This window comes from Bradyrhizobium sp. USDA 4461 (assembly GCF_054055655.1).
Genome location: NZ_JBSRXM010000001.1, coordinates 1,880,465 through 2,108,028, shown reverse-complemented (window position 1 = coordinate 2,108,028; position 227,564 = coordinate 1,880,465). Strand labels below are relative to the sequence as shown.

Annotated in this window: 200 protein-coding genes, 1 tRNA gene, 2 pseudogenes and 1 riboswitch (2 of these 204 running past the window's edge); of the genes and pseudogenes, 115 read left to right on the top strand and 88 right to left on the bottom strand. The window is 65.2% G+C overall.

Annotated features, from left to right (window positions below):
* The 3 genes from ACVINW_RS09890 to ACVINW_RS09880 all read left to right on the top strand — a co-directional run.
* On the top strand, positions 1 to 1,043 hold the 3' end of the coding sequence (locus ACVINW_RS09890; RefSeq protein ID WP_456751119.1) for a molybdopterin cofactor-binding domain-containing protein. The gene continues 1,243 nt to the left of window position 1, outside the view; the window shows 1,043 of its 2,286 coding nt (coding positions 1,244-2,286); the start codon falls outside the window, past its left edge; the stop codon is at positions 1,041 to 1,043.
* A 268-nt stretch (positions 1,044 to 1,311) separates the two neighbouring features.
* A complete protein-coding gene (locus ACVINW_RS09885; RefSeq protein ID WP_456751118.1) occupies positions 1,312 to 2,409 on the top strand; it encodes an HD-GYP domain-containing protein in 1,098 nt (365 codons plus the stop codon).
* Between the two features lie 243 nt (positions 2,410 to 2,652).
* Entirely contained in the window at positions 2,653 to 3,942 is a 1,290-nt protein-coding gene (locus tag ACVINW_RS09880) for a cytochrome P450 (protein WP_456751117.1), read from the top strand.
* Positions 3,943 to 3,949: 7 nt separating this feature from the next.
* Here ACVINW_RS09880 and ACVINW_RS09875 read toward each other — a convergent pair whose 3' ends face one another.
* Positions 3,950 to 5,530, bottom strand: a complete 1,581-nt coding sequence (locus ACVINW_RS09875) for an AMP-binding protein (RefSeq protein ID WP_456751116.1) — start codon at positions 5,528 to 5,530, stop codon at positions 3,950 to 3,952.
* Between the two features lie 190 nt (positions 5,531 to 5,720).
* Positions 5,721 to 6,140 (bottom strand): VOC family protein, encoded by a 420-nt coding sequence (locus ACVINW_RS09870; RefSeq protein WP_456751115.1) that lies wholly within the window; start codon positions 6,138 to 6,140, stop codon positions 5,721 to 5,723.
* A gap of 218 nt (positions 6,141 to 6,358) precedes the next feature.
* On the opposite strand from ACVINW_RS09870, the gene ACVINW_RS09865 reads away from it, so the two are divergent.
* The 11 genes and pseudogenes from ACVINW_RS09865 (at position 6,359) to ACVINW_RS09815 (ending at position 13,759) form a co-directional block, all read left to right on the top strand.
* Positions 6,359 to 7,330, top strand: a complete 972-nt coding sequence (locus ACVINW_RS09865) for a Bug family tripartite tricarboxylate transporter substrate binding protein (protein ID WP_456751114.1) — start codon at positions 6,359 to 6,361, stop codon at positions 7,328 to 7,330.
* A gap of 120 nt (positions 7,331 to 7,450) precedes the next feature.
* Positions 7,451 to 7,735: a DUF3551 domain-containing protein gene (locus tag ACVINW_RS09860; RefSeq protein WP_456751113.1), complete on the top strand. Its 285-nt coding sequence runs from the start codon at positions 7,451 to 7,453 to the stop codon at positions 7,733 to 7,735.
* A gap of 126 nt (positions 7,736 to 7,861) precedes the next feature.
* The gene (locus ACVINW_RS09855; RefSeq protein WP_456751112.1) at positions 7,862 to 8,335 is read left to right on the top strand and encodes an ArsR/SmtB family transcription factor; all 474 of its coding nucleotides are present in this window, start codon (positions 7,862 to 7,864) and stop codon (positions 8,333 to 8,335) included.
* Positions 8,335 to 8,682, top strand: a complete 348-nt coding sequence (locus ACVINW_RS09850; protein WP_456751111.1) for an SRPBCC family protein — start codon at positions 8,335 to 8,337, stop codon at positions 8,680 to 8,682. Before ACVINW_RS09855 ends, ACVINW_RS09850 begins: the two co-directional genes overlap by 1 nt.
* 17 nt (positions 8,683 to 8,699) lie before the next feature.
* On the top strand, positions 8,700 to 9,437 hold the full coding sequence (locus ACVINW_RS09845; protein ID WP_456751110.1) for a DUF899 domain-containing protein: 738 nt from the start codon (positions 8,700 to 8,702) through the stop codon (positions 9,435 to 9,437).
* A gap of 113 nt (positions 9,438 to 9,550) precedes the next feature.
* A pseudogene (locus ACVINW_RS09840) lies at positions 9,551 to 9,886 on the top strand (DUF1428 domain-containing protein); the annotation flags it as partial.
* A gap of 151 nt (positions 9,887 to 10,037) precedes the next feature.
* Positions 10,038 to 10,655 carry a hypothetical protein gene (locus tag ACVINW_RS09835; RefSeq protein ID WP_456751109.1) on the top strand — a complete coding sequence of 206 codons (618 nt, stop codon included), beginning with the start codon at positions 10,038 to 10,040 and terminating at the stop codon, positions 10,653 to 10,655.
* A complete protein-coding gene (locus tag ACVINW_RS09830; protein ID WP_456751108.1) occupies positions 10,642 to 11,064 on the top strand; it encodes a transcriptional regulator in 423 nt (140 codons plus the stop codon). The genes ACVINW_RS09835 and ACVINW_RS09830 overlap by 14 nt, the downstream gene beginning before the upstream one ends.
* Positions 11,065 to 11,093: 29 nt before the next feature.
* A complete protein-coding gene (locus tag ACVINW_RS09825) occupies positions 11,094 to 11,834 on the top strand; it encodes a di-trans,poly-cis-decaprenylcistransferase (protein ID WP_456751107.1) in 741 nt (246 codons plus the stop codon).
* Positions 11,835 to 12,076: 242 nt separating this feature from the next.
* Positions 12,077 to 12,232: a response regulator gene (locus ACVINW_RS09820; protein WP_456751106.1), complete on the top strand. Its 156-nt coding sequence runs from the start codon at positions 12,077 to 12,079 to the stop codon at positions 12,230 to 12,232.
* A gap of 303 nt (positions 12,233 to 12,535) precedes the next feature.
* The gene (locus tag ACVINW_RS09815) at positions 12,536 to 13,759 is read left to right on the top strand and encodes a threonine ammonia-lyase (RefSeq protein ID WP_456751105.1); all 1,224 of its coding nucleotides are present in this window, start codon (positions 12,536 to 12,538) and stop codon (positions 13,757 to 13,759) included.
* A 150-nt stretch (positions 13,760 to 13,909) separates the two neighbouring features.
* On the opposite strand, the gene ACVINW_RS09810 is transcribed toward ACVINW_RS09815, so the two are convergent.
* From ACVINW_RS09810 to ACVINW_RS09800, 3 genes are read right to left on the bottom strand one after another with little or no spacing between them, the layout of a single operon-like run.
* The gene (locus tag ACVINW_RS09810; protein WP_456751104.1) at positions 13,910 to 14,425 is read right to left on the bottom strand and encodes a DUF1697 domain-containing protein; all 516 of its coding nucleotides are present in this window, start codon (positions 14,423 to 14,425) and stop codon (positions 13,910 to 13,912) included.
* A 7-nt stretch (positions 14,426 to 14,432) separates the two neighbouring features.
* Positions 14,433 to 15,074: a glutathione S-transferase family protein gene (locus tag ACVINW_RS09805; RefSeq protein ID WP_456751103.1), complete on the bottom strand. Its 642-nt coding sequence runs from the start codon at positions 15,072 to 15,074 to the stop codon at positions 14,433 to 14,435.
* Positions 15,075 to 15,096: 22 nt separating this feature from the next.
* Positions 15,097 to 15,441, bottom strand: coding sequence for a hypothetical protein (locus ACVINW_RS09800; RefSeq protein WP_456751102.1), 345 nt, complete (start codon positions 15,439 to 15,441; stop codon positions 15,097 to 15,099).
* 242 nt (positions 15,442 to 15,683) lie between these two features.
* On the opposite strand from ACVINW_RS09800, the gene ACVINW_RS09795 reads away from it, so the two are divergent.
* Complete coding sequence (locus ACVINW_RS09795) at positions 15,684 to 16,451, top strand: dienelactone hydrolase family protein (protein WP_456751101.1); 768 nt, start codon at positions 15,684 to 15,686, stop codon at positions 16,449 to 16,451.
* Positions 16,452 to 16,540: 89 nt separating this feature from the next.
* Here the strand turns inward: ACVINW_RS09795 and ACVINW_RS09790 are convergent, their stop codons facing one another.
* Positions 16,541 to 17,653: a helix-turn-helix transcriptional regulator gene (locus tag ACVINW_RS09790; protein WP_456751100.1), complete on the bottom strand. Its 1,113-nt coding sequence runs from the start codon at positions 17,651 to 17,653 to the stop codon at positions 16,541 to 16,543.
* Between the two features lie 428 nt (positions 17,654 to 18,081).
* A complete protein-coding gene (locus ACVINW_RS09785; protein WP_456751099.1) occupies positions 18,082 to 18,381 on the bottom strand; it encodes a hypothetical protein in 300 nt (99 codons plus the stop codon).
* Between the two features lie 290 nt (positions 18,382 to 18,671).
* On the opposite strand from ACVINW_RS09785, the gene ACVINW_RS09780 reads away from it, so the two are divergent.
* The 5 genes from ACVINW_RS09780 to greA all read left to right on the top strand — a co-directional run bounded on the left by ACVINW_RS09780 (position 18,672) and on the right by greA (position 26,483).
* Positions 18,672 to 19,856, top strand: coding sequence for a hypothetical protein (locus tag ACVINW_RS09780; RefSeq protein ID WP_456751098.1), 1,185 nt, complete (start codon positions 18,672 to 18,674; stop codon positions 19,854 to 19,856).
* Positions 19,857 to 20,129: 273 nt separating this feature from the next.
* Positions 20,130 to 21,263, top strand: a complete 1,134-nt coding sequence (locus tag ACVINW_RS09775) for a hypothetical protein (protein WP_456751097.1) — start codon at positions 20,130 to 20,132, stop codon at positions 21,261 to 21,263.
* Positions 21,264 to 21,560: 297 nt separating this feature from the next.
* Positions 21,561 to 22,778 (top strand): efflux RND transporter periplasmic adaptor subunit, encoded by a 1,218-nt coding sequence (locus tag ACVINW_RS09770; RefSeq protein ID WP_456751096.1) that lies wholly within the window; start codon positions 21,561 to 21,563, stop codon positions 22,776 to 22,778.
* Positions 22,775 to 25,921 carry an efflux RND transporter permease subunit gene (locus ACVINW_RS09765; protein ID WP_456751095.1) on the top strand — a complete coding sequence of 1,049 codons (3,147 nt, stop codon included), beginning with the start codon at positions 22,775 to 22,777 and terminating at the stop codon, positions 25,919 to 25,921. The genes ACVINW_RS09770 and ACVINW_RS09765 overlap by 4 nt, the downstream gene beginning before the upstream one ends.
* Positions 25,922 to 26,000: 79 nt before the next feature.
* The gene (gene greA, locus ACVINW_RS09760; RefSeq protein WP_456751094.1) at positions 26,001 to 26,483 is read left to right on the top strand and encodes a transcription elongation factor GreA; all 483 of its coding nucleotides are present in this window, start codon (positions 26,001 to 26,003) and stop codon (positions 26,481 to 26,483) included.
* A gap of 185 nt (positions 26,484 to 26,668) precedes the next feature.
* Here greA and ACVINW_RS09755 read toward each other — a convergent pair whose 3' ends face one another.
* The gene (locus tag ACVINW_RS09755) at positions 26,669 to 27,307 is read right to left on the bottom strand and encodes a GntR family transcriptional regulator (RefSeq protein ID WP_456751093.1); all 639 of its coding nucleotides are present in this window, start codon (positions 27,305 to 27,307) and stop codon (positions 26,669 to 26,671) included.
* Between the two features lie 124 nt (positions 27,308 to 27,431).
* Between ACVINW_RS09755 and bioB the strand changes: the two genes are divergently transcribed.
* The 4 genes from bioB to ACVINW_RS09735 all read left to right on the top strand — a co-directional run bounded on the left by bioB (position 27,432) and on the right by ACVINW_RS09735 (position 31,533).
* Positions 27,432 to 28,427, top strand: coding sequence for a biotin synthase BioB (gene bioB / locus ACVINW_RS09750; RefSeq protein ID WP_456751092.1), 996 nt, complete (start codon positions 27,432 to 27,434; stop codon positions 28,425 to 28,427).
* A gap of 63 nt (positions 28,428 to 28,490) precedes the next feature.
* Positions 28,491 to 29,645: an 8-amino-7-oxononanoate synthase gene (locus tag ACVINW_RS09745; protein ID WP_456751091.1), complete on the top strand. Its 1,155-nt coding sequence runs from the start codon at positions 28,491 to 28,493 to the stop codon at positions 29,643 to 29,645.
* Positions 29,642 to 30,274 carry a dethiobiotin synthase gene (gene bioD / locus ACVINW_RS09740; RefSeq protein ID WP_456751090.1) on the top strand — a complete coding sequence of 211 codons (633 nt, stop codon included), beginning with the start codon at positions 29,642 to 29,644 and terminating at the stop codon, positions 30,272 to 30,274. The genes ACVINW_RS09745 and bioD overlap by 4 nt, the downstream gene beginning before the upstream one ends.
* Positions 30,271 to 31,533, top strand: coding sequence for an adenosylmethionine--8-amino-7-oxononanoate transaminase (locus ACVINW_RS09735; RefSeq protein WP_456751089.1), 1,263 nt, complete (start codon positions 30,271 to 30,273; stop codon positions 31,531 to 31,533). Before bioD ends, ACVINW_RS09735 begins: the two co-directional genes overlap by 4 nt.
* Before the next feature lie 117 nt (positions 31,534 to 31,650).
* Here ACVINW_RS09735 and ACVINW_RS09730 read toward each other — a convergent pair whose 3' ends face one another.
* Entirely contained in the window at positions 31,651 to 32,943 is a 1,293-nt protein-coding gene (locus ACVINW_RS09730; RefSeq protein ID WP_456751088.1) for a hypothetical protein, read from the bottom strand.
* 449 nt (positions 32,944 to 33,392) lie between these two features.
* Between ACVINW_RS09730 and ACVINW_RS09725 the strand changes: the two genes are divergently transcribed.
* From ACVINW_RS09725 to ACVINW_RS09700, 6 genes are all read left to right on the top strand, one after another.
* Positions 33,393 to 34,841: a sensor histidine kinase gene (locus ACVINW_RS09725; protein WP_456751087.1), complete on the top strand. Its 1,449-nt coding sequence runs from the start codon at positions 33,393 to 33,395 to the stop codon at positions 34,839 to 34,841.
* A complete protein-coding gene (locus ACVINW_RS09720) occupies positions 34,826 to 36,154 on the top strand; it encodes a sigma-54-dependent transcriptional regulator (protein ID WP_456751086.1) in 1,329 nt (442 codons plus the stop codon). Before ACVINW_RS09725 ends, ACVINW_RS09720 begins: the two co-directional genes overlap by 16 nt.
* 157 nt (positions 36,155 to 36,311) lie before the next feature.
* The gene (locus tag ACVINW_RS09715; protein ID WP_456756355.1) at positions 36,312 to 37,019 is read left to right on the top strand and encodes a hypothetical protein; all 708 of its coding nucleotides are present in this window, start codon (positions 36,312 to 36,314) and stop codon (positions 37,017 to 37,019) included.
* A 49-nt stretch (positions 37,020 to 37,068) separates the two neighbouring features.
* Entirely contained in the window at positions 37,069 to 37,689 is a 621-nt protein-coding gene (locus ACVINW_RS09710; protein ID WP_456756354.1) for a hypothetical protein, read from the top strand.
* 53 nt (positions 37,690 to 37,742) lie between these two features.
* Positions 37,743 to 39,029, top strand: a complete 1,287-nt coding sequence (locus ACVINW_RS09705) for an MFS transporter (protein ID WP_456751085.1) — start codon at positions 37,743 to 37,745, stop codon at positions 39,027 to 39,029.
* 37 nt (positions 39,030 to 39,066) lie between these two features.
* On the top strand, positions 39,067 to 40,314 hold the full coding sequence (locus ACVINW_RS09700) for an arsenic transporter (protein WP_456751084.1): 1,248 nt from the start codon (positions 39,067 to 39,069) through the stop codon (positions 40,312 to 40,314).
* 90 nt (positions 40,315 to 40,404) lie between these two features.
* Here ACVINW_RS09700 and ACVINW_RS09695 read toward each other — a convergent pair.
* Positions 40,405 to 40,481: transfer RNA gene (locus ACVINW_RS09695), tRNA-Arg, on the bottom strand.
* A gap of 129 nt (positions 40,482 to 40,610) precedes the next feature.
* Here ACVINW_RS09695 and ACVINW_RS09690 point away from each other — a divergent pair.
* The 3 genes from ACVINW_RS09690 to ACVINW_RS09680 all read left to right on the top strand — a co-directional run bounded on the left by ACVINW_RS09690 (position 40,611) and on the right by ACVINW_RS09680 (position 43,292).
* Positions 40,611 to 41,690 (top strand): LLM class flavin-dependent oxidoreductase, encoded by a 1,080-nt coding sequence (locus ACVINW_RS09690; protein ID WP_456751083.1) that lies wholly within the window; start codon positions 40,611 to 40,613, stop codon positions 41,688 to 41,690.
* Between the two features lie 93 nt (positions 41,691 to 41,783).
* Positions 41,784 to 42,824, top strand: coding sequence for an alpha/beta hydrolase (locus ACVINW_RS09685; RefSeq protein WP_456751082.1), 1,041 nt, complete (start codon positions 41,784 to 41,786; stop codon positions 42,822 to 42,824).
* Between the two features lie 210 nt (positions 42,825 to 43,034).
* Complete coding sequence (locus tag ACVINW_RS09680; protein ID WP_456751081.1) at positions 43,035 to 43,292, top strand: GCG_CRPN prefix-to-repeats domain-containing protein; 258 nt, start codon at positions 43,035 to 43,037, stop codon at positions 43,290 to 43,292.
* 15 nt (positions 43,293 to 43,307) lie between these two features.
* On the opposite strand, the gene ACVINW_RS09675 is transcribed toward ACVINW_RS09680, so the two are convergent.
* On the bottom strand, positions 43,308 to 43,712 hold the full coding sequence (locus ACVINW_RS09675) for a YccF domain-containing protein (protein WP_456751080.1): 405 nt from the start codon (positions 43,710 to 43,712) through the stop codon (positions 43,308 to 43,310).
* 176 nt (positions 43,713 to 43,888) lie between these two features.
* On the opposite strand from ACVINW_RS09675, the gene ACVINW_RS09670 reads away from it, so the two are divergent.
* A complete protein-coding gene (locus ACVINW_RS09670; RefSeq protein ID WP_456751079.1) occupies positions 43,889 to 44,497 on the top strand; it encodes a carboxymuconolactone decarboxylase family protein in 609 nt (202 codons plus the stop codon).
* Positions 44,498 to 44,650: 153 nt separating this feature from the next.
* Here the strand turns inward: ACVINW_RS09670 and ACVINW_RS09665 are convergent, their stop codons facing one another.
* Entirely contained in the window at positions 44,651 to 46,423 is a 1,773-nt protein-coding gene (locus tag ACVINW_RS09665) for a putative bifunctional diguanylate cyclase/phosphodiesterase (protein WP_456751078.1), read from the bottom strand.
* A gap of 203 nt (positions 46,424 to 46,626) precedes the next feature.
* Entirely contained in the window at positions 46,627 to 47,589 is a 963-nt protein-coding gene (locus tag ACVINW_RS09660; protein WP_456751077.1) for a sensor histidine kinase, read from the bottom strand.
* 178 nt (positions 47,590 to 47,767) lie between these two features.
* On the opposite strand from ACVINW_RS09660, the gene ACVINW_RS09655 reads away from it, so the two are divergent.
* Together ACVINW_RS09655 and ACVINW_RS09650 are read left to right on the top strand one after the other, a co-directional pair.
* Positions 47,768 to 48,610 carry an SDR family NAD(P)-dependent oxidoreductase gene (locus ACVINW_RS09655; RefSeq protein ID WP_456751076.1) on the top strand — a complete coding sequence of 281 codons (843 nt, stop codon included), beginning with the start codon at positions 47,768 to 47,770 and terminating at the stop codon, positions 48,608 to 48,610.
* Positions 48,611 to 48,633: 23 nt separating this feature from the next.
* Positions 48,634 to 49,653, top strand: coding sequence for an adenylate/guanylate cyclase domain-containing protein (locus ACVINW_RS09650; protein ID WP_456751075.1), 1,020 nt, complete (start codon positions 48,634 to 48,636; stop codon positions 49,651 to 49,653).
* A 903-nt stretch (positions 49,654 to 50,556) separates the two neighbouring features.
* Here ACVINW_RS09650 and ACVINW_RS09645 read toward each other — a convergent pair.
* Positions 50,557 to 51,798 (bottom strand): LLM class flavin-dependent oxidoreductase, encoded by a 1,242-nt coding sequence (locus ACVINW_RS09645; RefSeq protein WP_456751074.1) that lies wholly within the window; start codon positions 51,796 to 51,798, stop codon positions 50,557 to 50,559.
* Between the two features lie 390 nt (positions 51,799 to 52,188).
* Between ACVINW_RS09645 and ACVINW_RS09640 the strand changes: the two genes are divergently transcribed.
* From ACVINW_RS09640 to ACVINW_RS09630, 3 genes are read left to right on the top strand one after another with little or no spacing between them, the layout of a single operon-like run.
* The gene (locus tag ACVINW_RS09640) at positions 52,189 to 53,595 is read left to right on the top strand and encodes an MFS transporter (protein WP_456756353.1); all 1,407 of its coding nucleotides are present in this window, start codon (positions 52,189 to 52,191) and stop codon (positions 53,593 to 53,595) included.
* On the top strand, positions 53,571 to 53,771 hold the full coding sequence (locus ACVINW_RS09635; protein ID WP_456751073.1) for a hypothetical protein: 201 nt from the start codon (positions 53,571 to 53,573) through the stop codon (positions 53,769 to 53,771). Before ACVINW_RS09640 ends, ACVINW_RS09635 begins: the two co-directional genes overlap by 25 nt.
* A 32-nt stretch (positions 53,772 to 53,803) precedes the next feature.
* Positions 53,804 to 54,973: an extracellular catalytic domain type 1 short-chain-length polyhydroxyalkanoate depolymerase gene (locus ACVINW_RS09630; RefSeq protein WP_456751072.1), complete on the top strand. Its 1,170-nt coding sequence runs from the start codon at positions 53,804 to 53,806 to the stop codon at positions 54,971 to 54,973.
* 15 nt (positions 54,974 to 54,988) lie between these two features.
* Here ACVINW_RS09630 and ACVINW_RS09625 read toward each other — a convergent pair whose 3' ends face one another.
* The gene (locus ACVINW_RS09625) at positions 54,989 to 55,657 is read right to left on the bottom strand and encodes an MBL fold metallo-hydrolase (protein ID WP_456751071.1); all 669 of its coding nucleotides are present in this window, start codon (positions 55,655 to 55,657) and stop codon (positions 54,989 to 54,991) included.
* Between the two features lie 168 nt (positions 55,658 to 55,825).
* Between ACVINW_RS09625 and ACVINW_RS09620 the strand changes: the two genes are divergently transcribed.
* Together ACVINW_RS09620 and ACVINW_RS09615 are read left to right on the top strand one after the other, a co-directional pair.
* The gene (locus ACVINW_RS09620) at positions 55,826 to 56,638 is read left to right on the top strand and encodes an RMD1 family protein (RefSeq protein WP_456751070.1); all 813 of its coding nucleotides are present in this window, start codon (positions 55,826 to 55,828) and stop codon (positions 56,636 to 56,638) included.
* 110 nt (positions 56,639 to 56,748) lie between these two features.
* On the top strand, positions 56,749 to 58,356 hold the full coding sequence (locus tag ACVINW_RS09615; RefSeq protein ID WP_456751069.1) for an alpha-amylase family glycosyl hydrolase: 1,608 nt from the start codon (positions 56,749 to 56,751) through the stop codon (positions 58,354 to 58,356).
* Here the strand turns inward: ACVINW_RS09615 and ACVINW_RS09610 are convergent.
* Positions 58,353 to 60,044, bottom strand: a complete 1,692-nt coding sequence (locus tag ACVINW_RS09610) for an alpha-amylase family protein (protein ID WP_456751068.1) — start codon at positions 60,042 to 60,044, stop codon at positions 58,353 to 58,355. The genes ACVINW_RS09615 and ACVINW_RS09610 overlap by 4 nt on opposite strands.
* 114 nt (positions 60,045 to 60,158) lie before the next feature.
* On the opposite strand from ACVINW_RS09610, the gene ACVINW_RS09605 reads away from it, so the two are divergent.
* Complete coding sequence (locus tag ACVINW_RS09605; RefSeq protein WP_456751067.1) at positions 60,159 to 60,323, top strand: hypothetical protein; 165 nt, start codon at positions 60,159 to 60,161, stop codon at positions 60,321 to 60,323.
* Between the two features lie 22 nt (positions 60,324 to 60,345).
* Positions 60,346 to 60,828: an MmcB family DNA repair protein gene (locus ACVINW_RS09600; protein ID WP_456751066.1), complete on the top strand. Its 483-nt coding sequence runs from the start codon at positions 60,346 to 60,348 to the stop codon at positions 60,826 to 60,828.
* 319 nt (positions 60,829 to 61,147) lie between these two features.
* Here ACVINW_RS09600 and ACVINW_RS09595 read toward each other — a convergent pair whose 3' ends face one another.
* Positions 61,148 to 61,702, bottom strand: a complete 555-nt coding sequence (locus tag ACVINW_RS09595) for an ActR/PrrA/RegA family redox response regulator transcription factor (RefSeq protein ID WP_021077587.1) — start codon at positions 61,700 to 61,702, stop codon at positions 61,148 to 61,150.
* A gap of 119 nt (positions 61,703 to 61,821) precedes the next feature.
* The gene (locus ACVINW_RS09590) at positions 61,822 to 63,141 is read right to left on the bottom strand and encodes an ActS/PrrB/RegB family redox-sensitive histidine kinase (protein ID WP_456751065.1); all 1,320 of its coding nucleotides are present in this window, start codon (positions 63,139 to 63,141) and stop codon (positions 61,822 to 61,824) included.
* Between the two features lie 105 nt (positions 63,142 to 63,246).
* Between ACVINW_RS09590 and ACVINW_RS09585 the strand changes: the two genes are divergently transcribed.
* The 4 genes from ACVINW_RS09585 (at position 63,247) to ACVINW_RS09570 (ending at position 67,369) form a co-directional block, all read left to right on the top strand.
* Positions 63,247 to 64,053, top strand: coding sequence for an ABC transporter ATP-binding protein (locus ACVINW_RS09585; protein WP_456751064.1), 807 nt, complete (start codon positions 63,247 to 63,249; stop codon positions 64,051 to 64,053).
* The gene (locus tag ACVINW_RS09580) at positions 64,050 to 64,874 is read left to right on the top strand and encodes an ABC transporter permease (protein ID WP_456751063.1); all 825 of its coding nucleotides are present in this window, start codon (positions 64,050 to 64,052) and stop codon (positions 64,872 to 64,874) included. Before ACVINW_RS09585 ends, ACVINW_RS09580 begins: the two co-directional genes overlap by 4 nt.
* Positions 64,875 to 65,002: 128 nt before the next feature.
* Complete coding sequence (locus tag ACVINW_RS09575) at positions 65,003 to 66,331, top strand: polyhydroxyalkanoate depolymerase (protein WP_456751062.1); 1,329 nt, start codon at positions 65,003 to 65,005, stop codon at positions 66,329 to 66,331.
* 198 nt (positions 66,332 to 66,529) lie between these two features.
* Positions 66,530 to 67,369, top strand: a complete 840-nt coding sequence (locus tag ACVINW_RS09570) for a M48 family metallopeptidase (RefSeq protein WP_456751061.1) — start codon at positions 66,530 to 66,532, stop codon at positions 67,367 to 67,369.
* A 180-nt stretch (positions 67,370 to 67,549) separates the two neighbouring features.
* Here the strand turns inward: ACVINW_RS09570 and ACVINW_RS09565 are convergent, their stop codons facing one another.
* Positions 67,550 to 69,808, bottom strand: coding sequence for a transglycosylase domain-containing protein (locus ACVINW_RS09565; RefSeq protein WP_456751060.1), 2,259 nt, complete (start codon positions 69,806 to 69,808; stop codon positions 67,550 to 67,552).
* A 139-nt stretch (positions 69,809 to 69,947) separates the two neighbouring features.
* Between ACVINW_RS09565 and ACVINW_RS09560 the strand changes: the two genes are divergently transcribed.
* Positions 69,948 to 70,373 carry a DUF1330 domain-containing protein gene (locus tag ACVINW_RS09560; RefSeq protein WP_456751059.1) on the top strand — a complete coding sequence of 142 codons (426 nt, stop codon included), beginning with the start codon at positions 69,948 to 69,950 and terminating at the stop codon, positions 70,371 to 70,373.
* A 203-nt stretch (positions 70,374 to 70,576) separates the two neighbouring features.
* Here the strand turns inward: ACVINW_RS09560 and ACVINW_RS09555 are convergent, their stop codons facing one another.
* From ACVINW_RS09555 to ACVINW_RS09545, 3 genes are all read right to left on the bottom strand, one after another.
* Positions 70,577 to 71,803, bottom strand: a complete 1,227-nt coding sequence (locus ACVINW_RS09555; RefSeq protein ID WP_456751058.1) for an ABC transporter substrate-binding protein — start codon at positions 71,801 to 71,803, stop codon at positions 70,577 to 70,579.
* 360 nt (positions 71,804 to 72,163) lie between these two features.
* Positions 72,164 to 73,495, bottom strand: a complete 1,332-nt coding sequence (locus ACVINW_RS09550; RefSeq protein ID WP_456756305.1) for an IS1182 family transposase — start codon at positions 73,493 to 73,495, stop codon at positions 72,164 to 72,166.
* Positions 73,496 to 73,735: 240 nt separating this feature from the next.
* Entirely contained in the window at positions 73,736 to 74,956 is a 1,221-nt protein-coding gene (locus ACVINW_RS09545) for an ABC transporter substrate-binding protein (RefSeq protein ID WP_456751057.1), read from the bottom strand.
* 200 nt (positions 74,957 to 75,156) lie between these two features.
* Here ACVINW_RS09545 and ACVINW_RS09540 point away from each other — a divergent pair, with 200 nt between their 5' ends.
* Positions 75,157 to 75,681 (top strand): methylated-DNA--[protein]-cysteine S-methyltransferase, encoded by a 525-nt coding sequence (locus tag ACVINW_RS09540; protein WP_456751056.1) that lies wholly within the window; start codon positions 75,157 to 75,159, stop codon positions 75,679 to 75,681.
* A gap of 170 nt (positions 75,682 to 75,851) precedes the next feature.
* On the opposite strand, the gene ACVINW_RS09535 is transcribed toward ACVINW_RS09540, so the two are convergent.
* From ACVINW_RS09535 to ACVINW_RS09515, 5 genes are all read right to left on the bottom strand, one after another.
* Positions 75,852 to 76,046, bottom strand: coding sequence for a hypothetical protein (locus tag ACVINW_RS09535; protein ID WP_456751055.1), 195 nt, complete (start codon positions 76,044 to 76,046; stop codon positions 75,852 to 75,854).
* Positions 76,043 to 76,219 (bottom strand): hypothetical protein, encoded by a 177-nt coding sequence (locus ACVINW_RS09530; protein WP_456751054.1) that lies wholly within the window; start codon positions 76,217 to 76,219, stop codon positions 76,043 to 76,045. The genes ACVINW_RS09535 and ACVINW_RS09530 overlap by 4 nt, the downstream gene beginning before the upstream one ends.
* Before the next feature lie 168 nt (positions 76,220 to 76,387).
* Entirely contained in the window at positions 76,388 to 76,777 is a 390-nt protein-coding gene (locus ACVINW_RS09525; protein ID WP_456751053.1) for a response regulator transcription factor, read from the bottom strand.
* A 90-nt stretch (positions 76,778 to 76,867) separates the two neighbouring features.
* Positions 76,868 to 77,536 (bottom strand): response regulator transcription factor, encoded by a 669-nt coding sequence (locus tag ACVINW_RS09520; protein WP_456751052.1) that lies wholly within the window; start codon positions 77,534 to 77,536, stop codon positions 76,868 to 76,870.
* Entirely contained in the window at positions 77,530 to 79,281 is a 1,752-nt protein-coding gene (locus ACVINW_RS09515) for a PAS domain-containing sensor histidine kinase (RefSeq protein ID WP_456751051.1), read from the bottom strand. The genes ACVINW_RS09520 and ACVINW_RS09515 overlap by 7 nt, the downstream gene beginning before the upstream one ends.
* A gap of 415 nt (positions 79,282 to 79,696) precedes the next feature.
* Between ACVINW_RS09515 and ACVINW_RS09510 the strand changes: the two genes are divergently transcribed.
* The 3 genes from ACVINW_RS09510 (at position 79,697) to ACVINW_RS09500 (ending at position 83,617) form a co-directional block, all read left to right on the top strand.
* Entirely contained in the window at positions 79,697 to 79,954 is a 258-nt protein-coding gene (locus ACVINW_RS09510; protein ID WP_456751050.1) for a hypothetical protein, read from the top strand.
* 361 nt (positions 79,955 to 80,315) lie between these two features.
* Positions 80,316 to 81,674, top strand: coding sequence for an HlyD family secretion protein (locus tag ACVINW_RS09505; protein ID WP_456751049.1), 1,359 nt, complete (start codon positions 80,316 to 80,318; stop codon positions 81,672 to 81,674).
* Positions 81,671 to 83,617, top strand: coding sequence for a glycosyltransferase (locus tag ACVINW_RS09500; RefSeq protein ID WP_456751048.1), 1,947 nt, complete (start codon positions 81,671 to 81,673; stop codon positions 83,615 to 83,617). Before ACVINW_RS09505 ends, ACVINW_RS09500 begins: the two co-directional genes overlap by 4 nt.
* Positions 83,618 to 83,754: 137 nt before the next feature.
* Here ACVINW_RS09500 and ACVINW_RS09495 read toward each other — a convergent pair whose 3' ends face one another.
* Positions 83,755 to 86,547: a [protein-PII] uridylyltransferase gene (locus ACVINW_RS09495; RefSeq protein WP_456751047.1), complete on the bottom strand. Its 2,793-nt coding sequence runs from the start codon at positions 86,545 to 86,547 to the stop codon at positions 83,755 to 83,757.
* A gap of 198 nt (positions 86,548 to 86,745) precedes the next feature.
* Between ACVINW_RS09495 and ACVINW_RS09490 the strand changes: the two genes are divergently transcribed.
* The 5 genes from ACVINW_RS09490 to ACVINW_RS09470 all read left to right on the top strand — a co-directional run bounded on the left by ACVINW_RS09490 (position 86,746) and on the right by ACVINW_RS09470 (position 91,074).
* The gene (locus ACVINW_RS09490; protein WP_456751046.1) at positions 86,746 to 87,720 is read left to right on the top strand and encodes an aliphatic sulfonate ABC transporter substrate-binding protein; all 975 of its coding nucleotides are present in this window, start codon (positions 86,746 to 86,748) and stop codon (positions 87,718 to 87,720) included.
* Between the two features lie 207 nt (positions 87,721 to 87,927).
* A complete protein-coding gene (locus ACVINW_RS09485; protein ID WP_456756352.1) occupies positions 87,928 to 88,764 on the top strand; it encodes an ABC transporter permease in 837 nt (278 codons plus the stop codon).
* The gene (locus ACVINW_RS09480; RefSeq protein WP_456751045.1) at positions 88,764 to 89,549 is read left to right on the top strand and encodes an ABC transporter ATP-binding protein; all 786 of its coding nucleotides are present in this window, start codon (positions 88,764 to 88,766) and stop codon (positions 89,547 to 89,549) included. Before ACVINW_RS09485 ends, ACVINW_RS09480 begins: the two co-directional genes overlap by 1 nt.
* A 58-nt stretch (positions 89,550 to 89,607) precedes the next feature.
* A complete protein-coding gene (locus ACVINW_RS09475) occupies positions 89,608 to 90,117 on the top strand; it encodes an OsmC family protein (protein ID WP_456751044.1) in 510 nt (169 codons plus the stop codon).
* 150 nt (positions 90,118 to 90,267) lie between these two features.
* A complete protein-coding gene (locus ACVINW_RS09470; protein ID WP_456751043.1) occupies positions 90,268 to 91,074 on the top strand; it encodes a hypothetical protein in 807 nt (268 codons plus the stop codon).
* A gap of 194 nt (positions 91,075 to 91,268) precedes the next feature.
* Here the strand turns inward: ACVINW_RS09470 and mutS are convergent, their stop codons facing one another.
* Positions 91,269 to 93,998, bottom strand: coding sequence for a DNA mismatch repair protein MutS (gene mutS / locus ACVINW_RS09465; protein WP_456751042.1), 2,730 nt, complete (start codon positions 93,996 to 93,998; stop codon positions 91,269 to 91,271).
* A 292-nt stretch (positions 93,999 to 94,290) separates the two neighbouring features.
* Here mutS and pcaF point away from each other — a divergent pair, with 292 nt between their 5' ends.
* The 5 genes from pcaF to ACVINW_RS09440 all read left to right on the top strand — a co-directional run bounded on the left by pcaF (position 94,291) and on the right by ACVINW_RS09440 (position 98,995).
* Positions 94,291 to 95,499, top strand: coding sequence for a 3-oxoadipyl-CoA thiolase (gene pcaF, locus ACVINW_RS09460; protein WP_456751041.1), 1,209 nt, complete (start codon positions 94,291 to 94,293; stop codon positions 95,497 to 95,499).
* Between the two features lie 105 nt (positions 95,500 to 95,604).
* A complete protein-coding gene (gene pcaH, locus ACVINW_RS09455; protein ID WP_456751040.1) occupies positions 95,605 to 96,306 on the top strand; it encodes a protocatechuate 3,4-dioxygenase subunit beta in 702 nt (233 codons plus the stop codon).
* Positions 96,307 to 96,906, top strand: coding sequence for a protocatechuate 3,4-dioxygenase subunit alpha (gene pcaG / locus ACVINW_RS09450; RefSeq protein WP_456751039.1), 600 nt, complete (start codon positions 96,307 to 96,309; stop codon positions 96,904 to 96,906).
* Between the two features lie 51 nt (positions 96,907 to 96,957).
* Entirely contained in the window at positions 96,958 to 97,809 is an 852-nt protein-coding gene (locus tag ACVINW_RS09445) for a shikimate dehydrogenase (protein WP_456751038.1), read from the top strand.
* 16 nt (positions 97,810 to 97,825) lie between these two features.
* Complete coding sequence (locus ACVINW_RS09440) at positions 97,826 to 98,995, top strand: Gfo/Idh/MocA family protein (RefSeq protein WP_456751037.1); 1,170 nt, start codon at positions 97,826 to 97,828, stop codon at positions 98,993 to 98,995.
* Between the two features lie 190 nt (positions 98,996 to 99,185).
* Here ACVINW_RS09440 and ACVINW_RS09435 read toward each other — a convergent pair whose 3' ends face one another.
* From ACVINW_RS09435 to ACVINW_RS09420, 4 genes are all read right to left on the bottom strand, one after another.
* Positions 99,186 to 100,496: an ABC transporter substrate-binding protein gene (locus tag ACVINW_RS09435; protein ID WP_456751036.1), complete on the bottom strand. Its 1,311-nt coding sequence runs from the start codon at positions 100,494 to 100,496 to the stop codon at positions 99,186 to 99,188.
* A 291-nt stretch (positions 100,497 to 100,787) separates the two neighbouring features.
* Complete coding sequence (locus tag ACVINW_RS09430) at positions 100,788 to 102,344, bottom strand: MDR family MFS transporter (protein WP_456751035.1); 1,557 nt, start codon at positions 102,342 to 102,344, stop codon at positions 100,788 to 100,790.
* Positions 102,345 to 102,351: 7 nt separating this feature from the next.
* Positions 102,352 to 103,527, bottom strand: coding sequence for an HlyD family secretion protein (locus tag ACVINW_RS09425; RefSeq protein WP_456751034.1), 1,176 nt, complete (start codon positions 103,525 to 103,527; stop codon positions 102,352 to 102,354).
* Positions 103,520 to 103,999 (bottom strand): MarR family winged helix-turn-helix transcriptional regulator, encoded by a 480-nt coding sequence (locus ACVINW_RS09420; protein WP_456751033.1) that lies wholly within the window; start codon positions 103,997 to 103,999, stop codon positions 103,520 to 103,522. The genes ACVINW_RS09425 and ACVINW_RS09420 overlap by 8 nt, the downstream gene beginning before the upstream one ends.
* Positions 104,000 to 104,161: 162 nt before the next feature.
* Between ACVINW_RS09420 and ACVINW_RS09415 the strand changes: the two genes are divergently transcribed.
* Both ACVINW_RS09415 and ACVINW_RS09410 read left to right on the top strand, forming a co-directional pair.
* Positions 104,162 to 104,647 (top strand): Fur family transcriptional regulator, encoded by a 486-nt coding sequence (locus ACVINW_RS09415; protein ID WP_212021650.1) that lies wholly within the window; start codon positions 104,162 to 104,164, stop codon positions 104,645 to 104,647.
* Between the two features lie 235 nt (positions 104,648 to 104,882).
* A complete protein-coding gene (locus ACVINW_RS09410) occupies positions 104,883 to 105,758 on the top strand; it encodes a DMT family transporter (RefSeq protein ID WP_456756351.1) in 876 nt (291 codons plus the stop codon).
* 166 nt (positions 105,759 to 105,924) lie between these two features.
* Here ACVINW_RS09410 and ACVINW_RS09405 read toward each other — a convergent pair whose 3' ends face one another.
* Entirely contained in the window at positions 105,925 to 106,800 is an 876-nt protein-coding gene (locus ACVINW_RS09405; RefSeq protein WP_456751032.1) for a sulfurtransferase, read from the bottom strand.
* Between the two features lie 258 nt (positions 106,801 to 107,058).
* Between ACVINW_RS09405 and ispG the strand changes: the two genes are divergently transcribed.
* The 7 genes from ispG to ACVINW_RS09370 all read left to right on the top strand — a co-directional run bounded on the left by ispG (position 107,059) and on the right by ACVINW_RS09370 (position 116,148).
* On the top strand, positions 107,059 to 108,348 hold the full coding sequence (gene ispG, locus ACVINW_RS09400; protein WP_456751031.1) for a flavodoxin-dependent (E)-4-hydroxy-3-methylbut-2-enyl-diphosphate synthase: 1,290 nt from the start codon (positions 107,059 to 107,061) through the stop codon (positions 108,346 to 108,348).
* A gap of 135 nt (positions 108,349 to 108,483) precedes the next feature.
* Complete coding sequence (locus tag ACVINW_RS09395) at positions 108,484 to 109,377, top strand: TauD/TfdA dioxygenase family protein (protein WP_456751030.1); 894 nt, start codon at positions 108,484 to 108,486, stop codon at positions 109,375 to 109,377.
* A 135-nt stretch (positions 109,378 to 109,512) separates the two neighbouring features.
* Positions 109,513 to 112,260, top strand: coding sequence for a hypothetical protein (locus ACVINW_RS09390; RefSeq protein ID WP_456751029.1), 2,748 nt, complete (start codon positions 109,513 to 109,515; stop codon positions 112,258 to 112,260).
* A gap of 58 nt (positions 112,261 to 112,318) precedes the next feature.
* Complete coding sequence (locus ACVINW_RS09385; protein WP_456751028.1) at positions 112,319 to 113,365, top strand: TAXI family TRAP transporter solute-binding subunit; 1,047 nt, start codon at positions 112,319 to 112,321, stop codon at positions 113,363 to 113,365.
* Between the two features lie 35 nt (positions 113,366 to 113,400).
* Positions 113,401 to 113,994 carry a hypothetical protein gene (locus tag ACVINW_RS09380; protein ID WP_456751027.1) on the top strand — a complete coding sequence of 198 codons (594 nt, stop codon included), beginning with the start codon at positions 113,401 to 113,403 and terminating at the stop codon, positions 113,992 to 113,994.
* A 54-nt stretch (positions 113,995 to 114,048) separates the two neighbouring features.
* Complete coding sequence (locus ACVINW_RS09375) at positions 114,049 to 114,648, top strand: DsrE family protein (RefSeq protein WP_456751026.1); 600 nt, start codon at positions 114,049 to 114,051, stop codon at positions 114,646 to 114,648.
* 159 nt (positions 114,649 to 114,807) lie between these two features.
* Positions 114,808 to 116,148, top strand: a complete 1,341-nt coding sequence (locus tag ACVINW_RS09370; RefSeq protein ID WP_456751025.1) for a Rieske 2Fe-2S domain-containing protein — start codon at positions 114,808 to 114,810, stop codon at positions 116,146 to 116,148.
* 74 nt (positions 116,149 to 116,222) lie between these two features.
* Here ACVINW_RS09370 and ACVINW_RS09365 read toward each other — a convergent pair whose 3' ends face one another.
* Together ACVINW_RS09365 and ACVINW_RS09360 are read right to left on the bottom strand one after the other, a co-directional pair.
* Positions 116,223 to 117,830: a Na+/H+ antiporter gene (locus ACVINW_RS09365; RefSeq protein ID WP_456751024.1), complete on the bottom strand. Its 1,608-nt coding sequence runs from the start codon at positions 117,828 to 117,830 to the stop codon at positions 116,223 to 116,225.
* A 109-nt stretch (positions 117,831 to 117,939) separates the two neighbouring features.
* Positions 117,940 to 118,314, bottom strand: coding sequence for a nuclear transport factor 2 family protein (locus ACVINW_RS09360; protein WP_016847513.1), 375 nt, complete (start codon positions 118,312 to 118,314; stop codon positions 117,940 to 117,942).
* 99 nt (positions 118,315 to 118,413) lie between these two features.
* Between ACVINW_RS09360 and ACVINW_RS09355 the strand changes: the two genes are divergently transcribed.
* Positions 118,414 to 118,860 carry a GFA family protein gene (locus ACVINW_RS09355; protein ID WP_456751023.1) on the top strand — a complete coding sequence of 149 codons (447 nt, stop codon included), beginning with the start codon at positions 118,414 to 118,416 and terminating at the stop codon, positions 118,858 to 118,860.
* A 245-nt stretch (positions 118,861 to 119,105) separates the two neighbouring features.
* Positions 119,106 to 121,001, top strand: coding sequence for a caspase family protein (locus ACVINW_RS09350; protein ID WP_456751022.1), 1,896 nt, complete (start codon positions 119,106 to 119,108; stop codon positions 120,999 to 121,001).
* Between the two features lie 255 nt (positions 121,002 to 121,256).
* Here ACVINW_RS09350 and ACVINW_RS09345 read toward each other — a convergent pair whose 3' ends face one another.
* Together ACVINW_RS09345 and ACVINW_RS09340 are read right to left on the bottom strand one after the other, a co-directional pair.
* On the bottom strand, positions 121,257 to 121,937 hold the full coding sequence (locus ACVINW_RS09345; protein WP_456751021.1) for a DUF1345 domain-containing protein: 681 nt from the start codon (positions 121,935 to 121,937) through the stop codon (positions 121,257 to 121,259).
* 11 nt (positions 121,938 to 121,948) lie between these two features.
* On the bottom strand, positions 121,949 to 122,869 hold the full coding sequence (locus ACVINW_RS09340) for a polyprenyl synthetase family protein (protein ID WP_456751020.1): 921 nt from the start codon (positions 122,867 to 122,869) through the stop codon (positions 121,949 to 121,951).
* A 200-nt stretch (positions 122,870 to 123,069) separates the two neighbouring features.
* Here ACVINW_RS09340 and mtgA point away from each other — a divergent pair, with 200 nt between their 5' ends.
* The 4 genes from mtgA (at position 123,070) to ACVINW_RS09320 (ending at position 125,406) form a co-directional block, all read left to right on the top strand.
* Complete coding sequence (gene mtgA / locus ACVINW_RS09335) at positions 123,070 to 123,741, top strand: monofunctional biosynthetic peptidoglycan transglycosylase (RefSeq protein ID WP_456751019.1); 672 nt, start codon at positions 123,070 to 123,072, stop codon at positions 123,739 to 123,741.
* A 160-nt stretch (positions 123,742 to 123,901) separates the two neighbouring features.
* Positions 123,902 to 124,087 (top strand): 50S ribosomal protein L32, encoded by a 186-nt coding sequence (gene rpmF / locus ACVINW_RS09330; RefSeq protein WP_021077536.1) that lies wholly within the window; start codon positions 123,902 to 123,904, stop codon positions 124,085 to 124,087.
* Between the two features lie 194 nt (positions 124,088 to 124,281).
* Positions 124,282 to 124,914: a hypothetical protein gene (locus tag ACVINW_RS09325; protein WP_456751018.1), complete on the top strand. Its 633-nt coding sequence runs from the start codon at positions 124,282 to 124,284 to the stop codon at positions 124,912 to 124,914.
* 21 nt (positions 124,915 to 124,935) lie between these two features.
* Positions 124,936 to 125,406 carry a YybH family protein gene (locus ACVINW_RS09320; RefSeq protein ID WP_456751017.1) on the top strand — a complete coding sequence of 157 codons (471 nt, stop codon included), beginning with the start codon at positions 124,936 to 124,938 and terminating at the stop codon, positions 125,404 to 125,406.
* A gap of 15 nt (positions 125,407 to 125,421) precedes the next feature.
* Here the strand turns inward: ACVINW_RS09320 and ACVINW_RS09315 are convergent, their stop codons facing one another.
* A complete protein-coding gene (locus ACVINW_RS09315) occupies positions 125,422 to 125,718 on the bottom strand; it encodes a hypothetical protein (protein ID WP_456751016.1) in 297 nt (98 codons plus the stop codon).
* Positions 125,719 to 125,938: 220 nt separating this feature from the next.
* Here ACVINW_RS09315 and ACVINW_RS09310 point away from each other — a divergent pair, with 220 nt between their 5' ends.
* Positions 125,939 to 127,630: a putative bifunctional diguanylate cyclase/phosphodiesterase gene (locus ACVINW_RS09310; protein ID WP_456751015.1), complete on the top strand. Its 1,692-nt coding sequence runs from the start codon at positions 125,939 to 125,941 to the stop codon at positions 127,628 to 127,630.
* Positions 127,631 to 127,792: 162 nt separating this feature from the next.
* Here ACVINW_RS09310 and phaR read toward each other — a convergent pair whose 3' ends face one another.
* Positions 127,793 to 128,383, bottom strand: a complete 591-nt coding sequence (gene phaR, locus ACVINW_RS09305) for a polyhydroxyalkanoate synthesis repressor PhaR (protein WP_456751014.1) — start codon at positions 128,381 to 128,383, stop codon at positions 127,793 to 127,795.
* Between the two features lie 314 nt (positions 128,384 to 128,697).
* Here phaR and ACVINW_RS09300 point away from each other — a divergent pair, with 314 nt between their 5' ends.
* The 3 genes from ACVINW_RS09300 (at position 128,698) to yddG (ending at position 131,973) form a co-directional block, all read left to right on the top strand.
* Positions 128,698 to 129,876 carry an acetyl-CoA C-acetyltransferase gene (locus ACVINW_RS09300; protein WP_456751013.1) on the top strand — a complete coding sequence of 393 codons (1,179 nt, stop codon included), beginning with the start codon at positions 128,698 to 128,700 and terminating at the stop codon, positions 129,874 to 129,876.
* 268 nt (positions 129,877 to 130,144) lie between these two features.
* On the top strand, positions 130,145 to 130,870 hold the full coding sequence (gene phbB / locus ACVINW_RS09295; RefSeq protein ID WP_456751012.1) for an acetoacetyl-CoA reductase: 726 nt from the start codon (positions 130,145 to 130,147) through the stop codon (positions 130,868 to 130,870).
* Between the two features lie 236 nt (positions 130,871 to 131,106).
* Positions 131,107 to 131,973 carry an aromatic amino acid exporter YddG gene (gene yddG / locus ACVINW_RS09290; RefSeq protein ID WP_456751011.1) on the top strand — a complete coding sequence of 289 codons (867 nt, stop codon included), beginning with the start codon at positions 131,107 to 131,109 and terminating at the stop codon, positions 131,971 to 131,973.
* Positions 131,974 to 132,094: 121 nt separating this feature from the next.
* On the opposite strand, the gene ACVINW_RS09285 is transcribed toward yddG, so the two are convergent.
* Together ACVINW_RS09285 and gloB are read right to left on the bottom strand one after the other, a co-directional pair.
* Complete coding sequence (locus tag ACVINW_RS09285) at positions 132,095 to 132,526, bottom strand: cupin domain-containing protein (protein ID WP_456751010.1); 432 nt, start codon at positions 132,524 to 132,526, stop codon at positions 132,095 to 132,097.
* Complete coding sequence (gene gloB / locus ACVINW_RS09280) at positions 132,526 to 133,293, bottom strand: hydroxyacylglutathione hydrolase (RefSeq protein ID WP_456751009.1); 768 nt, start codon at positions 133,291 to 133,293, stop codon at positions 132,526 to 132,528. Before gloB ends, ACVINW_RS09285 begins: the two co-directional genes overlap by 1 nt.
* A 184-nt stretch (positions 133,294 to 133,477) precedes the next feature.
* Here gloB and ACVINW_RS09275 point away from each other — a divergent pair, with 184 nt between their 5' ends.
* Complete coding sequence (locus tag ACVINW_RS09275) at positions 133,478 to 134,227, top strand: class I SAM-dependent methyltransferase (protein WP_456751008.1); 750 nt, start codon at positions 133,478 to 133,480, stop codon at positions 134,225 to 134,227.
* A 49-nt stretch (positions 134,228 to 134,276) separates the two neighbouring features.
* Here the strand turns inward: ACVINW_RS09275 and ACVINW_RS09270 are convergent, their stop codons facing one another.
* Positions 134,277 to 135,062, bottom strand: coding sequence for a DUF4167 domain-containing protein (locus tag ACVINW_RS09270; protein WP_456751007.1), 786 nt, complete (start codon positions 135,060 to 135,062; stop codon positions 134,277 to 134,279).
* Positions 135,063 to 135,527: 465 nt separating this feature from the next.
* Positions 135,528 to 136,418, bottom strand: a complete 891-nt coding sequence (prmC, locus tag ACVINW_RS09265) for a peptide chain release factor N(5)-glutamine methyltransferase (RefSeq protein WP_456751006.1) — start codon at positions 136,416 to 136,418, stop codon at positions 135,528 to 135,530.
* Positions 136,419 to 136,523: 105 nt separating this feature from the next.
* Here prmC and ACVINW_RS09260 point away from each other — a divergent pair, with 105 nt between their 5' ends.
* Entirely contained in the window at positions 136,524 to 136,949 is a 426-nt protein-coding gene (locus ACVINW_RS09260) for an HIT family protein (protein WP_456751005.1), read from the top strand.
* Positions 136,950 to 136,958: 9 nt separating this feature from the next.
* On the opposite strand, the gene ACVINW_RS09255 is transcribed toward ACVINW_RS09260, so the two are convergent.
* From ACVINW_RS09255 to ACVINW_RS09240, 4 genes are all read right to left on the bottom strand, one after another.
* Positions 136,959 to 137,657 (bottom strand): ABC transporter ATP-binding protein, encoded by a 699-nt coding sequence (locus ACVINW_RS09255; RefSeq protein ID WP_456751004.1) that lies wholly within the window; start codon positions 137,655 to 137,657, stop codon positions 136,959 to 136,961.
* Positions 137,654 to 139,516 carry a branched-chain amino acid ABC transporter ATP-binding protein/permease gene (locus tag ACVINW_RS09250; RefSeq protein ID WP_456751003.1) on the bottom strand — a complete coding sequence of 621 codons (1,863 nt, stop codon included), beginning with the start codon at positions 139,514 to 139,516 and terminating at the stop codon, positions 137,654 to 137,656. The genes ACVINW_RS09255 and ACVINW_RS09250 overlap by 4 nt, the downstream gene beginning before the upstream one ends.
* Before the next feature lie 14 nt (positions 139,517 to 139,530).
* Positions 139,531 to 140,406: a branched-chain amino acid ABC transporter permease gene (locus ACVINW_RS09245; protein WP_456751002.1), complete on the bottom strand. Its 876-nt coding sequence runs from the start codon at positions 140,404 to 140,406 to the stop codon at positions 139,531 to 139,533.
* Positions 140,407 to 140,509: 103 nt separating this feature from the next.
* Entirely contained in the window at positions 140,510 to 141,865 is a 1,356-nt protein-coding gene (locus ACVINW_RS09240) for a substrate-binding protein (RefSeq protein WP_456751001.1), read from the bottom strand.
* A 244-nt stretch (positions 141,866 to 142,109) separates the two neighbouring features.
* Here ACVINW_RS09240 and ACVINW_RS09235 point away from each other — a divergent pair, with 244 nt between their 5' ends.
* Entirely contained in the window at positions 142,110 to 142,598 is a 489-nt protein-coding gene (locus ACVINW_RS09235; RefSeq protein WP_456751000.1) for a hypothetical protein, read from the top strand.
* 145 nt (positions 142,599 to 142,743) lie between these two features.
* Complete coding sequence (locus tag ACVINW_RS09230; RefSeq protein WP_456750999.1) at positions 142,744 to 143,184, top strand: MarR family winged helix-turn-helix transcriptional regulator; 441 nt, start codon at positions 142,744 to 142,746, stop codon at positions 143,182 to 143,184.
* Between the two features lie 3 nt (positions 143,185 to 143,187).
* Here ACVINW_RS09230 and prfA read toward each other — a convergent pair whose 3' ends face one another.
* The 3 genes from prfA to ACVINW_RS09215 form a co-directional block, all read right to left on the bottom strand.
* Entirely contained in the window at positions 143,188 to 144,267 is a 1,080-nt protein-coding gene (gene prfA / locus ACVINW_RS09225; protein WP_456750998.1) for a peptide chain release factor 1, read from the bottom strand.
* A gap of 56 nt (positions 144,268 to 144,323) precedes the next feature.
* A complete protein-coding gene (gene ptsP, locus ACVINW_RS09220) occupies positions 144,324 to 146,591 on the bottom strand; it encodes a phosphoenolpyruvate--protein phosphotransferase (RefSeq protein ID WP_456750997.1) in 2,268 nt (755 codons plus the stop codon).
* A gap of 447 nt (positions 146,592 to 147,038) precedes the next feature.
* Positions 147,039 to 148,295, bottom strand: a complete 1,257-nt coding sequence (locus ACVINW_RS09215) for an aspartate kinase (RefSeq protein WP_456750996.1) — start codon at positions 148,293 to 148,295, stop codon at positions 147,039 to 147,041.
* A 234-nt stretch (positions 148,296 to 148,529) separates the two neighbouring features.
* Between ACVINW_RS09215 and ACVINW_RS09210 the strand changes: the two genes are divergently transcribed.
* The 3 genes from ACVINW_RS09210 to ACVINW_RS09200 all read left to right on the top strand — a co-directional run bounded on the left by ACVINW_RS09210 (position 148,530) and on the right by ACVINW_RS09200 (position 150,889).
* On the top strand, positions 148,530 to 148,997 hold the full coding sequence (locus ACVINW_RS09210) for a PH domain-containing protein (RefSeq protein ID WP_456750995.1): 468 nt from the start codon (positions 148,530 to 148,532) through the stop codon (positions 148,995 to 148,997).
* A 14-nt stretch (positions 148,998 to 149,011) separates the two neighbouring features.
* Positions 149,012 to 149,770, top strand: a complete 759-nt coding sequence (ubiG, locus tag ACVINW_RS09205; protein WP_456750994.1) for a bifunctional 2-polyprenyl-6-hydroxyphenol methylase/3-demethylubiquinol 3-O-methyltransferase UbiG — start codon at positions 149,012 to 149,014, stop codon at positions 149,768 to 149,770.
* A 219-nt stretch (positions 149,771 to 149,989) separates the two neighbouring features.
* Entirely contained in the window at positions 149,990 to 150,889 is a 900-nt protein-coding gene (locus ACVINW_RS09200; protein ID WP_456750993.1) for an EamA family transporter, read from the top strand.
* A gap of 59 nt (positions 150,890 to 150,948) precedes the next feature.
* Here the strand turns inward: ACVINW_RS09200 and ACVINW_RS09195 are convergent, their stop codons facing one another.
* The 5 genes from ACVINW_RS09195 to ACVINW_RS09175 form a co-directional block, all read right to left on the bottom strand.
* Positions 150,949 to 151,389: an EamA family transporter gene (locus tag ACVINW_RS09195; RefSeq protein ID WP_456750992.1), complete on the bottom strand. Its 441-nt coding sequence runs from the start codon at positions 151,387 to 151,389 to the stop codon at positions 150,949 to 150,951.
* A gap of 127 nt (positions 151,390 to 151,516) precedes the next feature.
* Entirely contained in the window at positions 151,517 to 151,987 is a 471-nt protein-coding gene (locus tag ACVINW_RS09190) for a DUF1178 family protein (RefSeq protein WP_456750991.1), read from the bottom strand.
* Positions 151,984 to 152,862 carry a carbon-nitrogen hydrolase family protein gene (locus tag ACVINW_RS09185; protein ID WP_456750990.1) on the bottom strand — a complete coding sequence of 293 codons (879 nt, stop codon included), beginning with the start codon at positions 152,860 to 152,862 and terminating at the stop codon, positions 151,984 to 151,986. Before ACVINW_RS09185 ends, ACVINW_RS09190 begins: the two co-directional genes overlap by 4 nt.
* Positions 152,862 to 153,134: a glutaredoxin 3 gene (gene grxC / locus ACVINW_RS09180; RefSeq protein ID WP_456750989.1), complete on the bottom strand. Its 273-nt coding sequence runs from the start codon at positions 153,132 to 153,134 to the stop codon at positions 152,862 to 152,864. Before grxC ends, ACVINW_RS09185 begins: the two co-directional genes overlap by 1 nt.
* 29 nt (positions 153,135 to 153,163) lie before the next feature.
* Positions 153,164 to 153,973, bottom strand: coding sequence for a ComF family protein (locus tag ACVINW_RS09175; protein WP_456750988.1), 810 nt, complete (start codon positions 153,971 to 153,973; stop codon positions 153,164 to 153,166).
* Between the two features lie 75 nt (positions 153,974 to 154,048).
* Between ACVINW_RS09175 and ACVINW_RS09170 the strand changes: the two genes are divergently transcribed.
* The gene (locus ACVINW_RS09170; RefSeq protein WP_456750987.1) at positions 154,049 to 154,891 is read left to right on the top strand and encodes a methyltransferase domain-containing protein; all 843 of its coding nucleotides are present in this window, start codon (positions 154,049 to 154,051) and stop codon (positions 154,889 to 154,891) included.
* Positions 154,892 to 155,165: 274 nt separating this feature from the next.
* On the opposite strand, the gene ACVINW_RS09165 is transcribed toward ACVINW_RS09170, so the two are convergent.
* The gene (locus ACVINW_RS09165; RefSeq protein ID WP_456750986.1) at positions 155,166 to 155,576 is read right to left on the bottom strand and encodes a (deoxy)nucleoside triphosphate pyrophosphohydrolase; all 411 of its coding nucleotides are present in this window, start codon (positions 155,574 to 155,576) and stop codon (positions 155,166 to 155,168) included.
* Positions 155,577 to 155,751: 175 nt separating this feature from the next.
* Between ACVINW_RS09165 and ACVINW_RS09160 the strand changes: the two genes are divergently transcribed.
* Entirely contained in the window at positions 155,752 to 157,101 is a 1,350-nt protein-coding gene (locus ACVINW_RS09160) for a TadE/TadG family type IV pilus assembly protein (protein ID WP_456750985.1), read from the top strand.
* A gap of 263 nt (positions 157,102 to 157,364) precedes the next feature.
* Here ACVINW_RS09160 and argJ read toward each other — a convergent pair whose 3' ends face one another.
* Positions 157,365 to 158,606 (bottom strand): bifunctional glutamate N-acetyltransferase/amino-acid acetyltransferase ArgJ, encoded by a 1,242-nt coding sequence (argJ, locus tag ACVINW_RS09155; protein ID WP_456750984.1) that lies wholly within the window; start codon positions 158,604 to 158,606, stop codon positions 157,365 to 157,367.
* Between the two features lie 267 nt (positions 158,607 to 158,873).
* A complete protein-coding gene (locus ACVINW_RS09150) occupies positions 158,874 to 159,824 on the bottom strand; it encodes a peptidylprolyl isomerase (RefSeq protein WP_456750983.1) in 951 nt (316 codons plus the stop codon).
* A gap of 355 nt (positions 159,825 to 160,179) precedes the next feature.
* Between ACVINW_RS09150 and secA the strand changes: the two genes are divergently transcribed.
* The gene (gene secA / locus ACVINW_RS09145; protein ID WP_456750982.1) at positions 160,180 to 163,044 is read left to right on the top strand and encodes a preprotein translocase subunit SecA; all 2,865 of its coding nucleotides are present in this window, start codon (positions 160,180 to 160,182) and stop codon (positions 163,042 to 163,044) included.
* A gap of 200 nt (positions 163,045 to 163,244) precedes the next feature.
* Here secA and ACVINW_RS09140 read toward each other — a convergent pair whose 3' ends face one another.
* Positions 163,245 to 163,679 (bottom strand): VOC family protein, encoded by a 435-nt coding sequence (locus ACVINW_RS09140; RefSeq protein ID WP_456750981.1) that lies wholly within the window; start codon positions 163,677 to 163,679, stop codon positions 163,245 to 163,247.
* Between the two features lie 119 nt (positions 163,680 to 163,798).
* Between ACVINW_RS09140 and ACVINW_RS09135 the strand changes: the two genes are divergently transcribed.
* Positions 163,799 to 166,216: a hypothetical protein gene (locus ACVINW_RS09135; RefSeq protein WP_456750980.1), complete on the top strand. Its 2,418-nt coding sequence runs from the start codon at positions 163,799 to 163,801 to the stop codon at positions 166,214 to 166,216.
* An 18-nt stretch (positions 166,217 to 166,234) separates the two neighbouring features.
* On the opposite strand, the gene ACVINW_RS09130 is transcribed toward ACVINW_RS09135, so the two are convergent.
* Complete coding sequence (locus ACVINW_RS09130; protein ID WP_016847408.1) at positions 166,235 to 166,678, bottom strand: MarR family winged helix-turn-helix transcriptional regulator; 444 nt, start codon at positions 166,676 to 166,678, stop codon at positions 166,235 to 166,237.
* Between the two features lie 179 nt (positions 166,679 to 166,857).
* Between ACVINW_RS09130 and ACVINW_RS09125 the strand changes: the two genes are divergently transcribed.
* From ACVINW_RS09125 to ACVINW_RS09085, 9 genes are all read left to right on the top strand, one after another.
* Complete coding sequence (locus ACVINW_RS09125) at positions 166,858 to 168,039, top strand: substrate-binding domain-containing protein (RefSeq protein ID WP_456750979.1); 1,182 nt, start codon at positions 166,858 to 166,860, stop codon at positions 168,037 to 168,039.
* 70 nt (positions 168,040 to 168,109) lie between these two features.
* Entirely contained in the window at positions 168,110 to 169,312 is a 1,203-nt protein-coding gene (locus ACVINW_RS09120; protein WP_456750978.1) for a substrate-binding domain-containing protein, read from the top strand.
* A gap of 168 nt (positions 169,313 to 169,480) precedes the next feature.
* Positions 169,481 to 170,995 (top strand): amidase, encoded by a 1,515-nt coding sequence (locus ACVINW_RS09115; RefSeq protein WP_456750977.1) that lies wholly within the window; start codon positions 169,481 to 169,483, stop codon positions 170,993 to 170,995.
* A gap of 42 nt (positions 170,996 to 171,037) precedes the next feature.
* The gene (locus tag ACVINW_RS09110) at positions 171,038 to 171,895 is read left to right on the top strand and encodes a branched-chain amino acid ABC transporter permease (protein ID WP_456750976.1); all 858 of its coding nucleotides are present in this window, start codon (positions 171,038 to 171,040) and stop codon (positions 171,893 to 171,895) included.
* A 5-nt stretch (positions 171,896 to 171,900) separates the two neighbouring features.
* A complete protein-coding gene (locus ACVINW_RS09105; protein ID WP_456750975.1) occupies positions 171,901 to 173,121 on the top strand; it encodes a substrate-binding protein in 1,221 nt (406 codons plus the stop codon).
* A 7-nt stretch (positions 173,122 to 173,128) separates the two neighbouring features.
* Entirely contained in the window at positions 173,129 to 174,220 is a 1,092-nt protein-coding gene (locus ACVINW_RS09100; protein WP_456750974.1) for a branched-chain amino acid ABC transporter permease, read from the top strand.
* Positions 174,207 to 174,941 (top strand): ABC transporter ATP-binding protein, encoded by a 735-nt coding sequence (locus tag ACVINW_RS09095; protein WP_456750973.1) that lies wholly within the window; start codon positions 174,207 to 174,209, stop codon positions 174,939 to 174,941. Before ACVINW_RS09100 ends, ACVINW_RS09095 begins: the two co-directional genes overlap by 14 nt.
* A complete protein-coding gene (locus ACVINW_RS09090; RefSeq protein ID WP_456750972.1) occupies positions 174,934 to 175,635 on the top strand; it encodes a branched-chain amino acid ABC transporter ATP-binding protein in 702 nt (233 codons plus the stop codon). The genes ACVINW_RS09095 and ACVINW_RS09090 overlap by 8 nt, the downstream gene beginning before the upstream one ends.
* A gap of 114 nt (positions 175,636 to 175,749) precedes the next feature.
* Complete coding sequence (locus tag ACVINW_RS09085) at positions 175,750 to 175,938, top strand: cysteine rich repeat-containing protein (RefSeq protein WP_456756350.1); 189 nt, start codon at positions 175,750 to 175,752, stop codon at positions 175,936 to 175,938.
* Between the two features lie 105 nt (positions 175,939 to 176,043).
* On the opposite strand, the gene ACVINW_RS09080 is transcribed toward ACVINW_RS09085, so the two are convergent.
* The 4 genes from ACVINW_RS09080 to ACVINW_RS09065 all read right to left on the bottom strand — a co-directional run bounded on the left by ACVINW_RS09080 (position 176,044) and on the right by ACVINW_RS09065 (position 179,963).
* Positions 176,044 to 176,259: a hypothetical protein gene (locus ACVINW_RS09080; protein WP_456750971.1), complete on the bottom strand. Its 216-nt coding sequence runs from the start codon at positions 176,257 to 176,259 to the stop codon at positions 176,044 to 176,046.
* Between the two features lie 94 nt (positions 176,260 to 176,353).
* On the bottom strand, positions 176,354 to 177,697 hold the full coding sequence (locus tag ACVINW_RS09075) for a S41 family peptidase (RefSeq protein WP_456750970.1): 1,344 nt from the start codon (positions 177,695 to 177,697) through the stop codon (positions 176,354 to 176,356).
* A gap of 121 nt (positions 177,698 to 177,818) precedes the next feature.
* The gene (locus ACVINW_RS09070) at positions 177,819 to 179,339 is read right to left on the bottom strand and encodes a Do family serine endopeptidase (protein WP_456750969.1); all 1,521 of its coding nucleotides are present in this window, start codon (positions 179,337 to 179,339) and stop codon (positions 177,819 to 177,821) included.
* Between the two features lie 237 nt (positions 179,340 to 179,576).
* A complete protein-coding gene (locus tag ACVINW_RS09065; RefSeq protein WP_456750968.1) occupies positions 179,577 to 179,963 on the bottom strand; it encodes a nuclear transport factor 2 family protein in 387 nt (128 codons plus the stop codon).
* Between the two features lie 210 nt (positions 179,964 to 180,173).
* Here ACVINW_RS09065 and ACVINW_RS09060 point away from each other — a divergent pair, with 210 nt between their 5' ends.
* Positions 180,174 to 180,476 carry a DUF6916 family protein gene (locus ACVINW_RS09060; RefSeq protein ID WP_456750967.1) on the top strand — a complete coding sequence of 101 codons (303 nt, stop codon included), beginning with the start codon at positions 180,174 to 180,176 and terminating at the stop codon, positions 180,474 to 180,476.
* On the opposite strand, the gene ACVINW_RS09055 is transcribed toward ACVINW_RS09060, so the two are convergent.
* From ACVINW_RS09055 to ACVINW_RS09035, 5 genes are all read right to left on the bottom strand, one after another.
* On the bottom strand, positions 180,458 to 181,018 hold the full coding sequence (locus tag ACVINW_RS09055) for an N-acetyltransferase family protein (RefSeq protein WP_456750966.1): 561 nt from the start codon (positions 181,016 to 181,018) through the stop codon (positions 180,458 to 180,460). The genes ACVINW_RS09060 and ACVINW_RS09055 overlap by 19 nt on opposite strands.
* Before the next feature lie 7 nt (positions 181,019 to 181,025).
* Positions 181,026 to 181,550, bottom strand: a complete 525-nt coding sequence (locus ACVINW_RS09050; protein ID WP_456750965.1) for a phage tail protein — start codon at positions 181,548 to 181,550, stop codon at positions 181,026 to 181,028.
* Between the two features lie 10 nt (positions 181,551 to 181,560).
* Positions 181,561 to 182,064, bottom strand: coding sequence for a phage tail protein (locus ACVINW_RS09045; protein ID WP_456750964.1), 504 nt, complete (start codon positions 182,062 to 182,064; stop codon positions 181,561 to 181,563).
* 12 nt (positions 182,065 to 182,076) lie between these two features.
* Positions 182,077 to 182,574: a phage tail protein gene (locus tag ACVINW_RS09040; RefSeq protein WP_456750963.1), complete on the bottom strand. Its 498-nt coding sequence runs from the start codon at positions 182,572 to 182,574 to the stop codon at positions 182,077 to 182,079.
* A 277-nt stretch (positions 182,575 to 182,851) separates the two neighbouring features.
* A complete protein-coding gene (locus ACVINW_RS09035; protein ID WP_456750962.1) occupies positions 182,852 to 190,282 on the bottom strand; it encodes a hypothetical protein in 7,431 nt (2,476 codons plus the stop codon).
* An 837-nt stretch (positions 190,283 to 191,119) separates the two neighbouring features.
* On the opposite strand from ACVINW_RS09035, the gene ACVINW_RS09030 reads away from it, so the two are divergent.
* The 3 genes from ACVINW_RS09030 (at position 191,120) to ACVINW_RS09020 (ending at position 196,901) form a co-directional block, all read left to right on the top strand.
* Entirely contained in the window at positions 191,120 to 192,352 is a 1,233-nt protein-coding gene (locus ACVINW_RS09030; protein ID WP_456756349.1) for an efflux RND transporter periplasmic adaptor subunit, read from the top strand.
* Positions 192,349 to 195,522, top strand: a complete 3,174-nt coding sequence (locus ACVINW_RS09025; RefSeq protein WP_456750961.1) for an efflux RND transporter permease subunit — start codon at positions 192,349 to 192,351, stop codon at positions 195,520 to 195,522. Before ACVINW_RS09030 ends, ACVINW_RS09025 begins: the two co-directional genes overlap by 4 nt.
* Positions 195,523 to 195,710: 188 nt before the next feature.
* Entirely contained in the window at positions 195,711 to 196,901 is a 1,191-nt protein-coding gene (locus ACVINW_RS09020) for an ABC transporter substrate-binding protein (RefSeq protein WP_456750960.1), read from the top strand.
* 72 nt (positions 196,902 to 196,973) lie between these two features.
* On the opposite strand, the gene ACVINW_RS09015 is transcribed toward ACVINW_RS09020, so the two are convergent.
* The 5 genes from ACVINW_RS09015 to ACVINW_RS08995 form a co-directional block, all read right to left on the bottom strand.
* Positions 196,974 to 197,363 carry an MAPEG family protein gene (locus ACVINW_RS09015; protein WP_456750959.1) on the bottom strand — a complete coding sequence of 130 codons (390 nt, stop codon included), beginning with the start codon at positions 197,361 to 197,363 and terminating at the stop codon, positions 196,974 to 196,976.
* Between the two features lie 112 nt (positions 197,364 to 197,475).
* Positions 197,476 to 198,561: a lipocalin-like domain-containing protein gene (locus ACVINW_RS09010; RefSeq protein ID WP_456750958.1), complete on the bottom strand. Its 1,086-nt coding sequence runs from the start codon at positions 198,559 to 198,561 to the stop codon at positions 197,476 to 197,478.
* Positions 198,551 to 201,010: an FtsX-like permease family protein gene (locus ACVINW_RS09005; protein WP_456750957.1), complete on the bottom strand. Its 2,460-nt coding sequence runs from the start codon at positions 201,008 to 201,010 to the stop codon at positions 198,551 to 198,553. Before ACVINW_RS09005 ends, ACVINW_RS09010 begins: the two co-directional genes overlap by 11 nt.
* Positions 201,007 to 201,660: an ABC transporter ATP-binding protein gene (locus ACVINW_RS09000; protein WP_456750956.1), complete on the bottom strand. Its 654-nt coding sequence runs from the start codon at positions 201,658 to 201,660 to the stop codon at positions 201,007 to 201,009. Before ACVINW_RS09000 ends, ACVINW_RS09005 begins: the two co-directional genes overlap by 4 nt.
* A gap of 40 nt (positions 201,661 to 201,700) precedes the next feature.
* Positions 201,701 to 202,396: a class I SAM-dependent methyltransferase gene (locus tag ACVINW_RS08995; RefSeq protein WP_456750955.1), complete on the bottom strand. Its 696-nt coding sequence runs from the start codon at positions 202,394 to 202,396 to the stop codon at positions 201,701 to 201,703.
* A 286-nt stretch (positions 202,397 to 202,682) separates the two neighbouring features.
* Between ACVINW_RS08995 and ACVINW_RS08990 the strand changes: the two genes are divergently transcribed.
* Positions 202,683 to 203,999, top strand: coding sequence for an MFS transporter (locus tag ACVINW_RS08990; protein WP_456750954.1), 1,317 nt, complete (start codon positions 202,683 to 202,685; stop codon positions 203,997 to 203,999).
* Between the two features lie 155 nt (positions 204,000 to 204,154).
* Here the strand turns inward: ACVINW_RS08990 and ACVINW_RS08985 are convergent, their stop codons facing one another.
* Both ACVINW_RS08985 and ACVINW_RS08980 read right to left on the bottom strand, forming a co-directional pair.
* Positions 204,155 to 205,873 (bottom strand): N-acyl-D-amino-acid deacylase family protein, encoded by a 1,719-nt coding sequence (locus ACVINW_RS08985; RefSeq protein ID WP_456750953.1) that lies wholly within the window; start codon positions 205,871 to 205,873, stop codon positions 204,155 to 204,157.
* A gap of 168 nt (positions 205,874 to 206,041) precedes the next feature.
* Positions 206,042 to 207,851, bottom strand: a pseudogene (locus ACVINW_RS08980) (chloride channel protein).
* 78 nt (positions 207,852 to 207,929) lie between these two features.
* Between ACVINW_RS08980 and ACVINW_RS08975 the strand changes: the two are divergent.
* Positions 207,930 to 208,406 carry a MarR family winged helix-turn-helix transcriptional regulator gene (locus ACVINW_RS08975; RefSeq protein ID WP_456756348.1) on the top strand — a complete coding sequence of 159 codons (477 nt, stop codon included), beginning with the start codon at positions 207,930 to 207,932 and terminating at the stop codon, positions 208,404 to 208,406.
* Positions 208,407 to 208,583: 177 nt separating this feature from the next.
* Positions 208,584 to 210,173 (top strand): CYTH and CHAD domain-containing protein, encoded by a 1,590-nt coding sequence (locus tag ACVINW_RS08970; RefSeq protein ID WP_456750952.1) that lies wholly within the window; start codon positions 208,584 to 208,586, stop codon positions 210,171 to 210,173.
* Between the two features lie 3 nt (positions 210,174 to 210,176).
* Here ACVINW_RS08970 and ACVINW_RS08965 read toward each other — a convergent pair whose 3' ends face one another.
* Complete coding sequence (locus tag ACVINW_RS08965; protein ID WP_456750951.1) at positions 210,177 to 211,409, bottom strand: MFS transporter; 1,233 nt, start codon at positions 211,407 to 211,409, stop codon at positions 210,177 to 210,179.
* Between the two features lie 172 nt (positions 211,410 to 211,581).
* On the opposite strand from ACVINW_RS08965, the gene ACVINW_RS08960 reads away from it, so the two are divergent.
* Positions 211,582 to 212,829, top strand: a complete 1,248-nt coding sequence (locus ACVINW_RS08960; RefSeq protein ID WP_456750950.1) for a hypothetical protein — start codon at positions 211,582 to 211,584, stop codon at positions 212,827 to 212,829.
* A gap of 162 nt (positions 212,830 to 212,991) precedes the next feature.
* Here the strand turns inward: ACVINW_RS08960 and ACVINW_RS08955 are convergent, their stop codons facing one another.
* Both ACVINW_RS08955 and ACVINW_RS08950 read right to left on the bottom strand, forming a co-directional pair.
* Positions 212,992 to 213,165, bottom strand: a complete 174-nt coding sequence (locus ACVINW_RS08955) for a hypothetical protein (protein ID WP_456750949.1) — start codon at positions 213,163 to 213,165, stop codon at positions 212,992 to 212,994.
* A 165-nt stretch (positions 213,166 to 213,330) separates the two neighbouring features.
* Positions 213,331 to 215,595 (bottom strand): TonB-dependent receptor, encoded by a 2,265-nt coding sequence (locus tag ACVINW_RS08950; RefSeq protein ID WP_456750948.1) that lies wholly within the window; start codon positions 215,593 to 215,595, stop codon positions 213,331 to 213,333.
* Between the two features lie 108 nt (positions 215,596 to 215,703).
* Positions 215,704 to 215,901, bottom strand: a riboswitch (cobalamin riboswitch).
* Between the two features lie 112 nt (positions 215,902 to 216,013).
* Between ACVINW_RS08950 and ACVINW_RS08945 the strand changes: the two genes are divergently transcribed.
* The 4 genes from ACVINW_RS08945 (at position 216,014) to ACVINW_RS08930 (ending at position 220,226) form a co-directional block, all read left to right on the top strand.
* Positions 216,014 to 217,057: a FecCD family ABC transporter permease gene (locus ACVINW_RS08945; RefSeq protein WP_456750947.1), complete on the top strand. Its 1,044-nt coding sequence runs from the start codon at positions 216,014 to 216,016 to the stop codon at positions 217,055 to 217,057.
* A complete protein-coding gene (locus tag ACVINW_RS08940) occupies positions 217,054 to 217,827 on the top strand; it encodes an ABC transporter ATP-binding protein (protein WP_456750946.1) in 774 nt (257 codons plus the stop codon). The genes ACVINW_RS08945 and ACVINW_RS08940 overlap by 4 nt, the downstream gene beginning before the upstream one ends.
* Entirely contained in the window at positions 217,827 to 218,663 is an 837-nt protein-coding gene (locus tag ACVINW_RS08935) for an ABC transporter substrate-binding protein (protein WP_456750945.1), read from the top strand. Before ACVINW_RS08940 ends, ACVINW_RS08935 begins: the two co-directional genes overlap by 1 nt.
* Before the next feature lie 231 nt (positions 218,664 to 218,894).
* Positions 218,895 to 220,226 carry an IS1182 family transposase gene (locus ACVINW_RS08930; RefSeq protein WP_456756347.1) on the top strand — a complete coding sequence of 444 codons (1,332 nt, stop codon included), beginning with the start codon at positions 218,895 to 218,897 and terminating at the stop codon, positions 220,224 to 220,226.
* Positions 220,227 to 220,362: 136 nt separating this feature from the next.
* On the opposite strand, the gene ACVINW_RS08925 is transcribed toward ACVINW_RS08930, so the two are convergent.
* The 8 genes from ACVINW_RS08925 to soxX form a co-directional block, all read right to left on the bottom strand.
* A complete protein-coding gene (locus tag ACVINW_RS08925) occupies positions 220,363 to 221,403 on the bottom strand; it encodes an MBL fold metallo-hydrolase (protein WP_456750944.1) in 1,041 nt (346 codons plus the stop codon).
* Positions 221,404 to 221,646: 243 nt separating this feature from the next.
* Positions 221,647 to 222,102: a DsrE family protein gene (locus ACVINW_RS08920; RefSeq protein WP_456750943.1), complete on the bottom strand. Its 456-nt coding sequence runs from the start codon at positions 222,100 to 222,102 to the stop codon at positions 221,647 to 221,649.
* The gene (gene soxB, locus ACVINW_RS08915) at positions 222,099 to 223,847 is read right to left on the bottom strand and encodes a thiosulfohydrolase SoxB (protein WP_456750942.1); all 1,749 of its coding nucleotides are present in this window, start codon (positions 223,845 to 223,847) and stop codon (positions 222,099 to 222,101) included. The genes ACVINW_RS08920 and soxB overlap by 4 nt, the downstream gene beginning before the upstream one ends.
* A gap of 34 nt (positions 223,848 to 223,881) precedes the next feature.
* Positions 223,882 to 224,184, bottom strand: coding sequence for a hypothetical protein (locus tag ACVINW_RS08910; protein ID WP_456750941.1), 303 nt, complete (start codon positions 224,182 to 224,184; stop codon positions 223,882 to 223,884).
* Entirely contained in the window at positions 224,181 to 225,038 is an 858-nt protein-coding gene (gene soxA, locus ACVINW_RS08905; protein WP_456750940.1) for a sulfur oxidation c-type cytochrome SoxA, read from the bottom strand. Before soxA ends, ACVINW_RS08910 begins: the two co-directional genes overlap by 4 nt.
* The gene (soxZ, locus tag ACVINW_RS08900; RefSeq protein ID WP_050419904.1) at positions 225,035 to 225,346 is read right to left on the bottom strand and encodes a thiosulfate oxidation carrier complex protein SoxZ; all 312 of its coding nucleotides are present in this window, start codon (positions 225,344 to 225,346) and stop codon (positions 225,035 to 225,037) included. Before soxZ ends, soxA begins: the two co-directional genes overlap by 4 nt.
* 21 nt (positions 225,347 to 225,367) lie before the next feature.
* Positions 225,368 to 225,862 carry a thiosulfate oxidation carrier protein SoxY gene (gene soxY, locus ACVINW_RS08895; protein ID WP_456750939.1) on the bottom strand — a complete coding sequence of 165 codons (495 nt, stop codon included), beginning with the start codon at positions 225,860 to 225,862 and terminating at the stop codon, positions 225,368 to 225,370.
* A gap of 28 nt (positions 225,863 to 225,890) precedes the next feature.
* The gene (soxX, locus tag ACVINW_RS08890) at positions 225,891 to 226,181 is read right to left on the bottom strand and encodes a sulfur oxidation c-type cytochrome SoxX (RefSeq protein WP_456756346.1); all 291 of its coding nucleotides are present in this window, start codon (positions 226,179 to 226,181) and stop codon (positions 225,891 to 225,893) included.
* A gap of 378 nt (positions 226,182 to 226,559) precedes the next feature.
* On the opposite strand from soxX, the gene ACVINW_RS08885 reads away from it, so the two are divergent.
* On the top strand, positions 226,560 to 227,234 hold the full coding sequence (locus tag ACVINW_RS08885) for a DUF938 domain-containing protein (protein WP_456750938.1): 675 nt from the start codon (positions 226,560 to 226,562) through the stop codon (positions 227,232 to 227,234).
* A 152-nt stretch (positions 227,235 to 227,386) separates the two neighbouring features.
* A protein-coding gene (locus ACVINW_RS08880; RefSeq protein ID WP_456750937.1) for a type II toxin-antitoxin system HicB family antitoxin crosses the window boundary here: on the top strand, positions 227,387 to 227,564 show its 5' portion. 320 nt of this gene lie beyond the right edge of the window; only the first 178 of its 498 coding nucleotides appear in the window; its start codon is at positions 227,387 to 227,389; the stop codon falls past the right edge of the window.

Below are 227,564 nucleotides of genomic sequence, written 5' to 3'. Positions count from 1 at the left end.
TCGGCCGGCGTCTCGACGCCGACATGATGGTGCCCGCGGTGCAGGCGGCGAAGGCCGTCGGCAAGCCGGTCAAGGTCATCTATACGCGCGAGAACGACATGACGATGGATTTCTCGCGTCCGCTGACCTACCAGAAGGTGAAGGCCGGCATGGACGGCGACGGCAAGATCGTCGCGATGAGCCACGACGTGGTCTCGGCCTGGCCGACCGCGCGCTGGGGGATCCCTGATTTCCTCACGCCCTCGGTCGACAAGAAAGGTCCGCTCGATTCCTTCACGGTGAACGGGTCGGACTTCTTCTACACCGTGCCCAATCACTATGTGCGGGCGATCAAGAACGAGATGGCGCACAACGCCACCCCGTCGGGTCAGCTCCGTTCGGTGGCGCCGGGCTGGACGTTCTGGGCGGTCGAAAGCATGATCGACGAGATCGCGCACGCGACCGGCAAGGACCCCGCCCAGCTGCGCATCTCGCTGCTCGACGGCAAGGGCAAGAATGACGGCGGCGCGCAGCGTCTCCGCAACACCTTGCTCGCTGCGATGGGTCTCGCCGGCTACGGCACCAAGCAGCTGCCCAAGGGCGAAGGCATGGGCGTGGCCTGCGTGTCGTCGCAGGAGCGCGCCACGGCGAGCTGGACCGCCTGCGTCGCCCATGTTGCCGTCGCCCCGTCGGGCGAGGTGACGGTGAAGAAGCTGACGGTTGCGACCGACGTTGGAACGCAGGTGAATCCCGACGGCATCCGGGCCCAGGTCGAGGGCGCGGCGCTGTGGGGCATGTCACTGGCGCTGTTCGAGAAGGCGACGTTGAAGGACGGCGGCATCGAGCAGACCAACTTCGACAGCTACACGCCGCTTCGGATGAGCCAGCTGCCGGAAGTCGCGGTCAACGTGATCGCTAATGGCGAGAAGGCGACCGGCGTCGGCGAGCCCGCCGTGACGGTGGTGGCGCCGGCGATCGGCAACGCCGTGTTCAACGCGGTCGGTGCCCGCGTCCGCGGCCTACCGATCACCGCGGAAGCGGTCAAGGCGGCGATGAAGGCGTAATGGCCTGAACCAATGCAGACGCCGGAGAGCTTGACCGCTCTCCGGCGTTTTCTTTGCGACGCGCATGGGCGAAGCCGCAAGAATTCACGAGTCGCCGCCGACGCGGCCGGCTCGACCATTTCCGGCCGGCCTGATTTTGCAGGCGGATTCCACAATCGTTCAAATTGCGCCTATTGTGCTTAACCATCGTTCAGCATCCCCATTAAGCCGGAGGGAACGCATCGTCAGGTAGCGTCCCGGCGTCGGTCGTTACCGCGACGGGGATGTCATGACTGCCTTGGCCAATAACCAGACTTCGAAGCGCCGCCTCCTGCTGGCGTCAGATCGAAGCGATCAGAGCAACGAGCTCGCCAGCATCCTGCGCTCGGTGGGCGAGGTCGATACCGTTCCGACATCGGATATTCCCGAGCGGCCGGCCCGCGATCTCTCCGGCATCGTCGTCGACATCAATTTGCGCTCGCCCGAAGCCGTGCAATTGGTCCGCAGCAAGCTGCAGGCCGACGCCTATCGCGAGATGCCGCGGCTGTTCGTGCTGGCGGATGCGCTGCATCACGCCTCGATGCAGGCCTGGGCGCTCGGCGCCACCGACACGATCTCGCGGCCGTTCGATGCGCGCGGCATCCTGCAGCGCATCCGCGCCGCATTTCCCGACGACAGCGGCTATGACGAGACCGACCGCGGCAAGGCGCTCAACCGCGGTGTCGAAGCCGCGCATGGCGTGATGGTCAAGATGTTCGAGCGGATGCGCGCCGGCGAACCGCTCAAGTTCGAGGACATCGTTGCCGCCGAAAACAAGATTCTGAAAGCGATCAAGCACAATTCGCTGCGTGAATGGCTGACCACCGTCGGCTGCCATCATCAGGAGACCTATCGCCATTGCCTGTTCGTGACCGGCTTTGCGGTCGCGTTCGCGCAGCATCTCGGCATGCGCGACGACGACCAGCGCCGGCTCGCCCGCGCCGCGCTGCTGCACGATGTCGGCAAGGCCTTCGTTCCGGTCGCGCTGCTCGACAAGCCCGGCGCGTTGACGGTCGAGGAAATGGCCGAGATGCGCGAGCATCCGCGTCGCGGCTACGAGGCACTGTCAGCGCAGGGCGGCTTCCCGCCGGAAATGCTCGACGTGATCCTGCATCACCACGAATTCCTCGACGGCACCGGTTATCCCAACGGCCTCAGCGGCAACCAGATCAGCGACATCGTCCGTGTCACCACGATCGTCGATGTCTATGCCGCGCTGGTCGAGAAGCGCGCCTACCGGCTGCAGTTCACCCACGCCAAGGCGTTCTCCATGATGGAGGAGATGGGCGGCAAGCTTGACCAGCAATTGCTGCAGGCGTTCCGCCCGGTGGCATTCGGGCATTACTGAGCCTTCGCGGCCTTTGCCGCCATTGCGAGCCAACGGGTCGGCGAACGCGCGCCCGATGACAGGCTCCGCGAAGCAATCCATCGCTCCACGCCCGCGGACCGATGGATTGCTTCGTCGCTTCGCTCCTCGCAATGACGGCTCCGGCGACGGCCTTAGCCAATCAACGCAAGTCCGCGACCTTAACCCCGCCTAGATTCCGGCGATCATCGGCATGACCGATGCTTTGCGCGGGTGAGGACGATCATGGACACGGCAACGACCGGGGATGTCGACATCCCCGCTGACATCGCGGCAACCCTCGTCGATCCCGTCGCCTATGCCGACGACCGCATTCACGCCAGCTATCGCTGGCTGCGCGCCAACAATCCGCTCGGGATCGCCCGGCCGGACAAGTTCGATCCGTTCTGGGTGGTGACCAAGCACGCCCATATCCAGGCGATCAGCCGGCAGAACGACCTGTTCCACAATGCCGACCGGCCGACCACGCTGACCAACCGGGCGCTCGAGGAGCGCGTGCGCAAGATCACCGGCGGACCCAATCTGGTGCGCTCGCTGGTGCAGATGGATGCGCCCGACCATCCGAAATACCGCGCGCTGACCCAGGGCTGGTTCATGCCGGCCAATCTCGGCAAGTTCGAGGGCCGCGTGCGCGAGATCGCGCGCGCCACGGTGCAGCGCATGCTGGACCGCGGCGGCACCTGCGATTTCGTCGAGGACGTCGCGCTGGGCTATCCCCTGCACGTCATCATGGAGATCCTCGGCGTGCCCGAGGCGGACGAGCCGCGCATGCTGAAGCTGACGCAGGAGCTGTTCGGCCCGCAGGATCCGGATACGGCGCGCGTCCGCGATGCGCTCAGTGCCGAGCAGGTCTCCGTGATGCTGCAGGCGATCATCGCCGACTTCTCGGCCTACTTCCGCAAGATCACCGAGGAGCGCCGCCGGAACCCGCGCGACGATCTCGCCACCGTCATCGCCAACGCGAAGATCGGCGGCGACTACATGCCGGAGCACGACCAGACCAGCTATTACATGATCGTTGCCACCGCCGGCCACGACACCACCTCGTCCTCGACCGCGGGCGCGATCTGGGCGCTGGCGCGAGACCCCGCGGAATTCGCCAAGGTGAAGGCCAACCCGGAGCTGATCCCGGGCCTGGTGGACGAAGCGATCCGCTGGATGACGCCGGTCAAGCATTTCATGCGCTCGGCCACATCAGATACCGAGCTCGGCGGCCGCAAGATCGCCAAGGGCGACTGGCTGATGCTGTGCTACGCCTCGGGCAATCGCGACGAGGAGGTGTTCGAGGACCCCGACCGCTTCCGCAGCGACCGCAAGCCCAACCGCCATGTTGCGTTCGGCTATGGCGCGCATCTCTGCCTCGGCCAGTATCTCGCCAAGCTCGAGATGCGCATCCTGTTCGAGGAGCTGCTGCCGCACCTGAAATCGCTCACGCTCGACGGCGAGGTGAAGATGACGCAGGCCTACTTCGTCAGTGGTCCGAAGAAGCTTCCGATTAGGTTTGAGGTGAATTGACCACCTGTCATTCCAGCATCTTCCGCAGCTCAGCCTTCGCGACCTTCTCCAGCGTCGAGCGCGGCATCTCGTCGACGAAGCGGATTTCGCGCGGCACCTTGAAGTCGGCGAGGCCCGAGCGGCAGGCGGTCATGACCTTGTCGTGCAGATCGGCCGGCAGAGCCGCAACGCCGGTTTGCGGGATGATGAAGACGACCGGCACTTCATCCAGCATCGGATGCTTCTTGGCGACGACCGCGGCCTCGCGGACACCAGGTACCACCGCGATCACTTGCTCGATCTCGGAAGCCGCGACGTTCTCGCCGCCGACCTTCAGCATGTCCTTGGAGCGATCGCCAAACTTGATGTAGCCATGCTCCAGCATCGTGACGCGGTCACCGGTGATGAAATAGCCGTGCTCGTCGAAGCTCTCGCGCGTCGCTTTCTCGTTGTGCAGATACTCGGCGAACAGCGACAGGCCGGGAATGCCCTTGATCAGCAGATTGCCGGTCTCGCCGACGCCGGTCGGCGTGCCGTCATCATTGACGATGCGGATTTGGTATTCCGGCGCGGCGCGGCCGATCGACATCGGCGTGTTGGGCTGGTCGACCTCGCCGATGATGCCGTGGGTGATGGTCTCGGTCATGCCCCACCAGCCGATGATCTTGATGCCGAACACGGCAAACGCCGGCGGCGCGTTCACCGCGGTGCCCCAGAGCCGGAACTTGTGGTTCTTCGGCACCTCATGATCGAGCAGCGCCCGCATGCAGAACGGGATCGTCGAAGTCCAGGTCGAGCCGTGCTCGAGCGCGACCGGCCAGAAGCGGCTTGCCGAGAAGCGCGGCTGGATCACGCAGCTGCCGCCGACCCACAGGATCGCCAGCATCGAATAGGCCAGCGCGTTGGTGTGGAACAGCGGCAGATAGGTCTGGTGCACGTCCGTCGCGTGAAGGTCCTGATGTGCGGCGTTGATCTTGGCGCCCCACAGCGCGTTGGCATGGGTCCACAGCACCGCCTTCGGCCGCGACGTGGTGCCGGAGGTGTATTGCACGCTGCACGGGGCGAGCGGATCGGTCGGGCGGCGCGGCCGGTCGGCGCTGTCGCCGAACAGCGCTTCAAAACTGTCGCCTTGCGAAGGCGCCTGCGCCGGCGCTTGGCCGGCGTCGTGCGAGGTCACCGCGATCCAGCGCAGGCTCTTGCAGTTGGTCGCGATCAGTTCGGCATAAGCCGGCTGGGTGATCGCGGCGACCGCGCCGCAATGGCCGGCAAAATATTCGATCTCGGCTGCGGCCGAGCGGGTGTTGGTGGTGACGGCGATGGCGCCGAGCTCGACGCAGGCAAACCACGACATGATCGCCTCGACGCAATTGTCGAGATGGATCAGCACATAATCGCCCTGCCTGATGCCGCGTTTGGCAAGGCCTGCGGCGAGCGCGCCGACGCGCTCATGGAATTCACCGTAACTCCAGTGCCGCGCCGGCGCATCGAACGGCGCCCAGATCAGGAACGGATGATCGCGGCGCACCTCGGCGCGCATTCTCAGTAGCCATGGCACGTCGAGCCCGGCAAACGGTCCGACGATTCCCGGCACCGGCTTTGAACTGGTCATATGTCCTCCCGCAGCCTTGGGCGGCCGCCATTGATCTTGGTTGGGAGCAGTTCTGCCATCGGCGTGCGCCGAGCGCAAACCGGGATTTGCAGAGCAATGTTGCGCCGAAGCGATCCGTTCCGCCGCGCGGAAGAGCTGGGTCTATCGTACGCACCTATGAGCGGGCGCGCATCGCTGCCTCGTAATGATGCTACGTCGCGTCTCGCTCATATGACGAGATCTCGATCAGGCTGCCGTCGGGATCGCGGCAATAGACCGAGCGCAGCGTGCCGCGCGCGCCCTGCCTGGCGACCGGGCCCTCCTCGATGTTGACGCCGTTGGCCTTCAGATGCGCGACCACTTCGTCAGGCGTGCTCGAGGTGAGGAAGCAGAGGTCGTCGCTGCCGGCGGCCGCGTGATCGGCGGTGAACCAATCCACCTTGTCGGCATCGCGCGGCCGCACATTGATCTTCTGGTTGCCGAACACCAGCGAAGTGCGCGGCGTCTTGCCCTTGCCGGGGTCGAACACCTTCACCTCCATACCGAGGATCCTGCTGTACCAGGCGACCGAGCGCACGACATCGCTGACATTGATCACGAGATGGTCGAGCCCATTCACCTTGACGGACATGATCGATCCTCTTCGGTCCAGAGCGTTTTCGAGCGAAGTGGATACCGGTTCGCGTGAAGAAAACGCGTCATGACAGGATTGCAGCTTAGTCTTTCGTCGCGGTCGGCGGCGCACGTGTCGCACTGGCCGCATCTGGCATTGTTTGTTAAAACCGCGCCGCACGCAACGCAACAGAAACGGGCAGGGCACCAAACCCTGCTGGATTGGGAGAAACTTTCATGATTTCACGCCGCACCGCGCTGGGCCTGATCGGGTCGGGAATTTCGACATTCGCGATCGGCCGTGCGTCCGCTGCCGACTATCCGGCGCGGCCGGTGCGCTGGATCGTGGGCTATCCGCCGGGCGGCGCCACCGACATCATCGCGCGGCTGATCGGACAGCGGCTGTCGGAGAAGCTCGGCCAGCAATTCGTGATCGAGAACAAGCCGGGCGCCGGCAACAATATCGGCACCGAGGCTGCGATCAACGCCGAGCCGGACGGCTACACCGTGCTGCTGGTCAATCCGGCGAACTACATCAACGCCTCGCTCTACGCCAATCTGAAGTTCAACTTCGTGCGCGACGTCGCGCCGGTTGCGTCCTTCAACCGCGTCCCGAACGTGATGACCGTCAACAAGGACGTGCCGGCCAAGACCGTTGCCGAGTTCATCGAATATGTGAAGGCCAATCCCGGCAAGGTGAACATGGCCTCGTCCGGCAACGGCACCTCGGTGCATCTGTCCGGCGAGATGTTCATGTCGATGACCGGCTGCAAGATGCAGCACGTGCCGTACCGCGGCGCCGCGCCTGCGATCACCGACATGCTCGGCGGCCAGGTGCAGGTGATCTTCGACAACATGCCCTCGATCATCCAGCACATCCGCTCCGGCTCGCTGCGCGCGCTCGGCGTCACTACCGCGGAGCGGTCCTCGCAGCTGCCCGACGTGCCGGCGATCGCCGAGACCGTGAAGGGCTACGAGGCGAGCGCGCTGTTCGGCATGGGGGCGCCGAAGAACACGCCGAAGGAACTGATCACGAAGCTCAACACCGAGATCAACGCCGTTCTCGCCGAGCCCGACATGCGCAAGCGCCTGGTCGAGCTCGGCGGCGATTCGTTGATCCAGACGCCGGACGCCTTCGGCAACGACATCAAGGCCGAGACCGACAAGTGGAAGAAGGTCGTCGAGTTCGCCGGCCTCAAGGTCGAGTAGGCGTCGCGTGTCGGGAGACGCCTGGTTTCTTGTTGGGCCTTGACGCGGAATAAAATGAGCTTCAGGAACCTTGCCCAAGATGCCGCACGTTGCTTGCTGCGGCATCGAAGGAGTCGGATCATGCGCACATCGCGATTTGCACTGCTGGTTTTGGGGACGATGACGCTTGCCGGTGCGAGCATCAAGCCGGCGTCCGCCGATCCGTATGACTATCCCTGGTGCGCGCAGGGCCCGAGCCTCGGCTATCCCGGCGAATGTGCCTACCAGACCTACCAGCAATGCCAGGCGAGCGTGTCCGGGCGCTATCTCAGCTGCGGCGAGAACCCGCGCTTCCTGTTCCGCGAGCCACCGCCGCCGTCGCCGCGCCGCCACCATCGCCGGCACCGGACCGTCTACCCCGATTAGAATCGGGCTTCACCGCACGGCGCCGGTTGCCGCCGTATCGAAACTGATTCTCGCACTGCGTTCCGCCTAACGCGATCGTGAAGCATTAAGCTTGACGACACGCCGTTTGCGCCTATACTAAACCATATGGTTAAGTATCAGGACGAGACGCTGGACCGCACTTTCGCGGCGCTTTCCGATCCCACCCGCCGCGCGCTGCTGGCGCGGCTCGGCGAGCAGGACGGCCTGTCGGTGAGCGAGCTGGCGCAGCCATTCGCGATGTCGTTGCCGGCGATCATGAAGCATCTCGACGTGCTCACCGATGCCGGCCTCGTGACGCGCGAGAAGACCGGCCGCACCGTGGCGTGCCGGCTCACCGCAAGGCCGATGGAGCAGGCGATGAACTGGCTCAATCGCTATGCGCAATTCTGGTCCGACAATCTCGATCGTCTGGCCGCTTTTGTGGAGGAAGACCCATGGCAGACCAATCGGCAAACCAATCGGAAAAGCGATCCGCAGCCGACGGCGGTCCCGTCGCGCGGCCAAGCCTCACCCTCACGCGGCGGCTCCGCGCGCGGCCGGAAAAAGTCTACGCCGCGTGGACCGAGCCGGAAAACCTAGTGCAGTGGTTCGGCCCCGGGCAGGTCAAGCCCGGCACCACGCAGGCCGAGCTCGATGTCCGCGTCGGCGGACGTTACCGGATCAAGTTCACCGGCTCGAACGGCGAATATCACGAGGTCGGCGGCATCTATCGCGAGGTGGTGCCGAACGAGAGGCTGGTGTTCAGCTGGGCCTGGCATTCGACGCCGGAGCGCGAGTCGGAGGTCACGGTATCGATCAAGCCCGACAGGGGCGGCACCTTGCTCACCTTCCATCACGCGCAGTTCGTCGACGAGACCGCCCGCGACAACCACCAGCGCGGCTGGACCGAATTCCTCGGCAATCTGGAACAATATGTCGGCGCCTGACCGCAAAGGAGTATCTCATGCAACAGCACAAGATCGTCTCGCGCGAAGAATGGATCGCAGCCCGCAAGGCATTGATGGCCGGTGAGAAGCAACTGACCCAGGCCCGCGAGGCGCTGAGCCGGCAGCGCCGCGAACTGCCCTGGGTCAAGGTCGACAAGGACTACGTGTTCGACGGGCCCGACGGCAAGGTGACGCTCGGCGGTCTCTTCAAGGGCCGGCCGCAGCTCGTGGTCCAGCATGTGATGTTCGCGCCGGAGTGGGACGCCGCCTGCAAGAGCTGCTCGTTCTGGGTCGACGGCTTCGAGCGCATGGTCCCGCATCTGGCTGCCCGCGACACCACGATGATCGCGGTCTCGCTCGCGCCGCTCGCCAAGCTCGAGGCGTTCAAGCGGCGGATGGGCTGGACCTTCGACTGGGTGTCGTCGGGCGGCAATGACTTCAACTACGACTACGGCGTGTCGTTCACACAAGGCCAGATCGACGCAGGGAACGCGAAATACAATTACGGAACGAGCCCGCTCTACGGGCCGGAGCTGCCCGGCATCAGCGTGTTCTTCCGCGACGAGACGGGCAGCGTGTTCCACACCTACTCGACCTTCGCGCGCGGTCTCGACATGATGAATGCCGCCTATCACTACCTCGATCTGACGCCGCTCGGCCGCCACGAGGAAGGCTTGCCCTATCCGATGGACTGGGTGCGGCTACGTGACCAGTACCAGCCGGCACCGGTTCAGGCATCCTGCTGTCACTCCTGATCGTCATTGCGAGCGAAGCGAAGCAATCCATCGCGCCGCAAGGGTCCAGATGGCCTGCTTCGTCGCTTCGCTCCTCGCAGTGAGGGGAAACTCTACAGCAGAAAGTCATACGCATGCCTTACGTCGATGGTTTCGTCGTCGCCGTGCCGAAGAAGAAACTCAAGGCCTATGCCAAGCTCTCGAAGATGGCCGGCAAGGTCTGGCGCGAACATGGCGCGCTGGATTATCGCGAGTGGGTCGCCGACGACGTCAAGCCGGGCAAGCTGACCTCGTTTCCGCAGAGCGTGAAGCTGAAGGCCGGCGAAACCGTCGTGTTCGCCTGGATCACCTACAAGTCGCGCGCCCAGCGCGACAGGATCAACGCCAAGGTGATGGCCGATCCCCGCCTGGAATCGATGGGCAAGGGCGACGTGCCGTTCGATCCGAAGCGGATGATCTATGGCGGCTTTGCGAGGCCTCGTGAAGGTGTAAGGCCGCACGCTTTTCGCCGCAATTCGCGCGGTAACCGGCCGTTAAACATCGCGACCGGCCGGCGGCGCGATGCTGCTTGCGTTTACTTGGCGATCCCGTATACTTTGCATTACAAAGTGCGGGCGAAACATGCGCGACCTCGACAAGGCGTTGGCCGATATTCTCGCGATCCGCAGCCAGATTGCGGCCGGAACCGCGTTCCGCGGCTATGGTCCGGCGACGGTTGCCGCCACCAGCGGCATCGCGCTGGTCACGGCGTTCGCGCAATATCTCTGGCTCGACGATCCCACGACGCATCCGATCGCATTCCTCGCGGGCTGGGCCGCAGCCGCGCTGCTGTCGGCCGTGCTGATCTGGATCGAGATGCAGGCGCGCTCGCGGCGGCACCATTCCGGCCTTGCCGACGCGATGGTGCAGCAGGCGATCGGGCAGTTCGTTCCCGCTGTCATCGCCGGCGTGCTGCTCGCGATCCTGCAATGGAAATTCGCGCCGGAGACGCTGTGGATGCTGCCCGGCCTGTGGCAGGTGCTGGTCAGTCTCGGCGTGTTCGCCTCGGTCCGCCTGCTGCCGCGCACGATCGCGCTCGGCGGTGCCTGGTATTTCCTGTCCGGCTTCACGGCGTTGTTGATCGCAAGCCAGAGCCACGCGCTGTCGCCCTGGACCATGGGACTGCCGTTCGCGGTCGGCCAGCTGCTGCTTGCCGCGCTGTTGTATTTCGCTTCCGGAGGCCATGATGCCGAAGACTGAGCTGACCACCGCGCCATTCGCCTATGATGGTCTCGACCGCGTCATCCACGAGAAAGCGCGGCTCGGACTGTTGACCTCGCTGATGGCGCATCCGAAGGGGCTCGCCTTTGCCGATCTCAAGCAGCTCTGCGGCCTGACCGACGGCAATCTCAGCCGGCATTTGCAGGTGCTGCAAGAGGCCGGCCTGGTCGACGTCATCAAGGGTTATGAGGGCAATCGCCCGCACACCAGCTGCCGCCTGACCAAGAGCGGCCGTCGCCGTTTCCTGGATTATCTCGCCGTGCTCGAACAGCTGGTGCGCGACGCAGCCAAGGCCGCCGGCACGGCCGAGAAGGCCGCCGGCAGGGCTGAAAAGGCGGCCGGCAAGGACGGCGGCGCGTCCGGACGTCTCGGCGTCCAGCCGGTTTGATTATTCCATTTTTATCCGGAGACTTTGTGATGCAAAGTAACGTTGCGCTCAAGCCGGAAGCCATCGCGAGGCTCCATGTCGGCATCATCATGGACGGCAACGGCCGCTGGGCGACGCGGCGCGGCCTGTCGCGGCTGCGCGGACATGAAGCGGGCGTCGAAGCGATCCGCCGCATCGTCGAGGCTGCACCGGACCACGGCGTCGGCACGCTGACCCTCTACGCATTCTCCAGCGACAATTGGCGCCGCCCGAAGGCCGAGGTCGCGGCGCTGATGGGACTGCTGCGGTTCTATCTTGCCAACGAGATCGCGGCGCTGGTGCGCAACGGCGTTCGGCTTTCCGTGATCGGCCGCCGCGACCGGCTGCCCGACGGCATCGCGGCCGCGATCGGCCGCGCCGAGGCCGAGACCGCCTCCGGCACCACGCTGCATCTGCGCATCGCGATCGACTATTCGGCGCGCGACGCCATCCTGAATGCCGCCGCGCGCGCGGCCGGCGCAGGCCCGCTGAGCCGCGAGACCTTTGCCGATCTGATCACCGGCGAAGCCGGCCTGCGCGACGTCGATCTGATCATCCGCACCTCCGGCGAAAAGCGGTTGTCGGACTTCCTGCTCTGGGAAGGCGCCTATGCCGAGCTGCACTTCACCGAGCGGATGTGGCCTGAATTCGAAGCCGACGACCTCGCCGACGCACTCGCCTCCTTCCACGGCCGCGAGCGCCGCTTCGGCGGCCTGACTGCGATCGCGCCGGCGGAGGTGCCGAACCTGTAGAGCATGATCGGGAAAAGTGCGAAGCGCTTTTCCGAAAAGAGCATGCTCAAATTCGAATAAAGAGGCTGCGCTGCGCCAAGGGCACCCTGATCGTGATCGGTCACCGCTTCAGGAACCGGACGCGCGTGCAACGTGATCGGGAACCGAGCGCATCGGCACGCCGCCTCCCGTTCCGCGAGCCGCGTTGAACCTCGCAGGCCTGCGCGCGACCTACCTTCGGGACGCTGCTCTGGAGGTCGCAAATGACTGCTTTGGCTCAATCGATCGCACGGGTGTTTCCGGCCAATTCGCTTCGGAGCAGCATCGCCCGGCATGTCCTGCTGTTCGCCTTGGCCGCGCTGTTCGTCGCGGTGCTCAGGGCAAGCTATGGTCTCGATCTCAGCGCGGGCTTTTTCTAGTTTTCCGTCTGCAAGTCATATTGGGTTAACCGGATCGGGTTAGCTAAGCGCGCGCTTTCCTTGCATCTCGAACCCGGGCCGACCTTTCATGGATAAGCCGATGCGCTGCCAGTGCGGCAGGACGCGAACCATTGCGCTCGACAAGCATTTCCGTACCGCGCTGCTGTGCGCCAAATGCGATGAGGTCCAGCCGGCGGTGCCCGCCAGGCCGGAGCCGGCTGCGTCGGCCGCACGATAGCGCGGTCGTTTTCGGCGCCGAAACCCGCTAGGTTCCGTTTGACAAAATGGACCTGAGCAAAGCCGATGCCGCATCCTTCCAATCCACCCGCCGTAACCCTTGCCGACGTGCGCCGCGCCGCCGGCGTGATCCGGGATTCGGTGATGGTCACGGCGTGCAACGAGAGCCGCACGCTGGGCGAGATCTGCGGCTGCCGCCTGTTCCTCAAATTCGAGAATTTGCAGTTCACCGCGACCTTCAAGGAGCGCGGCGCGCTCAACCGGCTGCAGGCGCTGTCGTCGGATGAGCGCAAGCGCGGGGTGATCGCAATGTCCGCCGGCAATCACGCCCAAGGCGTCGCCTACCACGCCAAGCGGCTCGGCATCCCCGCCACCATCGTGATGCCGATCGGCACGCCGATGGTGAAGATCGAGAACACCAGGCGGCACGGCGCCGAGGTCGTCATGACAGGGCAGACGCTGGAAGAATGCTTCGCGTTCGTCGGATCCCATGCCGCCGAGCGAGGCCTGATCCTGATCCACCCCTATGACGATCCCATGATCATTGCAGGCCAGGGCACGATCGGGCTCGAAATGCTCGAGGCGGTGCCGGAGCTCGATATCCTGGTGGTGCCGATCGGCGGCGGCGGGCTGATCTCGGGCATCGCCACGGCCGCGAAGGCGATCAAGCCGTCGGTGCAGATCATCGGCGTGCAGGCCCAGCTCTATCCGTCGATGTACAACGCGGTCAAAGGTGAGCAGCTGCCGATGCGCGGCGATACGCTCGCCGAGGGCATCGCGGTCAAGGCGCCCGGGCAGATCACCACGAAAATCGTTCGTGAGCTCGTCGACGATATCGTGCTGGTCAGCGAGGACCAGATCGAGCGCGCGGTTGCGACCCTGATCTCGATCGAGAAGACGGTGGTCGAGGGCGCCGGCGCTGCCGGCCTTGCCGCAGTGCTCGCGGCGCCCGAGCGGTTTGCCGGCCGCAATGTCGGCCTCGTGCTGACCGGCGGCAATATCGACACCAGGCTGATCGCCTCGGTGCTGACCCGCGAGCTCGCGCGCGAGGGACGGCTGACCCAACTGGCGCTCGATATCGTCGACCGGCCCGGACAGCTCGCGGCGGTGTCGATCCTGCTCGCGGATGCCGGCGCCAACATCATCGAGGTGTCGCACCAGCGCACCTTCTCGGACCTGCCGGCGAAGGCGACGCTGCTCGAGCTCGTGATCGAAACCCGCGACCGCGCCCATCTGGAGGACGTGCTGACGAGACTCAACGCCGAAGGATTCGCGGTGCGGGAAACGTAGCAGCGTAATCCGCCCTTGAACCGTCATCCTGAGAAGCCGCGCAGCGGCGTCTCGAAGGATGAATCGGCCACCAGCCGGGCCGTGCATCCTTCGAGACGCGCGCAAGGGCGCGCTCCTCAGGATGACGGGTCTTAGGTTTTCCGACTGGGCTTACTCTTCGTCCGTCGCCAGCTCGGCGAGCTTCGCGATCGTGTTGATATTGCGCGCGGTGCCGCGGGCGGCGGCGGGGATCTTCAGCTTCGAGCGGCCCATGCCGCTGCCATAGGCGACATAGATCTCGCGCTTGCCGAGCCGGATCTGCTCGTCCTGCTGGCCCTTGACGTCCTTCAGCGCATCCTTGGGCGGCGGGTCGTCGAGGAAGATCGCGACCGTGAAGTTCGGCGGCGCCTTCGGAAACGGGTTGGCCTTCAGCACCGCGGCGATCTCGTCGGCGCTCCGCACCGCGATGCCGACCGGCTTGCCGGCATAGGCATGCAACCGCTGCTCCAGCGCGGCCTTGACCTTGGCCGCGCCGAGCTTCGAGGAGAACACCACATTGCCGCTGGCGATATAGGTCTGCACGTCGTCGAACCCCGCGTCGACGCACATCGCCTTCAGCTCGGTCATCGGCAGCTTGCCGGTGCCGCCGACATTGACCGCGCGCAGCAGAGCGACGTAACGCGGCATCACGACCTCACGTCAGCAGCAGTGCCATGCCCGGATCGCCCTTCTGCATCGCGCGCTGATAGGCCGGGCGCGCCGCGATGCGGCCGAGATAGGCCCTGATGCTCGGGCAGCGGCCGAGGTCGTAAGGCAGGAAATAGCGCATCGTCGTCAGCGAGAAGCCAATCATGATGTCGGCGGTCGTGAACGTGTCGCCGGCAAGATATTGCACATCGCGCAGCCGCGCCTCGATCAGGTCGAACGAGCGGTCGACCCGCGCCTTGGTCGCCACCAGCATCGGATTGTCGGCCGCGAGGTTGAGCCGGTGCAGGATCATGCTGCGGCCCATCTGCGCCTGCAGCGTGCCGTTGGCGAAGTGAAACCAGTACAGGAACTGGGCGAAATCAGGATGATCCGGCTGCAGCGTCAGCCGTCCATCGCCGTATCTGGCGACGATGTATTCGACGACCGCGCCGGATTCGGCCAGCACCAGCTCGCCGTCGGTGATGACGGGCGCGGCACCGGCCGGGTGCAGCGCCTTGTAGTCGGCCGGCGCCAGCATCGTGATGGGATCGCGTGTGGTGCACTTCAGCTCGTAGGGGATCGCAAGCTCCTCGCACAGCCAGACGATCCGCTCCGATTGCGATTTGCCGAGATGGTGAACGGTGAGCATGCGGGGCTGCCTCTCAGGCGTCCTATTTCTTCTTCGCCGGCTTGTTCTCGGATTGCTTGTCGGGCTTCGGCTCGGATTTCTTCTGGGGATCCTTTGCCGGCGGCGGCTCTTCCATCGCCTTCTTCATGGCGCGGGCATAGGCGTCGGCGGCATTCTCCGCCGAATTCTGCAACCGCTTGGCGGTCGCGGTGGCGTTCAGGATGGTGCTCTTGGCGAGGTGGCGGAAGCGTGCCTTGGTGTCCTTGTCCGTGGCCTTGGCGGCGCGTGCGACCCAGACGGCCTGGCGCTTCCTGGCGGCCGCCATCACGGCCTTGGTCTGCGCTCTTGCGGTTTGCCGGATGACGGCGTCGAGGTCGGCTTCGGCCATTCAGATACACTCATTATGACGGGACATGCGCCGGCTGGCGCAGGGAGGGGAGCTATCACTAGCGCAACCCGTGCGATTTGAACATGCGATCCTTTTGCGATCGCCCCGAGAGCCGGCATTATCGGTCGGGCCCCCCTCGCTGGGTGGACCGGCGGATGCTTGCGCGATCTATCGGGCATGCGCTTCAGCATGATATAGCAGCGCGGACCGGCCGCCGGCCGCGCGATCCAATCGAGGTTTCGATGCCAGCCATCAGCCGACGGAGCCTGCTTGGCAGCCTTGCGCTGCTGGCGGCATCGCCCGCGCTTGCGGCGGCGGCGGCCGAGACGCTCAGCGTCGATGCCAGCGAAGGCCGCATCACGCTCAACCGCTACGCCGCCGGGCGCTCCGGCAAGCGGCCGGCCGTGTTGGTCCTGCACGGCTTGCGTGGTTTCGATCTCAGGCCGCAGGCCTATCAGCGCTATGCCAGTGCGCTGACCGCAGACGGCATCGACGCCTACTTCGTGCGTTACTACACGCCGGCCGACGAGCAGGCGCTTGCGACGATGCATACGAGCGAGAGCCGCGCGCCCTATGAAGCCGGGCGGTTCGACGCCTGGGCCGGGCGCGTCTCGTCCGTGCTGACCTCGGTGCTGGCAAGTGCGGACAGTTCCGGGCGGATCGGGCTGCTCGGCTTCTCGCTCGGCGGCTACGTTGCCGCGACCGCGGCGGCCCGCGACGCGCGGGTGTCGGCGCTGGCCGTGCTGTATGGCGGCATGCCCGACAAGATCGCGCCGGAGGTCAGGCACCTGCCGCCGCTGCTCGAGCTGCATGGCGAGGCCGACCGCAACGTGCCGCTCTCTAGCGGTGAGAAGCTCGTCAGGCTCGGCAAGTCGGTCGGCGCCGCGGCGGAGATCGTCAAATATCCGGGCAAGGCGCACGGGTTCGATTTCGCGGACGATGATCCAATGACCGCCGACGCGGTCAGCCGAGTTGCCGGATTCCTCAAGGCTCGTCTGAACGCAGCCTGAGCGCCGCGCTATGTTTGAGCATGATCTCGGCGCAAACGTTCCGCGTTTGTCGCGACGGAAAACCGCTTCGCAGTTTTCCGGATCATGCCTTATTCCGCGGACGAACCCGGCGGCACCTTCGTGCCGGCGAGCAGGCCGGCAAGCTCCACCTGGCGGCCGAGCCCGGTCTTCGCCAGCACGGCCTTGAGCTGGTTGCGCACCGTTTCGCGGGAGATGCCGAAGGCGATGGCGATTGCGTCAACGGTTCGGCCCTCGCCGATGCCGCGCGCGACGCGGGCTTCCGCCGGCGTCAGGTCGAACAGGCCTTGCAGCACTTCCGCATTCGGCACTTCGGCCGGCACCACCGGCGTCACGATCACGATCGCCAGCGCGCGGTCGAACAGGTCGCGCGCGGTGCCGTGGATCGGGACCAGATGCACGATCAACGGCGGACGATCGTCCTGCGCTGCGATCGGCACCGAGCGGACCTCCGTGCTGATCAGCCCTTGCTCGAGTGCGGCCAGCGCCTGGGCGAACAGCACGTCGGCGGTGGCCGTCGCCAGCGTCAGCCGCTCGGCGCGATCCTGCATCACGTCGGGCACCAGGCGGTCGAACAGCGTGTTGGCGGCCATTAGGCGGCCGCCACGCCGCAGCACCGCTGCGGGCAGGCCGAGCATCGCCAGCGATTCGGTTGCCGCCCTTGCGCGCTCCATTCCGAGCCGCGCCGACAGCAGAGCCGCACGCGCCAGATGCGGGCGCAGCGCATCGAGCTGCTCGATGGCTTCCCGCTCGATCGGCCCATGCTGATATTCGCGCTCGACGCTGTAGATCAGCACGTCGCCGCTCGGCACTGGGATCGCGGTGCCGGCGCCCCATCCGAGCCCGCGCGGGCGGAAGAACTCGCGGATCTGGTAGTCCTGCTGCACCTCCTCGGGCGTCGCGAACACGTCGATGTCGCGCAGGAAGCCGGCATGGTTGGCCGCGAGCAGGCGCGGCAGCCGCCCGTTGCGCTCGTGCCAGCCGCCCTCGACATAGGCCACGGTGTCGTCGTGCATGTCGGGCGATGCGACCCAGCGGACGTCGTGCGGGGCCGCCGTCAGCAGCACGATACCGCGCGCTTTCGCGATCCCGCCGACCTGGTGCAGCACGTTCGGCCACAGTTCGGGAACGACCGCGGCCTCATAGGCCAGTTCGATCAGATGCTCGTGCAGGTCGTTCGCCATCGGTCATTCCAAAAAACATTGCCCAACAGATAACCCCATCGACCTCGGAAATATTGCGTAGAGCAATTCAACCCGAGCCACGAGTCCGGACTATTCCGGGGCACTCATGATGAATGACGGACGTTCGTTGGTCCTCCCGGGCATCCGGCGTGTCGCGACATGGCGCCGGTCGGGACGAAATGTCGCGGAGAGGAATTTGGCGGAGGGGCGCGCTGACGCCATGGCCTGCCTTGCAGGGCAATCACGACCTGTCGTGGGATGTCTGAAACGTCGGCGTCCGACGATCGTCGTGACGCGATCCGGAGTCGTGGAAGGGCGAGGCTGCCTGGATGATAGGTGAGTGAATGGATCGTGTGGCGGGGCGGATGCAAGCGGCTCTCGCCCGAAGTTGTCGGGAGGGCACCTCGGTGCCCTCCCGACAAGTGCACTTAGTTGCAGCCGCAGCCGTGCGAACGACCGCCGCCGAGGATGCCGGACAGGATGTTGGTGTTCTTGAGGCTGATCGGCAGGATGGCCGAGACGTTGGTCTTGTTGCCGTTCAGGACGTTGACGCCGCCGCCGAGCACGTTGACGTTGTTGAGCGCGTTGACGTTGAGCGCGGAGACCGCGGTCGTGATCGGAGCGATCACGGAACCGATCAGGGCGCCGCCACCACCACGGGGGCCACCGGCGAAGGCCGGCGAGGCGACGAGCGAGGCGAGAGCGACGGCGACGATATACTTCTTCATGACTTCCTCCGTTGTTATCGAGCCCAAGACCATTGGCTTGGTCGCCGCCACTATCCACGTCTCGAATTCGCGTACAACTTGAAGTGGTTTTTTACTCTAATACTTAGCGTTAACCATGTTATCAGAATCCTTGATGCCCTCATTGATGCTGATGATGTCATCAAAATCGCGCGCTATGCGCATCAGGCCGAAAGGCCAAAATCAACCAGAAATTGCGGATTTAACGGCCGATTAACCATGATTTCCGACCCTGTGCGTGGAGGGTCGCGTGCATGATTCGGCGTGCGTTGTTGGCGGCAGTTGTTGTTGCTTCGCAGCTTGGCGTCTCCGCAGGTCTGGCGCAGACCGCTCCGGCGGAGACGGTGTCCGTGAACGCCGGCTCGATCGGCCTGCGCACGGGCTATGATTCCAACCCGACCGATACCCTGGGTGCGCGCGGCAGCATGTTCGCGACGCAGACGATCAACTACGATTACCTGCGCGGCTCGCTTCAGGACGGCATCGTCGGGCTCAACGTCAAGTTTGCCGACACGCAATACGACCCCGGCGTCGCAGCCCCCAGCACCACTGCGATCATCACCGCCGCCGGCGCCATCGAGCTTGCACCGAAGCTGGCGTTGCGCACCACGTTGACGACGACGGTCGACGACAATTGGGCGCGCCGCTCGCATGGCGTACAGCTGCGCAACCGTCTCGAATACGACACCACGGATTTCAGGCTGTTCGCCAATGTCGACACCGGCATCAACGCGCTCAACGAGCGAAACATCTTCACGCTGGGCGATTTCCTGCCGCAGGACGAGAACTTCGTGACGCGCACCTTCATGCCCGGCTTCGCCTACAAGTTCGGGACCGGCGAGATCGGCACTTCGGTGGTGCTGTCGCGGGTTGCCTACCTCGCGACCGATATTTTCGGGCTCGATCGCAGCCACAACATCGTGCAGCCGAACGCCTTCTTCACGGTGAAGAGCAGCGGCGTCGAGGTGGAAGGATCGGTGTCGCCGTATTTCGCCAGATACGACACCACCGATTTCGACGACGTCAAGCAGCTGCTCTACACCGCCAAGGCCAAGTATCAGACCGGTGCGTGGACATTCGGGGTCGGATCGTCGCGAACGATCTCGGATACCACGCTCTCGTTCGCCTCGCTCGACGTCGGGCAAGCGAGCGAAGCCTCGCTCAGCTACAAGTTCGACGACAAGAACGCGGTCAGCCTCTTGGCGCGCTATCGCCGCGACGACTATCTCAACACCGATCTGTGGAGCACGACGTTCCTCACCGGGCTCGATTTCGCGCATGATTTCGGTGACGGATATATCGGCACGGCCGGAGCCTCGGTCCGGCAGGTGCGGCGGCCCGACGAGGTTCAGCCCTGGGCACTGAACGTGCAGATCGGCTTCCAGAAGAAACTCGATTTCGGCGATCCGCCGAAGGCCGCCGATGCCAAGGTCACCGAGATCAAGCCCAAAACTTGATCATTGAGACCCGATGATTGGAACCTGACGCTGACCCGACGATCATCGCCGCGTGCGGCGAAATTGAATCGGCGCGACGATCAGACACATTTCCGAAGCGTCCCGAAACGTATTTGGCATCGGTGGCCGCTGCACTGGTTCAGCCAGAGTCACTCGTTTGCAACGCTGCTTGCGATCGTTCGATCATGGACATCTTTAATTTGTATCCGCGCAATTCGCGGCGACAGTGACCTCCGTCAGTCAGCCGAGCCAGCGTGGGCTCGAGAGGAACCGATGATCAGCCGCAGGGCGCTGTCCGGATTGTTGATGACGCTGGTTGGACCCGCATCGGTCGCCGGCAACACGCTGGCGCTGAGTCACTGCCAGGGGTCGTGCGCGAACGTCGATCTGCCGGCCCTTGGCTACGATACGTTCTGCCGCTCGTTCTTCGATATCGCGGCAAGCGGAAAGCTGCGCGCGGTCGCGACCGGGTCGGAAATTCGCCGCGAGATGCGGTCGCTGCTCCGGGGACGGCGGCTTTACCGGCCGTCCGGCGACGAGATCCGGATTCTCTGGCGCAGCACGGCGGACCGATTCTCGGTGGTGAAGGTCGAGTTCGATCTGGAATGCGGCGTGCCGGTGCGCGGCTGTCTCGGGATTCCCGACGGCGCGTTCCGAGGATTGATTTTGCTCGGTCACGGCATGGCAAGCACGCCGGAGCGCTGCTTCGACGATGCCGACCAGGACTACATGAACGCGATCGGCAAGCAGCTGTGCCAGGACGGCTATGTCGTCTGGTGTCCCTACATCGTCCAGATCGGAAATCAGGAAAGCCAGAACAACATCGCCGCGATGCTGGCGTCCCACGGCGTCTCCGCGCACAACGTGTCGTGCGCATCGATCGACGCCGGCGAGACCGTCTGCCGCAAGCTGACCGGGGCCTCCGGTCTGAATGTCGGCGTCTATGGAGTGTCCTCGGGCGCCTTTCTCGCGCTGCATCTCGAAGCCGCGACGGGGCGGATGCGGCCGACCGTGGTCTCCGGCTATATGCGTGACGAGAAGAAGTTTCTGATGTCGTCCACGATCAGCAAGAACCTCGGCATCGAACTGGCGGCCTATATTCATTTCGCCAACAGCCGCGCCAAATACGCCGGGACAGAGCTGGCGTACCTGCTCTGTCCGTGTCCGCTGTTCGTCGAGATCGGCAGCCGCGACGGCGCCAACGCGATCGAGCTCGGGCGTGAGGAGAAGTTCGCGGAAATGCAATCGGTCTACGCGTTGTCGGGCCACCCGCATTCGATCGACATGGCCATCTTCGACGGCGTGCACGAGGCCAGCGGCCAGCGCGCGCGGCCATGGCTGTCCGAGCATCTGGCGTCGCCCGCCTATCAAGCGACGTCGCGCTTGAAGAACGCCATCGCGTTGTGAGCGGCCCGGGCCGCTGCCCCTTTTGCCTGCATCACATTGACGGGAGCCGTCGACATCCACGGCCGCGCCAAGCCAGCGGTGCGGATGCGATTGCGCGGGCATTGCAGGGCCGCGCCGCTTCCCGGAGATAGCGCTCCTCGCTGACGCCTGGTCACCGCGCAATCACGTTACAGGATTGTCGGATTAGGCGCGTTATGATCTCCTGACCGTCCCGGTCTTGGGGAACCCGACGTCATATCCGTCTCGTAGAGTCTGTTGGTAGCCGAGGGGTTGGACAGCATGAGTGGTGCGGAACGAATGCTCGGTGGATTGGCAGGACTTCTGGTATCGGCGGGACTGGCGGTGATCGGGATCCAGGCGGCGCATGCCCAGGCGGGGCCCCCCGGGCCTCCTGCGGTCGGCGTGTTCGAGGCGGTGAAGCGGCCGATCACCGAAACCAATGAGTTTCTCGGACGCATCGAAGCGCCCAACCGCGTCAACGTGGTGGCGCGCGTCACCGCGTTCCTGGAGAAGCGGAACTTCGTCGAGGGCGCCGAGGTCAAGGCCGGCGACCTGTTGTATCAACTCGAGCGCGGCCCGTTCGAGGCCGACCTGGCATCGAAGAAGGCGCAGGTCGCCCAGCTGCAGGCCACGCTGGTCAACGCCAAGCTGACCACCGATCGCGCCAAGGCCCTGATGGGCGGGCCGGCCGGGCAGCAATCGAACGTCGATGCGGCGGTCGCCAACCAGCAGAGCCTTGAGGCGCAGGTGCAGGCGGCGCAGGCGCAGGTCGACCTGTCCCAGATCAATCTCGACTACACCGAGATCCACTCGCCGATCGACGGCCGGATCGGACGCACCTCGGTTACCGAAGGCAATGTCGTGACGCCGAGCTCGGGAACCCTGACGACCATCGTCAGCCAGGACCCGATGTATGTCACATTCCCCGTGTCGGTGCGCGAGGCGCTCGATCTGCGCGACCGCTATGCGACGCGCGGCGGCTTCAAGGCGGTCGTGATCCGGCTGCGCCTGCCGGACGGCCGGCTCTACGAGAAGACCGGTGAATTGAATTTCGTCAACAACACGATCGCGCAGAATACCGACACCATCTCCTTGCGCGGCACCATCCCGAACCCGTCGACCTACACCTCGGTTGCAGCCGGCGGCGCGGTCCGCGAGCTCACCGACAATGAGTTCGTGACCGTGCTGCTGGAAGGCGTGCAGCCGGTCGAGGTGCTGGCGATCCCGCGTTCGGCGGTGCTGTCGGACCAGCAGGGTGAATATGTCTACGTCGTCGGCGCGGACAACAAGGCCGAGCAAAAACGGATCCAGCTTGGGCAATCGACCTCGACGATTGCGGCGGTGACGAGCGGCATCGCGCTCGGCGACAAGGTGATCGTCGAGGGATTGCAGAAGGTCAGGCCGGGCGAGGTGGTCGCGCCCGGACCGGCCAGCGCGCTGATCCAGTCGAGCATGAAGGTGTCGGCCGACAGCGGCGCCGGCAGCACGCCGAAGTCGACGGGCAATAACCCATGATCTCCGCCATCTTCGTCGATCGTCCGCGGCTTGCGATCGTCATCGCGTTCGTGATCACGATCGCCGGTGCGCTGGCGCTGATGCAAATCCCGGTCGCCCAGTTCCCGGACATCGTGCCGCCGCAGGTTACGGTCTCGGCCGTGTTCCCCGGCGCGTCTGCCGAAGTGGTCGAATCCAGCGTCGCCCAGCCGCTGGAGGCGCAGGTCGTCGGCGTCGACAAGATGCTCTACATGAAGTCGACCAGCGGCAATGACGGCAGCTATACGCTGACGGTCTCGTTCGCGCTCGGCACCGATCCCGATATCAACACCGTCAACGTCAACAACCGGGTGCAGAGCGCGCTCGCGCAATTGCCGACCGAGGTGCAGGCGCAGGGCCTGACCGTGCAGAAGAAATCCTCGGCCGTGCTGCAGTTCATCGTGCTGTACAGCAAGAGCGCCGAACAGGATCCGCTGTTCATCACCAACTACGCCATCATCAATGTGCTGGACGCGATCTCGCGCACGCCCGGCGTCGGGCAGGCGTCGCTGTTCGCCAAGCTGAACTATTCGATGCGGATCTGGTTCGACACCCAGCGCCTGACTAGCCTCAACCTGGCGCCGTCGGACGTGATCGCTGCGATCCGGGCCCAGAGCGTGCAGGCACCGGTCGGCCGCATCGGCGCGCGTCCGATCAGCAATGACCAGCAGTTCCAGTTCAACGTCCAGACCCAGGGCCGCCTGACCACATCCAAGCAGTTCGGCGACATTGTGCTGCGGGCCAATCCCGACGGCTCGGTGCTGCGGATCAGGGACGTCGCAACCGTCGAGATCGGCGCGCAGAACTCGGACTCGGAATCGCGGATCGACGGCAATCCCGGCGTGCCGATGGGCATCTATCTGGCGCCCGGCGCCAATGCCGTGACCACGGCGAAGGCCGTGCAGGCGACGCTTGCCCGGCTGTCGGAGCGGTTCCCGCCGGGGCTGACCTATCTCGTGCAGTACGACTCCACGACCTTCGTGTCCGATACGATCAAGGAGGTGATGAAGACCCTCGGCGAGGCTTTCGTGCTCGTCGTGATCGTGGTGTTCCTGTTCCTCGGCAATCTGCGCGCCACGGTGATCCCTGCCGTTGCGGTGCCGGTCAGTCTGATCGGCGCTTTCGCGGTGCTGCTCGCGATGGGCTATTCCGCCAACACGGTCTCGCTGCTGGCGATGGTGCTGGCGATCGGTATCGTGGTCGACGACGCCATCGTCGTCGTCGAGAACGTCGAACGCGTCATGGAGGAGGAGCCGGAGCTGTCGCCGGCCGATGCCACCAAGAAGGCGATGGCGCAGATCACCGCGCCGATCATCGCGATCTCGCTGGTGCTGCTGTCGGTGTTCGTGCCGATCGCGTTCATTCCCGGCATTTCCGGCACGCTGTTCCGCCAGTTCGCCGTGACGATCAGCGCGGCGATGGTGATCTCGGCGCTCAATGCGCTGACCTTGTCGCCGGCTTTGTGCGCGGTGTTCCTGCGCCATGGCGGCCCGCGCCGCGGCATCATGGGACGGGTGCTCGGCGGCATCGACTGGGTGCGCGACCGCTATGCCGGCGTGGTGCAGCGGCTGCTCCGCCTGGCGGTGCTGTCGCTGGTCGCGGTGCTGGTGTTCGCCGGCGCGGTGTTCGGCGTATCGAAGATCACGCCGACCGGCTTCCTGCCCGAAGAAGACCAGGGCGCCTTCTTCATCGCGGTGCAATTGCCCGACGGCGCCTCGGTGGCGCGCACCAGCGAGGTCACCAAGCAGGTCGAGGCGCTGTTGAAGAAGAACCCGGCGGTCGATCACGTGCTGTCGATCATCGGCTTCTCGCTGCTCGACGGCGCCAGCGAGCCGAACTCCGCCTTCATGGTGGCGCGCATGAAAGCGTTCGCCGACCGCAAGGCCGTCACCGACTCGGTGCAGGCCGCGATCGGGCAGACCTTCGTCGGCGGATCGCAGATCCGTCAGGCCTCGGTGCTGCCGTTCAACCTGCCGCCGATCATCGGACTCTCGACCTCGGGCGGTTTCGAATATCAGCTCGAGGCGCTCGAAGGCCAGGATCCGGCCTCGCTCAGCAGCGTGATGGGCGGGCTGATCGGTGCTGCGAACCGCAATCCAAATCTGGCCCGCGTGTTCTCGACCTTCACCGCGACCAACCCGTCGGTCTATCTCGACATCGACCGCGCCAAGGCGCAGGCGCTCGGCCTCAACATGGCCGACGTCTTCACCGCGCTGCAGGCTACGCTCGGCGGCATCTACGTCAACAATTTCAACCTGTTCGGCCGCACCTGGCAGGTCAACGTGCAGGGCGATGCCGCCGACCGCCGCGACATCCCCGACATCTGGCAGATCTATGTGCGCAACACCGGCGGCGAGATGGTGCCGATCCGCTCGATCGCGTCCTTGCGCATCGTGACCGGCCCGCAGGTGATCACGCGCTACAACAATTATCGCTCGGTCACGGTGAACGGCAGCCCGGCGGCGGGCGTGTCGTCGGGCACCGCGATCGCGACGATGGCCGACCTCTCCAAATCGACGCTGCCTTCGGGCTATTCCTACGAATGGACCGGCACCGCCTATCAGGAGCAGGCGGCGTCGGGACAGACCGGCATCATCCTCGCGCTCGCGGTGCTGTTTGCCTATCTGTTCCTGGTGGCGCTGTATGAAAGCTGGACGATCCCGATTCCGGTGCTGCTGTCGGTCACGGTCGGCGTGTTCGGCTCGTATCTTGCGATCAAGCTCGCGGGGCTGAACCTCGACCTCTACGGCCAGATCGGCCTCGTGGTGCTGATCGCGCTCGCCGCCAAGAACGGCATCCTGATCGTCGAGTTCGCCAAGGAGCAGCGCGAGGCCGGCAAGCCACTTGCGGAGGCCGCGACGATGGGCGCGCAAATGCGCTTCCGCGCCGTCATGATGACCTCGATCGCCTTCATCCTCGGCCTGGTGCCGCTGGTGGTCGCGACCGGTGCCGCGGAAATCAGCCGCCGTGCGGTCGGCACCGCGGTGTTCGGCGGCATGCTCGCCGCCAGCTCGATCGGCATCTTCCTGGTGCCGATGCTGTTCGTCACCTTCCAGGGCTGGCGCGAGAGCGTGAAGAACCGCTTCGGTCGGCGAGGCAAGGCGGAACAGCCGGCGCCGCATTAGACCCGGCCTAATCCCATCGCGCATTAGCGGGGCCCGTGAGGCGGCGCTATACTGCTCGCCCCATCGATGGAGTTCCGGATTGAGCGTTGCGTTCACCAAGGAAGAAAGTGCCGAGACCGCGTCGGAGACGCTGTTGCCGGACCGCCCCATATCGCCGCATCCCAATCTGGTGACGGAAGCAGGACGGAAGGCGCTGGAGCTTCAGCTCCAGCAGGCGCGCGAGGCCTACGAGGCCGCGCAGCAGCTGGACGACGTCAACGAGCGGCGCCGGCAGTCGGCGGTCCCGCTGCGCGACGCGCGCTATCTCACGGAACGGCTCCGCACCGCGCAGGTCGTCGCCGATCCTGTCTCGACCGAAACCGTTGCCTTCGGCAGCACCGTGACCTTCAGCCGCGCCGACGGGCGCGTGCAGACCTATCGCATCGTCGGCGAGGACGAAGCCGATCCGAAGGCCGGCTCGATCTCCTTCGTCTCGCCGGTGGCGCGGTCGCTGATGGGCAAAGCCCTGGGCGACGTCGTGGGCGCGGGTGATCAGGAGCTTGAGATCGTCGCGATCGCGTAAAGCGGGATGACTTTTGATTGAATCGTCTTGGCGCTCTCGGGTGAGGGCTCTTGCTCTTTCGATCGACCGCAACCGCTCACCCGATTTGCTGCGCAAATCGACCTCTCCCAAGGGAGAGGTGAACTCTTCGATGCCGTTGCATCTCAGCCTGATCTCATCATGCTTTAGCGGACAGCGACTGCCGATCACGCCGCCGGCAGTGCAAGCCGTTCGATGGTCTGAATATGCCGGGCGAGCAGGCTGCAGGCCTGCTCGACGTTGCGCGCGCGGAGCGCCTGCAGGATCACGCGATGATCCTGGCTCGGCCGCGGCCGCCAGCCGGCGTTGCGCGCCATCGCAAACACCAGTCGCGAATTCGCCAGCTGCAGGCCGTCGAGGCTGGCGAGCAGCCGCGGCATCGCGCACGGCGCCACCAGCGCGTGGTGGAAGGCGCGATTGGCCATCTCGAAATCCTGCACCGTTTCGGCGTTGTCGCCTTCGATCATGGCGACCTCGATCCGCGCCAGATGGGCCGAGGTGAATTTCGGCGCAGCGTTGCGCAGCGCCACCACCTCGAGCGCAGCCCGCATCTCGGCGATCTCCTTCACCGACTTGGTGTCGAGCGGTGCGACCCGCACGCCGCGGCGCGGCACCGCAACGACGAGGTGCTGCGCCTCCAATTGCCTGAACGCCTCGCGCACCGGGACATGACTGGAATGGAATTCCCGCGCGATGTGATCCTGCCGCAGCGGGGCATCCGGCGGCAACGCGCCGCTGATGATGTCCTCAGCGAGCACCTCGGCAATGCGCCCGGCGGTCGTCGTGTTTTCAGCCTCTTCCGTCATAGATTATCTATCAAAAAAACGAGTGCACTGCCGCACAGCCTCAGCTAGCATCATTATAAGACCCAAGATCATAGATAATATATCTGATTATCTATGATCGATTGCAAACAAGAAGGCAAGCCCGATGGTTGATGTCGTTGAGATCGAACGGACCGACAGCCGCAACAGCGCTCCGCCCCGCAAGGTTTGGGAGCGGGCGGAGGCCGAGGCACTCTATAACCTGCCGTTCGCGGACCTGATGTTCCAGGCGCAGGGCATCCACCGCGCCAACTTCAATCCGAACCACGTCGAAACTGCGAGCCTGCTCAGCATCAAGACCGGCGGCTGCCCGGAAGACTGCGGCTACTGCTCCCAGAGCGCGCATTACGACACCGGCCTGAAGGCCACCCGCCTGATGCCGCGGGACGAAGTGGTCGCCGTCGCGCAGCGCGCCAAGGATGCCGGCGCAACCCGCTTCTGCATGGCGGCGGCATGGCGCAGTCCGAAGGACCGCGACCTCGACCAGGTCTGCGACATGGTCAGCGCGGTGAAGGGCCTGGGGATGGAGACCTGCGTCACGCTCGGCATGCTGACGCCCAAGCAGGCCGAGCGTCTCTCCGACGCCGGGCTCGACTTCTACAACCATAATGTCGACACCTCGCCCGAGTTCTACGACAAGATCATCACCACCCGCACGTTGCAGGATCGCATCGATACGCTGGCGCATGTCCGCGACGCCGGCATCAAGGTGTGCTGCGGCGGCATCATCGGCATGGGCGAGCAGGTCGAGGACCGGCTCGGCATGCTGGTGCTGCTCGCCAATCTGCCCAGCGCTCCGGAAAGCGTGCCGATCAACCTGTGGAACGAGGTCAAGGGCGTGCCGGTCAACGACACCGCGGAACGTCCCGATCCGATCGCGCTGGCGCGGCTGGTCGCAACGGCGCGGATCCTGATGCCGACCAGCGTGGTGCGGTTGTCGGCCGGACGCCAATACATGACCGATGAATTGCAGGCGCTGTGCTTCCTCGCCGGCGCGAACTCGATCTTCATCGGCGACGTGCTGTTGACCACCAAGAACCCGCAGCGCGACCGCGACGCCGATCTGCTGGATCGGCTCGGCATCACCTCCCGTCTCGCCTGAGCTAAACCTTCGGCATGCGCGCGGCCCCCGCCGCGCGACCAACGACAAATCTGTGAGTGAAGCATGAGCGCAATCCATGCGGCCGCGGCCGCTGATTACGCCGCGGCCTTGCACGCCCTGAGCAAGGACGATCGGCTGCGCGGCCTCACGCCGCGCGCGGGCATCGATTTCGTCTCGAACGACTATCTGGCGTTCGCCAACACGCCGCGGATCAAGCGAGCCGTTGCGGCGGCGCTCGAAGCCGGCACGCCGATCGGTGCCGGCGGGTCGCGGCTGCTGCGCGGCAATTGCGCGGAGCACGAGCGGCTGGAGTCTGAGGCCGCCGAGTTCTTCCACGCCGAGACCGCGCTGTTGTTCGGCGGCGGCTATGTCGCCAATTTCGCGGTGCTGACCACGCTGCCGCAGCGCGGCGACCTGCTGGTGCTGGATGCGCTGGTGCACGCCAGCATCCATGAAGGCGCGCGAGCCGGCCGGGCCGAGTTCCGGTTCAGCGCGCATAATGATCCGCAGGCGATCGAGGATGCCATTCGCGGCTGGCGCGCCGAGGGCGGCAAGGGCCGGGTCTGGATCGTGGTCGAAAGCGTCTACAGCATGGACGGCGACGTCGCGCCGCTCGACGACCTCGTCGCGATCGCCGACCGGCACGACGCGTTCCTGATGGTCGACGAGGCGCATGGCACCGGCGTCTATGGCGAGCACGGGCGCGGGCTGACGGCCTCCTATGAAGGCCGCGAAAACCTCGTGATCGTGCACACTTGCGGCAAGGCGCTGGGTGCTGCGGGTGCGCTGGTCACGGCCTCCACGGTGCTGCGCGACTTCATGGTCAATCGCTGCCGCCCGTTCATCTTCGCCACGGCGCCGTCGCCGCTTGTGGCCGTTGCGGTGCGTGAGGCCCTGCTGATGCTGCGAGAGGAACCCGAGCATCAGCAGCGCCTCGCCAAACTGGTCGCGTTCACGCATCACGAACTCGATCGACGCGGCTGGCGCAGTCCGTCGCGATCGCAGATCGTGCCCTATGTCGTCGGCGACAATGCGCGCGCGATGCAGCTTGCATCCAGCTTGCAGGAGCGCGGCTTCGACGTCAGGGGCATCCGGCCCCCGACCGTGCCGGCCGGCACCGCGCGGCTGCGCATCGCGCTGACCCTCAATGTCAGCGAGGACGACGTGCGGGCGCTGCTCGATGCGCTGGTCGAGGAGACCAAGGGCTGGTCGCGATGAGCGGCCGGATCGTGGTGACCGGCACCGATACCGGGATCGGCAAGACGGTGTTCTCCGCAGGCCTCGTCGGCTTCCTCGGCGCGAGCTACTGGAAGCCGGTTCAGTCGGGCCTCGATGAGGAGACCGATGCACAACGGGTGGCGCGGCTTGCGGGACTCCCGGCCGATCGCATCGTGCCGGAACGCTACCGCCTGCGAACGCCGGCCTCGCCGCATCAGTCCGCCGCGATCGACGGCGTACGCATCGATCCTGAGGCGCTCGACGTGCCCGCAACCTCTGACCGGCCGCTGGTGATCGAAGGCGCCGGCGGGCTCATGGTGCCGCTCAACGACGACACGCTCTATATCGACATCTTCGAGCGATGGCGGCTTCCGGTCGTGCTCTGCGCCCGCACCGCGCTCGGCACCATCAATCACTCGCTGCTGTCGGTGGAGGCGCTGCGCAATCGCAAGATCGACATCCTCGGCATCGCGTTCATCGGCGAGAGCAATCCCGAGAGCGAGCGCGCCATCTGCCAGATCGGGCAGGTGCGCCGGCTGGGCCGGTTGCCATGGCTGTCCTCACTCGCAGCAGACACGTTGCAGGCGGCGTTCAAGGCGTCGTTCCGGCGCGGAGATTTCGAGGCATGACGTCGCCCAGGAGGTCTCCGATCTGGCATCCGTTCACCCAGCACGCGCTGCACGGCGAGATGACCAGGATCGTGCGCGGCGAGGGCGCCTATCTCTACACCGCGGACGACCGCCGCATCATCGACGCCATCGCATCCTGGTGGGTCGTGACCCATGGCCATTGCCATCCGCATATCGTGCGCGCGATCCAGCAGCAGGCGGAGCAGCTCAACCAGATCATCTTCGCCGGCCACACCCATGATCCGGCCGAAGTCGTTGCCGCGCAGCTATTGAAGCTGGCACCTCGCGGCCTCGACTACGTGTTCTTCTCCGATAGCGGATCGACCAGCGTCGAAGTGGCGCTGAAGATGGCGCTCGGCTACTGGCACAATATCGGCGTGCCGCGCACGCGGATCATCGTGATGCAGCACTCCTACCATGGCGACACCGTCGGCACGATGTCGGTCGGCGCGCGCGGGGTGTTCAACAGGGCCTACGCGCCGCTATTGTTCGACGTCGCGACGATCCCGTTTCCCGCCACAGGCCACGAGCAGGCGACGCTCGATGCGCTCGAGGCGGCGTGCAAGGAGCCGGCCGCGGCGGCGTTCATCGTCGAGCCGCTGATCCTGGGCGCGGGCGGGATGCTGATGTATCCGACTTGGGTGCTGAAGGAGATGAAGCGCGTCTGCGAAGCCCATGGCGTGCTGTTCATCGCCGACGAGGTGATGACCGGCTGGGGCCGCACCGGCACCTTGTTCGCGTGCGAGCAGGCCGAAATCGCGCCCGATATCGCGTGCTATTCAAAGGGCCTCACCGGCGGGTCGCTGCCGCTCGCGGTGACGCTGTGCCGCGCCGAGATCTACGACGCGCATTATTCCAGCGACCGTTCGCGCACCTTCTTCCATTCCAGTTCCTACACGGCGAACCCGGTCGCCTGCGCCGCAGCAAGGGCCAACCTCGAGCTCTGGCACCATGGTGCCGGCGAGCGCACAGCCTCCGTCGCCGCGATGCAGGAGCGCCTGATCGCGCCGTTCCGCAGCGATGCGCGTTTCGAAAACGTCCGTCGCACCGGAACCATCACCGCGCTCGATCTGAAGGCCGGCGACGCCGGCTATCTCGCCGGCATCGGACCGAAACTGCAGGACTTCTTCGTACGTCGCGACCTGCTGCTGCGACCGCTCGGCAACACCATCTACGTCATGCCGCCCTATTGCGTCACTGAGGCCGACCTCGGTGAGATTTATTCCGCGATCGCGGATGCAGCCGACGAACTGGCCTGACGGTACACCCTGCGCGCCGCAAATTCCGTGACTGACGATTTGCATCGCGTGCCGTTTTGCACGCGATGGCACTCATGTGAAATCGGCGTACTCTTGCGGGCACGCCGATCAGCCGGGTCAGGCGTGTCTGTGTGGCGCTGGTCTCGCCGCGGGATGTTGCGGCCGTGGCGCGGGATGGGGGCGCGGTGCCGGTCGTGACACATGCGGCGCGGGCCGGGGCGGCGGCGCACGGTGCACGGCCGCCTGCGCGACGTGGGGCGCCGGCGGATGCGCGGCCGGACGTGGCGCAGGTCGAGCAGGGGCATGCTGTGCGGCTTGCGGCCTCGGCGCATGCACGGCTCGCGCTGCGGCGACATGCGGCGCCGGCGCGGGACGTTCGCCTGCGGCCGGCGCGGCGTGAGCTGTCGGCAGGGCGTGTTGTGCCGGTTGAGCGTGCGCCGCCGGCAAAGCGTTCCCCGCGGGCAAGGCGTGTCCTGTTGGCGCTGCGTGCTGTGGCGGCAGTGCGTTTCCGCTCGGCAGCGCGTGCCCCGTCGTTTGAGCGTGCTCAGTCGGCGCGGCGTGCGTCGCCGGCAACGCGTTGCCGCTCGGCAGGGTATGCCCGGGCGGCACGGCATTCCCCGTCGGCACCGCGTGCTCGGCCGTCGATTGCGCATGCCGGGGCGGCGGCGCCGCGATCGGCTTGCCCGGTCGCGCGGCGATCACGCCGGCGCCGCTGAACTGCGCGGCGTGTGCGGTCGCGGCGACCGCCGGATGACCATGGTTGTTGGCGAGCGTCAGCGCCGGATTCTTCATCGCCGCTTCCGCGTGCCGGGTCTGCTCGGCGGTCGGCGCCACGTGGTGCTCGTTCGCGGCCGCCACCTGCTGCGGCGTCGGCCGCGCCGTGGTACCGCCGGCGCCGCCATTGTAGCTGACGTTGGTCGTGTTGTTGATGACAGTCTTGTTGTAGACGTTGGTGACCGAGACGTTCGAGACGTTGTTGACGGACCTGTTGTAGAAGAAGCTGCCGCCGCGCCAGTAGCCGCCCTCATAGCCGACGCCGGTGTAGCCGAAGCCGTAGGAGATGCCGCCGTAGAAGCCGACGGTCGCGCCCCAATACCCGGCGTGGAAAGCGTAGATGCCATCGTTCCAGCCCCAGTAGCCGGGCGTCCACAGCAGGTCGGGCGCGGGCGGAAGCACCCATGTGCCGGGCACCCAGTAATAGCCGGTATCGTCGTCCCAGGCCCAATAGCCCGGAGTCCAGATGTAGCCGGCCGCGGGCATCGGCGGCTGCACATAGACCGGCAGCGGCGGCGGCGCCGCATCCACGGTGATGCCGATGCCGATGGCGAGCTGCGCGTGCGCAGCGTTGGGCGGTGAGAGGCAGCAGAGGCTGAGAGCAAGAGCGAAAGGCAGTCCGGCGATGCGACGCATGGCACATACTCCAATCTTATTCCCCCAGCGTTGGAGTCGAATAGTGGCGGCGACATGAACCCGTTGTGAATGTTTGTGCTGACACCGTGGTTTCGAGATCGCGCGACGATGGAATCGTTAACGGCAGCAGACGACAGTCAGCTTGATGTCAGGATGGAACGCGAGGTTGTCTGCGTACGCCAGATGAAGGCACGCGCGGTGGGCCAACCGGCGCGTTCTGTGCCGGACGAACGCCAGCACTCCGGGCATATGGGAGTGCCTCGCCATTCAACTCGTGCGCGCCGATCGCGCGGAGCTTAGAGATCGCGGGTCGTGGGAGGCGATGGTCCGCGCGCGGTCCCGAAACCTCAGCATCGCAACAAGCGGCGATTTTTGCAGAATCGGCCCAATAGCGCTGTCTTCAGATTCGTATAAGCTCACAAGCTATTTCACTCGCGTGAGAAGTTTCGATGCGGTCTCTCCGGTCGCGGCTGCTAGCACTCTGGATCATGCTGGTCTTGTCAGGAGCTGCGACCGGGTACCTCCTGTTCGAGTCCTTTCAGCAGACCGCGAACGCACGCGTTGCCCGGTCTGAGGAGCTGGTAGCACGCGCCTGCCGGGATATTGCCGACCGCTACCAATTCTTCGTCTCCGGTTGGACGGGCGGGCCCGTTGACGCCCGGCTGAAGCAGGAGCTCAACGCGCTGGTTCAGGTCGCACTTTCCGGTGCCACCGGCGTCGAGGGGGGCGTCTGGCAGGCCGATGCGGGTTCGCTCGCCTACGCCTTCCCTTCCTATGAAGGTACGGGTCCGAAGACCGATCTTCCTGCCGCGGAGCTGGGCACGATCCGCGAAATCAATGGCGAAGCCCTGCGTTCGGGGCGGCCGGCAGGTTTGCGGCAGCCGGCGCGCTCGCAGGTACTGCTGGTGCACGCCTGCCCGTTGCGCGGACCGCTGCAGGGCACGACGGCCTGGACGATGACGCGCGCCTTCACCGCGGAAGGTCCGGCATACACACAATTGCTGACTGGATTGGTTGTGCTTGCAGTCACCATCTTCGGCTCCGCGATATGGCTCGCGCGCGTGCTGTTCTCATGGTCGCGCAAGATCGCGGTCCTGGAGAAGGCGCTGGGGAAAAATGAAGACATCAATCTTCCAAGGCTTCCGCCTACCGGCGAGCCGGAGCTCGACCGGCTGGTCGATGCGCTAAACCAGACCGGCGAACGGCTCGCGCAGGAGCAGCGCCGCGCGAGTACAGCCGAGCGCCTTGCCGCCGTCGGGCGGCTGTCGGCGGGGCTCGCGCACGAGATACGCAACCCCATCGCTGCGATGCGGCTCAAGGCGGAAAACGCGCTTGCCGCCGGCGATGACGCCCGCAAGAAGACTGCGCTGGAAGCGATTCTGAAGCAGGTTGCACGGCTGGACACGCTGCTCCGCAATCTCTTGCAGATGACCCAGGCCGGCGAACCCAAGCCGATGGATGTCGAGCTTGCGTCGTTCCTGCACAGCACGATCGAGCCCCACCAGGAATTGGCGGCGGCCAACGGCTTGTCGTTGGAAACAGGAACGACGGCGCCGAACAATCCGTTGCCGCGCTTTGACCCTTCCCAGATGCAGCGCGCGCTCGACAATCTGATTCTCAATGCCATTCAGAACACGCCTGCCGGCGGGCGCATCATTGTGGACGCCCTGCGGGAACAGGATAAGTTGTTGCTATCCGTGACCGACAGCGGAGCGGGCGTGAGCGAGGAGATGCGTGACCGGCTCTTCGAGCCCTTTGCAACCGCGCGCTCCGAGGGAACCGGACTTGGGCTTGCCATCGTGCGGGAAATCGCGCGTGCTCACGGCGGAGAAGCTCGCCTCGCGCATACCGCGCGCGGTGCGCGGTTCGAGATCGAGGTGCCATGGCAAACGTCCTGATTGTCGATGATGACCCGGATTTGCGTGAAGGTCTTGCGGAGGCGCTGAGCGATCTCGGCCACACACCGCAAACGGCCTCATCGGGGCGCGAAGGTCTCGCCGCGCTGTCCGAGACGGTGGACGCGGTGCTGCTCGATCTCAAGATGCCGGGTATGGATGGCATCGAGGTGCTGCGGCGCATCAGGTCGCAGGAAAGCCCGCCTGCCGTGGTGGTGTTGACCGCGTTTGCCAGCGCGGAAAATACCATCGAAGCGATGAGGCTCGGCGCCTTCGACCACCTTACCAAGCCGATCGGGCGCGACGAACTGAAAATCCTCATGGGACGTTTGCCGTCTCGGCAGCGGCCCATCGCCATGACAAGCAAAGGCAGCCTCGATACCCTGATCGGATCGAGCGAGGCCATGCGGCGCGTGCAGAAGGCGATCGGGCTTGCCGCCGACAGCCAATCGACGGTTCTTATCCAGGGCGAGACCGGGACTGGCAAGGAGCTGGTGGCGCGCGCGCTGCACATGCATGGCCAGCACAAAGACGGCCCGTTCATCGCGGTCAATTGCGCGGCGATCCCGCCGGACCTGCTTGAGAGCGAGCTCTTCGGACATGTGAAGGGGTCATTCACAGGCGCGACGAGCGACCGCATCGGCGCCTTCCGCGACGCTGACAATGGCACTTTGTTTCTCGACGAGATCGGCGACATGCCGCTTGCGATGCAGGCCAAGATCCTGCGGGTATTGCAGGAGCGGGTGATCACGCCGGTTGGCGGCAAACCGGTCCAGACCACGGCGCGGGTCGTCACCGCAACCCACCGCGACTTGCCAAGGCTCGTGGCGGCCGGCGGGTTTCGGGAAGACCTCTATTATCGTCTCAATGTCGTTCCCATTGCGGTACCGCCGCTGCGCGAGCGGCCGTCCGATATCGTGCCCCTTGCCGAGCACTTCCTTGCGCTTGCAGTCAGTTCCGGCCAGCCGCTGAAACAGCTCGACAGCGGCGCGATCGATAAGCTCGCGCGTTACGGCTGGCCCGGCAATGTCAGGCAATTGCGCAACGTTATCGAACGGGCTTGCCTTCTCACCAGAGGCCATACCATCGCCGCGGACGATATCGATACCAGCGCCGCGGAACATCACCCAGCTCACACGGCGCTTCCGGAGGGCGATCTGCCGGCAGCGGTGGCGCAGCTTGAAGAAGCGATGATCCGCAAGGCGCTGGACGCCTGCGGCGGCAACCGCACCGAAGCCGCGCGGCGCCTCAACATCAACCGCCAGCTTCTCTACACCAAGATGCAGCGTTACGGCCTGACCGGCGGAGATGCGTAAGAAAATCTGACGCCCACCGTCAGAAAAGCCGACGACCGACCAGCCGAACGCTCCCAAAAATCCTTCACAAACAAGCACTTCAGCTTTGGCACGCCCATTGCTGAACCTTTCGCATTGGCGACCCGCTCGCCATTTCTGAAGGAGCTTGATCATGAAGATGACAACGACGCGAATACGAGCGCTTGCGTGCGCGTTCCTCGCGGCGACAGCCATCGGAGCCGGCACGAGAGCCCATTCGCAAGCCGCCGGCGCCGTCTGGGATTCGTCGCAACTGCCGGAGTCGCGCGGCCGGGTGAAGCACTACACGTTGACGCCCCGCGGCGACGTTGACGGGCTGATCCTTGCCGACGGCACGGAAGTGAAGCTGCCGCCGCACCTCTCCGCCCAGATCGTCTATACGATCCGGCCGGGCGACGAGGTTTCGATCCGCGGTCTTCGTGCGCGAGCCATTCCGCTCGTCGATGCGACTTCAGTCAGCAATGTCGCAACCGGCAGAACTGTCACCGACGAGGGGCCGACGCGCGGCCCCGACAACGGCGGCGCGCAGCGGGCGTTCAGCGGCCGGATCGTCGCGGGGCTGCACGGCAAGCGCGGCGAGGTGAACGGCGCCATGCTCGACGACGGCACCCAGCTTCGCATGCCCCCGCCTGAAGCCGAGCGCTTTGCCGACTGGTTGCAACCTGGGCAGATGGTTTCCGTGCGCGGAGAAACGCTGGACACCGCGCTCGGCAGAGTGGTGGACGTGCAAGCGATCGGCGCCTCGCCCGGTCAGATGACCGAACTCGACGGTCCACGTCCGCTGCGTGGTCGCAAGGGTGGCCCCGACCGTTTCGGGCCGCCACCTCCACCGCCGCCGCGCGGCTGACGCCAGCCGCATATTTCCGAAGCAACACACAACAGAGGAGAACAACACCATGCACTGGATTGATCCCGATTGCCTGCCCGAAGTGAAAGGCACCGTCGAACGCTTCCTGCTGAACCAGCACGGCGAGATCGACGGCTTCGTCATGAATGGCGATGCGCCGGCGCCGGTCCTTGTTCACACGCCGCCGCACATGGAGGCCGGACTCACCCGCCACGTAAAGGCCGGCGACGCGGTCGGCGTCCGCGGCGTCCGGCCGCGCAAGGGTCATCTCATCGCGGCGGTCGCGGTCACGGCGGCGGATGGGGCGCATGTCGTAGACCAAGGACCGGACCACGATCGCAAACATCCGAAGCTCGAAAGGAGGAAGATGTCGGCCGAGGGAACCGTGCGGCTGTCGTTGTTCGGCCCGAAGGGCGAACTCCGCGGCGCGCTGCTCGCCGACGGCACGGTGATCCGAATCGGGCCCAAGGAGGCTGAACAGCTTGCCGGTCTTCTTGCACCGAACGCGATGGTCGCAGTGAGAGGAGACGGTGTCGAAACCAGACACGGTCGCGTCGTGGATGCCAAGGAGATCGGCACCAGCAGCCGTGATCTCCGCGCGATCAAGGCTGCAAAACCGAAGCCCAAGCACGAAGAAAAGCCCAAACACGATCGTTCCGCACACGCCTGAGGTCGATCGCCAAGAGGAAATTGGCGGAATAACGTCGAGGGTCGAGGCCGGATATGTCCACTGATTCAAGATCGAGACAACGTGCCAACCGCGCCCTCGACGCCGCCAATTTTTTTCTTGCCGATGTGCGCGACGGGCTCGGGCCTTATCTCGCCATCTATCTGCTGACCGTACAAAAATGGGATGAAGCCAGCATTGGCGTCGTGATGTCGATCGCCGGCTTTGCCGGCATCGTTGCGCAGACGCCGGCCGGCGCGCTGGTCGATGCGACAAGGGCAAAGCGCCTGGTGACGGTCATCGCTGCGCTGATCGTCACCTGTGCCTCGCTGGCTTTGCCTCTTTGCGCAGGCTTCTGGCCGGTTGTTCTGTCGCAAAGCATCGCGCATGCGGCCGGTGTGATCCTTCCCCCGATGCTGGCGGCCGTTTCCCTTGGCGTCGCGGGCCATCGAGCCTTTGCGGCCCGCATCGGCCGCAACGAAGGCTTCAACCACGCCGGCAATGCCGCGGCCGCCACGATTGCAGGCGGCACGGCTTATTTTTTCGGTCCGCAGACCGTGTTCTACGTGCTTGGCTGCATGACCGTCGCAAGCCTCATCAGCGTGTTGGCGATCCCGGAAGAGGCGATCGATCATGACCTGGCGCGCGGACTACACGAACATGCCGGGAATCCGGACGGCGATCGCGAGCGGCCGTCAGGGCTTGGCATTCTCCTGACGTGCCGCCCGCTTCTGATCTTTGCGGTTTGCGTAACGCTGTTTCACCTCTCGAATGCGGCGATGCTGCCGCTGGTCGGACAAAAACTCGCGCTGCAGGACAAGAATCTCGGCACCAGCATGATGGCTGCGTGCATCCTCGCGGCCCAAATCGTCATGGTGCCGATGGCGATGCTCGTTGGGGCGCGGGCCGATCGCTGGGGCCACAAACGCTTCTTCCTTGCCGCGCTCCTGATCCTGCCCCTTCGCGGGGCGCTCTATACGCTGTCCGACAACGAGGCCTGGCTCGTCGGCGTGCAACTTCTCGATGGAGTCGGCGCGGGCATCCTTGGCGCGATCTTTCCCGTGATCGTCGCCGACCTCATGCGCAACACCGGGCGCTTCAACGTCGCGCAAGGCGCAGTCATCACGGCGCAAAGCATTGGCGCGGCGCTCTCGACGACGCTCGCAGGTCTTGTCGTTGTGAAGGCGGGCTATAGCGCAGCCTTTCTTGCGCTCGGCGCGATCGCGGCGATCGGCTTTGGGGTTTGCTGGTTCGCACTGCCCGAGACCCGCACGCATTCCGGTACGAATGCCGGCCGGATGGAGCATGCCGAGCCGGCAGCCTCCGGTATCGCTGCGAGGTGATCTTGAGTGTTCTTTTGGAGGTGGCGGAATGGTGCCCATGTACGAATCGCTCCTGACCTGGGGTATCATTGCCCCGGCAACGGCTGGCGTCATCATCAGGCCATTTCGTCTGCCTGAAGCGATCTGGGCGGTCGCGGGTGCCGCCGCGCTGGTGACTTGCAACGTCCTGACTGCAAGCGAAGCGCTGCACGGTGTTGCCAAAGGCCTTGATGTCTATCTGTTCCTGATCGGCATGATGCTTGCTGCTGAACTTGCGCGGAACGAAGGGCTGTTCGACTATCTGGCCGCAATGGCGGTCGAGCATGCGCACGGTTCGCCGCAGCGTCTGCTTCTTCTGATCTATGCCGTCGGCATCGTTGTTACCGCGCTGCTCTCCAATGATGCCACTGCCATCGTATTGACGCCGGCCGTCTGCGCCGCGACCCGTGCCGCCGGAGCAAAGCCGCTGCCCTATCTGTTCGCCTGCGCCTTCATCGCCAATGCCGCGAGCTTTGTGCTGCCGATCTCAAATCCGGCCAATCTCGTGATGTTCGGCGAGCGTATGCCGCATCTGTCCGAATGGTTGCGCCAGTTCGCGCTGCCATCGGTTGTCGCGATTGTCGTGACCTTTGTCGTGCTCCGAATTACCCTGCGCCGCGCGCTCGCCGAAGAGAGCATCGAGCGCGCCGTGCAGAATCCCAAGCTCGGCCGCGGCGGCAGGCTCACCGCAGCCGGGATCGCCGCGCTCGGCATCGTCCTGTTGACGGCATCGGCGCTCGACATGTCGTTGGGGTTGCCGACGTTCATTTGCGGCATTGTCACGGCTGCGGCGGTGCTGGTTCTCAGCCGGCAGTCGCCGTGGCCGGTGACAAGAGGCATTTCGTGGAGCGTGTTGCCCTTGGTCGCGGGGTTATTCGTGATGGTGGAAGCGCTGGTGAAAACCGGCGCGATCGGCCAACTCAGCGGGCTTCTTCAGGCCGCGATCGAGAGATCGCCGACCCAGGCCGCCTGGGGCACCGGAATCGCTGCCGCGGTGGCCGACAACATCGTCAACAACCTTCCCGTTGGCTTGGTGGCGAGTTCGGTCGCGGCCAGCGGCCAGCTCCCTGCGCCGGTCCTCGGCGCGATGCTGATCGGCGTTGATCTCGGGCCCAATCTATCGGTGACTGGCTCCCTCGCAACAATCCTGTGGCTGGTGGCGCTGCGGCGCGAAAAGATCGACGTCACCGCGTGGCGCTTCCTGAAAATCGGTGTGCTGGTGACGCCACCCGCGTTGCTGGCGGCGCTCGCAGCCGCGATCCGGTGACGATTTCGTCCAGGTCGCTTGCTCGCTCGACGAGAAAGACCTGGAGCTTTCATCTCGCGCGATAGCACCGCGCCGCAAGCGTAGAGGAACTGGCGCACCCGACACGATTCGAACGTGTGACCTTTGCCTTCGGAGGGCAACGCTCTATCCAGCTGAGCTACGGGTGCGTGCAGGGGTTCATTTAGCTGATTGGCTCCCGGTCGGCAACGGCGTTGTCCGGCCGGTCAAGGGCTGTAAACTGCCTGCGTTCATATGACAGGCCGGATAAAATGGCCGTCTTTGGAGGGAGTTTGCCCATGCGTCCGCTGGAATTCGGCTGGTACCTGCCCACGCATGGCGACACCACGGCCTATGGGCTGATGGAGGCGCAAATCGCCGGTTCGCCGGAACTCTGTGCGCGGGTGGTCAAGGCGGCCGAGGATGCCTCCTTCGAGTATCTCCTGATCCCCGTTGGCTCGGTGTGCTGGGAGGCCTGGATCGCGGGTGCCTTCATGGCGGCGCGCTCGGAGCGGATCAAGCCGCTGATCGCGGCGCGGCCCGGCTACATCAACCCGGTGCTGATGGCCAAGATGATCTCGACCTTCGACCAGATGTCGGGCGGCCGGATCTGCATCAATTTGATCGCCGGGCAGAACGAGAGCGAGGTCGAGGCCGAAGGCGTGCGCTACGCCAAGGAGGAGCGCTACGCCCTGATGGAGGAGGAGGTCTCGATCCTGAAGGCGCTGTGGGCGACGCGCGGGCCGCTGCAGTTCGAAGGCAGGTTTCACACGATCTCGGGCGCGCATGTCCGCCCGCGTCCGTTGCAGCAGCCGTTTCCGAAATTCTATCTCGGCGGCGGCTCGCGGCAGGCCTGGGAGGTCTCGGCCAAGCATTCCGACGTCCATCTGTTCTGGGGCGATCTGCCCGAGCGCATCGCCGACAATATCGCCGAGATCCGGCGGATGGCGCAGGCGCATGACCGCGAGCATGCGATCGGCTTCGGCATGCGGCTGCAGGTGATCTGTCGCGAGAACGAGGCCGATGCCTGGGCGGCCGCCGACCGATTGGTGCGTCACGCCACCGAGCGGCAGAAGCAGGAGATGAAGACGCTCTACAATCGCTCGGAGGCCAATCAGCGCGTGCAGCAGCTCGCGCGCGACTATGGCGACCTGCTGATGCCGCATCTGTGGACCGGGATCACCAAGGTGCGGCCCGGCGCGGGGATCGCGGTGGTCGGCAATCCCGAACAATGCGCCGCGACCTTGCAGCGGTTCATCGACGCCGGCTGCCACTCCTTCTGCCTGTCCGGCTATCTGCATGACGAGGAGGCCGAGCGGTTCGGCCGCCTGATCCGCCCGATCCTCGCCGCCAACAATCGCGGGCGCCTCGCTGCGTGAAGCACGATCCGGAAGCTTTCCGAAAATTCACGGGTGAATCGACGATCGGCCCGGCATGATCCGGCCGGGATTGCGGCACAACGGAGTTGAACCATGCATCATCGGGGCTGGCTTGCGGCATTGGCGCTGCTCATCGTGACGGCGGCGCACGCGCCGGTCGCGTCCGCCGCGCCGGCACAGACCGAGCGCGACATGACGCCGGTCAAGGAGATCGCGAGCGGGCGCATCGCCGTCGGCAGTGCGACGTTTCCGCTCTATCTCTCGACCGACTGGGCCAGTCCGCTGCCCGACGTGACCCGCGCGGTGCTGGTGCTGCACGGCGTGCTGCGCAATGCCGACGATTATTTCCGCGCGGCGCTGAGCGCGCAGGCGGCGGCCGGCGATGTCGGCAAGCACACGCTGATGATCGCGCCGCAGTTCCTGATCGCGCCCGACGTCGAGGCGTTCAAGCTGCCGGCGGAGACGCTGCGCTGGAGCCTCTATGGCTGGCAGGGCGGCGAGCCCGCGATCGCACCTGGCCCGGTGAGCTCGTTCGAGGCGCTCGATGCGATCCTCGCCAGGCTCGGCGACCGCAAGCTGTTTCCGAACCTGAAGCAGGTCGTGGTGTTCGGCCATTCCGGCGGCGGCCAGGTGGTGCAGCGCTATGCGATCGCAGTGAAGGGCGATCAGGTGCTGCTGCGCGAGGGCATCGGCGTGCGCTATGTGGTCGCCAATCCGTCCTCCTATGCGTATTTCACCAAGGAGCGGCCGGAGCCCGCGATCGCGGCGACATGCGAAGGCTATAACAGCTGGAAGTTCGGCATGGACGATCGGCCGCCCTATCTCGCCGCGCCGACACCGGCCGCACTGGAACAGGCCTATGTCGCGCGCCGCGTGATCTATCTCTTGGGCACGCTCGACACCAACCCCGATCATCCCGCGCTCGACAAATCCTGCATGGCGGAGGCCGAGGGGCCGTATCGCTACGCGCGCGGCCACTCCTATGTCGCCGCGATGGCCGCCCGCGACGGCGGCACGCCGAACCACAGCGTGTGGGACGTGCCTGGCGTCGGCCACGAGGGCGGCAAGATGCTCAACTCGCCCTGCGGCCTGACCGCGGTGTTCGACATCCCCGGCTGCGAGGCCGCGCGCTAGGGCATGATCCGGAAAAGCGGACACCGGTTTCTGGGAAGGTCATGCTCGAACAATGGCATGCGATCATGCTGCGATCCCATGGGATCGCATCATGATTGCATCGCGCGCACACCACAATGTGTGCGCCGATTCGATGGCAAGCCGCATTGAGATCGCCTAGGCTGTTGGCGCGAATGGAGCATCACGACTGACAGATTGATGGAGAACGTCATGAGAGGATGTTTGCTCGCGGTTCTGACGGCAGCTGCGTTGCTCGGCTCGATTCCCGCCAACGCGGCGGATGGCTGTGGCGTCGGTTGCCACGCCACTGTGAACGGCGCCTGCGTGATTGACGGCTGGGGCACCGGCGCTCGCGTGTGGAACGAATGCCCCGCCACCTCGCGCCCGCGTCCGCCCTGCGGCGGCCATGGGTTCGTCTGGAGGCGCGACTACAAGGCCTGTTCGCAGGCGACGAAGGACTGGCTGTAACCTTCAGGCCTGTTGCTATGCCGGCACGATCACCTTGCCGATCGGCCACAGCGCGATGCCGGCAAGCTTGAGATGCGCCCAGGCGAAGGGAATGCCGATGATGGTCACCGCGAGCAGGATCGCGGTGATCAGATGGCCGATCGCGAGCCACCAGCCGGCCAGGATGAACCAGATCAGGTTGCCGATCACGCCGAGCAGTCCGGTTCCGATGTCGGACATCCCGGTGATCTCATCGCGGCGCACCGCGCGCGAGCCGAACGGCAGCAGCGTGTAAACCGCGATGTTGAAGGCGGCGCGCGCCCAGGGCAGCCCGATGATGGTGACCGCCATGATGACAGCGGCGATCAGCCAGCCGAACGCCATCCACGCGCCGCCGATCAGGATCCAGAGGACGTTCAGGAGGATGGACACAGGCTGCATGGCTGACACCTTCGCGTAACACCGCCCTCAATATAGGCCGGCGCGCGGCGCCGCGGTAGGGTGCGGACCGGGCGCGTCGCGCCTCAAAGGGGAGAACGACAATGAGAAAAAGAAATGGGTCCAGGATTCTGGGGGCCAGGATTCTTGGGGCCAGGATCCTTTCGGCCGGGAGTTTGGTGCTGCTGGCATTTTCGGTGCAGGCCGCGCGCGCCGAGGATGCCATGCGCTTCGCGCCGCTCAAGGCCGAGGAGCTGTCGCCGCCGCAAAAGGCCTGGGCCGACATGATCAGCGCGCCGCCGCGCAACGCCAAATTCACCGCGCCGCCGTACCGCGCCTATATCCGCAATCCCGATCTGGCGCCGAAGCTGTCGAACCTGTCGGAGTATCTGCGCTGGAACACCTCGCTGCCGGCGCGGCTCAGCGAGATGGCGATCCTGATCACCGCGCGGCACTGGACCGCGCAATATGAATGGTCCGCCCATTATCCGCTGGCGATCAAGGGCGGGCTCGATCCGAAGATCGCGGACGCTATCGCCAAGGGCACGCGGCCGGACGGCATGAAGGACGACGAGGCCGCGCTGTACGATCTCGGCAGCGCGCTTTATCGCGACCGGAAGGTCACGGACGCCGTCTACAAGGCCGCGCTGGAGAAGTTCGGCGAGCGCGGCATCATGGATATCATCGGCATCATGGGCTACTACGACCTGGTGTCGATGACGCTGATCACGATGCAGGCCGGTGCCGCCAACAACGGCGTCGCGCCGCTGCCGGTGCTGGAGAAATAGGCCGACTTTACCCTCTCCCCGTTTTTGCGGGGAGCGGGTTGGACCGCCGGCTCCTTTGCATGGGGTTGTTTTCGAGGTTTGGCAGTGCGTCCCTGCGGAGGCAGGCGATCTGCGATAGCCCTGCCGCAAGCGGGGTGAGGTGAGGCGGATTGCCTACCGCCTGAACCCGCTGGCGCGCGAGTAGCTCTGGCGGCTCTCCTGGGCCGGGCGTGCCGCCATGCTGGCGCGGGACTCGCTCGTGACCGGCGTCGCCGGCCTCAGATCCTCGAGGAAGATCGGCTTGGCGAAGTAATAGCCCTGCGCATAGCGGATCTTGGTCGCGGCCTGCAGATAGGTGAGCTCCTCGTAGGACTCGATGCCCTCGGCGATCACGGTCATGCCGAGCGCCTCGCTCAGCGATTCGATCGCACGCAGGATGCCCTGGCTGCGCGGCCGCTGATGGATGTCGGTGATGAAGGAGCGGTCGATCTTGATCTCGTCCGCGGTGATGTCGGCGAGCGCCGACAGCGACGAGTAGCCGATGCCGAAATCGTCGATCGAGATGCCGACGCCGATGCCGCGCAGGATCGGCAGGATCTGGTCCTGGAAATGCGACCGGGTCACGAACGCGTCCTCGGTGACCTCGATCATGAAGCGCTTCGGGAAGCCGGTCTCCTCGATCGCGCGCGCGAAGCGGCGCATGAATTCGAGATTGCCGGCCTGCTTGGCCGCGACGTTGATGCTGATCGTCGCGGTCGGCCCGAACGTGTCGTTGATCAGGTCGATCGACTTGACGATCTCCGCCAGCACCAGGAACGTCAGCTCGTCGATCAGCCCGAGCTCGACGGCGAGGTTGATGAAGGTGCCCGGCGCCTGGATCACGCCCTCGTCGTCGCGCAGCCGCACCAGCGCCTCGATGCCCTTGATCTCCTGGGTGCGGATGTCGACCTTGGCCTGGAACGCGCAGCAGAAGCGCTTCTCCAGGATCGCCAGCCGCAGCGACTGCTCGATCTTCATCCGCGCCAGCGCCTCGCGCTCCATGCTGTTGTCGAAGAACGCGGTCGAGCCCTTGCCGTTGTTCTTGACGCGGTACATCGCGATGTCGGCGTTCTGGCGCAGCGCCTCGTAGCTCCTGCCATGCACGGGGTAGAGGCTGACGCCGATCGAGGTCGAGGCGAAGATCTCGGATTCCTCGATGAAGAACGGCGCCTTCAGCCGCTCCTGCATCACATGGATGAATTCGGCGACCTCGTCATTGCTGCTGATCGGGTTCAGCAGCAGCAGGAACTCGTCGCCGGAAATCCGCGACAGGATATCGGTGTCGCGCAGCGCGTGGCCGAGCCGCTTCGACAGCTCGACCAGCAGCGCATCGCCGATAGCGTGGCCGTAATAGTCGTTGATGTGCTTGAAATTGTCGACGTCGAGGAAGGCGAGCGCGAAATGGCTCTGTGCATCGTCGCGGATCAGGCCGTTGACCCGATGCTCGATCACCCGACGGGTCGGCAGGCTGGTCAGCTCGTCGTAATAGGCCGAGCGGAACAGCTGGTCCTCGAACGCCTTCTGCTCGCTGATGTCGGTCGATGCGGAGATCAGGAGGTTGCGGCCGGCGATCTGGACCGGCCGGTGCGCGGTGAGGAACACGTATTTGGAGGCGCCGCAGGACAGCACTTCCTCGAGCACCACCGGCCGGCCGCTGCGCAGCAGGTCGAGATTGGCGGCGTGGCGTTCGTCGACAGGCGGCGGCTGGGTCGCGCTGGCGGCCAGCTGCAACTGGCTCGCGGCGGCCTCGTTCACCAGGATGAACTGGCCGTGCTCGTCCTGGACGGTCACGCCCGCCGGCAGCAGCTGGAGAAGATCGCGAAGGATGCGCAATTCATTGCTGGAAATGTCGTCTTCGCCGGTCGCTGCCGCGCCCGCCTGAAAATCGTTTCTGGTGAGACTATGCATGGGCCGACCTTGGCAAAGTCCGTTGTAGTTTTGGTTAAGCGGACCTGCGAAATGCCGTGACAGAATGAGACCCGGGCGGCTTTCGCAAGCCGTCGCGGCAATCGTCATTAACAGAGTATCAATGCCGGCTGCGGCCGCCGGTGAAAGCGATTGCGCGCTGCGCGGTTGCATCAATCATGCGCGTGTGCCGGAAAGTCGACTTATCAACAGCTCGGCAGCTTGCACTGCATGGTGCAGTGAAGACCGGTCTTCAGATAACTGATCTCGGTCTTGCCGTCGAACGGCCGCAGCGCCGACTTCAGCAGCTTGGTGCCGAAGCCGGCTTCGCCGACGGCCTCGAGCACCGGTCCCTCGGTCTCGTCCCAGATCACGTTGAGACGGCCATCGTCCACCGTCCATGACACCTGCAGGAACCCGCGCGGCGACGAGAAGGCGCCGTACTTTCCTGCGTTGGTTGCGAGCTCATGGAAGATCAGCGCGAGCGAGACCGCGAGTTTGGCGGGCAGGAACAATTGCTCGCCGTTCAGATTGAACCGCACATGGCCGTAAGGTCCGAGCTCCGAGCGCAGCAAATCCTTGATATCGCAGCCATAGCCGTCGACCCGCGCGATCAGATCGTCGGTCGCCGAGAGCGCGCGGATGCGATGGTCGATGCGCTGCCAGACATCGGGTCGGTCCTGCAGCGCCTGATGCAGCACGGCGTGGATGGTCGAGGACTTGTTCTTCAGCCGGTGCTGCAATTCATCGACCACGACCTTGCGGTACTGCTCCTCCTCGAGCAGCCGCCGCGACACCTCGCGCTGCTGCGCGACCAGGGAACGGTAGTGCTCGACGCCCCAGATCGCGATGCCGCACACCACCCAGAAGATCATCAGCAGCGCAAAGCGCGCCGGATCGGCGGTCGAGCCGCTGAAATTGAGCACCACCCCGAGCAGACCGCTGGCGAGCGCGGTTGCGATCCCGACCCGGAAACCGCCGAATGCGGTCGCAAAGAACACCGCCGGGAAATAGGGCGTGAAGAACACGTCGGGCCTGATCTGGGCGAGCCCGAAGCGCGCGGTCGTGGCCAAAACCAGACAAAGCGCTGCGAAGACGATCGCAAGCAGCAGCGAGGGCTGGGAATCGCCCCGCCAACCCGCCCTGAAATCGTCGATCCACTTCGCCATCGCTCGTTCCAGTTCACGTGAACAGGCGAACTAAAATAAGGCCGCTGCGACCGAAAAACCGCAGTTGTGGCGTTCTGGCCACAGGCGGACCTCGCCGAGTTAACCGCGCCCGCGCTTGCGTTGATGGAAGCAGCTGGGGAATATCCGCAACACCAAAGGTTAAGTTGGGGGGCCCGGCATGGGACGGCTGGACGGCAAGGTCGCGGTGATCACGGGGGCGACCAGCGGCATCGGGTTGCGCACGGCGGAGGTGTTTGTCGCCGAGGGCGCAAGGATCGTGGTTGCCGGGCGCCGCGCGGCGGAAGGCGAGGCGCTGGCCAAACAGCTCGGCGGCAATTGCGTGTTTCGGCAGACCGACGTCACGGTCGAAGAGCAGATGCAGGCGCTGATCGCGCTTGCGGTGGAGAAGTTCGGCCGCATCGACTGCCTGTTCAACAATGCCGGCGGCCCGGCGCAGACCGGCGGCATCGAAGGGCTCGATGTCGAGCGGTTCGACGCGGCGATGGCGACCCTGGTGCGCAGCGTCATGCTCGGCATGAAGCATGCCGCGCCTTACATGCGCAAACAGGGGTCCGGCAGCATCATCAACAATGGCAGCATCGCCGGTCGGCTCGCCGGCTTCTCCTCGTCGATGGTGTATGGCGCGGCGAAGGCCGCCGTCATTCACTTCACCAAATGCGTGGCGATGGAGCTCGGCGAGTCCGGCATCCGCGTCAACTCGATCTCGCCCGGTGCGATCGCGACCGGCATTTTCGGCAAGGCGCTCGGGTTGTCGACGGAAGCAGCCGAGAAGACCCCCGCGGTGATGCGCGAGGTCTACAAGGCGGCGCAGCCGATCCCCCGCGCAGGGCTGCCCGACGACATCGCGCATGCTGCGGTGTTTCTGGCGAGCGACGAATCGAGCTTCATCAACGGCCACGATCTCGTCGTCGACGGCGCCATCACCGGCGGCCGCAACTGGAGCCAGCAGCAGGCCGGCTATGTCGCGCTGCGCAAGGCGTTCGATCAGGGGGCAGGGTAGACACTCGCGCCGGAACGGAAGGCATGAACGCCAGGCTGGAGCGGAAGCTGCGCACGCTCGGCGCCGTCATCGTCGCGGGCGTCGTCGCGAGTATCGCCATCAATCTCGCGCAAGGCCGTCATTCGGCGGGAGCATTCGTCGCGGGGTTTGCCTACGCGTTCGTGTCCTGCGTGGTGCTCGGCGGGATCGAATTGTTTGTCTTCCAGGGCCGGCTGTCGGAACGACTCAACCGGCTGTCCTTTGCCGCCCTTCTGGCGGTGCGCAGCGCGGCCTATGCCATCGTCATCATTGCCATCCAGCTGCTCCAGGTCGGCGAGCGCGTCGCCGGCTTGCCGCATCAAACCTCGATCCGGGATTTCGGGGTCAGCATCGCCTATTCCGCCGCGATCTCGCTGGTGCTGAACTTCGGCTTCAGCATCGCGACGCTGATCGGCCCGCGCGTCTTCATGAATTTCGTCACCGGCCGCTATCACGCACCGGTCGAGGAGAACCGTTTCGTGCTGTTCGTCGACATCGCGGGATCGACCGGACTGGCCGAGCGGCTCGGCGGTGTCGGCATTCACCGCTTTCTCGACCGCACGTTTCGCCTGCTCACGGAATCGGTCGTCGATTATCGCGGCGAGGTGCTGAATTATGTCGGCGACGAGATCATCGTGACCTGGCCGGAGCAGCTTGGCGCGGTCGATTGCCGGCCGCTGCGCTGCTTCGTGGCGATGCGCGACGCGCTGCAAAAGGCGGCGCCGCAGTTCGAGCGCGAATTCGGCGCGGTGCCGCAGATCCGTGGCAGCCTGCATTTCGGCCCCGTGATCGTCGGCGAGATCGGCGACGTCAAGCCGGCCATCGTGTTCAACGGCGACGTCATGAACACCGCAGCGCGGCTGGAGGAACTGAGCCGCAAGGTCGATGGCGGCTTCCTCGCCTCACGCGCAGCGATGGCCCGCTTCGCCGCGCCGCCACCATTTCCGTTGAGCGATCTCGGCCGGCTGCCGATCCGCGGCCGCGTCGACGGCATCGACGTCGTCGGGATCGGGGCGGTGGCGTAGTTCATTTCTCGGACCCAGTTGCGCACACTGCGACAAATTAACCCGACGGGCAAATTTGCGCTTCCGTCGTCGGGCAAATCAGTGATCCAATTCCGTCCGTCTCACCCGATCGAGGGGCGCTTCGCGGTCGTCACGAACGTGGGTCGAGATGCGGTGGACGCCGATTGCGCAACTGACGAGTGCGCATGAGGCGGACGGCGAAATCGTGCAGGCCTGACGCCCTAGCGGTAGGTGTCTCTTCCGATTGCGCAAATGCGCGTTGTGAAGACGGTGACAAACAAGCCCAGTCTCGCCGGGGAGAGCACGTATAAGCCGTAAGCCATCGCGCAGGGAAAGCCGGATTGCTCCGGTTACACCTGTGGTCCTACCCCCGTGCTTTCTACCTATTGCACGGGGCCCATGGGTGCGATCGGCACCCGGCTTTCCCTGCGCCCTCTGTGAAGTGAGAGGGCGAAACGAGATGCAAAGCTCGGGCAATTCATGTCGCGAGAATACAAAACTGCGTCCCCCCTACAACTGTCATCGCCCGGCTCGCCGCCTCCGCTAAAGCTTCGGCGCGCCACGGACTGCTTGCCTCGTCGAAGCCTTGGCGTAGACGGGACCGGGCGATCCAGTACGCCGCGGCCTCTCGGCTCAAGCACAGCCGTTTCTGGAATACTGGATCACCCGCTTTCGCGGGTGATGACAGCGAGAGTGCGGCAATTGAATCGAACCCCATCCTCATCGTCGTCCCGGCGAAGGCCGGGACCCAACCACAAATGGCTATTGTTGAACCACGCCGGAACAACGAGTCCCATCCACAACATCCGCCGCGGCGTATGGGTCCCGGCCTTCGCCGGGACGACGGCGGTGGATGCGGCGCGATCTTGCGATCCCTCTACCCTTCCAAGGGCACTCCTGCGCTCACGCCTTCTGCTTCGCCGCTTCCTTGGCGAGATCCGGCGCGTTCACGGCCGGGATCGCGACGCGGCCCGCGCCGGTATGCTGGAGGGCGGCGGCGGCCTTGTCGTTCTGCATGATCTTGGCCATCACGGCTTGGCCGGCGCGCTCGAACACGGCGCGGTTGTCGACCAGGAACTGGCGCGACTTGCGCAGGCCGTCGATATAGCCGTTGATCTCGGGCACCACATAGCGTGCGACCATGTCCCAGCTGCGGCGGGTGTTTTCCGGATTGGCCCAGTCATGCGCGAAGCCGATGATCGAGCCGACGCCGCCGGAGACCTCGACCAGGTTCTTGATCATCTTGATCAGATCGTCGGGCGTGCCGATGGTCGACGCCGCGCCTTCGACGAAGGCGGTCTTGTCGACGGCTTCATCCGCCGAGGAAAACGCGGTGAGGCCCGGCCGCATCAAGGTGCCGACGTTATATTCGTTGTGCCAGCGCAGCAGCCCGGCGCCGGCCTCGCGCCGCGCCTGCTCGCGGGTCTCGGCGATGTGCCAGGACAGCAGCACGCGCCAGTTGGCGCGGCTCACCGTGGTGCCGGCCTTCGCGGCGGCGTCCTCGGCGAACTGCCATTGCTGCGGCAGCGCCATCAGGCCCTGGGTCGACATCGAGCCGAGCGAGATGATGCCGATGCCGTATTTGCCGGCCAGCGTCATGCCCGAGGGCGAGATCTGCGAAGCCACCACGAACGGCATGTCCTCCTGCAGCGGCAGGATCTGCAACGCGGCATCGTGCATCTCGAACCAGTCGGTCTTGGCGGTGACGCGCTCGCCGTTGAACAGGCGGCGGATCACCGCGATCGCCTCGTCCTGGCGGTCGCGCTGGGTCATCGGGTCGATGCCGAGCGTATGGGCGTCGGAGGCGAGCGCACCCGGGCCGGAGCCGAAGATGGCGCGGCCGCCGGTCATGTGGTCGAGCTGCACCATGCGCTGCGCGACGTTGAAGGGGTGGTGATAGGGCAGCGAGATCACGCCGGTGCCGAGCTTGATGCGCTTGGTGCGCTCGCCGGCGGCGGCCAGGAACATTTCCGGCGAGGCGATGGTCTCCCAGCCCGAGGAATGGTGCTCGCCGCACCAGAATTCGTCATAGCCGAGGTTGTCGAGCTGCTCGACGAAATCGAGGTCGCGGCGGAATTGCAGCATCGGATGCTCGCCGATCGGGTGATGCGGGGCGAGGAAGGCTCCGAACTTGAGGCGCGCCATAGGTCGTTCTCTCCGGCTTTTTGTTATCGGGGGCCAGAGCCCTTTCCGTTCCGATGGAATCGGAACGGGGCTCTGGACGCTGGTTTTGACGCGTTTTCTTTACGCGAACAGGTATCCACTTCGCTCGAAAACGCTCTCGCCGCCAACCTACGGGGTGGCCCCGGGCAAGGCAATGCTCCGAGGCCGCGGCGCCCGCATGGTTGTTGCGCAAATCGGCGGCGATTGCCGCCGTCCGGAATGTTTCCCAGCGCATCAACGCAAGTCGCGCGGGCAGGCGCGGGATGGCCAGGGATGACGCGCCCGTGAAGCAACGCTTACGTCCGAGGTAATCGAGCCAATGACCGGAATCTGCTGATGTCGGACGTGACGTCATTTCGGGCAGGGCTGCGCATGCATCAGATCGTCTCGAGTCCGGTGGAGATATCCCGCCGCTGGTGGGTGCTGGCGATCGTGGTGTCGGCGCAATTCATGTTCGGCGTCGATGCCTTCATCGTCAATGTCGCGATCCCGACCATGGCGGCCGAGCTGCACGCCACGCCGGCGCAGATCGAGGCCGTGATCGCGATCTACCTGATCGCCTATGCCACGCTGGTGGTCACCGGCGGCCGGCTCGGCGACATCCACGGCACCAGGACCGTGTTCATCGCCGGCGTCGCCGGCTTCTCGGTGACCTCGCTGTGGTGCGGTCTGGCGCAGTCCGGCCCGGAGCTGATCGTCGCACGGCTGGCGCAAGGCGCGACCGCGGCGCTGATGGTGCCGCAGGTGCTGGCGACGCTGCATCTGTTGTTCTCGGATGCCAGCCGTGCGCGGGCCTTCGGCATCTACGGCATCGTGTTGGGGCTCGCCGGCGTGACCGGATTCGCGCTCGGCGGCGCGCTGGTGACGCTCGATCTCTTAGGCCTCGGCTGGCGCGCGGTGTTCTTCGTCAACGTGCCGTTCGGCGTCGTCATCATCGCAGCCGCGCTGAAGATCATGCCGACGGTGCCGCGTCGCGCCGGCACGCGGCTCGATCTTCCCGGCGCGATCGTGCTGTTCGTGGGCTTGCTGTGCCTGATCGGTCCGCTGCTGTTCGGTCACGATGTGCAATGGGCGCCGTTTGTGTGGCTGGTGATGGCCGCGGGCGTTGCTGTGATCGCAGGCTTCGTGCGGCTCGAGCGCAGCGTCGCACGCCGCGGCGGCATGCCGCTGATCGACCTGTCGTTGTTGGCGGACGCAGCCTTCATGCGCGGCCTGGTCGCGGTGTTTTTCTTCTTCTTCGCCAATCTGTCCTTCTACCTGATCATGACGATGTTCATGCAGAAGGGCTTGCAGATCCCACCGCTCTGGGCCGGGCTGGTGTTCGTGCCGCTGGCGCTGACCTTCGTGATCGCCTCGCGCCACAGCGGCGCGCGCGCCCGGCATCGCGGCACGCTGGTGCTGATCGAAGGCTGCGCCTTGCAGATCACAGGGATTGCGGTGCTGGTTGCGACGGTCGAGATGGTCGCAGCACCATCGGCGCTGCTGCTCGCGCTGGTGCTTGTGATCTTCGGCTACGGCCAGGGCCTGGTGATGGCGCCGCTGTCGAGCGCGGTGCTGTCGAGCGTGAAGCCGGCCAGCGCCGGCGCCGGCTCCGGCATGTACGGCACCACGACGCAGATCGGCAACGCGGCCGGCGTTGCCGCGATCGGCGCGGTGTTCTTCGCCGTCGAGAGCGCGACATCGACACGTCTGGCGCTGTTTGCAGCATGCGCATTGTTTGTGCTGTCGATCATTATTTCGGCCGCATTTCTGTCATGGATGCGCCGCGCCAGCGCATGAATCCGGTGACGCACGCGCGATCTTTCCAAAAGTTCATGCTCAAACAAGGTGCTACGGCAACTATTTCGGCCGATCCTCGCCGCGATCACGCGTTAACGCCGATTCTCACAATTCCGCAGGGAAAGACAGCACACGGCCTTTTCATTTTGCAGTGCAACAATTATCTGCTCGGGTGACACAGAACAATAAATCACCTCAGGAGCTGCTGTTGTCCCTGGTCAACAACGTCGAATTCTTGCGTCATCTGCCGAAGATGAACGCGTTCAGCGGCCTCGGCGCGCTTGCGCCGGCCGTGCCGACGCCGCTCGTCGAGACGACCGAATTCGGCGTCAACCCCGGCGATCTGAAGATGTACTCGTTCGTGCCCGCGCAGCTTGCGCGGTCACCGGCACTCGTCGTGGTGCTGCACGGCTGCGGCCAGACCGCCGCGTCCTACGATCTCGGCGCCGGCTGGTCGGCGCTCGCGGCGCATTACGGCTTTGCGCTGCTGATGCCCGAGCAGCAGGCGATCAACAACGGCAACACCTGCTTCAACTGGTTCAATCCGCAGGACATCGCGCGCGATCAGGGCGAGGCCGCCTCGATCAGGCAGATGATCGCGCACATGGTCGGCGCGCATGCGATCGATCCGAAGCGTGTCTATGTGACGGGACTGTCCGCCGGCGGCGCGATGGCGTCCGTCATGCTCGCGACCTATCCGGACGTGTTCGCGGGCGGCGCCATCATCGCCGGCCTGCCGTTCGGCGTTGCCAGCGATCTGCGCGAGGCGCTGCATGCGATGATGCATGCGAGTTCGCTGTCCGCGCCGGAACTCGGCGGCCTCGTTCGCAACGCGTCGACGCATAGCGGCGCCTGGCCGAAGATCTCGGTGTGGCACGGCAGCGCCGACCGCACCGTGCATCCCGGCAATGCCGATGCGATCGTGCGGCAATGGCTCGACGTGCACGGCCTGCCGCTCACGGCGATGTCGAAGTCGGATATCGACGGCCATCCGCGCGAGGTCTGGTGGAACGCCGACGGCGAGACCCTGGTCGAGTCCTACTCGATCACCGACATGGCGCATGGCACGCCGCTCGGGCTTGCCGACAATGATGAGCGGTATGGCGTGGAGGGCGCGTTCCTGATCGAGGCCGGGATCTCCTCGTCCTATCACATCGCGACCTTCTTCGGCCTGACCGATCAGGTCCGTCAGCCGCACATCGCACCGACCGGTGTGCCGCGCGAGCGCGCGGACACGATCTCGATGACCATCCCAGTGCCCGTGGCCGAGCCCGCATCCGGCCGCAAGAGCGACCGGCCGCGCAAGCGGCGCAGCAAAGGTGTCGACGTCAGCGCCGTCATCACGCGGGCGCTGACCGCCGCAGGCCTGATGAAGTAACGGCTGATGAAGTAGCTACATCTCGCCGGTCAGGAACGGGTTCGTCATCCGCTCCTGGCCGATGCTCGAACCGGCGCCGTGGCCGCAGATGAAGCCGACATCGTCGCCGAGCGGCAACAGCTTCTGCTTGATCGACTGGATCAGCGTCGCATGACTGCCGCCGGGCAGGTCGGTGCGCCCGACCGAGCCGGCGAACAGGACGTCGCCGACATGCGCGAAGCGCAGCTCCTTGTTGAAGAACACCACGCTGCCCGGCGAATGGCCGGGGCAGTGCAGGATGTCGAAGGTGAGGTCGCCGATCGAAGCCTGATCGCCCTCGTCGAGCCAGCGGTCGGGGCCGAAATTGCGCATCCCGGTCATGCCGAAGCGCTCGCCGCTCGAGACCACGTTGTCGAGCAGATATTTGTCGGCGATGTGCGGGCCCTCGATCTTGACCTGCAGCGCGTCGCGCAATTCGGCGGCACCGCCGACATGGTCGATATGGCCGTGCGTCAGCCAGATCTTCTCGACGGTGACGCCGGTCTGCTTGATCGCGGCCTGGATCTTGGCGACGTCGCCGCCGGGGTCGATCACCACCGCCTTCTTGGTCGGCTCATGCCAGATGATGGTGCAGTTCTGTTCGAACAGCGTCACCGGCACGATGATCGCGCCGGCCTTCGGTTTGGTCTCGGTTGTCTCGGTCATGGAGGCACCATAGGCTTCCCGGCAATGCCGTCAACACGCACGGGACATACGCCTGCCCCGGCGTGTGATCCCAAATCGGACCGTGATAAGGTCCAACAGAACAATTCATGAGCAGGCCGGTACGCGGTCGCTCGCAACACGCGTCAAGCCCTCGCAGTCCGGAACGTCATGACCCAGGCTCCCAACTCACCGCTCGGCGGACCCCGGACCACCGCCCGTGCCTTCTTCGTCGCGGACCGCATCAACACGTCCGGCCTCGAGCGTGGCGACGTGCTGGCCACGACGCCGCTGGCGTTTCGCGTCAATGACAATGGTGTGGCGATCCTGTTCCGCTACGGCGTCGTGGTCCTGATCGGCCTCAACGCGCTCGAGGAGGATGAATTCCTGCGCAGCCTGCAGTCGCGCATGACCGGCCTGTTCGCGCGGCGCGAGGAGGAGATCGCGATCATCGAGGTCGCCGCGGAGAAGGAGGACCAGATTCCGCCGGGCGGTCCGATCTATCTGCAAAGCCTGTCGCCGGAGCGGCTGATCCTGGTCGGCGAGGCGCTGGCCAAGAGCGCGGTGCTGGCCCGGCATGAACGCGAGGTGCGGGCTGTGTTCGACACCACCGAGCCGCTCGCGCGCGAACTCGCCAAGGGCGGCCGGGTGCATGGCGGCCGCGTTGCGATCCTCAAGCACATCGGCAACGCGCTGTTGGTGCGGCACCGCGTGGCCGGACCTGTCGAGGTGTCGGAGAAGCCCGACATCCTCTGGGACAAGCCGCAGCTCGAGCGGCTCTATTCCCGGCTCGAGGACGAGTATGAGTTGAAGGAGCGTGCGGAATCGCTCAACCGCAAGCTCGGCGTCGTCGCCGAGACCGCGCAGGTCTTGACCGACATCATCGACACCGGCCGCTCGCTGCGGCTGGAGCTGATCATCGTCTTCCTGATCCTGTTCGAGGTCTTGATCACCATCTACCAGTTGGCGATGGCCCGCCACTAAAGCGCCTTGCATCCGGGCTACGGCGCCATCTTTCCGTCCCGAATTGTGCGTCATCCCTGAACCTGCGGACACCCCTCGGGACACGGGGCGGCGAGCGAGGGGGGAATGGGATGGACCAGGACAACAGGGACTGGTGGCGGCGCGGCATCTTCTATCAGGTCTATCCGCGCTCGTTCCAGGATAGCGACGGCGACGGTGTCGGCGATCTCAGGGGGATCATCGCGCGGCTGCCTTATTTGACGCGGCTTGGCGTCGACGCGGTCTGGCTGTCGCCGATCTTCACTTCGCCGATGGCCGATTTCGGCTACGACATCTCCGATTACACCGGCATCGATCCGCTGTTCGGGACGATGGAGGATTTCGACGAGCTGGTCGCGGCCGCGCACGATGCCGGCCTCAAGCTGATCCTCGATCTGGTGCCGAACCACACCTCCGATCAGCATCCCTGGTTCATCGAGGCGAAGAGCTCGCGCGACAATCCGAAACGCGACTGGTACATCTGGCGCGACCCGGCGCCGGATGGCGGTCCGCCCAACAATTGGCTGTCGGAGTTCGGCGGCAGCGCGTGGGCCTATGACGAGGCTTCAGGCCAATATTACTATCACGCCTTCCTCGCGCAGCAGCCCGATCTCAACTGGCGCAATCGCGAGGTCAGGGACGCGATATACGAGGTGATGCGCGTCTGGCTGCGCAAGGGCGTCGACGGATTTCGTGTCGACGTGATCTGGCACCTGATCAAGGACGCCGAATTCCGCGACAACCCGCCGAACCCGCATTACCGCGAAGGCCGGCCGCCGCACGAGAAGGTGCTGACGCAATATTCGACCGACCAGCTCGAGGTGCACGCCGTCATCACCGAGATGCGCGGCGTCACCGAGGAGTTCGACAACCGCGTGCTGATCGGCGAGATCTATCTGCCGCTGCACCGGCTGGTCGCCTATTACGGCAATGATCTGCGCGGCGCGCAGATGCCGTTCAACTTCGCGCTGCTGTCGACCTTGTGGAGCGCGCGTGCAGTCGAGCAGATCATCGCCGATTACGAAAAGGCGCTGCCGCCGGGCGCGTGGCCGAACTGGGTGCTCGGCAATCACGACCGGCCGCGGGTAGCGAGCCGGGTGGGACCCGCGCAGGCGCCGGTCGCCGCGATGCTGCTGCTGACGCTGCGCGGCACGCCGACGCTTTATTACGGCGACGAGATCGGCATGCACCAGGTTGCGATCGCCCCTGACGAGGTGCGCGATCCCTTCGAGAACAACGTGCCTGGTATCGGCGTCGGCCGCGACGGCTGCCGCACCCCGATGCAATGGAGCGCGGAGCGTTATGCCGGCTTCTCGACCGCAAGGCCGTGGCTGCCGCTGGCGCAGGACTTTGCCAGCGACAACGTCGCAAGCCTCGAGGCGGAGCCGGCGTCGATCCTCAATCTCTACAAGGCGCTGATCGCGTTGCGGCGCAAGCTGCCGCAGCTCGTCCATGGCAGCTATGAGCCGGTCGCCGCGCATGGCGATGTGCTGCTCTATCGGCGGTGCAGCGCCGAGGGCGTTGCGGTGATTGCGCTGAATTTCGGTGCGGCTCCCGCGTCGGTCTCCTCCAGCGCGATCGGCTTCAGCAACGAGGTTCTGCTGTCGACCTTGATGGACCGGCAGGGCGAGAAGGTCGAAGGCGTGCTCGAGCTGCGCGCCAATGAAGGCGTGATCCTAGGGCCGCATCAGGACGATTAGCGGGATGTGCGGGGCGTCTTGGTGTCGATATCGCTGCGCTTGAGCAGGTAGTCGAGCCCACCGACCCGATACCACCGATAGCCGTAGGCCTCGATCAGGAGCGTGTGGCGGCCGCCATCGTCGGCGCGGTTGTGATCCTCGGTCAGGAGGTTGACGAGGAGGTTGCCGGCGTCGTCGGGCAACCCGACATTGAACGATATCTCGAGTGGCTTCTCCGCGAAATTGTGCACGAACAGCACCGAGTTGTTGCGCCAGTCGTAACGAATGATCAGGATGGCAGGGTTTCGGCTTGCGATGACCTTGAAGTCGCCCCAGCCGACCTCGGGGACTTCCTTGCGCATGCGGATGATGCGCTCGGTCCAGTTCAGCATCGAATTGGGATCGCGCCGCTGCTTGGCGGCATTGACGTGCTCATAGCCATAGGGGCCGTCGTCGATCACGGGCACGCATGGCCGGTCGCTTTCGGTAAAGCCGCCGTGCGGTTCGGTCGACCACTGCATCGGCGTGCGCGCGCAGGTGCGTTCGGGCAAATCGAGATTGTCACCCATGCCGAGCTCATCGCCGTAGCGAATGACGGGCGTGCCGGGAAGCGTGCACATCACGCTGTAGGCGAGCTCCAGACGCCGTCGGTCGCCGCCCAGCATCGGCGCAAGGCGCCGCCTGATGCCCCGGTCGTAGAGCTGCATGCTCTTGTCCGGACCGAATGCTTCGAACACCGTCTCGCGCTGCGCCTTGGTCAGGCGGCCGAGGTCGAGTTCGTCGTGATTGCGCAGGAACAAGCCCCATTGCGCGGTGGCGGGCCGCGGCTTGGTTGCCGTCAGGGCCTTCGCCAACGGCTTTGTATCCGCGGACGCGAGCGCGTAGAACAAATGCTGGTTGACGTGGAAGTTGAACATCATGTGCATTCGGTCGCCGTCGCGCCCGAAATACTCCATGTCGGTCTCGGGCAGCACGTTGGCTTCGGCGAGGATGATCGCGTTGCCCTGGCGCCATTGCAGGAATTCGCGAAATGCTCGCAGCATGTCGTATTGCTCGACCGGCTTGCGCACCGAGGCGCCCTTGGTCGCGATCACGAACGGCACCGCATCCATGCGGAAACCGGAGACGCCGAGCTGGGTCCAGAATCCCATGATCTTGAGGATCTCGGCCTGGACGTGCGGGTTCGACGTGTTGAGATCCGGCTGGAAATCGTAGAAGCGGTGGAAGTACCAGGCTCCTGCCTGCTTGTCGCGCGTCCAGGTCGATTTCTGGACGCCGGGAAACACCATGCCCGTGTTGGCGTTGGCGGGCTTCTTGTCCGACCAGACGTACCAGTCGCGGAAGGGTGAATCCTTCGCGCTGCGCGCCGATCGAAACCAGGCGTGCTGGTCCGAGGTGTGATTGACGACGAGGTCGATGATCACGCGGATGCCGCGTTGCCGGCAGCCATGGGTGAACTCGACGAAATCGCCGAGCGTCCCGTAGCGCGGATCGACGCCGTAATAGTCCGAAATGTCGTAGCCATCGTCGCGGCAAGGCGACGGCTGAAACGGCATCAGCCAGATCGTGGTGATGCCGAGCCCGTGCAGATAGTCCAGTCGCCGCAGCAGGCCGCTGAAATCGCCGATCCCGTCGCCGTTGGCGTCCATATAGGTGCCGACGGACAAACAATAGATCACGCCATTCTTGTACCAGAGGTCGTCGATCACCAGGCCATCCTCTCCGGCGGCAGCCGGAGATAAGCGGCGAGGCAGCGGTGAGTTCCTGCGGAGGGTGTCGTCCCGTCAACCGCCGGACGACACTTTCCGCCAGAGTCCGACCGCTTGATCTGCGCCTTCAACGTATCCTCGACCACGCGGTCGAACGATGACGCCCGCGCTCTCGCGGTGCTCGGCGATGTTGTCACGCTTGGCGACCAGCGCGGCGAGCTTCTCGTTCAGCGCCTTGCGCTGCGCGATCTGCTTTCACTTTTCGGGATCATTCTCTGATGGAATCGGCTAATCTGCCTGGATGGAGTCACCCGCCCGCCAGATCGCGCTTGTTCCTGCGCCCGACCGACGCCAGTCGGAGACCGCGCTTGCGATCGCGCGCGGCACCGCGCGACTTCTGAGATCGCTGGGATTCTCCTGCATCAGCGAATTGCCGCTGCCGTCCGGCCGCCGTGCCGACCTGGTCGCGCTGAACGAGCGCGGCGAGATCTGGATCGTCGAGATCAAGTCGTCGGTCGAGGATTTGCGTGCCGACCAGAAATGGCAGGACTACCGGATGCATTGCGACCGGCTGTTCTTCGCCTTCACGCAGGATCTGCCGTGCGAGATCTTCCCGGTCGACACCGGCCTGATCATCGCCGACGCCTATGGCGCGCACCTGCATTGCGAGGCGCCGGAGCATCGCCTGCCGGCGGCAACCCGCAAGGCGATGACGGTGCGCTTTGCGATGGCCGCGGCGCAGCGGATCAATCGCCTGATCGATCCGCAGGGACATGAGTTTTAGGGTAGACGCGATCTTGACCCGTCATCCTGAGGTGTGAGCCTTGCGGCGCAATTGCGCCGCTTGGCGAGCCTCGAAGGATGAATCGGCCCGGCTGGTGGCCGTCGACCCTTCGAGACGGCCGCTTCGCGGCCTCCTCAGGGTGACGGAGATGGAGGTGTACGAGGAGCTCCGTAGCCCGGATGAAGCGCAGCGCAATCCGGGTAAGCCCGTCCGCGGATGATGCGTCCCGGATTTCGCTTCGCTCCATCCGGGCTACGTCCCACAAACGCAAATGGCCGGGCAAGGCCCGGCCATCGCGAAACCAAAATGAACCCGTCGCCTAGCGCGGCGCGCGCTTGGCGAGGATGCGCTGCAAGGTGCGGCGGTGCATGTTGAGACGGCGCGCGGTCTCCGAGACGTTGCGGTTGCACATCTCGTAGATGCGCTGGATGTGCTCCCAGCGCACGCGGTCCGCCGACATCGGATTGGCCGGCAGCTCGGACTTCTCGGTGCCGGTCGCAAGCAGGGCAGCGACGACGTCGTCGGCATCGGCGGGCTTCGAGAGATAGTCGACGGCGCCCATCTTCACCGCGGTGACGGCGGTGGCAATGTTGCCGTAGCCGGTCAGCACGATCGCGCGCGCCTCGGGGCGCTTGCGCTTCAACGCCGACACGACGTCGAGACCGTTGCCGTCGCCGAGCCGGAGGTCGACGACCGCGAACGCGGGAGCGGCGCGGCCGATCTCGGCAATGCCGTCGGACACCGTATCGCATGACTTCACCGAGAAGCCGCGCGTCTCCATCGCGCGCGACAGGCGTTCCAGGAACGGCTTGTCGTCCTCGACGATGAGGAGCGATTTGTCAGCATGGTCATTCAGTTCAGCGATTGCGTTCACGATCCATTTTTCCCTGTGATAGACCCGCTGAATATGGGGTTGCACTGGGGCGCTGCCAAGGCAGCCGAAAGTCGCGGTGGCTGCATCCGGTATGCCAGAGGCGCGATTGAGAACCGTTCTTAAGATGACGCCTCTGTGTCTCCCGCCGATTCCTCGAAGCGCTCGCGCGGCCACACGATCTGCACCACGGCGCCGTGATCGGGAAAGGTGCGATTGGTAAACGATACCTTGGCTCCGGTGCGTTCCAGCAGCGTCCGCGCGATGAAAACGCCCAAGCCCAAGCCGCCACGGGCATTTTGGGCCTCATCTGCGCCCCGACGGCGCGACAAATAGGGCTCGCCGATCCGCTTCAGCATGTCGGGCGCGATGCCCGGGCCGTCGTCGGAGACGACGATCTCGATGGTTTCGGCGTTCCACCAGGCGTTCACCTCGACGGTCTGGTGGGCGAAATCAACCGCATTTTCGAGAATGTTTCCGACGCCATAGAGGATCGCCGGATTGCGTGCTGCGACCGGCTCGCGCGTTGCTGCGACAGCAAGCCGCACCTTGATGTTGATACCGAAATCGCGATGCGGCGCCACCGCCTCCTCGATCAAAGTCGACAGCTTCATGGTGTCGAATGGCGCGCCGCTCGATGACAATTGCGCAATCTTGCTCAGGATGTCGCGACAGCGCTGCGCCTGCTCGCGCACCGTCTTCAGGTCGCCGGTGATCGCCGGGTCATGCACCGTCTTCTCGAGCTCGCGCGAGATCAGGAAGATCGTCGATAAGGGCGTGCCGAGTTCGTGCGCGGCGGCGGCGGCGAGGCCGTCGAGCTGCGTCAGATGCTGCTCGCGCGTCAGCACCAGCTCGGTCGCGGCAAGCGCGTCGGAGAGCTGGCGCGCCTCCTCGGTCACCTGGAATGCATAAAGGCTGGTGACGCCGATCGCGAGCAGGATCGAGAGCCAGACGCCGATCAGATAGATCGGCGGCAGCACCAGCGGATCGTCGTTATCCCAGGGCAGCGGCAGATGATAGAAGAACAGTGCCGAGGCGCAGGCGACCGCAAGGCAGCCGAGCGCCATGGTCAGCCGGATCGGCAGCACCGTGGCCGAGATCAGGACCGGCGCCAGGAACAGGAACGAGAACGGGTTCTGCAGGCCGCCGGTGAAGTACAGCAGGCCGCCGAGCTCGACGATGTTGATCGCGAGCAGGGCCGCGGCATAGGCCGGCTCCAGCCGCTGCATCGGGTTGAACGCGACCTGCAGCGCCAGATTGAGCAGCGCCGAGAAGGTCACGATGGTGACGCAGGGGACGATCGGAACGTCGAATTCCAGTCCCTGCGCCACGATGAAGATCGCGACCAGCTGGCCGAGCGCGGCGAGCCAGCGCAGCCGCAGGATCGTATCCAGGCGGACATAGCGGCGGGGTTGGCGGAAATCGGAAGCGACGTCGGTCATGCCTGGACTTTAGCTGTGCCGCGGGCGGCGCACAAATTCGCGACTTAGCGCAAGGACGTGTGCGAAGCCTTGCGCTTATTGTCGCAATGGCTCAATGACGGCCATATGCAACAGAGCGGGACAGGTCCGGCGCAAACGCCCGCGGCCGATCAGGACGGATCGGCCGCGATCGACGTTGCGCACCTCGTCAAGGTCTACAAGACCACCCGCGCGGTCGACGATATCTCGTTCCGCATCGCCCGCGGCAGCATCACCGGCCTGCTCGGCGGCAACGGCGCCGGCAAGACCACGACCATCGCAATGATCATGGGGCTGGTGCTGCCGACCTCGGGCAGCGTCGCGGTGCTCGGCGCCAAGATCCCCGAGCAGCGATATGACGTGCTCGGCCGGATGAATTTCGAGAGCCCCTATGTCGACATGCCGATGCGGCTCACGGTGCGGCAGAACCTGACCATTTTCGGCCGGCTCTATGCCGTGAAGCATCTGCGCGAGCGGATCGACCAGCTCGCCGCGGATCTCGATCTCAAGGAATTTTTGGACCGCGCCAACGGCAAGCTCTCCGCCGGGCAGAAGACCCGCGTCGCGCTGGCCAAGGCGCTGATCAACGCGCCGGACCTGCTGCTGCTCGACGAGCCGACCGCATCGCTCGATCCTGACACGGCTGACTGGGTGCGTGAGCATCTCGAGACCTATCGCAAGACCCATAACGCGACCATCCTGCTGGCATCGCACAACATGCTGGAGGTCGAGCGGCTGTGCGACCGCGTCATCATCATGAAGCGGGGCAAGATCGAGGACGACGACAGCCCGGAGCGGATCATGGCGCGCTACAACCGCGACACGCTGGAGGAGGTGTTTCTCGACGTGGCCCGCGGCCGTCTGCGCGAGGGCGCTCCGGAGGGCACACCATGAGCGAGATCGTCAGCCATCCGCCGCGCGGCATTTCCCTGCATCGCATCAACGCGATGGTGCTGCGCTATTGGTATCTCCTGATGTCGTCATGGCCGCGGCTCTTGGAGCTGATCTACTGGCCGGCCTTGCAGATCATCACTTGGGGCTTCCTGCAGAACTACATCTCGCAGACATCCGGCTTCTTCGCCAAGGCCGGCGGCACGCTGATCGGCGCCGTCATCCTGTGGGATATCCTGTTTCGCGGCCAGCTCGGCTTCTCGATCTCGTTCCTCGAAGAGATGTGGGCGCGCAATCTCGGCAACCTGATGATGAGCCCGCTGAAGCCGATCGAATTCCTGCTCTCGCTGATGATCATGAGCCTGATCCGGCTCGCGATCGGCGTGATCCCGATGACGCTGCTGGCGCTGGTCTTCTTCGGCTTCAACTTCTACGCCATCGGGCTGCCGCTGATCGCGTTCTTCTGCAATCTGATCTTCACCAGCTGGTCGGTCGGCGTGTTCGCCTCCGGCCTCGTGCTGCGCAACGGGTTGGGCGCGGAAAGCATCGTCTGGACGCTGATGTTCGCGGTGATGCCGCTCGCCTGCATCTACTATCCGGTCGAGGTGCTGCCGGGCTGGCTGCAAGTGGTCGCCTGGACGCTGCCGCCGACCTATGTGTTCGAGGGCATGCGCTCGCTGTTGATCGACCACGTCTTCCGCGCCGACCTGATGGTTTGGGCGCTCGTCATCAACGCCATCCTGTTCGCTGCCTCTTTTGCGGTCTTCCTTGCCCTTTTGCAGAGCGCCAAGCGCCACGGCTCACTGCTGTCAGGTGGTGAATAAATGTCACTTTCTCGTGGATTTCCGGTGTTTTAGCCCGATATCGGCCCCACATGGGTCTCGCGGCGCATTGACGCATTGTTGCGCATTGGTCAGTATGCTGCGGCGCAAACAGGGGTCTGAGAACTACAATGCCCATCGGTGAATTTGGCGGTGCCCCGCCACTCGTGGCGGAAGGCAGCCCGGCACTCACGACGCCGCTGTACTGGATGTATGAGATGGCGCACGCGTCGCTCAACCCCGCGCGTGCCGTGACCGACGCCACCAAGATCCTGTTTCAGAACCCGCTCAATCCGTGGTCGCATACCGAGTTCGGCAAATCGATCGCTGCCGGCTGCGAGCTGTTCGAGCGCACCACGCGCCGCTACGGCAAGCCGGACTGGAACCTGCCGACCACCGAGGTCAACGGCGTCCGCACACCGGTCGAGGTCCGTTCGATCTGGGAAAAGCCGTTCTGCCGCCTGTTGCATTTCGATCGCAAGCTGACGCGTCCGCTGCGCGCGCCGCAGCCGCGCGTGCTGATCGTGGCGCCGATGTCGGGCCACTATGCGACGCTGCTGCGCGGCACGGTCGAGGCATTCCTGCCGACGCATGAGGTCTACATCACCGACTGGGCCGATGCGCGCATGGTGCCGCTCGCGGAAGGGCGGTTCGATCTCGACGACTATGTCGATTATCTGATCGAGATGCTGCATGCGCTCGGCGGCAACATGCACGTGATTGCCGTGTGCCAGCCGTCGGTGCCGGTTGTTGCGGCCGTCTCGGTGATGGAAGCCAACAACGATCCCTTTGTACCGCTGTCGATGACGCTGATGGGCGGTCCGATCGACACCCGCCGCAATCCGACCGCGGTCAACAACCTCGCGGAAGAGCGCGGCATCGAATGGTTCCGCAACAATGTCATCACCAAGGTGCCGTTCCCGCATCCGGGCGTGATGCGCGACGTCTATCCGGGCTTCCTGCAGCTCAACGGCTTCATCAGCATGAACCTGGATCGGCACATGGACGCGCACAAGGCGCTGTTCGCCAATCTGGTGAAGGGCGACGGCGACCTCGTCGACAAGCACCGCGAATTCTATGACGAATACCTCGCGGTGATGGATCTCACCGCCGAGTATTATCTGCAGACCGTCGACCTCGTCTTCGTCAAGCACGCGCTGCCGAAGGGCGAGATGACCCATCGCGGCAAGCCGGTCGATCCGTCGAAGATCCGCCGCGTCGCGCTGATGACGGTGGAAGGCGAGAAGGACGACATCTCCGGCCTCGGTCAGACCGAGGCGACGCACGCGCTCTGCACCGCGATTCCGAACCATCGCCGGGTGCACTATGTGCAGAAGGGCGTCGGTCATTACGGCGTGTTCAACGGCTCGCGGTTCCGCTCCGAAATCGTGCCGCGGATCTCCGATTTCATGGTTTCGGCGGCCAATACGCGGCTTTCTCTGGTCGCTGCGGCAGAATAGGTATCGTCCCGGCCGCGATTTTCGCGGTCGCGCAAGCCACTGATTTAACTAAAAGATTCTCAAATCGGGCTGCGAACAAGGGGTGAATTTCGTTTCATCTCATGGGCCTTTTTAGATATTCGGATTCATCAGAAAAAATCCGGTTCCAGCCCCAGCCGGTAGAGGTCAGTTAACGGCCGACCCCTGTATATTGGGCAAATGATTTGTTTTTGCGCCGAGCGCTTTCCCTGGCGGCGGATATGGCAAAGTTCGGGCGAACTCCTGCTCCCCGGACTTTCAGACATGGCTACTCGCGCGCTCCTCTATCGGCGGCCTGCCGAACCCGCGACCGTATTGGTCAGACACGGCTCCCAGTTTTTCACCGTCAGGTTGCGCCGGCACAGGCGTGCGCGCCGCTATACGCTCAGAATCCATCCGACCGATCGCGAAGCGATCCTGACGATGCCGCCGCGCGGCACGATCGTCGAAGCCAAGGAGTTCGCCAACATCCATGGCGGCTGGATCGCCGCCCGTCTTGGCCGTTTGCCGAAGGCCGCGCCGTTTCAGCCCGGCACCGTGGTGCCGTTGCGCGGCGTGCCGCATCGGCTGGTGCATCGCTCGGGCGAGCGCGGCACGGTGTGGACCGAGACCCGCGACAGCGGCGAGAAGATCCTGTGCGTCGCCGGCGGCGTCGAGCACATGGACCGCCGGGTGCATGACTTCCTCAAGCGCGAGGCGCGCAAGGATTTGCAGAAGGCGGCGGCGCTGCATGCCGCGGAACTCGGCGTGCGGGTGCGGCGGATCTCCATCCGCGACCAGTCCAGCCGTTGGGGCTCGTGCACCTCGGCGGGCTCGCTGTCGTTCTCGTGGCGGCTGATCCTGGCGCCGCCCTTCGTGCTCGATTACCTCGCCGCGCATGAGGTCGCGCATCTCGTCGAGATGAATCACTCGGCGCGGTTCTGGCGGGTGGTCGACAAGGTCTGCGCCTCGGTCACGCGCGCCAAGACCTGGCTCGACACCCACGGCAACGACCTGCACCGCTACGGAATCCAGGAGTAGGCGAGATTCTCGTCGCTCTGCCCATCTGACGCACAGCGTCTCCGCCACCCCTGCTGTCATCGCCCGCGAAAGCGGGCGATCCAGTATTCCAGAGGCATTCGTGTTCAACCGATAAGCCGCGGCGTACTGGGATCCCCCGCATGCGCGGGGGATGGCAGTTGGATTCGCGGTGCCTAACGCTTACCGAAACAACCGATCCGCGAGCCAGCCATCCAGCCCTGCTGCCGCTTCCGGCCGCGCGTTCGGGTTGGGTGGCGGTGCGGAGGCGCGGGCCGGCATCGGCGAAGGTTGGCGATAGTAACCGCCGGATGGCACCGGCGCCGGCGGCGGGGCCTGCATCGGCGGTTGGATCTGCAGCGGCGCTGATGGCGCTGATGGCGCGGTGACCTGCGACGAGATCTGCATCAGGTTCGCCGGTCCCCAACTGCCCTGCGAGTTCGGGATCGCCGCCACCGGCACGCCCTGATGCGCTGATTTCATGAAGCGGGTCCACACCTCCACCGGCAGGCCGCCGCCGGTCGCCTTCTTGGTCGGCGAATTGTCGTCATTGCCGAGCCACACGCCGGTGACGAGCTTGGCGGTGTAGCCGATGAACCAGGCGTCGCGATAATCCTGGCTGGTGCCGGTCTTGCCGGCGGCGGTCCAGCCCGGAATCTCGGCCTTGCGCGCGGTGCCCGAGATCAGCGTCTCGCGCATCATGGCGTTCATCATCGCGTCATAGCGCGGCTCGATCACCTGGTTGGGCGGGTCGGTCGGTCGGTCGTAGAGCAGTTTGCCCGTACTGGTCTTGATCCTGGTCACCACATGCGGCGACACCGCGTAGCCGCCATTGGCGAACGGCGCATAGGCGCCGACCAGTTCGAGCACGGACACTTCCGAGGTGCCGAGCGCGATCGAGACGTTGGGCTCGAGCTTGGATGAGATGCCGAGCCGATGCGCGGTGCGCACCACATTCTTGGGCCCGACCTCGACGCCGAGCCGCACCGCGACCGTGTTCAGCGACATCGCCAGCGCCTGGGTCAAGGTCACCGAGCCGAAATATTCGTGGGTGTAGTTCTCCGGCTTCCAGCCCTTGATGTCGAGCGGCGCGTCGGTGCGGATGGTGTCGGGCGTCAGCCCGGCCTCGACCGCGGTGAGATAGACGAATGGCTTGAACGACGAGCCCGGCTGCCGCTTCGCGGTGACCGCGCGATTGTACTGGCTCTCGGAATAGTTCCTTCCGCCGACCATGGCCCGTACCGCGCCGTCGGGCGTCATCGCCACCAGCGCGCCCTGGCTGACGTTGAACTTGACGCTCTTGGCGGCGAGCTCGTCGATCACGGCGGCTTCCGCGACGCCCTGCAGCTTCGGATCGATCGTGGTCTGCACGATGATGTCCTGGTCGATCTGGCCGACCAGGTCGTCGAGCACTTCGCCGATCCAGTCGGCGACATAGTTCACGGTGCCGGCGCCGGCCGGCTTCACCGCGATCGAGGGCTGGCCGATCGAGGCCTTTGCCTGGGCCTCGGTGATGAATTTGGCGTCGGCCATCGCCGCGAGCACGACCTGGGCGCGCTGCTCGGCGCCTTCCGGGTTGCGGTTCGGCGCCAGCCGCGACGGCGATTTGACCAGGCCCGCGAGCATCGCCGCTTCCGGCAAGGTCACGTTCTTCGCCGACTTGCCGAAATAGCGCTGCGCGGCGGCCTCGACGCCGTAGGCGCCGGAGCCGAAATAGACGCGGTTGAGGTAGAGTTCGAGGATCTCGTCCTTGGAGTGCTTGCGCTCCAGCCACAGCGCAAGCTCGGCCTCCTGCAATTTGCGCTGCATGGTGCGTTCCTGGGTCAGGAACAGGTTCTTGGCGAGCTGCTGCGTCAAGGTCGAGCCGCCCTGCGAGACGCCGCGATGCAGCAGGTTGGTTGCGGCTGCGCGCAAAATGCCGACCGGGTCGACGCCGAAATGCGAATAGAAGCGGCGGTCCTCGATTGCGATGAAGGCCTTCGGCAGATAGGGCGGCAGATCCTTCAACGCGATATTGGCGCCGGCCATCTCGCCGCGCTGCGCCAGCACCGAGCCGTCGATGCCGACGATCTGGATCGTCGGCGGGCGCTTGGGAATTTCCAGCGACTGGATCGGCGGCAGATGCGCGCCGACCCACACCACGACACCGATCACCGCAATGCCGGCCCACAGGCCGAGCACCGCGGTCCAATAGAACAGCCGGCCGATACCGAAGCCGCGCGACTTGCTGCGTCGTTTGGTGCCGCTGCGCGACGGGCGCGGTCTCTCGCTACCGGATTCGTTGCCCTTGTCGGCGCTCTTGGATTTCGATTTGGCAGGTTTGCCGTCGTCACCGCCGCCGGGAATGCGGTCGGAAGGCGACAGCCTGAGATCGGCAAGCGCGGCCGGAAGCCCGAACAGCGGCTCCTTGCGTCCACCGCCTTTTTTACGTCCCCACGCCATCCGCAACGCTCACACCGCACCGGGCCGCACGCTAGCGTTCCCGGTTTAAGGCGCGGTTACGCAAAGCTTAACGGGGGATTAGGAGGTGGGGCAGCGCGTGCTACATTGAGGTGGAACAAAGGAAAACGGGGAGCACCGCATGGGCCATATCGATCCGACCAAGGACGTGTTTGCGCAATTCCGGGACAACAACCGGCCGGGCCCGATCCACATGCTCAACCTGGTGCGCTTGCGCGAATGGGCCGCCTATCCCGACGGCCGCAAGGCGACCGGCGCGGAAGCCTATGCGGCCTACGGCCGCGACAGCGGGCCGGTGTTTGAACGGCTCGGCGGTCGCATCGTCTGGCAGGGTCGCTTCGAGCTGATGCTGATCGGCCCGCAGGAGGAGCGCTGGGATCACTGCTTCATCGCGGAATATCCAAGCGTCGCCGCCTTCGTCGAGATGATCCGCGATCCCGTCTATCGCGAGGCGGTGAAGCACCGCCAGGCCGGCGTCGAGGATTCGCGGCTGATCCGGCATGCGGTGCTGCCGGTCGGGAAGAATTTCGGCGAGATACCGGAGTAGCCGCGCGAGCTGCACGCACTCGTTGTCCCCGTCATCCTGAGGTGCGAGCGCAGCGAGCCTCGAAGGATGAATCGGCCACAGCCGGGCCGTCGGCCCTTCGAGACGCCGCTTCACGGCTCCTCAGGGTGACGGTGATAGGGTGGTCCGCAAAGACAATCGGCGGCCGAAAGGCCGCCGATTGCAGTTCAAACCTGCGCGAACCGCTAGCCCGCCGGGCCGGCGTCCTCAAGGATCGGGCCGAACAGCTCCCAGCGCTCGCCGTTGAAGCGCATCATCTGCAGCTGCTTGTTGACGCGATAGTCGTTCGGCGTGGTGTTGCCCTTGATGCCGGGCAGTGCCATGTCGAGGTCGACGTTCTTCAGGTTGGTCGCCTGCTTCAGCACGTTTTCGCGCGTCAGCTCGTCGCCGCACTGCTTCAGCACATGCACCATCAGCTGCGCGGTCGAGTAGCCATAGGTGTTGAAGTTCGAGTTCTTGTCGCCGTCGGGATAGTACTTGGCCATGAAGTCGAAATAGCGCTTCATGCCCGGATCGTCCTTCCACTGCGGATCGGCCGGATCCTTGCCGTAGTTGGTCGAGATCAGGCCCTTGGAGGCCTCCAGGCCCGCGGGCTGCAACACCGCGCCCACCGAAGTGGCGTTGATGTCGACGATGTGGATCGGATGCCAGCCGAGCTCGGCGATCTTCTTGATCGCCTGCGCGGCCTGCTTCGGCGTCGAGGCCGAGAAGAACAGGTCGGCGCCGGCATCCTTGATCTTGATCACCTGGGAATCGATGGTCGGGTCGGAGACCTCATAGGAGGCTTCGGCCACGATCATCTTGGCCGCCTTGTCGCCGAGGCCGGCCTTGATGCCGTTCAGGTAGTCCTTGCCGAGGTCGTCGTTCTGATAGAGCACGCCGATCTTGGCGTTCGGATGCTCCTTCAGGATATACTGGCCGTAGATGCGGCCTTCGACGAAGTAGTTCGGGTTGAAGCCGAGCGTCCAGGGGAAGTTCTTCGGGTCGGTGAACTTCGAGGCGCCGGTCGCGGCGAACAGCTGCGGCACCTTCTTGGCGTTGAGATATTTCTGCACCGCGGCGTTCGACGGCGTGCCGACGATCTGGAAGGTGAGCAGCACCTCGTCGCTCTCGACCAGCTTGCGCACCTGCTCGACGGCTTTCGGCGGCGAATAGGCGTCGTCATACTGGATCAGATTGATCTTGCGGCCGTTGATGCCGCCCTGATCGTTGATCATCTTGAAATAGGCCGCCTGGGTCTTGCCGATCGAGGCATAGGCGGAGGCCGGTCCGGAGAACGGCACGGTCTGGCCGATCTTGATCTCGGTATCGCTCGCGCCGGGATCGTATTTCTTCTGCGCGGAGGCCGCCGTTGCCGACAGCGCGATTGCGAGCGCCGTTGCCGTGACCAGGTGGAAAATCCCGTTCCTCATAATGCTGTTTCCCTCACGTGACTGATGTTGGCCGATGATCTTGTCCGCGGGTTCAAGATCCCGCGGCCGCCATCGCTTGCGCCGGATACTGGAGGAACCGTTGCTGCGACGCAAGACGAGCAGTGCCGAAAAGGTGAGCGATTTCAGTCAACCAAAGTAGGGGGCGCTGCGAAAGGAAGGGCGCGGGGGGAGTGATGTGCGCATCACGAAAGGGAGTTAGTTCGTCGAACCGACCGATGGAAACGCATTATCTCCGTCATCCTGAGAGCTTGTGACGGATTCGGCTCCTGCGGAGTTTTTGGCGGCTGTTCGTCGCAGCAATTGGCAGGTTTGAGTTCGAGTTCGGCGATGACCCGTTGTTTAGGCTCTGGAGAGGCGGTTGCCTTGCAGGATGTTGTTGACGAGGGCGTACCAGAGCACGACGGCACGGACCTTTTCGATGCCGCGCACGGTCAATTGCCGCAGGTCCCAATTGCGCCAGCGGGCATGGATGCACTCGCAGATCGACCGGGACCTGTATCGGGCCTTGCCCTCTTCGCTCGCCATTCGCGCACGCCAGGCCAACACCCCCGGACCGTCGCCGCGCCGCGGTAGATAGGGATCGGTACCGTGCTTGGATTGAGTGGGCGGACAAAAGATATCGATGCCCTCGGCATAGGCCCATTCGATGTCCTCGGCACTGCCAAAGCCGCCATCGACGAGATGGTCCTTGGGCAACCCTCCGGGCCGCGCACGCTGCCGCTCCAGCATGGGGCGCATCAGGCCGCGATCGGATCCGATGTTGCAAATTCTGGTGTCGACGACGATCTGCTCGCCGGCCACGCTCGTCACCTGCACGTTGTAGGCGGGGCGGAAGCCGCCGTTCGCCATCTTCATGACCCGTGCATAGGCGTCCGTCGTGGAGGCCCGCGGCTCCTTCGGCGTCTTGCCGTTGCCGCGACTTTCTTCGCGCTCCTTGCGCTGCTGCTTGATCTCGGCGAGCGCCGTCTGCGCCGCCTTCACCCGCGCGCTGCGTTCCCGCGCGGCCCGCTCCTTGGCTGCCCGGGCACGCTTATTGCTGGCGTCCGAGCGTGTGTCGACCTCGCGCTTGAGGTCTTCCACCACGGCCTCAGCCTGCGCCAAATGCTTATCCAGCGTCGCCTCGCGCCGGAACGAGGCGGCCCCGGCGCTGGCCCGGACCCGCATGCCATCCTGCGCCAAGGTCTCCAGATCGACGAGACCGGCCTTTGCCAACGCTGCCAGATGCTCACTGAGCAGTCGGTCAAGCAGATCGGCGTTGCCGACCCGGAAGTCCGCCAGCAGGTGATAGTTCACCGACACCCCGCCGCACAGCCAGCGATAGGCATCGTGGCTCTCGCACAGCCGCTCCAACGCCCGCGCGCTGCCAACGCCTTCGCTGGCGGCATAGAGCCACAGCGCCAGCAAAAGCCGGGGCGAGGTCGCGGGGTGACCGGGACGATCGCCGCGAGCCTTGATCCGGTCCTCCAACTCACTCAGATCAAGCTCTTCGACATAAGACCAGATCAGCCGCACCGGATGGTCTTCCCCGATCAGGCTCTCAATATCAACCGCTCGCAGCGCAATCTGGTCGCGCTGGGGCTCACGCAGCCGCGGAGCGCCGGGCAAGCCCGCTTCGACTGGTGGCTTCGCCTGCTCCGGCAGGTCCCCAAACAACTCATCGGCAGCCAACATCACCTCCCGCGAATCCATCATCGCCAGAGAATCACACCGCGCCGGCTTTCGGCTATAATGCTCGCTGAAACCCCAAAAAAATCACACCCTCTGAGGAGCGCCACCGGGTCCGCGCAAAGCGCGGCCCGATGACAGGCTCCGCGCGTCTCGAAGGATGAACGGCCCCAGCTGGGCCGTCGTGCTTCGAGACGGCCGCTGCGCGGCCTCCTCAGCATGACGGATCTCAAAACGGCAAACGACCTAACCCGCCGGCCCCGTATCCTCGATGATCGGGCCGAACAGCTCCCAGCGCTCGCCGTTGAACTTCATCATCTGCATCTGCTTGTTGATGCGATAGTCGTTCGGTCCGGTTGTGATCGACATGCCGGGCAGCGCCAGCGACGGCACGAACTTCTTCAAGCTGGTCACCTGCTTCATCAGGTTCTCGCGGGTGAGATCGTCGCCGCACTGCTTGAGCACCTGGACCAGCAGCTCGGCCGTCGAATAGCCATAGGTGTTGACGGTGTTGAGCTTGTCGCCGTCAGGATAATACTTGTCCATGAAGGCGAAATAGGCCTTCACGCCGGGATCGTCCTTCCACTGCGGATCGGCGGGGTCCTTGCCGTAATTGGTCGAGATGATGCCCTTGGAGATGTCGAGGCCGGCCGGCTTCAGCGTCGCCGACACCGGGCTCGCATTGATGTCGAGGATGTGCACCGGGTGCCAATCCAGATCCGCGATCTTGCGGATCGCCTGCGCCGCGAATTTCGGCGTCGAGGCATCATAGACGAGGTCGACGCCGGCGGCCTTCAGCTTGACGATCTGGGAATCGACGGTCGGGTCGGTCAACTCGTAGGAGACCTCGGCGACGATCATGCTGGCGGCCTTGTCGCCAAGTCCGCTCTTCAGGCCGGTGATGTAATCGCGGCCGAGATCGTCGTTCTGGTAGAAGATGCCGATCTTGGCGTTGGGGTGATTGGCCAGGATGTATTTGGCGTAGATGCGGCCCTCGGACTGGTAGTTCGGGTTGAACGCGATCGTCCACGGCGCGTTCTGCGGATCGGAGAAGCGCGAGGCGCCGGTGGAGGCGAGCAGTTGCGGCACCTTCTTGGCATTCAGGTATTTCTGCACGGCGGCATTTGACGGCGTGCCGATGATCTGGAACGTGAACAGCACCTCGTCGCCCTCGACGAGCTTGCGCACCTGCTCCACCGCTTTCGGCGGCGAGTAGGCGTCGTCATACTGGATCAGGTTCAGCTTGCGGCCGTTGATGCCGCCGGAATCGTTGATCATCTTGAGATAGGCCGCCTGGGTCTTGCCGATGCCGGCATAGGCGGATGCCGGGCCCGAGAACGGCACGGTCTGGCCGATCTTGATCTCGGTGTCGGTGGCGCCGATGTCGTATTTCTTCTGCGCGGTGGCTGACGTAACCGACAACGCGATGGCAAGCGCTGTCGCAGCGAGCAATTGCACGCTCCTCATGTCCGTGACCTCCCATGTTGCCGATGATCTTGTCCGCAAGCGATGGGCCGGCGGATGTCACCGTTGCCGGGGATGATGGAGGAAGGGCAGGGGCATTGCAAGACGAGGCATCCTGCGCGCGATGTCGCGGAATTCGGGTGGACGCCGCCGGTCGGGGAATGAAAGTATCGCCGAGCGTGACCGATTTCCGCGAGATCACAATGGCCGACCGCAAGACTGCCCAGACCTTCAATCTCGACCGCCTGAAGACGCCGATCGGCACCGCGCTGCTGGTGACCGATGACGACGGCGTGCTGCGCGCGCTCGACTGGGACGACTATGAAGGGCGCATGCTCGAACTGCTGCGGCTGCATTATGGCACGGTCACGCTGCGGGACGATCGCGCGCCGGCTGCGATGCGCAAGGCGCTCGGCGACTATTTCAAGGGCGATCTCGACCGCCTGACCGATGTTGCATGGCGCGTCGCCGGCACGCCGTTCCAGCAGAAGGTCTGGCACGCGCTGCCGACCATTCCGCCCGGCACGACGATGAGCTACGGCGCGCTGGCTTTGAGGCTGAAAGCGCCGAATGCGATGCGCGCGGTCGGCCACGCCAACGGCTCCAACCCGATCAGCGTCGTCGTGCCCTGCCATCGCCTGATCGGCGCCAACGGCTCGCTGGTGAAATATGGCGGCGGGCTGGAACGCAAGCGCTGGCTGCTGCGCCACGAGGGTGTGGAGATATAGCGGCCCGCTCTGCCAGGCCGCGAGACAATCAATCGAGGTCTTCGCGGGGCATATTGCGCAGATCACGCACGATGTAGAGGAAGACGATCAGTGAGGGCACCCAGGCAAGGATCGCGCCGACCAGCATCGCATCGACCGTCGTCATCGGGACTCTCCTTGCGCGCTATCGGTCAGGCCGGCTTTCTGGACGGGCTGTCGTTGGTCCTGGCCAGGGGATAGAGCCACTTCCAATAGGCCTTGTTGCGCTCCAGTTGCCGCTTGTAGACGTCGCGACATTGCGTCGAGCAGAACTGCTCGAAGTGCCAGCTATGCCGGATCAGCCCGAAGGGACGCCTGCATCCGGGATTCCCGCAACGGGGTGTCATGATACGGCCTCCGCCTCCAGCTGCGCATTCGCCCGCCAAAGCCAGCGAATGAAGTTCTCCTGACCTTTGTAAAGACAGAGCCGTCCGCAGTAGCGCTCGCCCGCCGGATTGCGCAGGCAGATGATCTTGGGCTGTTCGCTGTCACACTGGGCGCAGCGCGGTTCCGCACGCATGGCGACCTCCCTCCCGAGGAATTGCCACTTGCCAATCGAAATGTCTGATGCTGTCCATGCCGCCGATCATCCCGATGGGCGACGGCGCGAAACCTCGCGCCATCATCGTCTGTCCGCAACCTGTCCAGATGTTTCGCGGCATTATCCCTGCGTATACGCGAAGCGAACTCATTCGCTCGTCGCTGTGCCGGGCTGCGCGAGCGCGGCATCGAGGCATCTGATCAGGGCATCGCCGTCAAAGGGCTTGATCAGGAAGCAGATCGCGCCCGCCTCCATGGCCCGGGCCCGGTCGGCCTCGACGGAGAACGCCGTGATGAAGATGAACGGAAAGCGTCGTCCACCGGCAATCAGATGGGCTTGCAGGTCGAGCCCGCTCATCGCCGGCATCCTGACGTCGGTGATCACGCAGGATGTGTCGCTGAGGTGGGGCGAGTGCAGGAATTCCTCGGCCGACGCGTAGGTCTCGACCGCGTAGCCCAGCGATCTGACGAGATTGTCGGTCGCGGTGCGGACCGACAGATCGTCGTCGATGATTGATATCACTGGCGGATTGGACAAAAGGGTCTTCCTGGGGACGGGCGGAGGGCCTGCGGTCTGTGCACTGATACGGGGCACAGTGCGTCGCCGACCGGGGCCGGAGAATCATACTTAGGTTTGTGCGCTGCCGGATGCCGGCCCGATTCCGAGCGTCTGTGCCATCCTGACCAGATCGGGCAACGACTTCGCGGCCATTTTCCGCATGATATGCCCGCGGTGGATCTTGACCGTAATCTCGGCCACGCCGATTTCGGCGGCGACCTGCTTGTTCATGAGGCCTGCGGTCACGAGGCTCATGATCTGACGCTCACGCGGCGTCAGGGCCGCGAAGGCTGCGCGTAAGTTGGCGAGAACCCTCGCGTCATCGCGCCGGCTCTTGTCGCGCTTGATCGCTGTCGTGACGGCATCCAGCATGTCCTGATCGCGGAATGGCTTGGTCAGGAAATCGACGGCCCCCGCCTTCATGGCCCTGACCGTCATCGGGATATCGCCGTGACCGGTCATGAATATGATCGGAATATGAATGTCGGCCTTGGCCAGCTCCGCCTGAAAGTCGAGCCCGCTCAGCCGGGGCAGCCTGATGTCCAGGATCAGGCAGCTCGGGACATCCGGAAGCTTGTGCTGCAGAAATTCATGCGCCGACCCGAACACGGCGGTCCGCAGGCCGACCGACCGGAACAGATTGTTCAGTGCGTCCCGCACCGAGGCATCGTCGTCGACGACGAACACGATCGGATCCTCGGCGTTTGTGGGCGGCGATGCGGCGCGTCCAGTCACCATGCGTGATCCTCTTGACGCAGTGGCAGGGTAAACTGGAATGTCGCGCCGCGGTTGCTGTTCCCGGTCGCCGACAGCCGGCCACGGTGAGCTTCGACGATCGAGCGGCAGATCGACAATCCCATCCCCATGCCGCTGGCCTTGGTGCTGTAGAAGGCGTCGAACAGCCGCTCGACGTTTTCTGCCGCGATCCCGACCCCACAGTCGGTGACCGCAACCACGATCTGCCCGGCATCGTCCTGGCGCGTCCGGATCACGAGTTGCCGCGGCCGGTCCATGACCGGCTGCATCGCCTCGATGCCATTCATGACCAGGTTGAGGATGACTTGTTGCAACTGGATGCGGTCGGCGACCACAGGCGGAAGCGCGGGAGCGAGCTCGAGCTGCAAGGATACGTGTTGGCTTTGCAACTGATGTTGCACGAGGCCGATCACCTCGTTGATGGCTTCATTGATGTCGAGCGGCGCCTTCTGGTCGGCGGTCTTGTTCACCAGCGCGCGGACGCGCTGGATGACCTCGCCCGCCCGGTTGCCATCGCTGATGATCGACCTGACCGCGCCGCGCGCTTCGTTCAGATCGGGGGCCGCACGGTTGAGCCAGCGCAGGCATGCGGCGGCGTTGGCGACCACCGCGGCAAGCGGCTGGTTCACCTCATGGGCGATCGATGCCGCGAGCTCACCGAGCGCAGTCACCCGCGTGACGTGCGCGAGGTTGGTCTGCGCGTCATGCAGCTCGGCCTCGGCGCGCTTGCGGGCGGTCACGTCGGTGACGGCGCCGACAAACTCGGTGTCGCCCGCGAGGTTGGTCACCGCATGCGCCCTGGCGTGGACATGTTTGATCGTCCCATCCGGCATCAGCAGCCGGTAGCCATGCTCGAAGTCGTTGCCGTCGAGCGAGGCGCGGTCGATGGTGCGTTGCACGCGGCTGCGATCATCCGGATGGACGCGTTGCAGCACCGTGGCGTGCTTGATCGAAGGAACCCGGTCGAATTCGAAGATCCTGAACGTCTCGTCCGACCAGATGATCTCGCCGCTGGCGACGTGCCAGCCGAAGCTGCCGGTGTGGCTCAACCGCTGGGCTTCGGTCAGATACATCTCGCTCTGCTGCAGCGCATTCTCGGCCTGTTTGCGCTCGGTGATGTCCTCGCATGCGATCAGGACGATCAACTGACCGTCGAGCCGTCGCACGGCCTTGGCGTTCTCACGCACCCAAAGCCTTGAAGCGTCCTTGCGGACCTTGCGGATTTCCCAGCTGTGGGGCTGGCCGATCTTGTCGAGGCACGCCGCGACGTTGCGCAGGACGATATCGCGGTCTTCGGCGGCAAACACCCGCAGCACGGATTGCCCGAGCAATTCGTCGACGGTGTAGCCGAGTTGCGCCGCGCCGAACGTGTTGACCGACAGCACGAGGCCCGTCGCGTCGACCATGAAGTACATGACCGGGTTGTGCTCGAACACCTCCTTCCACTGTGCTTCGCTGTTGCGCAGCGCTTCCATCGCGCGCTGTTCGCCGCTGGCCTGGCCGCGCAACATGGCTTCCATTCGCCGGTGGGTGCGGGCCGCCAACCGCATCACGAGCAGCGCCGCGGCAAGCGAGGCGACGAGCAGTGCCAGCGCAATCAGATGGGCGGAAGCCGTGGGCTGCGGAGCAAGCAACAGCCCCACGCAGGTGGCGGCCAGGGCCAGCACCATGCCGCCGAGCAGCCATTGCTCGGCCGACCAGGACTTCATGGTGGGGATGCGCATCATTGGCAGCACCAGCACTTGGCAAGGTACTTGGCACAGGACTGGCTATGGCACTTTGCCATCACACTTGGCCATCACAGGCCGCGCTGCGTCGCCAGGTGACCGCCATCATCAGCGGCGACAACGTCGCCCCAACGGCCGCACATTAGCAGCTTTCTCGACGCCCGGCCCGGATCATGCGGGCCTTTTTGACGTTCCGCTGCTGGGGCATGCGGTCGCCCGGACAGCGAATTCGCCCGTGACGCCCAGGCCGGGGTTGCGGATAAACCTAAGTATGTCGTCCCCATCCGAATGTAACGGCCGGACCAACCTCCGTTCAATGGCCTGTTTCCTCCCGGTGACTACGCTTATTGGGTAACTCGATGACGGTAGAGGTCTCCGGGCTTCGGCAATCGCCAATCAGGGACGGGAGGTTGAAATGCCCAACAGGCGCCTGCATTTGATCCTCTGTTCCGAAGATGCCGGGCACGAGGCAAAGCGCGAAAGGCTCGACCGCAGCTTCCAGCCGACCGTGATCGATGGCGGCAAGCAAGCCGCGAGCGCGCCGGCCGACCATTCCTGGATCGATCTGCTCGACGTCTTCGATCTGGGCGTCGTGATCTGTCAGGCGAGCTACCTGGCCCTGCTGGGCGCGAGCCTGGCAGCACTGCACGCGCAAGCCGATCCAGGATCGTAGGCACGCCAGGAGTTAGCCCCGGCAGGCTGCCGGACCGGAGCGATGGCTGCTCACGCCAGGGTCGCGCAAGACGGGTCCGACAACAGCCTTCCGAGAGAGCCCGGAATCCAGTCCCCTCTAGCCCTGATGGATTCCGGGCTCAGTTTTTCGGACGCGTCTCGAATGACGGGCGACCAGGTCAACGACGTCGCGCCGCCATAAGGCCTCCGCCCCGGGCAGAATTGCAGCAATTTTTCCGAAAGATGCCCGGTTCGCCTTAGCCGGTTTTGAAGCACCTGATTATTGGATCTGTCCGGCAACGGCATCGCTCCCAAGAGCTGTGCGTTGGTTCGCGCACTCCGCAGATCAGGGGCCGGACATCATGAATCAGGCACAGCAGCAGAAGCCGTTTGCCGACGGCAGTGTTTCCGTCACCAAGGATGATGCCGAGGGCGCGCGCGGATTGCAGCGCGACTTGCAGGACCGCTTGCAGCCGGCGCATGACGAGCCGGTCAGCGAGGGCGTGCCGCAGCCCGACGCGCCCGCGGGCTCGGGCCGGATGGTCCGCCGCCTGCTCAAGATCGGGACTGGCCTTGCCATTGTCGCGGTCTTCGGCTGGCTGCCGCTGAAAGCCGTGTTGCAGACCTCGAGCGTCGAGGCCGTGGTCAACGCCAGGATCGTGACCTTGCGCTCGCCGATCGACGGCACCGTGAGCGCGAAGCCGCAGCAGAGCGCGACGCAGCTCAGTGTGGTCCACGAGGGCGACGCGATCCTCCATGTCGTCAACGCGCGCGGCGATCGGGTGCGGCTCGACGATCTCCGCCGGCAGATGTCCCGCCTCGAGAATGAGCGGCCGAGCCTGGCTGCCAAGCTTGCCGCCGCCGAGACGGCGCAACAGGACCTCGCCCGCCAGGCCGGCCAGTTCCGCGACGGCCGCATCCTCCAGCTCCAGGCCCGCATCGCCGAAATCCAGACCGCGATCGAGGCCGCGGCGGCGCGGCGGGAAGAGGCGACGGCGGCGGTCGAACGCGCCTCGTCGCTGATCAAATCGGGCAGCGTCTCGACGGTGGAAATGGCCCGGCTGACGCGCGAGCAGTCGATCGCCCAGCAGACCGAGATCGGCGCGCAGCGGCGGCTCGACGCCGCCAAGGTCGAGCTCACGGCGGCGAAGAACGGCACCTATCTCGGCGACAGCTACAATGACCGGCCGAGTTCCGTGCAACGCGAAGAGGAGATGCGCCAGCGCGTCAGCGATCTGCGCGCCGACCTGGCGCATTCCGATGCGGAGATCGACTGGCTGACCCACGAGATTGCCTCGGAGCAGCTGCATTACATCAACCGGGCCGAGGCCGACATCAAGGCGCCGGTCGCCGGACGCATCTGGGAGATGATGACGTCGCCCGGCGAAGATGTCAGGGCCGGGCAGCCTCTGCTCAAGCTGCTCGATTGCAGCGGCGCCGTCGTCACCGCCAACGTCACCGAAGGCGTCTACAACCGTCTCAAGCTCGGCGAGCAGGCGAGCTTCGAGCCGAACGACGGCAGTGCCGCGATCAAGGGCGAGATCGTCAACCTCACCGGCGCGTCGGGCGCGCCGGCGAACCTCGCGATCAATCCGGATGCGCTGAACAAGGAACCCTACCGGGTGACGGTCTCGATGCCGGAGATCGATACCACCGGCAAGGACTGCGCGGTCGGACGCACCGGGCGGGTGGTGTTCAACACGGACGCGGCAAAGCCATGATGGCGGCATTCGCGCCCGGGCTGGTCGCCTTCGGCGCCTGTCTTGCGCTCCTGCCTTTGCTCAACCGCGAGCAGACGCTGGCGCGCATCATGATGACCGGCATGTCGTTCATCCTGCTGCTGCATTATTTCATCTGGCGGGTGACCCAGACCTTGCCGCCGCCGGGTCTCACCGCGGACGCCGTGGTCGGCTATCCCTTCGTGGTGGCCGAGGCGGCCTCGATGCTCGCGGTGTGCCTGTCGCTGTTGTTCCTCAGCCGCACCATCGACCGTTCGCCCGAAGTCAACGCCATCCTGCGGCGATCCGGGGCGTCGGCCGACGCGCCGCTCGTCGATGTCTTCATCTGCACCTACAATGAGGAGAAGGCGATCCTGGAGCGCACCATCATCGGTGCGACCGGGTTGAACTATCCGAATTATCGCGTCTGGGTGCTCGACGACGGGCGCAGGCTGTGGCTGCGCCGACTCGCCCAGGAACTCGGCTGCGACTATCTGACCCGTCCGGACAACCGCCACGCCAAGGCCGGCAACATCAATCATGCGCTCCAGCATGTATCGGGGCTGGCCGAGCGGCCCGAGTTCATCTCGATCCTCGATGCGGATTTCGTCCCGATGCCGGATTTCCTGACCCGGGCGATCAGCCTGATGCAGGATGGCAGTGTCGGCGTCGTGCAGACGCCGCAGCACTTCATCAATCCGGATCCGATCCAGACCAATCTTGCCGCAACCGACGTGTGGCCCGACGAGCAGCGTTTCTTCTTCGACATTCTGATGCCGGCCAAGGATGCCTGGGGCACCGCGTTCTGCTGCGGCACGTCATCGCTGATCCGCTTCTCCGGCCTGATGCAGATCGGCGGCTTCCCGACCGATTCGGTGACGGAGGATTACCTCGTCACGCTGCGCCTGAAGGAGAAAGGCCTGCGCACGGTCTATCTCAACGAGCGCCTGACCATCGGCCTCGCGCCGGAGGGGTTGAAGGAATACATCACCCAGCGCGGGCGCTGGTGCCTCGGCTTCATGCAGATCTTCCGGGGGCGCAGCGGGCCGTTCTCGCGGCAATCGAAACTCGCATTCATGGACCGGCTGTCGTTGGTCGATGCCTTCATGAGCTGGGCGGCGGTCTATGGCACCAAGGTGTTCGGCCTGGTCGTGCCCTGGCTCTATTTGCTGTTCGGGATCAAGGCGGTCCACGCCGACCTGTTCGAGCTGTTGAAATACTTCATGCCGTTCTATGTCTGGCACGCCTTCACGATGGCCTGGATCTCGCGCGGCCGCTCGCTCGCGATCATGACCGACGTCTCGCAATACATCGCCGCACCCGCGGTGCTGAAGGCGGTGGTGACCGGACTTGCCAAGCCGCAGGGCCACAAATTCAAGGTGACGGCCAAGGGTGGCGACCGCAACCGCCGCTTCATCGAATGGCCGCTGCTGCGACTTTATGGCACTGCCTTGCTGATCACGCTGTTCGCGATCGCCTACGCCTTCATCCTGCATCTGCGCGGCGAGAACATCGCCTATGGCGGGCTGGCGCTGGGCTGGAGCCTGTATAATTGCGTGGTGCTCGCGATCGTCTGCTTCATCTGCATCGAGCAGCCACGGCGCAGGAAGGCCGAGCGGTTCGAGCGCGACGAGCCGATCCTGATTCAGGACGGCGCGGAATCGCGGCTGGTGCGGATGGCCGACATCTCGATCTCAGGCGCGCGCTTCATCGATCCCGCGCCGCCGGCCATCGGTGTCTCGATCAAGTGCAATGTCTACGGCCAGAGCGTCACCGCGCTGGTGGTCCGCCGCACAAGCGACGGTTTCGGCGTCCGCTTCGAGGAGGCGGTTGCGACGCGGATCAATGTGGTGCGCGCGTTCTATGCCGGCGAATATGTCCGCGCCTTCCGCAGCGTGCGCGCCGCACCGGTCGGCAAGGCGCTGCTGATGCGGTTGTTCGGTTAGGCCACCGCCCCAACCGCCGTCATTCCGGGGCGCGCGCAGCGCGAGCCCGGAATCCATTTCACCACGATAGCCGCGGCCCGATGGATTCCGGGCTCTCGCTTCGCGAGCCCCGGAATGACGACGACTGGAAAAAGTCCCTACGCCGCCGGCTTCGCGGCCTGGTCCTCGCTCGACAGCAGATGCAGCAGCGCGCTCTTGATCGCGGCCTGCCGCGTTGGGGCGGTGATCTGGGCGCCGAGCAGATCGGTGACATAGAACACGTCGCGGGCGCGTTCGCCGAAGGTCGCGACATGGGCGGAGGCGATGTTGAGGTTGAGCTTCGAGATCGCGGTGGTGAGCTGGTAGAGCAGGCCGGGCCGGTCGAGGCCGGAAACCTCGATCACGGTGTAGCGGTCGGACCACTGGTTGTTGATGGTCACCTCGGGCTCGACGATGAACGGCCGCGCCTTGCTGCGCACCGCGCGCTTGGCCACCGCCTCGGGCAGCCTGAGCTTGCCCTCCAGCACCTGCTCGATCATCTCGCCGATTCGGGTGGCGCGGCGGCCCTCATCCTCGTCGCGGTCGTATTCGCGCGAGATCGAGATGGTGTCGAGCGCGCGGCCGTCGGTCGTGGTGTAAATCTGCGCGTCGACGATGTTGGCGCCGGCCGAGGCACAGGCGCCCGCGATGATCGACAGCAGCCAGGGATGGTCGGTCGCCAGGATCGTCAGCTCGGTGACCGCGCGGACCTCGTCGAAGCCGACATTGATAGCAAGCTTGTGGCCGGCCTGTTCGCTTGATCGGATGAAGCGCGCCTGGCGAATCTTGCGTTGCAGCTCGACCTTGAGCCAGTAGGCCGGGTAGTGCCGGCCGATATAGGTGTTGAGCTCGGCCTCCGGCCATTCGGTAAAGGCGCGGCGGAATTCGGCCTGCGCCACCGCGATGCGCTGGGCGCGGTTCACCTCCGAGAAGCCGCCGGTCAAGACCGGCTCGGTCTCGTAATACAGCGTGCGCAGCAGCTGCGCCTTCCAGCCGTTCCAGACGCCGGGGCCGACGCCGCGGATATCGGCGGTGGTCAGGATCGTCAAGAGCTTCATCTGCTCGACCGACTGCACCACGGCGGCGAAATTCTCGATGGTCTTGCGGTCCGACAGATCGCGCGATTGCGCCACCGTCGACATCGTCAGATGCTCCTCGATCAGCCAGGCCACCAGCTCGGTGTCGGCAGCGGAGAAACCGAGCCGCGGGCACAGCCGCCGCGCCACCTTGGCGCCGGCGATCGAGTGATCCTCCGGCCGGCCCTTGGCGATGTCGTGCAGCAGGGTTGCGATATAGATCACCGGGCGGTGCTCGGGGCGGATCTTGCGGAACAGGTCGCTGGCGACCGTGAACTCCTCATTGCCGCCGCGCTCGATGTCCTGCAGAAAGCCGATGCAGCGGATCAGATGCTCGTCCACCGTATAGTGGTGGTACATGTTGAACTGCATCATCGACACGATCTTGCCGAACGCGCGGATGAAATGGCCGAGCACGCCGGTCTCGTTCATCCGCCGCAACACGGTCTCGGCATCGTTGGAGGTCAGGATCTCCATGAACAGCCGGTTGGCCTCGTCGTTCTCGCGCAGCTGGGTATTGATCAGCTTCAGCGAGCGCGTCACAGTGCGCATCGCGTCGGGATGGAAGGCGAGGTTGTTCTGCTGCGCGAGGCGGAAGATCCGGATCAGGTTGACCGGATCGTGCTTGAACACGTCGGGCGCCGCGAGGTTGATGCGGTTGTTGTCGACGATGAAGTCGTCGCTGCCGTTGACCCGCCGCCGCTTGGTGCCGGGCCGCAGCCGCGCCACCATCCGGCTCAGCACCGGCGCCGGCTTGTTGTGCTCCTCCTCGAGCCTGGCGCACAGGATCGCGGTCAGATCGCCGACGTCTTTCGCGATCAGGAAGTAGTGCTTCATGAAGCGCTCGACGTCCTGCATGCCGGGATGCGAGGTGTAGCCGAGGCGCACCGCGATCTCGCGCTGCATGTCGAACGACAGCCGCTCCTCTGGCCGTCCGGCGAAGAAATGCAGGTTGCAGCGCACCGACCACAGGAAGTCGGCGCAGCGGCGGAAGGTGCGGTATTCCTGCGCGTCGAACACGCCGCGCTCCAAGAGCTCGTCGGTCTCGCGCACGCGGTAGACGTATTTGGCGATCCAGAACAGCGTGTGCAGGTCGCGCAGGCCGCCCTTGCCGTCCTTGACGTTGGGCTCGACCAGATAGCGCGACTGGCCGGCGCGGCGATGCCGCTCCTCGCGTTCGGCGAGTTTTGCGGTGACGAATTCCGCCGCGGTGCCGTGCACCACTTCCTTGTCGAAGCGCTCGACCAGTTCGTCATAGAGCGGCTGGTCGCCGGTCAGGAAGCGGGTTTCCAGGATCGCGGTGCGGATCGTCATGTCGCCGCGCGCCTGGCGGATCGATTCATCGACCGAGCGGGTGGCGTGGCCGACCTTCAGCCCCATGTCCCACAGGCAATAAAGGATGGCTTCGGCGACCTGCTCGCCCCAGGCGGTCTGCTTGTAGGGCAGGATGAACAAGAGATCGATGTCGGATTCCGGCGCCATCAGCCCGCGGCCATAGCCGCCGGTCGCGACCACGGCCATGCGTTCTGCGCCCGAGGGGATCGGCGAGTGGTAGAGATGCCGGGTCGCCGCCGCGTAAAGGATGCGGATGATCTCGTCCTGCACGAAGCAGAGCCGTTCGGCGCAGCGCCGGCCGTGACGGTCTTTCAGCAGCAGCGCCTGCGCCTTGGCGCGCGCCGCGATCAGTTCGGCCTTGAGCAGCTGCGCCATCGCGGCGCGGAACTGGTCCTCGCGGCCGGCATGCTGCTCGGCCAGTGCATTGACCGAAGCGGTGATCCGCGCGGTCTCGAAACGATCATCCGCTTCAGGGCGGGCTTCGGCTACGACACTGTCCATACGTTCATCCGATATCGGACGGAGCTGTTGCTGTCACGGACCAAAGTATAATGACAGCAGCTCCATGCTCTCGTGGCGCCGCTACGAGCAAGTTCGTTCTCGCGCCATCGCGTAAAGGGTAGAGATTTTCTCGTTGACCGCAAGGATAACTCATTGAAATAAAAGATTGTTTCTTAGTCCGATCGAAGGGATCGACGAATGCACAAAATTTCCCGGCGCGGCTTCGCTGCGCTGCTCGCGGTCTCGACCTTGTTGCCCGGCGCGGCATTCTCCGCCGACGCGCTGAAGGAGATTCGGATCGACTGGGCGACCTACAATCCGGTGTCGATGGTCCTGAAGCAGAAGGGCCTGCTGGAGAAGGAGTTCGCCAAGGACGGCATCAGCATCGTCTGGGTGCAGTCGGCCGGCTCCAACAAGGCGCTTGAATTCCTCAACGCCGGTTCGATCGATCTCGGCTCGACCGCGGGCTCGGCCGCCTTGGTGGCCCGGATCAACGGCAATCCGATCAAGTCGATCTATGTCTATTCGCGCCCGGAATGGACCGCGCTGGTCACCACCAAGGACTCCAAGATCGCCTCCGTCGCCGACCTCAAGGGCAAGCGCGTCGCGGTGACGCGCGGCACCGATCCGCACATCTTCCTGGTCCGCGCGCTGCTCGGCGCCGGTCTGGCCGAAAAGGACATCACGCCGGTGCTGTTGCAGCACGCCGACGGAAAGACCGCGCTGATTCGCGGCGATGTCGACGCCTGGGCCGGCCTTGACCCGATGATGGCGCAGGCCGAGGTCGAGGACGGTGCCAAGCTGTTCTACCGCAAGCCCGACGCCAACACCTGGGGCATCCTCAATGTCCGCGAGGAGTTTTTGAAAGCGCATCCGGATATCGTTCGTCGCGTGCTCGCGACGTATGAGGAGGCGCGGAAATACTCGCTGGCGAACTATGACGAGCTGAAGAAGACCTTCATCGCGGTGACGAAACTGCCGGACGCCGTGGTCGACAAGCAGCTCAAGGAGCGCACCGAGCTGACCCATAGCCGGATCGGCGCGCCGCAACGGGAATCGATCCTCGCCGCCGGCCTCGCCTTGCAGCAGGCGGGCGTGATCGATGCCAAGACCGACGTGAAGGCCGCGCTGGATGCGCTGATCGACGACCAGATCCCGCTGCCGACGAATTAACTGCCGCTGCACCCTCTCCCCTTGTGGGAGAGGGTGGCTTCGCGAAGCGAAGCCGGGTGAGGGGTCTGTCTCCGCGGATAGAGACCCCTCATCCGTCGCGGACTGCGTCCGCGCCACCTTCTCCCACAAGGGGAGAAGGGAAGAGGGCCGCGGTCCATTCCGCGCCCACCTTGCAATCCCCCGCGAAGAGTCGTTCTTGCTATGGCCATGACCGTTGACCTGCCCGCGCTGGAACAGACGGCCGCGCCGCGTGCGGCGTCGGCGCGATGGTCGCGTGTTGCGCGCCCCGTGCTCGGACTCGCGGTGCCGGTCGTGCTCGCGCTCGGCTGGGAACTCGTCGTTGCGCTCGGCTATTCCAACGGCCGCCTGGTGCCGCCGCCGTCCAAGGTGTTCGAGACCATTATCGCGCTCGCCAAAAGCGGCGAGCTGACGCGGCATATCCTGGCAACGCTATGGCGGGTCGGCGCGGGCTTCGCGCTCGGCGTCATCGCCGGCACCATCATGGGCGCAATCTCCGGCTACTGGGCTTTCGCCCGCCGGCTGCTTGATCCGACGGTGCAGGCGCTTCGTGCGATCCCCTCGATCGCCTGGGTGCCGTTGTTCATCCTGTGGCTCGGCATCTTCGAGACCTCGAAGGTCGCGCTGATCGCGGTCGGTGTGTTCTTTCCGGTCTATCTCGGCGTGATGGGCGCCATTCTCTCGGTCGATCGCAAGGTGGTCGAGGTCGGCCGCGTGTTCCGCCTGTCCGGTTTTGCGATGATCCGCCGCATCCTGCTGCCCGCGGTGCTGCCGGCCTATGTGGTGTCGCTGCGGGTCGGGCTTGGGCTGGGCTGGATGTTCGTGGTCGCGGCCGAGTTCATGGGCGCCTCCGAAGGGCTCGGCTATCTCCTGATCGACGGCCAGCAGCTCGGCAAGCCGGCGCAGATCCTCGCTGCGATCGTGATCTTCGCGATCCTCGGCAAGCTCACCGACTGGCGGATCGAAATCGCTGCCGCGCCGCTGCTGCGCTGGCAGGATGCGTTCGGCGCGCGGGGAGGGGCCTGATGCTGGCGCTGAAAGAGGTCGGCAAGACCTATCCGAACGGCGTCCACGCGCTGGAGCGCTTCTCGGCCGAGATTGCGCCCGGCGAGATCATCGCGATCATCGGCGGCTCCGGTTGCGGCAAGTCGACGCTGCTGCGCGCCATCGCGGGCCTCGATCGCGCCAGCACCGGCAGCGTGACGCTCGACAATGCCGTCATCACCTCGCCGCACGCCAAGATCGGCATCATCTTCCAGGAACCGCGGCTGCTGCCCTGGCTCAGCGTCGCCGACAATATCGGCTTCGGCCTCGCCGACCTCCCCGCCGAAATCAGGCGCGAGCGGGTCGCATCCGCGCTGGCCCGCGTCGGCCTTGCCGACAAGGCGTCGGCCTGGCCGCGTGAGCTCTCCGGCGGGCAGGCGCAGCGGGTGGCGATCGCCCGCGCTTTGGTGCCGCAGCCCGAAGTGCTGCTGCTCGACGAGCCGTTCTCGGCGCTCGATGCCTTCACCCGGCGCGATCTGCAGGATCACCTGCTCGATCTCTGGGCCGACACGCGGCCGACCCTGATCCTGGTCACCCATGACGTCGACGAGGCCGTGGTGCTCGCCGATCGCGTCTTGGTGATGCGGCCGCGGCCGGGCCGGCTGTTCGAGCAGATCACCGTCAATCTGGCGCGGCCGCGCGACCGCAAATCGGAGCTGTTCGACAGCTTCAAGCGCCGGGTGCTGACCGCGCTCGACCGCTCGCTGGACCGTTCGGTGCGTGACGTCACCGACAAATCCAGCGCCGGCGAGGCGATGTGGTGGTGACATCGGCGCTCCAAGGCCTTACATCCAAAGGCTAAGAAGAACAGCTGGGAGCAGACCCATGGACTCCGCCGAACTCCGCGCAATGCAGGCTCCGATCAAGGAGCGCTACAAGACCGACCCCCAGGCCGCCGTGATCACGCTCAAGGCCAAGGGCTCGATCGACAATGAGAGCATCTCCTGTAAGGTCGAGACCGGCCGCGCGCTCGCGGTCGCCGGCCTGCATCCCGCCACCGGCGGCTCCGGGCTCGAGCTCTGCTCCGGCGACATGCTGCTGGAAGCGCTGGTCGCCTGCGCCGGCGTCACGCTGAAATCGGTCGCGACCGCCGTCGAGGTACCGCTGAAGGTCGGCAATGTCTTTGCCGAAGGCGATCTCGATTTCCGCGGCACGCTCGGGGTCGACAAGGAGGCCCCGGTCGGCTTCCGCGAGATCCGCCTGCGCTTCGACGTCGGCACCGACGCGCCGCAGGACAAGCTCGATCTCTTGCTGAAACTCACCGAGCGTTACTGCGTGGTCTATCAGACCATCAAGAACGGCCCGAAGGTATCGGTGTCGATGGTGAGGGTGTAGCGGCTTTCACCGGCGTCGTCTCGGCGAAAGCCGGGACCCACACGCCGTGTCCTATCGTTGAAATTCTGCTGTTCGACGGCTTTCGTTCCCCACTAGCGGTCGTGGTTATGGGTTCCGGGTCGCGCTTCGCTTGCCCGGGACGACGGAAAAATGTCCCCCGAACTCCACTTCATCCTGCTCCTCGTGCTGCGCATGGTGGTTGCGGCCGCGTTCGTGGTCAGCGCGTCCATCATCACGGAGCGGTCGGGGCCGGTGATCGGCGCGCTGATCGCAACCTTGCCGATCTCAGCGGGACCGTCCTACACCTTCCTCGCGCTCGACCATGACGCCGCCTTCATTGCCGAGGGCGCTCTGTCGAGCCTGCCGGTCAACGCAGCGACGATCTTCATGGGCCTCACCTATGCGGTACTGGCGCAGCGCTTCAGCATGTGGATCAGCGCGGGCGCAGCAATCGCGTTGTGGCTCGTGCTCGGCACCATCATCCGCCAGTTCGCCTGGACACTGGCCGGCGGGCTGATCCTCAATGCCATCGCCTTTGCGATCTGCATTCCGCTGCTCAAGCCGTATCGGCATGTCGCGAAAATGCCGCTGATCGCGCGGCGCTGGTACGACATTCCCTTGCGCGCCGCGCTGGTCGCGAGCCTGGTCGGCACCGTGGTCACCGCATCGACCTGGGTCGGTCCGCGCGTCACCGGCGTGATCGCGCTGTTTCCGATCGTGTTCTCCTCGATGATGCTGATCCTGCATCCGCGCATCGGCGGCCCCGCCACCGCCGCCGTGCTCGCCAACAGCGCTTGGGGCCTGCTCGGCTTCGGCCTCGGCATCGCGGTGCTGCACGTCGCGGTCGCGCAATTCGGCTCGCCGATTGGGCTCAGCTGCGCGCTCGCCACCTGCGTCGTGTGGAATCTGGTGCTGTGGCAGCTTGGGCGGAGGAAGCTGCTGGCGCACAAAGCCTGACGTCCGTCATTGCGAGGAGCGTAGCGACGAAGCAATCCATGGTTCCGCGTCCGTGGAGCGATGGATTGCTTCGCTTCGCTCGCAATGACAGTGGAGAGTTTTGTAGCCCGGATGGAGCGCAGCGCAATCCGGGGCGGTCGTGCAAATAGCGACAGCGTTCCCGGATTTCGCTTCGCTGCATCCGGGCTACAGATCTACTGCTTCGGCAGTTTCGCCCGCAGCGCGTAGAGCGCATCCAGCGCCTCGCGCGGCGACATCTCGTCGGGGTGCAGAGCCTTTACTGCTTCCACCAGCAAATCGGCCTCGCTCGGCGGCTTGTCCTCGGCGGCGGCGCGGGAGGGGACGGCGAACAGTGGCAGGTCATCGGCGAGGGCGCGCGCGGTCTGGCCGCGGTCCTGGGCTTCGAGCTTCGCCAGCACCGATTTGGCGCGGGTGATCACCGCGGGCGGCAGGCCGGCAAGCTTGGCGACCTGGATGCCGTAGGAACGGTCGGCGGAGCCCGGCAGCACCTCGTGCAGAAACACGACGTCGCCCTGCCACTCCTTGACCCGCACCGTGGCGTTGAACATCCGCGGCAGCTTCGCCGAGAGCGCGGTCAGTTCATGATAGTGGGTGGCAAACAGCGTGCGGCAGCGGTTGCTCTCGTGCAGATGCTCGATCGCGGCCCAGGCGATCGACAGGCCGTCGAAGGTCGCGGTGCCGCGGCCGATCTCGTCGAGGATGACCAGCGACCGCTCGCTCGCTTGATTCAGGATCACGGCGGTCTCGACCATCTCGACCATGAAGGTCGAGCGTCCCCGCGCCAGGTCGTCGGCGGCGCCGACGCGCGAGAACAGCCGGTCGACGATGCCGAGCCGCGCCCGCGACGCCGGGACGTAAGAGCCGATCTGCGCCAAAAGCGCGATCAGCGCGTTCTGGCGCAGGAAGGTCGATTTACCGGCCATGTTCGGACCGGTGATCAGCCAGAGCTGGCCGGATTTCTGGCCCGGCGCCGGCGACAGGTCGCAGGCATTGGCGATGAACGGCTGGCCGTCGCGCTTCAGCGCCTGCTCGACCACTGGATGCCGTCCGCCCTCGATCGCGAAGCCGAGCGAGCCATCGACATCGGGCCGCACATAATTGTCGTCGATCGCAAGCTTCGCCAGCGAGGTCGCGACGTCGAGCATCGCAAAGGCATGCGCGGCGTTACGCAGATCATCGCTGGCGGCCAGCGCCATCGCGCTCAAGCGTTCGAAGATCTCGAGCTCGAGATTGAGCGCGCGCTCGCCGGCATTGGCGATCTTGGCCTCGGTCTCGCCGAGCTCTGCCGTCGTGAAGCGGACCTGTCCGGCCAGCGTCTGGCGGTGGATGAAGGTTGCGTTCAGCGGCGGCGCGAACAGCTTGTCGCCGTGCTGCGCGGTGACCTCGACGAAGTAGCCGAGCACGTTGTTGTGCCGGATCTTCAGCGTCTTGATGCCCGTGTCCTCGGCATAGCGCGCCTGCATCGCAGCGACGACGAGACGCGAGGCGTCGCGCAGATTGCGGCTCTCGTCGAGCGCGGCCTCATAGCCTTCGCGAACGAAGCCGCCGTCACGCTTGATCAGCGGCAATTGCTCGGACAGCGCGCGGGAGAATTCCCGCGCCAGATCGCGCGACGGGCGCTGCAAGGCCGCCATCACGGCCGATACCTCGGCCGGCGGATCGGAGAGCTGCGCCAGCAGCTCCAGCGCTTGGTCGGCAGCCAGGATGCCGTCGCGCAGGCTCGCGAGGTCACGCGGTCCGCCGCGGCCGACCGAGAGCCGCGCCAGCGCGCGCGACATGTCGGGTGCGGCGCGCAGCACGGTCCTGACGTCCTCGCGCGCGGCGGAATCCGCGACGAATGCGGAGACCGCATCTAGCCGTCGCGCGATCACGGCAACGTCTGTGAGCGGTGCGGCAAGCCGTTGCGCCAACAGCCGCGAGCCGGCCGCAGTGACGGTGCAGTCGATCGCATCGAGCAGCGAGCCGCGGCGCTCGCCGGCGAGCGTGCGCGTCAGTTCGAGATTGGCGCGGGTCGCCGGATCGATCGCCATCGTGGTGCCGGCCGCTTCGCGCGCCGGCGGCGACAGCGGCGGACGCTTCCCCACTTGGGTGCGGTCGATATAGGTGACGGCGGCGGCCGCGGCGGTCGCCTCCAGCCGCGACATCGCCGACAGGCCGTCCATGGTCGCGACCGCGAAATAGTCGCACAGCCGCCGCTCGGCGGTGGCGCTGTCGAACACGTCGCGGGTCAGCGGCGTCACCGACGGCAGCTCGCGCAGGGTCGGCGCCAGCTCATTGTCGCTATACAGCGCGTCGGTGACGATCGCCTCGTTCGGATTGATCCGCGCCAGCGTCGCCGCAAGCTCCGATGTCGCGCACTCCGTCACCATGAATTCGGAGGTCGAGATGTCGATCCAGGCAAGCCCGAGCCGGTCCGCGCCGGCCGAGCCGCGGGCGCGCGCGATCGCGATCAGATAATTGTTGGTGCGGGCGTCGAGCAGCGTGTCTTCGGTCAGGGTGCCCGGCGTCACCAGCCGCACCACGCCGCGGCGGACCACGCTCTTGTTGCCGCGGGCCTTGGCCTCGGCGGGATTTTCGGTCTGCTCGCACACCGCGACGCGATGGCCGGCGCCGATCAGCCGATGCAGGTAATCCTCGGAGCGTTCGACCGGCACACCGCACATCGGGATGTCCATGCCCTGATGCTTGCCGCGCTTGGTCAAGACGATGCCGAGCGTCTTCGAGGCGATCTCGGCATCCTCGAAGAACAGCTCGTAGAAATCGCCCATCCGGTAGAACAGCAGCAGGCCGGGGTGGGCGGCCTTGATCTCGAGATACTGCTCCATCATCGGCGTGACGCGCGACGGCGCCTCGGCGGCAGGAGCGGCCTCGGGCGGAACAGGGATGGGCTGTTGGATGGTCATCAGAGCGTTTTCGAGAGAAGTGGGCACCGGTTCGCGTGAAGAAAACGCGTCCAAACAAGAATCTGGAGCCCTAGGCTCCAGACGGCGGAAACTACAGAATTTCGCTGCGTGGTCCTATCCGTGACAAGGGGGTTTTCCACCCTCTCCACGGCCCGAGATATGACAAGGCATCACGGCAATGCGCTGATGCCACGCGGCGGCGTCAATTGACCTGCCGCGGGCACGCTCCTAAAACTGCCCTCAAGTTCCAGCCGATCCAGCGCCTAAGTCGCGGCATTCAGGGAGAGATTCAATGCGTGATGTGTTCATTTGCGATGCCGTCCGGACCCCGATCGGCCGTTTCGGCGGTTCGCTTGCCAAGGTGCGCGCCGACGATCTCGCCGCCGCCCCGATCAAGGCGCTGATGGCCAAGCACCCGACGATCAATTGGAACGAGGTCGACGAGGTCTATTTCGGTTGCGCCAACCAGGCCGGCGAGGACAACCGCAACGTCGCGCGCATGGCGCTGCTGCTGGCCGGCATGCCGGAGTCGGTTCCCGGCCAGACCCTGAACCGGCTCTGCGCGTCGGGCCTCGATGCGGTTGGCGCCGCAGGCCGCGCCATTCGCGCCGGCGAGATCGACTTCGCGATCGCAGGCGGCGTCGAATCGATGACGCGCGCGCCGTTCGTGATGGGCAAGGCGGCGGAAGCCTTCTCGCGCTCGTCGGAGATCTACGACACCACGATCGGCTGGCGCTTCATCAATCCGCTGATGAAGGCGCAGTATGGCGTCGATGCGATGCCGGAGACCGGCGAGAATGTCGCCGAGGAATTCCAGGTCTCGCGCGCCGATCAGGATGCGATGGCGATCCGCTCGCAGCAGCGCGCGGGTGCTGCGATCGCGTCGGGCTATTTCGCCGAGGAGATCATCCCGATCCAGGTGCCCGGCGGCAAGGCCGGCCCCATCACCGTCGACAAGGACGAGCATCCGCGTCCTGAAACCACGCTCGAAGGACTGGCAAAACTGAAGCCGATCGTGCGCAACCCGGGCACGGTGACCGCGGGCAACGCGTCGGGTGTTAATGACGGCGCCGCCGCGATGATCCTCGCGTCCGAAGCCGCGGTGAAGAAGCACGGCCTGACCCCGCGCGCAAAGATCCTCGGCCTCGCCTCGGCCGCGGTGCCGCCGCGCATCATGGGCATCGGGCCGGTGCCGGCGACCAGGAAGCTGGTCGAGCGTCTCGGCATCAAGGTGTCGGACTTCGACCTGATCGAGCTCAACGAGGCCTTCGCCTCGCAGGGCATCGCCTGCCTGCGCCAGCTCGGCGTCAAGGAAGATGCCGATTTCGTCAATCCGCATGGCGGCGCGATCGCGGTCGGCCATCCGCTCGGCATGAGCGGCGCGCGGCTGGTGCTGACCGCCGTGCACGGCATGGAGAAGCGGGGCGGGAAGCTTGCCTTGGCAACTATGTGCGTCGGAGTCGGCCAGGGCGTTGCGGTCGCGATCGAAAAACTGAATTGATCCAATGGCTTGGATGGGTTGAAAACAGCCCTTCCCCAATTTGGTTATGCATTATAATGATCTGATGTGAGCCCGCCGGGCGCGTGGGCCGCGGAGGAATTCGCCATGACCTTGTTGTACCCGCTGCAATCGCTCGCAGCCCATCCGGCGCGGCTGTCGCCGGATTATCGCTCGACCGTGAAGCGTTCGCCCTCGAGGCCACTGATCCCGATGCGGCACACGCTCTCGGAGCTGACCGGTCCGGTCTATGGCCATGAGACCGTGCGCGCGCACGACAACGATCTCACCATCCAGGCCAGGGGCGAGCCGCTCGGCGAGCGCATCATCGTGCATGGTCATGTGCTCGACGAGGACGGCCGCGGCGTGCCGAACACGCTGGTCGAGCTGTGGCAGGCCAATGCCTGCGGCCGCTACATCCATGTCGTCGACCAGCATCCGGCGCCGCTCGATCCGAACTTCACCGGCGCCGGCCGCACGCAATCCGATGCATCCGGCTATTACAAGTTCATCACCATCAAGCCCGGCGCCTACCCCTGGGGCAATCACCACAATGCGTGGCGGCCCGCGCATATCCACTTCTCTGTGTTCGGCCATTCCTTCATTTCGCGTCTCGTGACCCAAATGTATTTCCCCGGCGATCCCTTGTTCCCGTTCGATCCGATCTTCAACTCGGTGACCGACGCAAAGGCGCGGGCGCGGATGATCTCGTCGTTCGACCTCGACAACACCAAGCCGGAATGGGCGCTGTGCTACCGTTTCGATATCGTGCTGCGCGGGCGCAACGCCACGCCGATGGAGACCAAGTAAGTGTCGAACCCGCGTCCTGATGGAATCACGCCCTCGCAGACCGTCGGCCCCTATTTCAAATACGGTCTGACGCCGAACGGCGAATATGAATGGAACGACGCCTTCACCAACAACCTCCTGACGCCGGACGTCTCAGGCGAACGCATCCGCGTCGAGGGCAAGGTCTATGACGGCGACGGCGCCGTGATCCCGGACTGCATGCTGGAGATCTGGCAGGCAGACAGCCAAGGCCGCTTTTCCGATCCGCAGGATGCGCGGGCATTGCCGAACTCAAGCTTCAAGGGTTTCGGCCGCGTCGGCACCGACAAGAGCGGCGCTTACGCGTTCGAGACCATCAAGCCCGGTGTGGTGCCGGATGCCGACGGCAAGCCGCAGGCCCCGCACATCCTGCTCGCGGTGTTCGCACGCGGCATGCTGCTGCATCTCTACACGCGGATCTATTTCGACGACGAAGCCGGCAACGCCACCGATTCCGTGCTGGCCCTGGTGCCGGCCGACCGCCGCGCGACGCTGATTGCGAAGAAGGCGGGTGCGGGGAACGTCTACACCTTCGACGTCCATCTGCAGGGCGACAACGAGACGGTGTTCTTCGACGTCTAGCTCGGCCGGCGGTCTGCCGCTGCCGTCGTTAGAGCGTCAGTGTGAGGGACAATGCGCGACCGTTTCCTGACCGGTCTGATTGGGTATCCGATCGCGCATTCGGCGGCGCCCGCGATGCACGAGCAGGCCGCCGCCGCGCTCGGTGTCCGCTGTCACTACCAGCTCGTCGAGGTGAAGGGCGCCGGCCGCGAAGAGCTGCGCGCGATGCTCGGGGGCGTCAGGCGGCTCGGCTTTGCCGGCGTCAACGTCACCTTTCCCTACAAGGAGGCGGTGGTCGACCTGCTCGACGATCTCGCACCAGGCGTACGCGCGATCGGCGCCGTCAACACCATCGTCGTCAGTGGCACGGGTCTCGTCGGGTACAACACCGACGCGACGGGCTTTACGCGTGCGGTCGAACCGCTGCTTGCGTCAGTGCCGCCCGGGCCGATCGCACTGATCGGGGCCGGCGGCGTCGGCAAGGCGATCGCGTTTGCGCTCGCCGACCGCGGTATTGCCGAGCTCCGTATCTTCGATGCCGATGCGGCAAAGGCCGCGCAACTTGCGGCCCAATTACAGGATTGCCATGCGGTGCACGCCGCGAGCGTCGAGGCAGCGGTCGATGGCGCGACCGGTCTCGTCAACGCGACGCCGGTCGGCATGCTGCCGAACCGCGACACGCCGGTGCCGGATGCGCTGCTGCATCCGTCGATGTGGGTCGCCGATGCCGTCTACACGCCGCTCTGGACGCCGCTGCTGTTGGCGGCCAAGGCCAAGGGCGCCAACGTCCTGACCGGGCGCGGTCTGGGGGTCTATGCCGCGGCGGACGCGTTCGAATTGTTCACGACAATGATGCCTTCGACAGAAGTCATGGGAAATGCGTTCGACGCCGTGATGGCCGCGCGCTACGCTGCGCCGGCCTGAAGGGCGGAGACACATAATGACAAAAATCAGGATCGGTCTGGCCGGCTGCGGCTTCGTGTCGGAGCTGCATATGGTCGCGTATCGGCGGGTTTATGGCGTCGATGTCGAGGTGAGGGCGGTCGCGGCGCGCGGCGATCATGTCAATGAGTTCGCCCGCAAGCATGAAATCCCGAACGCCTATCGCAGCTTCGCCGAGCTGGTCGCCGACCGCGAGCTCGACGTGATCGACATCTGCACGCCGCCGAACCTGCACGCCGCGATGATCGTCGAGGCCATGCAGGCCGGCAAGCACGTGATCTGCGAAAAGCCGTTCAGCGGCTATTTCGGGCAGCCCGGTGACAAGACGCCGATCGGCAGGCATGTGCCGAAGGCGCTGATGTATCAGCGCGTGATGGAGGAGATGGAGGCAACGCGCGCCGCAATCGAAAAGACCAGCCGGCTGTTCATGTATGCGGAGGACTGGATCTACGCGCCCGCGGTGGCCAAGTCCGCGGAGATCATCCGCGCAACCGGCGACAAGATCCTGTTCATGAAAGGCGAGGAGAGCCATTCCGGCTCGCATGCCGCGCATGCCGCAGAATGGGCGATGACCGGCGGCGGCTCGCTGATCCGGATGGGCTGCCATCCGTTGTCTGCCGTGCTCTATCTCAAGCAGGTCGAGGCCCGCGCACGTGGCGAGACCATCAATGTTGCGAGCGTCACCTGCGATGTCGGCAATGTCACGGCTGGGCTGAAGCCGGAGGAGCGCGCCTATATCAAGGCCAATCCGGTCGATGTCGAGGACTGGGGCACGCTGACCGCGACCTTCTCCGACGGCACCAAGGCCACGGTGTTTTCCGGCGACATGATCATGGGCGGCGTGCGCAATCTGATCGAGACCTATACGAGCGGCGGCTCGCTGTTCGCCAACATCACGCCGAACACGCATCTGACGAGCTACCAGACCTCAGAAGAGAAGCTCGCCAGCGTCTACATCACCGAGAAGGTCGACCGCAAAGCCGGCTGGCAATATGTCTGCCTCGAGGAAGAATGGACCCGCGGCTATCTGCAGGAGATCCAGGATTTCATGGAATGCGTTGCGACCGGGCGGCAGCCGCTCGCCGATCTTGCGCTGGCGTATGAGACGACGAAGGTGAACTACGCCGGCTATTGGGCTGCGGATGAGGGGCGGCGGGTGGTGCTGTAGGATGGCGGGCAATAGCGAGATTACTCTCTCGCGCGTGCCACGCTCGCGCCGTCATCCTGAGGAGCGCGGAACGCGCGTCTCGAAGGATGCACGGCCCGGCCGGTGGCCGTCGATCCTTCGAGACGCCCGCGAGTGCGGGCTCCTCAGGATGACGGGGATGGTTGCCAACCAGCCGCGACAAGAATCAACCCTAAGCCCCGTACACCGATCCCTTCGGCAGCGGAAACACCGGGTCTTGCGTGCGGATATTGGTCGGCCACACCACGGTGATGCGCTCGCCGGCGTTCTGCATCACCACGGGGGTCGAGCGCTCGTTCTGGCCCGACATCGGCGTACCCGGCGGATAGAATTTCACGCCATAGCCCTGGATGGTGCCGCCTGGCGGGATGTCGACGTCGAGCGCGGCCTTGCGGATCGCTTCGGGATCGAAGCCGCCATATTTCTCCTTGGCGACCGGCAGCACGTTGTTGAGCAGGACCCAGGTCTGGTTGAAGCCCATCGAGCAGTGCGGCGGCACCTCGGTGGCGCTGGTCTTCTCGCGGTAGCGCGCGACCATCACCTTGGTGAGATCGCCGACCCCCGGCGCCAGCTTGGCCGGATCGAGCAGCTGCGCCGGCACCGGGTCGATGTTGCAGAAATTGTCGATGTCGGCGCCGAAGGTGGTGCGCAGCTTGTCGAGCTGGCTGTAGCCGGCGCCGGCGCCGAACAGCATCTTGAACCTCAGCCCGCTCTCGCGCGCCTGGCGCAGGAACAGCGTGATGTCGGGATTGTAGCCGGCATGCGAGATGATGTCGGCCTTGGCGCGCTTCAGCTTGGTCACCAGCACCGAGAGGTCGGGCGCGGAGGCCGAATAGCCTTCCTTGAGCACGACCTGCAACCCGGCCTCCTTGGCGAAGGTTTCGTCGGCGGCGGCGACGCCGACGCCGTAGGGGCCGTCCTCATGGATCAGCGCGACCTTGACGTCCTTCGGCTCCATGCCGAGCTTGGCCTTGGCGTGCTCGGCGAGGAAGCCGCCAAAGGCCTGGCCGTACTGGTCGGAATGGATCTGGGCGCGGAACACGTATTGCAGGTTCTTGTCCTTGAACACGGCGGTCGAGACCGCGGTCGTGATCCACAGGATGCGCTTCTGCTGCTCGACCTTGGCGGCGAGCGGCACCGCGTGCGAGCTCGCGAACACGCCGTTAAGGATGTCGACCTTCTCCTGGTCGATCAGCCGATTGGCCTCGTTGATCGCGACGTCAGGCTTGCTCTGGGAATCGACGTTGACCGGCACGATCTTGTATTTGCCGCCGACGCCGCCCTTCTCGTTGACGAGATCGATCGCGATCTGGGTACCGATCGAGGAGGCGACCGAGCCGCCGGCGGCGAACGGGCCGGTCAGATCGTAGATCACGCCGATCCGGACCGTCTCGGCTTGCGCCTGCGCGCGTGTCCAATCGAAGCTGAAAGCAGCGGCGGCAGCCGCTGAAGTCTTCAGCAGCGTCCTGCGTGAAGTCGGCATCGCGTCCTCCCCTGAAACCGTCGATTGTGTGACGGGTGTTTCTTGCTTTTCGCGGAGTATTGGGAGGAGAGGTCGGAAAGTCAACGCGATTGGGGCTGCGGTGCCTTGCGCTTTGGTCGAGGTCAGCCACATCAACACTGTCGTCGCCCGGCTTGACCGGGCGACCCAGTATTCCAGAGACAGCAGTGCTTGAGCCGATAAGCCGCGGCGTACTGGATCGCCCGGTCAAGCCGGGCGATGACAGTGATAAAGCGGTTAGGCGCGCGCCATCGGGCACAGAGACGTTGAAACCTACTCCATCACCGCGGCGTGATCCGACGGCGCCGACTGCGTGCGCAGCGTGGCCTTGGTCGAGCCGATCATCAGCGCGAGCGGGATCGAGACCAGGATGAAGATCATCACCAGCTGGTAGTCGTGCGAGAACGCGATGATCTGCGACTGCGCCGCCACCATCCGGTCGGCCATCGCGCGGCCGGCATCGGTGTTGAGGTTGATCATCCCGGACACGTCGGGCATCTGCAGCGCGTGGTTGAACGGATTGATCTGCTCCGACAGCTTGGCGTAGATCCGCCGCGAGCCCTCGGTGAGCTGCGCGATCACGATCGAGATGCCGACCGAGCTCGCGACGTTGCGCAGCAGCGTCAGCATCGAGGTGCCGTCGGTGCGCAGCTGGCCCGGCAGCGTCAGGAACGCGACCGTCGACAGCGGCACGAACACCAGGCCGAAGCCAAAGCCCTGGATCACGCTGACGACGATGATTTCGGTCGCCTGCGTCATGTCGGTCCAGCCGGTCATCTGGAACAGCGATGCTGCGGTCAGTCCCAGCCCGGAGATGATCAGCGTGCGCGCCTCGATATAGCGCATCAGGCGGCCGACCAGCATCATCGCAACGAACGTGCCGAAGCCGCGGCTCGCCAGCAGCAGCCCGGCGGTGATGATCGGATAGCCGACCACGTTCTGCAAGTAAGGCGAGGACAGCGCCATGGTCGAATACAGCACGAGGCCCATCACAGTCATGAACACGCAGCCGCCGAGGAAGTTCTTGTCCTTGAACAGCGCGAACTGGATGAACGGCCGGCTGGTGGTCAGCGAATGGGCGAAGAAATAGTAGAAGCCGATCGCCGAGACGATGAACTCGATCATGATCTCGTTGGATTCCAGCCAGCCAAGCTGCTCGCCGCGGTCGAGCGCGAGCTGCAGCGAGCCGATCGCGATCGCGAGCGCGCCGAAGCCGAACCAGTCGAAGCGCAGATTGAGGTCCTGCTTGGTCTCGTCCATGAACACCGCGAGGCCGACCACGGTGATCGCGCCGAACGGCAAATTGACGAAGAACACCCAGTGCCAGGAATAGGTCTCGGTCAGCCACGCGCCCAATGACGGCCCCATGATCGGGCCCATCATCACGCCCATGCCCCAGATCGACATTGCCTTCGCCCGCTCATGCAATGCGTAGGAGTCGAGCATCACCGCCTGCGACAGCGGCACCAGGGCGGCGCCGAACACGCCCTGCAACAGGCGGAACAGGACCATCTGGTTGATGTCCTGCGCCAGGCCGCACAGCACGGATGCAATGGTGAAGCCGGCCGAGCAGATGATGAAGATGCGCTTGCGGCCATAGCGGTTGGCGATCCAGCCCACCGGCGCGGTCATGATCGCAGCGGCGACGATGTAGGAGGTCAAGACCCAGTTGATCTGGTCCTGCGAGGCCGACAGCGAGCCCTGCATATAGGGCAGCGCGACGTTGGCGATCGTGGTGTCGAGCGCCTGCATGATCGTCGCGGTCATTGCGCAGATCGTCACCATGTTCCGGCGCATGCCGGGCACGGCGGATGGTGACGGTGCATTCATTCGCGTCTTAGTCCTGGTGATCCGGGTGCGCCGAGGCCGAGCCCAGCCCGAGCAGGCCGGCCAGCGAGCGGCGGTGGTTGGTGTCGATCGTGGCGTAGACGCTCATGCCGGCCTTCAGCTTCTTCACGAACGGATCGTTCTCGTCGAAATAGATCCGCACCGGCACGCGCTGCACCACCTTGACGAAATTGCCGGTGGCGTTCTGCGGCGGCAGGATCGCGAACTGCGCGCCAGTGCCGGGCGACAGCGAGCCGATCTTGCCCTTGAACTGATGGTTCGGGAACGCGTCCACATCGAGCTCGACCGGCTGGCCGACTGCGACATAGGTGAAGTCGCTTTCCTTCGGATTGGCGTCGACCCAGGGATGGTCGACGTCGATTACCGAGAACACCGGCGCGCCGGCGGTGACGAAGCGGCCGAGCTGGATCTGGTCGACCTGGGTCGCGACGCCGTCCATCGGCGCGCGCAGCACGGTGTGGTCGAGGTTGCGCTGGGCGTCGTCGAGCTTGGCCTTGGCCTGGGCATAGGGCGGGAATTGCTCGATCGGCAGGTCGACATCGCCGAGCAGCTGCGTCTTGTCCTTCGAAATCTGCTGCTTGATGTATTGCGCCAGGCTCTCGGCGGTCACCTGCGCGTTGGCGGCGTTGTCGAGGTCGAGCTGCGAGCCGAAATTCTGCTTGGCAAGCGTCGACTTGCGCTCGACGTCGCGCTTCTTCAGTTCGACGCTCTGCTGGGCGAAGTCCAGCATCCTGGTGTTGATCTTGATGTTGTCGACCAGCGTGTCATAGGTGGTTTTGGTCTGGTCGAGCGCGGCCTTGGCCTGCGCGACCGCGAGGCGGAACGGCACCGGATCGATCTCGAACAGCTCGTCGCCCTTCTTGACGTGCTGGCCTTCCTTGACGACGATCTTGTCGATCTTGCCGGAGATTTCCGGGGTGATCAGCACCTTCTGCGCGCCGACATAGGCGTCGTCGGTGCCGACATAGCGGCCGCCATTGAGATAGAACACGATGCCGCCGATCGCGGCTACGGTCGGCAGCACGACGAGCAGCAGCATGCGGCGATAGCGCCGCAGGCCGGCCATCAGGCGGCGGCGCGGCGCGCGGCTGGCTTTTCCTGCCGGCGCGGGCTCGCCCGGATTGCTCTTCTGCTCGGGAGCCAGCTTGAGGACGGGTTCAGCCATAGCGCTGTTCCTTTCGGGAGGGCTCGCCGGCTGGGCTTTGGATGGCATCGCGAACGTTTTCCTTGATCGATTCCAGTTGAGTGAGCAGGCGATGCGCGTCGGCCGGGCTGATGCCCTCGAGCGCGGTCGCGGTGATTTCGGAACGGAGGCCGGCGAGCTTGCCGAGCAGCGGGCGGGCGGCCTTCTTCAGATAGAGGCGGTTGACGCGGCGGTCGGTCTCGTCGCTGCGGCGTTCGATCCAGCCATTGTCGCAGAGCTTGTCGATCAGCCGCGTCAATGTGATCGGCTGCATCTCGAGCAGCTCGGCGAGCTCGGTCTGCTTCAATCCCTCCTGGCGTTCCACCTTGGACAGGACGGCCCATTGCGCGCGGGTGATGCCGTAGCGCGCGGCCTCCTTGTCGGCATAGACGCGGATCAGTCGGAACAATTCGCCCAGCGTAAACATGAACTCCGTGTCCACGGAACCGCGCATCGATCCTGCCTCCATAAGCTTGGCATATAATAAGCTTGCTTATGATTTCTGCACGTCGGGTTAACGGAGGGCTGCTCCGCATTGCGGGCATGGCTGCATGGCGGCGGGGTATCTGGTGGGCCGGGCTATGGGAACGGGCGCGAAAATGCTACATATCGGGCAATGAGCCTGGCCAAGCCGACATTTCCTGCCCCCGACCACGATCATGGCCGTTGCGCCGCCGACGCGATGGCGCATGCCGAGCAGGTGTGTGCGCGCCGCGGCCAGAAATTCACCCCGATCCGGCGTCAGGTGCTGCAGGCGCTGCTGTCGAGCCATCGTCCGCTCGGCGCCTATGAGGTGATCGACGAACTGGCCAAGACGATGCCGCGGCCGGCACCGATTACCGTCTATCGCGCGCTCGACTTCCTGATGGAGAATGGCCTCGTTCACCGCATCGAGAGCCGCAACGCCTTCCTCGCCTGCGCCCACGACCATGACGAGGCCTCGATGGTGGCGTTCCTGATCTGCGACCATTGCGGCTCGGTCGGCGAGATCCCCGCCGCCCCCGTCGCGCAAAGCCTGACCGCGGCGGCGCGGGCCTCGGGCTTCATCCCGAAGCTCTCCGTGGTCGAGATCGCCGGCACCTGCGCGCATTGCCAGAAATGATGTTCTTCCCCCGTCATTGCGAGGAGCGAAGCGACGAAGCAATCCATGCTTCGGCAAGTGGCGAAATGGATTGCTTCGCTCCGCTCGCAATGACGATTCCAGCGACGCGCGAATACTGACAACAACACGGCAGCAAGCCGGCCCGCGAGGAAACATGTCGACCCAAGCGATCACAGCCCACGTCACGAGGCCCGTCAGCATCGGCCACGGGCTGCCGCCCGGCGCCATCGCGGTGATGCTGATGCTGTGCGTGAGCTGGGGTTTCAACCAGCTCGCGGTCAAGCTGGCGCTGCCCGACGTGCCGCCGATGCTGCAGGCGATGATCCGGTCCGCCGGCGCGCTGCCGGTGATGCTGATTGTCGGTCATCTGCGCGGTGTGAAGTTCTTCGAACGCGACGGCACGCTGGTCCCCGGCATCATCGCAGGCCTGATGTTCGGCTGCGAGTTCGTGCTGATCTTCACCGGCCTTGTCTTCACCTCGGCCTCGCGCGCTTCGGTGTTCCTCTACACCGCGCCGTTCTTCGTCGCGCTCGGCTCGCACCAGTTCCTCGGCGAGCGCCTCTCCACCGTGCAATGGAGCGGCCTTGCGCTGAGCTTTGCCGGCGTCGCGCTCGCGATCGGCGTGCCGCAGCCCAATGTCGACGCCAAGGTACTGCTCGGCGATCTCATGGTGGTCGGCGGCGGCGCGCTGTGGGCGGCGACCACGCTGGTTGCCAAGGGCACGCGCCTGCGCAACGCCGCGCCGGAAAAGGCGCTCGGCTACCAGGTTGCGATCTCGATCCCGATCCTCGGCTTCGCCGCCTGGATCGCCGGCGAGCGCATCGCGCATGTGCCGAGCGCGCTGTCGCTCTCGCTGCTCGCCTATCAGGCGGTCTGGGTGGTGGGCTGCACTTTCGTGATCTGGTTTGCGATGGTGAAGACCTATTCGGCCAGCAAGCTGTCGGCCTTCACCTTCATCACGCCGCTGTTCGGCGTCGTCGCGGCGTATTTCATCATGCACGACACGCTGACGCCGGTGTTCGGCGTCGCCGCGCTGTTCGTGATCGCCGGGCTCTATCTCGTCAACAAGCCCGACCCGAAGGTGACGCCGGACCCGAACGTGCCGGCGTGACCACCCGTCATTCCGGGGCTCGCGAAGCGAGAGCCCGGAATCCATTGGACCGCATAACGCGCGGACGAATGGATTCCGGGCTCGTGCTTCGCACGCCCCGGAATGACGGATGGAGCGATGTGCGCTTCGCCAGGACGACGAAGGAGGAGGCATGGCGCCCCGTCCACTACCCCCGCTCGATCGGCAATTCCGCATCCTTCGCCCATTCGCCCATCGAGCCGTCATAGAGCGTGAGATTGTCGTAGCCGAGCCGATGCAGCTGGAACAGGTCGATGGTGGCGGAGATGCCGCCGCCGCAATAGGCGACGATGCGCTTGTCTTTCGTGATGCCTTGGGCAGCGAAGGTCGCCTCGGCTTCCTCAAGCGGCACGAACGTCTTGTCCTTCGGATCGATCAGGCTTGCCGCCGGCACGCTGACGCTGCCGGGGATGCGGCCCGGCCTGCCGTAACGGCTCGGCTCCAGCCCCTTGTAGAATTGCGGGCCGAGCGCGTTGACGATCACGGTGTCGGCTTCGGTGGTGGCGGCGAGCACGTCATGCTTGTCGACGAACATGCCCTGCTTCGGCCGCGCCGCAAACGCGGCCTGCGGATATCCGCCGGCAAGCCCGGTCTCGATGTCGCGGCCCTCGGCGGTCCATTTGTCGATGCCGCCGTCGAGCACGGCGGCGCCCTCGAAGCCGAGCGAGCGCAGCATCCACCAGAATCGCGTCGCCCACATCGCTGTGCCGATCGAATACAGCACCACGCGGCTGCTGGCCGAGATGCCGTGGCGGCCGAACGCGGCCTCGAGCTGAGCTCGCGGCGGCATCATGAAGCGCAGGTCGGTATGGGCGTCGGAGAATTCGGCCTGCAAATCGAGGAAATTCGCGCCCGGAATATGCCCGGCCTCGAAGGTCTGGCGGCCCGAGACGACGACATAGGGAATATTGCTGCCCGCGGGGGCCGGCTCCAGATAGGTGGTGCAGTCGAACAGCCGCAGATCGGGCCGGGTCAGGATCTCGGCAAGTTCCGCCGTGCTGATCAGTTCGCTATGATCGGCCATGTCACGTCCTCCCGGCATGTCTTAACGGGATGCTAAGATGCGCCGGATCACATGAAAAGCTGTCACTTTGCCCTTTGATTCACCCCAATTCGGCCCAATATAGCTGTCCATGCAGGACGCCGCTGCATGGCTTGCGTTTGGCCTCAATCGGCGCGATAAGCTGTTGAATTCACTCCGAAACATGATCGTTCGGCCCGACTTGTGCGCGGCCCATCGCCCCCTTGGTGAATGTCACCAAAACCTGATATTCGAGACGCCATGAACAAGCCCGAGATTTTGCCGCAAGACGACGTCGCCGGCCCCGCGCCGCGGCACCACACCACGCAGGTCATGGTCGGCAATGTCGCCGTCGGCGGCGGTGCGCCGATCGTCGTGCAGTCGATGACCAACACCGACACCGCCGACGTCGATGGCACCATCGCCCAGGTCGCCGCGCTCTCGCGTGCCGGCTCCGAGATGGTGCGCATCACCGTCGACCGCGAGGAAGCCGCTGCCGCCGTGCCGCACATCCGCGACGGCCTGCGCAAGCGCGGCATCACCACGCCCCTGATCGGTGACTTCCACTATATCGGCCACAAGCTGCTCGCCGAATATCCGGCCTGCGCCGAGGCGCTCGACAAGTACCGCATCAATCCCGGCAATGTCGGCTTCAAGAACAAGCGCGACACCCAGTTCGCCGACATCATCGAGATCGCCAACAAGAACAACAAGCCGGTGCGCATCGGCGCCAATTGGGGCTCGCTCGACCAGGAGCTGCTGACCAAGCTGATGGACGAGAACACGGCCTCGCCGAATCCGCGCGATGCCCGCGCGGTGACGCGTGAAGCGATGGTGCAGTCGGCGCTGCTGTCGGCCGCCCGTGCCCAAGAGCTCGGCATGCCCAAGAACAGGATGATCCTGTCGGCGAAGGTCTCCGCCGTGCAGGACCTGATCGCGGTCTATCAGGAGCTGGCGCGGCGCTCGGATTACGCGATCCATCTCGGCCTCACCGAGGCCGGCATGGGCTCGAAGGGCATCGTGGCGTCCTCGGCCGCGCTCGGCATCCTCTTGCAGCAGGGCATCGGCGACACCATCCGCATCTCGCTGACGCCGGAGCCCGGCGGCGACCGCACGCTGGAAGTGCAGGTCGCGCAGGAATTGCTGCAGACCATGGGCTTCCGCACCTTCGTGCCGCTGGTTGCGGCCTGCCCCGGCTGCGGCCGTACCACCTCGACCACGTTCCAGGAGCTGGCGCGCTCGATCCAGGATTTCATCCGCGACGAGATGCCGGCCTGGAAGACCAAATATCCGGGCGTCGAGCAGCTCAACGTCGCGGTGATGGGCTGCATCGTCAACGGCCCCGGCGAATCCAAGCACGCCAATATCGGCATCTCGCTGCCCGGCACCGGCGAAGCACCGGCCGCGCCCGTGTTCGTCGACGGCAAGAAGTTCCGCACCCTGCGTGGCCCCGGCATCGCCGCCGACTTCAAGGCACTGGTGATCGACTACATCGACCAGAAGTACGGCAACGGCGCCAAGCTGCCGGAGACGGTGGGCGCCGCGGAATAAACCTGATGTGGCCGTAGCCCGGATGGAGCGTCAGCGAAATCCGGGACGCCGCTGCCATCCATGGGAGGCACCCGGATTGCGCTTCGCTGCATCCGGGCTACGATGGTCAAAACAAGAACCATCGGGAGAACACCCATGAGCTCGCTGTCCGGCAAGCAAGGTCCGCGCTACCGCCACCTCGCCGACCAATCCGAGCCCTATGAGACCATCGGCGTCGAGAAGCTGACGCCGATCATCGGCGCGGAAATCTCCGGCGTCGATATCGGCAAGCTGATCTCCGACGATGCGCGCTCCAACCGCCAGATGGACGAGATCCATCGCGCGCTCGCCGAAAACCTCGTCATCTTCTTCCGCGACCAGCATATCACCCCGCAACAGCATCTCGCCTTCGGCCGCAAGTTCGGCGAGCTGCATGTGCATCCGGCCGCGCCCAATGAGGGCGACCCGGCGCTGATGAAGATCTATGCCGACAAGGATAGCCCACGCGCCAATGGCGAGGGCTGGCACACCGACGTGTCCTGCGATCTCGAACCGCCGATGGGCTCGATCCTCTACATCAAGCAGTGCCCGCCGCGCGGCGGCGACACGCTGTTCGCCAACATGTACGCCGCCTATGAGGCGCTGTCGGATCGCATGAAGGCCTATCTCGACGGGCTGACCGCACTGCATGACGGCGAGCAGACTTATCGCGGGCTGTATGCCAACTACGGCGTCGCCGACAAGCGGGAATATCCCCGCGCCGAGCATCCGGTGGTGCGCACCCATCCGGTGACGGGGAAGAAATCGCTCTACGTCAATCGCGGCTTCACGCGCTTCATCGTCGGTATTCCCCGCGACGAGAGCGACGCCATGCTGGCCTATCTCTACCAGCATGCCGAGAACCCGCTGTTCCAGTGCCGCTTCCGCTGGACCGAGAACGCGATCGCATTCTGGGACAATCGCTGTGCCCAGCACCGCGCGATGTGGGATTACTGGCCGCACACCCGCTCCGGCACCCGCGTGACGGTGAAGGGTGAACGGCCGGTGTGAGGACAGCGCTCGCCTGACGCCGTCGCGCCCCGCCGTGCCGTTTCAGCGTCGTCCACAACGCTGCGCACTGAACGGGGGTAACCCTTGCGGGTCATAGTATCCGTGAGCCGGTGAGCCCTATGATGCCGCATCAGAATGGGCAATATCACCATGCGGCAGGTGATAGTGGACGCGCGCGGCCATGAGAACATCGTCGTTCGCGACGATGGCAGGAACTCAAGCTGTGAAGTGACCGGCTCGCGCGTCAAATCGGGTCCAGCGCCATTTGCTCCGAGGACGATGCGCCGGGCAGTTCCCGTATGGTTCGCAACAACCCTTGCGGCAATGTGTATCTCGGATCCGCCGGGTTCCGGCAGCGCGCAGGCGCAGTCCAATGGCGTCGCTGCAAGTTCCCCGCAACTTGCGCAGGCAAAAGCAAAGCCCGCCGGTGACGCCGGCAAAGCCAAGGAACCGTCGCAAGCTGCCGATGCGCTCGCCCGCGAACTTGCGGCGGCACAGAAAGAGATTGAATCGCTGCAGGGCTTGCTGACCAAGGAACGCGAAAATTCTACTCGGGTCGAGACTGATCTGCGGAGCGAAGCCGACAAACTGAGAAAGTCGCTGCAGGACATGCCGCAAGGCAGCACGGCGGACTTGCAGAAAGCGCTGGGGCAGGAGCATGAGCGGGCCGTGCAGTTGGAGCAGAACCTCGCGTCGGCTCGGCGTGACGTGGAAGCGCAATCGGCCGCGGCGGCCAAGGCGAGCGACGAATTGGCCAGGCTGAGGCCGGCAACGGAAGAACTGCGCCGATCGATGCAGCGGGAGCGCGAGCGGGGCGATGCCCTGGCGCAAGATCTCTCGACTGCGCGCAACAAGGTCTACACATACGAAGCCCAGGCAACCAAAGCCGGCGCCGAAGCGGCGCGTCTGAAGGCGGCCCCGCAGGGCGGCATGGCGGACGTGCAGAAGTCGCTGGTGCAGGAGCGGGAGCGGGCCGCGGGACTCGAGAAGGACCTTGCGGCAGCTCGTCGTACCGTTGAAGCGCAAACCGCGCTGGCGACCAAGGCCAGCGATGAGGCGGCGCGGCTGAGGGCGACCTCGCAAAGCGGCGCGGCTGACTTGCAGAGGTCGATGGAGAAGGAGCGCGAGCGCGCCGCGGGGCTGGAGAAGGACCTTGCGGCAGCTCGTCGTAACGTTGAAACGCAGACCGCGATGGCGGCCAAGGCCAGCGATGAGGCGGCTCGGCTGAAGAAGGCCTCCGAAAGCGGCGCGGCGGATTTGCAGAGGTCGATGGAGAAGGAGCGCGAGCGCGCCGCGGGGCTGGAGAAGGACCTTGCGGCAGCTCGTCGTAACGTTGAAACGCAGACCGCGCTGGCGGCCAAGGCCAGCGATGAGGCGGCTCGGCTGAAGCAGGCCTCCGAAAACGGCGCGGCGGACTTGCAGAGTTCGATGGAGAAGGAGCGTGAGCGCGCCGCGGGACTGGAGAAGGACCTTGCGGCGGCTCGTCGTGACGTGGAAACGCAAACCACGCTCGCTGCCAAGGCCAGCGATGAGGCGGCTCGGCTGAAGAAAGCCTCCGAAAGCGGCGCAACAGACTTGCAGAAGTCGCTGGCGCAGGAGCGTGAGCGGGCCGCGGGGTTGGAGAAGGACCTTGCGGCGGCCCGTCGTGAGGTTGAAACGCAAACCGCGCTGGCGGCCAAGGCCGGTGACGAGGCGACTCGGCTGAAGGGGACCTCGCAAAGCGGCGCGGCGGACTTGCAGAAGTCGCTGGCGGAGGAGCACGAGCGGGCTACGCGGTTGGAGCAGGACCTCGCGGCGGCCCGTCGTGAGGTGGAAACGCAAGCTGCGCTGGCAGCCAAGGCCGGTGACGAAGCGGATCGGCTGAAGAAGGCCTCCGAAAACGGCGCGGCAGACTTGCAGAAGTCGCTGGCGGAGGAGCACGAGCGCGCGGCGCGGTTGGAGCTGGACCTGGCGGCGGCTCGTCGTGACATGGAAGCGCAATCAGCGGCGACAGCCAAGGCGAGCGACGAACTGGCCAAGTTGAGGTTGGCAACGGACGCTGGCGCCGCGGACCAGCGCCAATCGATGCAGAAGGAGCACGAGAGGAGCGACGCTCTGGCGCAGGATCTGGCGACGGCGCGCAGCAAAATCTACGCCTACGAGGCTCAGGCGGCCAAGGCCCGCGACGAAGCCGTGCAGCACCAGCAGGCGGAGCCAAGCGATACCGCCGAGTTACGCCAATCACTCCAGCGCGAGCAGCAGCGGGCCGAACAACTGGCGCGTGATCTTGCAGCAAAGAGCCGCGAACTCGATACCCAGGCCGAGCAGGCGGCCGCAGCGAACGCGCAAGCCGCCACGGCGCAGCAGGCCGCGGAGCAATCCGTGGCCGAGCTGCGCAGTCTGCTGCAGAGCGAACGTGGCAGGGCCGAGCAGTTGGAGCGGGATCTTGCCTCGGCGCGCCGCGACGTCAGTGCGCCCGCCGCGAAAGTGCCGCCCGTCGCATCTCAAGTCGCCACCACCGGCAGCGTCGGCAAGTCCATGCAGGACGAGCCGGCGGGCGCGGCGGTGGGATCGATCGAGGACCGCGCTGCCGCGCCGCGAACGGCGGGCAATGCCGTGGTTCCGCCTGACGACGGTGCCCAGGAGGCGAGACTGATGGCGCGGGCGCGCTTGTTGCTGGAACAGGGCGATATCGGTGCTGCGCGGATCGTGCTGGAACGCGTCGCCGAGACCGGCAGCGCCCAGGCAAGCTTCGCGCTCGCGGAAACCTACGATCCGCAGACCCTGACGAGCTGGGGGACGTATGGCACGCGCGGCGATGCGGCCAAGGCACGCGACCTCTACGCGAAGGCCGAGGCGGGTGGAATCAAGGAAGCAAAGGCGCGCTTCGAAGCGCTGCGTTGATCGAACGATCGCAGCGAGAACGAACGCGCCGATGTCTGTTGTGCAAAGGAGCTGATCGATGAAAGGGTCTGTTGGATTGCGCCCGCTGTTCCTGCTTGCGGCCCTGGTGTCGTTGCTCCCGGCGCTGCAGCTGTCCCCGGCCGATGCACGGCCGCAACGTGGTCAGCCTCACAAGGCGCACCTGATCCGGGCCGAATCGCCGCAGCCGAGGCCGGAAGCCCTGGCCATGAATGCCTGGACCGTGGGCCTCGCCGGCGGCCTGCTCGAGGGCGCGCCGATCCGCCTCGCAGCGGAGATGGCCCGCGTGGTCGACGACGGCGACAATCTGCATGTTCTGCCTGTGGTGACGCGTGGGCCCGTGGAGAACCTGAACGCGCTGCTGTATCTGCGCGGCATCGACGCGGCAATCATCAATTCCGACGCACTCGAGGAATACAAGAGCCAGGTGCCGGACATCCAGCGCCGGATCACCTATGTCCTCAATCTGTTTCCGTCCGAGCTGCATATCTTCGTTCGGCCCGAGATCCAGAGTCTGGCTGACCTCGCCGGCAAGAAGGTGAACTTCAACAGCCAGGGTACCGCTGCGGCCTATTCGGGCCCGCTGATCTTCAGCCGCCTCGGCATCGATATCGAGAAGACGTTCATTCCGCACCAGGTCGCGCTCGAGCAGATGCGCAAAGGCGAGATGGCGGCCGTCGTGTTCATCACCTCGAAGCCGGTCGATGCCTTCGTGAAAGGCAAATTTGAAGCCGGCTTCAAGTTCCTGCCGGTCCCGTATGACAGCAAGTTCGAGGACTATTATCTGCCCGCGGCGCTCGATGCCGCGGATTACCCGAACCTGATCAAGCAGGGTGATCGCGTGGCCACGATATCGGTGCCGACCGTGCTGGTTGCCTTCAATTGGCCGGCCACCAGCAACCGTTTCGAGCGCGTTGCCCGGTTCGTCGATACTCTGTTCTCCCGCATCGACAAGCTGCAGGGGCCGGGCTTCGACCCGAAGTGGAAATCGATCAACCTCGGAGCGACGGTGCCGGGTCTCGCGCGCTTCCCCGCCGCGCAGGCCTGGCTCGATCGCCAGGCGCGCACCACACGGGCATCGCAATGAGCAAACTTGCCGCCCCGCTCGTTGCTGCAATCGCCGTGATCGACGGCATTGCCCTGGCGCAAGGGGTGGAAGATCCCATGGCACAGTTTCGCGCCTGCTCCCAGCTCGGACATGACGCACGCCTGGAGTGTCTCGACAAGCTGTCGCGCGCCCCCCCGCCAGCCCGCCGCGATGCGTCGAAAGCCGACAATTGGATGGTCAGCGAGACGACGTCTCCCGTCGATTATTCACCGATCGCCACCGCGACGACATCAGCGGATGCCGGTTCGGCGGAAGCGTCGATGAAGCTGTCGATCCGGTGCCGGGGCGGCCGGACCGAACTATCATTTGCGGGACCCGCGATCTCGGGCCGGAGCGATGGCTATGCGATTTCGTATCGCATCAATGACGGCAAGCCCGTGCAGGTCGCGGCAGCCGCGCCAGCGTCCGGCTCCGGCGTCGCGGTCGCGGGCGATGTCGCACGCCTGGTGCAATCGCTTCCCGATGGCGCGGTCCTTGTCGTCCACCTCGCATCCGGTGCGGGGGCTGCCCATGACGCAACATTCTCGCTCGCGGGATTGGACGCGATGCGCGCGCGGATGGCCACGGTCTGCAAATGGCCGCTCGCGGTCGCTAGGCCCCGCAATTGACAAGGCTCAGCAATTGAAAATGTATTCGCCGATTTTTGGAGATGGAGATACCCGATGTTCAGTTTTCAATCTGCCGTGAAATTCGTTGCGATGAGCGCCGCCGCTGTGCTGGCTTCCACGTCCTTGGGGGCGGCCCAGCAAGGTGGCAAATACTGGGTGCCGAACGCGCAGACCGCAACATACCAGGCGAGCGACGTTCAGAAATCCGACAAGTCGCGAGCTACGGCCGAAAAACGCAAGCGTGCCGCATTCGCGCGCATGCACGATCCGGCGCCGCCGAAAGGCAAGGAGCATCACCTGGTCTTGCAGGTCAACAGCAATGACCCTGCCGCCATGAATCTCACGCTCAACAACGCGGCGAACGTGAGCGAATATTACAAGGGCCTCGGCGAAAGGGTGAAGATCGAGGTGGTGACGTTCGGCCCGGGCCTGCACATGCTGCGCGAGGACACCTCGCCGGTGAAGGCCCGCATCGAGGAAATGGCCCTCAGTACGCCCGAGGTGTCATTCAAGGCCTGCGGCAACACCCAGGAGAAAATGCAGAAGGCCGAGAACAAGTCGATCCCGATCATCAAGCAGGCGGAAGTGGTGAAGTCCGGCGTCGTGCGGGTGATGGAACTGCAGGAGAAGGGCTGGGCCTACGTGAAGCCGTGAGCTGAAGGGCCAGCTTGCACTGAACACGCCTGAGCGGGTGCGGATCGGAAATCGGCTTCGCCGGCCGGCGCTGCCCGGCCGCGCCGGCAATCGCATTGACGCCGCGCATCCGCTCCGCCAAGCTCCGGGAAAATCAAAAACAGCCCCGGGGAGGCCGCCATGCTCCGCGCCGAAGACAACAAGTTCCTCACCGAGTCGAATGCGGGAACGGGGATGGGCGAGTTGCTGCGCCGGTTCTGGATTCCGGTGCTGCTCTCGGAAGAGCTGCCCGAGCCGGACAGCGACCCGAAGAAGATCGTGGTGATGGGCGAGGAGCTGCTCGCCTTCCGCGACACGCGGGGCGTGGTCGGCCTCATCGACCAATACTGTCCGCATCGCGGCGCCAATCTCTGGCTCGGCCGCAACGAGGAATGCGGCATCCGCTGCGTCTATCACGGCTGGAAGTTCGACACCGACGGCCGCTGCGTCGACATGCCGACCTCCTATCCCGACCTCAACGCCAAGGACCTGATCCGGATCAAGTCCTATCCGGTGCGCGAATGGGGCGACATGATCTGGGCCTATATGGGGCCGGCTGATGCGATGCCCGAATTGCCGGCGCTGGAGATGGCGCTGCTGCCGGCCTCGCATCGCTTCGTCACCAAGAAGTGGCAGGACTGCAACTGGGTACAGGCGGTGGAGGGCTCGATCGACACCGCGCATTTCACCTTCGCGCATCTCTCCTTCGAGAAGGAGGAGAACGAGATCCTCGACATCAAGAAGCATTTCGTCAATCCGCTGACGCGGGTCGCGACCGACCACATGCGCTGGATCGCGGAGGACCCACGCCCGGTCATCAAGATCAATCCGCATGAGGCGGGGTTGACGGTGGCGGGCGGGCGGCTCACGGGCAGCGACAACATCTATTGGCGCATCGCCCAGTTCCTGATGCCGTTCCACAGCTACGCGCCGAGCTCGATGCCGGGCGAGAACATGTTCGGCCAGACCTTCGTGCCGGTCACCGACACCAATTGCTGGATCTACACCTATGCGTGGAATCCGGACCGGCCGCTGACCGAGGCCGAGCGCGACGGCTACGCCAACGGCAACGGCGTGATGGCCGTGGTCGACGAGAACTACGTGCCGTTGCGCAACAAGGCCAACGACTATCTGATCGACCGCAAGCTGCAGCGGACCAGGAGCTATACCGGCATCAAGGGCGTCTCCGAGCAGGACGCCGCGGTGCAGGACAGCCAGGGCCCGATCGCTGACCGCACCCGCGAGCATCTCGGCCCGACCGATCTCGGCATCCTGCACTTCCGCAAGCTGGTGATGGAGGCGGCCCGCGCGCTGCAAAACGGCGAGGCGCCGCCGCACGTTCAGCACCAGGACCGCTACACCGTGCGCTCCGGCGCCTGCGTCACCAGCAAGACCAAGGATTTGACCGCGGTCATGATCGAACGGTTCGGCGATCCCGCAGGCTTCGTCGGCGGTCCCGGGCAGAACGCGGCTGCGGAATGATTCCCGCCGTCGTCCCGGCCCCCGTGCGCAATTGCGCACTCGGCCGGGACGACGTGGGGAGGGATTACCGCGCGCTACAACGGAATCCTGCGATACTCGCGGTTCGACAGGCTCGCCTCCTCCAGATCGAGGTCGCGCTCGATGCGGCGCCTGGTTTCGTCGGTGATCTTGCCGTCGCGCAGCAGCATGTGGATGAACTTGCGCTCGGAGGCGATCAGCTCCCGCGTCAGCGCGGTGCCGGTGGCGGAGACGTCGTGCCTGTCGGGGTCGAGCGTATCGGGCAGCTGGTTGATGCGGATCTCGTGCCGCGAGCGCAACAGCTTGACCACCTCGTCGGAGAGTTCGCGGTCGTCGGTGATCGCATCGAGCGATTTCAGCGCGGCGTTCAGCGCCTCGCGCCGCGCCGCGATCTCCTGCTCGTGCTCGGCGATGTGCTCGCTGCGGCCGTCCTTGGCGAGGCCGAGCCAGCGCACGACAGGCGGCAGGGTGAGCCCGAGCCCGACCAGCGTCACGAAGATGACGCCGAAGGCAACGAACAGGATCAGGTCGCGATAGGGGAAAGTATCGCCATTCGGCAGCGTCAGCGGCAGCGCCAGCGCCGCCGCGAGCGAGACCGCGCCGCGCACGCCGGTGAAGGCGACCACGAACACCGCCCGCCATGACGGCAGCGGATCGCGCTCGCGCATCCGCTTGCTGATCCAGCGCGGCAGATAGGTGCCGGGAAACACCCACAGGAAGCGCGCCACGATCACGATTGCCGCGACCAGCACGGTGACGGTCACGATGTCGTGCAGCGGGAACGCCTTCGACTTCTCGACCAGCGAGCGCATCTGGAAGCCGGTCAGGAGGAACAGCAGGCCTTCGATCAGGTAGATGATCAAATCCCAGAAGAAGATGCCTTGCAGGCGGGTCGCGGCCGAGATCAGCAGCGGTCCGTTCCAGCTCATATAGAGCCCGCAGGCGACGGTCGCGATTACGCCGCTGCCGCCGAAATGCTCGGGGATCCAGTAGGCGAGATAGGGCGTGATCAGTGACAGCGTGATCTCGACCTGCGGATCCCTGGCGCGGCGGCGGGCGCGCAGGCTGAGCCAGCCGACCGCGGTGCCGAACGCGATCTCGCCGGCGACGATCACGAAGAAGGTGCCGGTCGCCTTCGGCAGCGAGAACAGCCCGGTGGTGATGGCGGCGAGCGCGAAGCGGTAGAGGATCAGCGCGGTCGCATCGTTGGCGAGCCCTTCGCCCTCGAGCACCACCAGGATGCGGCGGGGCAGGCCGAGCTTGCGCGCGATCGCGAGCGGCGCCACCACGTCCGGCGGCGCGACGATCGCCCCCAGCAGGAAGCCGATGCTCCAGGGCAGCCCGATTAGATAATGGGTCGCGGCCGCCACCATGAAGGCAGTGAAGATCACACAGCCGACCGAGAGCAGGATGATCGGCCGCAGGTTGGCCTTGAACTCGCGCCAGCTCATCGCGACGCTCGCCGAGTAGATCAGCGGCGGCAGCACCACCAGCAGCACGAGCTCGGGCGGCAGTTCCAGCGACGGCATGCCCGGCACGAAGGCGAGCACGATGCCGACCAGCAGCAACAGGATCGCCGGCGCGATATCGGTCCGCCGCGCCACCAGCGCGGTTCCCGCCAGCACGCCAAGCAAAGTGAGAAAAATCTGAAATTTGGCTTCCATAACGGGCTCAATTCGCCCGGAAACCAGCGCCAGTCAATGCGGTCCGGCCGGAGCCGGGCCGCGAGGGTCGTGTCACAAGGCCGTCGCGGGGATGCGGTTGGCCGCCCGGTCAGTCCCTGAGGTCGTAGCGGTAGGACTTCGAGACGATCTGCCAGCCATCGGCGAGCTTCATCGCCACCAGATAATCGGTGAAATAGCGCGGCGGCAGCTGGCAGCGTACCTTGATGAAGGCGGTGTTGTCGTCGGAGCGGTCGATAGTGACGATGAAATCCTCGCGCGGCTTGCCTTCGGCCTTGGCCGAAGTGCGCTTGCGCACCAGCGCGAGCCAATCGGGAACAGTCAGGACCTTCAGCTCGCCCTTCTCCACCCAGCGCAGATCGGCGCTCGGATGAAACGCTTCGGCGAGCTTGTCGGCATTGCTTTCGTAGAGGCCGTCGAAATAGGTTTGCACGACGCTTTCGACGCTGGATCGGTCTTGGCTCATGGGTTGGTCCTCCCGGCAGGAAATGAACGGCCGGAATGTAGCCATGAACCGCCTGATAGCGCCATGGCCGGCGGCAAAATTCCGCGTGAGGAGTACGTTGTGACCGCATCTGCAAATTCGAACGCGAATTCGAGCCATCGCATCCTGACCGGCGAGTGCTTCTGCCGCGACGTGCGCTACGAGGTCGCCGACGCGTTTGCCTATGCGCTGAATTGCCACTGCTCGAATTGCCGGCGCACCACAGGATCGGCGTTCAAGCCGTTCGCAGGCATCGCCCGCGAAAAATTCGCCGTCGTGCGCGGTGCCGACGGTCTTTTGATCTACGGCGATGCGGTCACCCACGATGCGCATTGCGGGCGCTGCGGGTCGCTGCTCTATTCGCAGGTCCGCGACGGCGCCTATGTCCATGTCACGATGGGCACACTGCGCGACGCGCCGACGATCCGGCCGACCGCGCATATCTTCGTCGGCTCAAAGGCGCCGTGGTACGAGATTTCGGACGAGCTGCCGCAATATCAGGGGCATGTGACCCGAAGCGGGGAATAAACCCCTGCGGGGGCAGGTCTGGCAGCGCGAGGGCGAGCAAGTTCCGGTCACCCCGCCGATGGCGGACCCGCTGCCGGTCACTTGCGAACCGGCGGTCGCTTCCGCTGACTAACAATGAGGGCGGCACGGTCCCCGCGGGCGTGGATCGTGAGCCGCCTCACAAAGCGTAGCACTGCTTTCTGGTAGTCGGGGCTTACGTGTTAGGACATGCCGGATATTGGACGTCAGGTCCTGGAAGTGTCGCCATGAACGGGTCTGGGCTGTTGAAATTGAATCGATTGCTGTTTGCCGTCGCGGCCGTTCTGCTGGTCGTCTGCCAGCCGGCCTTCGCCGAGAAGCGCGTCGCGCTGGTGCTCGGCAATTCGGCCTACAGGAACACCGCGCCGCTGGCGAACCCGGTTAATGATGCCTCGGTGATCGCCGCGACGTTGAAGAACGCGGGCTTCGACGTGGTTGATTTCCGCAAGGACCTGCCGGCGGTCGAAACCCGCCGCGCGCTGCGTGAATTCGCCGACCTCGCCCGCGATGCCGATATCGCGCTGGTCTACTACGCCGGCCATGGCATCGAGGTGGACGGCGCCAATTACCTGATCCCGGTCGATGCCAGGCTGGAGCGCGACACCGACGTCTATGACGAGGCGTTTTCGCTCGACCGCATCCTGGTTGCCATCGAGCCGGCGCGGAAGCTGCGGCTGGTGATCCTCGATGCCTGCCGCGACAACCCGTTTGCCAAGACCATGAAACGAACCTTGGCGACCCGGGCGATCGGGCAGGGGCTCGCCAAGGTCGAGCCGACCAGCCCGAATGTGCTGATCGCCTATTCGGCGAAGGCCGGCTCCACCGCGGCCGATGGCGACGGCAAGAACAGCCCGTTCACGCTGGCGCTGTCGAAGTTCCTGCCGACCCCCGGCCTCGATGTCCGCCGCGCCTTCGGCTATGTCCGCGACGAGGTGCTGAAGACCACCAACAACCGCCAGGAGCCGTTCGTCTATGGCTCGCTCGGCGGCGAGGACGTGCCGCTGGTGCCGGCGGCGCCGAAGCCCGCGCCCGCCGCAGCTGCCGCGCCCGCGGCGCCAGTGCCGACGCCGCAATCCGAGGCGCGTCGCGATTACGAGCTGGCGCTGCAGATCGGCAACAAGAGCGCGATGAACGCTTTCCTCGCCCAATATCCGAGCGGCTATTATGCCAATCTCGCGCGGTTGCAGCTCGAGAAGTTCGCTGCCGAGGACGCGCGCGTCGCCGCCACCGAGAAGGCGCGTCAGGCCGAGCAGGAGCGCGCTCGGCTCGCCGCGGAGGGCGCACAGAAGGCGCAGCAGGCGAAGGCCGAGGCCGACGCCAGGGCGGCCGAAGCGGCGCGTCTTGCGGCCGAGAAGGCCAAGCAGGTCGCGCAGGAGCAGGCGGCAGCGGCCGAGCAGAAGCGGCAAGCCGATGCGGCGCTCGCCGATCGAACCGGAGCAGACAAGACGGCCTCTGATCAAGCAGCAGCGCAAGCGGCGGGCGCTCCTCCGCCGGCGCCCGAGAAGACCACGACCGTGGCGGCGCTGGCGACCGGCTCACCCGAGGTCGATGTCGTCAAATCGGTGCAGACCGAATTGCGCAGGGTCGGCTGCCTGACCGGCGCGGTCGACGGCGATTGGAACGCGGCCTCGCAGCGCTCGCTGACGCTGTTCAACCGCTATGCCGGCACCAGGCTCGAGATCAAGACCGCGAACCTCGACACGCTCGACGCCATCAAGCTGAAGCAGGCGCGCGTCTGCCCGCTGGTCTGCGAGCGCGGCTACAAGGCCGACGGCGATCGCTGCACCAGGATCGTCTGCGCCGAGGGCTCGTTCCTCAACGATGACAATGAATGCGAGAGGCGCCGCGAGCGGAAGCCGGTGGCCAAGCGCGACAGCGACGAGCGTCCGTCGCGCCGTGAGCGCGCCCGTGCGTTCCGTCCGGAGCGCGAGCAGGGCGAACCGCAGGTCCCATCAGCGGGAATTCCGCGCCCGCAGAAGCGTGCAAGGGCTGAGGGCGGTGGCAGCGGCCAGATCATGTGCGACGCCTATCTATGCCGACCGGTCCGGCACGGCTGCCACCTCGAGTACCGCGGTGGCGGCGGCCCCGGCCTCGGCGTCGGCAATGTCGAGGTCTGCAACTAGGCCTGATGAGGTTAGTCGGAAGCAGGCGGCGGGCACCATTTCACCTCGCCCCGCGTGCGGGGAGAGGTCGGATTGCATCGTAGATGCAATCCGGGTGAGGAGGACTCTCCACGAGCGCAGCTGTTACCGTTTGCGCGGAGACAGCCCCTCACCCCAACCCTCTAAGAGCAAGCTTCGCTTGTCTCGACCCCGTAAGAACGGGGCGAGGGAGCACAGTGCCGTCGCGGTTGCTCTGCGATCCAATCCGATCACGTGCTAGATCGCGCTCGCCGCGATGTTCACCATCAAAGCCAGCAGCGCGGTGTTGAACACGAACGAGATGATGCCGTGCACGGTCGCGGTGCGGCGGATGATCTTGTCGGTGATGCCGACGTCGGAGACCTGCGCGGTCATCCCGATCACGAACGAGAAATAGACGAAGTCCCAGTAATCGGCGTCGGCATGCGCATCGCCGCTCGGAAACTGCAATCCGCCGGGCGTCTTGCCGCGATAGAACTCATGGGCGTAATGTAGCGCGAAAGCGGTATGCACCGCGGTCCATGACAGCGTGATGGTGACGATCGCCGTCGCCAGGCCCGCCGGGCTGCCCTTGGAGGCGCCGAGTTCGAACACGATGGCGAGCAGGCTCGCCAGCGCGCCGAACGCGGTCAGCAGCAGGATCAGGAAACGGCCATCGTCCTGCAGGATCGCGCTGCGCTTGATGTGGGCGACGCCACAGCGCAGCATCATCACATAGGCGAGCACGAGATAGAGCGCGGCGAAGGCGTCCCAGCCGGCGAGCAGGCGCGTGACGAGGCGCGTCGCACCGGGGATCAACAGCGCAACGGTGATGCCGAGTGCGAGCGAGACGAAGGTGCGCGGCCGGCCCACGACGACGCGGACCGGCATCGGCAGCTTGCGGAAACGAACAAGGCGGTCGTCGAACTCCTTGTTCATTTCACTTCCAGCTAGTTCTTGCGCTCGGCGACGAAGCGCGCCGCGGCACGCAGCACGTCGCCGCGCTCGCCGAACACCGACAATGCGGCATCGGCGCGCGCCAGCAGATCGCGCACGCGCTGCTTGGCGCCATCGATGCCGAGCTGGGTGACGAAGGTGGTCTTGCCCAGCGCGGCGTCCGCGCCGGCCGGCTTGCCGAGCGCGGCGGCGTCGCCCTCGACGTCGAGCAGATCGTCGGCGATCTGGAAGGCCTCGCCGAGCGCTTTGCCGTAATCGTCGAGCGCCTGGTATTCCTTTTGCGAAGCCTGTCCGAGGATCGCGCCGGCGATGCAGCCGAAGCGCAGCAGCGCGCCGGTCTTCATCTGCTGCAGGCGTGCGACGTCGACCGGCTCGCGGTCGCCGAAGCGGCCTTCGCCTGCGAGGTCGAGGATCTGGCCGCCGGCCATGCCGCCGACGCCGGAGGCGCGCGCCAGCGCGCGGGTCAGCAGCAGTCGCACCTGGGCATCTCTGTGGATCGCATCGCGGGTGATGATGTCGAAGGCGATCGTCAGCAGTGCGTCGCCGGCGAGGATTGCGGTGGCATCGTCATAGGCCTTGTGCAGGGTCGGGCGGCCGCGGCGCAGATCGGAATTGTCCATCGCCGGCAGATCGTCGTGGATCAGCGAGTAGCAGTGGATGCATTCGAGCGCAGCGCCGACCAGCAGCGCGGACTCGCGCGGAATGCCGAACACCGCGGCGCTCTCGACCGCGAGGAACGGCCGCAACCGCTTGCCGCCGCCGAGGCTCGAATAGCGCATCGCCTCGATCAGCCGCTTCGGGCGCACGATCTCGTCGTTTTCGGTCACATCCGACAGCAGTTTCGCGAGCAGGGCTTCGGTATCCTCCGCGGTCTGGTCCAGCCGCTTGGAAAACTCTGCAGTACCGGTCGTCATTAAGAATTGCTCCAGATCGATTTTCGGCCGGACAATCGTTGATGGCACCGGCTTCGTCAATTGCTGCCCTCCGACGGATTGCGCCTTAAAAGTGCTGGAAAAACCGTGAATTATCCCGCAGACGTCTGACGGCGCCGGCCGTATCCTGGCGGGCGGGTCGCAAATCCTCTCTGGAGACGCCCTCCCCGGAAACCCCCGTTTTGCGCATCGTCCGAATTTTATTGCTGCTTTTGCTGGCCCTGCTGTTGCTGCCCTATCTGGTGACGCCGTTCTACCGCACCGGTCAGCCAGTTTCGGCCCTGATGGCATGGCGGACCCTGCGCGGGGCCCCGGTGACCCGGCATTGGATCGAGTTCGGCGCCATGTCGCCCTATTTGCCGCGGTCCGTGGTGGCCTCCGAGGACGCCCACTTCTGCAAGCATCACGGGATCGATTGGGGGGCACTGCGCGAGGCGCTCAACGATGCCGAGGACGGCGAGGCGGCGCGCGGCGGCTCCACTATCACTCAGCAGGTGGCCAAGAACCTGTTCCTGTGGCCGGGTCGCAGCGTGATCCGCAAGGGGCTGGAACTGCCGCTGGCGCTCTGGATCGATTTCGTGCTGCCCAAGCAGCGGATCCTGGAAATCTACCTCAATATCGCGGAAATGGGCCCGTCCGGGCAGTTCGGCGTTGAAGCCGGGTCCCAATATGCCTTTGGCCGGTCCGCGGCAGGGCTGTCACCCCGGGAGGCAGCGCTGTTGGCGGCGATCTTGCCGAATCCGGTCAAAAGGAACGCCCGGAGCCCGGGTCCGGGGGTGCGCAGGCTGTCCGGGACCTATATGGCTCGGGCCAACACGGTGACCCACTGCTGGCGCGAAAATCGCGGCCCCTGAGGCCGATTTCGGGCGGATTTTGCGGTCTTCAGCCCTAGCTTTACGCTGGACCTTCCTCTATAAGCGCGGCCTTACCGGCATCGCAGCTGGCGCTTTGAAGCGCTGTGCGCTCGTCCCCATTTCGGACGATGCCTCCGCAACACCCCTAGAGGACACCGTCATGGCCGTTCCCAGAAGAAAAACCTCGCCGTCGCGCCGTGGCATGCGCCGTTCGGCCGATGCGATCAAGACCCCGACCTATGTCGAGGACAAGGACTCCGGCGAGCTGCGCCGTCCCCACCACCTCGACCTGAAGACCGGCATGTACAAGGGCCGCCAGGTCCTGAAGGCCAAGAAAGAGTCCTGATCGGACCTTCGGCTGTCGCGCCGCCGAGTATGATCCGGAAAAGTGTCTAGCGATTTCCGGTCAGATCACGCTCTGGTCAAAACGGCGCTGCGCCCGAATTCGGCCAACGAGTGCGGTCAAGACGGGCGCGTCCGCGGCGAAGCCGATGAGCATCGCCGCATTGCTGGTTCTTCCTGAATAAGGCGCAAGCCCCGATGGTCGGTTTTCCGCTGCTGCTCGTTCCGCTCGCGGTCTACAACATCATCGCTTTCCTGATGCCCGGCGTGTCCTTTACGGACCCGCTGATCAGGCTGACCTTGCTGTCGGGCGAAGTGTGGCAGATCACGCTCGGCGACATGCTGCTCGCGGCCGGCGTGCTGCTGTTGCTGCTCGAGGTCATCAAGGGCGCGCGCCCCGGCGCCAAATATCTCACCGATCATCTGCTGTCGCTGATCGTGTTCGGCGCGGCCGCTGCCGAATTCGTGCTCTGGCCGAAATTCGGCAACTCGACCTATTGCCTGCTCGCGCTGCTGGCGCTGGTCGATTTCATTTCCGGAATTGCGCTGCGCACCCGTCGCCGTGCGGTGATCGCGGCACCCGCGCCGAGCGTCAGCAAGGCGCAGCCCGAGGCGCCGCAGCCCGCGCCGGCCGTGGCACCTGCGCCGCGTGTCGAGCCCGCGCCTGTCGCCACACCGGCGTCTGCTGCGCCGCCGGCGGCCGCGCCCGTTCCTCCGGCGACATCGGTCGCGGAATCCGTGCTGCTCGATCCGTCTGCGCCGAAGCCGACGGTTGCCTCGCCGGATTTACAGCCGGGCGGCCAGCCATCGTCGGACGCCCCGCAGCGCTAGACGGTTCTCGCGGGAGAGGTCATGAGCCAGCAAGCGCCCCTTCCAATCGCCGATCAGACGACCACCCAATCGATCTTCGACTGGCTCGAACGGTTCGCCGCCTGCGTCAGGGCAGTCGACTATGCCGCCGCCCGTCCGTTCTGGCATTCCGACATCATCTCGTTCGGCACCTATCAGGAGCTGATCCACGGCCGCACGCGCTGGACCGAGATGCAATGGGACAATGTCTGGCCCCGCACCGCGGATTTCGCCTTCGATCTCGCGCACACCGAGGTGCTGGTGAGTGCCGATGGCGGCATGGCGACGGTGATCACACCCTGGACCAGCACCGGCTTTCATCCGGACGGCAGCCGTTTCGACCGGCCGGGGCGGGCCACGATCATCCTCGCGCGGCAAGCCGACGGGCGCTGGCTCGGCATTCACTCCCACATGTCGCTGCGCCGCGGCGTGCCGCAGGACAGCCACGGTAACCGGCCGGTCAAGGCCCGCTGATCGCGTGATGATTTGCTAGATGATTTGCCTTGTGCGCCGCGTCACGCTGCGGCGTTCGTCGACATGCGGGCCGTAAGCGCTCTGCGCGTCGGCCAATGACCCACGCCGCAGGCTGCGCGTTTGCGGTTCGTGCGCGGCAGTTGCGATCAGGTGCGCCAAAAATGAAGGGTCGCCGTGGGGCAGCGGAATCTTGGGTGCCCAATGGGTGGTCGCCGCCAGCGGCACCAGAGCCGTGCTGGTCACCCCGGCCACGTCGGTGAACTCGCCGTCCAAGACTTCCAATTGGATTTCCGATTGATCGATATCCAGCATCGCCTGCGACCCGTTGGAGCGTCATAGTTTGGGACGTCACGTCCCTCCGCGACAACCCTCATGGCAAGGGTCATGCCCGCCATCCCCAGTTCGTTCCCGGGCGGTCCAAAACGTGGTTTCCAGATTATTTATCAACTTCTCCTAGCGTTGGATTCGCCGGAACTACTATCTTGAGGGTGTGGAGAATCACCGGGCTCCGTCCCAGATCGAGACATGTTCGATGCCACCTGTCCCGCCAGCTGCCAGCATCCTCGCCTCGCTCGGCCAGGCGACATTCGCCTGGGACCTGGCGACCGACGCGATTGCCTGGAGCGACAATGCGGCGACGGTCTTCCCGGATATCCCTGCCGAGGCGCTCGCCAGCGGTGCCGAGCTCGCCAAGCTGATCGAGCCATCGCGCGGCATTCGCGCGGATGCGCTCGGCCAGTCGGCGCCGGTGCAGAGCGGGGAGGGCGTGCCCTACCGGATCGAATATGGCGTGCGCGCCGTCACCTCGGCGCCGGTGATCTGGATCGAGGAGACCGGCTGCTGGTTTGCCGGCGCTGACGGTAAGCCGGCGCGCGTGCAGGGCGTCGTCCGCGTCAACAATGAACGCCGCGCCCGCGACGAGCAGCTCTTGAAACTGTCGCGGCACGATCCGCTGACCAACGAGCTCAACCGCACCCATCTGGTCGCCTCGCTCGCCGAAGCGATCGAGGAGTGCGCGCGCTTCCGCACCTCCTGCGCCTTCATGCTGATCGGCATCGATCATCTGGCGCGGGTCAACGATGCCTTCGGTTTCGATGTCGCCGACGCGGTCATCGCCGAGGTCGCGAAGCGGATCCGCGCGCGGCTGCGCAGCGGCGACATGCTCGGCCGCTTCTCCGGCAACAAGTTCGGCCTGATCCTGCGCAACTGCACCGTCGACGACACCAACGTCGCGGCCGAGCGCTTCCTCGCCGCAGTGCGCGATGAGGTGGTGCCGACCAAGTCTGGCCCGGTGTCGGTGACGGCATCGATCGGCGCCGTCACCATCCCGCGCCACGCGAAATCGGCGGAGGAGGCGGTCAATCGCGCCCAGGAGACGCTGGACGCCGCCAAGAGCCGCCGCGCCGGATCGTTCGCGCTGTGGAAGCCGAATGTCGAGCGCGATGCCCAGCGCCGCGTCAACATCCGCGTCACCGACGAGATCGTCACCGCGCTGAACGAGCGCCGCATCGTGATCGGCTTCGAGCCGGTGGTCGATGCGCGCCTGCGGCAGCCGGCGTTCTACGAGTGCCTGGTCCGCATGGAGCAGGACGACGGCCGCGCGCTGCTGGCGCCCGATATCGTGCCGGTCGCCGAGCGGCTCGGCCTGATCCGGCTGGTCGATCATCGTGTGCTGGAGCTTGCGATCGCCGAGCTCGCCGCAGCGCCGGGCGTGCAGCTCAGCCTCAACATCTCGCCCGACACCACGATGGATCCGGACTGGTGGGCGACCATCGAATCCCTGATGCGCGCGCATCCCGGCGTCGGCGAGCGGTTGATCGTCGAGATCACCGAGACGGTCGCGATCCAGGATATCGACGATGTCCGCGGCTTCGTCACGCGGCTGAAGAATTTCGGCAGCCGGATCGCGATCGACGATTTCGGCGCCGGCTACACCTCGTTCCGCAATCTGCGCAAGCTCGGCGTCGATATTGTGAAAATCGACGGCGCCTTCGTGCAGAACATCGTGCGCTCGGCCGACGATCGCGCCTTCGTGCAGACGCTGATCGATCTCGCGCGCCGCCTCGAGATCAAGACGGTCGCCGAATGGGTGCAGGATGAGGAAGCCGCCGTGATGCTGCGCGAATGGGGCTGCGACTTCATCCAGGGCCGCCTGATCGGCCTCGCCTCGCCGGACCGGCCGTGGAACGTGCCGGCGGAGAAGACCGTGCCGGCTACGGGGTAGGTCGGCCTGCCACTACAAAACCCGCCATCCTGAGGTGCGAGCGGAGCGAGCCTCGAAGGATGCATGGCCCGGCTGGTGGCCGTCGACCCTTCGAGACGCCGCGCAAGGGCGCGGCTCCTCAGGGTGACGGGATTCAGAACTGGACAGCCCAGCGACTCAGACCTACTCGTCCTTCTTCGCCGGCTGCGACATGCGCTCGAGGCGCTCCTGCATGTCCTTCATCTGGCGGCGCAGGTCGTCGATGTTGCCGTCGTCAGGCGCGGGCTCCGGCACCTTCTCGGCCTCAGTGCCGCCGCGCTGCGGCACGAACGGCTTGAACATCGAGAAGGTCTGCTGGAACAGCTCCATGTTGCGGCGGACCTGCTCTTCCAGCGGCGCAAACGGCGTGCCGCTCAGCGCGCCCGCGATCTGCTTGCGGAACTTCTCCTGCTCCTTGGTCAGCGTCTCGATCGACTGTTCGAGATATTTCGGCACCACCATCTGCATGCTGTCGCCATAGAAGCGGATCAGCTGGCGCAGGAAGGTGGTCGGCAGCAGGTTCTGCCCGGCCTTGTTCTCCTGCTCGAAGATGATTTGCGCGAGCACGGAGCGGGTAATGTCGTCGCCGGTCTTGGCGTCATAGACGAGGAAATCCTCGCCCTCCTTCACCATCGCCGCGAGATCCTCGAGCGTCACATAGGTGCTCGTACCGGTATTATAGAGCCGCCGGTTCGCGTATTTCTTGATCGTGGTCGGATGTTCAGATTTTGCCATGGGCTCTCACTTCAACACCGAAGAACCTGGAACCCCGACGGCATCGCCGCAGGGCTAAATGCAACGCATCGCAGCAAAGGTAAGCATTTTCAAAGCCGCTCGGCTACCGTTTTGTGCTTTGCGGTTAATTCCAAAGCATAGGATTTGCTCAGGAATGTGCCAAGGGCGTCATTTTGAGTGCGTCGCGGCGCGATTTGCGCGACAGTTCGATTGACATGGCTCGATGAGCTTTACAGGATGGTCATTAAGAGACAGGCCCGCCAAACTGGCCGCCCGCCGTCGAGAAACCCAGCTACAACCCATAGGAGATGTCCATGTCAGACGATGTCGTCATCGTCAGCGCCGCCCGCACCCCCGTCGGTAGCTTCAACGGCGCCTTCGCCACCACGCCGGCCCACGACCTCGGTGCGATCGCCATCAAGGCGGCGCTGGAGCGTGCCGGCGTCGAGGGTGGCCAGGTCTCCGAAGTCATCATGGGCCAGATCCTCACCGCGGCGCAGGGCCAGAACCCGGCCCGCCAGGCCTCGATCGCGGCCGGCATCCCGGTGGAAAGTCCGGCCTGGGGCGTCAACCAGCTCTGCGGCTCGGGCCTGCGCACGGTGGCGCTGGGCTACCAGGCGCTGCTCAACGGCGATTCCTCGATCGTCGTCGCGGGTGGCCAGGAATCCATGAGCATGGCCCCGCACGCGCAATATCTGCGCGGTGGCGTCAAGATGGGTGACCTCCAGCTGATCGACACCATGATCAAGGACGGCCTGTGGGATGCCTTTAACGGCTACCACATGGGCAACACCGCCGAGAACGTCGCCAAGCAGTACCAGATCACCAGGTCACAGCAGGACGAGTTCGCGGTCGGCTCGCAGAACAAGGCCGAGGCGGCGCAGAAGGCCGGCAAGTTCAAGGACGAGATCGTCCCGGTCACCATCAAGTCCCGCAAGGGCGACATCGTGGTCGACGCCGACGAGTATCCGCGCCACGGCGCCACGCTCGATGCGATGGCCAAGCTGCGCGCCGCATTCGAGAAGGACGGCACCGTGACCGCCGGCAACGCCTCGGGCATCAATGACGGCGCCGCCGCCGTGGTGCTGATGACTGCCAAGGAAGCCGCCAAGCAGGGCAAGAAGGTGCTGGCCCGCATCGTCTCGTGGGGCCAGGCCGGCGTCGATCCCAAGATCATGGGCACCGGTCCGATCCCCGCCTCGCGCGCGGCGCTGAAGAAGGCCGGCTGGAACATCGCCGACCTCGACCTGATCGAGGCCAACGAGGCGTTCGCGGCGCAGGCCTGCGCCGTCAACAAGGATCTCGGCTGGGATCCGGCCAAGGTCAACGTCAACGGCGGCGCGATCGCGATCGGCCATCCGGTCGGCGCATCGGGTGCGCGCGTGCTGGTGACGCTGCTGCACGAGATGCAGAAGCGCGATGCCAAGAAGGGCCTCGCGACGCTGTGCATCGGCGGCGGCATGGGCATCGCTATGTGCGTTGCACGCGACTGAACAAAAGGCAGCGGGGCCGGTTAGGTGATGAAAAGATCATCTGTCAACCGCGGCGCGAGCTGATAAATAAGATGCCCGGCTTTGCGCCGGGCATTTTGTTTCGGGAGCATGATGCGGAAAAGCGTGAAGCGGTTTTCCGAAAAGATCATGCTCAAAAGAGGGGAGCTAAAGCGCGATGACGATTCAGCCTTATCCCATCGCGCTTTGTTGAGTGAGTGCGAAGGCCGGAGTTATCCGGTTATAAAAGACGGCCAAGGAGGAAACGGACATGGCACGTGTTGCATTGGTGACGGGCGGAACGCGCGGTATTGGAGCTGCGATCAGCAAGGCGCTGAAAGCGGCCGGCTACAAGGTAGCGGCAAGCTACGCCGGCAATGACGCCGCGGCGGAGAAGTTCAAGGCGGAGAGCGGGATTCCCGTCTACAAGTGGGACGTCGCGTCGTTCGACGCCTGCGCGGCCGGCGTCAAGCAGGTCGAGGCCGATCTCGGCCCGGTCGACGTGCTCGTCAACAATGCCGGCATCACCAAGGATACTGCGTTCCACAAGATGACCGTCGAGCAGTGGAACGCGGTGATCAACACCAACCTCGGCTCGCTGTTCAACATGACGCGCCAGGTGATCGAGGGCATGCGCGCCCGCAAGTTCGGCCGCGTCATCTCGATCTCCTCGATCAACGGCCAGAAGGGCCAGTTCGGCCAGGTCAACTACTCCGCAGCGAAGGCCGGCGACATCGGCTTCACCAAGGCGCTGGCGCTCGAGAACGCCAAGGGCGGCATCACCGTGAACGTGATCTGCCCGGGCTACATCAACACCGAGATGGTGCAGGCGGTCCCGAAGGACGTGCTCGAGAAGAGCGTGATCCCGCAGATCCCGGTCAACCGGCTCGGCGAGCCGGAAGAGATCGCGCGCGCGGTGGTGTTCCTCGCCGCCGACGACGCCGGCTTCATCACCGGCTCGACGCTGACCGTGAACGGCGGCCAGTATCACGCCTGACGCCTTTACCTTCATTGCCTGCGACAAATGCAGGCGTTTGCGCTAGCGACGAAGCAATCCAGGTTCGGTATGACGCCGCAGGATTGCTTCGCAGCGCTTTTCATCAGCAGGCAGTTGTCGGCGGGCACTCCGAACTGTAATCCGTCATCCCCGCGCAAAGGCGAAGCTTTTGCGCGGGGATGACGGTGATGCAGCGATGTGCTGGCGCCGGCCGGTTGACCCGCAACGATGAGACAATGACGACCCGAACTGCCACCCTTGTCGGACTGACCGCCATCCTGATGTGGTCGCTGCTGTCGGTCATGACGGTTGCGACCGGGGCGATCCCGGCGTTCCAGCTCGCTGCCATGACCTTTGCGATCGGCGCCGCGGTGGCGTTCGCGAGCTTCCTGCTGCGGCCGTCGGCGTTCGTCGCGTTGAGGCAGCCGCTGATCGCCTGGGTGGTCGGCGTCGGCGGGCTGTTCGGCTATCACGCGCTGTATTTCCTGGCGCTGCGCTTCGCGCCGCCGGCCGAGGCCGGCCTGCTCAATTATCTCTGGCCGCTGCTGATCGTGCTGTTCTCCTCGCTGCTGCCGGGCGAGCGGCTGGCGATCCATCACGTCATCGGCGCGCTGCTCGGCCTCGCCGGCACCGTGCTGCTGTTCGCCGGCAACACCGGCGCCTTCACCCGCGAACAGATTCCGGGCTTCGCGGCGGCTTTCGTCGCGGCGTTCGTCTGGGCCGCCTATTCGGTTATGTCGCGCCGGCTCAAGGCGGTGCCGACCGATGCCGTGGCGGGCTTCTGCCTCGCGACCGCGGTGCTCGCGGCGCTGATGCACATGATGGTGGAGACCACGATGTGGCCCGCGACGCCGCTGCAATGGCTCGCGGTTGTGGCGCTCGGCATCGGTCCGGTGGGGGCTGCGTTCTTCGCCTGGGACATCGGCATGAAGCGCGGCGACATCCGCGTGCTCGGCGCCGCCTCCTACGCTACGCCGCTGCTCTCGACCGCGTTCCTGATCCTGGCGGGCTTTGCCAAGCCCAGCGCCAACATCGCCATTGCCGCGATCCTGATTGCTGGCGGTGGGCTGATTGCGGCGAAGGACATGGTGTGGAAGCGCTGAGGGTTATCAACTCGTCATTCCGGGATGCGCCACTTGGCGCAGGCCCGGAATCCATTTCACCGCTTGCACTTGCGGCCCAATGGATTCCGGGCTCGCGCTCCGCGCGCCCCGGAATGACGAACTAAGTCGGCTCCCAGCCTTTCGGCGCCAGCTCGAACGTCGCGAATTCGAATCCCGGCGCGACGGTGCAGCCGACCAGCGTCCAGTCGCCATTGCTTTCCGCGGCCTGCCAGGCGTCCGCCGGCACGATTGCTTGCGGCTGCTCGCCGCCGATGACGTCAGGCCCGAGCGCGATCGCATGCTGCGGCTCGCCGTCGCGCGCGATCCGCAGCGTCAGCGGCGCGCCGGCGTAATAGTGCCACGTCTCGACGGCGTCGATACGGTGCCAGTGCGAGCGCTCGCCCCGCGCCAGCAGGAAGTAGATCGCGGTCGAATGCGCGCGGCCACCGGCATCGCAGCGTTGGTCGCGAAACGTCTCGCGATAATGCCCGCCTTCGGGATGCGGCTTCAGGTCGAGCCGCGCGATGATGTCGGCAGCGGAGAGCTGGGACATCAGGATTTGTTCTTGCGCTCGCGGAGCTCGCCGAACACCTGCGCGGGGTCGGCGCCCTTCATGTGCAGCTTCGCCGCAACCGAAGGCTCGTCGGCGCGCAGGAACACGTTGGCCTTCTTCTCGTCGCCGAGCAGCACGGGAATCGTCGGCTTGTTCTCGGCACGCAGCTTTGTCACCTCCGCCGCGCGCGCCTGCAAATGCGGATTGTCAGCCTCGATGGTGAGCGCGAACTTCACATTCGCCGCGGTGTATTCATGGCCGCAATAGAGTCGGAAATCGTCCGGCAGCGAACGCAGCTTCAGAAGCGAATCCCACATCATCGGATAGCTGCCCTCGAACACCCTGCCGCAGCCGATCGAGAACAGCGTGTCGGCGGCGAACACCGCCTTCTCGCCGTCGAACACGTAGGAGATATGGTCGAGCGTATGGCCGGGGGTTTCCACCACGCGGGCCAGGAGGCTGCCGACCTTGATGACGTCGGCATTGGCGGCGCGCAGATCGACATTGGCGATCTTGGCCGAGTGGTCGTGCGGGGCGACGACGCGGCAGCCATATTTCTGCTTCAGCTCGGCGACGCCGCCGACATGGTCGCCATGGTGATGGGTGATCAGGATGTCGGTCAGCGTCCAGCCTTCGCGCTCCAGCGCCTTGATGATCGGGCCGGCCTCCGGCGCGTCGATCGACGCCGTTGCCTTGGTCGTGGGATCGTGGATCAGGTAGCCGAAATTGTCGGTGAGGCAGCTGAAGGTACGAATCTCGGCGGTCATGATTTCTCCACGAACAAACGGGACGGACATTCAGAGCATGATCGTCTGGGAAAAACCGGTCGCAACTTTCCCGGGTCATGCTCTTAACGCGCCCAATATAGGTGTGAAATATGGCGTTAACGCTCCGGCGGCAACGCAATTTTCCGCGCAGCCGGCTCACTGCCGGCATGTTAGGCTGGCAACCATGGACGTCATCGACCTCCGCGACTTCTATTCGCAGCGCCTCGGCATCGTGGCGCGGCAGCTGATCAACCGCGGCATCCGCGCACGGTGGCCGAACGCGGACGGCCAGCGTGTGCTCGGGCTGGGCTATCCGACGCCCTACCTCGGCCTGTTCCGCGAGACCTGCGAGCGCTGCATTGCCTTCATGCCGGCGGCCCAGGGCGTGCTGAAGTGGCCGACCGGCCGGCCGGCGCTGGCGACCCTGATCGACGAATTCTCGATGCCGCTGCCGGATGCCGCGGTCGACCGCGTGCTGCTGGTGCACGCGCTGGAGATGTCCGACGATCCCGAGCGGCTGCTGCGCGAGGTGTGGCGGGTGCTGTCACCGTCGGGCCGGCTGATCGCGATCATCCCGAACCGGCGCGGCGTCTGGACCCGCACCGATGCCACGCCGTTCGGCCATGGCCGGCCCTATTCGCGGGCGCAGATCACCCAGCTGTTACGGCAGACCTGGTTCACGCCGGCGTCATGGGGCGAGGCGCTGTTCATGCCGCCGGTGCAGGGCAGCTGGTTCCTGCGCTCGGCGATGGCGTGGGAGCGCGTCGGCGCCGCGCTGTCGATGCCGTTCGCGGGCGTGCATATCGTGGAGGCCAGCAAGCAGGTCTATCGCGCGATTCCCGCGCGCCGCGAACGCACCCAGCTGATCCCGTCATTGCGTCCGGTGCTGGTGCCGTCCTCGACGGCAACGCGCAAATCGAGTCACTCGGAGTAGTAGGGCGCACCCGCCCCTGGAGGGGAGGGTGGCCGCATACGTACCTGCGTTACTCGTTGCCCGGATTGAAGTCGTCGCCGCTCGGCGCGGGCTGCGCCGCCATGTCGGGACGCGGGCTGTGCGGACGGCGGCGGCGGCGCGGGAAGCGCTCGCTGCGTTCGCCGCGCTCTGCGCCGCCATTGTTGCCTTCATAGGCCCCGCCATTGACCTGCGGCTGCGCGCCGCCGGTGATGAACGAGGGCAAGCGATCGACGCCGCCGGCATCCGCCATTGCGGGCTGCGGCTGGTTCTGCGGTTGCGGCTGGTATTGCGGCTGCGGACGATGCTCACGCTCACGATGTTCGCGCGGTTGATGCTCACGCGGCTGCTGGTCCCGCTCGCGATGTTCGCGCGGCTGCTGCTGATCGCGCTGGTACGGCTGCTGGCCGTTCTCGCGCAGGAAGGGTTGCTGCTGCTGCGGCACGAAGCCCGGCTCCTGGCCGAAGCTCGAATAGCCGTCGTCGTCGCCGTCTTCGGTTACGACCGGCTCGGCGTCGGGACGCGGCTGCTGCTGATTCTGCCGGAACTGCTCCTGCGCAGCCGCGATGATCCGGTAGTAGTGCTCGGCGTGCTGATAGTAGTTCTCGGCCGCCACCGGATCGCCGGAGGAGCGTGCATCACGCGCGAGCTGGACGTATTTCTCGGCGACGTGGGAGGCGGTGCCGCGGATCTTGATGTCGGGTCCGTTCGATTCGTACACCCGTGTCAGGGGATTCTGGCCGCGCCGGTTATTGTTGTTGTTATTGTTATTATTGTTCCGGTTGCGCATCCGCTTGTTGTTCTGACCGTTTCTCATCTGTCGCCTTTTATTCCAGCCCTGAAGTGATTGCAGTCCGTCATGTTCGATCCGTCACATTCGATTCGGCGCGCGCCTAGGCACACGGAATCGCAATACCGTTCGAAGTGGCATCGATATCGCCGACCATCTCGTTCAGCAAAGTCGCGTGCAGCAAAGACGCGTTCCCCAACCGCCGGCAATGCCCGCCAGCGACCAAATCATACCGCCCGTTGAGACAGGCCCAGTTCTCGTGCGTAAGTCTTCAAGCGCAATAACAGGCTTTCGTTCGCTTGGCGGTCAGAGCAGCACAGCTTCGGCTATTGCGCTCAATAGACCTGCGTTCCTGGAACCTTTCGATCGGCGGGCTCTGCTGAACCCTGGTCATCACCCGTAACGATTACGGGGCCAGCACCGATGTTGTGCCCGGAACGTAGTCGTTCCCGGGGGATAATCCAAGAGGTTTTTTTGCGTTCCAATAGGACTTTATCGGGGCGGCCGGCGGGCCGAAACGGCCCTCGGAATGCCCCCGAGGTCGGCCCTCGGCGGGCCTGTTGGGGATAACCCGGACGCCGTCATCAGCGCTTCAACGTCGCCGCTTTGGCCCTGTCCAATTTCCACAACCAGAAATCCGCCCGAGGCCAGAAGACCCGTAGATTGCGAAATCAGCGCGCGATAGGCGTCGAGCCCGTCGGGACCGCCGTCGAGCGCCGCGCGCGGGTCGTGCGCGCGCACCTCGATGTCGAGACCGGCGATGTCGGCCGAGGGAATATAGGGCGGGTTGGACACGATCAGGTCGAACGTGCCGGTCAGGGCGCTGGCATAGTCGCATGCGATCCATGTCGTGCGCGCGCCGAGTCCGAGCTCGGCGGCATTCCGGCTCGCCGTCTGCAATGCCTCGGCCGAGATGTCGGTGGCGTAGCCATGCGCGTTCGGCAGTTCCGAGAGCAGCGCCAGCAGGATCGCGCCGGAACCGGTGCCGAGATCGGCGATCCGCAAGGTGCGATCCTCCGCGCCGTCGCCGCGCAGCAGCTCGAGCGCGCGCTCGACCACGGTCTCGGTGTCGGCGCGCGGCACCAGCGTCGCGGCGGAAAGGAGCAGCGGCAGCCCCCAAAACTCCTTGACGCCGAGAATGCGTGCGACCGGTTCGCCGGCGAGGCGGCGTCGTGCGAGGGCCTCGACACGATCCGCTTCGTCAGAGGTCAGGGTGCGCTTGGCGCCGGTGATCATGCCGGTCAGGTCTAGGCCGAGCGCGGCGCCGATCAGCAGCCGTGCATCGAGCTCGGCCGAGTCGTTGCCGGCGGCCGTGAGGCGCGTGGCGAGCGCGCGACGGGCACCCTCGACGGTCGGGTTGGCGTTTTCAGCTGACGGGCTCATCGCGCGTTGTTAGCCGATGGTCGATGCGGCGTCGATATCGCTTGCGCGGCGCGTGGCCGGCGCGCACGGTCGAAGCCTCAACCGACCGATCCGGAACGCGCGACCATGACGGGCTACGACGACCAGAACATCTTCGCCAAAATCCTGCGCGGCGAGATCCCGAGCTTCAAGATCCATGAGACCGACCGGACCCTTGCCTTTCTCGACATCATGCCGCGTTCGCCGGGGCATACGCTGGTGATTCCGAAGGCGCCGGCGCGCGGCATCCTCGACATCGCGGAGGATGACCTTGCCGCGGTGGTGCGGTCGGCCAGGCGCATCGCCATCGCCGCGATGAAGGCATTCTCCGCCGACGGCATCATCATCCAGCAGTTCAGCGAGCCCGCCAGCGGGCAGGTGGTGTTTCACCTGCACATGCATGTGATGCCGGTGAAGGCCGGCGTCGCGCTGCTGCCCGCGCAGACCGTCAAGGCGGAGATGGATGTGCTCGCCGATCATGCCAAACGCATGATCGCGGCGCTCGCGGACTGAGTTGTTGGGCTACACCCCGAGGTAGCGTTGCAGGACGTCAGGCTGCGCCTTGATCTCCTGCGCCGGCCCTTCATGGACGATGTGCCCATTGTTGATGATGTAGATGCGCTGCGCCAGCGCCAGCGTCGCGGCGAGGTTCTGCTCCACCAGCACGATGGTCTGTCCGGCCTCGGCGAGATCGCGGCAGGCCTTCATCAGGTCGCGCACAATCACCGGCGCCAGTCCCTCGAACGGCTCGTCGAGCAAGATGATCTTGGGATCGCGCACCAGGGCGCGCGCGATCGCCAGCATCTGCTGCTCGCCGCCCGACAGATCGGTGCCGCGATTGCTGCGCCGCTCGCGGAGCCGCGGAAACATCTCGTAGATGCGATCGAGCGGCCAGCGCCGCGAGGCGGTCAGGCCGGCGATCATGAGGTTCTCCTCGACGCTCAAGCTGCCGAAGATGCGGCGCTCCTCATGGACCAGCTGCATGCCGGCCTGTGCGATCTTGTGGCTCTTCTTGCCGGCGATATCGACGCCGTCGAACCTCACGGAGCCGCGGCGCGGGGTGACCACGCCCATCAGGCTCTTCAGCGTCGTGCTCTTGCCGGCGCCGTTGCGACCGAGCAGCGCCACCACCTCGTTGCGTTCGACGCGCATTGAGACGTCGAACAGGATGTGGGAATCCCCATAATAGCTGTTCAGTCCGTTGACTTCGAGCAGGCTCATGCGGCGAGCTCTCCATGCACGCCGCCAAGATAGGCTTCCTGGACGGTCGAATTGTTCTTGATCTCCTCCGGCGTTCCCTCGACCAGCACGCGGCCTTCCTGCAGCACGGTGACGCGCTCGGCGAGTTCGAACAACGCATCCATGTCGTGATCGATGATGATCATGGTGCGGCCCTGGCTGATCGACTTCAGGAGCTTCACGGTCTCGACGCGCTCGCGCGGGCTCATGCCGGCCAGCGGCTCGTCGAGCAGCAACAGGCTCGGCGAGGTCGCTAGCGCCAGTCCGATCTCGAGCCGCCGCTTCTCGCCATAAGCGAGCTCGGAGACCGGCGTATCCGGCCGCGCGGCGAGATCGACCAGCTCGAGCGTGTGCTGCACGCGCTCGGACAGGCCGGGAATGCTGTCGATGCTGCGGAACAGGTCGAGCTTGAACTTGCCGCGCAGCCCCGACAGCGCCGCGATCACCAGGTTCTCGCGCACGGTCAGTCCGGCGAACAGCTGATTGACCTGGTAGCTCTTGGTCAGCCCGAGCTGGCAGACGTCGGTGACGTTCATGCCGGTGATGTCGCGGCCGTCAAACAGGATGGTGCCCGAGGTCGGGTGAACCTCGCAGGTCAGCATCTTGAAGAAGGTCGACTTGCCGGCGCCGTTCGGGCCGATGATGCCGCGCAGTTCGCCGTGATTGACGGTAAAATCGATGTCGCTGTTGGCGAGCAGGCCGCCATAGCGCTTGGTCAGGCCTCTGGCCTGGAGGATCGGTCCGGACGGACTGCCCTCGGGGCGAGGCCGCACAGGCGCCGGGGCGACGGCCGCTGCGATGGCGGCGTGCGGCGCGGTTGCGACGGCGACTGCCTCCGGCTCGCTCTCCTCCGGCTCGCGGGCGTCGCGCTGTCCGGTGAGCAGGTCACAGAGATCGGCGAGGCCGCCGATGATGCCGCGGCGCAGGAAGCACACCAGCAGCACGAACACGACGCCGAGCACCAGCTTCCAGGCCGCGCCGAGCCCGAGCGCCGCTTGCAGGAAGTCCTGCAGCGACAGCCACACCGCGGCGCCGACCAGCGGTCCGAACAACGTGCCGCGGCCGCCGATCGCGGTCTGCATGACGAGCTGCCCCGAGGTGTCGAAGGTGAAGGCGTCGGGCGGCATGAAGGCCTGCAGGACGCCCAGGAGGCCGCCGGCAAAGCCGGCATAGGCGGCGGCGATCACGAAGGCGGTCAGCTTGTAGCCGTGGATGTTGTGGCCGACCGCTGTCGCCCGCAGCGGATTGTCCCGGATGGCGCTGAACACGGCGCCGACCGGCGAGCGCACGATGCGCAGCGCGATCACGACGCCGATGAAGTAGCACAGCGCCAGGAACTGATAGAGCGACCAGCCGGTGGTGAAGTGCAGCGTGGTGAAGCCGAGATTGAAGCTCGGGGTCGGCACGCCCGGCAGCCCGTTCTCGCCGCCGGTGAAGTCCGACAGCGGATTGAACTCGACGAAGAAGAATACCTCGGCGATCGCGACCGTGATCATGGCGAAGTAGATGCCGGTGCGGCGCAGCGCGATCAGGCCGATCAGGTAGCCGGTGGCGGCAGCCGCGATCATGCCGATGACGAGCGCGAGCACGACGTAGGGGAAGCCGGCGCGGGTCAACAGATAGGCGGCGACGAAGCCGCCGGTGCCGTAAAAGGCCGACTGGCCGAACGACAGCAGGCCGGTGAAGCCGAACAGGATATCGAAGCCGAGGCCGAACAGGCCCCAGACCAGGATCCGGTTCACCGTGTTGGGTGCAAAGCCGAACCACGGCAGCACGAAGGGCGCGACGATCAGGCCGGCGGCGGTCAGGAATTCGATCAGGTACGGGCGCTGTTTCAGCATCTAGATATCCGTCGTCATTCGCGGCCCTGCGTGCCGAGCAGGCCGTGTGGTCGAAGCACGAGCACGAGCGTCATCGCCGCGAACAGCATGACGTAGGCATAACCGGGGTTGAACATCGAGGTGATGCTGATGATCTCGCCGGCGATCAATCCGCCGAGGATGGCGCCGGGGAACGAGCCGACGCCGCCGATCACCACCACCACGAAGGTCTCGACCAGGATGTCGTCACCGACACCCGGCGTCAGCGACACCACAGGGGCGTTGATGATGCCGGCAAAGCCCGCGGCCATTGCGCCGATGCCGAACACGATCATGAAGACGCGGTAGACGTTGATGCCGAGCGAATCGACCATCACCGAATCCTCGATGCCGGCGCGCACGATCATGCCGAGCCGGGTGCGATACAAGATCAGGAACAACCCGCCGAGCGCGGCCGCGACGATGCCGACTACGGCGAGCCGGTAGGTCGGGTAGAACAGGAAGCCGAGCGAGGTGATGCCCTGCAGCAGCGCCGGCGGCGGCACCACCTGCGATTGGCTGGTGAAGATCAACCGCACGATCTCGACGAAGCAGATGCCGAGGCCGAAGGTCACCAGCAGCTGGTCCTCATGCGGGCGATGGTAGAAATGTCGGATGATGATCCGCTCCATCGCAACGCCAAGCGCCATCACGAACAGCGATCCGGCGATGACGGCCAGAATGAACGAGCCGGTGTAGGAGTAGGCCACATATCCGGCGTAGCCGCCGATCATGAACATGGCGCCGTGGGCGAGGTTGAGCACCCCGAGCGTGCCATAGATGATCGTCAGCCCGGAGCTGATCAGCGCGAGCAGCGCGCCGAGCGCCAGCCCGTTGAAAAGTTGCGAGACGAAGTTTGGCCAGTTGATCATGGCGTGCGTTCAGTCGGCCCGGTCAATGGAGGATGCGTTCTGACACAAGGCGGCGCCGTGGGTCGGGTCGCCCCGCCCACGGCGCCGAGTCGTCTCACGTCAATTAGGTGTAGTCGCCGAGATGGCAGCCGAACGCGTCCGGCTTCTGCATCAGACCGTCGCCGGGGACGATCTCGACCACCTCGTAATAGTCCTCCTTGTTCTTCATCTCCTTTTCCATCTTGCCGCGGACGATGATGACGGGGCGGACGCACTGGTGATCCTCTGGGCGATAATGCACGTCGCCGACCAGCGACGGGATGGTTTCGCCCTTCTCGTAGGCCTTGATGACGTCGGGCGGAAAGAAGCTGCCGGCCTCCTCGACCATCCGGGCCCAGTGCGCGAAGCTGACATAGGCGTTCTCGGCGCCCCACTCCGGCTTGTAGCCGTACTTCTTCTCGAAGGTCTCGTTGAACATCTTGGCCAGCGGATACTTGTCCTCGATGGTCCACCAATAATCGGTCGCGGCATAGACGCCCTGCATCAGGCCGCCGGTCTCGCGCGCGATGAACGGCACCTGGTAGGGCACCACGAGCTTCATCTTATCGAGCACGCCGAACTGCTTGGCCTGCTGCGTCGACAGCACGGCGTCGTGGCCCCAGTTGACGTTGATCAGCACGTCGGCGCCGGAATTCGCGACGTTGAGCAGGTAGGACGAATAGTCAGGCGCGCCGAGCGGCGACACCTGATTGGTGACCGTCGTCCAGCCCGCCTGGGCGAGGAAGTCCTGCATCGACTTGGTGACGGTGTGGCCGTAGGTGTAGTCGGGCGTCAGGTAGGCGGCCTTCTTGTTCTTGCCGAACTGCTTGATCAGCACAGGCGCGATTGCGGCAGCCGCGGTCTGGCCGAAGAAGTTCTGGCGGAAACCGTAACGCACGCAATCCTTGCCGGTGGTGTCGTTCGATCCGGAGATGCCGCAGACGAAGATCACCTTCTCGCGCTGCGCCAGCTTGTTCAGCGCGACCGCGACCGCGCTCGAGGTGCCGCCGGTGATCATGACAGCCTTGTTCTCGGTGATGAAGCGCTGCTGCGCCTGCACCGCCTCGTTCGGCTTCGCCGCGGAATCCGCGACACCGAACTTCAGCTCCTTGCCGAGCACGCCCTTGCTGGTCTTCGGCGAGATCTTCTTGATCAGATCGTGGCCGCTGTTGATGTGCTCGATCGCGAGCTGATAGCCCTTGAGTTCATCCTCACCCTGAACCGCATAGGTGCCGGTGCGCGGCACCGAGATGCCGATGAAGACCGAGGAGCCGGACGTGCCGCCGGGATAGGTGCCGATCGCCGGCTTGTCTTCGGCGAATGCGCGCGATGCGATCGATGCCGGCAGCATGGTGCCGCCGATCAGGCCTGCACCGGCCTGCAACAGGGTGCGACGCGAGACGTTCGATGCTCTGCCCGGCCATAAATCCTTGGTGCTCATCGCTCGATATCCTCCAATTATATTGATTGTTGGCGCGCACGATCATTCGTCGCCGGATCGGGGCGATCGGCTGCGGGATGCGCCGGCTGCGATGGAGCAGCCTGTCACAGCTACAATTCCCCACCGGCATATTTAGTCAATGTCACCTTTCGTCGAATCATATCGATCTACGATAGAATTAATATCGGTTCACGACGTATCGAGGGTTTACCGCCCGGGTGCCGGTCCTGTAAGTGAGGGAGCGATGATCGAACAGCCTTCAAATCGCACCGCAAATGCCGCCGAGCACGCCGCGACCGAGGACGGCAGCGCCGAGCCATCGGGCGGCCTGAGCATCCGTGCGCTCAACGTGCTGAAGGAACTGTCACTCGAGCTGCTCGACGAAGTGCCGCCGAAGCTGGGCTGGACGCCGCCGGACGATCTGCTGCGGCTGCTCACTGCGCGCCATCTTGCGACCGCGCGAAATTGCGGGCGGCAAACCATGCGTGAGATCATCGATTGGGCCGCGACGCGCGGGATCTCGATCCCGTCGCCGCATCACACCGGCAAATCGTTGTCGGAGGTCTGGGGCGGTCTGGTCGAGCGTGCCTCGGCCGGGCATCTCACCAAGAGCGAGATCACCGAGGCGCTGGAGAAGTCGATCCGCCGCAGGAGCCCGCGGATCCCGGTCGCGTTCCAGATCGTCCTGTTGAAGATATTGAGCTCGAGCTACGATCACTGGCCGCAGCCGTGATCTCGCCTCGCCGGGCCACTCGTCCGTCAAACCGCTGAAAACATGAGTGCAAAGAGCGCCGGCAGGATGGTCCGCCGGGCTCGGGCTTGCTAGCGTCGCGTGGCTCCTGCCGATTGGCAGAGCGAGCCAGCAATGGGACGGCGGAATGCCTCAAGCAAAGCAGCGACGAACGCAAGCCGCGACGGTCGATTACGCGGCGCTGGCCCGGTTCCGCTACCAGCTGCGCAGCTTTCTCGCGTTCAGCGAAGAGGCGGCCCAGCAGGCCGGGCTAACCCCGCAGCAGCACCAGGCGCTGCTCGCCATCAAGGGGTTCTCCGGAACCGAGCCGACCACGGTCGGCGATCTCGCGCGCTATTTGCTGATCCGCCACCACACCGCGGTCGAGCTGGTCAACCGGATGGTGAAGCTCGGGCTGCTCACGCGCACCGTCGATGCCGCTGATGGCCGGCGTGTCCAGGTGACGTTGACGGCGCAGGGCGAGCGCAAGCTGCAGGCGCTGTCGAAGATTCATCTTGAGGAACTGACCACGGCGGGCCCCGCGCTCGGCAAGATCCTGCGCCATTTCAGGCAGTCGCAGAAACGCTGATCCTCAGGCCGCGGCGCCCTGGGCGGCGAGCTGCGCGGCCTGGTGCTCGGTGGTCAGCGCATCGATCAGTTCGCTTAAGCTTTCGCCGGCGATCACCTGCGGCAGCTTATAGAGCGTCAGGTTGATGCGGTGGTCGGTGACGCGCCCTTGCGGGAAATTATAGGTGCGGATGCGCTCGGAGCGATCGCCGGAGCCGACCTTCTCCTTGCGGTCGGCGGAGCGCGCGGCTTCGACGCGCTGGCGCTCGGCGTCGTAGATGCGCGAGCGCAGGATGTTCATCGCCGACGCCCGGTTTTTGTGCTGCGAGCGGCTGTCCTGCATCATCACCACGATGCCGGTCGGCAGATGGGTGATGCGGATCGCGGACTCCGTCTTGTTGACGTGCTGACCGCCGGCGCCGCCGGCGCGCATGGTCTCGATCCTCAAGTCGGTGTCCTTGATGTCGACGTCGACGTCCTCGACCTCGGGCAGCACCGCGACGGTGGCGGCCGAGGTGTGGATGCGGCCCTGGGTTTCGGTGTCGGGCACGCGCTGCACGCGGTGCACGCCGGATTCGAATTTCAGCTTGGCGAACGCGCCGCGGCCCTGCACCTCGGCGATGATTTCCTTGAAGCCGCCGACGGTGCCTTCGCTGGCCGAGATCACCTCGACCTTCCAGCCCTGCAAGGCGGCGAAGCGCTCATACATCCGGAACAGGTCGCCGGCAAACAGCGAGGCCTCGTCGCCGCCGGTGCCGGCGCGGATTTCCAGCACCACGTTGCGGTCGTCCATCGCGTCCTTCGGCAACAGCGCGACGCGGATCTTCTGCTCGAGATCGCCGATCCGCGCCTGCAGCGTCTGAAGCTCAGCCTCCGCCATGCTGCGCATCTCGGGATCGGTACCGGCATCCGCCAGCATCGCCTCGGTGTCGCTGAGTTCGCTGCGGGCCGACCGATACGTCTTCACGGCGTCGATCAGCGGATTGAGCTCGGCGAGCTCGCGCGTGATCGCAACATAGCGGTCGGACTTGACCTCGCCGAGCAGCTCGGCCTCGAGCGAGGCGTGATGGGCGAGCAGGACGTCGAGTTTGGCTTCGGGTAGCATGGCGGTATCTCGAATTGCAGGAGGCGCGACGGGCGGCGGAAGCGACGACAGCGTCGCTACAAGGCCAGCCCCTCGGTTTCCGCAAACTTGGTCAGCGCCTCGCGGATCGACACGCTGCCGACCGGGGCGTCCAGCAGCGGATTGATCATCGCCTCGGCCTTCTTGGCGTCGAGGTCGAGGATCAACGCCTTCACCGGGCCGTGCGCCGTCGCCGACAGCGACAGCGAGCGATAGCCGAGCGCAATCAGCGCCAGCGCGCCGATCGGCTTCGAGGCCATCTCGCCGCACAGCGAGGCGACCTTCTTCGCGGTCCTGGCCTTGCGCACGATGTCGCGCAGCGCGCGCAGGATCGGCGCCGACAGGATGTCGAACCGCTCCGAGACCTTGGCATTGCCGCGGTCGACCGCGAACAGGAATTGGAACAGGTCGTTGGAGCCGACCGAGACGAAGTCGACCTTCTTCAGCAGTTCGTCGAGCTGGTAGAGCAGCGCCGGCACCTCGACCATGGTGCCGATGTCGATTCGCTCGGGCAGCGAATGGCCGTGCTGGCGCAGATAGGTCAGCTCACGCTCGACGATCGCCTTGGCCTGGTCGAACTCGGCGATGTCGGAGATCATCGGGAACATGATCTTCAGCGCGCGGCCGCCGCCGGCGCGCAGCAGCGCGCGGATCTGGCCGCGCAGCAGGCCGGGGCGATCGAGGCCGAGCCGGATCGCGCGCCAGCCGAGCGCCGGATTTTCCTCGACCACGGTCTCCATATAGGGCAGCGCCTTGTCTCCGCCGATATCGAGCGTGCGGAAGGTGACGGGCTTTGCGCCCGCGGCGTCGAGCACGGTGCGGTACAGCGCGAGCTGGTCGCTCGAGCGCGGCAGGCTCGGGCTCACCATGAACTGCAATTCAGTCCGGAACAGGCCGATGCCGGCGCTGCCGGTGTCCTCGATATGCGGCAGGTCGATGGTCAGGCCGGCATTGATCAGGAGCTCGATCGGCTGGCCGTCTTTGGTCACGCAGGGCTTGTCGCGCAGCGCCGAATATTGTGCCTGCCGCCGCGCCCGGAACCGGACCCGCTCGGCATAGGCCGATTCGATCTCGGTGGAGGGGCGGACATAGATCTCGCCGGAAATGCCGTCGACGATGATGGCATCGCCGGGATCGGCGATGCCGGGCGCATTCGGCACTTCGCCGACCGCGGGAATGCCGAGCGCGCGCGCCACGATCGAGACGTGGGAATTCGCAGTGCCTTCCTCCAGCACCAGGCCGCGCAGCCGCTTGCGGTCATAGTCGAGCAGCGCCGCCGGGCCCATCGCGCGGGCGATCAGGATGGCATTGTCGGGCAGTTGCTCGCGCGACGGCGCATGGTCCTGGCCGACCAGTTGCCGCATCAGGCGATGGCCGAGATCCTCGAGGTCGTGCAGGCGGTCGCGCAGATAAGGGTCGGTCGATCGCAGCATGCGGGCGCGGGTGTCGGACTGCACGCGCTCGACCGCGGCCTCAGCGGTCAGGCCGGTGGCGACCGCCTCATGCAGCTTGTGCGACCAGCCCTGGTCGTTGGCGAACATGCGGTAGGCTTCCAGCACCTCGCGGTGCTCGCCGCCGTCGGCGACGTCGCCGCGCTCCAGCATGCGGTCGAGATCGGCACGCAGGTTGGCCAGCGCGGTGTCGAGGCGCTTGACCTCCTTCGGCAGGTCCTCGGCGATGTAGTTGGTGATGACGACGCGCGGCTCGTGCAGCACGACATGGCCGAGCGCGATGCCGTCGGACAGCACCGCGCCGGTCTTGTGCAGCGAGTGCCGTGCGGCGGGCTCGGCGCCGGGCTGCGCCAGCGCGGCAAGCTCGCCGGAGGCGATCATCTCCGCCAGCACCATGGCGGTGGTCTGTAGCGCCTCGACCTCTTCCTCGACATAGGTGCGCTTGGCGCGGTTCTGCACCACCAGCACGCCGAGCGTATTGCCGGCGCGCAGGATCGGCACGCCGAGGAACGAGTGGTAGATCTCTTCGCCGGTCTCCGGGCGGTAGGCGAAGGCCGGATGGCTTTGCGCGTCGGACAGATTGAGCGGCGTCGCCTCGCTGGCGACGAGGCCGACCAGGCCTTCATGCGCGCTCAGCACGGTGCGGTGGACGGCGTCGCGGTTCAGACCTTCGGTGGCGTAGAGCTCGAGCGTGTTGTCGACGCGCAGCACGTAGCAGGAGCAGACCTCGGCCACCATGTTGGCCGCGATCAGCACCACGATCTTGTCGAGGCGCTCCTGGGCGGAGACTTGCTCCGCCATGGTTTCGCGGAGCCGTCTCAACAGGATGCGTGGGCCTCCCGACGCGCTCCGCATATGCTTCAGTCCCTCCCCACGAGGCCGGCGCACCTGGCCGGCCGGCCGCTGGCGCAAAACTCGTCAAAAACAACAATTTTAGTCATTCGGTGTCGCCGCTCGCGCCAGTTCCCGCCGATTCGGGATCGCTCAAACTGTGCCACAGTTTGCGACAGCCTACCTGACTGGCCGTATAGCCAATCGAGGCTGGCTTTGCCAAGCAAAACGCCTGCCAGTAGCAAATAACGTCTGCGTCAGCCCTATGCTGCGCCCGCTAAGAGAAATTCTAACTCCGGGGCGGGTGGAGGCCGGACATCCCGTGCTCGCTCCCCGTCATTCCATGGCGCGCCCCTTGGCGCGAGCCCGGAATCCATTGGGCCGCAATCCGGGTGGTGGAATGGAGTCCGGGCTCGACGCTTCGCGCCGCCCCGGAATGACAGCGGAGGGTGTCCCGCCTGCCTGTCGGCCCTACGCCTGATCCAGCCCGTACAGCGTGTGCAGCGTGCGCACCGCCAGTTCGGTGTAGGCGGCGTCGATCAGCACCGAGAACTTGATCTCGGACGTGGTGATGGCGCGGATGTTGATGTTGCGGTCGGCCAGCGCCTTGAACGCCTTCGCCGCGACGCCGGCATGGCTGCGCATGCCGCTGCCGATCACCGAGACCTTGGCGACGTCGGTCTCGGTGTCGAGCCGGGCGAAGCCGATCTTGGCCTTGGCGGCGGTAATGGTGTCCTTGGCGCGGTTGTAGTCGGTTGCCGGCACGGTGAAGGTGAGGTCGGTGGTCTTGCCGTCCTCCGACACGTTCTGCACGATCATGTCGACATTGATGTTGGCATCCGCGAGCGGCCCGAAGATCGCCGCGGCGACGCCCGGTTTGTCCTCGATCTGGCGCACGGAAATCTGGGCTTCGTCCTTGGAGAAGGCGATGCCGGTGACGACGTGCATTTCCATGATTTCCTCCTCGCTGCAAATCAGCGTGCCCGGCGGCTGGTTGGCGTGCGGGTCGATATCCTCTGGCTTGTCGAAGCTGGAGCGCACGAAGATCGGCATGTTGTGCACCATGCCGAGTTCCACCGAGCGAACCTGCAGCACCTTGGCGCCCTGCGAGGCCAGCTCCAGCATGTCCTCGAACGCGATCTTGTCGAGCCGGCGTGCCTTCGGCACCACCCGCGGATCGGTGGTGTAGACGCCGTCGACATCGGTATAGATGTCGCAGCGGTCGGCTTTCAGCGCGGCTGCGATCGCCACCGCCGAAGTGTCCGAACCGCCGCGGCCGAGCGTGGTGATGCGGCCGGTGTCGGGGTTGATGCCCTGGAAGCCGGCGATCACGGCGACTTCCTTGCGCTCCTTGAAGCGGGTGATGATCTCGGTGCCGTCGATCTCGAGGATCCGCGCCGAGGCGTGCGCGTCCGAGGTCTTGATCGGGATCTGCCAGCCCTGCCAGGAGCGGGCCTGGATGCCGATGCCCTGCAGTACGATCGCGAGCAGGCCCGACGTGACCTGTTCGCCGGAGGCGACCACCGCGTCATATTCGCGGGCGTCGTGCATCGGCGAGGCGTCGGTGCACCAGGCCACCAGTTCGTTGGTCTTGCCGGACATCGCGGAGACGACCACGGCGACCTCGTGGCCCGCGTCGACCTCGCGCTTCACGTGCTGCGCGACGTTGCGGATACGATCGATATTGGCGACGGACGTACCGCCGAATTTCATCACGAGGCGGCCCATGACGACGCGTCTATTCCTTTAAGAGGATAAGTAGGTTAACCCACGCCGAAAACCGCAAGCATGGGGACCGAAAGGCGCGTATACATAGCGCCGCGCCCGGGGGCAAGCCGGTTGGTGGGGCTCTCTTGAGGTCCTTCAGGGGTGTTTTGGCCGGTTGCGGGCGGGCTGTGGCGCAAGGGTAACTCACGGGTGACTCGCCGGGGGTGACCGGGGCGTAATGCGAAGGCGGATTGGATGGCACGTTACATCGACGATATCCTGCAGCCTGGCGAGAAGGTGCTGTATTCCACCAATGCGCACTGGATCTTCTACTGGCAGGCGATCCTGGCCTGGATCGTCGCGTTAGCGCTGCTGATCGCCTCGCGCCTGACGACGGTTGACGGCCTCACGCTGGCCTGCCTGGCGGCCGCCGCCGTGGTCGCCGTCGCGGCGCTGTACTGGACTGCCGCGGCCTGGTTCCATCGCTGGACCACGGAAACCGACGTCACCAATTTCCGCGTGGTGCACAAGAGCGGCTTCATCAAGCGGCGCACCTTCGAGATGAGCCTCGACAAGGTCGAGAGCGTCGACGTCAACCAGAGCATCATGGGACGGCTGCTCAATTATGGCGACGTCACCATCCGCGGCGTCGGCGAGGGCATCGAGATCATCAAGACGATCGCCTCGCCGCTGTCGTTCCGCAATTCGATCACCGCGCGATAGGGGCGCGCGCATCCATGGCGACACAATCAACTTTGTCCAATGCCTCCTCCGGTTCGGTCGATCCGGCCGAGGTCGCGAAATTCTCAAAGCTGTCGGATGAATGGTGGGATCCGCGCGGCAAGATGGCGCCGCTGCACAAGATCAATCCGCTGCGCCTGACCTATATCCGCGACGCCGCCTGCCGCAAGTTCGAGCGCAATGCCAAGAGCCTGAATTGCCTGTCCGGCCTGCGCCTGCTCGACATCGGCTGCGGCGCCGGGCTGTTGTGCGAACCGTTCACCCGGCTCGGCGCCCAGGTGATCGGGATCGATCCGTCCGCCACCAACATCGCCGCGGCGAAGCTGCACGCCGACAAGGGCCATCTGTCGATCGACTACCGCTGCACCACGGTGGAGGAGATGGACGCGCGCGAGCGCTTCGACATCGTGCTGGCGATGGAGGTGGTCGAGCACGTCAACGACGTCGGCGCCTTCATCAAGCGCTGCGCTGTCATGCTCAAGCCCGGCGGGCTGATGGTGGTCTCGACCCTGAACCGCAACTGGAAGAGCTTCGCGCTGGCGATCGTCGGCGCCGAATACGTGCTGCGCTGGCTGCCGCGCGGTACCCATGAGTGGAGCAAGTTCGTCACCCCCGCCGAGCTCGAGCGCTATCTCGGCGACGTCAACCTCACCGTCACCGAACAGGCCGGCGTGGTCTACAATCCCCTCGCCGACAAATGGACGGTGTCGACCGACATGGACGTCAACTACATGGTGGTGGCGGAGGAGGTGTAGCCTTCACCTCGTCCTGCTAGCGTAGCCCGGAAGGAGCGCAGCGTAATCCGGGACCGGTCTGTCCGCGGTTGGGGTGGCCCGGATTGCGCTTCGCTGCATCGGGGCTACGGCAGATCGCGGTGGCAGCGCAGCCCTGTCATGCGCCGTTTTGGTTGACCGCATCATCCGCAATCGGCACGCTCGGCGTGTATCCCGCCCCGGCACGCTTTCCTCACCCGCATGTTCACCATCGCCTCGCTCTGGATCCCCTTCACCATTGTCGCTGCGTTCGGGCAGGTGGCGCGCAACGCGATGCAGCGGCATCTCACCGCGCCGCTTGGCACCTGGGGTGCGACCAACATCCGCTTCCTGTTCGGCCTGCCGTTCTCGGTGGTGTTCTTTGCGCTCGCGATCATCGCAACCGGCGATCGCGTGCCGTGGCCGGCGGCCTCGTTCTGGCCGTGGCTGGTGTCCGGCGCGCTTAGCCAAATCGTCGGCACCGGCTTCATGCTGCTCGCAATGAACGACCGCTCTTTCGTGGTGACCACCGCCTATATGAAGACCGAGGCGATCCAGACCGCGATCTTCGGCTTCATCTTCCTCGGCGACCATCTCACGGCATCAAAGGTGATCGCGATCGTGATCGCCACCATCGGGGTCGTCATCACGGCGCTGCGGCCCGGCGGGCAAAAGAGCTTTGCCGATTTGCGCCCGACCGTGCTCGGCCTCGGCGCCGCCGCGGTATTCGCGATCTCGGCGGTGAGCTTTCGCGGCGCCATCATTGCGGTGCCCGGCGTCTCGTTCGTGACGGCGGCGTCCTGCACGCTGATGTGGAGCCTGTTCGTCCAGACCCTGATCCTGTCGGTCTATCTGTTGCTGCGCGCGCCCGACGTGCTGCGGAAGATCCTCGGCCTGTGGCGGCCCTCGCTGTTCGCGGGCTTCATGGGCGCGTTCTCGTCGCAATTCTGGTTCCTGGCGTTCGCGCTCACCGCCGCCGCCAATGTGCGCACGCTGGCGCTGATCGAGGTGCTGTTCGCGCAGGGCGTGGCGTATTTTTCGCTCAAGCAGCCATTCTCGCTGCGTGAGGTGTTCGGCATCATCCTGATCGTGATCGGCGTCGCGCTCTTGATCGCCGCCTAGACTCTCGGTTGACGCGTTTTCTTCAGGCGAACCGGTGCCCACTTCGCTCGAAAACGCTATCAGCCCTTGACGGCAATCAGCACCGCGCCGGCGGAGATCAGCGCGATCCCGATCCAGCCATAGGCCGACGGGCGCTCGCCGAGAAAGGCAGCGCCGAACAGCGCCACCAGCACCACGCTGAGCTTGTCGATCGGTGCGACCAGCGTCGCCGGCCCGAGCTTGAGCGCGCGGAAATAGCAGATCCACGAGGCGCCGGTGCCGAGCCCGGACAGCAGCAGGAACAGCCAGCTCTTGGCCGAGATCGGTCCGGCCTGGGTGAATTGCCCGGTCGCGAACAGGATCGCCGACAGCGTGATCAGCACGACCACGGTGCGGATCAGCGTGGCGAGGTCGGAGTTGATGCCCTCGACGCCGACCTTGGCGAAGATCGCGGTCAGCGCCGCGAACACGGCGGACAGAAACGCCCAGACCTGCCAGGAGGAGAAGGTTTCGGGGGTCATGCGAACTCCCTCCTGTCATTCCGGGGCGCGCGAAGCGCGAGCCCGGAATCCATTGGGCCACAGAACCCGCGTTGGAATGGATTCCGGGCTCGCGCCAAGGACGCGCCCCGGAATGACGAGAGGGGAGTCAATTCCTATCTTCCGGCAGCGTCGGCAGCGGTGAGACCTCGACGCCCTCGTCGATCAGCGCGCGCGCCTCTTCGGGCGAGGCCTCGCCGTAGATCGGCCGATGCTCGATATCGCCGTAATGCATCTTGCGTGCTTCGTTGGGGAAGCGCTCGCCGACATTGTCCGCGTTCTTGACGATGTGGTCGCGCAGTTCCTTCAGCTTGCTGCGCAGCTCGCGCTCCTGCGCCATCATCAGCGAGGTCGATTCGGTGGAAGCTGCCTCGACAGGCGCGACCGGCGCCTTCTGGGCCGGCTCGCGGCCCTTCTTGCTGACGACCCGGGGCGCCATGATGGCGCGCTCGACCTTATCGGAGCCGCAGGACGGACAATCGATCAGGTGACGCCGCTCCTGCGATTCATAGGCCGAAGAGCTCTGGAACCAGCTCTCGAACTGATGGCCCCGCTCGCAGCGCAACGTGTAGCGGATCATGCCGATCCCCGGACGAGGTGCAGATGCTCCGGGCCCGCCTTGGGGTCGGCGATGCCGAACCGCCTGCCATGCTGCAGCGAGGGAATGGTCTTGCGCGCGGTCTCGACCTTGGCGGGATCGATCTCGGCCAGGAATACGCCAGGCTCGACGCCGCCCTCGGCGAGGATCTCGCCCCAAGGGTCGATGATCAGCGAATGGCCGAAGGTCTCGCGCTTGTTCTCATGCAGGCCGGCCTGCGCGGCTGCGAACACGAAGCAGCCGGTCTCGATGGCGCGGGCGCGCAGCAGCGTGTGCCAATGCGCCTCGCCGGTCTTGCGGGTGAAGGCCGATGGTACGGTGAGGAACGACGCGCCGGCTTCGGCCAGCGCGCGGTACAGCGCCGGGAAGCGCACGTCGTAGCAGATTGTGAGGCCAATCCGGCCCCAGGGCAGGTCGGAGATCACCGCGGTCTCGCCGGGCTGGTAATTGGCCGATTCGCGGTAGCTCTCGCCGCCGGGCAGGTCGATATCGAACATATGGATCTTGTCGTAGCTCGCGAGGACATTGCCCTCCGGCCCGATCAGGAACGAGCGATTGACCGCCTTCTCCGGCGAATAGCGCAGCGCCAACGAGCCGACATGCAGATGGATCTTCAGCTCGGCCGCCAGCGCGCGGTACGCCTTCAGCGACTTGTCGTCCTCTTCGCTCGCCAAGTGCTCAAACAGCGCCTTGCGGTTGAGCTGCATCATGTTGCTGACCTCGGGGGTCAGCACGTATTTGGCGCCCTGCGCCGCCGCTTCGCGGATCAGCCGCGTGCCCTGCTCGAGGCTCGGCTCCGGCAGCAATCCGGTGCGCATCTGCACCATCGCGGCGGTGAAAATATTGTCCGTGCTCATCAGGCGCCGCCTCCGTTGCTGAGCAGGCCGTCGAGCTTGCCTTCGCGGTCGAGCGCGTAGAGCTCGTCGCAGCCGCCGACATGGGTCTTGCCGATGAAGATCTGCGGGAAGGTCGAGCCCGCGCCGGCGCGATCGTACATTTCGTCGCGATAGGCCGGGTTGCTGGCGACGCTCAATTCGGTAAACGCCGCGTTCTTGCGCGTCAACAGCGATTTGGCCGCGGTGCAATAACCGCAGCCCGGGCGGGTGTAGATTTCAATGGCAGCGGTCATGGTGTGCTCAGTTGAACCAGAATACCGGATTATATGGGAGCGCGGTGCTGGTCGACAACCCGGGCGAACACCAGCACGTCGACCTGCGCGGCCTTGGCGCGCAACAAGGCCCGCGCGCAGGCATCCACTGTCGCGCCCGAGGTCAGGACATCGTCGACCAGGATCACGCGGCGGCCCTGGATCTCAGCCTTGCGTTCATCGGCGACCCCGAATGCGCCCTGCACATTGCTGGCGCGGTCCTTCCGCGACAGGCCGATCTGCTGCTCGGTGGCGCGGGTCCGGCGCAGCGCCTCGGAGACCATTTTGACGCCGCTCTGGCGCGCGATCACCTTGGCGAGCGCGCCGGACTGGTTGTAGCGGCGGCTCCAGCCGCGCCGCCAGTGCAGCGGAACCGGAACCAGCATGTCGGCGCCGTCTAGCAATTCCTTCCCCGCCCGGGCCATCCAACGACCCATTGTCGGCGCCAGATCGGTGCGGTCCTGGTATTTTAATGCATGCACCAGCGTGCGCGCGACGTCGTCATAGCGCACCGCGGCGCGGGCGCGCTGGTAGGCCGGCGGATTGGCGATCGCCTCCATCGACAGCAGCTCGGGCCCTGGATCGTAGACAAAGGGAATCCCGAGCCGCGGGCAGAACGGCGGCGCGATGAACGACAATTTGGCCCAGCAGTCTGCGCAGACGCCCTCGCCGTGAACCGGCTCGCGGCAGGACACGCACAGCGTCGGCAGCGCGATGTCGAGCATGAGCCGCGCGGTGCGCAGCCACGCGCCGGAGACCACGCCGAGCGCGCGCTGAAAATGACCGGAAATCGAGCGTGTCTGGGATGCCTCGGCGTCCATCGGGCGAGGCTAGCGTTTGCGCCGCGCGGGCTCAAGGCGCATTGCCTGCGACGGCGGTCCGGCGTAACCAGCGGCATGGCAACGACCTCGCCCGCAGCCCCCATCCTGTTCGATCGCGCGCTTCTAGGCGCGCGGCTGGCACGTGCGCAGGCCGCCGGGGCGGCGACGTTCCTGCTCGAGCGCGCCACCGAGGACATGGCGGACCGCTTGCAGGCGGTGTCACGCAGCTTTTCGGCGGCGGCCGATGTCTGGACGCCGGGTGACGGGCTCGCGGCGGCGCTGCGCGGGCGTGTCGCGGCGATCGATACGATCGGCTTCACCGAGGCGGAGGCGCTCGGCCTGCCGCCGGAATCGCTCGATCTCGCGGTCTCCGCGCTGGCCTTCCAGTTCGTCAACGATCTGCCGGGCGTGCTGGCGCAAATCCGCCGCGCGCTGAAGCCGGACGGCCTGCTGCTGGCGGCGATGCTCGGCGGCGATACGCTGACCGAGCTCAGGCAGAGCTTTGCCGCGGCGGAGGCGGAGTGCGAGGGCGGCGTCTCGCCGCGGGTCGCGCCGTTCGCCGATCTGCGCGACATCGGCGCGCTGTTGCAGCGGGCGGGCTTCGCGCTGCCGGTCACCGATGTCGACCGCGTCGTGGTGCGCTATGCAAACGCGTTCGCACTGATGGCCGACCTCAGGCGCATGGGGGCGACCAATGTGCTGCGCGAGCGCCGCCACGCTTCGACCCGCCGCACCACCATGCTGCGCATGGCGCAGATCTACGGCGAACGCTTCGCCGATGCCGACGGCCGCATCCGCGCCACCTTCGACATCGTCTGGCTGTCCGGCTGGGCACCGGATGACAGCCAGCAAAAGCCGCTCAAGCCCGGCTCGGCGAAAGCGAGTTTGGAAGCGGCAGTGAAGCAGGCGAAGCGTTAGGCGCGCACGGTGCCAGGGCTCCCTCCCCCGCAACGGGCCGCAAGGGGGAGGGAGCCCGTCCACCGTGCATCCCTTACCGTCGGCCACCCTTATCAGCGCGAGCAGGGGGGCGAAGGACGTTTCCACAATTTCGGAATAATGGAATTGTGCCGGTGAGTTGCCCGACGTGTCAAGTTCCCTGGTCGTGCGCCGGCCGCCGCCGGGCTCCTTTGCATGGGGTTGTTTTCGATGTTTTTGGCAACGCGCTTCCCGGGCAGGTGGGAGCGGCAGAAGGTCACAGCAGCAGATCCATCAGATGCGGCAGCAGCGGGATATCCGCCGGCGGCATCGGGTAGTCGCGCAGTCTGCCCGCGCGCACCCAGGCGAGGTTCTGGCCCTCGCGCGCGACCGCCATGCCTTCCCAGCGGCGGCAGATGTAGAGCGGCATCAACAGATGGAAGGTCTCGTAGGCATGGCTGGCGAAGGTCAGCGGCGCGAGGCAGGGCTCGCTCACGGTGATGCCGATCTCCTCGTGCAGCTCGCGGATCAGGGTCTGCTCCGGCCGCTCGCCGGGCTCGATCTTGCCGCCGGGGAATTCCCACAGCCCCGCCAGCGCCTTGCCTGCGGGGCGCTGCGCCAGCAGCACGCGCTTGTCGGCGTCGACCAGCGCGCAGGCGACGACGAGGGTCAGCTTGATATCAGCCATGTGGCGGAAATGTCCTTCTCATCTGCAAGCTTTCATTAACCAGCAGCGCGCCTCCAGCCAAACGATTTGTGCCCGTGGGCTCTTTCTGCATTCGAGATAATCCGGCCTTAATTCGCATCCGGCAGGGTGAGGCGTCCCCTTTATGCGTCCATCATATTCTCTGCCGACATAACCCATGAGCACCTTGATCCGGACCTTCAGCCGTTTCCGCCGCGATCGCTCCGGCAATATCGCGATGACCTTCAGCCTGGCTTTGCTGCCGCTCGTCATCGCGGTCGGATGCGCGGTCGACTATTCCCGCGCCAACCAGATCCGCAGCAAGCTGATCTCCGCCGCCGACGCGGCAAGCGTCGGGTCGGTCGCCAAGCAATCGCCCGGCTTCATTGCCGCCGGTGCCATGACTTCGGACGGTGAGATCCCGGCCGGCGAGGCCGATGCGAGGCAGATCTTCAACGGCAACATCTTCAACCAGAACGGCTTCACGCTGACCAGCGTGACGCCGACGGTGACCAAGACCGGCGGCACGATCACCTCGACCGTCAAATTCACCGCCGATGTCCCGACCATGTTCCTCGGCGTGATCGGCCGGAGCAAGATGGCGGTGTCGGGCTCGTCGACCTCGACCGCGACCATGCCGCTCTATATCGACTTCTACCTGCTGCTCGACAATTCGCCGTCGATGGGCGTCGGCGCTACGCCGACGGACGTCGACAAGCTGGTCAAGGCCACCACCGGCAACAGCTTCAAGCCGAACGACCAGTGCGCCTTCGCCTGCCACGACTACAACGACCCCAACAACTATTACAATCTGGCGAAATCGCTTGGCGTGACGACGCGGATCGACGTGCTGCGCAGCGCAACTCAGCAACTGATGGACACCGCGGCGACGACCCAGACCTATTCGAGCCAGTTCCGCATGGCGATCTACGACTTCGGCGCGTCCTCGGCGACCTATGGCCTGCGCAGCCTGTTCACCCTGTCGTCGAGCCTGTCGAGTGCAAAGTCGGCGGCCGGCAACATCGATCTGATGGGCGTCTACGGCAACAACGATGCCTATACCGCGGACAAGGACAGCCAGTTCACCACGATCTTCCCGCAGATCAACAACGAGATCGGAAACCCGGGCGCCGGGACGTCGTCGGCGCCGATGAAGTATCTGTTCTTCGTCTCCGACGGCGTGGCCGACGAACCCAATTCAAGTTGCCTGAAGCCGATCACCGGCAGCAATCGCTGCCAGTCGCCGATCAATCCAGCGCTGTGTGATGTGATCAAGAAGCGCAACATCAAGATCGCGGTGCTCTACACCACCTATCTGCAGCTGCCGACCAACAACTGGTACATGACCTGGATCGACCCGTTCAACCAGGGCCCGTTCGGCCCGTCGCCGAACAGCCAGATCGCGCAGAACATGCGGGCCTGCGCCTCGCCGGGTTTCTATTTCGAGGTCAGTCCGACCCAGGGCATCGCGGACGCGATGAACGCGTTGTTCAAGAAGGCCGTCGCCGACGCGCGGATCTCGAGCTGAGGCCGCGCGTCCTATCTCTCCCGCCACCCTGAGGAGGCCGCGCAGCGGCCGTCTCGAAGGGGCGACGGCCCGGCTCTCTCCACGCGGCGCCACCCCCGGCCGTACATCCTGCGAGGCTCGCTCCGCTCACACCTCAGGATGACGGGACTAACACCGTCATTGCGAGCGAAGCGAAGCAATCCATCTATCTGCGTGCGCGGATGGATGGATTGCTTCGTCGCTTCGCTCCTCGCAATGACGGAGCTGGTGACGGCGTGCAGCGTCTACGACCGGTAATCGCCGTTGATCGCGACGTATTCCTTGGTGAGGTCGCAGGTCAGGACGCGGTCTTTGGCCTTGCCGAGGCCGAGCGCGACCTTGATCTGGATCTTCGGCGCCTTCATCGCCTCCGACACCTCTTTCTCGTTGTAGGACGGATCGCGCGCGCCGCTCTTGGCGACGCGGATGCCATTGAACGAGATCGAGAGCTTGTCGCGGTTGGCGGGCTCGCCGGCCTTGCCGACCGCCATCACCACGCGGCCCCAATTGGCGTCCTCGCCGGCGATTGCGGTCTTCACCAGCGGCGAATTGGCGATCGACATCGCGATCTTGCGCGCCGACGGCTTTGTCGTCGCGCCTTCGACCACAACCTCGACCAGCTTGCGGGCGCCTTCGCCGTCGCGCGCCACCTGCTCGGAGAGATCAGCGAGGATCTGCTGGAATGCCTTGGCGAACGCCTTCAGGCGTGGGTCGCTGGCGCGCGAGATCTTCGGCGCGCCATGCGCCGCCGCAGCACCGGTCGCAAACGCCAGCAGCGTGTCCGAGGTCGAGGTGTCGCCGTCGATGGTCAGCGCGTTGAAAGTGTCCTCGACACAGGTCTTGAGCAGCGATTGCAGCACGCCGGCCGACAGCGGCGCGTCGGTGAAGATGAAGGAGAGCATGGTCGCCATGTCGGGCATGATCATGCCGGCGCCCTTGGCCATGCCGTTGATCGTCACCTTGGCCTTGCCGAGCTTGACGGTCGCGGTGGCGACCTTCGGGAAGGTGTCGGTGGTCATGATCGCCTTGGCCGCGTCCAACCAGAGATCGGGCGTCGCGGTCTGGGCGAGCTGCGCCAGCACGCCGTCGAACTTTCTGGCGTCGAGCGGCTCGCCGATCACGCCGGTGGAGGCCAGGAACACGTCCGACGTCGAACAGCCGACCGCCTTCGATGCGATCTGCGCGGTCAGCGCGGTCGAGGCCTTGCCGGTCTTGCCGGTGAAGGCGTTGGCGTTGCCGGAATTGACCACCAGCGCGCGCGCTTGTCCGCCCTTCAGCTTGGCGCGGCACCATTCGACCGGCGCCGACGGGCATTTCGACTTGGTGAAGACGCCGGCCACCGTGGTGCCCTTGTCCAGCAGCGCGAGCAGCACGTCGGTGCGCCCCTTGTAGCGGATGCCGGCGGCAGCGGTCGCAAGCCGCACCCCCGCGATCACGGGCATCTCGGGAACGTCAGGCGGGGCGAGGGGGGAGACGACGGTGGACATCGGCAAGCTTCCGGCTACGGGGAGGGAAGCGCTGCATATCATCTCACCGGCTGAAGCGGGAGAGGGCTGTGATGCGAACGCGCTGTCATGAATTGTTCAAGCGATGTCCCGTAGCCCGGATGCAGCGAAGCGAAATCCGGGGCCGCTTTACCCGCGGATGGACCTACCCCGGATTGCGCTGCGCTCCATCCGGGCTACAACGGCATCCCAAAAAGCAAATGGCCGGGACAATGCCCGGCCACTGCAACTGCATCTATTTCGCGAAGCTTACTTCTTCGCCGGCGCCATCTTGTTGTCGGCGGGCTTCGGCGCGTCCTTGGCGGCATCGGCCGGCGCGGCTGCGTCCTTTGCGGGGTCCGTCGCGGTCTCGGCGGGCTTGTCCATGCGCTCGACCTTGGCGGCCTCGCGCAGCTTGGCGACATAGTCGGCCTGGGCCTTGCGGGTCACATAGGTCTCGATCTGGGCCTTCACCTGCTGGAAGTCCGGCGCCTTGCGGTTGCGCTTTTCCTCGACCTTGATGATGTGCCAGCCGAACTGCGACTTGACCGGGTCGGAGACCTTGCCCGGCTCGAGTGAGAAGGCGACCGCGGAGAATTCCGGCACCATCTGCTCCTTGGTGAAGAAGCCGAGGTCGCCGCCGTCGGAGGCGCCGGGGTCCTTGGACTTCTTCTTGGCGAGCTCGGCGAAATCCGCACCCTTGTCGAGCTCGGCCTTGATCGCCTTCGCCTCGTCCTCGGTCTCGACCAGGATGTGGCGGGCGCGCACTTCCTGCTCGCCGGTGATCTGCTTGGCGGCCTCGTCGTAAACCTTCTTCATGGCGTCGTCGGTGGTCGCGGCCTTGCCCTCGCTGGCGAGCAGGCTGTCCATCAACAGGCGGTTGCGGGTGAAGGCGAGCCGCTTCTTGAAGTCGTCATTGTTCTCGATCTTCTTGTCCTCGGCGGCCTTGGACACGATCTTCATGTCGATCAGGAAGGACAGCACGTTGTCCTTGCGGGTCGAGGGGTCCATCTGCTGCAGGCTCGGGCCGAGTTCCTCTTCGGCGAGCGCCACGTCGCTGGCATGGATCTCGGAACCGTTGACCTTCGCCAGCACCGGGTCGGACTCCGCGGCGCGGACCGGAAGGCCCGCAGCCAGCACTGCGACAAGACAGCCCGTGGCGGCCAGTGTGGCGAGGCCGAGGCGCAGGCCGGTCTTGGATTCCGGGGGCGAGGTGGTCATGCAAAATCCTTGGTCTAAAGGGGGGAAGCTCGAGCGGGGCGGACACTCGCCCAATCGTGTTACATTGGCAACGCGAAAGTCGTGTCAAAATGATGAATTCCTTGACATCTTGCCAGCGTTGACAACCCCCCGACCGGGCCATATCTCTGGCCGACCGTGTCGGCGGTGAGAGCGCTTATTTTGCTGCGTTTTTTGCCGTTGAACCCAGGTTGGCCTGTTTCCCACTCAATTGGCTAGGGAGCCCCGGGTCGGGGCTCGAGCCGTAGCGCGTCACGGTGAGTTGATAGGCGACCCGTTGGACCATCTCAGGCTGTAAACCAAGACCGAACTCGAGACCGAAGAACAGGAATTTCGCATGATCGGCGCGCTCGCCCGCAAGTTTTTCGGCTCCGCCAACGACCGTCGGGTCAAGGGCTATCAGTCCCGCGTCAGCGCCATCAACGCGCTGGAGCCCGAGCTCATCAAGCTCTCCGACGACGAGCTCAAGGCCCGGACCGCCGAATTCAAGCAGCAGCTCGCGAGCGGCAAGACGCTGGACGACCTCCTGGTCCCGGCCTTCGCCACGGTGCGCGAAGCGGCCAAGCGGACGCTCGGCCAGCGCCATTTCGACGTTCAGCTGATCGGCGGCATGGTGCTGCATGAGGGCGACATCGCCGAGATGAAGACCGGCGAAGGCAAGACGCTGGTCGCAACGCTGGCGGTCTACCTCAACGCGCTCGCCGGCAAGGGCGTCCACGTCGTCACCGTCAACGACTACCTGGCCCGCCGCGACTCCGGCTGGATGGGCCAGATCTACGCGTTCCTCGGGCTGACCACCGGCGTGATCGTGCACGGCCTCGACGACGCCGAGCGCAAGGCCGCCTATGCCTGCGACATCACCTACGGCACCAACAACGAATACGGCTTCGACTATCTGCGCGACAACATGAAGTATCGCCTGGAAGACATGGTCCAGCGCGAGCATTTCTACGCGATCGTCGACGAAGTGGACTCGATCCTGATCGACGAAGCGCGCACGCCCTTGATCATCTCCGGTCCGCTCGACGACCGCTCGGATTTCTACAACACCATCGACACCTTCATGCCGAAGCTGGTCAAGAAGGACGACTACGAGGTCGACGAGAAGCAGCGCACGGTGACCTTGACCGAAGCCGGCATGGAGAAGCTCGAGAACCTGCTGCGCGATGCCGGCCAGCTCAAGGGCGATTCGCTGTACGACGTCGAGAACGTCTCCGTCGTGCATCACGTCAACCAGGCGCTGCGCGCCCACACGCTGTTCACCCGCGACAAGGACTACATCGTCCGCGACGACGAGGTCGTCATCATCGACGAGTTCACCGGCCGCATGATGCAGGGCCGGCGCTATTCGGAAGGGCTGCACCAGGCGCTGGAAGCCAAGGAGCACGTCACGGTCCAGCCCGAGAACCAGACGCTGGCCTCGATCACCTTCCAGAACTATTTCCGGATGTACCAGAAGCTGTCCGGCATGACCGGCACCGCGCTGACCGAAGCCGACGAACTGTTCGACATCTACAAGCTCGAGGTGGTGGAGATCCCGACCAACCTTCCGGTGGCGCGCCTCGACGAGGACGACGAGGTCTATCGCACCCAAAACGAGAAATACGCGGCGATCCTTGCCGAGATCGAGCGCGCCAACAAGCGGCTGCAGCCGGTGCTGGTCGGTACCGCGTCGATCGAGAAGTCGGAAGTGCTGGCCGACTACCTCAAGAAGCACGGCTACAAGCAGATCGACTTTACCTCCGAATCCGGCATGGAGAAGCTCTATGCCGCGGCGCGCGCCGGCAAGCCGGCCAAGCTGTTCGCGGTGCTGAACGCGCGCTTCCACGAGCAGGAAGCCTATATCGTCGCGGAAGCCGGCGTGCCCGGCGCGATCACGATCGCGACCAACATGGCCGGCCGCGGCACCGACATCAAGCTCGGCGGCTCGCTCGAGATGCGGATCCAGCAGGAGGCCGCCGGCATCACCGACGAGGCGGAGAAGGCGAAGAAGATCGAGCAGATCAAGGCCGACATCGAGCGCTTCCGCGAGATCGTGCTGAAGGCGGAAGAGGATTTCGAGGTCGAGCCGGCCAAGGGCAACAAGCCCGCCAAGACGGTGAAGAAGCCGGGCGGCCTCTACATCATCGGCTCCGAGCGCCATGAATCCCGCCGCATCGACAACCAGCTGCGCGGCCGCTCCGGCCGTCAGGGCGATCCCGGCCGCTCGAAATTCTTCCTGTCGCTGGAAGACGACCTGATGCGCATCTTCGGCTCCGACCGGCTCGACAGCATGCTGCAACGGCTCGGCTTGCAGGAAGGCGAAGCCATCATCCATCCCTGGATCAACAAGGCGCTGGAGAAGGCGCAGCAGAAGGTCGAGGCACGCAACTTCGACATCCGCAAGAACCTGCTCAAGTTCGACAACGTCCAGAACGACCAGCGCAAGGTGATCTTCGATCAGCGCGTCGACCTGATGAAGGACGACAGCGTGGTCGAGACCGTGACCGACATGCGCCACGCCTTCGTCGAGGACGTCGTCGCCAAGCACATCCCCGAGCACGCCTATGCCGAGCAGTGGGACACTGCGGGGCTGAAGGAAGAGCTGAAGCGCGTGCTCGATGTCGACCTGCCGGTCGACGAATGGGCCAAGGAAGAGGGCATCGCCGACGAGGAGCTGCTCACCCGCATCGAGAACCATGTCGACGAGCGCATGGCGGCCAAGGTCGCGCAATGGGGCCCCGACGTGATGCGCTACGTCGAGAAGACCATCCTGCTGCAGACGCTCGACCATCTCTGGCGCGAGCATCTCATCATGCTCGACCATCTGCGCCAGGTGATCGGCCTGCGCGGCTACGGCCAGCGCGATCCGTTGCAGGAGTACAAGACCGAGGCCTTCAACCTGTTCCAGGAGATGAGCGCGCATCTGCGCGAGGCGGTCACCGCGCAGCTGATGCGGGTCGAGATCGTGCCGCCCGAGGAGCCGCCGCAGCCGCTGCCGTTGATGGAGGCGCACAAGCTCGATCCCAACACCGGCGAGGACGAGTTCGCCCGCGCCAGCCTGAGCGAAGCGACCTACGCCCAGGCCTCGCTGGCGCCGGCCATGTCCGCCGCCGATCGCAATCCGAACGACCCGACGAGCTGGGGCAAGGTCGGCCGCAACGAGGACTGCCCCTGCGGCTCGGGCAAGAAGTACAAGCACTGCCACGGCCGGTACGCGTAACCGGCTGCAATCATCGCGATTGTAGGGTGGCCAAAGCGAAAGCGTGCCCACCCTATCATGCGCTGCTCTCGACGCTGGGCACGCTTCCGCCCTCGCTCTTCGAGCTACGGCGGACAAGCCGCTTTGCCGACCCTACGGTCTGCCGCGACAGGCATGCGTAAGCCGCTGCAAGCGGTGACGTGCCGCCGTCGCATCGCCGCTCACCCCGCATACGCCTTGTCGAGATCGGCGATCACGATCTTCTGCATCTTCAGCATCGCCTGCATGACGCGGTCCGCGGCCTTGCGGTCGGGGTCGCTGAGGTAGCGGCTGAGCGCGGTCGGGACCACCTGCCAGGACAGGCCGAACCGGTCCTTGAGCCAGCCGCAGCGCGATTCCTGGCCGCCGTCGGTGAGCTTCTCCCAGAAGTAGTCGACCTGCTGCTGGGTCTCGACGCTGAGGAAGAACGACACCGCCTCGTTGAACTTGTGCTGCGGGCCGCCATTGAGCGCGTAGAACCGCTGCCCCTCGAGCTCGAAGCTTGCCATGAAGTCGCTGACGGTCTCGATTTCGGCGTTCGGAAACACCGATTTGTAGAACGCGACGGCATCGCGGACGTTGTTGTCGAGCCACAGGAACGGCGTGATCGATGTCATGGCGAGAGAATCCTTGTAATCGAGGGAGAGGAAAGCCGGCACCGCGCGCAAGCGCATCAAGGCCTCTCTTTGGTCAAGGCTCGATCGGGGAGGCCCGCGCTTTGCAGACCGTGACGACAATGCCCGGCCGTTACTATCCGGCGATCTTCGTGCTGGCGTCGGCCACACTGGCCTATCAGATCCTGATCACCCGTTTCTTCAGCGTGATGGTGCATTACCATTTCGCTTTCGGCGCCATCGCGCTTGCGATGTTCGGGCTGACGCGCGGTGCGATGCGGGTTTATGAAGATCCCGACCGCTATGCGCCGGGGCGTGTGGGGCCGGAGTTCGCCCGCCATGCCGCGCGGTTCGCGATCAGCGGCGTCGCCGTGATGTGCGCGTTCCTGTGCGCGCCGATGGTCGCGCCCAGCAACTATGCCATGGCTGCACTCGGCGTGGTGGCGCTGGGCTTCACCATTCCGTTCGCCGAGGGCGGCATCTGCATCACGCTGCTGCTGACCCGGCTGCCCTATGTCGGCGGCTGGCTTTATGCCGCCGACCTGCTCGGCGCCGCGACCGGATGCCTCGGCATCATCTTCGTGCTGCTGGTGATCGATCCGGTCAGCGCGACGCTTTGGATCGGCGCTGGCGCCGCGGCGGCCGGCTGGTTCGTGGTCCGTCACGGCGAGGACCGAAGCAGCCTGAGCCTAAGCCGCAACACCGCGCTCGGCCTTGCCGCACTCGCCGCGCTCCACACCGCGCTTGCCGCAGCCGGCAGCAGCCATCTCGGCGTGACCTGGGCCAAAGGCACTCCGCAGACCGGAACGCTGTTCGAGCGCTGGAATACCTATTCGCGCATCCGCGTCACCGATCTCGGGCTCTCGATCCCGTTCGGCTGGAGCTTCGCGCGTCCCCCGGATGCCAAGGTCGAGCAGCTCTATCTCGACATCGATGCCGACGCGGGAACGCCGATCACCCGCTTCTCCGGCGATCTTGCCAAGGTGTCGTACCTCAAGCACGACGTCATCAACGCGCCCTATCTGGTGCAGCAACGGCCGGATGACGTCGCCGTGGTCGGCGTCGGCGGCGGCCGCGACGTGCTCTCCGCGCTCTATTTCGGCGCGCAGCGGATTCGCGGCATCGAGATCAATCCCGCGATCTTCGAGGTGCTGACGAACAAGTTCGCGGATTATTCGGGTCACCTCGATCGCTGGCCCGGCGTCTCGCTGGTCAATGCCGAAGCGCGCAGCTACATCAATCATTCGCCCGATCGCTACGACCTGATCCAGATCTCGCTGATCGATACCTGGGCCACCACCGCGGCCGGCGGGCTGACATTGACCGAGAACCGGCTCTACACGGTGGAGGCGTGGGACGATTTCTTCCGCGCGCTGAAGCCGGGCGGCATGCTCTCGGTGTCGCGCTGGTACCAGCCGACGGTCTATCGCGGCGAGTTCTATCGCCTGATTGCGATCGCAACTGAGGCGTTGCAGCGTCAGGGCGTGCCGGCGACCGAACTGTCGCAGCATGTGATTGCAGCGAATGTCGGCGACATCGTCACGGTGATGATCCGTCCCGAGGCGTTCACGGCGGCGCAGTGGCAGGGCGCGCGCGACCGGCTGGTCGCGGAGGGATTCAAGCTGCTGCTCGGGCCCGGGATCGCCTATGACACCGTCACTTCGACCCTCTTGTCCGGCAAGGCCGACCAGCGTTTCCTGGATTCATTGCCGCAAAACATCGCGGCTTCGACCGACGACAAGCCGTTCTTCTTCTATACCGTGCGGCTCGCCGATCTGTTCAGCAAAAGCGGCTTCGAGTTGCAGAACAACGCTGCGATCAGCGTCATCAAATGGGTGCTCGTGTTCCAGATCGGCATCTGCATCTGTTACATCGGCATTCCCTTCATGCGCCTGGCGCGGCGGACGCCGGTGGCGACGCTGGCGCCGCCGGTGGCTTATTTCGCCGCAATCGGCTTCGGCTTCATGCTGATCGAGATTTCGCAGATGCAACGGCTGATGGTGTTCCTCGGCCACCCCGTCTACGGGCTCAGCGTCGTGCTGTTCACGATCCTGCTGTTCGGAGGCATCGGCAGTGGCACGGTGGGCGCGACGCCGGCGCGGCCGGCGGTGCTGATCGTCCGCCTCGTGACGCTGGTCGCGACGCTAGTGGCCGTGGGCCTGCTGACGCCGTCGGTCACCGCCTGGTCGCGGTCGGCGCCGACCGAGATCCGCATCCTGGTGTCGATCGCCTTGCTGGCGCCGCCGGCTTTCTGCATGGGCATGATGTTCCCGCTGGGCCTCGGCATCTGGCGGCGGCATGAAGGGCTGCTGCCGTTCTTCTGGAGCACCAACGGCATCACCTCGATGCTCGCCTCCGTGCTCGGCATGGCGCTGTCGATCCAGTTCGGCATAACAGCGACATTCGCGGTCGGAATCGGCTGCTATGTGGTGTGCGCGATCATGATCCTCGGCAACCGTCTGAGCGATTCGATCGCTGAGACCGCCCTCAAGCCGGTCCGGACATCCGGTCTGGTGGCGCAGGACGAGGCCGCCTCGTAGCGGGCGGCCGCGATCGTCTTAGTTGGCGCTGCCGATCAGGCTTTCCAAGAGGCGCTTGAGCTCGGTGGTCGACTTGTCGCCATAGCTCTCGACGATGTGCTCCTCCTGGCTCACCGCCAGCGAGTTCAGCCGCCGGCACAGCGCCTTGCCGCGGTCGGAGACGAACATCAGCACCTTCCGGCGATCCTTCGGGTCCTGCACGCGGTAGACCAGCGCGTCCGACACCATGCGGTCGATCATCTTGGTCAGCGTCGGATGGTTGAGCAGCACGGCATCGGCAAGCTCGCCCATCGAGTGGCCGTTGCCGTCGGACAGCACTTTAAGGATGCGCCACTGCTCGACCGGCACGCCTTCCTTGGCCAATCGCGTCTCCAACTGCCGGTTGATCTCCCGGTTGGCTTGCGCGAGCAGGTAGGCGAGGTGTTCGGTGATCGGGGAATTTTCTTTCGGCGGTTTAGCCACGGCGTGAGACCTGGTTCCTGACCCGGTGAATGAATGTCCGGCAACGCTTGCCGTTTCTATATGCACTTCAATTGTTGAATATTCAATATTTTCCCCTAGGATATTCCCCCAACCAAAGGGCGGATGCCGCGACCGCCCCGCTGGCTGCGTTGCGTACTGCTTCCCAGACAGGAGTTGGCGTGCTCTCGACGGTCTCTTCCCAGGCGTATGGCGGCTTGCCCGTCCCGCCGCCGCACCTGTTTCGAACTCCGTCGTCCTGCGCGGCCGATGTCGCTTTGACCGTCAAGCCGGGCTCCTCGCGCCGCGGCGGCACCGACAGCAAGCTTCGGGTCGGCAATTTCATCACCTTTTCCGGGGCGCCCGGGATCTGGGGCCCGATCTCCGCCAACAGCGTCATGCTCGCGGTCGCCGAGATCAACCGGCGCGGCGGCATCCGCGGCCGCGAGATCGAATTGTCGATGTACGACGCCGGTGGTCCGATCGAGGAGGTGGTGCGCCGCGCCGAGCAGGCAATCGCCTTCGACGAGATCGACGTGATCATGGGCTCGCATATCTCGGCGGTCCGCCTCGCGCTGCGCAAGGTCACCGCGGGCCGCATCCCCTATATCTACACGCCGGTCTATGAGGGCGGCGAGCGGACGCCCGGCGTGATGGCGATCGGCGAGACGCCGCGCGCCGAAAGCCGACCGGCGATCCACTGGCTCACCGAAGTCAAGAAGGCGCAGCGCTGGTACCTGATCGGCAGCGACTATGTCTGGCCCTGGCAGTCACACCGCGCGGTGAAGCGCTACATCAAGGAGGCCGGCGGCCAGGTGGTGGGCGAAGAATTCGTCCCGCTCGGCGAGGACGATCACGAGCCGCATCTGGCGCGGATCCGCGCCGCCAAGCCCGACGTCGTGCTGATCACCCTGATCGGCACCGACAGCATCACCTTCAATCGGGCCTTCGCCGAGGCGGGCCTGGCCGCCACCACGCTGCGCTATGCGGGTGCGATGGACGAGACCGTGCTGCTCGGCATCGGGCCGGACGCGACCGAGAACCTGTTCTGCGCCTCCGGCTATTTCGGCTGCATCGATTCCCGCGCCAATGACGACTTCCGGACCAGCTACCGTGCGATGTTCGGAGCGCATGCGCCCCCGATCGGATCGGTCGGGCAGTCCAATTATGAGGGCATGCGGTTTCTCGAGGCGGCGGCCCACCGGGCCCGCTCGCTGTCGACGGGACCGCTGTCCGCCGCAGCCCGCAACCTGGTCTATGGTGGCGCCCGTGGCAGCGTCACACTTCGCGACGGCCGCGCCGAGATGCCGATCTATCTTGCCGAAGCCGACGGTCTCGACTTCAATGTGATCAAGACGATCTAGCTTGGCACCGTCGTCCGCAAGCGCGATGCCGCGCTCGCCCAGGGCGTACCGGTGCCAGACAGGAGCAGCTGTGCATTCGACGCGCAACGTCAGGGCCGGAAGCCTGAACGGCAGGAATGGCGGCCTCCCGTTCCCGCCATCCCTGCTGTTCAGGAATCTGGCGCCGGCCTCCGATCGGGTGTTTTCTCCGATGGACCGCAGCGGGTTCGGTCCGCGCGGTGCGCGCAACCGGCTGCGGGTCGCAGGTTTCGTCTGCTGCACCGGTTCGCCGGGCATGTGGGGGCCGGCCGCGACTTCGAGCGCGCAGCTTGCGGTCGCCGACATCAATCGTCGCGGCGGCATCCTCGGCCGCGAGGTCGAGCTCTCGGTCTATGATGCCGGCGGGCCGCTCGAGGACGTACGCGACCGCGCCGAGCAGGCGATCGCCTCCGACGACGTCGATCTCATCATGGGCATGCACACCAGCGCGGTGCGCGTCGCGTTGCGCAATCTGATCACCCGCAGCAGGATTCCCTACATCTACACGCCGGTCTACGAGGGCGGCGAACGGACGCCGGGCGTGATCGCGATCGGCGAGACACCGCGTTGGCAGATGCGGCCGTCGATCCATTGGCTGGCCGAGGCCAAGCGCGCCGCGCGCTGGTACCTGATCGGCAGCGACTATGTCTGGCCATGGCAGTCGCACCGCGCGGTGAAGCGCTACATCAAGGAAACCGGGGGGCTCGTGGTCGGCGAGGAGTTCGTGCCGGTCGGCGAGGACGATCACGAGGCGCATCTGGAGCGGATCCGCGCCGCCAAGCCCGATGTGGTGCTGATCTCGCTGATCGGCACCGACAGCGTGACCTTCAATCGCGCCTTCGCCGATGCCGGGCTCGCCGCCACCACGCTGCGCCTTGCCGGCTGCGTCGACGAAACGGTGCTGCTCGGCATCGGTGCCGACCGGACCGAGAACCTGTTCTGCGCCTCAGGCTACTTCCCCGGTGTCGGCTCGCCCGCCGGCGACGATTTCCGCGATCGCTATCGCGCGATGTTCGGTGCGTTCGCGCCGCCGGTCGGATCGTGCGGCGAGTCGGCCTATGAAGGCTTCTGCCTGCTGGAGGCCGCCGCCAACCGGGCCGGCACGCTGGACACGCGGCCGCTGCTCGCGGCGGCCGACAACCTGGTCTATCGTGGTCCGCGCGGTCCGGTCACGGTACGCAGCGGCCATGTCAGGATGCCGATGTATCTTGCCGAAGCCGACGGCCTCGACTTCAGGGTGATCAAGTCGATCTGAGCCGGGGTCCGCCAGCTTCGTCGGAAGGTCTTGCGAAATAATCCTTGAAAAGGAAAATATTTCCGTTTTCAATACAGCGGCGGGGTGGGGCGGTTCGCGCGGGGCATTGCGCGGCCGCTGCCCCGTGCCGAGGGAACATCCAAGGATCAAAAGCTTCAGGAGAGCGCCGTGACCGTCGTCCTTCCCACGCCAACGCAACTTCGTGCCGTCGCCGAGCAGTGTGGCCTGTCCCTGACCGAAGAGGACGTGGCTTCGTTCCGAGGCCTGATGCAGGGCTCGATCGAGGCCTACAACCTCGTCGCCCAGATGCCGGACGAACTCCCCGAAGTGAAATATCCGCGCACGCCCGGCACTCGCCCGGCGCCGGAGGATAACAAGCACAACGCCTGGTACTGCAAGTCGACGGTGAAGGGCGCGGCCTCCGGCAAGCTCAAGGGCAAGACGGTGGCGTTGAAGGACAATATCATGCTGGCCGGCGTGCCGATGACCAACGGCTCGTCGACGCTGGAAGGCTTTATTCCCGACTTCGACGCCACCATCGTCACCAGGATGCTGGATGCCGGCGCCGAGATCAAAGGCAAGACGCATTGCGAGCATTTCTGCCTGTCCGGCGGCAGCCACACCGGCTCCTACGGGCCGGTGCACAATCCGCACAAGATGGGCTATTCGGCCGGCGGCTCGTCGTCGGGCTCGGGTGTCGTGGTGGCGCTCGGCGAGGTCGACATGGCGATCGGTGGCGACCAGGGCGGCTCGATCCGCATGCCGTCCTCGTTCTGCGGCACCTACGGCATGAAGCCGACCTGGGGCCTCGTGCCCTACACCGGCATCATGCCGATCGAGATCTATGTCGACCATACCGGCCCGATGACCGCGAGCGTGGAAGACAACGCGCTGCTGCTCGAAGTGCTGGCCGGCGACGACGGCTATGATCCGCGCATCAAGGCGCCGAAAGTCGAGGAGTACACCAAGGCACTCGGCAAGGGCGTCAAGGGCATGAAGATCGGCATCCTCAAGGAAGGCTTCGAGCAGCCGACCGCGGAAGCCGCCGTCAACGAAAGCGTGCGCGAGGCGGCGAAGCGCTTCAAGGATCTCGGCGCCAGCGTCGAGACGGTGTCGATTCCGATGCACATGGCGGGCGGCGCGATCTGGACCCCGATCGGCACCGAAGGCCTGACCCAGACCATGATGTTCGGCGACGGCTACGGCCTCAGCCGCGGCGATCTCTATTCGACCGCGCTGATGGATCACCATCGCGGCTGGCGCCGGCAGGCGGATTCGCTGTCCGAGACCACCAAACTGTTCATGATGCTCGGCACCTACATCAACAACAATTTCGGCCCGCGCTTCTACGGCAAGGCACTCAACATCTCCCGCCGCCTCGCCGCGGCCTACGACAAGGCGTTCAAGGATTACGATCTCCTGCTGATGCCGACCACGCCGATGAAGGCGACCAAGTTGCCCGAGGCCAATGCGAGCCGCGAGGAATATGTCGCCCGCGCGCTGGAGATGATCTCCAACACCGCGCCGTTCGACATCACCCATCATCCGGCGATGTCGCTGCCCTGCGGCATGGTCGATGGCCTGCCGGTCGGGCTGATGCTGGTCGGGCGGATGTTCGAGGAGAGCACCATCTACCGCGCCGCGCATGCCTTCGAGCAGGCCGGCGACTGGAAGAAGATGTGAGGCGCCGCTTGTCGCAGACGCAACGTCGACGGATGGGGCACCATGGCTAGCATCTTTGCCGCGGTGTTCGAGATCGTGAGCTTCGGCGCCATCATCGTGCTGGTGGTGCTCGGGCTCGGCATCATCGCCAGCATGATGGGCATCTTCAACTTCGCGCAGGGCGAATTCGTCCTGCTCGGGGCCTATGTCACCTATCTGGCCTACGCCCATGGCGCGCCGGTCTGGGTCGGCATGGTCGCCGCCCCGTTCGTGGTCGGCGCACTCGGCTTCGTGCTGGAAGCGCTGATCATCCGGCGCTTCTACGCGGCGCCGATCGTGGCGATGCTCGGCACCTATGCGCTCGGCCTGATCATCCGCGAGAGCGTGCGCGGCCTGATCGGCGGCTTCTATCTCACGGTGCCGGAGCCGATCGGCGGTTCGATCGACCTCGGCTCGGTCCACATCTCGGCCTGGCGCTTCACCATCATCGTGATCACGCTGTTGGTGATGGGCGGCTGCTATCTCTTGCTGGCGCGCACCTCGTTCGGGCTGCGGGTCCGCGCCACGCTGGAGAACCCGGCGCTGGCGCGCGCATCAGGCATCTCGACGCCCTTGATCTACGGCGCGACCTTCGCATTCGGCGCGGCGCTGGCCGGGCTTGCCGGCGCGCTGATCGTGCCGGTGTTCAGCTTGTTTGCCGATCTCGGCATCCGTTTCCTGATCCAGGGCTTCGTCGCCGTGATGGTCGGCGGGGTCGGCTCCTTCATCGGTCCGGTCGCCGGCGCCGGCGTGATCGGCACGCTCAGTGCGGCGCTGCCATGGGTCATGTCACCGGTCGTCGCCGACGTGCTGGTCTTCGTGCTCGCCATCGCCTTCATCAAATTCCGGCCGCAAGGCCTCATTGCTGGGAAAGGGGTCTAATCACCATGTCGATCGAACGCATGAATCTGACGCGCCGCCGCTTCATGAGCAATTTCGCCTTCGCGACCGGCGCGCTCGCGACCGGGGTCGGCAGCTGGGTCGTCAGGCCCGACTGGGCCAACGCCGCCGAAGGCCCGATCAAGGTCGGCATCGCGACCGACCTGACCGGCCCGATCGCCTATGCCGGCAATGCCGACGCCAACGTCGCCAAGATGGTGATCAAGGAGATCAACGCCGGCGGCGGCCTGCTCGGCCGCCCGCTCGAGCTCTATATCGAGGACACCGCTTCGAACGAATCGGTCGCGGTCGGCAATGTCCGCAAGCTGATCCAGCGTGACAAGGTCGACATGGTGCTGGGCGGCATCACCTCCTCGATGCGTAACGCCATCAAGGACCCGATCGTGGCGCGCGGCAAGACGCTCTACATCTATCCGCAGCTCTACGAGGGCAGGGAGTGCACGCCCTATCTGTTCTGCACCGGCCCGACGCCGGCGCAGCAATGCGACACCTTCATTCCCTGGCTGATCAAGAACGGCGGCAAGAAGTTCGCGCTGCCGAGCGCCAACTATGTCTGGCCGCACACGCTCAACGTCTATGCCCGCAAGGTGATCGAGGACAATGGCGGCGAGGTCGTGTTCGAGGAGTATTACCCGCTCGACCAGGTCGACTTCTCGTCGACCGTCAACCGCATCATCTCCAACAAGGTCGACGTCGTCTTCAACACCGTCATCCCGCCCGGCGTCGGCCCGTTCTTCAAGCAGCTCTATGAAGCGGGCTTCCTCAAGAACGGTGGCCGGCTCGCCTGCGTCTACTATGACGAGAACACCCTCAACATCAATCAGGCCAACGAGATCGAGGGGCTGGCAAGCTGCCTCGACTATTTCAAGGTGCTGACCAAGGAGGATCCGTTCGACGCCAAGCTGCAGGCAGCGTATGAAAAGGACTTCCCAGGCAACTTCCTGTTCGCGGCCGGCAGCGCCGCCACCGGAACCTATCGCGGTCTCAAGCTGTGGGAGGCGGCGGTCAAGGAAGCCGGCAAGGTCGACCGCGACTCGGTTGCCGCCGCGCTCGATCACGCCAAGATCGCCGAAGGGCCCGGCGGACCGGCCGAAATGGTTCCGGGCAAGCGTCACTGCAAGATGAAGATGTACACCGCTGTTGCCAAAGGCGGGAACTATGAGATCGTGGCGCGCAGCGACGGTCTTGTTGATCCCAAGGAATGCTGAGCGATCGATGAGTGGAGCAAGAGAGGCCGTCGCACGCATCAGCGAGGATGTCGTGACGGGTGAGGGTACACCGGCCGCAAGCGCGCCGGCGGGACAGGCATCGGCAGGATGGAAGGTCCTGCCGATCGTGGAAGGACTGGTGCTCTTGATCGCACTGGTCCTGCCATGGGTTCTGCAGGACTATCTGACGGTGTTCGCGACCCGCGTAGTGATCCTCGCGCTGTTCGCGCTGTCGTTCGACCTGGTGTGGGGTTATGCCGGCATCATGAGCTTCGGCCAGGCGCTGTTCTTCGGCGCCGCCGGCTACGGCGTGGCGCTGCTGGCGCGCGATCTCAACGTCACCTCGATCCTCTTGATCCTGCCCGCCGGCACCTTGATCGGCCTTGCCGCGGCGCTGCTGCTCGGCGGCTTCCTGCTGCTCGGGCGCTATCCCTCCAGCGTGATCTTCGTCTCGCTCGGCACGCTCACCGGATCCTATGCCGCGGATCGGCTGGCGCGGGGCTGGTACTATCTCGGCGGCCAGAACGGCATCCCGTCGATCCCGCCGCTCACCCTCGGCAGCTACGAGCTCGAGGAAGGGCCGATCTACTATTACATGGTGCTCGGTATCCTCGTGGTGGTCTACCTGCTGTGCCGCTTCCTGGTCCGCTCGCAATTCGGCCTGGCGCTCGCGGGCTTGCGCGAGAACGAGCAGCGCATCGCCTTCTTCGGCTACAAGGCGCAGCATCTGAAGGCGATCATCTTCGCGATCGGCGGCACCATCGCCGGTCTTGCCGGCAGCCTCTATGCCTTCCACGAAGGCTTCGTCTGGCCCAACATGCTGGGCGTCGTGTTCTCGACCCAGGTCGTGCTCTACGTCCTGTTCGGCGGCTCCGGCACGCTGATCGGCGCCGTGATCGGCACCGTGATCATCGAGGGCGTCTCGTTCTGGCTGTCGGACAATTACCGCGACATCTGGCCGATCATTCTCGGCGTGCTGCTTTTGCTCGTGATCATGTTCCGTCCGCTCGGGCTGATCTCCTTCGTGCTCGGCGAGCGCGAGCGGGTCGGCAGCTTCGGCAAAGCACCAAAAAAGGAGACCGGCAATGCCGCTCCTTGAGGCCTCAGGGATCAGCAAGGTGTTCGGCAAGCTCACCGCGCTCGACGGTGCGGCGCTGACTGTCGGCGAGAACGAGTTTCACGGCCTGATCGGCCCCAACGGCTCGGGCAAGAGCACGCTGATGAAATGCGTCGCCGGCGCAGAAGTCCCCACGACAGGCAAGGTCTCCTTCGTCAACACCGACATCACGGCGTTCACGCCGACCGAGCGCGCCCGCGCCGGCATGAGCCTGAAATTCCAGATCACCTCGGTGCTGCCGACGCTGACGCTGTACGACAACATCCTGCTGGCGTTGCAGGCGCACTGCTCGCTGTTCGACCTCGTGCTGTCGCGCACCCGCAAGAAATTGCACGATCAGGTGATGACGATGCTGACCCAGTTCCGCCTCGCCGATCGGGCGCATGACGCGGCGGCGGCGCTGTCGCACGGCCAGCAGCAATGGCTCGAGATCGCGATGGCGCTGGCCGGGAAGCCGCGGCTTCTGCTGCTGGACGAGCCGACCGGCGGCATGAGCCTCGAGGAGCGCCGCGTCACCGGCGAATTGTTGCAGCCGATCAAAGAGCATTGCTCGCTCGTCATCGTCGAACATGATCTCGATTTCATCCGCGACATCTGCGACCGCCTCACCGTGCTCGACCAGGGCAAGGTGCTGGCGTCGGGGACGGTCGCGGAAATCCAGGCCAACAGAAACGTCCAGGAGATTTATCTTCGCCGTGCCTGAGCAAACCTTCCTCGATATCAGGCATCTCGATGCCGGTTATGGCCGCAGCCAGGTCCTGTTCGATGTCAACATCGGCATTCCCTGGCGCGGCGGCGTTGCCGTGCTCGGCCGCAACGGTGCCGGCAAGACCACGCTGATGAAGACCATCGTCGGTGAGCTCGCAAGCTCGCAGGGCGAGCTGTTCTTCGACGGTCGCGACATCACCCGGCGCCGCACCGAGGAACGGGTGCGCTCCGGCATCGGCTATGTGCCGCAGGAGCATTCGGTGTTCGCCCGCCTGTCGGTGCGCGACAACCTTGCGGTCGGCTCGCTGGTCAATTCGGACGCCGGTGCGGTCGATCGCGTGATGGAGATCTTCCCGAAGCTCGGCCAGCGCCTCGACCAGCCGGCCGGCACGCTGTCCGGCGGCGAGCGCAAGATGCTGGCGATCAGCCGCGCCATGCTCGGCAATCCAAAGCTGCTGCTGCTGGACGAGCCGACCGAGGGGGTCTGGATCGGCGTGATCGAGGAGATCACCGAGCGGCTGATCGAGCTTGCCAAGAGCATCTCGGTCGTGATCGTCGAGCAGCATCTCGACCTCGCGCTGCGCGTCGCCGACTACGCCTATGTGCTGGACCGGGGCCGCGTCGCGCTCCAGGGCGGCGCAAGCGAGGTGCGCAACGATCCGGAATTGCTGCGGTATCTGGCGCCGTAGATTGCCGTCGAATCGAGGGTTCCCCAGGAACGAAGCGCCGCCGCCGCCGTTGGGCAGCGGGAGGAATTCACGATGCGCTATTCTTCGATTGCGGTAATTTGTGCCGTCGCCGTGATGAACAGCGGTGCCGCAGTGGCCCAGCACGCCGGCACCAAGTCGGAACAATCCGCGTGCTCGCGCGATGCACAGCGTTTCTGCCGCAAGGACCTCGGCAATGACGGCGCCGTGCAGAACTGCCTTCAGACCAATCGCGATAGCCTGAGCCGAAGTTGCAAGAAGGTGTTCGAGAGCCACGGCATGTAGCCGTCGCGGCGTTCGCCGTTGCATCGGTGCAGCCGACCATCGAGCACCGCGTCCGGGCGGTGGATTCCGGCTGGCGATACGAAATCGCTCGCCTGGGGGCAGAGCTTATCGCTCGTTGCCGACGAACAACCGCCATGCACCGTCAAACAGAACCAAGAGGATGGACAGCGTCGACGAGCAGAGCAGAATGCCTGTCGCGAGGTGGTGATACGATGTGCCTTCAGTGAGCAGGAACCCGATCAGCGATGCGCCGATCAGGCTCATCCAGCCGGCCAGCACGCGCCATGACCTGCGGATCAAGCCGGATATTTCGTCCGTCATTGTGAACCTCTCCGGGCCGGATGGGCTGCTGCCTGGTCGTTTGTAGCCAACCCGTCCTGAATCACGTCCGCCTATCCTGCGCCGCACAAAACCATCATCCCGGGACACTCGTGCGGATGACGGCGGGATTTCCGGCCGGCAAGTGTTCGAGATGGTTCAGTGCTGCCTTGAGCTGGGTGTCCCGGTCCGTCCCGATCAACTGCTCCTTGATGGGCGGTGAAGCTGCTTCTGAAGGTGCGCCGTTGGTATCCGGCGTTGCGCCGGGATTTGGCCGCATCCCGGGATTGGCGAACGCGCCGTGGAGTTGGGCTTCGCGCCAAACCAGGGAGTTCGCAACTTGTTCGTCCTTGGCCGCCTTGACGATGACGTCGGGTGTAATCCCGTCGCCCTGAATCGAGCGGCCCGAGGGGGTGTAGTAGAGCGCGCTGGTCAGTCGCAAGGCACCATGATCCTTGATCGGGATGATGGTCTGGACGGATCCCTTGCCGAAGCTCTGCGTCCCCATCACGGTAGCGCGATGGCGATCCTGCAATGCGCCCGCGACGATTTCGGACGCCGATGCGGAGGCGCCGTTGACGAGAACGACCATCGGAGTGTCCGGCAGCAAGGCACCCGTTGCAGGAGCCGTGAACGATTGGTCGTCGTTTCCGTTGCGTCCGCGGACCGAGACGACGGTGCCGCCGTTGAGGAAATCGCTGGACACATCAACCGCTGCGGAGAGCAGGCCTCCGGGATCGTTTCTCAGGTCGAGGACAAGGCCGGCCAACTTGCCGCCCGCTTCGCGCGTCAGCGTCGAGATTGCCTGGTGCAGTTCGGTCGGTGTCTGCTCGCCGAATTCGCTGACCCGCAGATAGCCGATGCCGTTCGCCTCGAGCCGGGATTTGACGCTGTGGACTTCGATGACTTGCCGGGTGAGCGGCACCTCGAAGCGCGGCTGGTCGCCGCGCTGGAGTGTCAATCTCACGATCGTCCCCGGCTGCCCGCGAATTTTCCTGATCACCTCCATCAGGTCCACGCCGCGTGTGCTTTGGCCGTCGACCGAAACGATCGCGTCGCCCGGCTGCAAGCCGGCACCGGCACCCGGCGTATCGTCGATCGGCGAAAGAACGGTCGGTAACCCGTCGTGCTCCATGATCTTGAGGCCGACGCCGCCGAACTTTCCGCTCATGTCCTCTCGGGCCTCGCGGAATTCCGGTTCGGTCATGTAGGAGGAGTGCGGGTCGAGACGCGACAGCATTCCTTTCAACGCCGCATCGGTAAGCTCGCCCGAGTCGACCGGATGCACGTAGTCCTGCTGCACGAGCTGGATCACACTCGCGAGAAGGGCGAGGTCGGCCCTGGAAGGGCCGGCGGCGATTTCTGACGCAAGTGCCAGGCCGGCGAGGGCGGTCGATGCTGCACAGACGATTCCGATCGTGCGCAAATGGGATATCTTCATTGCTTGCCCGTGCGGTGAGTGGTTGAACGCATAAGCGCGCCGCGCTGGCTGCTGCGGCGTACCTGACAACGAGCCCCGCCGTCGCGCCTGGACAACACGCGACGGCAGCTCAGTGTCATGCCTAACCGATCGGCATGGCGACGAAGTGGGTGTTGTCCGACGTCTTTACGTGCATCAGGACATCATGCTTGCCTTCGGACTTCGCATCCGAGAGCGCGTTGCGCAGGTCCGCCGCAGAACTGACGCTCTTGCCGGCCACGTCGAGGATGATATCGCCGGACTGCAGTCCGTGCTCGGCGGCCGGACCATCCGGCTCGATCGCCGTGACCACGACACCCTTGTTGCCGGCGCCGCCGACATCGCCTGCCGGGGCAACCGCCAGACCGAGGTGAGGAATGCCCTTCGAGCCTTGCTCGGACTCGTCGGCCTGGGCCACTTTCCTTGTCTCGTTCGGCATCTTGGCGAGCGTCACCGTGAACGTCTTCGTCTCACCCTTGCGAACGATGTCGAGCTTCGCCGAGCTGCCCGGAGCCATCGCTGAAATCTCTCGCGCGAGTGTGCCCGTGTCCTTGATCGCGTTGCCGTTGACCGATGTGATGACGTCGCCCGGCCGGATTCCGGCCTGTGCCGCCGGCGTGTCCGCCTGGGCCTCGTCGACCAGTGCACCCTGGGCCTGCTTCAGGCCGAGGCTTTCGGCGATGCCGCTCGTGACCGGCTGCACCTGCACGCCGAGCCAGCCGCGCGTCACCGTGCCGTGTTCCTTGAGCTGGGCGACGATCATCTTCACGGTCGTCGCCGGCACGTCGAAGCCGATGCCGACTGAGCCGCCGGACGGCGAATAGATCGCGGTATTGACGCCGATGACATTGCCATTGGTGTCGAATGTCGGCCCTCCCGAGTTGCCTTTGTTGATCGGCGCGTCGATCTGGATGTAGTTGTCGTAGGGCCCGGAACCGATATCGCGTCCTTCGGCCGAGATGATGCCGGCGGTCACTGTGCCGCCGAGGCCGTAGGGATTGCCGACCGCCACGACCCAGTCGCCGACGCGCGGAACCTGATTTTCGAGGTTGGCATAGCTGAAGTCCGTCTTGCCATCGACCTTGATGAGCGCGAGATCCGTCTTCGGATCGGTGCCGATCACCTTCGCGGTATAGATCGTGCCGTCATCCGTCGTGACCTGCACGGACCTTGCATGATCGACGACATGGTTGTTGGTCACGGCATAGCCGTCGGCGGAGATGAAGAACCCGGAGCCGACGCCGGTGATGACCTGATGGCGCTGCAGCTTGCCGCCCTGCATGCCGTCGCCGAACTGGCGGAAGAATTTTTCGAAGGGCGTGCCTTGCAGGGACGGAGGGAGGTTCTCTACGTCCGGACCGGATGTGTTGGCGTTGCTCTCTTCGTCCAGCTTCACGCGTACCGAAATGACGGCGGGCTTGACCTTCGCGACCAGGTCGGCGAAGCCTGCCGGGCCTTGCGTCTGCGACGTCGGAGTTGCGGCGAAGGCTTGCTCGACAAATTGGTAATGTCCCAGCGGCCCAGCCAGGGCGATGGTCGCACCGATCATCGCAACGGAGCCAAGCATTGCGACGCGCCGGGCCGACAGGGGTCTGCGCTGTTGAGTGTTGTTGTCCTTTGGCATGATGTTTCTCCTGAAATTGGCTGCCCCATACCGATGCTAGAAACCTATCGCTGCCGCATTACGGGCGCCTGTCCGAGACATTAATTCGAGGGAAAGGTAGCTAAAATCGTGGTAACGCTCGGCAGACATGCCAATGCATTTGCGGACCGCGCCAACAGGCGTGGCCCGTAAAGACGAGCAGACAACGTCTCGGCGCAGTCGACGACGCTCCGATCGGATGGTCGCGCTTGCGCGGAACTAGGTTGTGCCGATGAGTTCGACGAGATGAGCGCGCGAGGGCGAAGGCTCAAACCGGTCCGCGAAATACTGCGTTTCGTGGACCACCTGTCCGTCGCGGAATTCCATGATGCTCACCGTGTGCAACGGAACGCCGTCGTAGGTCAGCACGAACTCGGTGATCCAGAGATCGCCGCCGCCAATCATGCGCCGGATCGTGAAGCGTTTCTTGTTCGGCTGAACCGTTCGGCTCTCCTGGATGCTGCGCCGACCTCGGATCCGCTCGCCCGATTGCGGATAGTCGAGCACGGCATCCGCGGCGTAGATTTCATGCTCGCGCTCGAAATCGCTCGCGTCCGAAGCGTCCCAATGGCGCTCCAGCGCCATGCGCATGGTGTGATCGTCCATCGCAATCTCCCGGCTTTGCCTGCACGCAGCATCTCACGACCATCCAGGTGCATTTGGCAAGAGTTCGTATCAGTCCCCGGTGCGCAACTGCGCGGCGGGAACGATGGAGGGAAGAGGCGGGGCGCTTACATCCGAGTTACCCTTCGGGTCATTTTGTCGAGCGGCGTCGCGTGCGGCGTGCTACAGCTTCGGGATCAACAGGGGCATCGCATGACATCGACCGTCGACCTCGCGAAATTGCAAATTGATGACTTCACGCCGCATCAGGACATGGAGTTCGAGATGCAGGCGGCGGATCGCGTCGTGGTGCTGAAGCTCGCCAAGGTCGAGCCCGCCGGAAACAGCGGCCGGCCGGGCGGTGCGTTCTCGCTGCTGTTTGCCGGACCGAAGGGCGCGTGGTTGCCGCAGGCGATCTATGCGGTGCGGCATCCGGCATTAGGCGTGATCGAGATGTTCCTGGTACCGATCGGGCCGCTCGCCGACGGCAACGGCTATCAGGCGATTTTCACCTGATGGCCGGACGTTTCCGCCGCGCGCCAGCGCATCAGGTCGTAGACGCCCTTGTCTTCCTCGGTGACGAAGCCGAGTCGGCGATAAAGCCGCATCGCGGGATTGAACTTCTCGACATGGATTGACATGGCCTTGCCGGCCGCGGCGGCCTCATCGAGCAGGTCGCGCATCAGCGCGCTGCCGAGACCCGAGCCGCGATGCTCCGGCAGGAGGGCGATATCGATGACGCAATGCTCGCTCGGCCAGCGGTCAACATAAAGGCGCCCGATGTCCTCGCCGCCACGCATTGCCACCAGCCAGTCGGCGGTCGGATAGTATCGCTGGTAATGCGCGTGCTGCGCCTGGAACTGCATGGCGAGGAACGCGGCTTTCTGCTCCGCGCTCCATGGCGTCACCGCCAGCTCCTCGGCGCGGGTCGAGGCGTAGAGCCGTGCCAGGAAGGGCAGGTCGGCATCCGTGATCCGACGGAACGTGAGGCCGGCCTCCGCGGCGCGTATCCATCCGAACGCCGCGGCGGCCGTATCGGTGCTCAAACCATTCGTCATGGCCGGTTCAGCTGCGCGGCGGGAAAATTCCCCGCAACGCGATGCAGAAGTTCAAGGTGAGGTAGGGCATCAGGTTGTTGTGGGGTTGGCTGCCGCCGGTCGGCAAGATCGAGCTGGTGGCCGAGAACTGCGAGATATTGGTCGGCGTGTCGCTATACGCCTGACCCGGGTTTGCACGCGCCAGCGATCGCGTCGGGCTGGGCGTGGCGAGCTCGGACTGATTGATGTTGCCGAGAACCCCGTGGTTGTGCTGGGCCATCTCGGTTTGCAGCAGCGTCACCGTCGTCGTGCCGCCCGCCTGTCCGAGATAATACAAGCTCCCGAAACTTTGCCCCGGATTCATCGGTGCGCTGCCTTGCAGGTCGGGCAACGCAAAGGTGCTCTTGCCGTCACCGCCATAGGTGGTGCCGAGCAGCGAGAAAAGCGCGGTGTTCTGCGAGATCGGCATCAATTGGCCGTTGCATATCGCCCATCCCACCGGTGCGAAGTTGAACGGGAAAATGCGGATCTCCGCTACGAATTGATCAGACATTGGTCCCGTCCTAGTTTTGGCTCGGATAAATGCCGTACAACGAGATGATGAAATTGATGCAGAGGTAAGGCTGCATGTTGTTGTGCGGTTGGTTGCCGCCCATGAACGTGCAGGCCTGATTCGCCATCAGCGATGCGGCCGCGACCTCGCGGTAAATCTGGGTCGCTCCCACGGCACCCACGACATTGCCGGTCACGGTGCTGCCGGTCGCGGGGTTCAGGGATGCCGCCATCGGGTGCGAGTGGGTCGGCAGTTGCTGTGTGGTCAGCGTCACCTGCTCGACGCCGCCGATCTGGCCCAGGCTGAAGGTGCTGCCTTGGTGCAGCGGCAGGCGGCCTTGCAGGTTCGGCAGATCGAAGGTTTCCTGGCCGTCGCCGCCATATGTGGTTCCGATCAGGTTGTACAATGTCTCGTACTGGGAGATCGCCAGGGTTTGTCCCAGGCAGAACATCCAGCCGTTCGGCGCAAAATTTCCGCCGAACATACGAATCTCGCCGATGTAAGGCTGGCCCATGGCACGATTCCTTCAGTTCGGGGAGGGGAAGACGCCTTGCAAGGCGATGCAGAAGCTGAGCGTGAGATAGGGCTGCATGTTCTCGTGCGGTTGCGAGCTCCCGGCGTAGCCGACGGTGCTGGGGTCCAGCGTCGTCAGATTGGCCGCGGCCGTATAAAGGTTGGCTGAGGTCGCCATCAGATTTCCGGTGACCGCGGCGCTGTCGGCATTGTTGGTCGTGCCCTGAAACGTATGCGGGTGCTGCGGCATCTCGGAAATCGTCAGCGTGTGGGACGTTTCACCACCGGCCTGCCCCAGCGTGAAGCCCGAGCCCATATGCAGCGGTACCTTTCCCCGCAAGTCGGGCAGCGCGAAATTCGTCGTGCCGTTTCCGCCATAGGTCGTGCCAACCAGCGAGAACAGTGCCTGGTTCTGATTGATCGGCAGCACCTGGCCGTTGCAAAGGGCCCAGCCTCTCGGCGCGTAGATGAATGACATCATCCTGATTTCCGAGAGATACGGTTCAGACATCGGTCCCTCCGCCCAAACGATTCCGTCTCGTCAGAGACTCAATTCATGAAAATGCAAGGTAAATGGCGTCACGCAATAACCGGGTGCACGATAGCGTGTTTTACGCCAAGTGCAACCTCAACGATTGTTTTGCCTTCGCAATTTTTCGAGCGGCCGACGCGGAAATGTCGTCGCGCTGACCTGGCGCTTGGCCAACAGGATCGGTGCGGACACGATCCGATTGTAGCGCCTGCCGGATCGTTCGGGCAGGCGCCGTTCGCTCCGTCGCAACGTTCGATCAAATCACCAGATCGTGGTGGGTCTGGAGATGATCGGTCGGCGTGCCTCCCATCGCGGCGTACACCGCCTCGTGGCCGACCCACCACGGGGTCGCGGCATTCGACTGCCCGCTGAACAGATCGGACAAGGTCTGAGTGTTCGCGGTCAGGCCCGGATGGCTCGTGTTGGTCTGCGACGATGTCTGGGTCAATGACGAGAAATCGAAGCTGTCGTGGTTGGTCAGGTTGACAGTCGAGGTCGTGGTGCCCTGCGTCGGCATCACCTTCTGCAATGCCAGGTTGGACTGAGCGACATCGGTCGCCGTTGGCAGCCGGCGCTCGCCGTCGGCAAGGCCGATATACATCAGATCGCTGGCGTCGGACGATGAAATGGTATCGGGAAGGCCGAGCACGTGCCCGAGTTCATGCACCACGGTGGTCAAGAGATCGAGATGACCGGCCGCGGCCGTCGACGGGTCGGTAAGGAGATCGGTGCCGGCGGCGTTGACGGCGTGCGTGAACTCGAAATTGTCCGCCGGGGTCGGATCGATGAACCAGCCATGGCCGGCCGCATTGGTATCGATCGTGATATGCCCGCCGCCTTCCTGACCGACAATCTGGCCGGAGAGGTCGGCGACGCTGAAGGTCGCGGCATGCAGGAGGGCGAGCTGTGCCGAACTGGCGCCCGCATTGGCCCATTCGGTGATCGCCGCCGACACCACCGAGTTGAGCTCGGCCTGCGTCAGGTGCATCTCGCCCGTGGTCGGCGTCGACGCCTGCACGCCACCCGCTTCGGCGAGCAGTGGCGCGACCACCGCGGGAAGCGCCGGCACCGTGGAGACCAACGTCGTCGTGCCATTACCGCCGGTGGTGTCGACGGTGATGCCGCCGGTGGTGCTGCTGTTGTCGTCGGTGATCACGCCCGCAGGCGTGCCCGACGGCGAACCGTTCTTCGAAAGGTTCAGATGGGTGCTGCTGCTGAAGTTGCTCAGCTCGACATCGGTGGCGTAGCTGGAACTGTGGTTGAGCGTGTTCTTGCTGCCGGTGCCGCCGGCGCCCATACCGATGAGGACATTGGTCGTGCTGGTGTCGCTGCCCGTTGCGCCGTTCTCGACGTCGAGCGCGGCAAACGGGCTGGCGGAGGTCGGAGACGACACCGAGTTGCCGTACAGTGTGGCGTTCAGGGTCGAGCTGCCATCGTTGTTCTGCAGCGCGATACCGGCATCGCCGACGCCGGTGATGGTGTTGTTCTGGATCAGGGTGGTCAGGCTGCCGGCGCCGGCGTCGCGGACGAAGATGCCGTCGGAATTCGAGCCCACCTTCGCCGGCCCGATCTGATTGCTGGCGATGGTGCCGGACATGGTGCCGTTGTCCTGGCCCTTGGCAACGAAGATACCAACGGTGTCGAACGCGTTGGCGCCGCCGTCGGTCAGGATGTTGTGCGAGATGTCGAACGTGGTGGTCGCGGCGGAGGCGAAGCCGCCGGAGCCGCTGCGGATATCGACTGCAGTTCCGCCGCCCGGGATGATCGTCTCGCCGTTGTGGAAGGTGTTGCTGCGGACCACCGCGTCCATCGACGAATTGTTGTTCGCCACGAATGCGATGAAGTCGGCCCGCGTGCCGGCGAACGTGCTGTTGGTCAGCGTGTAGTTGGCGGTCGCCGAGTTGTAGACCTGTCCGCGGACGTTATCATTGCCGCTCGAGCCGATCAGGCCGAACGCATCGTTGTCCATCGTCAGGCGGTTCAGCGTGCCGCTGGTATTGTAGAGATCGATGTTCTCGTCAAAGCCGCCGGAGATGCTGGATCCCGTGATCGAGGCGGTGCCGAGCAGATTGTCGAACCGGATGCTGCTCTCTTCCTGATTCCCGGCATTGTTGGTGCCGTTGCTGCCGCTGATGGTGCCGTTGGCGAAGCTGAACCCGGTGACGTTATTGCCGTAGATCGCGAAGTTGCTGAAATCGTGCAACGACATGTCGGTCAGCGACACGTTCGACGTGTTGTGCAGGTAGATGCCGGTGCCGCCCGTTCCCGATGTCGTCTGTCCGCCGGCGTCGGTACCGGAGAGGATATCGCCACCGGTCTTGTTGGCGATCGTGCCGCCGGAGCCGGCGGTGCCGTTGCCCGTGATCGTGAGCCCGCCGGCCGTTCCCGTCGTATCGAGGACGATGCCGGCACTGCCCGACGAGCCTGTCGTAGAAATGCTCTTGAAGGTCAGGTTGCCCGAACCGATGTTGGTGTGCTCGACATCGAGCGCGGTACCGGTCGTGGACGTGATGGTGTTGTTGCTGCCGGTGACGGTGATGGTGCCGCCATGGGTGAAGCTCAGGCCGGCGCCGCTGGCGGTCTTCACCGTGATGTCGGACATCGTGACGGTGCCGACATTGTTGCCGTCGTCGCTGATGCCGATGCCGGAGCCGGCCGAGGTGTCGATGCTGACGCCGGTGATGGTGTGGCCCGTCGTGCCGAGCAGGTCGATGCCGTTGTCGGCGCCGGTCACATGGATCACCGGATCGGCGCCGGACCCGACATTGGCGGTGACCACCGCGCCGGTCACCGGATTGGTGAACTGCAGGGAATGGCTGCCGCCGATCAGGTTGACGCCGTTGGCGAGATTGATGCCGTTGGCCTCGCTGTAGGTGCCGGTGCCGTGTTCGAGCACGACGTAGTCGCCGGAGCTAGCCGGATTCGCCGCGTTGAAGGCCGCGATCGAGGTGTACGGGTCGGCCTGGGTGCCGAGGTTGTGGCTCGTGGTTGCCGAATTGTCGATATAGAACACCTGGGGCACGACGCCGACATGGAAGCTCTGCGCGCCCGACGAGAGCGGGCCGCCGGTGCCGGTGTGACCGTTGTCGTTGATGTTCAGCGAGATGGTGTCCGTCCCGGTGAAGCCGTCGTCGCTATTGTAGGTCAACGTCGCCAGCGCCGTATTGATCTGTGCGATCGTGCCGGTGAGCGTGACCGTGTGGCTGCCGTTGTTGGTGAAGCTCGCGAGGCCCGTGGTGTCGAAGTTCAGCGCGCCGTGGCCGGAGCTGATTGTTGCGGTTTCATTGCCGCCCGCGGAATCGATGTCGGCGACCGAAAGCCCCGATATCGCGAGGTTGGTGTGCGAGAATGCCGTTCCGACCGACGAATCCGATGGTACCGTCGCCGTGGGCGGATCGTCGATCGCGGTGACGGTCTGGCTCGCACTCGCCGAACCGGTGTCGTTGCCGCCGTTGGCGGTGCCGCCATCGTCGACTGCGGTCACGGTGTAGGATCGCGCGGTGGTGTCCGGCGGCTCGCCGGTGTTGTTGAACTGGACCAGGTCGAGCACGGCATTGTAATGCGCGATCGTGTCGGTACCGGTCAGGGTGACCGTCTCGGTGGTGGCCGTGCTGGAGATGTCGAAGTGGATGTTGCCTATGTCGCCGCTCGTGCCGGCATGGCCTGCGATCGAGAGCGCATCCGACGGCTTGAGATCGTTCAGCACAAAGGTCGCGCTGATCAAATTGCTGCTGTCGACGTCGGTGATCGTGAGATTGGGCGCGATCGTGACCGGGACCGAATCCGTCGTAGGCGTGCCGACCGGCGGTTCGCTGAAACCGGTGATCGCGCCGAACGTCACCACCGGCGGGTTGTTGACTGGCGTCACATCGATGGTGTCGGTCGCAGGCGTGCCGTCCAGCGTGCCGTCGTTGGCGATGATGGTCACCGTGCGGGCCAGCGCGGACGGATTGTTGCTGGTGTTGAAGTAAGTGATCGAATCCAGCGCGCTCTGGAAGTCGGCGACCGTGGAGCCGGCGGTGCCGGTCAGGGTCATTTCACCGTGCACGGCGTCCCATGTGCCGGTGATGTGCGCGGTGTTGACGAAGCCCAGGACATCCTCGCCGCTGACGTAGTTGCCGGTGATCTGCACAGTCACGTGATCGAGCGTCGGGCTGTCGGAGTCCGTGACCGTGAGCGCCGGGTCGAACGCGGTGGCGGCCTGCCCTTCGATATAGTTCAGGGTGTGGCCGCCGGTCACGACGGGCGGTGCGTCCGGAGGAGCCACGGTTTCGGTGTTCGAGGTGCCGGTAATGGCGGCGCTGACCGTGTCGGTCGCGGTGATGGTCTGGCTGCCCGCGGTCTCGAAGGTCTCGCTGAAGGTGCCGACGCCGTTGGTCAGCGTCATGTCGCCGGGCAGCACGGCACTGCCGTCGCTCGAGGTGAAGTGCACGGTTCCTGCGTAGCCGGTGGCGACGTTGCCGTGGTCATCTAGCGCGGTGACGGTAACCGAACCTGGGATGTTCGCTCTGCCGTTGGCTGGAATGCTGACCACGAAGTGCGTGGCAGCACCCGGCGCCACGGTCTCGGCGTTCGAGGTGCCGGTGATGGCGGCGCTGATCGTGTCGGTCGCCGTGATGGTCTGGCTACCGGCGGTATCGAGGGTTTCGCTGAAGCTGCCGACCCCGTTGGTCAACGTCATGTCGGCGGGCAGCACGGCGGCGCCGTCGCTCGACGTGAAGTGGACTGTGCCGGTATAGCCGGTGACGACATTGCCGAAGGCATCGAGCGCGGTCACCGTGCCCGAACCGGCCGTGCCTGCCGTTCCGTTTGCCGGGATGCTCACTGCAAAATGCGTGACGGCGGCGGCGGTCACCGTCTCGGCGTTCGAGGTGCCGGTGATGGCCGAGCTGACCGTGTCGGTCGCGGTGATGGTCTGGCTGCCGGCGGTCTCGAGCGTCTCGCTGAACGTCGCGGTGCCGTTGGTCAACGTCATGTCGGCCGGCAGCACGGCGTGGCCGTCGGTCGATGTGAAATGGACCGTGCCCGCATAGCCGGTGGCGACGTTGCCGAAGGCGTCATACGCGGTGATCGTGGCCGAATCGGCGGAACCCGCCGTTCCGCCGGCCGGGAGGGTGACCACGAAGTGCGTGGCCGGGCCCGGCGCGACGGTTTCGGCGTTCGAGGTGCCGGTGATGGCCGAGCTGACCGTGTCGGTCGCGGTGATGGTCTGGCTGCCGACGGTCTCGAACGTTTCGCTGAAGCTGCCGACGCCGTTGGTCAGCGTCATGTCGCCGGGCAGCACCGCGTGGCCGTCGGTCGAGGTGAAGTGCACGGTTCCTGTGTAGCCGGTGGCGACGTTGCCGAAGGTGTCGAGCGCGGTGACGGTGATCGTACCCGGCGTGCCAGCAGCGCCGTTGCCGGGAATGCTGACCACAAGAAACGTGGCGGCAGCTCCCGCCACTGTCTCGGCATTCGAGGTGCCGCTGATGGCGGCGTTGGCCGTGTCGCTCGCGGTGATGGTCTGGCTGCCGGCGGTGTCGAGTGTTTCGCTGAAGCTGCCGACCCCGTTGGTCAACGTCATGTCGGCGGGCAGCACGGCGGCGCCGTCGCTCGACGTGAAGTGCACGGTTCCCGTGTAACCGGTGACGACATTGCCGAACGCGTCGAGCGCGGTCACCGTGCCTGAGCCAGCCGCGCCTGCCGTTCCGTTGGCCGGGATGCTCACGGCAAAATGCGTGACGGCGGCGGCCGTCACCGTCTCGGGGTTCGATGTGCCGGTGATGGCGCTGCTGACCGTGTCGGTCGCGGTGATGGTCTGGCTGCCGGCGGTGTCGAGGGTCTCGCTGAACGTGGCGGTGCCGTTGCTCAGCGTCATGTCGGCAGGCAGCACGGCATGACCGTCGCTTGACGTGAAGTGCACCGTGCCTGCGTAGCCGGTGGCGATGTTGCCGAAGGCATCATACGCGGTGATCGTGGCCGAGCCAGCGACACCCGCCGTTTCGCTGGCCGGAAGAGTGACCACGAAGTGCGTGGCCGGGCCCGGCGCGACGGTTTCGGCGTTCGAGGTGCCGGTAATGCCGGCGCTGACCGTGTCGGTCGCGGTGATGGTCTGGCTGCCGACGGTCTCGAACGTCTCGCTGAAGCTGCCGACACCGTTGGTCAGCGTCATGTTGGCCGGCAGCACGGCATGGCCGTCGGTCGAGGTGAAGTGCACGGTGCCCGTGTAGCCGGTGGCGACATTGCCGAACGCGTCGAGCGCGGTGACGGTGACCGTGCCCGGCGTCCCCGCCGCGCCATTGGCCGCGATGCTCACCACGAGATGGGTGGCGGCGCCGCCCGTCACGGTCTCGGCATTCGAGGTGCCGGTGATGGCGGCGTTGGCCGTGTCGGTCGCGGTGATGGTCTGGTGGCCGGCGGTATCGAAGGTGTCGCTGAAGGTGCCGGTGCCGTGGGTCAGCGTCATGTCGGCGGGCAGCACGGCGCTGCCGTCGGTCGACGTGAAGTGGACGGTGCCCGTATAGCCGGTCGCGACATTGCCGAAGGCATCGAGCGCGGTGACGATCACCGAACCCGGCGTCCCGGCCGTGCCGTTGGCGGGAAGGCTGACGGAAAAATGTGTGGCGACGCCCGGCGTCACGATTTCGGCATTCGATGTCCCTTTGACCGCGCTGTTGGCCGTATCGGTGGCGGTGATGGTCTGGCTGCCGGCGGTATCGAGCGTCTCGCTGAAGCTGCCGGTGCCGTTGGTCAATGTCACGTCGGCCGGCAGCACGGCGTGGCTGTCGGTCGACGTGAAATGAACCGTGCCCGTATAGTTGGTGACGACGTGGTTCAACGCATCGAGCGCGGTGACGGTGACCGTGCCGGGCGTGCCCGCCGCGCCATTGGCCGGGATGCTCACCGCAAAGTGCGTGGCGGCCCCCAGCGTCACCGCGATGGTGAAGCTCTGCGAGCTGGACAGGGTGCCGTCGCTCGCTGTTGCGGTGACGGTGTAGGCGTGTCCGGGTGCGGTCGTGTAGTCGATCTTGCTGGGATCGGCGACGCTGATGACACCGGTATTGGGATCGATCTTGAAGCCGCCGCCGGAGCTGTCGCCGGTCAGCGTATAGGTCACGGCATTCATGTCGGCCGCGGATGCGGTGATGCCGACCAGCGTGCCGACGGCGGAGCCTTCCGCGACCTTGTTGGGTGCCGCATTGGTGTCGACCGGCGTCGACGGCGCCACGTCGGTGACGCCGATGGTGAAGCTCTGCGAGCTCGTCGCCATCCCGTCACTGGCCTGAACGGTGATGGTGTAGGCGTGACCGGGACTGGTCACGTAATTGACCTTGGTGGGATCGGCGACCGACACCACGCCGGTGTTCGGATCGATCTTGAAGCCGCCATTCGAGCTGTCGGCGGTCAGCGAATAGGTGACGGCATGGCCGCTGCTGCTGGTGGCCTGCGCGGTGATGTTGACGAGCGTGTTGACCGGGGCGCCCTCGGCGACGGTGTTGTTGCCCGAATTGGCATCGACCGGTGTCGACAGCGAGTCGGTGACGGGCGGCCAGGGCGTGCCGGGAGGGCAGCCGAGGTAGAGATATTGCAGACCATACGTGTCGGCGAACGCCTGCGCGGCCGAATCGAGGACGATATGACCGGTCGAATCAAGCTGAAGTTCCGGACGTGTTAAACCACCGATTGTATAAGCAGGTATGGTCGTCATGAGCACTCCTGCGACCGGCATGGAAGCCGGTCAATAATTACATTTGTTGGATACGAGGACGTGTGATGTCGTTCACACGTTGAGGTTGATCATCGGCGATCGGGGTTTGCGCCAAGCTGACTGCAATACGGCACAACCGTGATGTCCGCGGAGCCGTGACATCAGCAAGATCAAATGCGCTTGCCATTTCCGTCGTCGCCTTCACACACTCGCGCCGCAACAAAACCTATGAATGTTCGAGAAAAACGCGGCCGGCCAACAAAATTCATGCTTTGGCAACCATGACCGTATTGGCGATACTTCCGGGTGTCAATGTGTGTCCCGATGACAACCGCGCCGTTAACTACGATTCTGCCGTGCAGCGGGAGGTAGAGTGATGGAACTCGGCCGGTCTTGCCGTCTGCAGAACTGGTGGTTGTTGCGCCAAAAGTCGAATCGGCGGCGCTGTGACGAATTTGTGAAGCGCGCTCGCGTTGTGATTGATTTGAGGCTAACCGGTCCACGACCTCGCAGCTCGATAGGCCAGCCAAACTGCCCCTTTTCGTCGTCACGGTTTCGCGATCGCGTCGTAAGGCTTTCAGACTACGCAACTATTTGCTTGATCCGGCGGCCATCTTGAACAGACTGGATGGCGGCTACATCTGTGACGTCCGCTGCCGCGGCATCGCCGTGGTCCATCCGCGCAAAATCACGGCAATTTCAATTGCGACTTTGGTAGCCCTGCTTGGTCGTGCTTTCGTTGTTCTGGGGGAGAAGGAATTGGGTTCGATTGACAAAGCGGAGCGTGTGGCTCCGGCGACCGGCGTCGAGCGTCATTCGTTTCGTCGCCAGGGATTCATCAGGGCTTGCCGGCTCGGCCTCGCGCCGATCGGGTTGTTGGCCGCGCTGACGCTCGGCGGCTGCGACGACAAGAGCACGCAATCGCAGGCCGCGCCGCCGGCACCGCCGGTGACCGTTGCGCAGCCGGTCAAGCGCACCGTCACCGACTGGGACGAGTTCACCGGCCGCTTCGAGGCGATCGAGGAGGTGCAAGTCCGCGCCCGCGTCGGCGGCTTCGTCAACAGCGTCGAGTTCAAGGACGGTGCGATCGTCCACGCCGGCGATCTGCTCTACGTCATCGACCCGCGGCCGTTCGAGGCGGTGGTGCTGCAGGCCGAGGGTCAGCTCGCCGACGCGCGCGCCAAGGGCGAGCTTGCCAAGCGCGATCTCGAGCGCGGGCTGAACCTGGTGCAGACCAGCGCGGTCTCGGAGCAAGTCGTCGACCAGCGCCGTCAGGCGTTGCAGGCGGCGCGTGCCGCCGAGACCCAGGCCGAGGGCTCGCTGAAGGCGGCGCAGCTCAACGTCGAATTCACCCACGTGCTGGCGCCGATCACCGGCCGCGTCAGCCGGCACCTGGTCACCCCGGGCAACCTCGTGCAGGGCAGCGAGGGCGGCGCGACGCTGCTGACCTCGATCGTGTCGCTCGATCCGATCTACATCTATTTCGACGTCGACGAGGCGACCTACCAGCGCAACAGCAAGCTGTGGTTCGAAGGAAGGCGGCCGAGCTCGCGCGACACCGCGAACCCGGTGCAGGTGACGCTGACCGGCGAGACCAAGCCCTCGCATGAAGGCAAGATGGACTTCCTCGACAACCGCCTCGATGTCTCGACCGCGACGCTGCGCAGCCGCGCGGTGATTCCGAACAAGGATCTGTCGATTCTGCCCGGCCAGTTCGGCCGCGTCCGCCTGATCGGCTCCTCGCCCTATGAGGCGCTGCTGATCCCGGACACCGCTGTCGCCACCGACCAGTCGCGCAAGATCGTGTTCGTGGTCAAGGACGACAACACGGTGGAAGCCCGCGCGGTCACGCTCGGGCCGCTGGATGAAGGCCTGCGCGTGATCCGCGAGGGCCTCAAGCCGGAAGACCATGTGATCGTCGACGGGCTGCAGCGCGCCCGCGTCGGCGCCAAGGTGACGCCGAAAATGGCGCAGGCTCCGGCGGGCGACAAAGCCCTGGCGGGTGACAAAGCTCCGGCAGCAGCCACGCCGGCGGCAGGCGACAAGCCCGCGGCAGGTGCCAAGCCATGAATCTCGGCAGGCTTTCCATCAACCAGCCCATCCTCGCGATGGTGCTGTCGATCGTGCTGCTGATCGTCGGCGCGATCGCCTATCCGACGCTGCCGGTCTCGGAATATCCGCAGGTCGTGCCGCCGACCGTCACCGTCACCACGCAGTATCCGGGCGCCTCGGCGCAGACCGTGTCCGACACCGTCGCGGCTCCGATCGAGCAGGAGATCAACGGCGTCGAGGACATGCTGTATCTCTACAGCCAGGCGACCTCGAACGGCCAGCTCACCATCACGGCGACCTTCAAGCTCGGCACCGACCTCGACAAGGCGCAGGTGCTGGTGCAGAACCGCGTCGCCATCGCGCAGCCGCGGCTGCCCGAGGAGGTGCAGCGCAACGGCGTCGTCACCCGCAAGAACTCGCCCGACATCCTGATGGTCGTGTTCATGCTGTCGCCCGACGACACCTTCGACCAGCTCTACATCTCCAACTACGCGCTGCTGCAGGTCCGCGACCAGCTGCTGCGGCTCGACGGCGTCGGCGACATCCAGATGTTCGGCGCGCGCGACTACTCGATGCGGCTGTGGCTCGATCCCGATAGAATCGCCAATCTCGGCCTGACCTCGACCGAGGTGCTGGCGGCGATCCGGGCGCAGAATTTGCAGATCGCCGGCGGCCAAATCGCGGAGCCGCCGATCGCCGATCGCGCCTTCCAGCCGAACCTCGTGTTCACCGGCCGCCTCAAGGATATCAGGCAGTTCGAGGACATCGTGGTCAAGGCCGGCTCCGACGGCCGCACGGTGCGGCTGCGCGACGTCGCCCGCGTCGAGCTCGGCGCGCTGTCCTATGCCACCAACAGCTTCCTGCTGCGCAAATCCGCGGTAGCGCTGTTGGTGACGCAACGGCCCGGATCGAACGCACTTGCGACCGCCAAGAGCATCTCCGACACCATGGAGCGGATGAAGGCGACGTTCCCGAAGGGGCTCGACTACAACATCGGCTACAACCCGACCGAGTTCATCGCCCAATCGGTGCATGAGCTGATCAAGACGATCTACGAGGCGATGGCGCTCGTGGTCATCGTGGTGCTGGTGTTTTTGCAGGGCTGGCGGCCTGCGATCATCCCGATCATCGCGATCCCGGTGTCGCTGGTCGGCACCTTCGCGGTGATGGCCGCGCTCGGCTTCTCGATCAACAATCTGACGCTGTTCGGCCTGGTGCTCGCGGTCGGCATCGTGGTCGACGACGCCATCGTGGTGGTCGAGAATGTCGAGCGGCATCTCGAGCACGGCATGAGTAGGCGCGACGCCGCACTCAAGACCATGGAGGAGGTCGGCGGCGCGCTGGTTTCGATCGCGCTGGTGCTGTGCGCGGTGTTCGTGCCGACCGCCTTCCTCGGCGGCATCTCCGGCCAGTTCTTCCAGCAATTCGCCGTGACCATTGCGGTCGCGACCGCGATCTCCTGCTTCTGCTCGCTGACGCTGTCGCCGGCGCTGGCCTCGCAGATCCTGGTCCCGCATGAGGACAAGCGGCCGCCGGCGCGCTGGAATATCATCGCCCGCGGCTGGGACAGCTTTACCGCGTTGTTCAACCGCGTGTTCGACCGGCTGGCCCACGGCTATGCTGGTGTCGCCGACTTCGTGATCCGGCACACCGTGGTGATGGTCGTGATCTATCTCGCGCTGATCGGCAGCGCCGGCTGGCTGCTCGCGACCACCTCGCAGGGCTTCATTCCGGCGCAGGACCGCGGCTACGTCATCATCTCGGCGCAGCTGCCGGGCGCCGCGTCGCTGGCGCGGACCACGGCCGTGGTGCGTGAGATCGAACGAATCGCGCTGGATACGCCGGGCATCGTTCGCGTCGCGGCCTTCGCCGGCTTCTCCGGCGCGACGCGCACCCAGGCAGGCAACGCCGCGGCGCTGTTCCCGGTGTTCGACGAGCCGGAGGCACGGCTGAAGAAAGGGCTGACGGCAAACGCGATCACCGCCGAACTGCGCAAGCGGCTGTCGGTGATCCAGGGCGCCTTCATCATCGTGATTCCGCCGCCGGCCGTGCCCGGCATCGGCACCGGTGGCGGCTTCACCATCCGCGTCCAGGACCGCCAGGGGCGTGGACCCGAACTGTTGGCCGCCGCGACCGACGAACTGGTGCAGGCCGCGCGCAAATCGCCGAGCCTCACATCGGTGTTCTCGCCGTACTCCGCGAACACGCCGCAGCTGTTCGTCGATATCGATCGCGTCAAGGCGCAGAAGCTCGGCGTTCCCATAGCCAACATCACCGACACGATCGAGACCTATTTCGGTTCGACCTATGTCAACGACTTCAACCTGTTCGGGCGCACCTACCACGTCACCGCGCAGGCCGACCTGCCGTTCCGCAAGGAGACCACCGACCTTTCGCGGCTGCGGACCCGTAACGCCAATGGCGACATGGTGATGCTCGGCAGCATCGTGGACTTCAAGGACATCTCGGGCCCGGACCGCGTCGCGCGCTACAATCTCTACTCGGCGTCGGAACTGCAGGGTGAGCCGGCACCGGGCGTCAGCTCGACCACGGCGCTCAACACCATCAAGAAAGTCGCCAACGACACCCTGCCGAGCGGCTTCTCGTTCGAATGGACCGACCTGTCCTATCAGCAGGTCAACGGTGCCAATGCCGGCCTCTATGTGTTTCCGATCTGCGTGCTGTTCGTCTATCTGGTGCTGGCCGCGCAATATGGCAGCTGGACCTTGCCGTTCGCGGTGATCCTGATCGTGCCGATGTGTCTGTTCGCGGCCACCATCGGTGTGCGCATCATGGGCCAGGACGTCAACATCCTGACCCAGATCGGCTTCGTGGTGCTGGTGGGCCTCGCGGCGAAGAACGCGATCCTGATCGTCGAGTTCGCCCGCGACATCGAGCTCGAGGGCCGGCCACGGCTGGAAGCGGTGATCGAGGCGTGTCGGCTGCGGCTACGGCCGATCCTGATGACGTCGTTCGCCTTCATCCTCGGCGTGCTGCCGCTGGTGGTGTCGACCGGCTCGGGCTCGGAGATGCGGCAGGCGGTCGGCGTCGCCGTGTTCTTCGGCATGCTCGGCGTCACGCTGTTCGGCCTGGTCTTCACGCCGATCTTCTACATGGTGGTGCGCAACCTCGCGGAAGGAAAGAACGAGGGCAAGCCGGCGGAGCCTGCGGCGACCGTGGCGGGGTGAGCGTGGACCTCTCCGTCGTCATGCCCCGGTGCGCAATTGCGCACCTGGGGGCGTCGCGAAGCGGCGAGCCCGAAATGACGAGGTCAAGCCCATACTTTTGGCTGAGCGGAAATCGATGGGCAGAGGCGGGGTTATAAAATAATGTCGCGCCGATTTTTCCTGATAGAAACTGCTGGGAGAGCTTAAAAATGAAGTCGGGATTCTTGGCCGCGGTCGCGGCTTGCAGCCTGTTGCTTGCGGCGCCGGCGATGGCCCAGGGCGTCAAGATCGGCATCCTGAACGACCAGTCCGGCGTCTACGCGGATTACGGCGGCAAGTATTCGGTCGAAGCAGCCAAAATGGCGATCGAGGATTTCGGTGGCGAGGTGCTCGGCCAGAAGGTCGAGATGATCACCGCCGATCACCAGAACAAGCCCGATCTCGCGGCCTCGATCGCGCGGCGCTGGTATGACGCCGAGGGCGTCGACATGATCACCGAGCTGACCACATCGTCGGTCGCGCTTGCGGTGCAGGAACTCTCCAACGAAAAGAAGAAGATCGATATCGTGGTGGGCGCTGCGACCTCGCGCATCACGGGCGATGCGTGTACGCCCTACGGCTTCCACTGGGCCTTCGACACCCGCGCGCTCGCGGTCGGCACCGGGGGCGCGCTGGTGAAGACGGGCGGCGACAGCTGGTTCTTCCTCACCGCCGACTACGCGTTCGGCTACGCGCTGGAAAAGGACACCAGCGAGATCGTCACCCATGCGGGCGGCAAGGTGATCGGCTCGGTCCGCGTGCCCTTGAACTCGTCGGACTTCTCCTCCTTCCTGCTGCAGGCGCAGAGCTCGAAGGCGAAAGTCATCGGCCTCGCCAATGCCGGTCAGGACACCACCAATTCGATCAAGCAGGCAGCCGAATTCGGCATCGTCAGGGGCGGGCAGAAGCTCGCCGGCCTGCTGATGACGCTCGCCGAGGTCAACGGCCTCGGGCTGGACGCGGCGCAGGGCCTGGTGCTGACCGAAGGTTTCTACTGGGACCATGATGACCAGAGCCGCGCCTTCTCCGAGCGCTTCTTCAAGCGCACCGGGAGGATGCCGAGCATGATCCATGCCGGCACCTATTCGGCGACGCTGAGCTACCTGAAGGCGGTGAAGGCCGCCGGCACCAAGGACTCGGACGCGGTTGCCAAGAAGCTGAAGGAACTGCCGGTCGACGACGCCTTCGCCAAGGGCAAGGTGCTGGCGAACGGCCGCATGGTGCACGACATGTACCTGTTCGAGGTCAAGAAGCCATCGGAATCGAAGAAGCCCTGGGACTATTACAAGCAGCTCGCCGTGGTGCCCGGCGACCAAGCGTTCTTCACCGCCAAGGAAAGCGGCTGCCCGCTGACGAAGTGACGCGGCATCAAAGGTAGCGTCGTCCTGGCAAGACGCCAGGACGACGGCAGTGGCTGTGGCGCGATCGCGCTCTCAATGCACCAGCCGCCACACCGCGCCGCCGATCGCGCCGACCCACAGGACGATCGAGGCCATGGCCTGGATGGCAAATCCGGGGCTGCGTTTCGCTACCGCCTCGCGATAGCCGATGAAGTAGACGATGCGGCCGATCACCCAGATCGCACCGATCACGGCGGCCGCGGCATCGCCGATGTAAATCGCGAACAGCCAGAGCGAAGGCAGGAAGATCGGCATCCATTCCAGCGTGTTCATCTGGATGCGGAAGATGCGCTCGAAATCCGGATGACCTGAGATCGCCGGCAGCTTGACGCCATAGGCGACGCGGGCCCGCGCGACCTGCGTCGAGGTGAAGAAGTAGAACGCGACTGCAAGGCAGGTGACGATGGCCGTGTCATGGTACATGGCAGACGTTTCCTCTCGTTCCGTTGGTCCCGATGCATGACGGGGCTACAACGACCGGTGTGACTGGTCGGTTGATTTTTCTGCGTCGGTCTTCCGCCGACCTCTAGACTGGCTAGTACCCGGTCAGCTCAAGATATCCGATTCCGGCGTGGCTGCCCGCAAAGCGGATCGGGCCTTCCCAATAAGGGAAGCTGGTTCCCATCCAGGCCTTCGGATTGAGCGGCGCAGTCTCGATGGCGAGCCCGCGCGCGGGCAGGGTGACGCGCCATGATGTCGGCAGCTTGCGGCCGTCGATTTCGGTGGTTGCGATCGGCGTGATGCTGTTGCCGCTGGCTGCGATCTCGGTCGTGCGGCCGTCCGGCGTGATCCAGTTGCCGAACAGGTTCTCGCGGCCGTCCTTCTGGCGCAGCCGGTACAGCATCAGCTTCTCGTCGCCGGGCAGATGCAGGGAGAACCAGTCCCAGCCGGTCTGGTCCGATGCCAACGGCTGGCTGCTCCATTCGCGGTCCATCCAGGCCATGCCGGTGACGTCGGCCGGCCTGCCGTCGATCACGATGCGGCCGGATGCCTTATAGAACGGCTGGCTGTAATAATAAGAGGCCTGTCCGCGGTCCGACTTGCGGCTGTAGCCGCGGTCGCCTTGCAGGGCCAACGGACGGTCGGCAGCGAGAAGCAGCGTGGTGCTGAAGTCGGCCGCGGCGGCCTTCAGCTCGAGCGGCGCGATGCGTTGCGCGTCGAACGGATCGAGGCCGCGGAGCTCCCAGGCATCGATCCAGGCATGGAAGGGCGTAGCCTCGACGCCGGCCTGCCCAACGCCGCCGCGCGCAAAGGTCTCGCTGAAGCGATGCGTGGTGGCGCTGGTCACCGCGGCATGACCCATCCAGACCTGCTGGTTGGCCCAGCCCTCGACCGGGCCGCCCGGCGTCATCGCCTGGCGGAACAGCGTCCATTGCGCGCCATAGGCGGCACCATTCGCGTCGGCGAGATTCGCGGTGACGTACCACCACTCGATCCGGAATTCCGGATGCGGGCCGTGATCGGCGGGGAAAACGAATGGCTTGCCCGGAGTGACGGCGGCAAAGCCTTCGGCGCTCTCGCCGAGCCCTGCGAAGCCCTGCGCAAACGTTTTGCCGCCGAGTGCCAGCGCCAGCGTGCCGCCAGTGAAGACGCGCCGCGTGATGGTGCGGCTAGCGCTCATTGACGAAGGTCCGGATCAGGGTGGCTGGCTGCATGCGTGCCAGTCTGGCGACCGGCAGCGCCGCGGCACAGAGCGCGGCGGCCATTGCCACGGCAAGCAGCTCAATCAACTGCAACGGGAAGACATGGAAGGGCAGCCGCCAGCCAAAGGCTTTGACGTTGACGATTGCGAGCAGGCACCACGCCACCAGCAGGCCGAGCGGCAGCGCGAGCAGCGCGGTGATCAGCGCCACCGCCATGGTCTTCAACAGCTCCAGCGCCGCGAGGCGGCGCCGCGTGAGCCCAATCGCCCACAGCGGCGCAAGCTGCGGCAGCCGCGAACTGGCGAGCGTCAGTAGGCTGGTCAACAGCGCGATGCCGGCGACGCCGAGCGTGAACGCGTTGAGCGCTGCCGTCACCGAGAAGGTGCGGTTGAACACCCGCCTCGATTCCCGCTTCATCGTCGCCTGGTCGGCGACGTTGCGGTCGTCGAGGCCGAATTTCGCCTGCAACGCCGCGATCAGCGGCGCGATCTGGTCGGGCGCAACCCGCAGCCCGAGCCGGGTCTGCGGCGTCTGCGGGAAGCGCCGCGTCAGCGCGGCGAAATTGACCGCGATCTGGCCCTTGGGGTTGCCGTAATCGGCATAAATGCCGACGATCTCGAGCGGCCAGTTGCCGCCGGGGGCGGGCACCTCGATATGATCGCCGATCGCGAGATTCATCCGCCGCGACAGCTGCTCGCTGACGAGGCAGGTGTCGCCGGGGCGCAATCTGATCCACGCATTCGCGCTGCTTTCCAGCAACGGCCAGTTGTCGCGATAGGTCGCGTGGTCGGGCAGGCCGAGCACCTCGATCGGCGCGCCGCCGAGCTGGGTGTCGGCGCGCCCGCCGGGCAGAATCGCCTGAACCTCCGGCCGGTCGCGCAGCCAGGTCTTGATCTCCTTTGCCTGCGCATCGCTCGCGGCGCTGATATAGACATCGGCGGCGAGTCGTCCGTCGAGCCAGACCAGGAAAGTGCGGCTGAAACTCTCCACCATGGTGCCGACGCCGACATTGACGGCGAGCGCGAGCAGCAGCGCCATCAGCGCCAGCGACAGGCCGGAGAGCTGCTGGCGGCTGTCGGCCCAGAACCAGATGCCGACAGGGGCGCGCGCGCTGCGCTGGCCGAATGCGAGCGCGATCTGCAGCACCATCGGCAGGATCAAGGCCGCGCCGAGCATCAGCGCGGCCAGCACGGCAAAGCCCGCGATCAGGGAATTGCCGAACTTAATCAGCGCTGCTGCGACCGCGAACACCGCCAGCGCCGCCGTGCTTTGCAACATCAGCCAGCGCCGCTGTGCCTGCTGCCAGGCCTGCGGCTGCGCCGTCGCCAGCACCGGCATCCGGATTGCCTTGGCAAGACTTGCGGCGGCTGCGGCGAGCGCGCCCAGGATGCTGATCGCAATGCCGGCGAACCACCAGACCGGTTTCAGCGAAAGCTGGCCGGGGATCTGCGCGCCATAAAGCCCGCGCAGCGAGGCCGCGACGTCGGGCAGCAACGCTGCCGCGATGAAGTAGCCGCAGACCAGGCCGATCAGTCCGGCGACCAGCGCCAGCGACACCAATTCGATGACCAGCACGGTGTTGAGCATCCGCGCCGAGACGCCGCAGGCGCGCAGCGTGCGCAGCATCGGCAGCCGCTGCTCGAAGGCGAGCCCGATCGCGGAGTTGACGATGAACAGGCCGACGAAGAACGACAGCAGGCCGAATGCGGTGAGGTTGAGATGGAAACTGTCGGTCAGGCGTTCGAGATCGCTCTCGGCACTCGGCTCGACCAGTCGGAGCTTGTCGCCAGTTACGCTCTCAATCGTTGCGTGCGGTGCCTTAGTCCTGCCGACCAGCAGGCGCGAAACTTGATCCGGCATTTTCAGGATATCCTGCGCGATGCCGATATCGACGATCAGCGCGCCCGGCGCGAGCTCCGCCTGCACGCGCAGCGGGGGCAAGTTGATGCCGTTGGCCCGCGGCCGCTCGCCGTCCTTGAGACCGAGATCGCGCAGCGTCTCAGGCGCCACCAGCATTTGGCCTGGCGGCGTGACGAAGGCTTGCAGGCTGCCGCGCCCGACCGCCGGCGCATTGCCGACCTCGGACGGCAGCGTCACCGGCTCGACGCCGAGCAGCCGGAAGCTGCGTCCGTCGATCTGGACGCGGCCCTCCAGCATCGGCGACACCGGCCAGCCGGCGCGGCGCAGATCGACGAATAGTTGTTGCGGGAAGGTCGCGCTGTCCTTGCCGACCAGCATTGCGGTGCGTGAACCACCGAAGGTCGCGGCGGCGCGGTCATAGGCGATGCGGGCCTGCTGATTCAGCGCCTGTACGCCGCTCCACAGCGCGGTCGCCGAGATCAGCCCGATCAGCAGTGTCGCAAGCTGCATCGGATGCCGCCGCCAGTGGCTCAGCAGCACGGCGAGGATCCACAACGGGCGCCTCACGCCACCACTCCGGCATGCAAGGTGACCTGACGATCGAGCGTCGCGGCCAGCCGCACGCTGTGGGTGACCATCAGGAAGCCGCAGCCGGTGCGCATCACGAGATCGCGCGCAAGCCGCAGTACCTCGTCGGCGGTGTCCTCGTCGAGATTGCCGGTCGGCTCGTCGGCGAGCAGCAATAGCGGCTTCGGCGCCAGCGCCCGGCCGATCGCGATGCGCTGTTGCTGGCCGCCGGACAATTGCTCGGGATAGCGCTTCAGCAGGTTTTTCAGTCCGAGCCGCTCGACAAGTTCGTCGTGCCACGCCGCATCGTGCCGGCCGGCGATGCGCGACTGGAACACGAGATTGTCCGCGACCGAGAGACTCGGAATCAGATTGAACTGCTGGAACACGAGGCCGAGCCGGTCACGACGCAATTCGGCACGGCCGGCATCGTTGAGTCCGGAGACGATGATATCGGCAAGCGCGATCTCGCCGCTATCGGCGGCATCGAGCCCCGCGATCAGATGCAGCAGCGTGCTCTTGCCGCTGCCGGATTCACCGGTCAGCGCCACGCTCTCGCCGGTTGCAACGGCGAGGTCGACGCCGCGCAGCACCGCGACGTCTTCACCGGCAGAGCGGTAACTCTTGGTCAGGCCGGTGACGCGAAGCACCGCGGCGGTCTGGTCAGATGAAGCGATGGCCGTGCCTCATTCAAGGCTTCTGGTATTTCAGGACGAACTCGTTGATCGGCACCGGCGCCTTGAAGACGGGAATGTCCCTGGGGTCCTCCGCATGATGCAGGAAATCGCCCTCGGCGACCAGCTTGAAACCGGCGGCCTCGATCTCCTGCTTCAGGGTGCTCTCCTCGATCCGGTGCAGCGTCTTGGCGACGCTGGTGCCTTCGCCCGGCTTGGCCGAGTGGTCCGCGATCACGAGATAGCCGCCGGGCTTGAGCGCGGCGAACATCTTCTTGTTCATCGCGGCGCGATCGACCGGCAGATAGCTGATGTCGTGATAGAAAAAGAAGAAGGTGATCATGTCGAGGTCCTTGACGTCGGGCGGGATCGGATCGTCATAGTCCCGCACCACATGGACGACGTTCTTCATCGCAGGCGATTTTGCGCGGTCGTCGAACTTGTCCTTGACGAAGCGCTCGAGCACGCTGGCCGAATCCTGCGCGTAGACCTTGCCTGACGGGGCGACGGTGCGCGCCAGGAGTTCGGTGCTGTAGCCGGCGCTTGCCGCCATGTCGAGGATGGTCATGCCCGGCTTGACGCCGGCAAAGGCCAGCATCTTGGCCGGCTCGCGGCGCTTGTCCACCTGGCGATCCGCGTCGCTGCGATCGGGAGCGGCGACGATCGTCGCGTAATCGGGACTGGCGGCGTCTTCCGCGCGGACTGTGGGCATTGTGAGCAGCGTAGCGGACGCGAGCGCAGCGCAGGCGGCTGCGCGGAGGATCAATCTGTTCATGAAATAACCCCGGTTTTTCGTTGGCCCCGAACATAGCAGGGCGGCCGTGACAGTTCACCGCTTCAACGACGGCGACGACGTGATCGTGATCGGCCGTTAGCAGCGCGTCGCGTCGCCGGGCCCCGAGGAAATGCGGTGTTGCGTTGCGCGGCGAGGCGTGGCTAGCATCGCCTGATGGGGCCGATCTTACGAAGCCAAAATACGAAACGACGGGGAGCCAGATATGACGACGCAACCGACGCCAAAAGGGATGTCAAAGGGGACGCCCAAAGGCGCGTGGACCATCACCTTCCTCCTGTTCCTGTTCATGGTGGTGAACTTTGCGGACAAGATTGTGGTTGGGCTGGCCGGCGTGCCGATCAGGAAGGAGATGGGCCTCACCCCGGAGCAGTTCGGCGATCTCGGATCGTCCTTCTTCTATTTGTTCTCGATCTCGGCGATCGTGGTCGGTTTCATCGTCAACCGCATTGATACGCGCTGGGTGCTCTTGATTCTGGCGGTGATCTGGTCGCTCGCGCAATTTCCGATGATCGGCACCGTCAGCCTCACGACGCTCACGATCTGCCGAATCATCCTCGGCGCCGGCGAGGGGCCGGCCTTCTCGGTCGCCGCTCATGCCATCTACAAGTGGTTTCCGGACGAGAAGCGCACGCTGCCGACCGCGATCCTGTCGCAGGGCTCGGCGTTCGGCGTGATCCTCGCGGTGCCGGCGCTGAACTGGATCATCGTCAATCACAGCTGGCATCATGCCTTCGGCGCGCTCGGCATCGTCGGCCTGCTCTGGACCGTCGCCTGGTTCGTGCTCGGCAAAGAAGGGCCGTTGGTGTCGACGGCTGCCGTGGTCGCCGACGAGCAACGGATTCCCTACTGGAAGCTCTTGACGTCGCGCACCTTCATCGGCTGCGTGGTCGCGACCTTCGGCGCTTACTGGGCGCTATCGCTCGGGCTGACCTGGTTCACGTCCTTCATCATCGAGGGGCTTGGCTTCTCGCAGCAGCAGGCCGGCTTCGTCTCGATCCTGCCCTGGATCTTCGGCGCGACCATCGTGATCCTGACCGGCTGGATCTCGCAGCTGATGCTGGCGCGCGGCTTCACCACCCGTGGCGCGCGCGGCGTGCTCGGCGCAGCGCCGCTGGTCGCCGGCGGCTGCATTCTCGCAACGCTGCCCTATGCGCCCCAGGGCGGCCTGATGATCGCGCTGCTGGTGATCGGCTCCGGCCTTTGCGGCTCGATCTATGTGGTGTGCCCGCCGATGCTGGGCGAGTTCACGCCGGTATCGCAGCGCGGCGCCATCATTGCGATCTACGGCGCGCTGTACACGATCTCGGGCATCCTGGCGCCGATGGTGATGGGCAGTGTGATCCAGCGTGCGGCCACGCCGATGGCCGGTTACATGTCGGGCTTCACCATCAACGCTGCGATCATGGTGGGATCGGGGGTGCTGGGCTTGCTGCTACTGTGGCCGAACACCGAGCGCGCGCGCCTGACCGGAACGTCGCAGCCCGCACGGGTCATCAAGGGCGCGATGTCGCCGACGTAGAGGGCCGCTTCCACCCTCCAGGGGAGGGGGAAGCGGCCGCGTCAAGATCGAGTGCTTGTAGCCCGGATGAAGGGCAGCGTAATCCGGGGCCGCGCTATCCGCGGATGGAGCTGTCCCGGATTGCGCTTCGCTGCATCCGGGTTACGGCCATGCGCTCAATTCAAACCCTGCGCGCCGCGCACCAGCCGGCCTGGGCGCGCACCGGTGGCTTTGCCTGCGCGCTGGGTCACGACGCCGGAGACGATGGTGGCGTCGTAGCCGTCGACCTGCTGCAACAGGCGGCGGCCGCCGACCGGCAGGTCGTAATGCACCTTCGGCGGATGCAGATGCAGCCGGTCGTAATCGATCACGTTGACGTCGGCCTTGAAGCCCGGCGCGATCACGCCCCGGTCGGTGAGGCCGACCGACAGTGCGGTCTTGCGCGACTGCGCCGCGACCACGAACGGGATCGAGAGCTTGTCGCCGCGGCTGCGGTCGCGCGTCCAGTGCGTCAGGAGATAGGTCGGGAAGCTGGCATCGCAGATGATGCCGCAATGCGCGCCGCCATCGGACAGGCCGGGCACGGCGCTCGGCTCGCGCAGCATCTCATGCACGGCATCGAGATTGCCGTCGGCATAATTCAGGAACGGCACGTAGAGCATGCCGCGGCCCTCGTCGGTCAGCATCGCGTCATAGGCGAGCTCTTCCGGCTGCCGGCCCTGGCGCCGCGCCTTCGGGCCGAGCGCGTTCTCCGGCGGTTGTTCATAATCCGGCGGATTGCCCAGGAGGTACATCTTGTCGTAGTTCGGCCGAAAGAACAGCGGATCGTCGGTCGCCGTTGCGTTCTCGCTGAGGATCGCCGCGCGCACCTCGGGCCGCCGCAGATGTGCGAGCCGCTCGGCCAGCGGCAGCTTGGCGATCTCGCGGTAGCTCGGATGGGTCTGGAATGGGTTGCGCGACAACTCCAGCCCGAGCAACAGCCCGACCGGGCGCGCCGCGATCTGGGTCGTGATCGATAGACCTCGGGCGGCGGCTTCATTGATGGTGTCCATGGTCTGCCGCCAGCGCCGCGGCGCCTTGTCGGCCTGGGCGACCGAGAACGAGATCGGGCATTTGGTGTTCTCGGCGACCCGCAGCATCATCGGCAGGTCTTCGTGCACTGTGCTCTGGTCGAGCACGAATTGCAGCACGCTGCGGCCGACGCCATGCATCGCGCCGGCGATCGCGGTCAATTCGTCCTCGCCCGCCTTCAGCGTCGGCGTGTAGTCGCCGGTCGAGGTGCGGTGATTGAGCGTGCGCGAGGTCGAGAAACCCAGCGCGCCCGCGCGCACCGCATCACCGGCGAGCGCCGCCATCTGCTGGTTGTCTTCAGCCGTTGCCGGATCGCGGCGCGCGCCGCGCTCGCCCATCACATAGACCCGCAGCGCCGCGTGCGGCAGCTGCGCGCCGATATCCATGTCGAAGCTGCGCTTCGACAGCCACTCCATGTAGTCGGGGAAGCTCTCCCACGCCCAGGGAATGCCGGCCGAAAGCACCGGCTCCGGAATATCCTCGACGCCTTCCATCAGCTGGATCAGCCTGTTGTGGTCGCTCGGCCGGCACGGCGCGAAGCCGACACCGCAATTGCCCATGATCGCCGTGGTGACGCCGTTCTGCGACGACGGCGTGATGTCCTGGCTCCAGGTCACCTGGCCATCGTAATGGGTGTGGACGTCGACGAAGCCGGGCGCGACGAGCTTGCCCTTGGCGTCGATCTCTTCCTTGCCTTTCGCCGTGACCTTGCCGACTTCGGTGATCTTGCCGCCGGAGATCGCGACATCGGCCTCATAGAGATCGCCGCCTTTGCCGTCGGCGATCGTGCCGCCGCGGATCACGAGGTCTGGGGTCGAGTTCATGGCGTTTCATCCCGAGGCTGTTCTTGGTTATGCGGCATCATGGGTGAGCCCTTGATGCTGTCAACCTGCGCCGATGAAGCTCTGGGATGCGCTGGCAGCGATTTTGCCAGCGAGAACGGGGGTTGCGCCCGGCGGAAATTTGTTCCGCCGGGCAAGCTGGCTGTGCACCTATCGCGCGCCGAAGAAGGCGGTCTTTTGGGTCTCCTCGGCCTGCAGCCTGGCGCGCACCCGCATCAAATCCTTCCAGCCGATATAGCCGACCAGGCGCTGATCTTCGCGCGAGATCACAGGCAGATGCGAGACGTTGACCTGCATCAGGCGGTCGGCGAGCCGGTCGAGATATTCATCCGGGTAGGCGACCGTGATCTTGCTCCCCGCCAACAGCTGGCTGAGCGTCGCGGTGCGATGCTTGCCGGCGCGGCGCCAGCGCAGCACCGACGGCGGGTCGATCACGCCGAGCACGTGATGGTTGGCGTCGATGACCGGGAAACTCGGATGACTGGTCTTCGGGCTGGTCAGGAAGGCTGCCGCGCCATGCAGCGTCATGGTGTCGGCGACGCTCTCGACCGCCTTGGTCATGACGTCACGCACCCGCGTCAGCGCGAAGGGATCGACCCGGTACTCGCGCACCAGATGATGGCCGCGCCGCGCCACCTTCTCGGTCAGGATCGAGCGCCGCATCAAGAGCACCGTGACGCCATGCGCGCTGCAACAGGCCGCGATCAGCGGCAGCAGCACATGGGTATTGCCGGTGAGCTCGACCGCGAAGAAGGTCGCGGTCAACGGCGAACGCATCGTGCCGCCCATCGTCGCCGCCATCGCCAGCAGCGCCCAGAAGCCCGGGCTCGCGGCGGGAAGGTAGCCGCTCAGCGCGGTGCCCATCGCGCCGCCCATGATCAGCAGCGGCGCCAGCACGCCGCCCGACGTGCCGGAGCCGAGCGCGACCGACCAGATGATCGCCTTGACTACGAGCAGCAGCAGCGCGGCTTTCAGCACCAGGTCGCCGTGCAGCATCGACGCGAGGTTATCGTAGCCGACACCGAGTGCCTGCGGCTCGATCAAGCCGCCAAGACCGACCACGAGGCCGCCGATCAGCGGCCACCACATCCAGTGGATCGGCAGCTTGAGGAAAAGATCCTCGCAGCCATAGACCAGCTGGGGTGAGCACGCCCGACAGCAGACCGGACAGGATTCCGATCAGCATCCAGGCGCCGAGTTGCAGCACCGAGATGTCGACACCGCCGGTGAACGGGAATAGCGGCGCCGGCATGTGCAGCAAGGTGCGCCCGACCGCCGCCACCACGGCGGCGACGGTGACGGGAATGAAGCTGCGTGGGGTCCATTCGAACAGCAAGAGTTCGACCGCGAGCATGATCGCCGCGATCGGCGTTCCGAATACCGTGGTCATCCCCGCGGCGGCGCCCGCCACCAGCAGGGTCTTGCGCTCGTTGTCGGTGACGGGGAGCATCTGCGCGATCAGCGAGCCGATCGCGCCGCCGGTCATGATGATCGGGCCCTCGGCGCCGAACGGGCCGCCGGTGCCGATCGAGATCGCCGACGACAGCGGTTTGAGGATCGCCACCTTGGGATCGAGCCGTGAGCGGCCCAGCAAAATGGCTTCGATGGCTTCCGGAATGCCGTGGCCGCGGATCTTCTCGCTGCCGAAGCGCGCCATCAGGCCGATGATCAGCGATCCCGCGACCGGGACCAGCACGGTCCACAGGCCAAGCGGCGAATCCTGCAATTTCAGGTCGGCAAAGCTGAACTTGCCGAAATAGGCGATGTTGGTGGCGAGCTTGATCAATTGCAGCAGGCCGGCACCGGCCAGCACGCCGGCGGCGGCGACGAACACGGCAATCGCCGAGATCACCACGACGCGCGGATCGGTCGTGAAATCGCTCAGCAGGTGGCTGGCCTTGTCGCTAATCTTGGTGCCGGTTTTGGCCGAGGCGCGCGATTTAGTGGAAATGACGCTCATTGGTGGCGTAAGGCTCGGGTGAAGTGGGATGCCGGCGTAATATCGCATTGCGATATAATTACAAGCGGGAGGGATCGAATGGCAGCGTTGAAAAGACCGCTAAAATCGCCGGCCGAGGCCCTGAACAAGACCCGGAGCAAGCCCCGAAAACGGGTTCCCAGCCAGGCCGATTACGAGGCGCTCTCGCAATTTCGTTATCTGATCCGCCGTTTTCTGGAGTTCAGCCAGGATGCCGCAAAGGCCGAGGGCCTGACGCCAAGGCAGCATCAGGCCTTGCTGGCGATCCGGGGCTATCCGGGCGGCGGCCCCGTCACGATCGGCGATCTGGCCGAGCGGCTGCGGCTTCGCCACCACACCACGGTCGAACTGGTCGATCGGCTCTCCGAGGCCGAACTGGTCCAACGCATGCTCGACCCCGCCGACCAGCGCCGCGTGCTGCTCAAATTGACCGCACGCGCGGCCGAGCATCTCGCTGAATTGTCAGCGGTTCATCTCGATGAGCTGTCGCGGATCGAGCCGCTGCTGAAGCAGGTGCTGTCGCGACGATCGGAATGAACGCACGAAACATTTCGCGCGCGAAGCAGTATTCGCTCTCGGCCGGCGCGGTCCGCTCACGTACAACTTCACCGCGCGGATTTGGGCTACAAAACGTGCCCAATGCACGCTGCCGCACAAAGGATGTCGCTTGTCTTTGTCGTAAAACCTTCATACACCGCACTGGGGGCGATATCATTGAATGAGCGGCAACCGGTCGTGATCGATGCGGGCACTCCCATTACCGTCGGGCATGGCGATCAGGCGGAAGTCGAGCTCAAGCTGCTTGCGCCGCAAGGAAGCCTCGAAAAGCTGCGCGAGGCACCCTGCATCGTGCAGCATGCGCGCAATCGCGGCGCGTTTCACCGGCTCGAGACGGTGTATTACGACACGGCGGAGCGGCTGCTGTTTCAGCACGGCATGTCGCTGCGCGTGCGGCATAGCGGCAAGACCTTCATCCAGACGCTGAAGTTTCCACCCAATGCCGCGCAGCCTATGATGCGCCGCCAATGGGAGGTGCAGGTTGAAGGCATCGTCCCCGATCTGAGGCGGTTTCCGGCCGACGAGGTCGGCGATCCCGTGGCGACGCTCGGCAACGACGCGCTGTTGCCGGTTTTCGCGACGAAAGTGCGCCGCCACGCCCGGCAGCTCGATCTGCCCGATGCATCGGTTGAAGTCGCATTCGACGAGGGAACCATCGAGGCCGATGCCCGCCAGGAGGTTCTGTCGGAAATCGAGCTTGAACTGAAGAGCGGCAATGCCGGCGTCCTGTTCGATTTGGGAACGCAGCTGCTCGACGCGGCGCCGCTGCAGATCGGCACGCGCAGCAAGGCGGAACGCGGCTATGCGCTCGCGTTTGATGTCGCGCCGTCGGCGGCGAAAGCCGAGTCGTCAGGCATCACCGCTGATCTTGTGGTCGACGACGTGATCGCGCGGCTGGTTGGCTCCTGCTGGCATCATCTCTTGAAGAATCATGCGGTGGCCGAGCAGGGGACGGATCCCGAAGGCGTGCACCAGATGCGGGTGGCGTTGCGGCGTCTACGGACGATCTGTGCGCTGTTCCGGCGCGATATTCCATCGCCGGCATTTCTGGCGCTCAACAGCGAAGCAAGATGGCTGATGCGGCAACTCGGCAAGGCCCGGGATTGGGACGTATTCGCCGAAACGACGATCACCCGCCTGGTCAGCGCGGTTCCGGATATCGACCTCGATGGCCTCCGCAAGGCGGTCGAGCAGCGGCAGAAGTCGAGCTACGGCGCCTTGCATGGCGTTCTGGCCGACCCCCGTTGCAGCCGCTTCCTGCTCTCGCTCGGGCAGCTGGTGGAGCGCCGCAGCTGGCGCAACGAGATCGACAGCGAAGCGCTGGCGATCCTGTCGCAACCGATGCCGGTGCTTGCCGATCGGATTCTGCAACGCTTGCATCGCAAGACGCTGAAGCGTGGTGCGGGCTTCCGGCAGCTCGACATCCATGCGCAGCATAATCTGAGGATCAACCTCAAGAAGTTGCGCTATGCGGCGGAGTTCTTCCTGCCGCTTTATGCCGCCCATGCGCCGGCGAAGCGCTACGTGAAGCGGCTCGCCCGGTTGCAGAACAGCCTCGGGCGGGTGTGCGACATCGGCAGCACGCGCGTGCTGCTCCACACCATCGCACAGGATGACCAGCCTGCGCTTCATCTCGGCATCGGCGCGATGGCCGGCTGGCTGGCGCGCGATCAGATCGCGGTGACAAAAGCGCTGCGCAAGAGCTGGCGGCGCTTCAAGGCGACGCCGGTGTTCTGGGGGCGGTGAATTCTAACGAGACTGCGCCTGGACCGCCATCGGAGAGGCCTGCGGCTTGCGCTCGGTGACCAGCGCGAGCAGCACGGTCAGCACCATGAAGCCGACCGAGGCGCCGAACACCCAATGCGGCATGTGCTGGTCCATGATCCAGCCGAACAAGAGCGGACTAACGATGCCGCCGAAGTTGAAGCCGGTGGAGACGATGCCGAAGGCGCGGCCGGCGGCGCCGGGCGGTGCCGTGTTGCGCACCATCATGTCGCGCGAGGGCGCGATTACGCCGCCGAGGAATCCGGCGAGCCCCATCGCCAGCGTCAGCGCCACCGGCGGCAGGTTCACCAGCGCGATCAGCAGCACCAGCACGGCATTGACCGCGAAGCAGGCCGCGGCGAGCTGGCTGTGGCGATTGGTCCAGTCGGCGAGATAGCCGCCGGCGAGCACGCCCGCCGCGCTGGCGCCGAGGAACGCGGTCAGCGCGATGTTGGCGGTTGAGAACGATGCGCCGTAGCCGCCCATCAGTGCGACCACGCCGAAATTGTTGATGCCCGAGGTCGACAGGCTGAGCAGCGTGAAGAACGCGGTCAGCACCAGCAGTGCCGGCGTGATCACGCTGGCTTTCGGCGCCGCATCGTCCTTTGACTTGTTCTTGTTGGCGCCGGCATCGGGAATGCCGAGCACGATCAGGAACAGCGCCACCAGCGGGCCGACCGCGCCGGCGACGATCAGCGCGCCGAGACCGCCCATCGAGGCGACCAGGGCCGCCATGATCGCGGGCGCCACTGCGCCGCCGAGGAAGCCGGCAAAGGTGTGGATCGAGAAGGCGCGGCCCATCCGCGCCTCGTCCATGTGGGCCGAGAGGATGGCGTAGTCGGCCGGATGGTAGACGCTGTTGGCAAGCCCGAGCAGCACCGCGCAAACGATCAGCGAGCTGTAGCTGAGATGCAGGCCGAGCCCGATCAGCGCACAGCCGCCGACCGTCAATCCGATGAGCAGGATCTTGCGCGCGCCGATATGGTCGGCGAGATAGCCGATCGGCGCCTGGGTCAGGCCCGAGACCACCGCGAACACCGTCAGCGCCAGGCCGAGTTCGACATAGCCGACGCCGAGCTGCTGCTTCAGGAACGGGAACAGCATCGGCAGCACGAAGATGTGGAAATGGCTGACCCAATGGGCGACCGAGATCCCGGTCAGCGTGCGCAGCGTGCTGTCGGCTTTCGCTTGCTGCGGTGCGGCCAGAATGTCGACCATATCAGTGACAACCCACTTTTTCCAAAGCCCGGCAGGGCCAGCCGAAAATAGAGGCTGGCCGCTAATTGTCCATGAACGCGGGCGCATAGCTGCCCCCGGCGCAGGCGTGCCGGATCGACACATGCGGCATTAAAGGCGGCGACAAAGTGCAGCGGCGCGGTGATGATCGGCCATGATCGACACCAAAAAACCGCTCCGCGTGCTGGTGTCGGAGGGCTCCAGCACCTCCGGCCGCGAGGCGATCACGATCCTGGGGCTGGCCGGCCATCATGTCGAGGTCTGCGATCCCTCGCGCTGGTGCCTGGCGCGCTATTCCCGCTTTGTCCGCAAATATCACCATTGTCCGCCGCTGCGGTCGGATCCGGCCGGTTATCTCGGCTTCGTCGAGCGCCTGTTGACGTCGCAGCATTTCGACGTGCTGCTGCCGACCCATGAACAGGGTTTTCTGTTCGCCCGCGCCGCGCCGCGGCTGACGTCGCATACCGGTCTCGCGCTGCCGGACTTCACCAGCTATCGCGCCGTGCACAGCAAGGCCGGCTTCAGCCGCCTGCTCGATCAGCTCGGCCTGCCGCAGCCGCCGACCCGCATTGTGAACTCGGCCGACGAGCTGCGCGACGGCCTGCGGTTTCCCTCCGTGGTCAAGACGTCGGTCGGCACGGCGAGCCGTGGCATCTGGTTCGTGCGCGACACCGGTGATCTCAACCGCGCGCTCTACGATCTCGACTCCGCCGGCGACTTTGCCGGCGAGGTGCTGGCGCAGGATCTCATCACCGGCACGGTCGAGAAGGCGCAGTCGGTCTTCTCGGGCGGTACGCTGATCGGCTTCCACGCTTACCGGCAGATCGCGGCCGGTGTCGGCGGCGGCGAGGCGATCAAGGAGAGCGTGAGCCGGCCGGCAATCCGCGCCGCGCTCGAGACCATCGGTGCGCATCTCGGCTGGCATGGCGCGCTCTCGGTCGACGTCATCATGCCGCTCGACAGCGCGACGCCGCTGTTGATCGATTGCAATCCGCGGCTGGTCGAGCCTGTGAATGCGTACCGGTCGGGCACCGATCTGGTCGACCTGCTGCTGCGCGTCTCTCTCGATGAAGCGCCGACGCCGCTGGCCGAGAGCCGCGCCGGGGTGCGGACGCATCTGGCCATGCAGGCGCTGCTCGGCAGCGCATCGCGCGACGGCACGCGGCGCGACCTGATCCGGGAGTGCGGCCGCATCGCCGCGGGCGGAGGCCTCTACCGGGCAAGCACCGAGGAATTGACGCCGGTGCGGCTCGATTGGCTCAGCGCCGTGCCGCTGGCGATGACCACCGCGCTGCTGCTGGCCTCGCCGTCGATCGCCTCATCGCTGGCGCGCGGCGGCTTCGGCGCGCATCTGCTCGATCGCGGGAGTATTGCAAAGATCGAGAGCGAGGATTTCGGTTAGCTCCATCCCACGTCGTCCCGGGCAAGCGAAGCGCGACCCGGGACCCATAACCACCAGCGGTGATTGTTACGACGTGCTGGGACAACAGCGCGCTTCAACAATTCAATCCTGTGGTTGGGTCCCGGCTTTCGCCGGACGACGACGACATATATCGCTTATCCCTCACAACGGCTCGTCATCATTGCCGTAGCGGTCGAGCTTCGGCGTGGCGATGTCGCCATCCTCGTAATACTCGTCGTCCTGCTTTGATGCAGGCGGCGGAGGCACCTTAACCTTGTCGTCGGTCTTCTCGTTGATCTTGGCGCCGCCCTTACTCGTCTTTCCGGCCTTGGCCATGCGTTTCCCCTGTACGGGTCAAATCAGCTGCGGCAATTCTACTCCAGTTTGCGAGCGCTCGTCATGTGAGCAGACGACGTGACGGGGTCACATCCCGCCACACCCTCTCTTGTTTAAGCATGATCTTTTCGGAAAACCGGTCCCCACTTTTTCCGGATCATGCTCTCAAAACGTCGCGCCGGCCTTGACCATGTAGGTGCGGCCGGGCAGCGGATAGGCCGAGAAGCGGCCTTCCGTGAACGAGCTCGCGATGGCGTAGTCGTAGTACAGCGCGTTGAACAGGTTGTTGACGCTCAGCGACCAGAACAAGCGGTCGACTTGTCCGCTCAGCTTGATATCGGCAGTGGCGTTGCCGGGGATTTTGCTTTGGGTGTTGGCCTGGTCGTTGTCCATGATGCGCGAGCTCCAGGCCCGCGCGGTGGCATCGAACACCAGATAGTTCTGCCAGATGTTCCAGGTTACGCCGAGATTGCCGGTGCTGCGCGACACCAGCGGCACGTCGTTGCCGGCCCATATGCCTTCGCGAAATACCGCGCGGGTGATCGCCATGCCGCCGCGCAGGGTGACGGTGTCGCTGATCTTCAGCGAAGCACTGGTCTCGGAGCCGTAGCGGCGGGTGGGATCGAGGTTAACATTGTAGAACAGCACCGGATTGAAATGGATCTCGTTCTCGAGATCCATCAGATAGACGCTGGTCTGGATCTGGAAGCGAGCGGTCTTGACCCGGAAGCCGCCCTCGACGTCCTGCGAGGTCTGGGTCTTGAGCTGAAAATTCTGCGGAATCGGGGCGAATGTCAGCGGATCGAAGGCCGGCCCCGATGCGACGCGCTCGTCGACATCGGGCGTGCGGAAGGCGCGCGCGGCGCGACCGAACGCCGAGAAGGTGTCGGTGAAGCGATGCTCGACACCGACATGCAAGGCGTACTGTGTCTCGTTGCTGTCGAGCGGTGCCGCCTGCGTGTCGAAAGCGAACGGCGCATTCGGATCGTAGCGATCGCGCGCCGAGACGTGGGTGTTCTGCACCCGCGCGCCGTAGGAGAAGTCGGTGGTCGGCAGCAAGCCGAACGTGTGCTGCCAATAGCCGGCCACGCTCTGCTGCTCGATGTTGTAGACGTGGGTGGGATCGACGCCCTGATAGGCGCCGCGTGCCTCACGGAAGGTCGAATCGTAATAGTCGATGCCGGTCAGGATCGTGGATGGCATGCCCAGCATGACATTCTTGACGCTGAGCCGCGGCGTCAGAGACCAGGTCTGCAGCGCGGCGTCATTGTAGGTCGAGGCGAAGCTGATGGTCGGCACGGTGCCGAAGAAGCCGCTCTGCGTCTCGCGCTGCCGCCAGCCGCCGTCGACGATCAGGTCGACGCCGTTCACCAGCGTTCTGGTGAAGCCGGTGGTGACGCTCGCGGTCTGCTGGTTCGCATAGTCGAACGGCGTCGCCGCACCGCGACGATCAGTCAGCAACTCGTTGACGCCGATCGACGGATCGACCAGCCGTCCGCCGGGCAGGCCGAGCTTCTGGTCGCTGCCGGTGACGGTGACGAAGGCGGTGAGATCCGGTGTGGTGTAGTTGACGTTGCCGACGGCGTTGCGCTGGTCGAGCGCATTGTTGACGCGGTAGCCGTCGGATTTGATGCCGCTGCCATAGAACGAGGTCGACCACGGTCCTGAATTGAGAGCCGCGGAGACCGCGGCCATCCGGGTGTTGAACGAGCCAACTCCGGCCTCGGCGCGCATCGTGGCTGGTGGACCACCGGCGCCGGCCTTGGTGATGATGTTGACCACGCCGCCGACCGCGTTGTCGCCATAGAGCACCGCGCCGCTGTTGCCGCTGACGATCTCGATCCGTTCGATCGAATCGAGCGGAATCGTGGTGAGATCGAAGCCGGCTTTGTCGACGTCGTTGAGGCGGCGGCCGTTGAGCAGGAACAGGGTGTTGTCGGTCGCGAATGCGCCGAAGCCACGCAGGTCAACCGAGGTCTTGGCGCCGTTCGGCCCGCCATAGAGCGATTGCAGCTGCACGCCCGGCACCTGCGCCAGGATTTCCGGCAGCGACTGCGACGGCGAATGCGCGATGTCGTCGGCGGTGATCACGGTCGAGGAGGAGCCGACGACCCCGGCAAACTGGCGGCCGCCGCTGCTGCCGCCGGTCCCCGTGGCCGAGCCGGCTCCAGCCGAGTTCGATCCGGCGCCGCTGCCCGCGTTGCTGCTCTGCGTGGTGCCCGGCGCCGGGCGGCGTGGGGCCGGGGTCTCGTCAGCGGGCGGTTTGGCGCGGGTAACGTTCTGGTCGCCGGATCGGCTGACTTCGATTGCGGGCAGCTGATCGGGAGCGGGCGCCTGCTGCGCCCGCGCCGTTGAAAGGACGATCGTCGGCAAGATGATCGTCGACGCGAGCAGAAGCGCGCGGCGCCGATCGGGTGGGAAGGAAAACATAGGCGAGACCTCGGTAACGTCAGTGGCACGTCACCGCGAAGCAGTCTCACCATGTGCTTGCAGCATCAGGTGAAGCTCATGCCTGTACTCCCCGACCGGCATCCTCGCGTGTGACCACGGCTGACGGCAGGTCTCCTGGCTCGCGGGTCGTTACCCTTCGTCGCCTTCCCAGGACCGAGATTCCCAGTGGCCTGTGACGAAGGATTCACCGCATACAGTTGCGGGGGCAGCCGCGGCGTTGGGGAAGTTTCCCCGTACCGCATTCCCTTTTCATCTCATGAAAGAACCGTCATGGTCATCTAGGGTTCGGCCGGGCAGCAAAGTCAATCCGGCGGAAGTCGGGCAATGGCCGCCCGGCCACGGTTTTTGTCGGGTGTCGCTTGTCTGCCACGGCGATCGCTGTAAGAGCATGGATGAGATGAGCGTGCAGGATTTTGCCTTGGCGGCCGAGATCGCGGCGCGGCGGCGGTGGAGTGCCACCGCGGCGCTATTCGCGCTCGTGGTTCTGCTGTGCGTGCTCTCGCTCGGCATCGGGCCGGTGCGGCTGTCGCCGCTCGCGGTGATCGAGGCGCTGTTCGGGGGCGGCAGCGACGTCGCGCAGGTCATTGTGCGCGAGATCCGGCTGCCGCGCACCATCCTGGCATTCGCGATCGGCGGCATTCTCGGGCTGTCGGGCGCGGCGCTGCAAGGCCTGCTGCGCAATCCGCTGGCTTCGCCGTCGCTGTTCGGCGCGCCGCAATCGGCGGCATTCGGCGCGGTGCTGGTGATCGCGCTCGGCCTCGCCGATGTGCGGTACTACGCGCTGCCGGCGGTGGCGATTATCGCCGCGTTCGGCTCGGTGTTCGCATTGCTCGCGATCGCCGGTCGCAATGCCGGGCTGCTGATCCTGATCCTCGCGGGGCTTGCGATCTCGAGCTTTGCGGGTGCCGCGACCGCGCTGGTGATGAACCTCTCCAGCAATCCGTTCGTGGTGCTGGAGATCGCGTTCTGGCTGCTCGGCTCGCTGGAGGACCGCAGCTTCGAGCATGTGGCGCTGGCGCTGCCCTTTATCGTCGCCGGCGCGGCCATCCTGCTCAGCCAGGCGAGCGCCTTTCGTGTGCTGACGCTCGGCGAGGAGGCGGCGCGGAGTCTCGGCGTCGATGTCGGGCGGCTGCGGCTCTTCGTCATCACGGGCGTCGCGCTCGGCGTCGGCGGCGCGGTCGCGGTGACCGGCACGATCGGCTTCATCGGCCTCGTCGCGCCGCATCTGATGCGCCCGGTGATCGGTCATGATCCGGCACGGCTGCTGGTACCGAGCGCGCTGACCGGCTCGGCGCTGCTGCTTGCCGCAGATATCGCGGTGCGCATCATCCCCTCGACCTCGGACATCAAGGTCGGCGTGCTGACCTCGATCATCGGCGTGCCGTTCTTTCTTTACCTCATCATGCGCGAGCGCCGCGCGCTCGGCGGAGGCGTGGCATGACGCTGCTCTCCGCCACAGCGCTCAACGCCTCGCTCGGCAGCCGCAAGGTGCTGCACGATGTCTCGCTGTCGCTCGCGGCCGGTCACCTGGTCGCGCTGGTCGGACCGAATGGCGCCGGCAAGACCACGCTGTTGCGCGCGCTGGCTGGCCTGATCCCGTCTGACGGCGAGATCAGGATTGGCGGCGAGGCTCTGGCGTCATTGCCGCTGCGCGAGCGTGCGAAACGTTTTGCGTATCTGCCGCAGGGGCACATGGTGCACTGGCCGCTGCCGGCACGCGATATCGTGGCGCTCGGCCGCTATCCGCATGGCGCGACCGATCCGGCGCGGCTGTCGCCCGGGGATATGGAGGCGGTGCTGCGGGCGATGCAGGCCGTCGATGTCACCGAGTTCCGCGATCGCCGCGTCACCGAGCTGTCCGGCGGCGAGCGCAGCCGTGTCGCGCTGGCCCGGGTGCTCGCGGTCGAGGCGCCGGTGATCCTCGCCGACGAGCCGACCGCCTCGCTCGATCCGCGCCATCAGATCGACGTGATGCAGAAGCTGCGCAACGTCGCCGACACCGGCGTGCTGGTGATCGTCGTGACGCATGACCTCGGCCTCGCCGCGCGCTTCGCCGATCATGTGCTGGTGCTGTCGGAGGGGCGGCTGGCGGCGCAGGGCGCGCCTGATGAGGCACTGTCGGAAGCAGTCCTCGCCAGCGTATTCCGCGTCAGCGCCTACCGCGCTGAATTCCGGCGCGAGGCGGTCATCGTGCCATGGGCGGACGTCTGATGTGCGCGTGGCGTCTCGCAGCCTTGGCCGCGGCGGCATGGATCACGTCGCTTGGTGCCGCGTCCGCCGCCGGCCCGCGCATCGTCTCGATGAATGTCTGCAGCGACCAGCTCGTGCTGTCGCTCGCCGACCCGGACCAGATCCTCGGCCTCAGCCGCTTTTCGCGCGATGCCTGGCAATCCTGGGCAGCCGAGAAAGCGCGAAACTTTCTACGCCTGTCGGGCGAGGCCGAGGACGTGCTGCTGCTCAAGCCAGACATCGTCGTCGTCAGCCTGTTCGACAAACGCGCGACGCGTGACCTGCTGAAGGCCCACGGGCTGCACCTCGCCGAATTCACGGTACCGCGCACGCTGGACGAGGTGAGGGATCAAATCCGCGCCATGGGCGATGTGGTGCAGCATCCCGATCGCGCCGAGCTGGAGATCGCGCGCCTCGATGCGGCGATCGCGCGGGCGCGTGCGGTGGCGAGCGCGCATCATTACCGCGTGCTGCCGCTGGAGCGGCGTGGCTTCGTGTCGGGAGATAACAGCCTGATTAACTCGCTGCTGGCGGCAACCGGCCTGACCAATGCGGCCGGTGAGCTCGGCCTCGGCGCGGGCGGCTTTGCCTCGCTCGAGGCCATCGTGAAGTTGCGGCCGGATTTCATCCTGGTATCGGAGGCTGGCGATCGCGCCGAGGATGAGGGCCGCGCCTTCCTGCTGCATCCGGCGCTGGAGCGCTTCTATCCGGAGCGAAGGCGCATCGTGCTGCCCGAGCGGCTCACAGTGTGTGGCGGCGTGATGCTGGCGGATGCGCTGGACCGGCTGACGGAAGAATTGCAGCGCGTGACGCGGTAGTTGATGTGCCCCGCATCTAAGTCCCGTCATCCTGAGGAGCGCGAAGCGCGTCTCGAAGGATGCACGGCCCGGATCTCTCCAAATGTTCGCGGACGCGGCGTGGCCGTCGACCCTTCGAGACGCCGCTTCGCGGCTCCTCAGAGGGTGTGATTTTTTTGGGGTTTCAGCGAGCATTATAGCCGAAAGCCGGCGCGGTGTGATTCTCTGGCGATGATGGATTCGCGGGAGGTGATGTTGGCTGCCGATGAGTTGTTTGGGGACCTGCCGGAGCAGGCGAAGCCATCAGTCGAAGCGGGCTTGCCCGGCGCTCCGCGGCTGCGTGAGCCCCAGCGCGACCAGATTGCGCTGCGAGCGGTTGATATTGAGAGCCTGATCGGGGAAGACCATCCGGTGCGGCTGATCTGGTCTTATGTCGAAGAGCTTGATCTGAGTGAGTTGGAGGACCGGATCAAGGCTCGCGGCGATCGTCCCGGTCACCCCGCGACCTCGCCCCGGCTTTTGCTGGCGCTGTGGCTCTATGCCGCCAGCGAAGGCGTTGGCAGCGCGCGGGCGTTGGAGCGGCTGTGCGAGAGCCACGATGCCTATCGCTGGCTGTGCGGCGGGGTGTCGGTGAACTATCACCTGCTGGCGGACTTCCGGGTCGGCAACGCCGATCTGCTTGACCGACTGCTCAGTGAGCATCTGGCAGCGTTGGCAAAGGCCGGTCTCGTCGATCTGGAGACCTTGGCGCAGGATGGCATGCGGGTCCGGGCCAGCGCCGGGGCGGCCTCGTTCCGGCGCGAGGCGACGCTGGATAAGCATTTGGCGCAGGCTGAGGCCGTGGTGGAAGACCTCAAGCGCGAGGTCGACACACGCTCGGACGCCAGCAATAAGCGTGCCCGGGCAGCCAAGGAGCGGGCCGCGCGGGAACGCAGCGCGCGGGTGAAGGCGGCGCAGACGGCGCTCGCCGAGATCAAGCAGCAGCGCAAGGAGCGCGAAGAAAGTCGCGGCAACGGCAAGACGCCGAAGGAGCCGCGGGCCTCCACGACGGACGCCTATGCACGGGTCATGAAGATGGCGAACGGCGGCTTCCGCCCCGCCTACAACGTGCAGGTGACGAGCGTGGCCGGCGAGCAGATCGTCGTCGACACCAGAATTTGCAACATCGGATCCGATCGCGGCCTGATGCGTCCCATGCTGGAGCGGCAGCGTGCGCGGCCCGGAGGGTTGCCCAAGGACCATCTCGTCGATGGCGGCTTTGGCAGTGCCGAGGACATCGAATGGGCCTATGCCGAGGGCATCGATATCTTTTGTCCGCCCACTCAATCCAAGCACGGTACCGATCCCTATCTACCGCGGCGCGGCGACGGTCCGGGGGTGTTGGCCTGGCGTGCGCGAATGGCGAGCAAAGAGGGCAAGGCCCGATACAGGTCCCGGTCGATCTGCGAGTGCATCCATGCCCGCTGGCGCAATTGGGACCTGCGGCAATTGACCGTGCGCGGCATCGAAAAGGTCCGTGCCGTCGTGCTCTGGTACGCCCTCGTCAACAACATCCTGCAAGGCAACCGCCTCTCCAGAGCCTAAACAACGGGTCATCGCCGAACTCGAACTCAAACCTGCCAATTGCTGCGACGAACAGCCGCCAAAAACTCCGCAGGAGCCGAATCCGTCACAAGCTCTCAGGGTGACGGTGATGGTCATACGCGCGCAGTTGGCTCGACTATCCCATCACGACTGGCCCGCCGGCCTTCTTCCAGGCGTCGATGCCACCCTCGATATGCGCGGTGTTGGCTAGCCCCGCCTTCTTCGCGGCGGCCACCGCCATCGCCGAGCGCTCGCCGAATGCGCAGAAGAACACGACGCGGCGGCCGGTCGCGGCCGCCACTTCGCGCAGCATGCCGCCGGGCAGCAGGCCGGCGCCGATTCCCGGATAGGGCGCATGCAGCGCGCCGGCGAGCGTGCCGTGCTTGGCGCGCTCAGCTGTTTCGCGCAAATCGACCAACAGGACATCGGGCCGGCCGAGGCTTGCGATCGCATCGCGCGCGTTGAGCGAGAGACCTTCTTTTGCGAGTTCGTCCTGGTGCAGGCCGACATGCATGTTGGCGGGCACCACGACATCCATCAGCTTCGGGTTCGGCAGATTGAGGTTGTTCATCAGCTCGACATAGTCGTCGATCGATTTGACCTGCAGCCGCGGATTGTAGCGCTTCTCCTCGCCGATGGTGGAGACGGTGTCGCCCTTGTAGTCATGCGCGGGGAACACCATCGTCTCCTCGGGCAGCTTGAGCAGGCGGTTGAAGATCGAATCGTACTGCGCCCGCGCGCTACCGTTCTGGAAATCGGTGCGGCCGGTGCCGCGGATCAGCAGCGTGTCACCGGTGAACACGCGGTCGCCCATCAGATAGCTGTAGGAATCGTCGGTGTGGCCGGGCGTGTACATCGCCTCCAGGCAAAGGCCCTCGATCGTTACTTTGTCGCCGTCGGCAACGCGCATCGAGACCACGTCGGCCTTGCTCTGCTCGCCCATGATGGTGATGCACTGGGTGCGGTCGCGCAGCTCGCCGAGGCCGGTGACGTGATCGGCGTGCAGATGGGTATCGACGGCCTTGACCAGCCGGAGGTCGAGTTCCCTTAGCAGCCTGCAGTAGCGGTCGGCCTTCTCCAGCACCGGATCGAGGATCAGCGCCTCGCCGCCGGCGCGGCTGGCGAGCAGATAGCTGTAGGTGCCGGACACGCTGTCGAAGAGCTGGCGAAAGATCATGACGGCTTACCTATTCTCCGGGACGAGTCGTGGAGAGGATATTATTTCATAGAGAGGGTCCATTCAAAGCAAATCCATCCCTGAACAGAAATGACCCCTCACCTCTGAGGGCCGCGCAGCGGCGTCTCGAAGGGGCGATGGCCGGAAAATGCGCGTTGAAGCATGAGGGCCGTGCATCCTTCGAGACGCCCGCTGCGCGGGCCCTCAAGATGACGGTTGTTGTGCGAATGGGGCGGCGAGGAATTACGGCCTCACCAGCGTGTAGCCGTTCTCGGTCAATAGCAAAATCTGCGCGACACCGACCTGCACGGGGGTTGCGGCGGCGATGTAGTCCGGCCGCTTGCCGGAGTCGCGCTCGATGGTGTCGACGGTGTTGAGGCAGATGTCGACCCGCGCGCCCTGCGCGACCAGGCTCTCGACCAGCTTGCGGTTCGGGTTGTCGGGCTTGAGCAGCTCGATGCCGGGGCCGAAGGCGACGATCTCGACCGCGACCTTGTCGGGGTCGTAGTGCTTCATCAGGTTGTTGGCGACGCTGAGGACGAGGCCCTGCTTCTTCGGGTCGTTGTCGGAGAGCTGCAGCACGACCTTGTGCTCGGCGAACGGCTTGTCCTGCAACGGGGCGAGCTGGGCACGGGCGAGCGGCGTTGCAAGTGCGATCGCCGCAAGGCCAAAGGCCGCGATGAGCGCGCGCCGTATCATCCGTGCCTCGCAATGCCCAGATTGTCGTCGACGCCTTTCAGCGTCACGCCGGGCTCGTCGCGGTTCGGCGGCCGGCCGGCCCGCAGATGTCTGGCCACCACATCCCAGATCGGCACGCCATTCTGCTGGTTGACCGAGGCCCAGCCTGCGACCTTGTAATGCTTGCCGGCTTCGAGATGCTTGCCGTTGCCGAGCTTCAGCTCGGAGATGCGCTTGCCGACGCTCTCGGCGGGCGTGCAGGTGTAGGCGAGGCCGCCGACGCGGACCATGTCGCCGCCCTGCTGATAATAGGGATCGGCGTTGAACAGATTGTCGCAGACGTCTTCCAGCACATCCTTGATCTGGCTGCCGGTCATGCCAACGACGTAGGTCTCGGGATAGGTGATCGCGGTCTCCGACAGCACGTCTTCCATGGTAATCGGCTGGCTCGCGAGCGTGGTAAGGCCCCAGCGGAAGCCGGGCGACAGCGCGATCTCGGCATTGAGCTCGTTGAGCAGCGCATCGCAGATCAGCTGGTCGACGGTGCCGGAGAAATTACCGCGGCGGTAAAGCAGGCGATCGGCGGTGCCGAGCTTGTCGCTCCATTCGTCGACATGCGGGTCGCGCATCTTGTCGATCAGTGCCTGCATCGCGGGATCGGGCTTCAACAGCTCGGCGAACACAGGCAGCAGGCGGTAGCGGACATTGGCGACCTTGCCCTTGGCGAGATCGAGATCGAGCACGCCGATGAACTTGCCGTTGGAGCCGGCATTGGTGACCAGCGTGACGCCGCCGGCATTGGTCACCGTGATCGGGATCGGGATCGCGTCATGGGTATGGCCGCCGAGGATGACGTCGATGCCGGTGACGCGGCTCGCGAGCTTGAGGTCGACATCCATGCCGTTATGCGACAGCAGGACCACCGCTTCGACCTTGTCGTTGTTGCGGTGGCCATCGACGAGCTTTTGCAGCTCGTCGTCGCGGATGCCGAACTTCCAGTCCGGCGTGAAGCGCTTGGGATGGGCGATCGGCACATAGGGGAAGGCCTGGCCGATGATCGCTATGCGATGGCCGCCGATCTCTTTGATGATCGACGGCTTGAACACCCGCCCCGAGGCCGGATCGAACGCCTTGGCGTCGTTGAACGCGGCTTCCTCGGTCAGGAACACGTTCTGCGCCAGGAACTCGCCCTTGAAGCGAGAGAGATTGTCGCGCAGCACCTGCTCGCCATAGGTGAATTCCCAATGCCCGGTCATCGCCTCGATGCCAAGCAGATTGGCGGCCTCCACCATATCGGCGCCGTTCATGGCCTTGGCGAGGCCCGTGCCCTGCCAGAGGTCGCCGCCGTCGAGCAGGATCGCGCGCTTGTCGCCGACATCGGCGCGCAGCTTGTCGACCAGCGTCTTCAGATGGGCGAAGCCGCCGAGGCGGCCGAAGCGGCCGGCGGCCTTCTCGAACTCGACGCAGGTAAAGGCATAGGCGTCGGCGCTGTCGGGCCGGATGCCGAAGCGGTCGAGGAACGCCTTGCCGACCAGGTGCGGCGGCTGGCCGGCCATCGCGCCGACGCCGATATTGACGCTGGATTCGCGGAAGAACACCGGCTTCAGCTGCGCATGGGTGTCGGTCATGTGCAGGATGCGGGCGTTGCCGAAGCGTTCGAGGTCGTAGACGCTCGCGGTATCAGCGCCGCGCGCGAGGCGGGGCAGGCCGGCCACAAGCGTCGCGGCGACTGAGCCTCTCAAGAAATCCCGGCGACGGATGATCATCACTCTCTCCGCGCGGCCCCTGGCCAGCGCGCCCTTAACGAACTTCCATGTCCTTCCAGCGTTCCTTTTCGCTGGTAGCCTGGAAGATCGATGCCTTTGCCAGCGCCTCGGCCTCCTTGGCCTGGGCGACGGCGGTGTCGAAATCACCAGCCTCGCCGGCCTTTTTTGCGGCGGCGAGTGTCGAGGCGGTCGTGGTCCACTGGTTGCGCAGCAGGCCTGCTTCCTTGTTGGCGGCTTCGGCCGCGGCATAGGCCGCCTTGTAGTCGGCCTCGGAGGCGGCGAGCGCCGTGGTCGCAGTTGCGATCAGCAGGGCGGAGGCGGCGAAAATCGCCTTCATGGCCGTGCTCCCGGACCCGAGATCGGCAGCCCATTGCTGACATAGGACAGATAGTATTCGAGGTTGCGGTACTCGTCGTCCTGCGGATTGAGCGGCACGCCGCGGATCTGGCTGTTGCAGGTGGTGAAGCGGCGGCTGGTGGTGCCCATGCCCGACCATTCCGAGCGGTAGATCGGCATCGCATTCAGGATGCCGAGCGCCGGTGCCAGCACCTCGGCGCGGATCCGCTCGCCCGGGCTCTGGATGTGGCAGGTGGCGCAGGAGAAATTGAGCTGGCCGCGGCGGGTGTAGAAATACTCCTTGCCCTTCTGATAGGCCTCCAGCGCGCGCGGATCGTTCGGGATCTTGATGTCCATCGGCTTGCCGCGCGAGGTGAAGGCCATGTAGGCGGTCAGCGCCGCCATATCGTCCTTCACATAGGAGAACGGCGCCTCGCCATTGGCCTCGCGGCAACGGTTGAGCGCGAGCTCCAGCGTGACGACCTTGCCTTCCTTCTCGTCGAAATAGGGATAGTTCTGGCGGATGCCGATACCCTTGTTCGGGAAGCAGTCGGCGTAGGTCTTGCCGTTCTTGAACGGCGTCGAGAACATCTCCTTGCCGGCCTCGAGCGAGAACTCGTAGGGCGGAAACTGTTCCTTCTCTTCCCACTGCTTGTGCAGGTCCTCATTCATCGAATAGGGACCGTTGACGAAATCCTCGAGCTTCAGCTTGGGGAATTTGGTAGTGAAGAATTTCTGGAACACGGCCTTGTCGGCCGCAGGGTCGACGCTGTCGGCCGCACGCGCCGGTGCGCAAGCCAGCACGCCGAGTGCGAGCATGGCCGTTGCTGCGCGGATTGCGAGGCGCCGCATCATTGAATCTTCGCCGTGGTGGTGTCGGTCGCGCCCTTGTTGTCGACCCAGCTAACCTTCAGATCGTCGCCCTTCTTGCCGCCCTTGAAGGCGAACTTGACGTAAGGGTCCTTCGACACGCCGCCGCCCCAGTCGGCGACGAACACCGGCTTGCCGTCGTATTCGAAGGTCAGCACCTGGATGAAATGCGGCGGGATGATCTCGCCCTTGGCGTCCTTGACGAAGCCGGAATCCATCGGATGCTGGATCAGCGCCTGCACCTCGGTGGTGTCGCCGTTTGAGGTGGCGCGCACGCGAATGCTCGATGCCATCTGATTTATCCCTTGATTGACTCAGCCGCCGCAGCCGCCGACGGTGACCTTGATTTCCTTGCTCGCGCTGTAGAGCTTGCCGCCGGCCTCGACGATCACGGTGACGTTGCTGGTCTTGGCCATCTTGATGCGGTTGGCGACGCTCGGCAGCGTGCCGGCCGGGATCTTGTAGGAGGCGATCAGCGAGATCGGGTTCTCGCTCACCAGGAACGAGATCGAGGTGACGTCTGATAGCGTCGTGGTGGCGGAGATCGGCACCACGGCGCCGTTCTCGGCGATCTCCGGCGCGTCCATCTTGACCTTGTCCGACGGCTCGGCGGTCTTGCCGTAGAGCGCCTTGATCGCGTCGGCCTCGTTCTTCTGCTTGAACGCCTCTTCCGGATATTTGTCGTTGGCGGCGGCGAGCGCCTGCGGCACGTCGAACGGAATGACGCCGAGGCCGATCAGTGCAGCGACGCCCGCGCCCTTCAGCAACAGGCGGCGCGTTCCGGAAAATTCGCTGGTCGTGATGTTCATCGAAAAACTCTCCTCACGCGGTGCGGCATCACAGGGTCTGCAGGAAGTCCACCACCGCGCTGATTTCCTTCTCGCTCAAAATCCGGTTTCGGCCGAATGGCGGCATCACAGTCTGCGGGTTGCGCTTGGTCTCGTCGGTCACGATCGCGATCAGCTCGTCGCGGCTGTACTTCGCCTTCAGGCCGGTCAGCTCGGGGCCGATCGTGCCGGGCAGGTCGCCGCCCTTGATGACATGGCAGGTCAGGCAGTTGCCCTTGCCGCGGTCGAAGGCGAGCTTCTGGCCCTCGGCGGCGGATTGGGCCCCCGCGGGCGCGGCCATGGCAATGCCTGCCAGCAGCGCCAGGGCGAAGGCTGGCTTGAAGAAAGTGGCGATCAAAGACGTTTCCCGGGCTTCAATCTCGATGATCCCATCGCAATATTAATAGTGGAAAGCACAAAGGCCATCGGCTGGCAACACGGAGAATAGGCGTGTTGCGACGGGGGCAATGTGCTTGGGCAGGAAATCTCCGTCACCCTGAAGAGGCCGCATGGCTGCCGTCTCGAAGGGTCGACGGCCCGACTGTGGCCGTGCATCCTTCGAGACGCCCGCAAGCGCGGGCTCCTCAGGATGACGGGTAAGCAGCATGTTGCGCTGGTTCCGCTCTTGCCGTTGGCATGTGCACGGTTCACAACCGGTCGAGGCGTGAGGAGAAGCGTAGTGGCGGAGTTTGTGGTGGAGTTCGGCAAGGACGGCAGGCCCGTCGAGGCGGACGGGCGGCTCGACGCGGCGGCATTCCATCGCAATCACCAGCCGATTTGGGCGGTGCTGAAGAATTACCTCTCAGGCCAATCCGGCGCCGTGCTGGAGGCCGGCAGCGGCACCGGCCAGCATGTCGTCTATTTCGCCGGCCAGACGCCCGAGATCATCTGGTGGCCGAGCGATCTCCATGCCGCGCATCTGCGCAGCATCGAGGCCTGGCGCGCGCATGCCGGGCTTGCCAACATCCAGCCGCCGCAGTCGATCGATCTGTCCGATCCGGACTGGTCGCCGGCGCCCTCGGACGGCAACGGTCCGGACAAACTGCTCGCGATCTTCTGCGCCAATGTCATCCACATCGCGCCGTGGCGCGTCGCCGAGGGGCTGTTCGCCGGCGCCTCCAGGCATCTGCGCGCCGACGGCCGGCTGTTCCTCTACGGCCCGTTCAAGCGCGACGGCAAGCACACCGCGCTCAGCAATGCGGTGTTCGATACGTCGTTGCGCGAGCGCGATGCCGAATGGGGCGTGCGCGACATCGCCGATCTCGAGGCGCTTGCTGAGCGTGTCGGGTTGAAGCTTGGCGGCAGCTTCGAGATGCCGGCCAACAACATGATCCTGATGTTCGTGCGATCGTAGATCGTAGGGGGATCAGCGAAGCGTAATCCACCGTCTTGCGATCTCCGGAGAGAGCATCGGCGGGTTACGCTGACGCTACCCCGCCCTACGTTGTTGTGCGATTTGACACACCGAGGTGTGTGAAATAGCATACGTCAACGACGGAGGCCAGAATGAAGAGACGGCTCTATCCGGCCGTGCTGGAGCGCGGGCCGCGCGGCGCGTTCGGGGCGTGGTTTCCGGATTTTCCCGGCTGCGTCGCCGCGGGGCGATCGCAGGAGGAGGCGATCGAGCGCGCCGAGCAGGCGCTGGCACAGGCGGTCGACGGTTGGGTCGAGCAGGGCAAGGCAC

Bases quoted from the DNA above. Each gene is read 5' to 3' on its own strand.
- ACVINW_RS09885 (WP_456751118.1), top strand. From the start codon at position 1,312: ATGACTGCCTTGGCCAATAACCAGACTTCGAAGCGCCGCCTCCTGCTG.
- ACVINW_RS09880 (WP_456751117.1), top strand. From the start codon at position 2,653: ATGGACACGGCAACGACCGGGGATGTCGACATCCCCGCTGACATCGCG.
- ACVINW_RS09875 (WP_456751116.1), bottom strand. From the start codon at position 5,530: ATGACCAGTTCAAAGCCGGTGCCGGGAATCGTCGGACCGTTTGCCGGG.
- ACVINW_RS09870 (WP_456751115.1), bottom strand. From the start codon at position 6,140: ATGTCCGTCAAGGTGAATGGGCTCGACCATCTCGTGATCAATGTCAGC.
- ACVINW_RS09865 (WP_456751114.1), top strand. From the start codon at position 6,359: ATGATTTCACGCCGCACCGCGCTGGGCCTGATCGGGTCGGGAATTTCG.
- ACVINW_RS09860 (WP_456751113.1), top strand. From the start codon at position 7,451: ATGCGCACATCGCGATTTGCACTGCTGGTTTTGGGGACGATGACGCTT.
- ACVINW_RS09855 (WP_456751112.1), top strand. From the start codon at position 7,862: ATGGTTAAGTATCAGGACGAGACGCTGGACCGCACTTTCGCGGCGCTT.
- ACVINW_RS09845 (WP_456751110.1), top strand. From the start codon at position 8,700: ATGCAACAGCACAAGATCGTCTCGCGCGAAGAATGGATCGCAGCCCGC.
- ACVINW_RS09835 (WP_456751109.1), top strand. From the start codon at position 10,038: ATGCGCGACCTCGACAAGGCGTTGGCCGATATTCTCGCGATCCGCAGC.
- ACVINW_RS09830 (WP_456751108.1), top strand. From the start codon at position 10,642: ATGCCGAAGACTGAGCTGACCACCGCGCCATTCGCCTATGATGGTCTC.
- ACVINW_RS09825 (WP_456751107.1), top strand. From the start codon at position 11,094: ATGCAAAGTAACGTTGCGCTCAAGCCGGAAGCCATCGCGAGGCTCCAT.
- ACVINW_RS09820 (WP_456751106.1), top strand. From the start codon at position 12,077: ATGACTGCTTTGGCTCAATCGATCGCACGGGTGTTTCCGGCCAATTCG.
- ACVINW_RS09815 (WP_456751105.1), top strand. From the start codon at position 12,536: ATGCCGCATCCTTCCAATCCACCCGCCGTAACCCTTGCCGACGTGCGC.
- ACVINW_RS09810 (WP_456751104.1), bottom strand. From the start codon at position 14,425: ATGCCGCGTTACGTCGCTCTGCTGCGCGCGGTCAATGTCGGCGGCACC.
- ACVINW_RS09805 (WP_456751103.1), bottom strand. From the start codon at position 15,074: ATGCTCACCGTTCACCATCTCGGCAAATCGCAATCGGAGCGGATCGTC.
- ACVINW_RS09800 (WP_456751102.1), bottom strand. From the start codon at position 15,441: ATGGCCGAAGCCGACCTCGACGCCGTCATCCGGCAAACCGCAAGAGCG.
- ACVINW_RS09795 (WP_456751101.1), top strand. From the start codon at position 15,684: ATGCCAGCCATCAGCCGACGGAGCCTGCTTGGCAGCCTTGCGCTGCTG.
- ACVINW_RS09790 (WP_456751100.1), bottom strand. From the start codon at position 17,653: ATGGCGAACGACCTGCACGAGCATCTGATCGAACTGGCCTATGAGGCC.
- ACVINW_RS09785 (WP_456751099.1), bottom strand. From the start codon at position 18,381: ATGAAGAAGTATATCGTCGCCGTCGCTCTCGCCTCGCTCGTCGCCTCG.
- ACVINW_RS09775 (WP_456751097.1), top strand. From the start codon at position 20,130: ATGATCAGCCGCAGGGCGCTGTCCGGATTGTTGATGACGCTGGTTGGA.
- ACVINW_RS09770 (WP_456751096.1), top strand. From the start codon at position 21,561: ATGCTCGGTGGATTGGCAGGACTTCTGGTATCGGCGGGACTGGCGGTG.
- ACVINW_RS09765 (WP_456751095.1), top strand. From the start codon at position 22,775: ATGATCTCCGCCATCTTCGTCGATCGTCCGCGGCTTGCGATCGTCATC.
- ACVINW_RS09755 (WP_456751093.1), bottom strand. From the start codon at position 27,307: ATGACGGAAGAGGCTGAAAACACGACGACCGCCGGGCGCATTGCCGAG.
- bioB (WP_456751092.1), top strand. From the start codon at position 27,432: ATGGTTGATGTCGTTGAGATCGAACGGACCGACAGCCGCAACAGCGCT.
- ACVINW_RS09745 (WP_456751091.1), top strand. From the start codon at position 28,491: ATGAGCGCAATCCATGCGGCCGCGGCCGCTGATTACGCCGCGGCCTTG.
- bioD (WP_456751090.1), top strand. From the start codon at position 29,642: ATGAGCGGCCGGATCGTGGTGACCGGCACCGATACCGGGATCGGCAAG.
- ACVINW_RS09735 (WP_456751089.1), top strand. From the start codon at position 30,271: ATGACGTCGCCCAGGAGGTCTCCGATCTGGCATCCGTTCACCCAGCAC.
- ACVINW_RS09730 (WP_456751088.1), bottom strand. From the start codon at position 32,943: ATGCGTCGCATCGCCGGACTGCCTTTCGCTCTTGCTCTCAGCCTCTGC.
- ACVINW_RS09725 (WP_456751087.1), top strand. From the start codon at position 33,393: ATGCGGTCTCTCCGGTCGCGGCTGCTAGCACTCTGGATCATGCTGGTC.
- ACVINW_RS09720 (WP_456751086.1), top strand. From the start codon at position 34,826: ATGGCAAACGTCCTGATTGTCGATGATGACCCGGATTTGCGTGAAGGT.
- ACVINW_RS09715 (WP_456756355.1), top strand. From the start codon at position 36,312: ATGACAACGACGCGAATACGAGCGCTTGCGTGCGCGTTCCTCGCGGCG.
- ACVINW_RS09710 (WP_456756354.1), top strand. From the start codon at position 37,069: ATGCACTGGATTGATCCCGATTGCCTGCCCGAAGTGAAAGGCACCGTC.
- ACVINW_RS09705 (WP_456751085.1), top strand. From the start codon at position 37,743: ATGTCCACTGATTCAAGATCGAGACAACGTGCCAACCGCGCCCTCGAC.
- ACVINW_RS09700 (WP_456751084.1), top strand. From the start codon at position 39,067: ATGTACGAATCGCTCCTGACCTGGGGTATCATTGCCCCGGCAACGGCT.
- ACVINW_RS09690 (WP_456751083.1), top strand. From the start codon at position 40,611: ATGCGTCCGCTGGAATTCGGCTGGTACCTGCCCACGCATGGCGACACC.
- ACVINW_RS09685 (WP_456751082.1), top strand. From the start codon at position 41,784: ATGCATCATCGGGGCTGGCTTGCGGCATTGGCGCTGCTCATCGTGACG.
- ACVINW_RS09680 (WP_456751081.1), top strand. From the start codon at position 43,035: ATGAGAGGATGTTTGCTCGCGGTTCTGACGGCAGCTGCGTTGCTCGGC.
- ACVINW_RS09675 (WP_456751080.1), bottom strand. From the start codon at position 43,712: ATGCAGCCTGTGTCCATCCTCCTGAACGTCCTCTGGATCCTGATCGGC.
- ACVINW_RS09665 (WP_456751078.1), bottom strand. From the start codon at position 46,423: ATGCATAGTCTCACCAGAAACGATTTTCAGGCGGGCGCGGCAGCGACC.
- ACVINW_RS09660 (WP_456751077.1), bottom strand. From the start codon at position 47,589: ATGGCGAAGTGGATCGACGATTTCAGGGCGGGTTGGCGGGGCGATTCC.
- ACVINW_RS09655 (WP_456751076.1), top strand. From the start codon at position 47,768: ATGGGACGGCTGGACGGCAAGGTCGCGGTGATCACGGGGGCGACCAGC.
- ACVINW_RS09650 (WP_456751075.1), top strand. From the start codon at position 48,634: ATGAACGCCAGGCTGGAGCGGAAGCTGCGCACGCTCGGCGCCGTCATC.
- ACVINW_RS09645 (WP_456751074.1), bottom strand. From the start codon at position 51,798: ATGGCGCGCCTCAAGTTCGGAGCCTTCCTCGCCCCGCATCACCCGATC.
- ACVINW_RS09640 (WP_456756353.1), top strand. From the start codon at position 52,189: ATGCATCAGATCGTCTCGAGTCCGGTGGAGATATCCCGCCGCTGGTGG.
- ACVINW_RS09635 (WP_456751073.1), top strand. From the start codon at position 53,571: ATGGATGCGCCGCGCCAGCGCATGAATCCGGTGACGCACGCGCGATCT.
- ACVINW_RS09625 (WP_456751071.1), bottom strand. From the start codon at position 55,657: ATGACCGAGACAACCGAGACCAAACCGAAGGCCGGCGCGATCATCGTG.
- ACVINW_RS09620 (WP_456751070.1), top strand. From the start codon at position 55,826: ATGACCCAGGCTCCCAACTCACCGCTCGGCGGACCCCGGACCACCGCC.
- ACVINW_RS09615 (WP_456751069.1), top strand. From the start codon at position 56,749: ATGGACCAGGACAACAGGGACTGGTGGCGGCGCGGCATCTTCTATCAG.
- ACVINW_RS09600 (WP_456751066.1), top strand. From the start codon at position 60,346: ATGGAGTCACCCGCCCGCCAGATCGCGCTTGTTCCTGCGCCCGACCGA.
- ACVINW_RS09590 (WP_456751065.1), bottom strand. From the start codon at position 63,141: ATGACCGACGTCGCTTCCGATTTCCGCCAACCCCGCCGCTATGTCCGC.
- ACVINW_RS09585 (WP_456751064.1), top strand. From the start codon at position 63,247: ATGCAACAGAGCGGGACAGGTCCGGCGCAAACGCCCGCGGCCGATCAG.
- ACVINW_RS09580 (WP_456751063.1), top strand. From the start codon at position 64,050: ATGAGCGAGATCGTCAGCCATCCGCCGCGCGGCATTTCCCTGCATCGC.
- ACVINW_RS09575 (WP_456751062.1), top strand. From the start codon at position 65,003: ATGCCCATCGGTGAATTTGGCGGTGCCCCGCCACTCGTGGCGGAAGGC.
- ACVINW_RS09570 (WP_456751061.1), top strand. From the start codon at position 66,530: ATGATTTGTTTTTGCGCCGAGCGCTTTCCCTGGCGGCGGATATGGCAA.
- ACVINW_RS09565 (WP_456751060.1), bottom strand. From the start codon at position 69,808: ATGGCGTGGGGACGTAAAAAAGGCGGTGGACGCAAGGAGCCGCTGTTC.
- ACVINW_RS09560 (WP_456751059.1), top strand. From the start codon at position 69,948: ATGGGCCATATCGATCCGACCAAGGACGTGTTTGCGCAATTCCGGGAC.
- ACVINW_RS09555 (WP_456751058.1), bottom strand. From the start codon at position 71,803: ATGAGGAACGGGATTTTCCACCTGGTCACGGCAACGGCGCTCGCAATC.
- ACVINW_RS09550 (WP_456756305.1), bottom strand. From the start codon at position 73,495: ATGTTGGCTGCCGATGAGTTGTTTGGGGACCTGCCGGAGCAGGCGAAG.
- ACVINW_RS09545 (WP_456751057.1), bottom strand. From the start codon at position 74,956: ATGAGGAGCGTGCAATTGCTCGCTGCGACAGCGCTTGCCATCGCGTTG.
- ACVINW_RS09540 (WP_456751056.1), top strand. From the start codon at position 75,157: ATGGCCGACCGCAAGACTGCCCAGACCTTCAATCTCGACCGCCTGAAG.
- ACVINW_RS09535 (WP_456751055.1), bottom strand. From the start codon at position 76,046: ATGACACCCCGTTGCGGGAATCCCGGATGCAGGCGTCCCTTCGGGCTG.
- ACVINW_RS09530 (WP_456751054.1), bottom strand. From the start codon at position 76,219: ATGCGTGCGGAACCGCGCTGCGCCCAGTGTGACAGCGAACAGCCCAAG.
- ACVINW_RS09520 (WP_456751052.1), bottom strand. From the start codon at position 77,536: ATGGTGACTGGACGCGCCGCATCGCCGCCCACAAACGCCGAGGATCCG.
- ACVINW_RS09515 (WP_456751051.1), bottom strand. From the start codon at position 79,281: ATGATGCGCATCCCCACCATGAAGTCCTGGTCGGCCGAGCAATGGCTG.
- ACVINW_RS09510 (WP_456751050.1), top strand. From the start codon at position 79,697: ATGCCCAACAGGCGCCTGCATTTGATCCTCTGTTCCGAAGATGCCGGG.
- ACVINW_RS09505 (WP_456751049.1), top strand. From the start codon at position 80,316: ATGAATCAGGCACAGCAGCAGAAGCCGTTTGCCGACGGCAGTGTTTCC.
- ACVINW_RS09500 (WP_456751048.1), top strand. From the start codon at position 81,671: ATGATGGCGGCATTCGCGCCCGGGCTGGTCGCCTTCGGCGCCTGTCTT.
- ACVINW_RS09495 (WP_456751047.1), bottom strand. From the start codon at position 86,547: ATGGACAGTGTCGTAGCCGAAGCCCGCCCTGAAGCGGATGATCGTTTC.
- ACVINW_RS09490 (WP_456751046.1), top strand. From the start codon at position 86,746: ATGCACAAAATTTCCCGGCGCGGCTTCGCTGCGCTGCTCGCGGTCTCG.
- ACVINW_RS09485 (WP_456756352.1), top strand. From the start codon at position 87,928: ATGACCGTTGACCTGCCCGCGCTGGAACAGACGGCCGCGCCGCGTGCG.
- ACVINW_RS09480 (WP_456751045.1), top strand. From the start codon at position 88,764: ATGCTGGCGCTGAAAGAGGTCGGCAAGACCTATCCGAACGGCGTCCAC.
- ACVINW_RS09475 (WP_456751044.1), top strand. From the start codon at position 89,608: ATGGACTCCGCCGAACTCCGCGCAATGCAGGCTCCGATCAAGGAGCGC.
- ACVINW_RS09470 (WP_456751043.1), top strand. From the start codon at position 90,268: ATGTCCCCCGAACTCCACTTCATCCTGCTCCTCGTGCTGCGCATGGTG.
- mutS (WP_456751042.1), bottom strand. From the start codon at position 93,998: ATGACCATCCAACAGCCCATCCCTGTTCCGCCCGAGGCCGCTCCTGCC.
- pcaF (WP_456751041.1), top strand. From the start codon at position 94,291: ATGCGTGATGTGTTCATTTGCGATGCCGTCCGGACCCCGATCGGCCGT.
- pcaH (WP_456751040.1), top strand. From the start codon at position 95,605: ATGACCTTGTTGTACCCGCTGCAATCGCTCGCAGCCCATCCGGCGCGG.
- ACVINW_RS09445 (WP_456751038.1), top strand. From the start codon at position 96,958: ATGCGCGACCGTTTCCTGACCGGTCTGATTGGGTATCCGATCGCGCAT.
- ACVINW_RS09440 (WP_456751037.1), top strand. From the start codon at position 97,826: ATGACAAAAATCAGGATCGGTCTGGCCGGCTGCGGCTTCGTGTCGGAG.
- ACVINW_RS09435 (WP_456751036.1), bottom strand. From the start codon at position 100,496: ATGCCGACTTCACGCAGGACGCTGCTGAAGACTTCAGCGGCTGCCGCC.
- ACVINW_RS09430 (WP_456751035.1), bottom strand. From the start codon at position 102,344: ATGAATGCACCGTCACCATCCGCCGTGCCCGGCATGCGCCGGAACATG.
- ACVINW_RS09425 (WP_456751034.1), bottom strand. From the start codon at position 103,527: ATGGCTGAACCCGTCCTCAAGCTGGCTCCCGAGCAGAAGAGCAATCCG.
- ACVINW_RS09420 (WP_456751033.1), bottom strand. From the start codon at position 103,999: ATGCGCGGTTCCGTGGACACGGAGTTCATGTTTACGCTGGGCGAATTG.
- ACVINW_RS09415 (WP_212021650.1), top strand. From the start codon at position 104,162: ATGAGCCTGGCCAAGCCGACATTTCCTGCCCCCGACCACGATCATGGC.
- ACVINW_RS09410 (WP_456756351.1), top strand. From the start codon at position 104,883: ATGCTGATGCTGTGCGTGAGCTGGGGTTTCAACCAGCTCGCGGTCAAG.
- ACVINW_RS09405 (WP_456751032.1), bottom strand. From the start codon at position 106,800: ATGGCCGATCATAGCGAACTGATCAGCACGGCGGAACTTGCCGAGATC.
- ispG (WP_456751031.1), top strand. From the start codon at position 107,059: ATGAACAAGCCCGAGATTTTGCCGCAAGACGACGTCGCCGGCCCCGCG.
- ACVINW_RS09395 (WP_456751030.1), top strand. From the start codon at position 108,484: ATGAGCTCGCTGTCCGGCAAGCAAGGTCCGCGCTACCGCCACCTCGCC.
- ACVINW_RS09390 (WP_456751029.1), top strand. From the start codon at position 109,513: ATGGGCAATATCACCATGCGGCAGGTGATAGTGGACGCGCGCGGCCAT.
- ACVINW_RS09385 (WP_456751028.1), top strand. From the start codon at position 112,319: ATGAAAGGGTCTGTTGGATTGCGCCCGCTGTTCCTGCTTGCGGCCCTG.
- ACVINW_RS09375 (WP_456751026.1), top strand. From the start codon at position 114,049: ATGTTCAGTTTTCAATCTGCCGTGAAATTCGTTGCGATGAGCGCCGCC.
- ACVINW_RS09370 (WP_456751025.1), top strand. From the start codon at position 114,808: ATGCTCCGCGCCGAAGACAACAAGTTCCTCACCGAGTCGAATGCGGGA.
- ACVINW_RS09365 (WP_456751024.1), bottom strand. From the start codon at position 117,830: ATGGAAGCCAAATTTCAGATTTTTCTCACTTTGCTTGGCGTGCTGGCG.
- ACVINW_RS09360 (WP_016847513.1), bottom strand. From the start codon at position 118,314: ATGAGCCAAGACCGATCCAGCGTCGAAAGCGTCGTGCAAACCTATTTC.
- ACVINW_RS09350 (WP_456751022.1), top strand. From the start codon at position 119,106: ATGAACGGGTCTGGGCTGTTGAAATTGAATCGATTGCTGTTTGCCGTC.
- ACVINW_RS09345 (WP_456751021.1), bottom strand. From the start codon at position 121,937: ATGAACAAGGAGTTCGACGACCGCCTTGTTCGTTTCCGCAAGCTGCCG.
- ACVINW_RS09340 (WP_456751020.1), bottom strand. From the start codon at position 122,869: ATGACGACCGGTACTGCAGAGTTTTCCAAGCGGCTGGACCAGACCGCG.
- rpmF (WP_021077536.1), top strand. From the start codon at position 123,902: ATGGCCGTTCCCAGAAGAAAAACCTCGCCGTCGCGCCGTGGCATGCGC.
- ACVINW_RS09325 (WP_456751018.1), top strand. From the start codon at position 124,282: ATGGTCGGTTTTCCGCTGCTGCTCGTTCCGCTCGCGGTCTACAACATC.
- ACVINW_RS09320 (WP_456751017.1), top strand. From the start codon at position 124,936: ATGAGCCAGCAAGCGCCCCTTCCAATCGCCGATCAGACGACCACCCAA.
- ACVINW_RS09315 (WP_456751016.1), bottom strand. From the start codon at position 125,718: ATGCTGGATATCGATCAATCGGAAATCCAATTGGAAGTCTTGGACGGC.
- ACVINW_RS09310 (WP_456751015.1), top strand. From the start codon at position 125,939: ATGCCACCTGTCCCGCCAGCTGCCAGCATCCTCGCCTCGCTCGGCCAG.
- phaR (WP_456751014.1), bottom strand. From the start codon at position 128,383: ATGGCAAAATCTGAACATCCGACCACGATCAAGAAATACGCGAACCGG.
- ACVINW_RS09300 (WP_456751013.1), top strand. From the start codon at position 128,698: ATGTCAGACGATGTCGTCATCGTCAGCGCCGCCCGCACCCCCGTCGGT.
- phbB (WP_456751012.1), top strand. From the start codon at position 130,145: ATGGCACGTGTTGCATTGGTGACGGGCGGAACGCGCGGTATTGGAGCT.
- yddG (WP_456751011.1), top strand. From the start codon at position 131,107: ATGACGACCCGAACTGCCACCCTTGTCGGACTGACCGCCATCCTGATG.
- ACVINW_RS09285 (WP_456751010.1), bottom strand. From the start codon at position 132,526: ATGTCCCAGCTCTCCGCTGCCGACATCATCGCGCGGCTCGACCTGAAG.
- gloB (WP_456751009.1), bottom strand. From the start codon at position 133,293: ATGACCGCCGAGATTCGTACCTTCAGCTGCCTCACCGACAATTTCGGC.
- ACVINW_RS09275 (WP_456751008.1), top strand. From the start codon at position 133,478: ATGGACGTCATCGACCTCCGCGACTTCTATTCGCAGCGCCTCGGCATC.
- ACVINW_RS09270 (WP_456751007.1), bottom strand. From the start codon at position 135,062: ATGAGAAACGGTCAGAACAACAAGCGGATGCGCAACCGGAACAATAAT.
- prmC (WP_456751006.1), bottom strand. From the start codon at position 136,418: ATGAGCCCGTCAGCTGAAAACGCCAACCCGACCGTCGAGGGTGCCCGT.
- ACVINW_RS09260 (WP_456751005.1), top strand. From the start codon at position 136,524: ATGACGGGCTACGACGACCAGAACATCTTCGCCAAAATCCTGCGCGGC.
- ACVINW_RS09255 (WP_456751004.1), bottom strand. From the start codon at position 137,657: ATGAGCCTGCTCGAAGTCAACGGACTGAACAGCTATTATGGGGATTCC.
- ACVINW_RS09250 (WP_456751003.1), bottom strand. From the start codon at position 139,516: ATGCTGAAACAGCGCCCGTACCTGATCGAATTCCTGACCGCCGCCGGC.
- ACVINW_RS09245 (WP_456751002.1), bottom strand. From the start codon at position 140,406: ATGATCAACTGGCCAAACTTCGTCTCGCAACTTTTCAACGGGCTGGCG.
- ACVINW_RS09240 (WP_456751001.1), bottom strand. From the start codon at position 141,865: ATGAGCACCAAGGATTTATGGCCGGGCAGAGCATCGAACGTCTCGCGT.
- ACVINW_RS09235 (WP_456751000.1), top strand. From the start codon at position 142,110: ATGATCGAACAGCCTTCAAATCGCACCGCAAATGCCGCCGAGCACGCC.
- ACVINW_RS09230 (WP_456750999.1), top strand. From the start codon at position 142,744: ATGCCTCAAGCAAAGCAGCGACGAACGCAAGCCGCGACGGTCGATTAC.
- prfA (WP_456750998.1), bottom strand. From the start codon at position 144,267: ATGCTACCCGAAGCCAAACTCGACGTCCTGCTCGCCCATCACGCCTCG.
- ptsP (WP_456750997.1), bottom strand. From the start codon at position 146,591: ATGCGGAGCGCGTCGGGAGGCCCACGCATCCTGTTGAGACGGCTCCGC.
- ACVINW_RS09215 (WP_456750996.1), bottom strand. From the start codon at position 148,295: ATGGGCCGCCTCGTGATGAAATTCGGCGGTACGTCCGTCGCCAATATC.
- ACVINW_RS09210 (WP_456750995.1), top strand. From the start codon at position 148,530: ATGGCACGTTACATCGACGATATCCTGCAGCCTGGCGAGAAGGTGCTG.
- ubiG (WP_456750994.1), top strand. From the start codon at position 149,012: ATGGCGACACAATCAACTTTGTCCAATGCCTCCTCCGGTTCGGTCGAT.
- ACVINW_RS09200 (WP_456750993.1), top strand. From the start codon at position 149,990: ATGTTCACCATCGCCTCGCTCTGGATCCCCTTCACCATTGTCGCTGCG.
- ACVINW_RS09195 (WP_456750992.1), bottom strand. From the start codon at position 151,389: ATGACCCCCGAAACCTTCTCCTCCTGGCAGGTCTGGGCGTTTCTGTCC.
- ACVINW_RS09190 (WP_456750991.1), bottom strand. From the start codon at position 151,987: ATGATCCGCTACACGTTGCGCTGCGAGCGGGGCCATCAGTTCGAGAGC.
- ACVINW_RS09185 (WP_456750990.1), bottom strand. From the start codon at position 152,862: ATGAGCACGGACAATATTTTCACCGCCGCGATGGTGCAGATGCGCACC.
- grxC (WP_456750989.1), bottom strand. From the start codon at position 153,134: ATGACCGCTGCCATTGAAATCTACACCCGCCCGGGCTGCGGTTATTGC.
- ACVINW_RS09175 (WP_456750988.1), bottom strand. From the start codon at position 153,973: ATGGACGCCGAGGCATCCCAGACACGCTCGATTTCCGGTCATTTTCAG.
- ACVINW_RS09170 (WP_456750987.1), top strand. From the start codon at position 154,049: ATGGCAACGACCTCGCCCGCAGCCCCCATCCTGTTCGATCGCGCGCTT.
- ACVINW_RS09165 (WP_456750986.1), bottom strand. From the start codon at position 155,576: ATGGCTGATATCAAGCTGACCCTCGTCGTCGCCTGCGCGCTGGTCGAC.
- ACVINW_RS09160 (WP_456750985.1), top strand. From the start codon at position 155,752: ATGAGCACCTTGATCCGGACCTTCAGCCGTTTCCGCCGCGATCGCTCC.
- argJ (WP_456750984.1), bottom strand. From the start codon at position 158,606: ATGTCCACCGTCGTCTCCCCCCTCGCCCCGCCTGACGTTCCCGAGATG.
- ACVINW_RS09150 (WP_456750983.1), bottom strand. From the start codon at position 159,824: ATGACCACCTCGCCCCCGGAATCCAAGACCGGCCTGCGCCTCGGCCTC.
- secA (WP_456750982.1), top strand. From the start codon at position 160,180: ATGATCGGCGCGCTCGCCCGCAAGTTTTTCGGCTCCGCCAACGACCGT.
- ACVINW_RS09140 (WP_456750981.1), bottom strand. From the start codon at position 163,679: ATGACATCGATCACGCCGTTCCTGTGGCTCGACAACAACGTCCGCGAT.
- ACVINW_RS09135 (WP_456750980.1), top strand. From the start codon at position 163,799: ATGCCCGGCCGTTACTATCCGGCGATCTTCGTGCTGGCGTCGGCCACA.
- ACVINW_RS09110 (WP_456750976.1), top strand. From the start codon at position 171,038: ATGGCTAGCATCTTTGCCGCGGTGTTCGAGATCGTGAGCTTCGGCGCC.
- ACVINW_RS09105 (WP_456750975.1), top strand. From the start codon at position 171,901: ATGTCGATCGAACGCATGAATCTGACGCGCCGCCGCTTCATGAGCAAT.
- ACVINW_RS09100 (WP_456750974.1), top strand. From the start codon at position 173,129: ATGAGTGGAGCAAGAGAGGCCGTCGCACGCATCAGCGAGGATGTCGTG.
- ACVINW_RS09095 (WP_456750973.1), top strand. From the start codon at position 174,207: ATGCCGCTCCTTGAGGCCTCAGGGATCAGCAAGGTGTTCGGCAAGCTC.
- ACVINW_RS09085 (WP_456756350.1), top strand. From the start codon at position 175,750: ATGAACAGCGGTGCCGCAGTGGCCCAGCACGCCGGCACCAAGTCGGAA.
- ACVINW_RS09080 (WP_456750971.1), bottom strand. From the start codon at position 176,259: ATGACGGACGAAATATCCGGCTTGATCCGCAGGTCATGGCGCGTGCTG.
- ACVINW_RS09075 (WP_456750970.1), bottom strand. From the start codon at position 177,697: ATGAAGATATCCCATTTGCGCACGATCGGAATCGTCTGTGCAGCATCG.
- ACVINW_RS09070 (WP_456750969.1), bottom strand. From the start codon at position 179,339: ATGCCAAAGGACAACAACACTCAACAGCGCAGACCCCTGTCGGCCCGG.
- ACVINW_RS09065 (WP_456750968.1), bottom strand. From the start codon at position 179,963: ATGGACGATCACACCATGCGCATGGCGCTGGAGCGCCATTGGGACGCT.
- ACVINW_RS09060 (WP_456750967.1), top strand. From the start codon at position 180,174: ATGACATCGACCGTCGACCTCGCGAAATTGCAAATTGATGACTTCACG.
- ACVINW_RS09055 (WP_456750966.1), bottom strand. From the start codon at position 181,018: ATGACGAATGGTTTGAGCACCGATACGGCCGCCGCGGCGTTCGGATGG.
- ACVINW_RS09050 (WP_456750965.1), bottom strand. From the start codon at position 181,550: ATGTCTGATCAATTCGTAGCGGAGATCCGCATTTTCCCGTTCAACTTC.
- ACVINW_RS09045 (WP_456750964.1), bottom strand. From the start codon at position 182,064: ATGGGCCAGCCTTACATCGGCGAGATTCGTATGTTCGGCGGAAATTTT.
- ACVINW_RS09040 (WP_456750963.1), bottom strand. From the start codon at position 182,574: ATGTCTGAACCGTATCTCTCGGAAATCAGGATGATGTCATTCATCTAC.
- ACVINW_RS09035 (WP_456750962.1), bottom strand. From the start codon at position 190,282: ATGACGACCATACCTGCTTATACAATCGGTGGTTTAACACGTCCGGAA.
- ACVINW_RS09025 (WP_456750961.1), top strand. From the start codon at position 192,349: ATGAATCTCGGCAGGCTTTCCATCAACCAGCCCATCCTCGCGATGGTG.
- ACVINW_RS09020 (WP_456750960.1), top strand. From the start codon at position 195,711: ATGAAGTCGGGATTCTTGGCCGCGGTCGCGGCTTGCAGCCTGTTGCTT.
- ACVINW_RS09015 (WP_456750959.1), bottom strand. From the start codon at position 197,363: ATGTACCATGACACGGCCATCGTCACCTGCCTTGCAGTCGCGTTCTAC.
- ACVINW_RS09010 (WP_456750958.1), bottom strand. From the start codon at position 198,561: ATGAGCGCTAGCCGCACCATCACGCGGCGCGTCTTCACTGGCGGCACG.
- ACVINW_RS08995 (WP_456750955.1), bottom strand. From the start codon at position 202,396: ATGCCCACAGTCCGCGCGGAAGACGCCGCCAGTCCCGATTACGCGACG.
- ACVINW_RS08990 (WP_456750954.1), top strand. From the start codon at position 202,683: ATGACGACGCAACCGACGCCAAAAGGGATGTCAAAGGGGACGCCCAAA.
- ACVINW_RS08985 (WP_456750953.1), bottom strand. From the start codon at position 205,873: ATGAACTCGACCCCAGACCTCGTGATCCGCGGCGGCACGATCGCCGAC.
- ACVINW_RS08975 (WP_456756348.1), top strand. From the start codon at position 207,930: ATGGCAGCGTTGAAAAGACCGCTAAAATCGCCGGCCGAGGCCCTGAAC.
- ACVINW_RS08965 (WP_456750951.1), bottom strand. From the start codon at position 211,409: ATGGTCGACATTCTGGCCGCACCGCAGCAAGCGAAAGCCGACAGCACG.
- ACVINW_RS08960 (WP_456750950.1), top strand. From the start codon at position 211,582: ATGATCGACACCAAAAAACCGCTCCGCGTGCTGGTGTCGGAGGGCTCC.
- ACVINW_RS08955 (WP_456750949.1), bottom strand. From the start codon at position 213,165: ATGGCCAAGGCCGGAAAGACGAGTAAGGGCGGCGCCAAGATCAACGAG.
- ACVINW_RS08950 (WP_456750948.1), bottom strand. From the start codon at position 215,595: ATGTTTTCCTTCCCACCCGATCGGCGCCGCGCGCTTCTGCTCGCGTCG.
- ACVINW_RS08945 (WP_456750947.1), top strand. From the start codon at position 216,014: ATGAGCGTGCAGGATTTTGCCTTGGCGGCCGAGATCGCGGCGCGGCGG.
- ACVINW_RS08940 (WP_456750946.1), top strand. From the start codon at position 217,054: ATGACGCTGCTCTCCGCCACAGCGCTCAACGCCTCGCTCGGCAGCCGC.
- ACVINW_RS08935 (WP_456750945.1), top strand. From the start codon at position 217,827: ATGTGCGCGTGGCGTCTCGCAGCCTTGGCCGCGGCGGCATGGATCACG.
- ACVINW_RS08930 (WP_456756347.1), top strand. From the start codon at position 218,895: ATGTTGGCTGCCGATGAGTTGTTTGGGGACCTGCCGGAGCAGGCGAAG.
- ACVINW_RS08925 (WP_456750944.1), bottom strand. From the start codon at position 221,403: ATGATCTTTCGCCAGCTCTTCGACAGCGTGTCCGGCACCTACAGCTAT.
- ACVINW_RS08920 (WP_456750943.1), bottom strand. From the start codon at position 222,102: ATGATACGGCGCGCGCTCATCGCGGCCTTTGGCCTTGCGGCGATCGCA.
- soxB (WP_456750942.1), bottom strand. From the start codon at position 223,847: ATGATCATCCGTCGCCGGGATTTCTTGAGAGGCTCAGTCGCCGCGACG.
- ACVINW_RS08910 (WP_456750941.1), bottom strand. From the start codon at position 224,184: ATGAAGGCGATTTTCGCCGCCTCCGCCCTGCTGATCGCAACTGCGACC.
- soxA (WP_456750940.1), bottom strand. From the start codon at position 225,038: ATGATGCGGCGCCTCGCAATCCGCGCAGCAACGGCCATGCTCGCACTC.
- soxZ (WP_050419904.1), bottom strand. From the start codon at position 225,346: ATGGCATCGAGCATTCGCGTGCGCGCCACCTCAAACGGCGACACCACC.
- soxY (WP_456750939.1), bottom strand. From the start codon at position 225,862: ATGAACATCACGACCAGCGAATTTTCCGGAACGCGCCGCCTGTTGCTG.
- soxX (WP_456756346.1), bottom strand. From the start codon at position 226,181: ATGGCCGCGCCCGCGGGGGCCCAATCCGCCGCCGAGGGCCAGAAGCTC.